176 protein-coding genes, 1 tRNA gene and 1 pseudogene (1 of these 178 cut by a window edge) are annotated in these 216,841 nt (G+C 56.2%); 91 read left to right on the plus strand and 87 right to left on the minus strand.

Features of this window, described 5'->3' with window-relative positions; all coding sequences use genetic code 11:
* The 10 genes from J3U88_RS11300 to J3U88_RS11345 form a co-directional block, all read left to right on the plus strand.
* On the plus strand, positions 1–1,759 hold the 3' portion of the coding sequence (locus tag J3U88_RS11300; RefSeq protein WP_207858861.1) for a GspE/PulE family protein. The gene continues 23 nt to the left of window position 1, outside the view; 1,759 of the gene's 1,782 nt are visible here — the last part of the coding sequence; the start codon falls outside the window, past its left edge; the stop codon is at positions 1,757–1,759.
* Positions 1,760–1,893: 134 nt separating this feature from the next.
* Positions 1,894–3,126: a type II secretion system F family protein gene (locus tag J3U88_RS11305; protein ID WP_207858862.1), complete on the plus strand. Its 1,233-nt coding sequence runs from the start codon at positions 1,894–1,896 to the stop codon at positions 3,124–3,126.
* A 28-nt stretch (positions 3,127–3,154) separates the two neighbouring features.
* Positions 3,155–3,580, plus strand: coding sequence for a type II secretion system major pseudopilin GspG (gspG, locus tag J3U88_RS11310; RefSeq protein WP_207858863.1), 426 nt, complete (start codon positions 3,155–3,157; stop codon positions 3,578–3,580).
* A 47-nt stretch (positions 3,581–3,627) separates the two neighbouring features.
* Complete coding sequence (locus J3U88_RS11315) at positions 3,628–4,272, plus strand: pilus assembly FimT family protein (RefSeq protein WP_207858864.1); 645 nt, start codon at positions 3,628–3,630, stop codon at positions 4,270–4,272.
* A complete protein-coding gene (locus tag J3U88_RS11320) occupies positions 4,256–4,696 on the plus strand; it encodes a prepilin-type N-terminal cleavage/methylation domain-containing protein (RefSeq protein WP_207858865.1) in 441 nt (146 codons plus the stop codon). The genes J3U88_RS11315 and J3U88_RS11320 overlap by 17 nt, the downstream gene beginning before the upstream one ends.
* Positions 4,693–5,778 (plus strand): PulJ/GspJ family protein, encoded by a 1,086-nt coding sequence (locus tag J3U88_RS11325; RefSeq protein ID WP_207858866.1) that lies wholly within the window; start codon positions 4,693–4,695, stop codon positions 5,776–5,778. Before J3U88_RS11320 ends, J3U88_RS11325 begins: the two co-directional genes overlap by 4 nt.
* The gene (locus J3U88_RS11330; protein WP_207858867.1) at positions 5,765–6,742 is read left to right on the plus strand and encodes a type II secretion system minor pseudopilin; all 978 of its coding nucleotides are present in this window, start codon (positions 5,765–5,767) and stop codon (positions 6,740–6,742) included. The genes J3U88_RS11325 and J3U88_RS11330 overlap by 14 nt, the downstream gene beginning before the upstream one ends.
* Before the next feature lie 35 nt (positions 6,743–6,777).
* The gene (locus J3U88_RS11335; RefSeq protein WP_207858868.1) at positions 6,778–8,187 is read left to right on the plus strand and encodes a PilN domain-containing protein; all 1,410 of its coding nucleotides are present in this window, start codon (positions 6,778–6,780) and stop codon (positions 8,185–8,187) included.
* 154 nt (positions 8,188–8,341) lie between these two features.
* Positions 8,342–9,310, plus strand: coding sequence for a hypothetical protein (locus J3U88_RS11340; RefSeq protein WP_207858869.1), 969 nt, complete (start codon positions 8,342–8,344; stop codon positions 9,308–9,310).
* A 139-nt stretch (positions 9,311–9,449) separates the two neighbouring features.
* Positions 9,450–11,717: a secretin N-terminal domain-containing protein gene (locus J3U88_RS11345; RefSeq protein ID WP_207858870.1), complete on the plus strand. Its 2,268-nt coding sequence runs from the start codon at positions 9,450–9,452 to the stop codon at positions 11,715–11,717.
* Between the two features lie 267 nt (positions 11,718–11,984).
* On the opposite strand, the gene J3U88_RS11350 is transcribed toward J3U88_RS11345, so the two are convergent.
* A complete protein-coding gene (locus J3U88_RS11350; protein WP_207858871.1) occupies positions 11,985–12,878 on the minus strand; it encodes a hypothetical protein in 894 nt (297 codons plus the stop codon).
* 536 nt (positions 12,879–13,414) lie between these two features.
* Here J3U88_RS11350 and J3U88_RS11355 point away from each other — a divergent pair.
* Both J3U88_RS11355 and J3U88_RS11360 read left to right on the plus strand, forming a co-directional pair.
* Complete coding sequence (locus J3U88_RS11355; RefSeq protein WP_207858872.1) at positions 13,415–14,173, plus strand: SDR family oxidoreductase; 759 nt, start codon at positions 13,415–13,417, stop codon at positions 14,171–14,173.
* 143 nt (positions 14,174–14,316) lie between these two features.
* Positions 14,317–16,128 carry a beta-lactamase family protein gene (locus J3U88_RS11360; RefSeq protein WP_243435898.1) on the plus strand — a complete coding sequence of 604 codons (1,812 nt, stop codon included), beginning with the start codon at positions 14,317–14,319 and terminating at the stop codon, positions 16,126–16,128.
* A gap of 352 nt (positions 16,129–16,480) precedes the next feature.
* Here J3U88_RS11360 and J3U88_RS11365 read toward each other — a convergent pair whose 3' ends face one another.
* The 9 genes from J3U88_RS11365 to tssB all read right to left on the minus strand — a co-directional run bounded on the left by J3U88_RS11365 (position 16,481) and on the right by tssB (position 29,295).
* Entirely contained in the window at positions 16,481–18,052 is a 1,572-nt protein-coding gene (locus tag J3U88_RS11365; RefSeq protein WP_207858874.1) for a type VI secretion system contractile sheath domain-containing protein, read from the minus strand.
* 13 nt (positions 18,053–18,065) lie between these two features.
* Positions 18,066–19,544 (minus strand): sigma-54-dependent Fis family transcriptional regulator, encoded by a 1,479-nt coding sequence (locus tag J3U88_RS11370; RefSeq protein WP_207858875.1) that lies wholly within the window; start codon positions 19,542–19,544, stop codon positions 18,066–18,068.
* A 93-nt stretch (positions 19,545–19,637) separates the two neighbouring features.
* Positions 19,638–22,238, minus strand: a complete 2,601-nt coding sequence (gene tssH / locus J3U88_RS11375) for a type VI secretion system ATPase TssH (RefSeq protein WP_207858876.1) — start codon at positions 22,236–22,238, stop codon at positions 19,638–19,640.
* A 3-nt stretch (positions 22,239–22,241) separates the two neighbouring features.
* Positions 22,242–24,140, minus strand: coding sequence for a type VI secretion system contractile sheath large subunit (tssC, locus tag J3U88_RS11380; RefSeq protein WP_207858877.1), 1,899 nt, complete (start codon positions 24,138–24,140; stop codon positions 22,242–22,244).
* The gene (gene tssE, locus J3U88_RS11385) at positions 24,130–24,537 is read right to left on the minus strand and encodes a type VI secretion system baseplate subunit TssE (protein WP_207858878.1); all 408 of its coding nucleotides are present in this window, start codon (positions 24,535–24,537) and stop codon (positions 24,130–24,132) included. The genes tssC (J3U88_RS11380) and tssE overlap by 11 nt, the downstream gene beginning before the upstream one ends.
* Positions 24,534–25,460, minus strand: coding sequence for a type VI secretion system baseplate subunit TssG (gene tssG / locus J3U88_RS11390; RefSeq protein ID WP_207858879.1), 927 nt, complete (start codon positions 25,458–25,460; stop codon positions 24,534–24,536). The genes tssE and tssG overlap by 4 nt, the downstream gene beginning before the upstream one ends.
* A gap of 6 nt (positions 25,461–25,466) precedes the next feature.
* Positions 25,467–27,197, minus strand: a complete 1,731-nt coding sequence (gene tssF, locus J3U88_RS11395; protein ID WP_207858880.1) for a type VI secretion system baseplate subunit TssF — start codon at positions 27,195–27,197, stop codon at positions 25,467–25,469.
* A 27-nt stretch (positions 27,198–27,224) separates the two neighbouring features.
* Positions 27,225–28,739, minus strand: coding sequence for a type VI secretion system contractile sheath large subunit (gene tssC, locus J3U88_RS11400; protein ID WP_207858881.1), 1,515 nt, complete (start codon positions 28,737–28,739; stop codon positions 27,225–27,227).
* A gap of 34 nt (positions 28,740–28,773) precedes the next feature.
* The gene (gene tssB / locus J3U88_RS11405; RefSeq protein WP_207858882.1) at positions 28,774–29,295 is read right to left on the minus strand and encodes a type VI secretion system contractile sheath small subunit; all 522 of its coding nucleotides are present in this window, start codon (positions 29,293–29,295) and stop codon (positions 28,774–28,776) included.
* A gap of 706 nt (positions 29,296–30,001) precedes the next feature.
* Between tssB and J3U88_RS11410 the strand changes: the two genes are divergently transcribed.
* The 10 genes from J3U88_RS11410 (at position 30,002) to J3U88_RS11455 (ending at position 43,850) form a co-directional block, all read left to right on the plus strand.
* On the plus strand, positions 30,002–30,460 hold the full coding sequence (locus J3U88_RS11410) for a hypothetical protein (protein WP_207858883.1): 459 nt from the start codon (positions 30,002–30,004) through the stop codon (positions 30,458–30,460).
* Between the two features lie 62 nt (positions 30,461–30,522).
* Positions 30,523–31,863 carry a type VI secretion system baseplate subunit TssK gene (gene tssK, locus J3U88_RS11415; protein WP_207858884.1) on the plus strand — a complete coding sequence of 447 codons (1,341 nt, stop codon included), beginning with the start codon at positions 30,523–30,525 and terminating at the stop codon, positions 31,861–31,863.
* Positions 31,864–32,024: 161 nt separating this feature from the next.
* Positions 32,025–32,726 carry a DotU family type IV/VI secretion system protein gene (locus tag J3U88_RS11420; protein WP_207858885.1) on the plus strand — a complete coding sequence of 234 codons (702 nt, stop codon included), beginning with the start codon at positions 32,025–32,027 and terminating at the stop codon, positions 32,724–32,726.
* Complete coding sequence (locus J3U88_RS11425) at positions 32,726–36,730, plus strand: type VI secretion protein IcmF/TssM N-terminal domain-containing protein (protein ID WP_207858886.1); 4,005 nt, start codon at positions 32,726–32,728, stop codon at positions 36,728–36,730. Before J3U88_RS11420 ends, J3U88_RS11425 begins: the two co-directional genes overlap by 1 nt.
* Positions 36,731–36,732: 2 nt before the next feature.
* Positions 36,733–38,463: a TagF domain-containing protein gene (locus J3U88_RS11430; protein ID WP_207858887.1), complete on the plus strand. Its 1,731-nt coding sequence runs from the start codon at positions 36,733–36,735 to the stop codon at positions 38,461–38,463.
* Positions 38,464–38,593: 130 nt separating this feature from the next.
* Positions 38,594–40,300: a type VI secretion system protein TssA gene (gene tssA / locus J3U88_RS11435; protein ID WP_207858888.1), complete on the plus strand. Its 1,707-nt coding sequence runs from the start codon at positions 38,594–38,596 to the stop codon at positions 40,298–40,300.
* A gap of 318 nt (positions 40,301–40,618) precedes the next feature.
* Positions 40,619–41,113, plus strand: a complete 495-nt coding sequence (locus J3U88_RS11440) for an FxsA family protein (RefSeq protein ID WP_207858889.1) — start codon at positions 40,619–40,621, stop codon at positions 41,111–41,113.
* A 24-nt stretch (positions 41,114–41,137) separates the two neighbouring features.
* Complete coding sequence (locus J3U88_RS11445; RefSeq protein ID WP_207858890.1) at positions 41,138–41,293, plus strand: hypothetical protein; 156 nt, start codon at positions 41,138–41,140, stop codon at positions 41,291–41,293.
* Between the two features lie 330 nt (positions 41,294–41,623).
* Positions 41,624–42,157: a TrmH family RNA methyltransferase gene (locus tag J3U88_RS11450; RefSeq protein ID WP_207858891.1), complete on the plus strand. Its 534-nt coding sequence runs from the start codon at positions 41,624–41,626 to the stop codon at positions 42,155–42,157.
* Positions 42,158–42,191: 34 nt separating this feature from the next.
* Positions 42,192–43,850, plus strand: coding sequence for a sulfatase (locus J3U88_RS11455; protein WP_207858892.1), 1,659 nt, complete (start codon positions 42,192–42,194; stop codon positions 43,848–43,850).
* Positions 43,851–43,929: 79 nt separating this feature from the next.
* On the opposite strand, the gene J3U88_RS11460 is transcribed toward J3U88_RS11455, so the two are convergent.
* The 3 genes from J3U88_RS11460 to J3U88_RS11470 all read right to left on the minus strand — a co-directional run bounded on the left by J3U88_RS11460 (position 43,930) and on the right by J3U88_RS11470 (position 47,271).
* Positions 43,930–45,789, minus strand: coding sequence for a sensor histidine kinase (locus J3U88_RS11460; protein WP_207858893.1), 1,860 nt, complete (start codon positions 45,787–45,789; stop codon positions 43,930–43,932).
* Complete coding sequence (locus J3U88_RS11465; protein WP_207858894.1) at positions 45,790–46,503, minus strand: response regulator transcription factor; 714 nt, start codon at positions 46,501–46,503, stop codon at positions 45,790–45,792.
* Positions 46,504–46,698: 195 nt separating this feature from the next.
* Positions 46,699–47,271 (minus strand): hypothetical protein, encoded by a 573-nt coding sequence (locus J3U88_RS11470; RefSeq protein WP_207858895.1) that lies wholly within the window; start codon positions 47,269–47,271, stop codon positions 46,699–46,701.
* 299 nt (positions 47,272–47,570) lie between these two features.
* On the opposite strand from J3U88_RS11470, the gene mutL reads away from it, so the two are divergent.
* Positions 47,571–49,562, plus strand: a complete 1,992-nt coding sequence (gene mutL, locus J3U88_RS11475) for a DNA mismatch repair endonuclease MutL (RefSeq protein WP_207858896.1) — start codon at positions 47,571–47,573, stop codon at positions 49,560–49,562.
* Here the strand turns inward: mutL and J3U88_RS11480 are convergent.
* Complete coding sequence (locus J3U88_RS11480) at positions 49,559–49,915, minus strand: hypothetical protein (protein ID WP_207858897.1); 357 nt, start codon at positions 49,913–49,915, stop codon at positions 49,559–49,561. The genes mutL and J3U88_RS11480 overlap by 4 nt on opposite strands.
* A gap of 73 nt (positions 49,916–49,988) precedes the next feature.
* On the opposite strand from J3U88_RS11480, the gene J3U88_RS11485 reads away from it, so the two are divergent.
* From J3U88_RS11485 to J3U88_RS11650, 34 genes are all read left to right on the plus strand, one after another.
* Positions 49,989–50,234 (plus strand): hypothetical protein, encoded by a 246-nt coding sequence (locus J3U88_RS11485; RefSeq protein ID WP_207858898.1) that lies wholly within the window; start codon positions 49,989–49,991, stop codon positions 50,232–50,234.
* Between the two features lie 200 nt (positions 50,235–50,434).
* Positions 50,435–52,744: a molybdopterin-dependent oxidoreductase gene (locus J3U88_RS11490; RefSeq protein WP_207858899.1), complete on the plus strand. Its 2,310-nt coding sequence runs from the start codon at positions 50,435–50,437 to the stop codon at positions 52,742–52,744.
* Complete coding sequence (locus J3U88_RS11495; RefSeq protein ID WP_207858900.1) at positions 52,741–53,445, plus strand: hypothetical protein; 705 nt, start codon at positions 52,741–52,743, stop codon at positions 53,443–53,445. The genes J3U88_RS11490 and J3U88_RS11495 overlap by 4 nt, the downstream gene beginning before the upstream one ends.
* A 14-nt stretch (positions 53,446–53,459) precedes the next feature.
* Positions 53,460–54,146 carry a cytochrome c3 family protein gene (locus tag J3U88_RS11500; protein ID WP_207858901.1) on the plus strand — a complete coding sequence of 229 codons (687 nt, stop codon included), beginning with the start codon at positions 53,460–53,462 and terminating at the stop codon, positions 54,144–54,146.
* Complete coding sequence (locus tag J3U88_RS11505) at positions 54,139–55,176, plus strand: 4Fe-4S dicluster domain-containing protein (RefSeq protein WP_207858902.1); 1,038 nt, start codon at positions 54,139–54,141, stop codon at positions 55,174–55,176. The genes J3U88_RS11500 and J3U88_RS11505 overlap by 8 nt, the downstream gene beginning before the upstream one ends.
* Positions 55,177–55,185: 9 nt before the next feature.
* Complete coding sequence (gene dsrP / locus J3U88_RS11510) at positions 55,186–56,430, plus strand: sulfate reduction electron transfer complex DsrMKJOP subunit DsrP (protein WP_207858903.1); 1,245 nt, start codon at positions 55,186–55,188, stop codon at positions 56,428–56,430.
* A gap of 60 nt (positions 56,431–56,490) precedes the next feature.
* Positions 56,491–56,829: a carboxymuconolactone decarboxylase family protein gene (locus tag J3U88_RS11515; RefSeq protein WP_207858904.1), complete on the plus strand. Its 339-nt coding sequence runs from the start codon at positions 56,491–56,493 to the stop codon at positions 56,827–56,829.
* Between the two features lie 237 nt (positions 56,830–57,066).
* The gene (gene hflX / locus J3U88_RS11520; protein ID WP_243435900.1) at positions 57,067–58,341 is read left to right on the plus strand and encodes a GTPase HflX; all 1,275 of its coding nucleotides are present in this window, start codon (positions 57,067–57,069) and stop codon (positions 58,339–58,341) included.
* Positions 58,338–58,736 (plus strand): NFACT RNA binding domain-containing protein, encoded by a 399-nt coding sequence (locus tag J3U88_RS11525; protein WP_207858906.1) that lies wholly within the window; start codon positions 58,338–58,340, stop codon positions 58,734–58,736. The genes hflX and J3U88_RS11525 overlap by 4 nt, the downstream gene beginning before the upstream one ends.
* Positions 58,733–59,755, plus strand: coding sequence for a branched-chain amino acid aminotransferase (locus tag J3U88_RS11530; protein ID WP_207858907.1), 1,023 nt, complete (start codon positions 58,733–58,735; stop codon positions 59,753–59,755). Before J3U88_RS11525 ends, J3U88_RS11530 begins: the two co-directional genes overlap by 4 nt.
* Before the next feature lie 73 nt (positions 59,756–59,828).
* A complete protein-coding gene (locus J3U88_RS11535; RefSeq protein ID WP_207858908.1) occupies positions 59,829–60,410 on the plus strand; it encodes a MiaE family protein in 582 nt (193 codons plus the stop codon).
* Complete coding sequence (locus tag J3U88_RS11540; protein ID WP_207858909.1) at positions 60,394–61,665, plus strand: glycosyltransferase family 2 protein; 1,272 nt, start codon at positions 60,394–60,396, stop codon at positions 61,663–61,665. The genes J3U88_RS11535 and J3U88_RS11540 overlap by 17 nt, the downstream gene beginning before the upstream one ends.
* A 261-nt stretch (positions 61,666–61,926) precedes the next feature.
* Positions 61,927–65,061 carry a DEAD/DEAH box helicase gene (locus tag J3U88_RS11545; RefSeq protein WP_207858910.1) on the plus strand — a complete coding sequence of 1,045 codons (3,135 nt, stop codon included), beginning with the start codon at positions 61,927–61,929 and terminating at the stop codon, positions 65,059–65,061.
* 3 nt (positions 65,062–65,064) lie between these two features.
* Positions 65,065–65,955 carry an SWIM zinc finger family protein gene (locus J3U88_RS11550; RefSeq protein ID WP_207858911.1) on the plus strand — a complete coding sequence of 297 codons (891 nt, stop codon included), beginning with the start codon at positions 65,065–65,067 and terminating at the stop codon, positions 65,953–65,955.
* A 241-nt stretch (positions 65,956–66,196) separates the two neighbouring features.
* Positions 66,197–66,808, plus strand: a complete 612-nt coding sequence (locus tag J3U88_RS11555) for a peroxiredoxin (protein WP_207858912.1) — start codon at positions 66,197–66,199, stop codon at positions 66,806–66,808.
* Between the two features lie 131 nt (positions 66,809–66,939).
* Complete coding sequence (locus J3U88_RS11560) at positions 66,940–67,512, plus strand: superoxide dismutase (RefSeq protein ID WP_207858913.1); 573 nt, start codon at positions 66,940–66,942, stop codon at positions 67,510–67,512.
* A 244-nt stretch (positions 67,513–67,756) separates the two neighbouring features.
* Positions 67,757–68,014 carry an acyl-CoA-binding protein gene (locus J3U88_RS11565; protein ID WP_207858914.1) on the plus strand — a complete coding sequence of 86 codons (258 nt, stop codon included), beginning with the start codon at positions 67,757–67,759 and terminating at the stop codon, positions 68,012–68,014.
* 21 nt (positions 68,015–68,035) lie between these two features.
* A complete protein-coding gene (gene murI, locus J3U88_RS11570; protein WP_207858915.1) occupies positions 68,036–68,821 on the plus strand; it encodes a glutamate racemase in 786 nt (261 codons plus the stop codon).
* 14 nt (positions 68,822–68,835) lie between these two features.
* Positions 68,836–69,582, plus strand: coding sequence for a ribonuclease PH (gene rph, locus J3U88_RS11575; RefSeq protein WP_207858916.1), 747 nt, complete (start codon positions 68,836–68,838; stop codon positions 69,580–69,582).
* A complete protein-coding gene (rdgB, locus tag J3U88_RS11580; RefSeq protein WP_207858917.1) occupies positions 69,567–70,175 on the plus strand; it encodes an RdgB/HAM1 family non-canonical purine NTP pyrophosphatase in 609 nt (202 codons plus the stop codon). The genes rph and rdgB overlap by 16 nt, the downstream gene beginning before the upstream one ends.
* Positions 70,176–70,457: 282 nt before the next feature.
* Positions 70,458–70,802, plus strand: coding sequence for an STAS domain-containing protein (locus J3U88_RS11585; RefSeq protein WP_207858918.1), 345 nt, complete (start codon positions 70,458–70,460; stop codon positions 70,800–70,802).
* 17 nt (positions 70,803–70,819) lie between these two features.
* Positions 70,820–71,275, plus strand: a complete 456-nt coding sequence (locus J3U88_RS11590) for an ATP-binding protein (protein WP_207858919.1) — start codon at positions 70,820–70,822, stop codon at positions 71,273–71,275.
* Positions 71,259–73,040, plus strand: coding sequence for a SpoIIE family protein phosphatase (locus tag J3U88_RS34975; RefSeq protein ID WP_207858920.1), 1,782 nt, complete (start codon positions 71,259–71,261; stop codon positions 73,038–73,040). The genes J3U88_RS11590 and J3U88_RS34975 overlap by 17 nt, the downstream gene beginning before the upstream one ends.
* A gap of 65 nt (positions 73,041–73,105) precedes the next feature.
* Positions 73,106–74,464 (plus strand): sigma-54-dependent transcriptional regulator, encoded by a 1,359-nt coding sequence (locus tag J3U88_RS11600; protein WP_207858921.1) that lies wholly within the window; start codon positions 73,106–73,108, stop codon positions 74,462–74,464.
* 77 nt (positions 74,465–74,541) lie between these two features.
* Entirely contained in the window at positions 74,542–75,636 is a 1,095-nt protein-coding gene (locus J3U88_RS11605; RefSeq protein ID WP_341535182.1) for a vWA domain-containing protein, read from the plus strand.
* 693 nt (positions 75,637–76,329) lie between these two features.
* Positions 76,330–77,592 carry an efflux RND transporter periplasmic adaptor subunit gene (locus J3U88_RS11610; protein ID WP_207858923.1) on the plus strand — a complete coding sequence of 421 codons (1,263 nt, stop codon included), beginning with the start codon at positions 76,330–76,332 and terminating at the stop codon, positions 77,590–77,592.
* Between the two features lie 248 nt (positions 77,593–77,840).
* A complete protein-coding gene (locus J3U88_RS11615; protein WP_207858924.1) occupies positions 77,841–81,359 on the plus strand; it encodes an efflux RND transporter permease subunit in 3,519 nt (1,172 codons plus the stop codon).
* The gene (locus J3U88_RS11620; protein WP_207858925.1) at positions 81,356–84,604 is read left to right on the plus strand and encodes an efflux RND transporter permease subunit; all 3,249 of its coding nucleotides are present in this window, start codon (positions 81,356–81,358) and stop codon (positions 84,602–84,604) included. Before J3U88_RS11615 ends, J3U88_RS11620 begins: the two co-directional genes overlap by 4 nt.
* A 498-nt stretch (positions 84,605–85,102) precedes the next feature.
* The gene (locus tag J3U88_RS34260) at positions 85,103–85,723 is read left to right on the plus strand and encodes a MotA/TolQ/ExbB proton channel family protein (RefSeq protein ID WP_207858926.1); all 621 of its coding nucleotides are present in this window, start codon (positions 85,103–85,105) and stop codon (positions 85,721–85,723) included.
* A gap of 35 nt (positions 85,724–85,758) precedes the next feature.
* Positions 85,759–86,184, plus strand: coding sequence for an ExbD/TolR family protein (locus J3U88_RS11630; RefSeq protein WP_207858927.1), 426 nt, complete (start codon positions 85,759–85,761; stop codon positions 86,182–86,184).
* 12 nt (positions 86,185–86,196) lie between these two features.
* Positions 86,197–86,649, plus strand: a complete 453-nt coding sequence (locus J3U88_RS11635; RefSeq protein WP_207858928.1) for an ExbD/TolR family protein — start codon at positions 86,197–86,199, stop codon at positions 86,647–86,649.
* 118 nt (positions 86,650–86,767) lie between these two features.
* A complete protein-coding gene (locus J3U88_RS11640) occupies positions 86,768–87,496 on the plus strand; it encodes an energy transducer TonB (RefSeq protein WP_207858929.1) in 729 nt (242 codons plus the stop codon).
* Positions 87,497–87,535: 39 nt separating this feature from the next.
* On the plus strand, positions 87,536–88,390 hold the full coding sequence (locus tag J3U88_RS11645; protein WP_207858930.1) for a DUF4388 domain-containing protein: 855 nt from the start codon (positions 87,536–87,538) through the stop codon (positions 88,388–88,390).
* Between the two features lie 58 nt (positions 88,391–88,448).
* Positions 88,449–89,948 (plus strand): tetratricopeptide repeat protein, encoded by a 1,500-nt coding sequence (locus J3U88_RS11650; protein ID WP_207858931.1) that lies wholly within the window; start codon positions 88,449–88,451, stop codon positions 89,946–89,948.
* Between the two features lie 148 nt (positions 89,949–90,096).
* On the opposite strand, the gene J3U88_RS11655 is transcribed toward J3U88_RS11650, so the two are convergent.
* The 9 genes from J3U88_RS11655 to J3U88_RS11695 all read right to left on the minus strand — a co-directional run bounded on the left by J3U88_RS11655 (position 90,097) and on the right by J3U88_RS11695 (position 101,261).
* On the minus strand, positions 90,097–90,393 hold the full coding sequence (locus J3U88_RS11655; protein WP_207858932.1) for a hypothetical protein: 297 nt from the start codon (positions 90,391–90,393) through the stop codon (positions 90,097–90,099).
* Between the two features lie 177 nt (positions 90,394–90,570).
* A complete protein-coding gene (locus tag J3U88_RS11660; RefSeq protein ID WP_207858933.1) occupies positions 90,571–92,094 on the minus strand; it encodes a TolC family protein in 1,524 nt (507 codons plus the stop codon).
* 159 nt (positions 92,095–92,253) lie between these two features.
* Positions 92,254–94,398: a DegT/DnrJ/EryC1/StrS aminotransferase family protein gene (locus tag J3U88_RS11665; protein WP_207858934.1), complete on the minus strand. Its 2,145-nt coding sequence runs from the start codon at positions 94,396–94,398 to the stop codon at positions 92,254–92,256.
* 19 nt (positions 94,399–94,417) lie between these two features.
* Positions 94,418–95,749: an AAA family ATPase gene (locus tag J3U88_RS11670; RefSeq protein ID WP_207858935.1), complete on the minus strand. Its 1,332-nt coding sequence runs from the start codon at positions 95,747–95,749 to the stop codon at positions 94,418–94,420.
* A 529-nt stretch (positions 95,750–96,278) separates the two neighbouring features.
* A complete protein-coding gene (gene fliD / locus J3U88_RS11675; RefSeq protein WP_207858936.1) occupies positions 96,279–97,880 on the minus strand; it encodes a flagellar filament capping protein FliD in 1,602 nt (533 codons plus the stop codon).
* Between the two features lie 166 nt (positions 97,881–98,046).
* A complete protein-coding gene (locus J3U88_RS11680; RefSeq protein ID WP_207858937.1) occupies positions 98,047–98,856 on the minus strand; it encodes a flagellin in 810 nt (269 codons plus the stop codon).
* Positions 98,857–99,372: 516 nt separating this feature from the next.
* A complete protein-coding gene (locus J3U88_RS11685) occupies positions 99,373–99,873 on the minus strand; it encodes a flagellar protein FlaG (RefSeq protein ID WP_207858938.1) in 501 nt (166 codons plus the stop codon).
* 59 nt (positions 99,874–99,932) lie between these two features.
* Positions 99,933–100,742: a flagellin gene (locus tag J3U88_RS11690; RefSeq protein ID WP_207858939.1), complete on the minus strand. Its 810-nt coding sequence runs from the start codon at positions 100,740–100,742 to the stop codon at positions 99,933–99,935.
* 150 nt (positions 100,743–100,892) lie between these two features.
* A complete protein-coding gene (locus tag J3U88_RS11695; RefSeq protein ID WP_207858940.1) occupies positions 100,893–101,261 on the minus strand; it encodes a hypothetical protein in 369 nt (122 codons plus the stop codon).
* Between the two features lie 256 nt (positions 101,262–101,517).
* Between J3U88_RS11695 and J3U88_RS11700 the strand changes: the two genes are divergently transcribed.
* The 9 genes from J3U88_RS11700 (at position 101,518) to J3U88_RS11740 (ending at position 112,983) form a co-directional block, all read left to right on the plus strand.
* Positions 101,518–102,693 carry a hypothetical protein gene (locus J3U88_RS11700; RefSeq protein WP_207858941.1) on the plus strand — a complete coding sequence of 392 codons (1,176 nt, stop codon included), beginning with the start codon at positions 101,518–101,520 and terminating at the stop codon, positions 102,691–102,693.
* On the plus strand, positions 102,677–103,780 hold the full coding sequence (locus tag J3U88_RS11705; protein WP_207858942.1) for a zinc ribbon domain-containing protein: 1,104 nt from the start codon (positions 102,677–102,679) through the stop codon (positions 103,778–103,780). Before J3U88_RS11700 ends, J3U88_RS11705 begins: the two co-directional genes overlap by 17 nt.
* Before the next feature lie 22 nt (positions 103,781–103,802).
* Positions 103,803–104,906, plus strand: coding sequence for an AAA family ATPase (locus J3U88_RS11710; protein WP_207858943.1), 1,104 nt, complete (start codon positions 103,803–103,805; stop codon positions 104,904–104,906).
* Between the two features lie 542 nt (positions 104,907–105,448).
* Positions 105,449–106,453, plus strand: a complete 1,005-nt coding sequence (locus tag J3U88_RS11715) for a PstS family phosphate ABC transporter substrate-binding protein (protein WP_341535180.1) — start codon at positions 105,449–105,451, stop codon at positions 106,451–106,453.
* A gap of 32 nt (positions 106,454–106,485) precedes the next feature.
* Positions 106,486–108,735 (plus strand): ABC transporter permease subunit, encoded by a 2,250-nt coding sequence (locus J3U88_RS11720; RefSeq protein ID WP_207858944.1) that lies wholly within the window; start codon positions 106,486–106,488, stop codon positions 108,733–108,735.
* Between the two features lie 29 nt (positions 108,736–108,764).
* Positions 108,765–110,447, plus strand: coding sequence for a phosphate ABC transporter permease PstA (pstA, locus tag J3U88_RS11725; RefSeq protein ID WP_207858945.1), 1,683 nt, complete (start codon positions 108,765–108,767; stop codon positions 110,445–110,447).
* A 10-nt stretch (positions 110,448–110,457) separates the two neighbouring features.
* Positions 110,458–111,237: a phosphate ABC transporter ATP-binding protein PstB gene (pstB, locus tag J3U88_RS11730; protein ID WP_207858946.1), complete on the plus strand. Its 780-nt coding sequence runs from the start codon at positions 110,458–110,460 to the stop codon at positions 111,235–111,237.
* A 59-nt stretch (positions 111,238–111,296) separates the two neighbouring features.
* On the plus strand, positions 111,297–111,971 hold the full coding sequence (gene phoU / locus J3U88_RS11735) for a phosphate signaling complex protein PhoU (protein ID WP_207858947.1): 675 nt from the start codon (positions 111,297–111,299) through the stop codon (positions 111,969–111,971).
* A gap of 241 nt (positions 111,972–112,212) precedes the next feature.
* On the plus strand, positions 112,213–112,983 hold the full coding sequence (locus tag J3U88_RS11740; RefSeq protein WP_207858948.1) for a tetratricopeptide repeat protein: 771 nt from the start codon (positions 112,213–112,215) through the stop codon (positions 112,981–112,983).
* On the opposite strand, the gene J3U88_RS11745 is transcribed toward J3U88_RS11740, so the two are convergent.
* Positions 112,980–113,462 carry a GNAT family N-acetyltransferase gene (locus J3U88_RS11745; RefSeq protein ID WP_207858949.1) on the minus strand — a complete coding sequence of 161 codons (483 nt, stop codon included), beginning with the start codon at positions 113,460–113,462 and terminating at the stop codon, positions 112,980–112,982. The genes J3U88_RS11740 and J3U88_RS11745 overlap by 4 nt on opposite strands.
* Positions 113,429–114,454 carry a tRNA pseudouridine(13) synthase TruD gene (gene truD / locus J3U88_RS11750; protein ID WP_207858950.1) on the minus strand — a complete coding sequence of 342 codons (1,026 nt, stop codon included), beginning with the start codon at positions 114,452–114,454 and terminating at the stop codon, positions 113,429–113,431. Before truD ends, J3U88_RS11745 begins: the two co-directional genes overlap by 34 nt.
* A 242-nt stretch (positions 114,455–114,696) precedes the next feature.
* On the opposite strand from truD, the gene darT reads away from it, so the two are divergent.
* Positions 114,697–115,338, plus strand: a complete 642-nt coding sequence (gene darT / locus J3U88_RS11755; RefSeq protein ID WP_207858951.1) for a type II toxin-antitoxin system toxin DNA ADP-ribosyl transferase DarT — start codon at positions 114,697–114,699, stop codon at positions 115,336–115,338.
* Between the two features lie 14 nt (positions 115,339–115,352).
* Positions 115,353–116,402: a type II toxin-antitoxin system antitoxin DNA ADP-ribosyl glycohydrolase DarG gene (darG, locus tag J3U88_RS11760; protein WP_207858952.1), complete on the plus strand. Its 1,050-nt coding sequence runs from the start codon at positions 115,353–115,355 to the stop codon at positions 116,400–116,402.
* Between the two features lie 107 nt (positions 116,403–116,509).
* Here darG and J3U88_RS35305 read toward each other — a convergent pair.
* The 16 genes and pseudogenes from J3U88_RS35305 to J3U88_RS11835 form a co-directional block, all read right to left on the minus strand.
* Positions 116,510–116,575: pseudogene (locus J3U88_RS35305) on the minus strand (pentapeptide repeat-containing protein); the annotation flags it as partial.
* Between the two features lie 79 nt (positions 116,576–116,654).
* Positions 116,655–118,931 (minus strand): lytic transglycosylase domain-containing protein, encoded by a 2,277-nt coding sequence (locus J3U88_RS11765; protein WP_207858953.1) that lies wholly within the window; start codon positions 118,929–118,931, stop codon positions 116,655–116,657.
* Positions 118,932–119,152: 221 nt separating this feature from the next.
* Positions 119,153–119,485, minus strand: a complete 333-nt coding sequence (locus J3U88_RS11770; RefSeq protein ID WP_207858954.1) for a histidine triad nucleotide-binding protein — start codon at positions 119,483–119,485, stop codon at positions 119,153–119,155.
* A 131-nt stretch (positions 119,486–119,616) separates the two neighbouring features.
* Entirely contained in the window at positions 119,617–121,674 is a 2,058-nt protein-coding gene (locus J3U88_RS11775; RefSeq protein ID WP_207858955.1) for a protein kinase domain-containing protein, read from the minus strand.
* 246 nt (positions 121,675–121,920) lie between these two features.
* Positions 121,921–124,446: a D-alanine--D-alanine ligase family protein gene (locus J3U88_RS11780; RefSeq protein WP_207858956.1), complete on the minus strand. Its 2,526-nt coding sequence runs from the start codon at positions 124,444–124,446 to the stop codon at positions 121,921–121,923.
* Positions 124,447–124,541: 95 nt separating this feature from the next.
* The gene (gene alr, locus J3U88_RS11785) at positions 124,542–127,049 is read right to left on the minus strand and encodes an alanine racemase (protein WP_207858957.1); all 2,508 of its coding nucleotides are present in this window, start codon (positions 127,047–127,049) and stop codon (positions 124,542–124,544) included.
* Between the two features lie 2 nt (positions 127,050–127,051).
* On the minus strand, positions 127,052–128,374 hold the full coding sequence (locus tag J3U88_RS11790; protein WP_207858958.1) for a tetratricopeptide repeat protein: 1,323 nt from the start codon (positions 128,372–128,374) through the stop codon (positions 127,052–127,054).
* A 3-nt stretch (positions 128,375–128,377) separates the two neighbouring features.
* A complete protein-coding gene (locus tag J3U88_RS11795; protein WP_207858959.1) occupies positions 128,378–128,854 on the minus strand; it encodes a 23S rRNA (pseudouridine(1915)-N(3))-methyltransferase RlmH in 477 nt (158 codons plus the stop codon).
* Positions 128,854–129,246, minus strand: coding sequence for a ribosome silencing factor (gene rsfS, locus J3U88_RS11800; protein ID WP_207858960.1), 393 nt, complete (start codon positions 129,244–129,246; stop codon positions 128,854–128,856). Before rsfS ends, J3U88_RS11795 begins: the two co-directional genes overlap by 1 nt.
* A gap of 163 nt (positions 129,247–129,409) precedes the next feature.
* Positions 129,410–130,531 (minus strand): GTPase ObgE, encoded by a 1,122-nt coding sequence (gene obgE / locus J3U88_RS11805; protein WP_207858961.1) that lies wholly within the window; start codon positions 130,529–130,531, stop codon positions 129,410–129,412.
* A 297-nt stretch (positions 130,532–130,828) separates the two neighbouring features.
* Positions 130,829–131,086 carry a 50S ribosomal protein L27 gene (gene rpmA, locus J3U88_RS11810; protein ID WP_207858962.1) on the minus strand — a complete coding sequence of 86 codons (258 nt, stop codon included), beginning with the start codon at positions 131,084–131,086 and terminating at the stop codon, positions 130,829–130,831.
* A 68-nt stretch (positions 131,087–131,154) separates the two neighbouring features.
* Positions 131,155–131,472 (minus strand): 50S ribosomal protein L21, encoded by a 318-nt coding sequence (gene rplU, locus J3U88_RS11815; RefSeq protein ID WP_207858963.1) that lies wholly within the window; start codon positions 131,470–131,472, stop codon positions 131,155–131,157.
* A 193-nt stretch (positions 131,473–131,665) separates the two neighbouring features.
* The gene (locus tag J3U88_RS11820) at positions 131,666–132,556 is read right to left on the minus strand and encodes a VWA domain-containing protein (RefSeq protein ID WP_207858964.1); all 891 of its coding nucleotides are present in this window, start codon (positions 132,554–132,556) and stop codon (positions 131,666–131,668) included.
* 193 nt (positions 132,557–132,749) lie between these two features.
* Positions 132,750–133,532, minus strand: coding sequence for an enoyl-CoA hydratase-related protein (locus J3U88_RS11825; RefSeq protein ID WP_207858965.1), 783 nt, complete (start codon positions 133,530–133,532; stop codon positions 132,750–132,752).
* Between the two features lie 218 nt (positions 133,533–133,750).
* Positions 133,751–135,856, minus strand: coding sequence for a glutamine synthetase III family protein (locus J3U88_RS11830; protein ID WP_207858966.1), 2,106 nt, complete (start codon positions 135,854–135,856; stop codon positions 133,751–133,753).
* A 481-nt stretch (positions 135,857–136,337) separates the two neighbouring features.
* On the minus strand, positions 136,338–136,931 hold the full coding sequence (locus J3U88_RS11835; protein ID WP_207858967.1) for a dihydrofolate reductase family protein: 594 nt from the start codon (positions 136,929–136,931) through the stop codon (positions 136,338–136,340).
* A gap of 283 nt (positions 136,932–137,214) precedes the next feature.
* On the opposite strand from J3U88_RS11835, the gene J3U88_RS11840 reads away from it, so the two are divergent.
* Both J3U88_RS11840 and J3U88_RS11845 read left to right on the plus strand, forming a co-directional pair.
* Positions 137,215–137,412, plus strand: a complete 198-nt coding sequence (locus J3U88_RS11840; protein WP_207858968.1) for a hypothetical protein — start codon at positions 137,215–137,217, stop codon at positions 137,410–137,412.
* Positions 137,413–137,438: 26 nt separating this feature from the next.
* Positions 137,439–137,852, plus strand: coding sequence for a hypothetical protein (locus J3U88_RS11845; RefSeq protein ID WP_207858969.1), 414 nt, complete (start codon positions 137,439–137,441; stop codon positions 137,850–137,852).
* Between the two features lie 4 nt (positions 137,853–137,856).
* On the opposite strand, the gene meaB is transcribed toward J3U88_RS11845, so the two are convergent.
* Positions 137,857–138,876, minus strand: coding sequence for a methylmalonyl Co-A mutase-associated GTPase MeaB (gene meaB, locus J3U88_RS11850; protein ID WP_207858970.1), 1,020 nt, complete (start codon positions 138,874–138,876; stop codon positions 137,857–137,859).
* A 15-nt stretch (positions 138,877–138,891) separates the two neighbouring features.
* Positions 138,892–141,033: a methylmalonyl-CoA mutase gene (scpA, locus tag J3U88_RS11855; protein ID WP_243435891.1), complete on the minus strand. Its 2,142-nt coding sequence runs from the start codon at positions 141,031–141,033 to the stop codon at positions 138,892–138,894.
* A 229-nt stretch (positions 141,034–141,262) separates the two neighbouring features.
* Between scpA and J3U88_RS34620 the strand changes: the two genes are divergently transcribed.
* Entirely contained in the window at positions 141,263–141,397 is a 135-nt protein-coding gene (locus J3U88_RS34620; RefSeq protein WP_279382514.1) for a hypothetical protein, read from the plus strand.
* Between the two features lie 397 nt (positions 141,398–141,794).
* Here the strand turns inward: J3U88_RS34620 and J3U88_RS11860 are convergent, their stop codons facing one another.
* Positions 141,795–143,231 (minus strand): NAD-dependent malic enzyme, encoded by a 1,437-nt coding sequence (locus tag J3U88_RS11860; protein WP_207858972.1) that lies wholly within the window; start codon positions 143,229–143,231, stop codon positions 141,795–141,797.
* A gap of 845 nt (positions 143,232–144,076) precedes the next feature.
* Here J3U88_RS11860 and J3U88_RS11865 point away from each other — a divergent pair.
* Together J3U88_RS11865 and J3U88_RS11870 are read left to right on the plus strand one after the other, a co-directional pair.
* Complete coding sequence (locus J3U88_RS11865; protein ID WP_207858973.1) at positions 144,077–145,606, plus strand: sigma 54-interacting transcriptional regulator; 1,530 nt, start codon at positions 144,077–144,079, stop codon at positions 145,604–145,606.
* 157 nt (positions 145,607–145,763) lie between these two features.
* Complete coding sequence (locus J3U88_RS11870; protein ID WP_207858974.1) at positions 145,764–146,159, plus strand: hypothetical protein; 396 nt, start codon at positions 145,764–145,766, stop codon at positions 146,157–146,159.
* A gap of 136 nt (positions 146,160–146,295) precedes the next feature.
* Here J3U88_RS11870 and J3U88_RS11875 read toward each other — a convergent pair whose 3' ends face one another.
* Positions 146,296–149,886, minus strand: a complete 3,591-nt coding sequence (locus J3U88_RS11875) for a protein kinase domain-containing protein (RefSeq protein WP_207858975.1) — start codon at positions 149,884–149,886, stop codon at positions 146,296–146,298.
* 165 nt (positions 149,887–150,051) lie between these two features.
* Between J3U88_RS11875 and J3U88_RS11880 the strand changes: the two genes are divergently transcribed.
* The gene (locus tag J3U88_RS11880; protein WP_207858976.1) at positions 150,052–151,503 is read left to right on the plus strand and encodes a hypothetical protein; all 1,452 of its coding nucleotides are present in this window, start codon (positions 150,052–150,054) and stop codon (positions 151,501–151,503) included.
* Positions 151,504–151,700: 197 nt separating this feature from the next.
* Here the strand turns inward: J3U88_RS11880 and J3U88_RS11885 are convergent, their stop codons facing one another.
* The 4 genes from J3U88_RS11885 to J3U88_RS11900 form a co-directional block, all read right to left on the minus strand.
* Positions 151,701–151,916 carry a hypothetical protein gene (locus J3U88_RS11885; protein WP_207858977.1) on the minus strand — a complete coding sequence of 72 codons (216 nt, stop codon included), beginning with the start codon at positions 151,914–151,916 and terminating at the stop codon, positions 151,701–151,703.
* A gap of 14 nt (positions 151,917–151,930) precedes the next feature.
* Positions 151,931–152,668, minus strand: a complete 738-nt coding sequence (locus J3U88_RS11890) for a TolB family protein (protein WP_207858978.1) — start codon at positions 152,666–152,668, stop codon at positions 151,931–151,933.
* A gap of 75 nt (positions 152,669–152,743) precedes the next feature.
* Positions 152,744–154,699, minus strand: a complete 1,956-nt coding sequence (locus J3U88_RS11895; RefSeq protein WP_207858979.1) for a PAS domain-containing protein — start codon at positions 154,697–154,699, stop codon at positions 152,744–152,746.
* Positions 154,700–154,705: 6 nt separating this feature from the next.
* Positions 154,706–155,560 carry an HDOD domain-containing protein gene (locus J3U88_RS11900; protein ID WP_207858980.1) on the minus strand — a complete coding sequence of 285 codons (855 nt, stop codon included), beginning with the start codon at positions 155,558–155,560 and terminating at the stop codon, positions 154,706–154,708.
* A gap of 726 nt (positions 155,561–156,286) precedes the next feature.
* Between J3U88_RS11900 and pdxH the strand changes: the two genes are divergently transcribed.
* On the plus strand, positions 156,287–156,889 hold the full coding sequence (gene pdxH, locus J3U88_RS11905) for a pyridoxamine 5'-phosphate oxidase (protein WP_207858981.1): 603 nt from the start codon (positions 156,287–156,289) through the stop codon (positions 156,887–156,889).
* A 19-nt stretch (positions 156,890–156,908) separates the two neighbouring features.
* Here pdxH and J3U88_RS11910 read toward each other — a convergent pair whose 3' ends face one another.
* Positions 156,909–157,409 carry a cereblon family protein gene (locus J3U88_RS11910; protein WP_207858982.1) on the minus strand — a complete coding sequence of 167 codons (501 nt, stop codon included), beginning with the start codon at positions 157,407–157,409 and terminating at the stop codon, positions 156,909–156,911.
* Between the two features lie 282 nt (positions 157,410–157,691).
* On the opposite strand from J3U88_RS11910, the gene J3U88_RS11915 reads away from it, so the two are divergent.
* From J3U88_RS11915 to J3U88_RS11925, 3 genes are all read left to right on the plus strand, one after another.
* Complete coding sequence (locus J3U88_RS11915) at positions 157,692–158,894, plus strand: glycosyltransferase (protein WP_207858983.1); 1,203 nt, start codon at positions 157,692–157,694, stop codon at positions 158,892–158,894.
* 32 nt (positions 158,895–158,926) lie between these two features.
* Positions 158,927–159,850: an EamA family transporter RarD gene (gene rarD, locus J3U88_RS11920; protein WP_207858984.1), complete on the plus strand. Its 924-nt coding sequence runs from the start codon at positions 158,927–158,929 to the stop codon at positions 159,848–159,850.
* Between the two features lie 145 nt (positions 159,851–159,995).
* Positions 159,996–160,943 (plus strand): hypothetical protein, encoded by a 948-nt coding sequence (locus tag J3U88_RS11925; protein ID WP_207858985.1) that lies wholly within the window; start codon positions 159,996–159,998, stop codon positions 160,941–160,943.
* Between the two features lie 341 nt (positions 160,944–161,284).
* On the opposite strand, the gene J3U88_RS11930 is transcribed toward J3U88_RS11925, so the two are convergent.
* Positions 161,285–162,025, minus strand: coding sequence for a TSUP family transporter (locus tag J3U88_RS11930; protein ID WP_207858986.1), 741 nt, complete (start codon positions 162,023–162,025; stop codon positions 161,285–161,287).
* A 306-nt stretch (positions 162,026–162,331) separates the two neighbouring features.
* On the opposite strand from J3U88_RS11930, the gene J3U88_RS11935 reads away from it, so the two are divergent.
* Complete coding sequence (locus tag J3U88_RS11935) at positions 162,332–163,216, plus strand: LysR substrate-binding domain-containing protein (RefSeq protein ID WP_207858987.1); 885 nt, start codon at positions 162,332–162,334, stop codon at positions 163,214–163,216.
* Between the two features lie 12 nt (positions 163,217–163,228).
* Here the strand turns inward: J3U88_RS11935 and J3U88_RS11940 are convergent, their stop codons facing one another.
* The 5 genes from J3U88_RS11940 to J3U88_RS11960 form a co-directional block, all read right to left on the minus strand.
* The gene (locus J3U88_RS11940; protein WP_207858988.1) at positions 163,229–164,050 is read right to left on the minus strand and encodes a response regulator; all 822 of its coding nucleotides are present in this window, start codon (positions 164,048–164,050) and stop codon (positions 163,229–163,231) included.
* A complete protein-coding gene (locus J3U88_RS11945; RefSeq protein WP_207858989.1) occupies positions 164,047–165,327 on the minus strand; it encodes a hybrid sensor histidine kinase/response regulator in 1,281 nt (426 codons plus the stop codon). The genes J3U88_RS11940 and J3U88_RS11945 overlap by 4 nt, the downstream gene beginning before the upstream one ends.
* Positions 165,328–165,370: 43 nt before the next feature.
* Positions 165,371–165,829 (minus strand): tRNA (adenosine(37)-N6)-threonylcarbamoyltransferase complex ATPase subunit type 1 TsaE, encoded by a 459-nt coding sequence (gene tsaE / locus J3U88_RS11950; protein ID WP_207858990.1) that lies wholly within the window; start codon positions 165,827–165,829, stop codon positions 165,371–165,373.
* A 352-nt stretch (positions 165,830–166,181) separates the two neighbouring features.
* Positions 166,182–167,624, minus strand: a complete 1,443-nt coding sequence (locus tag J3U88_RS11955) for an NAD(P)H-hydrate dehydratase (RefSeq protein WP_207858991.1) — start codon at positions 167,622–167,624, stop codon at positions 166,182–166,184.
* A 22-nt stretch (positions 167,625–167,646) separates the two neighbouring features.
* Positions 167,647–168,507 (minus strand): hypothetical protein, encoded by an 861-nt coding sequence (locus tag J3U88_RS11960; RefSeq protein WP_207858992.1) that lies wholly within the window; start codon positions 168,505–168,507, stop codon positions 167,647–167,649.
* Positions 168,508–169,367: 860 nt separating this feature from the next.
* Between J3U88_RS11960 and J3U88_RS11965 the strand changes: the two genes are divergently transcribed.
* The 5 genes from J3U88_RS11965 (at position 169,368) to J3U88_RS11985 (ending at position 177,214) form a co-directional block, all read left to right on the plus strand.
* Positions 169,368–172,346 carry a CehA/McbA family metallohydrolase domain-containing protein gene (locus tag J3U88_RS11965; RefSeq protein ID WP_207858993.1) on the plus strand — a complete coding sequence of 993 codons (2,979 nt, stop codon included), beginning with the start codon at positions 169,368–169,370 and terminating at the stop codon, positions 172,344–172,346.
* A gap of 76 nt (positions 172,347–172,422) precedes the next feature.
* On the plus strand, positions 172,423–173,742 hold the full coding sequence (locus J3U88_RS11970) for a saccharopine dehydrogenase C-terminal domain-containing protein (protein WP_207858994.1): 1,320 nt from the start codon (positions 172,423–172,425) through the stop codon (positions 173,740–173,742).
* Between the two features lie 115 nt (positions 173,743–173,857).
* Positions 173,858–175,735, plus strand: coding sequence for a MutS-related protein (locus tag J3U88_RS11975; RefSeq protein WP_207858995.1), 1,878 nt, complete (start codon positions 173,858–173,860; stop codon positions 175,733–175,735).
* A 329-nt stretch (positions 175,736–176,064) separates the two neighbouring features.
* A complete protein-coding gene (locus J3U88_RS11980) occupies positions 176,065–176,631 on the plus strand; it encodes an acyl carrier protein (RefSeq protein WP_207858996.1) in 567 nt (188 codons plus the stop codon).
* A gap of 10 nt (positions 176,632–176,641) precedes the next feature.
* Positions 176,642–177,214: an isoprenylcysteine carboxylmethyltransferase family protein gene (locus tag J3U88_RS11985; RefSeq protein ID WP_207858997.1), complete on the plus strand. Its 573-nt coding sequence runs from the start codon at positions 176,642–176,644 to the stop codon at positions 177,212–177,214.
* A gap of 1,330 nt (positions 177,215–178,544) precedes the next feature.
* Here the strand turns inward: J3U88_RS11985 and J3U88_RS11990 are convergent.
* The gene (locus J3U88_RS11990) at positions 178,545–179,990 is read right to left on the minus strand and encodes a sodium:solute symporter family protein (RefSeq protein ID WP_207858998.1); all 1,446 of its coding nucleotides are present in this window, start codon (positions 179,988–179,990) and stop codon (positions 178,545–178,547) included.
* Positions 179,987–180,211, minus strand: a complete 225-nt coding sequence (locus J3U88_RS11995) for a hypothetical protein (protein ID WP_207858999.1) — start codon at positions 180,209–180,211, stop codon at positions 179,987–179,989. The genes J3U88_RS11990 and J3U88_RS11995 overlap by 4 nt, the downstream gene beginning before the upstream one ends.
* Positions 180,212–180,547: 336 nt before the next feature.
* Between J3U88_RS11995 and J3U88_RS12000 the strand changes: the two genes are divergently transcribed.
* The 4 genes from J3U88_RS12000 (at position 180,548) to J3U88_RS12015 (ending at position 184,526) form a co-directional block, all read left to right on the plus strand.
* Positions 180,548–181,174 carry a phosphatidylserine decarboxylase family protein gene (locus J3U88_RS12000; protein WP_207859000.1) on the plus strand — a complete coding sequence of 209 codons (627 nt, stop codon included), beginning with the start codon at positions 180,548–180,550 and terminating at the stop codon, positions 181,172–181,174.
* Between the two features lie 43 nt (positions 181,175–181,217).
* A complete protein-coding gene (gene lipA / locus J3U88_RS12005) occupies positions 181,218–182,195 on the plus strand; it encodes a lipoyl synthase (RefSeq protein WP_207859001.1) in 978 nt (325 codons plus the stop codon).
* Between the two features lie 63 nt (positions 182,196–182,258).
* Positions 182,259–183,884 carry a 2-oxo acid dehydrogenase subunit E2 gene (locus J3U88_RS12010; RefSeq protein ID WP_207859002.1) on the plus strand — a complete coding sequence of 542 codons (1,626 nt, stop codon included), beginning with the start codon at positions 182,259–182,261 and terminating at the stop codon, positions 183,882–183,884.
* A 180-nt stretch (positions 183,885–184,064) separates the two neighbouring features.
* On the plus strand, positions 184,065–184,526 hold the full coding sequence (locus J3U88_RS12015) for a chemotaxis protein CheX (protein ID WP_207859003.1): 462 nt from the start codon (positions 184,065–184,067) through the stop codon (positions 184,524–184,526).
* Here the strand turns inward: J3U88_RS12015 and rlmN are convergent.
* The 4 genes from rlmN to J3U88_RS12035 are packed head-to-tail and all read right to left on the minus strand — an operon-like array spanning position 184,523 to position 187,385.
* The gene (gene rlmN / locus J3U88_RS12020; RefSeq protein WP_207859004.1) at positions 184,523–185,665 is read right to left on the minus strand and encodes a 23S rRNA (adenine(2503)-C(2))-methyltransferase RlmN; all 1,143 of its coding nucleotides are present in this window, start codon (positions 185,663–185,665) and stop codon (positions 184,523–184,525) included. The two genes, J3U88_RS12015 and rlmN, sit on opposite strands and share 4 nt — an antisense overlap.
* Before the next feature lie 10 nt (positions 185,666–185,675).
* Positions 185,676–186,473: a TatD family hydrolase gene (locus tag J3U88_RS12025; RefSeq protein ID WP_207859005.1), complete on the minus strand. Its 798-nt coding sequence runs from the start codon at positions 186,471–186,473 to the stop codon at positions 185,676–185,678.
* Between the two features lie 10 nt (positions 186,474–186,483).
* Positions 186,484–187,041, minus strand: a complete 558-nt coding sequence (locus J3U88_RS12030; protein WP_207859006.1) for a TlpA family protein disulfide reductase — start codon at positions 187,039–187,041, stop codon at positions 186,484–186,486.
* Positions 187,038–187,385, minus strand: a complete 348-nt coding sequence (locus J3U88_RS12035) for a DUF2203 family protein (protein WP_207859007.1) — start codon at positions 187,383–187,385, stop codon at positions 187,038–187,040. Before J3U88_RS12035 ends, J3U88_RS12030 begins: the two co-directional genes overlap by 4 nt.
* A 154-nt stretch (positions 187,386–187,539) precedes the next feature.
* Between J3U88_RS12035 and J3U88_RS12040 the strand changes: the two genes are divergently transcribed.
* Entirely contained in the window at positions 187,540–187,788 is a 249-nt protein-coding gene (locus tag J3U88_RS12040) for an NAD(P)H-dependent oxidoreductase subunit E (protein WP_207859008.1), read from the plus strand.
* Positions 187,789–187,904: 116 nt separating this feature from the next.
* On the opposite strand, the gene J3U88_RS12045 is transcribed toward J3U88_RS12040, so the two are convergent.
* From J3U88_RS12045 to J3U88_RS12130, 18 genes are all read right to left on the minus strand, one after another.
* Positions 187,905–188,345 carry a DUF4920 domain-containing protein gene (locus J3U88_RS12045; RefSeq protein WP_207859009.1) on the minus strand — a complete coding sequence of 147 codons (441 nt, stop codon included), beginning with the start codon at positions 188,343–188,345 and terminating at the stop codon, positions 187,905–187,907.
* A 124-nt stretch (positions 188,346–188,469) separates the two neighbouring features.
* Positions 188,470–189,159, minus strand: a complete 690-nt coding sequence (locus J3U88_RS12050) for a response regulator transcription factor (RefSeq protein WP_207859010.1) — start codon at positions 189,157–189,159, stop codon at positions 188,470–188,472.
* Between the two features lie 124 nt (positions 189,160–189,283).
* Complete coding sequence (locus J3U88_RS12055) at positions 189,284–190,648, minus strand: sensor histidine kinase (protein ID WP_207859011.1); 1,365 nt, start codon at positions 190,646–190,648, stop codon at positions 189,284–189,286.
* A gap of 101 nt (positions 190,649–190,749) precedes the next feature.
* Positions 190,750–190,836: transfer RNA gene (locus J3U88_RS12060), tRNA-Leu, on the minus strand.
* Between the two features lie 151 nt (positions 190,837–190,987).
* Entirely contained in the window at positions 190,988–192,916 is a 1,929-nt protein-coding gene (locus tag J3U88_RS12065) for a peptidylprolyl isomerase (RefSeq protein WP_207859012.1), read from the minus strand.
* A 33-nt stretch (positions 192,917–192,949) separates the two neighbouring features.
* A complete protein-coding gene (gene sfsA / locus J3U88_RS12070) occupies positions 192,950–193,651 on the minus strand; it encodes a DNA/RNA nuclease SfsA (protein WP_207859013.1) in 702 nt (233 codons plus the stop codon).
* A 4-nt stretch (positions 193,652–193,655) separates the two neighbouring features.
* Positions 193,656–194,648, minus strand: coding sequence for an S-methyl-5-thioribose-1-phosphate isomerase (gene mtnA / locus J3U88_RS12075; RefSeq protein WP_207859014.1), 993 nt, complete (start codon positions 194,646–194,648; stop codon positions 193,656–193,658).
* Between the two features lie 196 nt (positions 194,649–194,844).
* Entirely contained in the window at positions 194,845–195,171 is a 327-nt protein-coding gene (locus J3U88_RS12080; RefSeq protein WP_207859015.1) for a hypothetical protein, read from the minus strand.
* A 535-nt stretch (positions 195,172–195,706) separates the two neighbouring features.
* Positions 195,707–196,630, minus strand: coding sequence for a 2-hydroxyacid dehydrogenase (locus tag J3U88_RS12085; protein WP_207859016.1), 924 nt, complete (start codon positions 196,628–196,630; stop codon positions 195,707–195,709).
* Positions 196,631–196,718: 88 nt separating this feature from the next.
* Positions 196,719–198,017 (minus strand): UDP-N-acetylglucosamine 1-carboxyvinyltransferase, encoded by a 1,299-nt coding sequence (murA, locus tag J3U88_RS12090; RefSeq protein ID WP_207859017.1) that lies wholly within the window; start codon positions 198,015–198,017, stop codon positions 196,719–196,721.
* 236 nt (positions 198,018–198,253) lie between these two features.
* Positions 198,254–199,120 carry a N5-glutamine methyltransferase family protein gene (locus J3U88_RS12095; protein ID WP_207859018.1) on the minus strand — a complete coding sequence of 289 codons (867 nt, stop codon included), beginning with the start codon at positions 199,118–199,120 and terminating at the stop codon, positions 198,254–198,256.
* A 1-nt stretch (position 199,121) separates the two neighbouring features.
* Positions 199,122–200,222, minus strand: a complete 1,101-nt coding sequence (gene prfA, locus J3U88_RS12100) for a peptide chain release factor 1 (RefSeq protein ID WP_341535181.1) — start codon at positions 200,220–200,222, stop codon at positions 199,122–199,124.
* A gap of 120 nt (positions 200,223–200,342) precedes the next feature.
* Positions 200,343–200,915: a type II secretion system protein GspG gene (locus J3U88_RS12105; protein ID WP_207859019.1), complete on the minus strand. Its 573-nt coding sequence runs from the start codon at positions 200,913–200,915 to the stop codon at positions 200,343–200,345.
* Between the two features lie 130 nt (positions 200,916–201,045).
* A complete protein-coding gene (gene uvrC / locus J3U88_RS12110) occupies positions 201,046–202,833 on the minus strand; it encodes an excinuclease ABC subunit UvrC (RefSeq protein WP_207859020.1) in 1,788 nt (595 codons plus the stop codon).
* A gap of 60 nt (positions 202,834–202,893) precedes the next feature.
* Positions 202,894–204,711: a tetratricopeptide repeat protein gene (locus J3U88_RS12115; protein ID WP_207859021.1), complete on the minus strand. Its 1,818-nt coding sequence runs from the start codon at positions 204,709–204,711 to the stop codon at positions 202,894–202,896.
* The gene (gene ispG / locus J3U88_RS12120; protein ID WP_279382523.1) at positions 204,708–205,952 is read right to left on the minus strand and encodes a (E)-4-hydroxy-3-methylbut-2-enyl-diphosphate synthase; all 1,245 of its coding nucleotides are present in this window, start codon (positions 205,950–205,952) and stop codon (positions 204,708–204,710) included. Before ispG ends, J3U88_RS12115 begins: the two co-directional genes overlap by 4 nt.
* Positions 205,953–206,005: 53 nt before the next feature.
* On the minus strand, positions 206,006–206,395 hold the full coding sequence (locus J3U88_RS12125) for a hypothetical protein (RefSeq protein WP_207859023.1): 390 nt from the start codon (positions 206,393–206,395) through the stop codon (positions 206,006–206,008).
* 77 nt (positions 206,396–206,472) lie between these two features.
* Entirely contained in the window at positions 206,473–207,306 is an 834-nt protein-coding gene (locus tag J3U88_RS12130; RefSeq protein WP_207859024.1) for a flagellin N-terminal helical domain-containing protein, read from the minus strand.
* A gap of 213 nt (positions 207,307–207,519) precedes the next feature.
* On the opposite strand from J3U88_RS12130, the gene J3U88_RS12135 reads away from it, so the two are divergent.
* Both J3U88_RS12135 and J3U88_RS12140 read left to right on the plus strand, forming a co-directional pair.
* Positions 207,520–208,146 (plus strand): DUF8042 domain-containing protein, encoded by a 627-nt coding sequence (locus tag J3U88_RS12135; RefSeq protein WP_207859025.1) that lies wholly within the window; start codon positions 207,520–207,522, stop codon positions 208,144–208,146.
* A 21-nt stretch (positions 208,147–208,167) separates the two neighbouring features.
* The gene (locus J3U88_RS12140; RefSeq protein WP_207859026.1) at positions 208,168–209,157 is read left to right on the plus strand and encodes a GNAT family N-acetyltransferase; all 990 of its coding nucleotides are present in this window, start codon (positions 208,168–208,170) and stop codon (positions 209,155–209,157) included.
* 33 nt (positions 209,158–209,190) lie between these two features.
* Here the strand turns inward: J3U88_RS12140 and J3U88_RS12145 are convergent, their stop codons facing one another.
* The 7 genes from J3U88_RS12145 to J3U88_RS12175 are packed head-to-tail and all read right to left on the minus strand — an operon-like array spanning position 209,191 to position 216,139.
* A complete protein-coding gene (locus tag J3U88_RS12145; RefSeq protein WP_207859027.1) occupies positions 209,191–210,240 on the minus strand; it encodes an FAD:protein FMN transferase in 1,050 nt (349 codons plus the stop codon).
* Between the two features lies 1 nt (position 210,241).
* Entirely contained in the window at positions 210,242–211,465 is a 1,224-nt protein-coding gene (gene nqrF, locus J3U88_RS12150; RefSeq protein ID WP_207859028.1) for an NADH:ubiquinone reductase (Na(+)-transporting) subunit F, read from the minus strand.
* 9 nt (positions 211,466–211,474) lie between these two features.
* Entirely contained in the window at positions 211,475–212,083 is a 609-nt protein-coding gene (gene nqrE, locus J3U88_RS12155) for an NADH:ubiquinone reductase (Na(+)-transporting) subunit E (protein ID WP_207859029.1), read from the minus strand.
* 12 nt (positions 212,084–212,095) lie between these two features.
* Positions 212,096–212,761, minus strand: coding sequence for an NADH:ubiquinone reductase (Na(+)-transporting) subunit D (locus J3U88_RS12160; protein ID WP_243435892.1), 666 nt, complete (start codon positions 212,759–212,761; stop codon positions 212,096–212,098).
* A gap of 13 nt (positions 212,762–212,774) precedes the next feature.
* A complete protein-coding gene (nqrC, locus tag J3U88_RS12165; protein WP_207859030.1) occupies positions 212,775–213,605 on the minus strand; it encodes an NADH:ubiquinone reductase (Na(+)-transporting) subunit C in 831 nt (276 codons plus the stop codon).
* On the minus strand, positions 213,595–214,785 hold the full coding sequence (locus tag J3U88_RS12170; protein WP_207859031.1) for an NADH:ubiquinone reductase (Na(+)-transporting) subunit B: 1,191 nt from the start codon (positions 214,783–214,785) through the stop codon (positions 213,595–213,597). The genes nqrC and J3U88_RS12170 overlap by 11 nt, the downstream gene beginning before the upstream one ends.
* A 4-nt stretch (positions 214,786–214,789) precedes the next feature.
* On the minus strand, positions 214,790–216,139 hold the full coding sequence (locus J3U88_RS12175; protein WP_207859032.1) for a Na(+)-translocating NADH-quinone reductase subunit A: 1,350 nt from the start codon (positions 216,137–216,139) through the stop codon (positions 214,790–214,792).
* Positions 216,140–216,841 lie beyond the last annotated feature (702 nt).

Genomic DNA, 216,841 nt, shown 5'->3' on the forward strand with positions numbered 1-216,841 from the left:
CCCAAATGCGGCCGAGACCGCGGTTGAAGAGATTCCCCAGGTGGTGGAACGCCCCAAAATCCGTTTGGGCCGCAAGCGCTTTGGGGAATTCCTCATTGAACGCAACCGAATCACCCCCAAAGATTTAGAACGTGCCCTCGCCTTGCAGGAAGAGTCCGGTGTCAAAATCGGCCGCATCCTCGTCGACATGGGTTTTTTGACCGAACGCGATTGCACCCTCATCCTGTGTGAACAGCTTGGCTTTACTTACCTCGACCCAGAGCAGTTTCCCGAGGAACTGCCGGAGATTCTCGACCGCATTTCGGTCAAGTTTTTTATTGCCAACAATTTTTTACCGCTTCACTTTGATGAAGAGAACAAGATCCTCAAACTCGTTGTTGAAGACCCCTATCTGCGTGTCCCACTCGACAACCTGGCCGAGTTGCTGGAGTGCAAACTCGAGATTCAGATGTCGACCCGTTCTGATATTCAGGACGCCTTGGAGCGTGGCTACGGGGAAGGCATTAGCGAGTTCGACAAAATCGTCGATAACGCCGACGAGATGGACGAAAACTACGACGATGTCGAACACCTCAAAGACCTCGCCAGTGAGGCGCCGGTCATTCGCCTGGTGAACCTGATCATTTCACGCGCCGTTGAAAGCCGGGCCAGTGATATCCACATCGAACCTTTTGAAAAGTCGCTCAAGGTTCGCTACCGCATCGACGGGGTGCTCAAAGAAGTCGAATCGCCGCCGCGTGGCCTGGCGCCCGCCGTGATTTCCCGCCTGAAAATTATTTCCAAATTGGATATCGCCGAAAAACGTATCGCCCAGGACGGCCGTCTCAAAATGCGCGTGCTCGGCAAAGAAATTGACTTTCGTGTCTCGACTGTTCCCACCTTGCACGGTGAATCCGTGGTTCTGCGTTTGCTCGATAAGGAATCCATTTCCTTCATCGAGCTGTCGATGTTGGGCATGCCTGATTACGTGGAAAAACCCTTTGTGGAGCTGTCGGGGTCGCCCCACGGCATTTTGTTGGTCTCCGGACCGACCGGTTCCGGTAAAACGACCTCGCTTTACGCCTGCCTCAACATGCTCAACGGTTCCGAAACCAAAATTCTCACCGTTGAGAACCCGGTTGAATACCAACTAGAAGGGATCAACCAGATTCACGTAAACGAAAAGGTCGGTCTGACCTTTGCCTCCGGGCTGCGCACCATGATGCGCCAAGACCCCGACGTGATTATGGTTGGTGAGATTCGCGACTCCGAAACCGCCGAGGTCGCCATCCAGGCCAGCTTGACCGGTCACATGGTGTTTTCCACCATTCACACCAACGACGCACCCGGCGCCGTGAACCGCCTGCTCGACATGGGCATTGAAGATTACTTGCTGACCTCGACCCTGCTCGGCGTTCTGGCCCAGCGTCTGGTGCGTGTGGTCTGTAAAGAGTGCCGCAAAGGCTACCTGCCGGACGTTGGTTTCCACAAGCACATCATTAAATTTGTCGACGATCCCACCTCGGTCCATTTTTACCGCGGTGAGGGCTGCAAGAATTGCGGCTTCACCGGGTATACCGGTCGGATCGGCATCTACGAGTTGTTTCAGATCAACGATGAGATCCGCCACTTGATTATGCAGAAACCGGATACGGCCCAGCTCCGTTCCTTGGCCCGTAAGAAGGGCATGCGTTTGCTGCGGGAAGACGGCTGGCGAAAAGTTTTGGACGGGAAAACCTCGGTCGAGGAGCTGTTCCGCGTCACCCAAGAATCGCTCTAGCGCCGAGCCGTCAAGCATCATCCAGGCCGCCTTGCACCGGAAGCGATTTCGGCGCTTGAGGCGGCCCCGCTTTTCGACCACAATGGTCGTGGTTTTTACGGTCCCGTAACTGATCCCATCCACAAGGACGACCCATGCCCACCTTTTACTACAAAGCAACCAATCCCGGCGGCAAGCTGGAGTCCGGTACTCTTGAGGCCTCCGGTAAGCCGCAAGCGCTGGCGATGTTGGAGCGCAAAGGTTTGTTTCCGTTGTCGGTGTCCGACAAACCAAAAAAGGTGACCGAATTTAACCTGTCCGATATCAAAATCGAAGATATCCTACCCATCAACCGCATCAGCGGTAAGGAAGTGCTGGACTTTAGCGACAAGCTCGCAACCCTGCTGCGCGCCGGCCTGCCGCTGGCCCGTGCCCTGACCTTGTTGATCGACACCACCGACCGTGAACCGCTTAAGGACGTCATCCGTCAGGTCTTAAAAGATGTCAAAGCCGGCAACAGTTTTGCCGACAGTTTGGCCAAACACCCGCGCGTGTTTGAGCGCCTGTACGTCAACATGGTGCGCACCGGTGAGGCCGCCGGCGTTTTGGAAAAAGTGCTCGACAACATTACCGAATACTTGGAAGCGCGCCAGAACATGCGCTCCTATCTGATTTCCGCGTTGATCTACCCCTCGATTTTGGGACTCACCGGCGTGGGCACCGTTTTGGTGCTTGTTTTTTTCGTCCTTCCGCGTTTCCAATCCGTCTTTGATCAGGTAGGTCAGGACTTGCCCTGGATTACCCAGGTCATGGTAGACAGCACCACGTTTCTCGCCGACTACAAATTCTGGATCCTTTCAATCTCGATCATTGCATGGGTTGCGTTCTCGCGCTGGAAGGGTTCCGACGAGGGACGGGACAAATGGGATGAGATTAAATTAAAGATGCCGATTCTCGGCAGCCTTTTTGTCCAAATCGAGGTCAACCGCTTCTCGAATACCCTCGGCATCTTGCTCAACAGCTCTGTTTCCCTGTTGGATGCGATGTCGATTACCAAGGAAATTGCCAACAACCGCGTGTTCGTCAAAGCGATGGACCCGATTATCAAAGGCGTGAAAAAGGGCGACGGTATGAGCATGCCGATGTCGCAAACCGGGATCTTTCCGAAAATGGCCGTGCAGCTCGTCACTGTAGGCGAGGAGACCGGGACCTTGGGCGAGATGTTCCTAAAGATCGCCAAGATTTATCAGGGCGACATTGAGAAAACGATCAAACGCCTGTTGGCTTTGTTCGAACCATTTATGATTTTGGTGATGTTTGTGGTCGTCGGCATCATTGTCGCCGCGATGTTGATGGCAGTCACCAGTTTGAGCACCAGCACCTTTTAAATTCACACATGTTTCAGGGAGGGTTTCCATGAAAACCAAAACAGCGCGTTTCCGCCGCGGCTTTACACTCGTCGAAATGATGGCCGTTGTTGTCATCATCGGTATTTTGGCGGCGGTCATCGCCCCCAAATTCTTTACCCAAGTTTCGGGTGCCCAGCGCACCACCGCCTTGCGCGACATTAAAACCTTGGAAAGCCAAGTCACCATGTTCCGCTTCCAACACAGCCGCCTGCCGGAGGAGTTGCGCGACCTCGCGGTTGAACCCGACAACGTGCAGAACTACAAACCGTACCTTGAAAAAGGCGCGCTCAAAGATCCCTGGGGCAACGATTACCAGTACCGCACGCCCGGTGATGAAGGCCGCGATTTTGAAATTTGGTCCCTTGGCGCCGACGGCAAAGAAGGCGGCGAAGGCGACGCATCAGACATTAAAGGTTGGAAGGAAGACGAGTAAACGACCGTTGGCCCGTGTGATGCGGGACCAAAGGTCGAGGGGTTCCCATGCACAGGATTCATCGCAAAGGCTTTACGCTGTTGGAAATGATCGTGGTCGTCACTTTGATGGCCGTGTTGATGGGTGCCGCCACCATTTTGGTGTTCGGCAACCGGGACGGCGTGGTGGTTAAGGACGAGGGCGCGCGCATGATTGCCTATCTGCGCAACGCCTGGGACCACACCCGTGCGACCGGTGCGCCGCTGGTATTCCGGCCCAACTACAACGACGGCTCGCTGCGCTATTACGATCCGCGTAGTCAGAAAACCCATAAGGCCTCGCTTGCCGAGGGTCATTATGTGGTGGGCATTCGCATCAACGACCGCATGTACAGCCAGGCCACCGGCGGCATGGCGACCCCCGTGGCGCAGGCCGACAGTGAAGGGGACGAGGAAGCCGTCGATGCGTTGGCCTACGAGGACGAATTCGCGCTTTTTATTTCCGAGGGGCGCGGCATGGCGCGGATCGCCGTTGTTTTTGCGGTACTCGAGGACAAAGAAGGTCCGATCGATGTGAGCAACTTCAACACCATCATGATGTGTTCACTGAACTTGATTACCGGCAAAGGCGACGTCAGCCCGATTACCCCTGAAGAATTCGAAAACCTGTTTCTCATTTCCTTCGAGGCGGAAAACAATGAAAGTGTCTACTAAAATCCGTTCTTCAACGGTGCGTGCCGGGGCGCGCGGACACGCTGGTTTTACGCTGCTCGAAGCGCTGGCCGCGCTGGCGATTTTAGGAATCAGCCTGGTGGTTTTGCTGCGTTCCCAAACCCTCTCGATTAGCAATGTCACCCAAATCCAACGCTACGAGCGCGGCGTTTTTATTACCGAAAACAATTTGCACTGGACCTTCTTGGACCTCAATGAGGCCGACCAGTGGCAAGACTATCAGGATGTGAGCGGCCAAGACGGGGATTACAAATGGCGGGTCAGCATTCAGCCCGTCGACATGGCGCTTCAGTTCGATAATCCGGTGGTGATGCTGCGGGTCGTCGCCACAACCACTTGGGAAGAAGGGGCCGCGGATCGGAATTACACTTTGGAAACATGGTACTTGTGGGGAGAAGAGCAATGATGGATTTACCGGCTCCGCTCCAAACCCGGCGCCTCGGCTTCACCCTCTTGGAAATGGTGGCTACCGTGCTGATCGGCGCCTTCATCGTGCTGATGATCGCGGGTGTGTTGCGCAACAGCATGTTTGCCTGGGAAACCGTGCAGTTTCGCGTTGGCGAGAACTACAATCGACGCATGGTGTTGGACCTGATCAAGCGCCAAACTTCTTCGCTGTTCCTGCGCACCGAGGCCGAGCAGCTCAGCAGCGGCAGCCGTTCACGCGGTCCGCGACGTACCGGCGGCAACACCAACAACCAACCGCGCCGCGATCCGAATGCCAACCCACAAATTGCCGGGCCGCAGCCGCCCACCGGTTTCCAACTGCCGGAAGGTTCGTATTTCTTTTTAGGGACACCGCAAGAACTGAACTTTTTGTCGACCGTTTCATTTTTATCCGACTTTCCCGGTCAAGTCGCCGTCAGATATTTCGTCGTTCAGGGCGCGGGTGAAGAAGGCGCCGACTTAATGTCGTTGCCCTCCTCACGGACGCTCGACCCGCGCGGCGACGCCAATTTGATTGAGACGTTCGAGAGCGGCAACACCCTGCTGGATTATCCGCCGCCTTTGGAAGGCGATCTGTACCTGTACGTCGAGGAAACCAACTTGTTTTTGACGCAGAGCGAACAAAGCATTGCCGCGTACAACGGCACCGAGGAAGGCGCCGATCCGCAACAGCCGACGATCATCTCTGCCGAGGCACGTGATCGCAATAAACCCAACAGTGGAGAAGAGGCGGCCGGTCCCGCGCAAGCCGTGGGAACCAGTACCATGGCCCTGATCGGCCCGTTGCGCGCGTTTAGCCTGCGTTACCGTTTTCCGCTTAACCGCGGCGTTCAGGAAGAAGATACCGAGGAAGATTGGGCCGAGGCTTGGGATCTCGAATCGGAGGGGCGTTACCCTTCCGCCGTCGAGTTCATTCTGTTCTACGAAAAGCCGGGCATCACCGACGACATTCCAACCGAGGAGTTGCCGGGCATCCGTATGGTGCTCCCCATTTACGACACCAACAATCTGATGCGAGGGGGCAACAATGCACCCTTCTGACGCACAGCGCGGCAACATCCTGATCACCGTGTTGTGGATCATTATGATCATGGCGGTGGTCGTGCTCGGTTTGAACTACGAGGCGCGCAGCGATGTGGAACGCACCATGTTGTTTCGCGACCGTGCCCGCGCCTACTGGCTGGCACGCGGCGCCATTGAACGTGCCAAGTACGATTACGCCCTCTCCAAAATGAGTGCTGACGAGGAAGTGCCCCAGCGTACCAAGTACCGTTACGATTTCGACCACGGGTATGCCGTGGTGCAAATCCTCAACCACACCCACTTAATGTCGATTAACTCGGCCAACCGCGATCTCTGGGTTCAGTTGTTTGCCTACTACGAAATGGACGAAACTGAGGCCGATATCCTGATCGATTCCATTTTCGATTGGGTTGACGAGGACGACCTGCCCCGGCTTAACGGGGTGGAGGAAGAACACTATCTGGGCCTGAACCCGCCCTATTTCCCGCGCAATGGTGAATTCCACAGCGTGGAAGAACTGCTGCTCGTCAACGGGATGACCGAGGATTTGTTCTACGGGACACCGGGTGGTGAGAAACCGGGCCTGCGCGAGTTACTGACCGCCAAGGGACCGCGCATCACCAAGTTCGACATCAACACCTGCCCGACCGGCATGTTGATGGCCTTTCTCGGGATCACCCGCGAGGAAGCCAACCAGGTCAAGGTGGCCCGCGAAATCGAACGTTTTGAAACCGTGATCGAGGCCGGGGAATTGTTCAATGGCGAGATAAATGACAAGTTGATGCAATTTTTCACGGTTTACCAAGGTAACCAATTTAAAATTCGGGCGACCGGTTATGTTAATGATTCGGTTGCGCGTTACACCGTCGAGGACGAGGTTCGTTTCTCCGGGGGCGAACGGTTGTTCACCAACCTCTCTCACAAGGATTTTTCCTTAAAGCACGTCGACGAAACCCCGCAAGTTGATGCGGATGTTGAATAAAACAAAGGCAGAATGAGATGGTACAAGCCGGCAATATGAAATTGGAACTGAATCTTCGCGGCAAAGGTTGGGGCATTGCCTTCAATGACCGCGAACTGCGCCTGGCCGCGATTCAAAACAAACGCAACGTTTTGAGCCTTACCGGTGAAGACGTGCTGGAAGATTACGCGGAGAAATCCGAGGAGGATGTGCTCGAGTTTATCGAGGATTTCCAAGCCAAGTTCCATGTTAAACGTGCCGATGCTTATCTGGTTCTGCCGCGCAATCAGGTTCGCATCCAAATGGCCGATTTTCCGCTTGAGGCCAAGGAGAACTTGGACGAGGTGGTCAGCTACCAAATGGCCAACTACTTCCCCGGCGATTTGGAACTGTGGGATTTTTTCCCGCAAGAAGTGGCCAGGGGAGAGCAGCTACGCGTCATGATCGTGGCCGTCAAAAAAGAAGTTCTGGGCAAGGCCTTTAGCTATATCCGTCGTTGGAACCTGCGTTTGGCCGGGGTTACCATCGATACCTTTGCCGTCTTTAACGCTTTTGTTCGCAACTACGCCGATCAAATCTCCGACCGCGCCCACATGTTGTTCCACTTCTTTGAGGACGGCATGGAGATGGCTTCTTGTGGTGACGGCCGCCTGACCAGCAGTACCTTTATTAAATACCCCGACCTGACCGAGGAACAGCCCAACTTCAACATGCTTGTTTCCGAATTGGAGCTCGGTTTCTCGCGGGCCCGTCTCGAACCGGATGCGGTTGAGACCTACACCTGGCTGGGCCGTCCGCCGGCGGCCGTGGAACGGTACCTCAAAGAGAACCTGGCTTTCCCCGAGCATGCGTTCCGTGACGGGACGGAGGAAATCCTTCCGCCCACCGCCGCGCCTGCTTTTGGTGCCGCGGTGAGCGCCGTCCTTGAAAAGCCGGCGCTGGGGCTCAACATGCTGCCCGACAACCAACGCCGGCGTCACAAACAACTCCCGGTTTTGGTTGGGTCGGTGGTGATTGCCGTGGTTTTGGTGCTCATGCTTGGGTTTGAAATCAAGGATTACATGGCGTTGCGTGGACGCTACAACCAACTGGAAGAGCAGCGGATTGAAGTGATGGCGCGCATGAACGAGTTGGCGATGGCGCGTGAGAAATACGATGCCAAGCGCGAGGAAGTGGAAATGTTCCAGCGTTTCCAGGCCTCCTTCCTGTTCAGCAAGTTGTTGTACGTTTTGGCCAACGAACTGCCGGACGATACCTACCTCACCAACCTGCGGCTGCAGAACGGCAACGAGCTCAAAATTCGCGGTGAATCCGGGGATCCGTTCCAGGTTCAGCGTATTTTGCGCAACGTTCCTTTTTTGGTCGACATCAAGGCGCCGAACGCGATTACCACCGGCCGCCGTGGTGACGGCAAAAAGAAGTTCAACATCGACGCCAAAATCAAGCTCGAAAGTTTGCCGGAGTGATGCCACATCCGCTGCTTTCCAGCTTGAGTCGACCGCGCCTCGGTGATAACGTGTGTGGTTCGGCTTCGCCCCTTGTTTTTTTGACCGGGAAGCTTCCCGGTTTCCTGCATTTCCGCTTGTTTTCCTTTCAGCCCAACCATCGGAGGAACAGACCTTGAAAAAGTTTAACCGACGAGAGAAATTCGTCCTGAGAATGATGTTGGGTGTGATCGGATTGTGGGGTTTCCTGGAAGCCCATGAAATGTACGTGCAAAACAAGCTGGACCTTGAAGCCAACATCGAATCGACCAGTACCCAGATCACCACCTACCTCCAGGAGCTTGAAGGGCAGTCACCCGAAAAGTACCTCAACGATGCGGAGGCCTTGGATGGACAGCTCAAGCGCGCTCGAGAAAAGATCATGAGGTTGCCGAATCGCGGGGTTGCTTCTGAAATCATCAGTTCGACCCTGAACCAAAAAGCGCTCGACGCCGGGGTTGAACTGACCTCAATTAGCGGTCGCCGCTTCGAAGAAGTCGGCGAGGAATCAGCGTTGAAGGAATTGCGCACCTACTTTGCTTTTAACTCTGATCTGCGCGAGTTGGTCAACCTGATGGACAGCATGGAAGACGAGCCCTATTATTTGGTGCTCCATCAGGTAAATGTGACCAGCCGCCACAGCCGCTTGCGCAACAACCGTCGCAAAACCAACCGCCCCAAGAAAAAAGTGCTCAACGGCAACGTTCTGATCAGTACCTTGTTTATTGAGGACCCCGAGGGGAAGGAGGCGGACTACCGCCAAACCGTGGTACGCAAACCCGACGAGGACGGCAAACCCACGGAGCCGGGTTCGGTCAAAGCGGACGGGGTGAAAGAAGATGGTGGACCCAAACGGGAACCTTCGCCGCCGCCTTTGCAAGCGGATCGGGACGACGACGGCAGCGAGGCCGAGCCCGATGACGAAGAGAAACGGGGTCCCAAGCCTTTGCCCGAACGGCGTCCGCCGGTTGACGCCGGCTCCGCGGATCGCGGGCCGACGCCCGCGAAAGTCGGTCCGGAACCGGTCAAGTTCAAGCCTCGGGCACGTCCGCTGACGGAGTCGAGCAATCCCAAACAAAAACCGCCAAGAAAATTCAGACCCTAGCTTGCCGCGATCCGTCTCATGTTTGTCCCGGCCGTTTGGCCGCGGGACATTTGGGACAGCCGCCGCCGGTTCTTCGTTTCCGAGCGTCTTTTTCGCTCACGTATTCAGGTCCCCCCAGTTTAAAGAGGTATTCTTTCCCATGCACAAAAAGAACTTGTTCGCCACACGCACGCTGATTTGGGCCACGGTTGCCGTACTGTTGCTGGTTGCTTCAGCCTGTACCAAACGCGAAGATTTGATTGATAAAGCTTTTAGCCAGAGTCGTTTTGAGACACGGCTTGAAAATGATGTGAACAAGGAACCGGTGGATGAGCCGGAGGAAGAGAACAAAGGTGAAACCGCGGTTGAGGTGTTGGTTGACAACATCGAACCGGACGATGGGACCTCGAATTTCAACAAAACCGGCACGGAGGAACACCCCAACCCGGAGCTTTTTCCCGCCGACAAGGAAGCGCCCGCGCTCAAGCTGGAAGAAGCTCAGTTGTACGACGTGATCGATATTTTGTGTAAAGAGTTGAAAATCAACTACATTATCGATCCCAGCGTCAAGGACCAGACCATCACCATTAGCATGGTGGAAGGGGACACCAAGGTCACCATCTCTGAACTGCTGGACCTGCTGCTCAAACTACACGACCTGACCATGGTCAAACGCGATAACTTTTTGTTCATCGTGCCGATTGCCTCGCCAGACGTAAACCCAGGTCTTGAAATCCTTTACGGTTCGAAGCCGAACCCCAACCTGCGTAGCGAAGAACTGGCGATCCAGATTGTGCCCTTGAAGTTTGTGAAACCCGGCGACATGGCCAACATCGCCAAAGACTTTATGAGTCCTTCCGGCCGGATTCTCGAAGAATCACGCAACAACTTGCTGATTTTGATCGACAAATACCAGCACGTCGCCAAGATCATGGAACTGCTGCCCACTTTTGACGTGGACGTTCTTGCCAACAAACGCTTGAGTTTTTACGAGTTGGCCCATGTTGATGCGGTGGAGACCAGCGACAAGTTGGTGGAAATCTTGTCGGTTTACGGCTACGACCAGGAATCAGAACGTTTGAGAATGATTCCCATCGAAACGCTGAACGGCATTTTGGTTGTTGCCGATGCGCAGGAAATTTTTAAAGAGCTCGATTACTGGATCAAGAAATTCGACCAAGAAGCCCAATACGAAGAAGAAACCATCTTCATTTATCACGTCGAATACACCACCGCCGACAGCATTTCCAACTCGCTGACCCAGTTGTTTGGTTTCCAAACCTCTTACGGTGGCAGTAACCAGGGCGGATTTGGCGGCAACAACCCTATTTCACGGCGCCGCACCACCAACCCCAACGGCGATCCGAGCAGCCGGAATCCACAAACCAACAACCGCAACAACCAAAATAACCGCGGCAACCAGAACAACCGCGGCAATAACCAGAACAACCAAAACCCCGCGCTCAACGGTCGCGGCGGGCAAAACCAGGTGCAGCCAGGCGAAGGCCCGATCATGATCGTGGACATTGAAAACAACGCCCTGATTTTCCAAACAACGCCGCGTGAATATGCGCGTGTTCGCAAGGTTTTGAAAAAGCTCGATATCCTGCCGCGTCAGGTCTTTTTAGAAGTTGCGGTACTGAGCGTGAACTACAACGATGCCCAATCGATTGGGATCGCTTGGGGTGCCAACAACACCGCCACCGCCAACCCGCCCAGCAATCCCAACAGCGTTTCCGGTGTTTTTGGTGGAGAAGGCGATTCGCCGGCATTGGGTGTGGCCTATTCCTACACCGCCGCGACGAACCAAATTCAGGCCAACATTTCCGCGGCCAAAACGCGTGGTTACGTCAACGTGTTGCAGCAACCGCACATTATGGCGATTGATAACAAAGCGGCCAGTATTTCGGTTGGTACCGATGTTCCCATTGCGACCACCACCACCAACATCAACCAAATTACCGACGGCTCGAGTGTGACACCGGCTTCCAGTTCGACCATTCAGTACCGTCAGACCGGTGTTTCCTTGTCGTTTACGCCGCACATCAACGCCAACGGCGTGATTCGCATGAACATCTCGCTGGATCTTTCGGAAGCCGGTTCCCAGAGCAGTTCGGCGCAGGCGGTCCCCATCAGCAACAACACCTTGGAAACCGAAATGATCGTTCGCGACGGTCAAACCGTGGTGATGGGTGGTTTGATCTTCGACCAGGAGCAATGGAGCCGCGATACTGTCCCTTTTGTGGAGCGTATCCCGTTGCTGCGTCACCTGTTCACGGATCGCAGTAACTCTTCCTCCAAGCGGGAGTTGATCGTGACCATTACCCCGCGCTTGGTCGACTCCGAGGAAAAATCCATCGCCATCTCCAAGGAATTCAAGGAAAAGATTCTGGAAGAGTTCCGCACCTTCAAGCGTTCACGGAACTAAGGTGGGTTTGAGCATGGCTCGGGGTCCGGTTATTGCTTAGGATGATCGGATAGGAGGATGCGGCTCGGTCGGGGTTACCCTCTTGGAGGGTTTCCTACCGCGGATGAAGCTGCGCCTTTAGTTGGTCTTTGTGCCTGCCGTCGGTGATGTCGTTGCTTCCATTGAGAACCGAGCTTTAGCGCAAGATATATGCAAAAAGGAGAAGTGGCAAACCACTTCTCCTTTCGCGTGTTTGTGGGCTGATTCGCGGCTTGTTTGCCGTGGATCCTATCCCCTGGCGCCTACCGTAAAAGCGCACAGCTGGTTGGTGTCCACCGTGTTGATGATACGGAACACGCCGCTGTCGCCGCGTGGCTTGCCGATGAACAAGGAGCGGTCCGTCACGCGGTCGCCACGATTGCCGAACGCGTTACTTTTGTAGCGGAACCTGCCCTGATCGATTTTGGGCATGACCGTTTCAAACACGGTGTTGAGGGTCGCGACAACCAATGGACGAATTTCGTCCGCGACAGCGCGGGGCACTTTGAATTGGATCGGGCGCAAGGACGATTGCAGCTCCTGCAAAATGAGCAAAACCGCGTACATCATGTGCTGGTTCAGCTCAACCCGCAACAGGTTGCGGTTGGCCTCGTTGCGCCAAAACGGCGTGTAGGCTACGTTGGCCAAGCTGGGGATTTCCAAGGGGCTGACCCATTTTTCCAAAAAATCGATGAGCACGATCAGGCCGGATTGGGTTTGGATCGCCGAACCCGAGACCAAACCCGCGGCTTGACAGGCGGTCTCGCGGTAAGCGCGGGCGATTTGCTCGCCGCGTCGTTTGCGGGCCGCCGCTTCGCGGTACATGCGTTCCTGGTGTAAATGGGTCAGGTGGGTTAGGAAAAGTTCCGGTTTGGGATTTTCCAGTAGGTCACAAAGCAGTTGCGCGCCCTTGGACTGGTTGTTCTTCAAGAGTTGGAACAAGGTCTGCGCATCTTCCGGTTGGAAATAGGACAAGGACTGGCGAATTAAGGTTGCCATGTTGCGGTACAACCCTCTGGCGTCGGGTTGGTAGCGCTTGGGGACTTTGTTTTCGACCGCCGCGGTGATGTATTCCGCGAACAGATCAAAAATCCCTTGTTGTTGTGCACTGAATGCCGGTGTTGTGCAAGCTGATTGAGGCATGGTGATCACCCCTAACTGATGTGATGGTTTGGCAGAGAACCCGCTGTCGCACGAGGTGCGCCTTGGGGTAAAACCGACCCGTTCGTGTCTTTCACGAACCGTTCGTGTCTTCCACGAACCGTTCGTGTCTTTCACGAACCCGCGGTGATTTAGTGAATGGAAACAAGGGTCCACGTGGTCTTGCAGACCTACGGGACGGATGGATGGATTGAGAACCAATGAGGCACATTGGTCGGTCCGGTAAACGAAGCGACACTGGGACCGACACCGTGGCCGGGGTGTAAAATATATGTCAAGGTTATGTAAAAAGTAAAATGAATAAATCTTTACAAAAGCAATCCGCTCTTTTCTCCTGTGCGTATTCTGCCGGCATCAAGCGGCTAAGTCGGTGAGAACGCTCGTGTTTTAAAAGGTAAGCACGGCGGTTTTAGAAAAATAGCAAAGTTTGTGACCGGACAAAATGTGGGACAGGTCACAATCGCCGGCACAATAAAGCCTGTGCCATTTCTTTACGAAGCGAGGGTGATGTGGCCTTTTTGGGATTTACAAAGCCGATTGACGTGCTGGTGATGGGTTCCGCGCGTGGTTTGGGTCGGGCTTTTGTCCAACAATGCCTGGCCGCGTCGGAGGTGACCCGTGTCTGGGCCTTGGGTCGTTCCGTGGAATCCGGTATCGATGGATGCGATCTGTCGACGGGCAAGCGTTTGCGCTGTCTCAATGCCGACCTGACCGACGATTCAAGCCTTGCCGCGGTGGCCGCTGTTTTGAAGGCTGAAGGTGCCCAACTCGACGTGGTTGTTAATTTTGCGGCCCTGTTGCACACCGAGGACGGCATGGTCCCCGAACGCAAGCTGGCCGATGTTGATCCAGATTGGGTCATGCGCGGGTTCCAGGTGAATGCCTTGGGTCCGCTGCTACTCGCCAAACACCTACACCCTTTTTTCCCGAAACGGACAAGGTGCCTGTGGGTTTCCTTGAGCGCCCGCGTCGGTTCCATCGGCGATAACCGGCTCGGTGGATGGTACACCTATCGCGGCACCAAAGCCGCGCTCAACATGTTCACCCGCAACCTCTCCATCGAATTGGGACGTCGCTACCGCGGTCTGATTTGTATCGCCTACCATCCGGGTACCTGTGCCACCGACCTCTCGGCACCTTTCCGCGGCAATGTCCCACCGAAAAAACTCTTTTCCCCCGAGCAGGGCGCCGGCTACCTGTGTCAGGTGCTGTCAGGGCTGGATGATGGAGACAACGGCGGCTTTTTCGCTTGGGACGGCCAACCGGTTGCTTGGTGAACGATTCCTCTCGCTTTTCCATTTAGCCCGCATTTCACACAAGGCTTTCAGCTTCTCGCGACGAAGCCTTGTGAGAAATGCGGGCTAAGGGTTTTCTCTCGTGGCGCCGTATCGGTGTTCATGGGAGGTGTGCCGTGTTTGGAATGAAAAACACCCTGGGATGGTTGCTCTTTTTTTCATGGGTTGCGGCCCTGTCGCTGATCGCTCAGGAAACGTTGTGGGTTCCTCACTTCACCCAATCACCCGATACCTGGGAAACACACCTTGCTCTGGTGAATGCCGGCGATGCGGCTGTCCATGTCTCGGTTGAGGCTTATGACGCCTCCGGTGCCACCTTGGGATCTGTAAGCCTTGATCTCGCCGCCGGCGAGGGCCGCGACCAGAACATCGCCACGCTTTTTCCCAATATGACCGATGCCAGGGGTTGGTTGCGCTTGACTGGCTCCCGCGCCGGGTTAAGCGGCCTGATGCGCTTTCAGCACCGGCTCGGCGGCGGCACCGCCAGTTTACCGCTGTTTACCGAATCCGGCCGCGATTGGGTGTTGCCGCTACTGACCAATGACAACACTTTCTCCAGCGGTTTGGCCGTGGTGAATCCGAGCGATCAAAATGTTTCGCTAGCTCTCACGCTGACCGATTACGCGGGGTCCACCCCGGCCACGGTGACCCGTGACCTGGCCCCGCGTGGCAAGCTGGTCGCCATGGCGCGTGATTTATTTGGCGAAGCGGTCCCCGCCAAAAGCAGTCTTAGCCTTCGCGCCGATGGTGAAGTAGCCGCTTTTGCGCTCAGCTTCTCGCCCACGGTCGACCAAATTGTGGCCGTTCCCGGCCGACAGACCGCGCTGCCTGCTTTGGACGGGACCTTGTCCGCCGACATCCAAGCCGCGGTTACCGCGGGTTCCCTGCCCGGCCTCGCGGCGGCGGTGGTGGTTGACGGCAAGGTCGCCTGGCAAAAAGGGTTTGGTTTTGCCGATGTGGCGGCGCAACGGCCGGTTACCACTCAGACACCTTTTCTTCTGGCCTCGATCAGCAAGGCGATTACCGCGGTCGTCTTCATGAAAGCCGTTGAGCAAGGTTTCCTAACCCTTGACGATCCTCTCAACGAATACCTACCCTTTGTACTTGATAACCCGGCGGTCTCCGGTGAAACCATCCGTTTCTCGCACCTCCTGACCCACACCTCCGGCATCATCGACAACGAAGCCGTCACCGAACAAAGCTACACCTATGGCGCGGATTCACCTATTTCACTGGGTTCTTTTTTGCAGGATTACCTCGTCGCCGGCGGCGCCCATTACGATGCCGAGGCCAACTTTCTCGATGCCGCGCCGGGAAGCCTGAGCGATTATTCCAACATCGCCTCCGCGCTGGTCGGGTACGGCATCGCCCGCGCCACCCAAACCGATTTTGCCCAATTCAGCCAAACCACCCTGTTTGAACCGCTGAACATGAACCACACCGGCTGGTTTCTGCGCGATGTTGGCGACAAACAACCGGCGATTCCTTACCGGGTACCCGCCGCCGGCCGGTTCGAAGCCCTGCAGCATTACGGCTTTCCCGATTACCCCAACGGTCAGTGCCGTGCAAGCGTGGCCGACCTAGCCGTTTTCCTGGCCATGGTCATGAACGGTGGCGAAATCAACGGCACCCGCGTGTTAACCGGTGATTCGGTTGCCGCGATGCAGGAAGCCCAACCCGTCCCCATCCCGGCCGACATTGAGGCGCAAGGTTTGATGTGGTTTACCATGCGTGACTACGGGCGGACCTTGGTCGGTCACGACGGCGGGGAAGAAGGCGCCGATACCTTTATGTTTTTCGATCCCGCCGCCGGAATCGGTGTGATTACCTTGGTAAACGGCGACGGTGACGGATTGGATCAAGACGCATTGGACCAAATTCGCCGGCGTTTGTTCGATTACGGTGCCGCGTTAAAGCGCATGAAAAAAAGAAGCTAACCCGCATTTCTCACCAGAAGTTCTACTCCGGCCTTGAAATCGCTGCGATTACTTAGGTTACTTGGTCGGGCAAGCCTCGACGTAGCGCTGCTACGCCGAAAGGTCGGCCCCGCTGTGTTTGCCCTCGGTCGTAACCTGTGTCCTCACGGCGAATTCAAGGCCTCGCGACGAATTCTGGTGAGAAATGCGGGCAAAGGCCCCCGGCTTTTCCGACAGGAGGGTCAAACCGGCCGCCTCTTGGTATTGCTGAAGAATTGGCACCAGACCAAAACCGGGCTTGTGTTTGCGTCACGTGCAATAAAAAAGCCACCCCTGGGGGCGGCTTTCTCGAAACGCTTGGGTTTGGCTTAACTTAGTCGACGGCCAAAATTAAGGTTGGGAACGCGTTCAGGACGCTGAAGGGCGCGCGGAATTGCAGGAGGCGACGGCCTTCGTCGTCTTTTTCCTCGCGGATTTCCGTGTCTTCCTTGAGCCCGGCGTAGTTGCGCAGCGCGGCTTTCAGATCTTCGTCCGGGTGGAACTTACGCAGTTCGCGGCTGCAGCAGCCCGCGAAGAACCGGTAGGGCAGGGTGTACTCGACCAGGTTGCGTGCATCCAATTTGTCCGAGGCGGGGATTTTGATGGTGCCGAAGCAGGTCATGCCGAGCAGGGAAATAACCTCGCGGCCTTCGAGTTGGGAAATCGCGGAAAAACCTTCGAATGCCAAATCATCGCCCTGATCCTTGGTGAGTTCGACCGCGGTTCCCGGTGAAACCGCGATTTGTCCGAGGGGACCGAGCAGTTCAGAGGGCCAGTCGTTGACGGCGCAGTGGACCATCATCACCAGCGCGATGTAGAAGCTGGCGGGGGCAAAGGCTTGCAGTTCCTCGCGCAGTTCGGGATCGCCCACTTGGAACGGGTTCAGCGCCAGGAACAGCCAGGTGGAGCCGGGCTCGTCGCGTAGCTTTTTCCATTTGATGTGGGCCGGTGTGCTGAGTTTGCCGGAGAAATCGCGAATGTGGGCCAGACCGCGGTAGGACTTGGCGCGGAACACTTGCGGCGCCGCGTTGAGCACCATGGGCACCGACAGGTTTTCGGCCATTTTGCCCAGGTACAGCAGCGTGTGGCGGTCGTCGTCGCTGTTGTCCAGGTAATCGGCGTAAATCGCCAGATCCAGTGGTCGCGGATCCTGGGTTTCCGGTTTGACGTAGAGCAGGAAGGTGGCGTCGCAGAGTTCGCTTTTCATGCAGTCGACCAAGTTGACCTTGAGGTTGGGGCTTGATTTGCCGACGAACAGTTTCAAGCCGCGCCACAAACCATGGAGTTCGACGAATTTTGAATCACTCAAGATTTGGTCGATCACCGAGCGGCTCACCGTATCCAGTTCCGCCGCAACCTTGCCGCGCTTGTCGCCCTCGTAAGTGGAAGCGGCAAAGAAGTTCTTAAGGTTGGGTAGGCGCATCGCCTGTTCTTCTTCCTCTTCCTCCTCGCCGATATCGATCATATCGAGCAGGTTAACCACTTTGCTTTCTTTTTGAGCGGCGGCCATGTCGCGCAGGCGAATGAGTTCGGGTTCTGACTGAACCAGACCGGCGGGCACCAGGCTGTTTTCTTTGTTACAGGCCTCGACCCGTCCCTTGAGTTCTTTGAGCGCTTTTAGGAACGGCACCGCGTTAATCAGCCCTTTTTCATCAAAATCTTTGAGGCTCTTGAAGTGCAAGACCAAACGCAGGTCTTCGACCTTGGGCAGTTGGACCGTGCCCATCCATTGCGGGTCCATGATATCGAAAAGCTGGTCCCAGTTGTTTTTGGTGAGCGGCTGCTCTTTCAGTTCGGCACGTTCTTGGTAACGGCCGCCGTAGTTGCCAAACAAGGTGATGTGGAAGGTGCGTTTGGCGCCGGAAGTTTCTTTGGCTCCACCGAGATGTGGCTGAATATCGTTCATGGTGACTGCTCCCTTAATTGATACCGTGGCGGTTTAACAAGCTGTAGAAGGTCGTCCGCGACAGCCCCAAGCTTTTCATGGCTTTGGTTTTATTGCCTTTGCTTTTTTCAATCGCGTCTTTCAATAGAATGCTGGCGTAGGCGCTCATTTGCTCTTCGAAGGTGCCGTCGCCTTTAATTTTCGGCGGGAGACCCGCTTCTTGAGCCGATTCGTCGCGATCCTCATCGCCCTGTTCCAGGTACTTCACACTGATGAAGTCGGGATCGTCCTCAAAGACCATGGCGCGTTCGATGGTGTGTTCCAATTCGCGCACGTTGCCGTTGCGGAAGTCCATGGTCATCAACTGGTCCTTGGCTTCTTTGCGCAAGCCCTTGAAGTTCAAACCCAGCCGTTGGTTGTACTTGGTGACGAAATAATCGGCCAACGGTAGGATGTCGGAGCGGCGGTCGCGCAACGGCGGCACACGGATTGTCAGACCTTTGAGACGTTGGCGCAAATCGTTGCGGAACTTGCCGTCTTTAACCATGGTGCGCAAGTCGCGGTGCGTGGCGCAAACGATGCGGGTTTGCACCTGCATCGGTTCATCCGCGCCGACCGGGTGGATCTCGCCGCATTCCAAGGTCCGCAGCAGGGTGACCTGCATGTCCAGCGGCATTTCACCCAGTTCGTCCAGAAACAAAATGCCGTTTTCGGCGCGTTTGAACAAACCGGGGCGATCCTTCACGGCGCCGGTAAAACTGCCTTTGGTGTGGCCGAACAGTTCACTTTTGAGCAGGTTCGGCTCCACGCTGCCGCAGTTCAGCGAAATGAGCGGGCCGTCGTAGCTGCCGAGTTTGTACAAGGCGCCGGCGACCAGCTCTTTACCTGTACCGGATTCCCCGTGAATCAAGACCGTGGAAGGCACACGCGCCAGCTTTTTGATGATCTCAAACATATGCACCATCGAGGGATGGTCGCCCATGATGCCGATGCGGTTCATCTCCAGTTCGGACCGGGTGGTGTCCAACTCGAACTGCGTTTCCTGCATGTTGCGCGTGTTTTGGATCAAACGCCCGATGTCTTTGCACAGGTGCTTCAGAACACGAATTTCGTTTTCGGTGAAGTTCATGTGGTCGGTGGAGCGGGCGATGTAAAACACACCGGTCACCGAGGCCGTCGACAAAATCGGTACCGCAACCACGTGTTGTCGTTTCGACAACGACAATGAACGGTCCAACTCGTTGAGGTTCAGCGTCTGGGTTTGCAGGTTACCGGAGAGCGAAACTTGCTGGACCAAATTCTCGTTGATGTTGCGTTGCAGGTCGACAATTTCGTTGTCGAAGGCGTCGCACGCCGCCAAACAGTCCATCCCACCGGCGTGAACCGCGTAATACGCGACGACCTCGGCTTGGCAGAAGTTGGCCGTTTCACGACATGCCTGGGTGGCCATGGACACCATGGATGAGGGATTACTTTGGGTGAGAATGCGGTGAAACACCTCAAATTGGTCCATAACACCTTCCTCAATAGGGACACGGAACCTGATCGACGCCGGCGGCACCGATCAGGTTTCCTCGTTCTCAACAAGCGACGGGGTTTTTGTGGCTTAAGACCATCCCAGCGCAAACTGGTTGTCGTCGTCCATGGAAACCAACAGGTTCTTCTTGAGTTCGCCTTCTTCCATCAACTGGCGCAGAATCGATTCGGCCGTCAACGGCAGCAATTCCGCGTTGATGATTTTGTCGATGTTCCGCGCACCCGCTTCGACCAAACGGCAGCGGTCGCTGATGCCCTGAATCACGTCGCTTTCGACATTCACCGTAACGCCGTGGTTTTCCATCATGCGTTTGGCCACCTTGCGCAGCTTCAAGCCGACAATTTTTTTCATGACCTTTTCGCCGATTGGGAAGTAGGGGATGACCGTCATCCGCGCCACCAGGGCCGGCTTCAGGAATTGGTTGAGGTGGGGGCGAATGGATTCGAGCAGGTCGTTCACATCCGGCCACTCGTCGTCGGCACACATTTCCTCGATCACGTTGGAGCCGAGGTTACTGGTCATGATGATGATGGTGTTTTTGAAGTCGATAATGCGACCTTCACCGTCGGCACAGTGCCCTTTGTCAAATACCTGGTAGAACAGGTTCATGACGTCGGGGTGTCCTTTTTCAACCTCGTCCAGCAGAACAACCGAGTAGGGACGCTGGCGAACCGCTTCCGTCAAAACACCGCCTTCCCCGTAACCGACGTAACCGGGAGGTGAACCGATCAAGCGGGAAAGCGTGTGCTTTTCCTGGTATTCCGACATGTTGATTTGGATGACGAAACGCTCGCCGCCGAAGAGGGTGTCGGCCAGGGTCAACGCCATTTCCGTTTTACCCGTACCCGAGGGGCCGACAGCCAGGAAACAACCGATCGGGGTGTCCGGGTTGTTGACCTTGGCTTTGGAGGATTTGATCGCGCTGGCGATGCGGTCCGCCGCGTGGTCCTGGCCCATGACGCGTTTCTTGAGGGATTTGTCGATTTCCAACACGTTGGCAAGTTCGTCGCTGACCATTTTGCCGACCGGGATGCCGGTCCACTGACTGACGATCTGGGAAACCGTGATCGGTGTGACCTGGAACTCAACCATCGGACTGTCGCCCTGCAATGCTTCCAGCTCGCGGATTTTTCCGTTGCGCTGCGTGTGCAGGTCTTCGTCGTCCTTGCCTTCCTTGCGCGCTTCGATCAATTGGCCGTCGATTTCGAGGATCGCCTCGACCATGGCCTTTTCTTTTTCCCAGCGTTCGTGGAATTCGTTGAAGGAGGCCTCGCTTTTCGCCAGTTTCTCGCGCAACTCGGGCAAAACTTCAATGGATTTGCCCGTCAACTTTTCTTCTTTTTCTTTCTGCTCGATTTCACCCTTCAGCATGTGAATGCTGTTTTCTTGTTGGGTCAATTCGTAGGGTTGGCTGTTCAGCGACATGCGCACGCGGGCGCAGGCCGTGTCGAGCAGGTCGATGCCTTTGTCCGGCAACTGGCGCCCGGAAATGTAGCGATCCGCCAACTGGGCCGCCGCTTCAATGGCGGAGTCCAGCACCTCGACGTTGTGGTGCTCTTGGTACTTGTCTTTCAGGCCGCGCAACATGCTGGTGGCCACATCGGCGCTGGGTTCGTCGACCTTGACCACTTGGAAACGACGCTCCAAGGCCGCGTCCTTTTCAATGTACTTTTTGTATTCCGACCAAGTTGTGGCCGCAATCGTGCGTAGTTTGCCACGCGCCAGAGCCGGTTTCAGCAAGTTGGCCGCGTCGCCCGCGCCCGCTTGACCGCCCGCGCCAATCAGGTTGTGCGCTTCGTCGATGAACAGAATGATCGGGGTCGAGGATTCCTGAACCGCCTCGATCACGCTTTTGACGCGTTCCTCGAATTCACCTTTCATGCTGGCGCCTGCTTTCAGGATACCCAGGTCCAAGGTGCGAATTTGAACATTCTCAAGGATGGGCGGTGCTTTACCCTCGGCAATCAACAGCGCCAAACCCTCGACAATCGCCGATTTACCAACACCTGGCTCACCGACGAGGATGGGGTTGTTTTTGCGGCGGCGGGAGAGGATGTCGACCACTTGGTAGATCTCCGCGTCGCGGCCGATCACCGGATCGACCTCGCCGTTTTTGGCCTGTTCCACCACGTTGACGGTAAAGGCTTCCAACGCCTCGTTGCCCGCGACCTCGGCCGCCTCGGGTGAACGGCGCTCGACTTCTTCACTGCCCACCGTTAATTCATTGAGCTGGTGCACCAACTGCTGTTCGGGCAAGCGCTCCAAGAAACGGAAACGCGAACCGGCGATCCAGTTTTGGTCGCGCAGCAACGCGATCAGCATGTGCGAGGAGCGGATTTTGCCTTCGCCGCGTTCGAGGTTGGCGAAGTTCCACGCACCCGCGAAACTCTCCAACAGAATCGAGGAGAACTTGGGTTTGGCGTGGTTGCCCGTTTTGAGCAGGTTCAAGCTGTCCTCAATCTCACGTCGCGCGTCGTCGAGGTTAATCGTTTGCTTGGTGAACAAAATCGAGATGTCCGACTTGGGTTGATCAAGCAGCTTGAGGAGCAGGTGATCCACCGAAATTTCGAAATGCGTGCGTTGAATGCAGGTCCCTGCTGCTGATTCCAACGCTTTGGTCATGTTCTTGTTGAGTTTTCCCATCAAAGCTTTGATTTGGCTTGCATCCATTGGTTACTGCTCCTTCTCCCGTGGCATTTTAGAGATAAGCGTTAATTCGGCGTTGACCCCCTCCAGCTGAAGGTGCGGTTGTACGACGAGTTTGGCGCGGTAGAATCCAGGGCTGCTTGGATCTTCGGTCACGCTCACCATGCCGTCCCGGAGTGGGTACATCGAGCGAAGTTGAACTTCGGGGTTCGGCATTTTGGTGATCAATCCTTTTAACCACCCGTTTATTTCACGTTCCAGTTCCGGTGCCTCTTTGGTGGTACCGATGTTCTCGCGTTGGATCACCTTGGTGAAATGCGCCAAGCGGCACACGAGAAACAAATAGGCCATGCTGGCGGCGATGCGGTCGAAGGTGGATTCGCCACCGACTTTGCGTTCCGCCTTTTGCAGGGACGGGGCCGAGAAGAGGCAAATTCGGTCCCAATCCTTGTAATAGGTAAAGGGAATGAATCCCTGTGCTGCGATTTCGTGTTCGTTTTGGTCGGAAATACTGACTTCGAGTGGGCGTTCGCGCGTGGTGAAACCTTTGGTGCCCATATCCGCGGGCACAATATCGCCGAGCAAACCGCCGGTACGCGGGCCGCGAATGTAGATGCACCAGCCGTGGCGCAAAAAAGAGTGCAAGAGAATCAGGCCGAAGCCGTAGCTGGAAGGAATCCAGCCGTGCATCGCATCGCGCAGCACCCATTCGCGGCAGAAACGCGGCGGCAGGATGGTCCGTCTTTTGTGGATTTTGATGCGGGGCAAGGTCAGCGCCATGTAACGGGTATCTTCTGCTTCGCGGAAGGAACGCCACTTGGTGAACTCGCCGCTGTTGAAGTGCAGGTTGAAGTCCGTAATCTCTTCGATGTCGCGAATACTGCGTTTGCTGAACAAACCCGCGCCCGCGTTGCCGACCGCCGGACAGTGACAGGCCGCCGCGACCATCGAGATCATTTTCATCAAACGAAGGTCCATTGCTTTGTGGGTGAATTCGTAGTGCATCAGGATGGCGCTAAAAGGTTTACCACCCGCCTGATCGTATTCGTTTTTGTAGAGGTGGTAAAACAGGCCGGATTCACTGGGATCGAGGTATTCGTCAAAATCCTCCATCAAGCTGTCCTTACTGATATCGAGGATTTCGATTTCGCAATCGCTCCTGCCCATCGACTTTTCGCACAGCATGTGGACGCCGAGCCAACAGGATTGCAGGTGTTGGAAGTCGGGATGGTGGACGATTTCAGCCGTCTGCGCCGCGACCTTTTCATTGATGTGGCAAATCGCTTGATCCAGAACCACACGCAAGGCGCGATCCCATGCTTCGCTGCCGTAGGCTGGGCCGGGCGGCGTCGTTTCTTCCGGTTCCTCCGGTTGCACAGGTTCTGCCGGTTCTTCCGTCTCGCTTTCCGTCGCCTCAGTTGCGGCGGCCGCCTCGTCACTTTCGCCGGCCGGCTCTGGTTTCGCCAAGAGCTCTTCCTCGGGTGGGTTCAGCATGTTCTCGTCGAAGGGCGCCTCAAGGGCCGCTTCGTCGAAGACTTGCGCTTCCTCGCCAGGCGCCTTTTTCGGCGTTTCTTCCGGTGCGGTGACGGCAGCCGGTGCCTCGGCCACGGCCGGTTGGGACGAAGCCGGCGTCTTGCCCCTGTTGTCCAGTGCCGATTCGTCGAAGTCGGTGGCGATGTCGTTCATCATGTCCAGCATATCGGAGGATCCCGCGGCGTTTGTCTCACTGCCGGTAGGTGACGGTGCGGGCGGCGGGGTTGCGTTTGATTCGTCGTCTTCACCCAATAAGGCGCGAAATTCGGCTTCCGACATGTTGTCGACCGACGGTGTCTCACCGCCTTCGGTCACCGTCCCCTCGATGACGGGGATAGGCGCGGTTTTATCAACCGGGATGTTGCCGTCGGTGCCGCGGTCCTTAGTGCTCATAGGGGTTCACCACCGAGGTTTCGGCACTGCCGTCGCGCATCACATTGGTCTGGAAGGTTAATTTGGAAACACGGCCGTCCTCATGGACCTCGCCCGTGATTTGGAAGGTCGCCCGAAAGGTGGTTTCGGACGTGCCACGCAGCGTGACTTCCACGCGCGCCAAACGAGGTTCGTACTTTTCCACCGTGCGTTTGATTTCGCGACCCAAGTGCTCCAGCGATTGGGGCAACGAATAATAGACGTAGTGAATGTCGGGCAAACCAAAGTCGGGGATATGGGCCGTCATGCCCTTGCGGTTGTTGAGCAGCAGGCCCAGGTGCTCTTGGATCGAATCCGCCAGACCACGATGCCGGGCTTCACCGCCCGCGATGACGTCCATAAAGTAGTGGTCCCTCATCGATCCAAACCTCCGGTCTCAATCAAAGCGTTTTGACGCATCGGCAGGCAATGCACCCAAATATCGCGACCCACCGAGCGTTCGCCCAGGGTCCACTTGGGGATTTCGTCGGCGCGTAACTCCAAGCTCATGTTGCAGTCCCATTGACCTTGGGTGTAGTTGCGCACCATTTGCTGCATCAGCCGGCGCAAGTTTCCATTTGGAAGAAGTTGAGTGTAGTTATCATAGTTGAGATTCTTAACATTTACCTGAAAAGTTCCACTCAAGTCTTTGATTTTGGAGCCCACCAGGAAATTCCCTTCCTTGCCGATGGTCAAACTTTTGCCCATGATCGAAAACTGATCCTCGGGAATGCGGCGGTAGGTGGCCACGTAGGTTTGCAGTTCGATCTCCAAGTCTGGAAAAAACGAATCCAAAATCGATTGCAGGCCCAGCACGGTTCGGGTCCCTTGGCGGTACAGATACATTTGGTGCCAGCGCAGGCCGTGCATGTAGTCTTGACGGTGTCCCGCCAACACGCCGGAAAGCCGGTCCAAAATGATCTGTTGTCGTTGGGCGTAGTCGTTGCGGGGTCGCAAGGTATCTTCATTAAAGAAGTGGTAACTTTGCCAAATGTGAACCAGCAGGTGGAAATAGCGCTGGTTGAAGATGTCCATAAAATGGCGCATCGCCTGGCTGTCTTCGGCCAGGTGGATCATTTGGTCTGTAAAGTAATCGGGCAGCGCGCCGTGACGACCGTACAGGCCGAAGTGGGCCACCTCGAAAACCTCGTCCCCAAAATCGGTGAACTCTTCGACCGGCGTGATCCATTGATCGGCATAACCGCGTTTGACCGGTTGGGTCAAACGCACGGTTTTGCCTTCGTCCTGGGCTTTTTTCGCGATGCACCGCAGCTCGTGGAGCAGCAGCGTCAGTTCTTTCATGAGGTATTACCCCCAGGCGGTCCAGCTAAAGGTGTTTTTGGTGGTCGATTCGGTCATCACGAGTTTGAAGAAACTGTTAATCGGACAATAACCTTTGAGGAAATGGCCGAACACCCGGGTGAAGAGTGCAATGTCGCCGACAGCCGGGAAGTACGAGCTATCTGCCGATAAATCAACACGTTGCCCCAGAATAACGCAGCCCTGGCGCACGACGTAGTCGCGGTCTAGGCGGATTTCGTGGATGCCCTGAATCTTGCGGGTCCCCGCTTCGCTTTTGCCGTAGTTGTACATGGTGAACAGGGCGCGTAACGCGTCGAGGTCGGACAGCTCGGTGTAGTCCAGAGCCAAGTGCGCGAGAAAATCCCATTCGTGGATGCTGTGTAACGGCGGCCAATAAGCTTGCGAGGCCGGTGCGATGTTGCGGACCGAAATCGTCTCAGGAATTTTGTTGCTGATGCGATTGAGCTGGTCCATTTTCAATTTTTGGGCGTGGTGGCGGTTGGTACATTTGGCGCGGACCGAAATCACCTGGTTCTGTAACGCGCCTGGTCCATCGTGGTCCATATCAATGAAACGCACGAAAAAATCCCAGCCGCGTTCGATGGCTTTGTCACGACGGTGCATGTAAAACCACTGTTTGGGGTTTTTGAGGGTTTTGACCCCAAAATGGTAGTAAGGGCGCACCGTTTCCTGGTCTTGTTCGAAGCTGGCAATCACCTCGTCGACACTGTGCACCTCAATGTCCTCACGGGTGGAGTCGGGGATGACCGGAAATTCGGGACGCAGGTTGTCGACCCGGAAAGGTTCGCAATCGAGGGTGTAGAGATTTTGGGCCACGCAGGAATGTAACCGGATGTTTTTGGATTCAATCACGATCCCGGTCGCAAACGGGCGCTTGAAACGAAAATCGATTTGAACGTTGGTGACATCCTCTTGGTGGGCCAAGTACTGATGGAGCCCTTCGATACGGAAATAGAAGAAGCGGTAGGGATAAAGAAAATAATCACGCAACAGATGAAGCTGGCCCAGCCTGCCCTTTTCGTGGATTTGGTAGTCGTGTTCACCGTCGAACCCGGTCCAAACCAGTTTTAAGGCACCCGGCCGGGTGGTGATTCCCTTAAGCGTGATTGCCTCAAGATTTTCGGCAAATTGGAAGAACAATTCGTACATGGTGGATGGATCGCCATAGATGCCGAATTCCAACTTGTCCCATTCACAAGCGGTGGCGTCCGTGCCGGCGTGGACCTGTAGCTCAAGGCTACGGGTGTAGTCGCCCGGCGCGTCGGGATCAACCCATAGTTGTTTGACCTCAAGGGGTTGCACCCAAAGGTCCCAGCAAGTAGTAAATGTATAGCGTTCGCCCTGTGGGCCGAGCCCGTTGGCGAAAAGCTCGGTCCCCCGTGGAATGAGTACGGGTTTGTCGAGCATGCTTTGTTGCGGCGTAAATTCTACGATGGTTCGTGCTGGTTGCGGTTGTAAATATTGTGGGTAAATCAGTTCGAAGAGGGAATGAACCAGCTCTGGATACTGTGCGTTCAGGAAGCGATTGAGTTTCCCGGTCAGGAAGGCGAAGGATTCAATAATCCGTTCCGCGTGGGGATCGCGAACTCCCGAATCACGTGCATGTAATCCGAGAGTCCGCGCAATTTCCGGAAAGCGCTTGGCGAAAACGCCCGCTTCCTGATCGAGGTAACGCAGCTCCTCCTCGTAGTAGACCCGGTCATCGCGGGAAACCATGGAGATGAGACCTCGTCAGAGAGTTTTTTATTCGCCTTTGCCGGCGGGCATTTTGGAGACCAGTGAGAGGTCAACCGCCATGCCTTCCATTTGGAAGTGGGGGCGAATGAACATTTCCACGTTGTACCAGCCTGGTGATTCCTCGATGTCGGAGACGATGATTTTGGCGTCTTTCAACGGACGACGGGCTTTGAGGTTGGCGTCTGGGAATTCCATCTTGGTAACTAGCTTTTGGATCCACTCGTCCAGTTCCTTCTGCAAATCGGCTTTTTCTTTGGAAGAGCCGATGTTCTCGCGCTGGATTACCTTGAGGTAGTGAGACAGACGCGAGGCCAGGAACATGTAGGGCAAGTTGGCGGCCAATTTGGCGTTGGCGGTTGCCTCGGCCGTGCTGTACTTTTTGGGGCGTTGGCAGGATTGTGCCGAGAAAAAACAGGCGTAGTCGCTGTTTTTGTAGAAGGTCAACGGCATGAAACCGCTTTCGGCCAATTCCAGTTCCACGCGGTCGGAGATGGTGACCTCGGTGGGGATTTTGGACTTCATCTCGCCCTGATCTTCGTAGTGGAAGATGGGCAGATCTTCGACCAAACCACCTGCTTGCGGACCGCGGATGTTCACGCACCAACCGTTTTTGCCGAAGCTGTCGGTGAGACGGCTGGCAAAGGCGATGGAGGCGTTGCCCCACAAGAACTTGTTGTGTTGTTCGCCGGTTACGGTTTCGTGGAATTCGAAATCGCGCATGGTGTGGTTGCCGGGGTGGTAGGGTTCACGCAGCAAGAACTTGGGGTAGGTCAAACCCAGGTAACGGGAGTCTTCGCTGTCGCGGAAGGAGCGCCACTTGGTGTATTCCTGCTGTTCGAAGAGTTCTTCGAAGTCTTTTACCTTGTGCAGGTCGGTCGCTTCCTTGACGCCGAACATGGCGTCGTCGGCCGCCGCGATGAACGGGGCGTGGCAACCGGCGGAGACGTGGCTCAGGTTTTTCATCATGGCGACGTCTTTGCTGGATTGGTCGAAGTAGTAGTTGCCGATCACAGAGGCGATCGGTTGACCACCGGCCTGATCGTACTCTTGCTTGTAGATGTGGTGGAACAAGCCGGACTGCAACAGTTCGGGCGCGTCTTCCAAATCGCTGCGCAGGTCTTCTTTGCTGACGTTAAGCACTTCGATTTTGATGTTGGCGCGGAAGTTGGTGCGGTCGACCAAGTACTTCAGACCACGCCACGCGGATTCCATTTCTTGCAGCTTGGGGTGGTGCAGGATCTCGCTAACCTGCTCGCTCAGCTTAGCGTCCAAGCTGGAGATGACGGAGTCGATCATCGGCTTGTCGAGTTTGTCGAGTTTCTGACCGTCTTTGGTCAGTTCGGAAATCAAGTGGTTGATCGCGGTTGCTAATTTGGAACCGGCGTCTTCACCCGCGGTCGACTTGGCGTGCGGTGCGGTCGGGGCTGAAAGATCAACTTTTCCCAGCAGGCTGTCGAGAAGGGACAGCTCGCCTGCCGCTTCGCCTGCTTGGCCTTCGGCTTGATTCTCAGGGGTCGTCATATACCATTCTCCTTAAAAAGCGTTGCTGGTGGGCTTACTCTTCGTCTCTGCTCGCTTCCAGAAGGGGAGCCAGCGCGTCGAGTTGGCCGCGCAGCGCTTCGACTTTTTCGGGATCACCGACGATGCGGTTCAATTCTTTGCGGAAATCGGCGTTGTTGACCACGCGACCTTTAAGGTCCATCAACAGGCGACGAACTTCCAACAGTACGCGGGTTTCGGGTACTTGCTCGGCAATTTTTTCGGGGTTGAAGTCGTCCATGCTGGAGAACTTCAGGTCGACCTTCATTTCGTCGCCTTCTTCACCACTCAGCTTGTTGGCAACGTTGATGTTCAGACCCAACTTCTGCTCTTTCATGACCGAAGCGAAGTTGTTTTTGTTGACCGAAATCTTTTTGCGCTCTTCCAGCGGGGTGTCGTCTTCCCGCATGGTGTAGTCGCCCAATAACAATAATTTCAAGGGGAGTTCGACTTCTTCTTTGGCGTCGCCGACGTACTTAACATATTTAATATTTACCCGCGAAGCGGGGATTTCGTCCTGGTAGCTGCCCCGAGCCATTGGCGCCTCCTCAATCTGACGTGATGATCCTGATACCGCGACGGTTGCGCGGTGAAGCAGTTCATAAAGATGTTGGCTTAAGCTGTACCAGCCTAGCAAAACCAAGCCCCGAAAAACAAGGTATTTTTAACGGCGGGCCGACGGGTTGCAGCCGTCGCGCGGCTTGGCGTTGTCAGCGCCGAAGCCCCTGTTTGGCGCGGCTTTTCAGCGTTGTGCCGGCCGCTTGACAGCAGTGCCGGAAATTACATACCATTAGCCTCGTTCCCTTCCCGGCTTTTGCGTCTGAACAACCTGGTCCGCTCCGCGCGACTTCGGCGGTTTTGTGCGCACTTACCTGGAGTGGTGTCGAAACGGCCGATGTGGATCGCGTCGTTCGATGTCGATGGAATTTCCGCTTTCGGGCTTCTTTGGATTAGGCGGAGAAGTTCGAAAGCAGAATATGTTTTCGTTTGGGTCGGTGCGCGGGTTCGGCTCTACCGATCGTGTCCGATCTTTTGCGAAAGTGTCTGCGAATCCATGGGTGGGACGGAGTGAAGCCTGTTCGCCGCGGCTTGTCTCACGGCTCAAACGGTTGTTCGCCAAGTCTTTAGCCCAACCCTTGGCCGTCCTGTCGGCCATTTTGGGTTTTATTCCACAGGAATTCTGGTCTATGATGGCTTGAATCCTCGTCTTTTGAGTTCACGGTTATAACAAACGGAGCGTGCTCATGCGTTATGTCTTAATTTCCCTGATGGTGTTGGGGATGGTCGGCTGTTTCGGCCCTAAACCCCTGACCAAGGTCAATTTTCTGAGTCTGCCTGAAACCAACAACGGCCGGGCTTTACCGGTTCACGTGATCCCCGTTGACGAAAGCTTGCGGGTTAAACTTGAGCGGATGACTGCTGAAGAGTGGTTTATCAGCGACGATGTCAACACCCTGACCGGCATTAAGAAACGCGTCCTGCGTGGCGCGCAAAGCGAAGTGGTAAACGCCGAGCGGCGCAACGACCGCAACGACTTCATGGTGATTGTCGACTTTGCGGATGTCGAAGGCGCCGACCAGCAGAAATTGCTGATCGGTGATAAGTACCATCGCTCCAACGATGTATACGTTTTGGTCGAGCGTGATCGTTTGCGTATCGTGGCCAAATCGGTTTACGACGACTACATGCGTAGCAGCCGTTAAGCACGGTACCCGAGCGACACGACCAGTTCACGATCCGCCTCGGCGGATCCCAGGGGGAAGTATTGTCAGCCCGCGACATTAACTGGAGTGAGGGGCTGTTCGTTCAGCCTCATCACTTCCAACAGGCATTTCTCAATCTGGAAGAACGCCAAGCACGGTTTCCTACGGATTATATTCCGCACTTTCACGGCGTTTCCCAGTTGTCCATCTCCGAAAGTGACTGCGAGAACTACAACCTGCACATTGCAGAAATTTCTTGCCGCTTTCCCGACGGGACCCGCATCACCTATCCCGGCAACGCCGTGATCGAAAGCCGCCAATTTAAAGAGCGGCTCGATTCCAACCAGGGCCGCATCGAGGTCTTTTTGGGCTTGCCCAAAATGAACACGGTCGAACCCAATGTGCTGCGTTACGACGCGCGTCCCTTGGGCGGCGTCAAGTATCGTTACATTTCCAAGGTTGAGGAAATCGGCGACCTGGTAACGGGTAAAAACACCCAAGAACTTGAGGTTAAACTCTACAACCCCAAGATCCTCTTTTCCGGTGAGTCGACCTTTGGTTACGACGTCATCAAAATCGCCGAGGTCGAACGCGGCGGGCAGTTTAACTCCGTGCCGGAGTTGGATAAAGAGTACGTACCGCCCTGTTTTTCGGTCAAAGCGTCGGCGTATCTCCAGCACATCATGCGCGAGGTAGGCAACCGGCTGATCGCGAAAAACCGCACCCTGCGGGACTACTGGAAATCGAAGGACACCGCCACCCTCATGAAAGCCCGCGACGCATTGAAGGTGCAGAGTTTGGCGGTTTCTACCAACTCGTTTTTGCAGTTGAGCAGTGGGGCCGTGGTTCATCCTTTTGCCTTGTACGGCAAAATCGCCGAAATTATCGGTATGCTGTCGATCTACTGTGAGGACGATAACTTTGTCGAGGTCCCCATTTACGATCACGACAACCTGGCCAAGTGTTTTAAAACGGCCCACGGCAACCTGATTAAGTTGCTGTCGTTGCTGGAAGAACTCAGCTACGAGGCCCGTGTTTTCGAAATTTCCGGCGAGTCGCTTAATGTCGACTTTGACGCCCGTTGGTTCGACGACAAATACGAGCACTACATCTGTTTCGAGGCGAAGATTGAGGAGCCCGAGGTGCTGCGCCAATTGGGCGGCCTCAAAATTGCCCCGGAAAACATCATCCCAATCCTCAACCAACGACGGATGCGCGGTATCGACTTGGAAGGGCCGGTGCGCCACCTCAGCCACATTCCTACGTCGCCCTACCACCACTACTTTAAAATCCCCGTGGGTCATGCTCTTTTCCGCAAACTCCAAGATCATCCGGTTTTATCCATTTGGGGCAACACCCAATTCGCCGAGCTGGTCACGTTATATATATTGGAAAAGAAATAACCCCTTCTCGGCCGCTTCCTACCAGGCGGCCGGGTTTTGGAGTTTTCGGCCATGAATTCGTTGCGTAACACGTCACAACCCCTTTAGCGACCGGGATCGGTCGCGCCTCCGCGTGTGCCGACGGTGCCCCCTGCTAGAACCCTCTTATTAGGTGATTGTCCATGGATCTTCGCGATGTAACCCGTGATCTTTTTCTGTTCGCCGCTACCTTTCGGGAACGCCTGAATCAGGGCAGCCTGCCGCCGGTTCAGACCCTCTACCAAGAAGTGCGCATTCTGTTTGACAAAATGGATCAAGAGGTGGTCTCCAATCCCGCCCTCAGCGCACGTTACGGCAAAATTAAATACGGGCTGGTGGCCCTGATAGACGAGATCATCGTCAGTTCGACCTGGGCCGAGGCACGCAACTGGCCGGTTTTGGAACTCGAGTTTTACGCCACCAACATTGCCGGTAACCACTGTTTTGAATTAATTAAGTCCCTAACGCCCGCCGACGTCGACCTGATCGAGGCCTGGTTTTACATCCTCGCCCTGGGTTTTCGCGGTGAGCTGGCCTTTGAAGAGGCGCGTTGGGAAGAAACGCTGTTGCGTTTGTACCGTCAGTTACCCCAGCGCATTGAGCAAGGCGATATCAAACTTTCGCCCGAGGCCTACGAGGTTATACCCCGCAAAGCACGCCGCCTTGATCCGCTCTTTTCACTGTGGCGTTCCGTCATTATTTTCGTCGTGTTTTCCATCATGCTGATCGTTTTCTACCAAGTGGTCTGGCATGCCAAGGTTGACGAGGTTAAAGAAAAGTCAAACACGGTGTTGCTGCAGATGCGCGACAAGCAACTGGTTGAGACGCTGAAGGATGGTAACTAATGGGCAAAATTCTTGAACTGCTCCGACTAATCCCCGGCAGCGCCAAAGCCCTGACATTTTTAATGATCGTGGGTGGCGCCTGTTTCTTTGTCTACACCCGCTTTGGCGCCAAGGCCGCCCTGACCTTGTTTGTCGGCATCATGATTATCGCTTTTGCGGTTTGGGTGTTTAACCAAATCGTGAAATGGCGCGAATCACGTCGCGGTGCTGCTTTTGGCAAAGCGCTCGAAGAATCGGCCGGCCCCTCCAAGGAAGAAGTAAAAGTTGCCGTCGGCGAACTCAACGAAAAATGGCACGAGGCCCTGGAGAACCTGCGCAATACCCGCATTGACCTCTACCAGTTGCCCTGGTACCTCTTGATCGGCGAGCCCCAGTCGGGTAAGTCGACCACGCTCAAATTTTCCGGCCTGAAATTTCCCATCGGGGTTGAATCGATCTCGGGTGGTGGTGGTACCCGTAACTGTGACTGGTGGTTTACCGAACAGGGCGTGATCCTCGACACCGCCGGTCGCTTCACCTTCCAAGAAGGCACCGCGACCGACTCGGCCGAATGGGAACACTTCCTCGGTTTGCTTTCCAAGTACCGACCCTATTGCCCCATCAACGGTGTCATCCTGGTTATTCCGGTCGATGCGCTGTTGAATGACGACGACAAGCTGCTCGAAACCAAGGCGCGCAATATCAGTGAAAAACTGCTGACCGTCCAGCGCCAGTTGGCGATTCAGTTTCCGGTTTATGTGCTGATCACCAAATGCGACCAAATCTACGGCTTTACCCAGTTCTTTAACAAACTGAACGCCGACCAACAGCGGGAGATGTTCGGCTGGTCCAACCCCAAACAAGATTCCGGCTTTAGTCTGGATACCTTTGGCGAGAGTTTTGGGCAAATTTCGGCGCGCATCGATCAGATCCGCAACAGCCACTTCAGCCAGCCGCACTTGCATGACGAGGTCGACAAAACCTTTATCTTCCCGGAAGAGTTCCGCACCATCAAAGAACCCCTGCAACGTTACATGCACCTCATTTTCGAAGGCAGCGTGTACAAGGATCCTTTGTTTTTCCGCGGTTACTACCTGACCTCCGGCCTGCAAGAAGGTCAGCCGATTGTCAAAGCCTGTCAGGCCATGTTCCAAGGCGGCGCCATGCCGCAAAACCTGGAAAAGATTTTCACCCGCTCGCGCGCCTTCTTCATCCGTGACTTCTACTCCGAAAAAGTGTTCCCGGAAGAAGGTTTGGTTCAGCGTGCGGCCGACCTGATGCGCAAAGACAAAATGAAACGGCGTTTTATCTACGCCGTGAACATCGCCATTTTTGTGCTGGGCGCGGTTTTTGTCTTTTTCATGTACAACAGCCTGAGCAAACGCTTGAATCCGCCGATGCAGGCCATCGACCAAACGGTGAGCGTGTTGAACCAGGTCGAGGGCTCCTTCTTTAGAGATAAGGAAGCGCGGCGAAGTATCTTCGAGGCATTGAGTTACCTAAAAAGTTCGGTGAACGACACCCGCGACAGCGGTTTCCTGTTGTTCCTCAAAACCCGCCAGAACGAATTGACGGCCCACTTGCAAGATACCTTTGGGTATCTGTTCCTGGATCGCATCATGCTGGAAATGTTTAACCAGGTTGACGCCCAGTTGCGCGAGTTTGATGTGGCCAGTGCCCGTGCCGACCTCAGCAGCGAGGCGGAATTGAAGCTGTTAACCAACGCCATGAAGGAGCTCAAACGCTGGCAGTACGCCGCTGCTGAGAATCGTTTGGACGAATTGGACGACGCCTCAATCGAACCGTTTCTCGATCTTGTGATTAACGACGAGTGGAACCTCGAGCTACAGGACCTGTTGGGTGAAGATACCCTCAAACGCACGCTGCAGCGCTGGTTTAGTGAGGTCGATACCCGCAGTTCCGACCGCTTGCAGAAATTCTTCAAATCCTACATGGTCGACAAATCGACCGGCATGTACGCCAGCCTTGGCGAGAAGGTCGATAGCTTCTACCGCAACCAACCCGAGTTGGATTTGTATCGCGAAAAAGTCGGCATCCTCGAGGACATGAAAGAGTTGTACGAGGCGATCAAACGCCCCAACTTGGACCGCCTTGAGTACCATCAAAAATTGTCCAACTTGGCCGGTTTCTTCGCGGTGAGCAAGCGCGAAGTTATGGCGAACCAAAACGACCGCTATCTTTCCTTCCCTGTCATTCGCGAGGAAATTGCTAAGGCGCTCGGCGAGGAATACGTCGCGCTCCTGCCGAAGGAAGCCGAACCCGAGGGTGATAAAGAAAATCGTTCCTTGCTGGAATCGGGCGGCGACCTGTTCTCCAAAGGCAGCGAAATGTTGGGCCGTTACAAAGATATGCGCGGCAAGTTACCCAACCACAGTTCCTTTGTCAAAGTGTTGGTGCGTCGCGATTTGGACCAACTTCCCGATCCGCGCAAAATCTTTCCGCCAGGTCCCGAGGGCAACCTTTCTTATGATGAGGTTCACTTCAAGTTCTACAACCGTTTGCTGGCCGAATACATGGCCAAGTTCAGCGACGACAGCGTGCCTTACAAAGGCATCGTCGACTCACAAAACGAACTGAACGGGAAACTGGACAGCTTGTTTGTGGAAGGCGCCAAGCGCGTTTCCACCTTGCGTGACCTGTTCGACGAGAAAATCCTCGAGTTTATCGATCTGCACAAGGCCGAGCCGCGTACCTTGGAACGTTTTGAGCAAGCCGTCGGCGATTTCAAACGCGCCTCGGTTTTGCGTGAAATGAAAACCTTGGAGCAAACCCTTAACGACGTGCTCTCAACCATTCCCGACGAGGTGCCCGAGGCGCCGAGCAGTTGGGGGGCCATTGTTACCGGCTTTAACGACATCAGCGATAACGGTCAAAAGTTCGACGGCTTTGTGAAGTTGCCCGACTTGTTATTGCGTGAATTCAAAGGCCGGCCCAAGCGCAACATTGCCCGCATTTACCTGGGCGGCGGCGGCCCGATCCCCGCGGTTGACAACTATGCCAAAACCGCGGAGAAAGTTTTGGAGCGGTTCAGCACCGCGCTGGCCTCGCTCAATGCAATTTCCACCCAGGACCTTAAGAAAAACGAAAGTTTTTACCTGAGTGGTCGTTTCGAGCAATACGCCGACCTGCGCATTAAGGACAACGTGATTGAGGAATACGGCGATAAACGCAGTGTTCCCGTTTACCTTACCGCCCATCTCGACGCACTGGACAAATGGTCGACCAATGCGATTCAGGCCTTTTTCCGTCGGGTCAGCAGCGCCGATCCTTGTCCCGAATGCGGCAGCTCACGCCGTAAATTGGGTGACGCGGTGCGCGACGCCGGGATTGGTTTCCCCATGCGTTTCGACTCACAGGTTCGGGTGACACCCCAAACCGGTGAGGGCGCGTTGATTTCCCCCAGCATTACGCCTAAGGAAAAGTTGGATCATCTGTTCTCGGTCCTTTCGGTTTACAAACCGGAGAACCGGACGCCGGCGATGGAAAATTACGTTAAGAAAAACGGCTTGGAAGGGTTTTTGGAACGTGCTTTTGCATGGGAAGAAGCCGTGCGCGTCATGCTGGCCGAGGGTTTGGAAATTTCCTACAAAATGGAAGACAAACCCGGGTTCGAACCGGTGGGGCGGACGAAGAACATTTCAACCGACTTCACCCTGGCGCAACTCAGCGGTCACTTTACGGGCCGCAACCTGAACTTGAACTCACCAAGTTTTACCAAGTTGGAGAAAAACGACTCGGCCGAGGATGATAAACTTGTTTTTCGTTTATTTAACGATACGCAAGGCAACCGAGCGGAGTCGTTGGTGATCGTGGAAGGTGGCTACCTCGGCATCTTCGCGTTCGCATTAGACGGCAGTACCGCCAACGATACACGCGACCGTTTTACGCGTGAAATCACCCTGCCGCTCAACACGGGTAACACCGAGGTAAAAGGTTTGTTCCACTTCAAGACTTCGCGATCCATTCCGGCTCCCCCGGATTGGAGTCGTATCCTGAGGAAGTAGTTATGCGTTTTTTTGACCGGTTTCGCAACCGTGTCAAAATACCCCCGTTCGGGGTGGGAATTTACGGGAAGCTGCCTGGTTATAAAGACTTTCTCTTCACCAGTTGCAGCCCCGCCTTCTCCGACTGGAAGATCCTCTTGGATCGTGGGTTCGACAGTTTAATTCGTGGTGGCATCCCCAACCCCTACGTGTCCCCGGCACGCCGCTTTTTCGTCGACATGAAAGACCAAAAAGTAGGTTTGGTCGGCTGTATTTGGGACAGTAGTGATGGTTTGCGTTACTTCCCGTTTATGGTTGCAATGACCTTGCCGCGCCGCTACTGCCAAGGCTCTTTTTCCGAGTTCTGGCAGTTATTGGAACAAATCTGGTGTTATCTCGAAGATTTGAAGCAGGAACTGGAAGGTTTCGACAGCTCGACCGGCATCCTCAAACGGGTGCGTGGTGAAAACCACAAAATCGAGCCGTTTGAGCCGACCAAATGGGAAGTCAAGGAACATCCGCTGGCTGAAAAAGCCCGGGGTGACTTTGAACGGGGCATGCTGACCCGGCTCGACTTGAGTCAAATCAGTGCCCTCGAAGAGTTGGAAGTGATTCACGGTTTGCGCCTGAAGCGGAACCCTTGTTTTATCCTGTGGCCGATCACCCGGTGGCGCGACGATCACCGGGGCACCACGCTTGCTTACTTGGGAAGCAAAGGCACGACTGATCTCAACATCCGTTTCTTTCCACCGGTTCAAGACGACCCGCTTCTGGCCAAAAAGACCAAAACCCCCAATTTGGACGGACCGAGCGTGGATCAACCCTCGGTAAGTGATTCGGGATCCCATTTGAATCCAGGCTTGCCGCGGGTGCGAAAGCCCGAGCCGGTGCCCGGTCTTTCGGAAGACCACCCAATGCATCCCGCCAATCAAAACAAACAACAACCGCCTTCCAAACCCTCCGAGGAAGGGGATACCTTTCCTGTCCGCGGTCGTGCCGCCCAGTTCGAGAACGACGAAACCAATGCGCCGACCGAACGCATGAAAGCGGTTGATCCACGGACCCTGGAAGCCAAACAATCGAACGAGGCGTCTACACCCCGTGAGGGGATGCCGAGCCAATCGCCGCCACCCGAGGCGCCGACGCGAATGCCGGCGCCCGCGCCGGTCCCAACTCAGCCGGTCCCATCGGCTGAGCCGGCCGCTGACGATTCAGCGCGCTCGGACGATGCCCCGTCGCCTGTGCCGGTGCCGGGTGCCAAACAAAAGGCGCCTGACGCGCGGCCTACCACCATGCCGGCGCCCGCGCCGCCACCCGCCGCAAATCCTGAACCGCCGCCTTCCGCCAACTCGGCCCCGGCTCCCGCCGACGGCCCCGCCCACGGCCCCGCCCACGGCCCCGCCCACCCGCCGTCTGCCGGACCGCCCGCCGGCCCACTGATGGTTTTGGGACAACAGGCAAAAGCGCCCGTGGACGAACACGTCGATCCCGACCTTGACAGTACCCAGCCTTTAGACGGTTTGTTGAATGAAGGGAAGACCGAGCCCTTGCCCGTCGCGGAATTACCGACGCGTGAACCGGCCGATCTCGAGCCCTTGCGGGAGTACAGCGATTGGGAAGTGGAGGAGGCGCAAGCCGAAATTGAGGCTGCCAAATCACGCAAGATTCCCGAGCTTCACGACGACGATATCTTCGATCCCAACGACAGCGCCGGCCCTCTCGATCTTGAAGGGTTGGGGTTGAAGGATCCTTAATCGGCCGCACGATGAGGCCCGTCCCGAGACCTGCGAGCGTTTTGTTTTTTTGGTGTTCCCGTTGTGTTTGAGTTGGTGTTGAAACGACCCTTGGCGATGGGAATCCTGTACTTCATTCTGGGAGCAAGTCATGCAATTGGAAGAGTTACTCGTACACAAGGAAGCGATTCTCACCCCGATCAGCGACAGCGACCCTTGCGGTGAGGATCCCAAGTACGAAGACGCCTACAGCGAGATTAAGGAAGAGGTCGGCAAGATGTCGGCGCTCGGTTCCGGTTCGCCCGATTGGAACAAGGTCGAGGAACACTCGATTAAGTTGTTGAAAGAAACGGCAAAAGAACTCAACCTTTTTGCCTACCTCGGCTTTGTGTGGTCGCAAAAGTACAAGCTGGCGGGGATGACCGCGGGGATGGACATCGCGGCCGAGGCCTTGATGAAGTTTTGGGACGACATGCACCCCTCGGCCAAAAAGGTGCGCATTCGCGCGCGCGCGGTGGATTGGTACCACACGCGGTTGTTGGAGCAATTACCCGATTGCAAAAGCGAAGATCGCGAACTGCTTCAGAAAAGTTTGGATGCTGTAAAAGCGTTAAAAAATGCCGTTTATGAGAAGTTTGAAGACCCCCCGGTGAACTTCCGCAAGATCCGCACAACCTTTGAGGAATGGCTGGCCCAAGCGCCCGAGCCGGAACCGGAGAAGCCGCCCGAGCCGGAAAAACCGCCTGAACCGCCGCCACAGGCCGCCGCCGCGCCTGCCCCGGCCGCCGCGCCTGCAGCAGCCGCCCCGGCCGCCCCGGTCGCGGCTGCACCCGCCCCGGCCGCCGGTCCCGCCATCCAGGCCCCCGCCGTTGCCGGCGACGCTTCTCTCGACGATGTCGCCAAAGCCCTGGTCCAGATGGCGACCGCCTTGCGAACCGCCGATCCGGCCCACCCCCTGGGTTATCAGTTGCGGCGTATGGGTATTTGGGCGCGCGTTAAAATGCCCAAGGTCAATAACAACCGCGAGATGTTAATCCCTGGACCTCAGCCCAATGTCATCAAACAGATTGAGCTGGCGATGAGTAAATCCAACTGGACCGCCTTGCAGGCGCAAGTCGAGGGGTTCTTCACCTCGGCACCGCTTTGGCTTGATCTTCAGTTTTATGCCGCCCAAGCCGCGGAGAACCAGAGCCAAGATGACATCCTTTCGATTATTAAGGCTGAAACCAAACGTTTTGTCGCTCGCTTTGAAGAATTGCTCGACATTAAATTCAAAGGCGGGATGGCCCTGGCCTCACCGCAAACCAAGGATTGGTTGGAGCAAATCAGCCGCGAAGGCGGTGGCGGTGGTGGTGAGCCCGATCCCGCCGCGGAGCTTCGCAGCGCGTTGCGTTCCCACGGCGCGGGCGCTTTTGCCGATGCGCTTAATGCCGGTCAGGCCGCCATCGACAGCGCGAGTGATCCCCGCGGCAAGATGCGCATGCGCATTGAAGTAGCGGGTTTCTGCCTGGAGGCCGACCAACCGTCCTGGGCCGATGCCATGTTACGCGGATTGGTTGAAGAACTCGAATACTACCGTGTCGCCCAATTCGAACCAAAGTTGGCGGGCAAGGCGTGGCGCTTCATGTTGGAAGCTTCGCGCAAGCTCAAGGCCTTTGACCCGGCCTACGGCGATATGGAACAACGTGCCATGCGCCAACTGGCTCAGTTGGATTTGAGCCACATCGGCGATTTCCCGGTAGAGCTCAAGAAAAAAGGACCGGGCGGTTTCGGCGGCGGCTTCGGCAAAGGTCCCGCGGCACCCAAACCGGCGGCGGCCCCGGCCCCCGCTGCCGATGCCAAACCCGCGGGAAAATAGGCCTGTGTCGAAGACCTGATCGATCCACCGCATCAACGCGAATCGCCGTGTTGCCTCGTTTTGCAAAGGGTTTTGTCCCTTTGCTCGACGGGGTCGCGCCCGCGTGTTAGGTTTAACTCGGCGGGTGTAAACCTAAGAGGCGCGATAAGAGCCAGGGATTTTGGTTAAAAATCTGGAGCGAAATGGTTTGGAAAAAGCGGACCGAGGTCGCGCACGACGCGCACCCGTTGGGTGCGGTGAGCATTTTTGCAGGCCGTTGCAGCCCAGAGGTTTAGCCAAAATCACCGCGTCAGCGCTTCTTAGGGTAAAGGAAGGATCATGGGTTTTGTCGCGCGTTTTTTCATGTTGGTCACCGTTTTGAGCATCGGTGAGTTGTATCTGCTGGTGACCGTGGCCAACGAGATCTCGTTTCCGCTCACACTTGGTTTGTGTGTGTTGACCGGGGTACTTGGCGGTGGCCTGGTACGGTATCAGGGCTTGCGATGCCTCAAAGAAATTCAAACCAATTTGAGCCAAGGCCAAGTGCCCGCCGCGGAAATTGTCTCCGGCTTGATTTTGGTGGTGATTGGGACGCTGCTGCTTACACCGGGATTTATCACCGACACCGTTGCCTTCACCATGTTGGTTCCCCCGATTCGATTGTTTGTCGCCCGCCGCGGTGTTGCGGCCTTTAAGAAACGTGCGGTTGTGCGTCAGGGCGGCGGTTTTCCCGGGCAGGGTGGGTTTTCCGGACAGGCCGGTGGCTTTTCGCGGCCGAGCTCGGGTTCCGGTGCAGGCCGTGTCATCGACGTTGAGGGCGAAGAACTTCCTTAACCGAAAGAACGAGGTACGCCGACCATGGGTAAAAACAAGGGTGCCGCGAAAGGCGGCTGTTTTATGATGAGTGGCTGGTTTGTACTGGCTGCAGCGCTCTTTGTCCTTCTGGTTTTTGCCGCCATTGCGACCCTTTACCAACTCGGTGTTTGGGACGAATTCTGGGCCGAGCTTTTTTGAACATCACTTCGTGCGCGATTCGGGTTCTGAACCGACAGCGCGCTAACCCGCATTTCTCACAAGGAATTCTGCTACGGGGTAAGCCATGCGATTACGAGGGGGGGCCTTCCGCCTTACTCGGTCGAGCCGCCTTCGCCGTAGCTCTGCTACGCCGAATGGTCGGACCCCTGTACCGTCTCTCGGTCGTAACCTTCGTCCTCACAAGGCTTTCTGCTTCTCGCGACGAATCCTTGTGAGAAATGCGGGCTAAAGCCCGCTTGCTACAGCATCCAGTCCCCCTTCCGAACTTCCTTGCGGTACAATGAGCCGGCTGAAATGAGGAGTTGGTTTGTGACTGAATCACCGCGACCTTTATCGGAACCTTGGCCCAATATGGATTACGATCATTCCCTGAATATCGTGTTGGTGGAGCCGGAAATTCCCGGGAACACGGGAACCATTGGGCGTATGTGTGTCGGGTTAGACCTGACGCTGACCCTGGTCGAGCCGCTAGGTTACACCTTAAACGACAAGCAGTTGCGGCGAGCGGGCCTAGATTATTGGCCCCATCTCAAGTGGCAAACCTTGCCGAACCTTGAGGCCTTGTGGTCGATTTGTGACGATCCGCGGCGTTTTTATTTCTATACCACCAAGACCGACCGCCCCTATGCCGCCGCCCAACATCGGCGCGGCGATTTTTTGATTTTCGGCAAGGAAACCAAAGGCTTGCCCGAGTCGCTTTTGGCCGAGCATCCCGAGCGCTGTTTCACCATTCCGATGTACGGTAAAATTCGCAGTTTGAACTTGGCCTTGGCCGCCGGGGTGGTCGCTTATGACGCCGTCCGGCAAATGAGCGATGATTTTCAGGTCCAACCCTGGTCATAAAACGCGCTTTTCCATTCTTTTAGTAGGTGAGCCCATGTTATTTCCTGTGTCCGCGTCGAACCCTCATTCATTCAACGCTTTTTTTCGTGCGGTCTTTTCGGCCTGCCTACTGCTCTTCGCGATGGTCGGTTGCCAACAGCAGCCGGGCTATACCGTGAGCCAGGTGGACGGTTTGAGTAAACGGGCCGGGTTCACCGTGTTGCCCGCCCGCGTCGCTGAAAAAACCTTTACCCTTCCGGTGGAAGCCGGGCGGCAGGCTTGGCTACTCGTTGGCAATGGCTCGGAGGAAGCACGCACCGTTTCGGTAACCGGGGCGCAGCCCGCCTCCGTCACCTTACCCCCAAAACAATGGCAAGTGGTTGCCTTGCAAACCGAACGTGCTTCCCTGCAGATGGATTGGCCCGCCGGTGAACTTTATTTCGGTGATTTGTATGTGTTGCCGGAGCAAGCCAAGGACGCCCACAACATTTTGCTGATTTCGGTGGACACCTTGCGTGCCGACCGTTTCGAGGCGGCCACCATGCCGGGGCTCACTGCCTTTTACGAAAAGGGATTGCGTTTTGAACGGGCCTACACCACCGCGCCCTGGACCTTGCCGGCGCATGCTTCCATGCTTACGGGTTACACACCAGCGCGGCATGGCGTGCGCGAACCGGAGCAGTACCTCAGTCGTGAAACCACGACCCTGGCTGAGCGCCTGCAATTGCAGGGCTACTTCACCGTTGGTTTAACCGAGGGCAACTATATGGCCGAAGTCTTTGGCTTGGCCCAGGGGTTCCACCTTTATTACGAGGACCCACCATTTATGATGGAGCAGGACCCCTCACGCGCGTCACGCTTCCAGGCCAACCTCGACCGTTTGGACGCCGTTTTGGCTGAGCACGAGGACAAGGCGCCGATGTTTGTGTTTCTGCACACCTACGAGGTGCATTGTCCCTATTTGCCACACGACGGTCTCAGTGATCCTGACAATCTCGGCGGTACCCGATGGTTGCTGGACAACGAGTTCGGTGATTTGACGGACGAGCACTTGGCCCATTTGATCAAGTTGTACGACGGTGAGGTGGCCTACACGGACCGCCTGTTGACCCCTTTGGTCGAGCGCCTGGCCGCGAAGGGTAACTGGACGATCATTCTCACCTCCGACCACGGCGAAGAGTTTGGCGAACACGGTGGCCTGTTGCACGCCGATACCTTGTACGAGGAAGTGACCCGTGTCCCACTGGCGCTCATTGGTCGCGGCGTCACGGAAAAAGGGCGCACCAATGACCCCGTGTCAATTGTCGACATTGCCCCGACGATTTTGAATTTGGTCGGGGCACCCGCGGACGAACAAAGCGAAGGGCGCGACCTGCTCGCGTTACCACGCGCTACCACCCGTTCCCTGTTCGCCGAGTCCTACTTCTTCGGCCCCCATGTACCCGCGGAAGATCCACGCCTTACCGCGGTGTGGAAGGCCCACGACAAACTGATTCAAAAACGCAACCACGGCCAATTCACCGCCGAGTTGTATGCTTTGAATGCGGATCCCGCCGAGCAGAAGAACCTGTCCGAGGAGGACATCAAGAAAAGGGATGCTTTGTTTCTGTTCCTTCAAGATTACTTGGCAGGAAAAGCCTTCAAGGCAGGCCGCTTGGAATCGCTCAGCGAAGAGCAGCTCGAAGTGATGCGTTCGCTGGGTTACACGGAGTAAAAAAACCGCTCTGTGAAGCCGGCACACATCCCTCACAAGGATTGGTCGCGAGAAGCAGAAAGCCCTGTGGAGCGGCGGGCTAGATACCGGCGGCGGTTTCCAGGGAGGAGTCGACTGATTTCGGGATGTGGATTTCAACGCCGAAGCCGGTGCCCGTCTTCGGGTAATACAGCGAAATCGTGCCGCCGTTTGATTCGACCAGTTCTTTTACCAGGCTGAGGCCTAGGCCGGTGCCGGTACTTTCCCGCGTCAGTTCGTTTTCGCAGCGGTGGAAGCGGTTAAAGACCTTGGTTTCGTCTTCCTTGGGGACGCCGGGTCCGTTGTCGAATACGGTTAGGACCGCGTCGGTATCGGTTTCGTCGACAACAATGGTCAGTGACGGGTTGGGATCCGTGCGCGCGTATTTGATGGCGTTGTCACACAGGTTGTAAATCACCTGGGCCAAAGAATCTTTGTCAAAGCGAACGTAGGGGGTGGAGCGCACCTTGTAGTAGCACTTAAGGCCGTTGTTTTCGATCCATACCTGCAGGGGTTCCAGCGTTTCTTCGATGAACTCATCGAGGAGCAGCGAGTTCTTTTTGAGGCGGAACACGCCGCGTTCGATGCCTGAATAATCCAGCACGTTTTTGATCAAGCGCGACAGGCGTTCCGATTCGCAATAGATGTACTTGTAATAAGTGTCTTCTTTGCCCTTGGCCCAGCCTTCCAGCAGCATTTCGGTATACATGATGATGCTGGTCAGCGGGGCTTTGAGTTCGTGGGTGATGGCGGAAATGAAATCGTTTTTCTTGCGGGTGAGAAAGGCTTGGGCCGAAATCAATTTACCGAGGTGGAACAAAGAGGCACCGAGGACCAGGATCAAACAGAAGATGCTGAACCAAAAGCGGTTGCGCTCCTCGTAGTAGGTTTTGAGGTAATCGGCTTGGTCGCTTTTGCGTTTTTGTAGGGCCAGGGTGCTGAAGGGTTCCGTGAGCAATTGGCCGCCGGATGCCGAGACGCTGTTGCGGATGACCACGCTGCCGAATTCGGGCTGGCGGTGTTCCAGATAATTACTTTGCGCGGCTTGGTGAAACACCAGCATGTTGACGATAAAACCTTGGATGTACAAATGGTTGTCGATGAGCAAGATGCGAAACATGACAATGTGTTCGTTGCCGTGGGTATCGGTGAAGGCGCGGTCCGAAAAATCGTAATAGCTGATGTTGACCCAGTTGCGATCCGTTTTTTGCAGGGCCTCGGTTTTAAAATCGGCGTACTTGGCCAGGGTATCCAGCTCTCCGAGGGATTCCTTGGTTTTGTTGAGGCGACGGCTGGCGCGTAGGTTGCGCAAGATGGTGCCGATATCGGGAAGCTCGACGCCGTCAACGGCCAAGCGCGCGATCAGGAGGGGGGTGACTTCTTCTTCGAGAAACCGGCGGAACCCGTCAATCAAAATTTGGTTTTCGGCGGAGGATTTAAAGGCCTCGTTGGCGTCGTAGGGGGTAATCACCTGACGCCCGGCCGGGTCGAGTTGAAAGTAGCCGACCACGCTGTTTTCAATGATGTTGTACAGGCTTTCGGTGGTTTGATCCATGCCGTCGAGAATGCCGGAATCACTGGGGCGCAAGTTTTTGAGTTGGCGCACTTTGTCAAGGTAGAGTGGGGACCGCTGGATGACGGGTTCGCCGGCGACGGCCACGATTTGACTGCCCTCGGAGAAAATGACGGGTAGGTAATGGGTGAACGGGCGCACCTTCTCGCGTTCCATGAAGCGCTGCCACTCCATGGACAAGTCGCGCATGAAGTCGTTGGCGACCCGGTCGTGTTGGGCGTCAAGGCTGCTTTCGAGTTGGCGCTTGTGGTTTTTGAGCGATACCGTACCCTGATAAAACAGGATGCTGACGGGAATCAGGAGCAGTACGACGTAACCGGAAAAGGCTTTGTATATCCGGTTTTTCATCTAGATCGTATCCTCGATGATGTAACCCTTGCCCCGTTTGGTTTTGATAATTTCGGGTTGCGAGGGGTTCTCTTCAATTTTTTGGCGCAGTTTTCCGATGGTGACGTCGACGGTTCGGGTTTCGAGGCCGACGTTTTTGTAACCCCATACCTCGCGCAGCAGGGTTTCGCGGTCGACGACCTTGCCGATGTTCTCGCAGAGAATTTTGAGGATCATGAATTCTTTTTCGGAGAGGTGCAGGCGCTTTTCATTGAGCCAACAGGAGCGCGCGTCGAAATCGACGGTCAGCGCTTTGACGCGCACGGGGCCGCTGCGTTTGTCTTGGTTCATGGCTTCGACTTTGTCGAGTTCACGTCGGCGCAGGTGGGCGTTGATCCGTGCCAGTAATTCTTTGACGGAAAAAGGTTTGGTGATGTAGTCGTCGGCGCCTTTTTCCAGACCTTCTATGCGGTCACTCTCACGGCCTTTGGCGGAGAGAAAAATAATCGGTGCCTTGATGCCGCTTTCGCGCAAGTTCTCGCAGACGTCGAGGCCGTTGAGTTTGGGAAGCATGATGTCGAGCAGAATCAGGTCGGGGTGCTGCATGATCGCTTTTGATAGTGCTTCATCGCCGCGTTCGGCGGACAAGACATCAAACCCCTGAAATGTGAGAGCGTCGACGATGCCTTCTCTAATTTTAGGCTCGTCCTCAACAACCAAAATACGCTTGCGCATGTTCGCCTCCATTAGCGCCTCATCATACCACAAGCCCCATCATAGCGAAGCGGGGGAGAGGATCACAAGTAACGGGATAAACCGCCTTAACAAATGAGATTACGACCGAGGGGGCAACGAAAAAAAGCTCTCATGAGGCATGAGAGCTTTTTAACCGAGTTGCAGGTTTCGGCAAGGCCGTGTACCGGCCTTTAATTAACGTTTCGCGGTAGAAGCTTCGCTTTCGTCGTCGTTGTTTTCAACGATCACGGCGCCCGCGACAACGGCACCGCCAATGGCGGCGGCGGTCCCGGCGGTAACGCCCAAGACGGTACCCGCGGTTGCTGCCGCCGCACCGGCTCCGGCTGCTGCGCCGGCGGCTGCACCGGCCGCGGCGGCACCGGCACCGGCTGCCGCGCCACCCAAACCAGTTGCGACGGCGGCGGCACCACCGGCAATGGCGCGTTTGGCTAATTTTTTGTTAGCGAAGACACTGTAAACGTGAAGGTTGCCGTCGCTGCCCTTGAAGTTGAAAACCACGTTGGGGCCCAAGTCGAGAATTTTCTTCAGGGTGGGGGAACCGTTGTTGTACCAGTTTTTCCACTTTTTGCTTTTGTAAACCGCGTTGAATTCGTCGGTCACCTTGTAATCACTACCCAGGTCGTCGTGAACCCATACACCCTTGGTGTAGGTCATCTTTTGACCGTCAATCGTACGTTTTTCGCCCTCGCCTTGGGCCATGACACTCAGGGCACAGGTTGCCAACAGTACCATGCAAAACGTTTTCATAATGAACCTCCAAATCCTGCATCATCGGGATCTAAGTCAAGCGAGTCTGGAAAAATTTTCAGTCGGATTCTTCCATTATAGTCACTTTTCCACGTCGCGCACAGAAGGAATTCTTTTTTTTAAAAATCCTCGCTGGAACTCGGTGTTCTCTATATATCGGCCTCACAACCCACCCGCTTTAGTCGGGCTTTGGAATTTTACCGATCCGCACGGTGGTATCACAGCCGAGTTCGCTGGTGTAAGATACGGCCCTACCAGGGGGGCCGGCTTTTCGGCCGCCGATTTTGGGGAGTGAATGCATGGGAACTATCCGGGTGTTGCCCGATCATTTGGCCAACCAAATTGCCGCGGGTGAGGTGGTTGAACGGCCTGCCTCGGCACTTAAAGAATTGGTTGAAAACAGCTTGGACGCGGGTAGCAACAAAATCAAGGTGGTTTTGGAGGCCGGCGGCAAGCGCCGGATTCGCGTCGAAGACGATGGGCGCGGCATGGATAAGGACGACTGTTTGATGGCGCTTGAGCGTCATGCCACCTCCAAGCTAACTCGGGCCGAGGATCTGTTTTCCATTCGCAGCCTTGGTTTTCGTGGCGAGGCTTTGCCCAGTATCGCCTCGGTTTCCCGGTTAACCTTGGAGAGTCGTCGTGCCGAGGACGAGGCCGGCGTTCGGGTTGAGTTACACGGCAGCAAAATGTTTAAGGTGACCGAGGTCAGCCGTCCGCCCGGCACCTCGATCACGGTTGATCAGCTCTTTTTTAATATTCCGGCCCGCAAAAAGTTTTTGCGCAAAACGGAAACGGAACTGAGTTGGATGGTCAACCTGGTTACCCAATACAGCATGGCCCACATCGACAAACATTTCATCCTGGAGCACAACGGGCGAACCTTGATGGACTTGTCGCCGGTGAGCCAACTGAAGGAACGGGTTTACCAGCATTTCGGCAAGCAGTTCATCGATCACCTGGTCCCTTTTGAGGGCGAGCGTGACTGGCTTAAGGTCAGCGGTTTAACTTCGCTCCCTTCTTTTCTCAAAACCAGCCGCAATTACCAATTCCTATTTGTGAATGGTCGGCTGGTGAAGGACAAGATTTTGGGGCATGCCATCAGCGAGGCCTATCAGGGGTTCGGTGAAGGCAAAATCTACCCGGTCATATTCCTATTCATTCAAGTGCCCTCGGCGGAAGTGGACGTCAACGTGCATCCGGCCAAAACCGAGGTCAAATTTATCAATGCCAACTTTGTCCATGACGGCGTGCGCGATTTGATTCGAGCGCCGCTGCTCCAGCAGCGGGCGACCATTCCCTACCGCTTTCGCGAGCAATACCACGAGGTTCCCAGCCAGACGATGCCCACCAAACGCGATCCTTGGTCCATGCCGCGGCAACAGCAGCAAGCTCTGCCGGGCGCGCCCGCGGGCGGGCCGATGTTCGCCGAGGCGGGTGGGGGCGCGGCACCGGCGCCGGGTTCGCCCTACGACCGTTTTGTAACCCAACGCGACCAAGCGGCAAACGCCGCAATGCCGGCGCAAGCCGCCCCAAATACGACCGGCCCTGTTTCTGCCGCGGATGTCAAGGCCGCCGCGCCGTCCGGGCCGACCGCGCCGTCCGGGCCGACCGCGCCGTCCGGGCCCGCGATACCGCCACAACGCGATCAGGTCCCGGATCAAGGGGTTTCGGCAAACCAACATTTATTCAGTGAAGCCCAACGCAAGGAGCTTTCTTTGCCGCGGATTATCGGCCAGTTTCGCGATAGCTACATCCTTGCCGAACAAGACGGTGATTTGCTGTTAATCGATCAGCACGTGGCCCACGAACGCATCCTCTACGATCAAATCTCGGAGGCCTTGGCGGAAAACCGGGTCGAGCGTCAAGCCTTGCTGGTGCCGCAAACGATTGAACTCTCGCCGGCGCAATCGGTTGATTTTGAGGCGGTGAAACCCACCTTGTCGGCCTTTGGTTTCGATGTGGATCCTTTCGACGGCAACACCTTCATTATTCGCGAGCGGCCGGTTTTTGTGGACGGCGAGAACCTCGAAAAGCTGGTTGGGGAGTTGATCGAAAAAGCCCGCGGTGAACGCATGGAAACGGCGCTGGAAGCCATGATCGATCACTACGCCGCCACCAAGGCCTGTAAAGCGGCGGTCAAAATCAACATGTTCCTCACCCCGGAAAAGATGAAACACCTCATTAACGAACTCTATCAAAGCGCAACCCCGATGTTCTGTCCTCACGGGCGCCCCATCGTGCTTAAGTTCTCCAATGAGGAAATTGAGAAGAACTTTTTTCGTCGTTAAAATCCCATGTTCCCGCGTTTGGGGTGCGCGATTTGGCGCAAGCCTGCGCAGGGATCCGCAGCTGCTCGGCGTTTGTCGGTTTTTTGCTTCTGGTGGGCTGGGGTTTGCTCAAGTAATTGAAAATAAACTTTTTGTGGCGTGAGCTCGGCGCGTGGAGCCGTTGTGCGTCTGAATAAAGGTATTTTGTTTAAGCGCGGTAAAGATAGTTGTTTAGGGGTATTTTGAGGGGGGCTCGCCCAACGGTTACCGCTGCCCGGACTTTTTGCAAAGCCGCTATCGCGTTGTTTTTTGTAAACCTTTGGTTTGGAGAAGGTAAAGCCGGGGGTGTCGCTATTATCGGTGGTTCTAGCCAAGTTGGCCTGGTTTTTGAAGTAGAGGGAGTGATCCTTTCCCTCGCCTCTTTACCTTGTCAGGAGCTTTGCTGTTATGCCGGTTAAAAGTTACTTGGCCTTCTCCCATGAAGGTCGCTACCCCCACATGATCGCCCGGCTTGAACAATGCGACGGTGTTTCGGTTTACCCGGCGGAAAACCGAAACGTGGCCGTCGTTGTGACATCCAGTGACGATGAATCCTCGGAGCAGCGTGTTAAATCGGCGCTCGAAGCCATTGTGGATATCCACTGCCTGACCTTGGTCTTTGGTTATGCCGACCCAGCGCCGTTTGCGGTTTAATCTGCCTTCCGGCGCGAGCCAATCTTGAACCAGCCGGTGTGTCTCACGGCCGATGTGGATCGGGAAGCCGACAGCCTGTCCGGTATCCTCCCTTTTCAGGGCACGCCTTGCTTCCCTCCGTGTAGACCTGAGTCGGTGATGAACCTGTTCCATGGGTTCGTGCGCGGATAGGAGTGCATTTCCTAAGAGGAGAACCAACCATGGTTTCACGGCGAATTTTTATCAAAAATATGGCCCTTTCCTCGGCCGTTGTTGCGGCCCAGAGCCTGTTGCCGGGCGTACTTTTTCCCTCCGCCTCGTTTGGTGCCGCGGCCTCGGGGTTGACCTGGCACAAGACGCCCTGTCGTTTTTGCGGCGTGGGTTGTGGTTTGTTGGTGGGTATCGACAGCGGTCGTGCCGTCGCGGTCAAAGGTGATCCTGCATCCGCGGTCAACAAGGGCCTGTGTTGCGTGAAGGGTTATCACTCGGTGCAAGCGCTTTACGGCAAAGACCGCCTGCGTTCCGCGCAAATGCGCAAAAACGGGCGTCTCGTGGATGTTCCTCTTTCCGAGGCGCTTGATGCGGTGGCCGATCACTTTAAGAAAACCATCGCCGCCCATGGGAAGGACAGCGTGGCGATTTATGGGTCCGGCCAGTGGACGATTCCCGACGGCTACGTTGCCGCCAAGTTATTCAAAGGCTGCCTCGGCACCAACAACGTCGAGGCCAATGCCCGACTCTGTATGGCCAGCGCCGTGACCGGGTTCTTGACGTCGTTCGGGTTGGACGAACCCATGGGTTGTTATGAGGATATCGACCACGCTGATGTGTTTATCCTCTGGGGCAACAACATGGCTGAAATGCACCCCGTTCTTTTTTCACGGCTTTTGGAGCGACGCCAACACCACAAACGGACGCTGATTGTGGATTTGGCCACGCGTACCACACGCACCAGTTTTGCCGCCGACAAATCGATTTTGTTCGAGCCGCAAACGGATTTGGCGATTGCCAACTGTATCGCCTATCAAATCATTAAAGACGGTCGGGTGAACCGCTCCTTTGTTGAAAAACACGTGGCCTTTAAAAAGGGGCACACCGATATTGGTTACGGGTTGGAAGACGGCTTCCATTTTAAAGATGAAGCGACACCGACGGATTTCGCGGGTTACGCCGCGTTCCTGGAAGACTACACCCCCGAAAAAGTCGCCTCGTTAACCGGCGTCTCCGCGGCTGATTTGCGTTACCTGGCCGCTTTGTACGGGGATCCCAACCGCAAGGTGGTTTCTTTTTGGTGTATGGGGATGAACCAGCATACGCGGGGAACTTGGATCAACAACCTCGTCTACAACCTTCACCTCCTGGTCGGCAAAATCAGTCGTCCGGGCAACGGGCCGTTCTCCCTTACCGGCCAACCCAGTGCCTGCGGCACCGTGCGCGAGGTGGGTACCCTTACCCACAAACTGCCGCACGGGGTGGTGATGAATGAAGCAGCGCGCAAAAAAGCGGCCGAAATTTGGCAGGTTCCGGTTGAAAACATCGACCCCAAGCCGTCTCATCACACGGTCTCCATGTTCCGCGCCTTGGATAGCGGCGCCATTCGGATGATGTGGATCCAGGTGACCAACCCCATGGTGACCATGCCCAAATTGAAGCGGTACCGTGATGCGGCCAAAAAAGAAGGTCGTTTTATCGTGGTGTCCGATGTGTACCCGACACCGACCACGGATATTGCCGATGTGGTGTTGCCTTCCGCGATGTGGATCGAACGGGAGGGGATGTACGGGAATTCGGAGCGACGCACCCAGCACTTCCAGCAGTTGGTTGAACCACCGGGTGAGGCGATGAGCGATACCCTCCAGATCATTGAAGTGGCGCGGCGCATGGGGTTCGGCGATAAGTTTCCGCAAGACCCTAAAACGCATATTCGTGAGATTTGGGAGGAATACCGGCGGTTTCACGACGGGCCCAAACACGGCATGGCGCCTTATGAGGTGCTCTTGCAGCGGCCAGGGGTGATCTGGCCGTTCCATGAGGGCCGGGAAACCAAATGGCGGTACCACGCGGAAACCGATCCCGCGGCCAAGGGTTCAAGTTTTGATTTTTACGGGAAACCCGATCACCGGGCCTGGATTTGGGCGCGGCCCTATGAGCCGGCCCCGGAAGTACCCGACCGAGAGTACCCTTTTTGGTTGTGCACGGGGCGCGTACTCGAGCACTGGCACTCGGGCAGCATGACCCGGCGCATTCCGGTCCTGCACCGTGCCGTACCTGAGGCTTACGCCGAATTACATCCAGACGATGCCACGCGATTGGGCGTGCGTTCCGGTGAGCGGATCCGCCTGGTGACGCGGCGCGGCTCCCTGGAAATGACGGTGGCCGTGGACCAGCGCGGCCGACCCGCGCGTGGCCATGTGTTTGTGCCCTTCTTCGACGAAGCGCTGTTAATTAACGAGGTGACCCTCGACGCCTATTGCCCGATTTCCAAACAGCCCGATTACAAAAAGTGTGCTGTAAAGGTTGAGCGGGTATGAATACGCCGGTTACCTTTTTCCAAAAATACCTTTTGATCGGCATGCTGGTGCTGCTCATGGCGGCCGGGGTGTGGGTGATTGGGCAGGCGCTGCATGAGGACGACCCCGACCGTGCCAAAACGGAAACGGGGAGGATGACCACGCCGCCGCTTAAAACCACCCCCCTCTATCAAGAGGCCGGCGTGTTTCAGGGGCGGGATCAGCGCTCACGGTTTGTGGATTTGCGTCAGGCCGGCACGCGTCGGTTGGCCGAATATTATGACAGGCGGGCGTACCCCGGTGCGCCGCCGTATATCCCGCACCCGGTTGAAAGCGACATGAAAACCGATTTTGAGGCCTGTTCTTCTTGCCACGAAAACGGCGGGTTTGTGCCGACTTTTCAGGCTTTTGCCCCGGTCACGCCCCATGCGGCCTACCGCAATTGTCGCCAGTGCCACGTTCCCCAAGCCACCGAAACACTGCTTGTCGCCAATCAGTGGCAAACGACGGCGCCGCCCGCCATCGGGCGCGCCGCACTACCGGGCGGGCCGCCGCCCATCCCCCACGGCCTGCACATGCGCGAGAACTGTAGCGCCTGCCACGCGGGGCCCGCGGCGCCCGTGGAAATTCGCACCAGTCACCCGGAACGTTTGTCCTGCCGGCAGTGCCACGTTCCGGCTGAAACGGCGCTTGATTTTGCACGCCCGGGCGAGCAGCCCTAAACGAGGACGGCATCATGGCTTTTCCAGGAAACCGCGACCGGCATGGCCGGCATTTAACCCGAATGTGTTTGTTGTCCCTTTTGATGTTGGTTGGCTGTAGTGGACCCAAGCCGCCTCATCCAGCCAGGGTCGCCGATACCATCGCCGCCCATGAAGGGCCGGTTCAGGGTCCCGACACGGCTCATTTGACCGCGGAATTGAACCGGGTTCGCGCTGAGTTTCCGGGTCGTTTGCAAGCCGCCGATTTTTTCGTCGAAACCCGCGTCAATCAATTAAAACAAGCGCCGTGCGCGCAATGTCACGCCGCCCCGGTGGACTTAGACAAGGCGCCCAAGGCCCATTGGGATATTCAATTGGAACACGCGGGTAACCACATGATGCAGTGCTCGACCTGTCACGATCCAGGCGACCACAAGTCGTCCCTCATTTTTCTTTCCGGGGCCGCGCTTTCCATGGATCACGTTTACCAACAGTGCGGTCAGTGCCATTTCGAACAGCTTCGCGATTGGGAAGGCGGCGCCCACGGTCAGCGGGTGGCGGCCTGGAGCGGCGAACGGGTGGTGCGGAACTGCACGGGTTGTCACGATCCGCACCAGCCGGCGTTTCCCAAGCGGTGGCCCGTGCATGCGGCGCGGCCGGCCGACGAAACACTTCCGATACAGGAGATTTCGCACCCAGAGGAGGGATCCGCTCATGACTAAATCCTCATCAATCAAGACATGGGTCCGACGTCTGTTGAACCCGGAGGCGCTCCGATATTTGGCCGCGGACGACCCCGAAGGCGACCGCTCCTTTGCCGAAGGGGCCGCTCAGGTGATGGACAAGCAACTTGATCGGCGTCAGGCGCTTAAAGCCATCGCAGGCGCCGGCGCCGCCGGCGCGGCTTTGGTTCAGGCGGCTTGTGCCCCCTTGGGTGGTCGATCGGAAGAGGCCCAACATCGTTGGGAAGAATTTTTTAAGAAGAACTACCGCTTGATGACGGAAACGGAACGCGCCGAAACCGTGACGCGCCTGACCAAACTCGCGGCCGATGATCGGGGCGGCGCGCCGCACATTCAAACCACACCGGCCCAGCCGGGGGTCTTGTTTGGTTATGCCTTTAATATCTCGAAGTGCAAAGGTTACCAGGATTGTGTCAAAGCTTGTATCCATGAAAACAATCTGGATCGCGGCGAGAATATGCAATACATCCGCATTTTTGAAATAGAAAACGGGCAGCAAAGCCTGGCTTCCGCCAACGGTTCCTATTATCACGAAGTTCCCGCCGACGGCCATTATTACCTGGGGACGCAGTGTTTCCACTGTGAGAACCCGCCTTGTGTCGATGTTTGCCCGGTGGGTGCGACCTGGAAGGAAGAAGACGGCATTGTGGTTGTTGATTACGACTGGTGTATCGGCTGCCGTTATTGCCAGGCCGCATGCCCCTATTTTGGTCGCCGATTCAATTGGTCGGCGCCCCAGGTGCCGCCCGAATCGGTGAACCGAGAACAGCATTACTTGGGCAATCGGCCCCGCAAGAAAGGGGTTATGGAAAAATGTACGTTTTGCATTCAGCGGACGCGCCAGGGCAAGTTACCCGCCTGTGTGGAAGCCTGTCCCACGGGTGCCCGGGTCTTTGGGAACCTGCTCGATCCCAACAGTGAAATCCGTTATGTGCTTGCCAACAAAAAGGTGTTTCGTTTGAAAGAGGAATTGGGTACCGAACCGAAGTTTTGGTATTTCACCGACTAAGGAGTCGCCATGTCACCGACCCATCTTTTCCAATTTTTTGGTGATGCATTCCTCTCGGCGACCCGTGGGCGCCTTGCCTATCACGTGTGGATGGGGGGATTGACCTTTTTGATGTTGCTCGGCGCTTACGCCTACAGTGTTCAGCTTCAGGAAGGGCTGATTGTGACCGGTATGAACGATCACATCAGTTGGGGTATGTATATTTCGAATTTCACCTTTTTGGTCGGGCTGGCCGCCGCCGCGGTGATGCTGGTGTTGCCGACCTACATCCTCGACGATGTTGATTTCGGCGGCGCGGTGTTGATCGGAGAAGGGGTGGCCGTCGCCGCGTTGGTGATGTGTCTTGCCTTTGTGACGGTTGATTTGGGCGGACCCCATCGCGTGTGGCACATGATCCCCAAATTGGGTTATTTCAATTGGCCGCGTTCTATGTTGACGTGGGACGTCCTTGTGCTTAACGGCTACTTGGCCCTCAATGTGATGGTGCCGTTTTACCTGCTGTACAGCCGTTATCACGGCGTCAAACCTGATAAGCGTAAATACGTGCCTTTTGTGGTGCTGTCGGTTTTTTGGGCTGTCGGCATTCACCTGGTGACCGCCTTCTTGTACGCCGGCTTGCCCGCCCGTCCTTTTTGGCACAATGCCCTGTTGGGTCCCCGTTTTTTGGCCTCGGCCTTTGCCGCGGGTCCGGCCTTCATTCTCATGTTACTCGGTGTGATTGATCGTTTTACCGACTACGGTATTCGCGTGGTGATTTTTGACAAACTGGCCTTGATTATTACCGTGGCGGCCCAAATCAACTTGGTCATGCTCGGTTCCGAATTGTTTGTGGAGTTTTATCAGCCAACCGAACACGCGGAAAGTGCCGTGTATCTTTTTTTCGGGCTCAACGGCCACGACGCCCTCGTTCCCTGGATCCGAAGCGCGGTTGCGCTCAACCTCGGCGCCACCCTGTGTCTCAGCATCCACCCCTTGCGTCGGCGCCGCGGCATTTTATTGGCGGCAAGTACCTTGTTATTCCTGGCTGTATGGATTGAGAAAGGCATGGGGTTGGTGGTTCCCGGTTTTGTTCCGGGCCCTTTGGGTGATGTGGTTGATTACCATCCGAGCTGGGTGGAAATTTGGGTGACGGTGGGCATTTGGGCCATGGGTTTCTTCATTTTGTCGGGTTTGGTTAAAGTTGCGATTGCGATTGAAACCGGGCGGATGAAGGCGAAAGGCGGTGATCAGGAGGTACCTACTGAATCCCTCTAAGCGAGGGCGACCATGTAAGGTATTCTCAAGAAGTTGGGTTTATATTAAGGAGGAGTTGTCATGGACCGAATTCCCAAAACCTACCAAAAGTTTGCCGAACGCCATCCCGAGGTGCTCGCCGCCTACGATGCACTCAACGAACAGGTCAAAAGCGGTGACGCCTTGTCTGAGGAAGAATGTGCTCTGATTAAGCTGGCGATTAGCATTGGTGCCGGTATGGACGGGGCCATGGCCTCCCAAACCCGCAAGGCATACAAAAGTGGTATTGCCCCGGAGAAACTCGAGCAGGTGGCGGTCTTGGCGCTTCCGACCCTTGGCTTACCCCGTATGATGCAGGCGTTTAAAACCATCCGTGGTGTTGTCGAGCGCTTCGAGGTCGGTGAAGAACCAAAGGCTTGACCGTGCCATTGGGCGTCGGCGGATCCGTGACAGCCAAACTGTCGGAATGGTGCGTTTTCATGATCGCGCCGTCCGGCCCCAAAGAGGTTTGCCAACGGCGCGCTCTGCCTTCCACTTGCGGGGGACGCTCCGGCTCAAGTAAGATTGTAAGCGGCGTACTGGGTCCACCGACCGCTGTCGGTTGGCACCCTGAGGTCAGTAAAGTCAAAGATTAAGGACCGCATGCAAGACGTTGTAATGATAGGGGTCAAGCGACCCTCCGACCGAGCTTGGGAAATCGAGAACTACCTTGATGAGCTCAAAATGTTGTGTGAGAATGTCGATCTCCGCGGCAAATTTCGATTGGTTCAAAAGCGAGAGCAACCCGACCCCGCCCTATTTGTGGGCCGCGGTATGGTTGAAAAAATCCACAATTTGGTGGTTAACGAGTCGCTAAAAGCCGTTATTTTTGACGACGAACTCAGTCCGTCACAGCAGCGCAACTTAGAAAAACTCATTCCGGTTCCGGTTTACGACCGCACCTTTGTTATTTTGAGTATTTTCTTAGAGCGTGCCAAAACCAAGGAAGCCAAGGCCCAGGTTGACCTGGCCCGGCTTAAATACGAATACCCCCGTTTGAAACGCATGTGGTCTCACTTGCACCGTCAGGCCGGCGGTACCGGGATCCGCGGTGGTGAGGGTGAGAAACAGCTCGAGGTTGACCGCCGGATCGCCAGGCGGCGGATGCAGCGATTGGAGAAAACCCTTGCGAAGTTTGAGCAGGGGCGCAACACCCGCAAAAAGGCGCGGAGTCAGGACATAATTAATATCGCCTTGGTGGGTTATACCAACGCCGGTAAGTCCACTTTGATGAACCAATTGACCAAGGCCAACGTCGAAGCCGACGACCGTTTGTTCGTGACCCTCGACGCCACCTCGCGTCTGTGGTCGGTGGATCCGGTCATGAAAATCGTGCTTAGCGATACGGTTGGTTTTATTCGTAAGTTGCCCCACGATTTGGTTGCCTCCTTTCAATCAACCTTGACCGAGGTGCAGGACGCCGACTTGTTGTTCCATGTGATGGAAGCCAGCCATCCCCATCTTGACGAATTGAAGAAAACGGTTGAAGGCGTCATCGACAGCTTGTTGGATGAGCCGATTCCGACCGTGCTCGTGTTTAACAAAATTGACAATCTTTCCAAAATGGAATTGAAGAGTCTGAAGCGTGAGTATCCCGACGCCTTGTTTGTGTCGGCCTTGGATCGGATTGGGCTCGACGACATGCGCGAATTTGTGCGACGCCGGTTCCACCATCGCTTGCGGCAGGTTCAGTTGTTTATGCCCAACGAGGCGATGGGCCAGTTTTACCGTCTCAACGACTTTGGGCAAATTACCAACACCCATCACCTGGAGAACGGCATGCGCGTGCACTTCCGCGGTTTCAGCGAGCGGCTGGACGCGTTGTTGCGCGAGGTGCCGGAGCTGCAGTTGATGGAAAAAGGCAAACCGGCGCCGGTAGGGGAGTCGGTTTGAAGCAAGCACTGGAAGGTGTGCGTTGTTTTGACATGCCGGACGGCTGGGAAATCCTGGTTGGCAAAACGGCGAAGGACAACGACCGTCTCTCATTGCGCATCGGTCGCGCCGGTGACTTTTGGTTTCACGTGGCGGGAATGCCGGGTTCCCATGTGGTTGCGCGTCATGAAGCCCAACCACTTCAGTGCCCACGGGAAGTCAAACGTGTTGCGGCCGGGCTGGCCGCGTTTTACAGCAAAGCCAAAACGGGGGGTCAGGTCGCCGTTCATTGGACGACTTGCAAAAATGTGTCCAAAAAACCCGGTCTCGCGCCGGGTAAAGTCATGCTCAAGAAGTATGAAGCAATCAAAATTAGTCCGCTGGATCCCGATGAATATTTTGGAGGAAACCCATGACCACGAAGCAGTTCGTTGAAGAAGCACTCACCAAACCGTTCGGCACGGTTTACGCAGACAAGATGGCCGTGGCCCACTATCGCGACGGGTCTTGGACCCCCTTTGAGATTCAGGAAACCAAACCCTTTAGCATGCATCCCGCCGCCCACGTGTTGCACTACGGCAGCACTTGTTTTGAAGGGTTGAAGTGTCATCGTTGGGAAGACGGCTCCGTGCATGTGTTCCGGCTGGATCGTCACATTCAGCGTTTTCAGGGTTCCGCCGAGCGTTTGTGTCTCCCCATTCCCGACGCCGAATTGGTTGATTCCATGGTCTGTGAATTGGTTACCGCGTGTAAGGATTGGGCGCCCGCGTTTCCCGGCTCCCTTTACGTGCGACCCACCTTGATTGGTACCTTGCCCAGCATCGGCGCCGCCGCCGGCCCTTCTACCGAGGCGATGTTGTTTGTGATTCTTTCCCCCGTCGGCGATTATTTCTCGGGCGGCCTGCGTCCGCTGAAGTTGTTGGTTTCTGAACAGTTGCGCACGGCACCGACCCTCGGCATGGTCAAAACCGGTGGCAACTACGCCGCCGCTTTGTACGCCACCCGTCAAGCGCGCGCCAAGTACCAAACCGATCAGGTTCTGTTCGCCCCCGACGGCTTTATTCAGGAAACCGGCGCTGCCAACTTCCTGATGATTTCCTCCGAAAAAATTGTGACCAAGTCCTTGGATCCCAGTTTCTTGCACGGCGTAACCCGCGACTCGTTGCTGCAGTTGGGCGGCAAGATGGGTTACGAGGTGGAGGAGCGTGAGATCGCGGTGTCAGAGCTGTTGGAATGGGCCAAAACCGGTGAGGCCGCGCTTTCCGGGACCGCCGCGGTTCTGGGCGGCGTTGGTCAGCTTGTGTACCAAGAGGAAAACTACCGTGTCGGCACCGGCGAATACGGCGCGGAAACCGCCAAACTTCGCGCGGCCTTGGTGGATATTCACCGCGGCGCAAGCGAAGACACCTTCGGCTGGCTTAAGAAAATCGTTTAACACCATGGGTTCACAGGATTGTGGGGCGACCCTTTTGGGTCGCCCTTTTGCTTCAATACTGTAGGAGGCGCCTTTGACGGGGGAAGCAACCCTGCTCGAAAAAACACCCGATTCTTGGATCGAAGCCGTGCTGGCGGATTTTTCGTCCTTCTTGTTGGATCATGCCGCCGCGGAACGCAAGGCCTCGGCCATGGCCGTTTCTTTTGTGGTTCAGTACCCCGACCGCTTCGAACTACACACGCCCATGATCCGGTTGGCGCGCGAGGAACTGTTGCATTACCAGCAGGTCATGAGCTTGATACACAAACGCAACTTGGTTTGGGAGCGCGATGTCAAAGATCCCTACGTGGCTGCCTTGCGCGACCTCATCCGTACCCAGCGGGAAAAACGATTGTTGGATCGTTTGTTGGTCGGTTCCGTGATCGAAGCACGGGGTGTGGAGCGTTTTGGTTTGGTTGGTGAACATGTACCCGACCCGGATTTAGCCCGGTTCTACGCGCGCCTGGCCAAGTCGGAAGCGAACCATGCTGATTTGTTTACCCGGCTGGCGCGAAAGTACTTCGCATCGGCTGAGATCCAAGAACGCCTGGCCTGGTGGCGTGCGCGCGAGGCCGAGGCGATGTTGGCGGTGCCGCCACGTGCCGCGCTCCACTAAATACCATTCCGCGCCACTCCACGTCGGGATTCCGGTCTATGACGAATGGCCTTGGTTGTGCGAAACCCTGCGTGGTTTGGCAGCGCAGCAGGGTGCGCCTTTTGAGGTGTGGGTTTGTGTGAACCAGCCGCGCGATTTGCCCGCGACGGCGCCGGCGGCGGTTGCCAACCGCCGCGTTTTGGACTGGTTGGGCAGGGAACAAACCCATTTTCCCTTTCGGCTGCATGTGCTGGCGGCCGTGGGGGATGCCGGGCCTGATCCCGCTGTCGCGGGGGTCGGTTGGGCAAGACGGACCCTGTTCGATGCGGTGCATGCCGCCGCGGGAGATGCGGTGGTTGGTGTTTCCTTGGACGCCGATACCTTTTGCCCGCCCAATTATCTGGCCGAGGTGCGGGCGGTTTTTGACGGGGACGCGGGTATCGGCGCCTTGAGTGCGCCCTACCGTCATCCCGTGCCGGGCGACCCTGTCGCCGCGCGGGCGATCTTGCGTTATGAACTGTGGATGCGTTACTACCAGCTCAATTTGTGGCGGATTGGGTCCCCGTTTGCGTTTAGCGCCTTGGGTTCCAATCTTTCTTTTCGATTGGGTGCTTACCGGCGCGCGGGTGGTTTTCCCTTGCGTCAGGCGGGCGAAGATTTTTATCTGTTACAGCAGCTATGCAAAACGACGCGGGTGGCGGTGTGGTGCGCCGCCGAGGTTGCCCCGTCGGCACGGTTGTCGAGTCGGGTCCCTTTTGGGACGGGTGTGGTGGTCGGGCAACCGGATTTGTCGCTGCAGGAGACCCGTTTTCCTTTTTATGACTGCGCTGATTTTGACCGGATCGGCCAGACCTATGCTTTGTGGTCGCAACTGTTTCGGGGAGATGTCGCGTTACCCGTCGACGCTTTTTTGGCGCATCGACTCAAGGGCAAAGCGCCTTTTACCCGCATGCGAAAAAACTTTGCGGCGGATCAGGGGCGTTTTATCCGAGCCTGTTACGAGCGTTTGGACGGCCTGCGGTTGTTGCAGTGTTTGCGTTTTTATCGCGCGTTCGAGGTCGCCGCGGGACGCATTCCGCCGCGTGATGAAGATGCGCTTCAGGATTTGGCGAAACGCTTGACTTGCAACGCTTTGGTTCCCCGCGATTTTGCAACGACGCCCCTCACTGATTTAACCGCGGCACGTGATCAGTGGGCCGATTGGGAACACGCGCGGCGACGGACCGCCGTTGAGATTGGGCTGGATGCGCCGCGTTTTCGAAACGACCGCGGCTAAGTCCCTTTTTGCCGCCAACTTTTGCTTGGTGTTTCCTCCAAATTGCATTTAGAATAGGCGTTTATGAATGGCTGTGGCGCGTTTAGAGCAAAGAGCATTTCACGTTGAAACGATCTGCGCCGGCCCATTATGTTTTGACCTACACCAGAAAGAGCGGTCGTTCCTGAAGCGTTGAACCAGTCGAACGAGACCGCGTTCGCTCGGAGCATCATGCAAGTCGTACATGGTTTGTGGACCAACACGAAACGAGAAGGTCCAGGGTTGTTCGTATGGTTTGAAGACGAATCCATGCGACTGAAAAGCCAATTGTTTGAACCGATATCCGATTTTACCCCGGATGGTAAAGGGAAGGTGCGCGGCAAGAGCCTGCACGTGCCCGACGCCCATCCTTTCGCCCTCGACGGCCGCGATCTGCAGTTGGCCGTGAAAGGCTTGCTGCGCGGGAGTTTCGGCGGTGTGGTACCACCTTTAACCACAACCCAAATTGACCTAATGGTGCCGAGCCTTGAAGAAATGCCGTTGCCCTCGCCGCACCTCAAAAAGATCATGCTCGGTAATAAACCGATTAGCGGCGATTTAACCCTCAGCTCGTGGCGGGTTCAGGCGGTGCATTTGTCGCCCGCGGTTGCGCTTAAATGGTTGGTCGGTTTGCGCATTCCCCGCGTCAATGCGACCTTGGCCTTTGGGGAATCGATTCGTTTTTGGAAAGACGCCTCCAACCTCGTGTTCTACAGTCTGATTCACGGCACTTATCAGCCTGTTTTAGAAAAAGTCGATCACCAAATTCACGCCCACTGGTTGCTGAACGCCAAAATTCTCGCAAACCAATTGGAGCACCTCCACAAACGCTTGCCCGATTGCTGCGCCTCCGAATGGAGTGCCGAGGGCGCGCGCCGCACCAAAGATTCGATCATTCGCGACTTTTTCGACACCTCGATTGATTACCTCGTGCGCAATGTCGCCGGGCCCTCGGCCCTGGGTGCCTTTGCCGACGGCCGCAATCAACGCAAGCGCAAGAAGCAAAACCCGCTTGATTCATTGACCTTGCCCTTGCTTAAAGCCCTGTATGGGAAACAGAATACCTTTAGTGCCGCGCGGGACGTGCAGACCGCTTTTGTGGCCATGGTTTCCAACTGGTTGGGGACTTCCTCCCAGGCCGGTAACCGCTTGTGGCAAACCTGTTTTACCATTTTGCCGCCGGACATCGGCGGTGCAAAAATTGAAGATCTCAATCCCAAGGCCCGCGTGTGGCGCGTGGTTTTTTCGCTGCAAAGTACCAAGGATCCAACCCAGCATATTTACGCTCAAGAGATTTGGGAAAACTTGGTGCCGACCCAAACCGGCGGCGAATCCCTGCCTGAAAAGTTTTTGCGCGATTTGGGGCGCGCGCTGCAACACGTACCAAAATTGCGTGAGATTCTCGAGTTCCAGTACCCGACCCACCTGGATCTTTCCACCGAGGAAGTTCACCATTTCCTCGCCGAGCAGGTGCCGCACTTGCAGTCGGCCGAGTTCGGCGTGGTGCTGCCCAACTGGTGGAAGAAAAACACCAAAAGTTTGACGACCCGCATCCAGATCGACAGCTCGACCTTCGAGAGTTCCGGCATGTTGGGTTTCGACTCGATGGTGAACTTTTCATGGACCGCTGCCGTCGGTGGCAAAGCCATTTCGGACGAAGCCTTCCAGAAAATGGTCAAACACAAGATGGCCTTGTTGCCCATCGACGGGCAGTGGGTTGAGATTGCTTCAACTGATTTGCTGACCGCCGTAAACTTTTTTACGGATCGCGAGACCCGCGGCGAAATGACCTTGCGGGAAGCCGTGCAAATGGGACTCAAGAGCGAAGACCTCAAGTCTGCCTTTGGCGATGTGGCCTTCGACTACGAAGGAACCCTGGCTCAGTTGTTCGACAGCAAAGGCGACGAACTGCCGGTTTTGGAGCACCCTAAGAACTTGCAAGGTACCCTGCGGGCTTACCAGCTGCGTGGCCTGTCTTGGTTGGTCTTTAACGACCAGCTTGGTTTTGGGGCCTGTTTGGCCGACGACATGGGTTTGGGTAAAACCATTCAGCTTTTGTCGCTGCTGCTTTACGAGCGCGAGCAGAAGTTGGTCACAGGACCTGGGTCACCGACCCTGTTGGTTTGCCCCATGTCGGTTGTGACCAACTGGTACCGTGAGGCGGCCAAGTTCACCCCTGAACTGCGGGTCATGATTCACCACGGAACCAATCGCCACGGACCGGAGACCTTTTTTAAGGTCGCCAAAAATGTGGACCTCATTATTACCACCTACCACCTCATCAACCGCGACGCCGAGATGTTCCACGATCAGAAGTGGCACCGGATTGCTTTGGACGAGGCGCAAAACATCAAAAACCCGGGCGCGCAGCAGACCCGTGCGATCGTGGCGCTGGACACCGAGAAACGCATCGCGTTGACGGGTACGCCGGTTGAGAATAAGTTGTCCGAGCTGTGGTCGATCATGGAGTTTTTGAACCCGGGTTACCTGGGCACCCTTAAGAGTTTCCAGTCGCGCTTCGCCCTGCCGATTGAGCGCCAAGGGGATCGCAAGAAAGCCCAGTTGCTGCGCAAGCTAACCCAGCCCTTTATTTTGCGTCGCCTGAAAACCGATAAAGCCATCATTCAAGACCTGCCTGAAAAGAACGAAATGAAGGTGTACTGCGGTTTGACCGATGAGCAGGCCGCGATGTACCAGGGCTACGTACAGCAGCAGATGAACCAGATCGAAAACGCGGAAGGGATTCAGCGCAATCAGTTGGTTCTGACCACCCTGATGAAACTAAAACAGATCTGCAACCACCCCGCCCATTTTTTGGCCGATCAAGGCGAAATGGATGCGCGTTCGGGCAAGCTGATGCGTTTGACGGAAATGCTCGAGGAAGCGTTGTCCGAGGGCGACAAGTCGCTGATTTTTACCCAGTTCACCCAAATGGGTTTGTTGCTCCAAAAACATTTGGGCGAAAAGTTCGAACAAGAAATTTTGTTTATGCACGGTGGGGTCAGCCAGGTTAAGCGCCAGGAAATGGTGGACCGTTTTCAGAGTGCCACGGGTCCGAGGGTGTTCATTTTGACCGTAAAAACCGGGGGCACCGGGATCAACCTCACCGCCGCCACCCACGTCTTCCACTTCGACCGTTGGTGGAACCCGGCGGTGGAGAACCAAGCTACCGACCGTGCCTTCCGCATCGGCCAGAAACGCAATGTCCAGGTCCACAAGTTGATTTCGACCGGAACCTTGGAAGATCGAATCGACATGTTGATCGAAAAGAAAAAAGAGTTGGCTGAGAATATTGTGGGATCGGACGAGGCGTGGTTGACGCAGTTGTCGACCGATGCGTTGCGCGATATTTTGACGCTTTCGCTTAACGAGGGGTAACCGATGCGAAAACCCGTGGCGCGCGGCAAGGTTTTGCCGGCGAAACCGAGACCCAAAAACACGACCGTGATCGCATTGACGGGGACGCCGCCGGCGGCCAAACAGACCTGGTGGTCGCAGCGTTTTATTTCCGTGTTGGAGTCCTTCAAAATGGGCAGCCGTTTGGCGCGCGGTAAGGCCTATGCCGAGGAGTCCAAGGTGCTCAAGTTGGCCATGTCCCGCGGCATCGTGACCGCCACTGTCCAGGGCAGTCGCAAGGCCAGTTATCGCGTCAGCATTCGCCTTGAGCCTTTGTCTGACTCGGCTTGGAAGCAAGTCACGCACAATCTAACCCGCAAGGCGATTTACGCGGTAGAATTGCTCCAAGACCAGATGCCTCAAGACGTCGAGGCCGTATTTGCATCGGCGCACGTCAGTCTTTTTCCGGCGCGTTTGGAAGAGTTGGAAAGTAGTTGTGACTGTCCTGACTGGTCGAACCCGTGCAAGCATATTGCCGCCACCTATTACATCCTCGCCCAGCATTTCGATCTCGATCCGTTTCTGATCTTCGTGTGGCGAGGTCGCTTAAAAACCCAAATCATCGAATTCTTGCGCAACTATTGGCGTCAGGGGAAACCCAATCGCAACGGGTTTGCCGCCGCCAACCCGGCCAAGATCGAACTGAATGATTATCAAACGTACTGGAACGGACATTTAGACGGCCATGAATCGACACCCCTGGATCCCTTCAGTGAATCAGTCCCCGATTCGTCCATTCGCAAGTTGGGCGGCTCGCCGGTTCAATTGGACGGGCGCGACATCGCGGAGATTTTGGCCGACGCTTACAACATCACCAGTGACGACATCCGGGCATGGGCGACAGACAAAACCTTGCGTGGCGGCGGCGCCCGCTAATTGCGGCCTTTACCGCGCTTTTTTGAGCGAGTGTGCCCGGCTAACCCGGCGCTTGCAGTTTCCCGCATTCGCGTGCATACTGTCTCGTTCTCATGGTGCTCATGCGCGTTTCCAACAATTTCGGGCTGAACGGTTCAGCCCCGTGCCGTCCTCGTACGGCCTTTCGGTACCGTGACCCAATCAGCCGGTACCGATTTCGTTCATCTTGTTCCATCTAAGACACCCCAAAGGAGCTTTTGATATGTTAGTGACCAAGCAAGCCCCTGATTTCAAGGCGACTGCCGTCATGCCTGACAACGAAATCAAAGAAATCAGCCTCTCGGACTACAAAGGCAAGAAAGTCGTTTTGTTCTTCTATCCGCTCGATTTCACCTTTGTATGCCCCACTGAACTTTTGGCGTTCGACAAACGTGTCGGCGAGTTCGAAAAACGCGGCGTTCAGGTTCTCGGTTGCTCCATCGACTCTCAGTTCTCTCACTTGGCTTGGAAAAACACCCCCGTTGACAACGGCGGTATCGGTCAAGTCGGTTACCCCTTGGTTGCCGACCTCGACAAGTCCATCGCGCGCAACTACGACGTTCTGGTCGGCCGCGACGAAGAAGGTAACGGCGGCGCCGTTGCCCTGCGTGGTTCTTTCTTGATTGACGAAGACGGTGTGGTTCAGCACGCCGTTGTGAACAACCTGCCCCTGGGCCGCAACATCGACGAAATGCTGCGTATGGTTGACACCCTCAACTTCCACCAAAAGCACGGCGAAGTATGTCCCGCCGGTTGGAAAGAAGGCGACTCCGGTATGACTGCTTCTACCGAAGGTGTTGCCGACTACCTGAGCAAAAACGCCGAAAACCTGTAAGCGAAACTTGCGAAGCCGAGGTGCGTTCTGGTTGGGCGCCCCTCGGTTTTTTACCGTGCGTTCCCGCGGTGCTTGGGTTGCCCCGCAAACCACGGTTTCAAACGAGTCCCACAAAACTGAAGGAGATGGTCATGGCTGTTACGCTTCCTGAATTACCTTACGCTCTGGACGCCCTTGCGCCCCACATTTCAAAAGAAACACTCGAATTTCACTACGGCAAACACCACGCCGGTTACGTGACCAAGTTAAACGCCGCCATCAAAGACACCGACATGGACAGCCTCAGCTTGGAAGACATTGTTAAAAAAGCCGAGGGTGGTGTCTTTAACAATGCCGCGCAAATCTGGAACCACACGTTTTACTGGAACTCGCTGAGCCCCAACGGCGGCGGCGATCCCAGCGGTGCCTTGGCCGATGCCCTTATCAAAGACTTCGGTTCCATCGAAGCCTTCAAAGCCCAGTTCACCCAAAAAGCCGCCACCCTGTTCGGCAGCGGTTGGTGCTGGTTGGTTAAAAACGGCGATATCCTCGAAATCGTGCAAACCAAAGACGCCGATTGCCCCTTGACCGACGGCAAAACCCCGTTGTTGACCTGCGACGTTTGGGAACACGCCTACTACATCGACTACCGCAATGCCCGCCCCAAGTACATCGAAGCCTTCTGGGCGCTTGTAAACTGGGACCACGCCGCCGGCTTGCTGTAAGTTTCTCGTACCCCAAACCCCAAAACGCCGACTTTCCTTTTGAAAAGTCGGCGTTTCTTGTTTGGGCGGTGTGTTTTCTCGGTAGGCCGCTTTGCGTGTTGCGAGGCCGGTTTTCGCTTGAAACTTGGAGGCTGATTCGCTTTGATGGGAGCACATCGAATCCCATTCGAGCGCCCGAGCCGCCCCGCGACGGTGGCCGGCGGTTATTCGGCTTCCTCATGGAAGCCTTCAAAGAGGTGAGACAATGAGTTTAGACGAGCGTTTTCAAGATGCGGCCGCGCGTGCCAAAGATCTGCCCAGTCGCCCCAGCAATGAAGATTTGTTGAAGATGTATGGTTTGTTCAAGCAAGGCACTTCCGGTGATGTCAGTGGCGATCGTCCCGGCGCTTTTGATTTCAAAGGCCGTGCCAAGTACGACGCTTGGGCGGGCCTGAAAGGTACCGGCCAAGACGATGCCAAGGAACAGTACATTGCCCTGGTCGATAGCTTGGCCAACGGTTAATCCAACAGGAAGGCGGTGGTTTTGACGGCGATTGGGGTTTTTGACTCGGGGATCGGTGGTTTAACTGTATTGCGCGCTTTGAAGCAGGTTTTACCGGAAGAACCCTTTATCTATTTGGGCGATACCGCCCGCTTGCCCTATGGCAGCAAATCCCCGCGTACCATTCGCAACTACCTTCATCAAAACGTCGCCTTCCTCGAAGGCTTGGGTGTCAAAGCGGTTGTTGTGGCCTGCAATACCGCCTCCTCTGTCCTCGACGGTGAGAAGGTATCGGGAATCCCCCTTTACGGCGTTATTGAGCCGGGTGCGCGTGCCGCCACCGCCGCGTGCCCGGGTGGGGTGGTCGGGGTTTTGGCCACGCGGGCGACCGTTGCCTCGGACGCCTATCGCCAGGCGCTGATGCGACTCAACCCCGAGGTTCAGGTTGTTTCCCAGGCATGCCCGTTGCTGGTTCCCTTGGTGGAAGAAGGCTGGGCCGACGATCCTGTTACCGAAATGGTGTTGCAGCGATACCTGGCCGAGCCCCTTCATGCGAATGTTGCGGCCTTGATCCTGGGCTGCACCCACTATCCTGTGTTAAAACACGTGGTTCAACGATTGGTTGGGCCGCACATTCAGGTCATTGATTCAGCACAGACCACCGCTCAGGTGGTTCGCGACGATCTGGCCGCCGGCCGTATTCCCAAATCGACCAACTCGGGTGGCATCAAGGTATTTACGACCGATATGTCGCCGGCGTTTCGTGATTTGGGCGCCCGCATCCTGGCCCCCTATCCCATCGAATCTTGGTCCCTGGCCGATTTATAGAGGTACCCCAGCTTATGTCACAACGATCCTTTGGCCGCGATGCTCGCACCGCCAGGCCGCTCGACTTTCAGTGCGACTTCACCCAAAACGCCGACGGCTCCGTGTTGGTTTCTACCGGCAATACCAAGGTGATTTGCACCGCATTTTTGGAAGACAAGGTTCCCGGTTTCTTGAAGAACCAAGGGGTCGGGTGGGTTACCGCCGAGTACGGTATGTTGCCGGGCGCCACCCACCAGCGCACCTTGCGCGAGGCCGCCAAAGGAAAGCAGCAGGGGCGGACCGTTGAGATTCAGCGTTTGATCGGCCGCAGTTTGCGCGCCTGTGTCAATTGTCAGGATTTGGGGGAGCGCACCATTGTCATTGATTGCGATGTGATTCAGGCCGATGGTGGCACGCGGACCGCCGCCATTACCGGCGGTTGCGTTGCGCTTTACCTCTGTCTTTGGAAACATCGCAAAAAGTTCTTTTCGCCACCGCTGGCCGGTCGGGTCGCCGCCGTCTCCTTGGGCATCCTGGACGGTCAGGTCCTGGTTGATCTCGATTACGAGGAAGATTCCACCGTGGATGTCGACATGAATTTGGTCAAAACCGAAAGTGGCCGTTTCATCGAAATCCAGGGCACCGCGGAGAACCGTCCCTTCTCCCAGGAGCAAATGATGCAGGTTTTGGAGCAGGGTGGTGCCGCGCTGGATACCGTGTTTGAAAAACAAAAACAAGCGTTGCTGAATTACGGGGTGGAGCCGGCATGGTTGACTCGGTAACTTGGTTGTTGGCCACCGGTAATGCCGGGAAAATCAAAGAGCTGCGCCGTTTGTTGGCTGAATACCCCGTGTCTGTCAAAGGTTTAAGTGATTACGGTTTAAAGGGTGATGCGCCTGAGACCGGGGAAACCTTTATTCACAATGCCAAACAGAAAGCGACCTACTACAAAGAACGCGTGAATGTACCGGTGTTGGCCGATGACTCTGGTTTGGAGATCGACGCCCTGCAGGGACGGCCGGGCGTGCATTCGGCGTATTTTGGGAATTTGACAACCGCTGAAGAACGCAACGCCTACACGCTGGACCTGCTGAAAGGGGTTCCGCCGGAGCGGCGTACCGCGCGGTTTCGCTGCATGGCCGTGTTTTTTGACGGTGCCCGCTGGTTCCAGCACGACGGTACCGTCGAAGGCTGGATTGCCGAGGCCCCGCGCGGCGACGGTGGGTTTGGCTATGATCCGCTTTTTTTGCTGGCGCCTGAGGGCCCCGGCTTGGCCGAAATCGACGCTGTCGAAAAAAATAAAATCTCGCATCGAGGTAAGGCGTTTCGCGGCTTGTTGGCCGACTTGGCCGAGGCTGGGGTTTTGCCGCGGTGATCTTGGTTTGGACCGAGGTTTGGCGTTGCTCGGGCCGGCCTTAACCAGGGCGCGGGCCTTGCGCGTCAGGTGCGGTTCACGACCGTGATGGGTCTTGTTCCAGGAACAACAAAAGGTGAATCGTGTTGCTTCGCCTTTCAATTCCTGCTAAAACGGGGCAGGCTACCCAAATTCATTCGTTGTGCCGCGGTTACGATGCGAGGACTGCAACCTTTTTCTTTATAATCCCGTACACAACACACTAGCTTCTCCCATGTCGGGAAGCGGTTCGAGGAGTATTTAATGGCGGAATTAACCATTCACGCGGTCGAAAAGGAAAGTGCGAAAGTGCTTTATCCCAATGGTTACATTAACGCCCATACCGTGCAGGACTTTGAGAAGTCGATCCAGTCTATCTTGGAAGAGAAAGCCTACAAGATCGTCATCAACTGCAATGAACTCGAATATATTAACAGTTCTGGTTTGGGTGTCTTGATGGGCGTCGTTGAGGAAATAACTGAAAACGAAGGTTTTCTCTGGCTCTCGAACATGAACGAAACCGTGTTTAACATTTTCGACACCTTGGGGTTTACGCATCTCTTCAATGTTTACCAAACCGAAGAAGAAGCGCTCGAGGCGATTAAGTAGAGGCGGAGACTGATCTGATGAACGATCTCCATACAGGCAAAGTCGAAATCACATTTCCCAGCCACACCCAATTCGTGCATATGATCACGATGTTGGCCAGCAATGCTGCGACCGTGGCCGGCTTCGACGAAAAGCAGGCGGGCAAGGTTGCGATTGCCACCGATGAAGCTGTCACCAATGTGATTCGCCATGCTTACGGCGGTCGCTCGGATCGCTTGATTTCGTTCACGGTGGAGATTACCCCTGAATCGCTGATCCTGAAAGTCGCCCACACCGGGCAAGGCCTCAAGAAAAGCGATATCAAGCTGCCCGTGATGAAAGAGTATTTGCAAAAGAAGAAGCCGGGCGGTTTGGGCTTGTTTATTATCAACAAGTTCATGGATGAAGTGGATTACTTGGACGGCGAAGAAAATTGCTGCTTAATGACGAAATACCGCAACAAAGCAGGTAACCAAGGTGCCAAAGCAGACTGATCTCTTTTTCGATTTGGTCGAACAACTCCGCGTCGGCAATCCCGATGACGGCAACATTTCCCGTCGCCTCAATGAACTGATCGCCTTAAGCGAGCTGATGGCGACCCTCAACACCGCGCGTGAACTCGACGAAATGCTCGATATTTTGTTGTTGACCATGATGGGGCAGCATCCGTGTTCCAAGGCCGGTATTTTTGTCCGCGAAGATAAAGGTTGGCGACTCGGAATTAGCAAAGGGTTTCGTGGCAAAGGTTTGGTCGCGGATCAATTGCCCGCACCCGATGATTTGGCTGATTTGCCGCCCGTCTTGCATGTCGACGAGGCTGCCGACGGTCCCCTGGAGCCGCTGTTTGAATCCTTCCGTTTTGAGCGGGTGATTACCGCGCGCAATGAAGAAAAACTCGTGGGTTTGATCTTTTTGGGCAAATCCCTGCTCGGCAAACTCAGCGAGGACAAAACCACCTTGCTCAAAATGTTCGCCGACTTCGGCGGTGTGATTATGGGTAACCGCCTTTATCGCGTCGATTTGGAGAAGGTGAACCGCCAGTTGCAGCGCCGCGTGTTCCAGTTGAATACCTTGTACGAGATTACCGGCGCCTTCGCGCGCTGTTTCGAGCCCGATGATGTCTATCAGATTTTGGCCAACAACATCATGGGTAACTTTTTCATCAGTCGTTGTGCCGTCTTAACGGATTACCGCCAACCCTCGCCGGCGTTTGTGAAAGGTTTGGCGCGCGACACCACCATCGACGGCGGACTCGACGAGGCCTCCTTGGCTGATTGGCCCCGACAGGTTTTGAAGCGCGACCAATTGCCCTGTCCTAAAATGAAGACGTTTATGAGCGCCAACAAGTTGGCCTATGGGGTGCCGATCTTCTCCGAGGATGTTTACCTCGGGGTGCTGCTGCTTGGTTCGCGCTTGGATCGCAAACCGCTAAGCGACGCGGATCGCGAGTTTATGGTTTCCTTGTCCCAGCAGGCCGCGGTGGCGCTGGAAAATGTGCGCTTGCAGGCCGAGGTTTTGGAAAAGAAACGCATGGAACGCGAGCTTCAGCTTGCGCGCGAGATCCAGCAGCGTTTGTTACCCAAGGCGATTCCCGCCTTAGACGGTTATCAAATTGACGCGGAAATGCGCCCCTACAATCATGTCGGCGGCGATTTTTACGATTTTTTCCAGCATAAAAACGGCTGTTTGAGCTTTTGCTTGGCGGATGTTTCCGGTAAAAGTTTGCCGGCCTCCATGATTATGTCGACCGCCCAGGCTTCCCTGCGTGCCTTGACCTCTTTTGACGGCATGAGCCCCCACCAGGTGATTGAGAAATTAAACCTGCACCTGTTCCAATCCACCCAGTCCAATAAATTTGTGACGCTGTTTTTTGGGTTTCTCGACCCCGAGGACCACACCCTAGAGTACATTAACGCCGGTCATAACCGCCCCATTATGGTGTGTTCCGAACAAAAGGTGCAACTCTTGCATAAGGGCGGTATGATGGTGGGCATGTTCCCCAATGCGAAATACGAAGTGGGTACCGTTCCCTTCGAAAAAGGCTCGCTTCTTTTGGTTTACACGGACGGTTTGTCCGAGGTAGCCGATGAGGAGGGCGAGGAATTGGGTGATGATCGTTTGGTTGATCTGGTCAAGCGTTACCAGAAGGAAGACGATGTGGGTTTCGGTCGTCGCCAAATCGTGAAAGCGGCGATGGACTTTAGCAAAGGTGAGATGGTTGACGACCTGACCTTGTTGTTGATTCGCCGCAACACCTGATCGCGCGCCCCGCATCCTTCGCACGGCATGCCACCGGCCCTAAATTCGCGAAGCAAGGTGTCACCATGAAAAAAAAAGCCGCCAAAATATTGATTGTCGACGATGACGACGGGATTCGCCGTAGTTTGGATAAAATCCTTCGCTACGAGGGTTTTGAAACCGTGCCGGCCGAGAACGGCATGCAGGGTGTCAACCTGGCCCTTCAAGAAGAGCCCGACCTGATCATCCTAGATATCAAGATGCCGCGTATGGACGGCTTGGAAGTCTTACAGACCCTGATCCAACAGGGGACGCGAGCGCCGGTTGTCATGATAAGTGGACACGGCACCATTAAAACCGCTGTAGAGGCCACCCAACTCGGTGCCTTTGACTTTTTGGAAAAACCCTTGGATCGCGAGCGGCTGCTCATCGTGGTGCGCAACGCGCTCGAGAAAAAAGGTCTCCAGGAAGAGAACCAGGCCCTTCAGCGCAAAGTCGATGATCGCTACGCCATGGTTGGCGAACATCCGCAACTCGACAAGTTAAAGGATCGCATTGACCGTGTCGCCGCCACCAATGCCACCGTTTTGATTACCGGCGAGTCCGGTACCGGCAAGGAACTAATCGCCCGTCGCGTGCACGGCGCCTCTGGTCGATCCGGTCACTTTGTGCAGGTCAACTGTGCCGCCATTCCCGAGGAGCTGATCGAGTCCGAGCTGTTCGGCCACGTCAAAGGGGCTTTTACCGGGGCGACCGACAACCAAATGGGCAAGTTCCAGTTGGCCGACGGCGGGACCTTGTTTCTCGACGAGGTGGCCGACATGAGTTTGAATACCCAGGCCAAGGTATTGCGGGTTTTGCAAGAAGGCGAGGTACAAGCGGTTGGCTCCAATAAGATTTTGACCGTGGATGTGCGTGTGGTCGCCGCTACCAACAAGGACTTGGAAGTGATGATCGAAGAGGGCAAGTTCCGCGAGGATTTGTTCTTTCGGTTAAACGTGGTACCGATTCAGAGTTTGCCCCTGGCTGATCGGCGCGAGGATATTCCGCGGCTGGTGGCGCACTTCAAAGCCGCTTTTGAAGCAGATAACGGAATTAAGCCGTGTGACCTGTCGCCGCGGGTCACCGGCTACCTGCAAAACCGCGCTTACCGAGGCAATATTCGCGAGCTGAAAAACCTGGTTGAGCGCATTTTAATTCTCGGCGAGGAAGAGGTTTTGGACGGCCAGGCGCCTAAGGCCCCGCCCGCGCAAGGCTTCCAATTCGAGGCCTTCACCACCCTTAAAAAGTTCAAAGAGGAAATGGAGCGCGAGTTCATTATCGCCAAGTTGCGCCAGTTCAACGGAAATATTTCAAAAACTGCTGAGGCGATTGACACCCCGCGTAGTAACCTATACAAGAAATTAGAGTTGTACCAATTAAACGTTGATGAACTGCTTGCTTAAGCAACCCGTTCCAAGCTGACTTTTCCGATGCGGTGAATGGGCTTTTCTCGTTCATCGCAAGTGAGGTCGCGTTGTTTGTGTCCCTACTGCTCGTTTCCTGTTTGGCCGGAGATCTGACTTTTCTGGAGCCGCGGGCCGCGCGTTTTGCCGGTCAGACCGCCGTGGCTTTGGCCTTTGACGGTGATGTAGACGAACTCTTGGGGATTGAATTGTTCGTTAACGGCGAATCGGTGCACTACTTTGAGGAAACGCCCTTTGAAACCACCTTGGATTTTAGCCGTTTTTCCGAAGGTGAATTGGTGTTGCGCGCGGTGGCGACTTTTTTTGGTGATCGAACCACCGCTGTCGAACTGAAAGGGGTTAATTATCCCCACTTCCACGAAACCGATGTTCGTTTGGTACGGGTGCCGATCAAGGTGGATCGCCGTAAAGAAACAGATACCCTTGCTTTGCCGGATTTTGTGCTCAAGGAAAACGGCAAGCCGCAAAACCTAGAATATTTGTTGGATGAGAACCATCCGCTCGACCTGGTGTTGGTCCTTGATTTTAGCGGGTCGATGGAAGGGCGGGTCCCGATTCTTCTGCGGGGTGTTTCTAATTTATTAAACCGGCTCCATGCGCGAGACCGCGTGCAGGTGATCGGTTTTAACGTGCGGGTTTTTGAAGTGTCGCCACCCGAGACCAACAAGGATTTGGTGAAACGCCGGTTGTTTGCCGTGAAACCCGACGGCGCTACGAATCTTTACGGGGCCGTCTACTCCGGTGTGAAATTGCTGGCCAAATCCAATCAACGGCGTGCCCTATTGGTTTTTACCGACGGCCGCCACGATTTAGATGATGCGCCCGATCATTACAAGCGGGGGTTGGTGGATTGCATTGATTTGGCAGTAAGCAACGGTGTGCCGATTTATACCCTGGGCATCGGTGGGGATACGGACCCCGATATTTTGGCAGAGCTGGCGCTTAGGACCGGGGGCACCTATTTTGCCCTTAAAACCGGTAAGCAGGTGCGCGGTGCCTTTGACGCCATCGGCGGTCAGCTTAGCGATCAGTATTTATTGTGTTATTACACCCAGTCGCGTTTTCAAGGATGGCACGACATCGAAGTCTCCTTGCAGCGGCCTGTCAAGGCGGTGACCTATCCCGGTCGGCTCTATTTTTCGGACCCTTAACCCGCGCTGCTGGTCAATAAATGGGTGATGCATTAAACTTTAAGGCTGTCCTCTACGACTTAAGACTAGGAGCCCTTTCGAGTGGTTACCGATGTTGTTGCAAGCAGCATGTTGGTGGCAAGGTGCTTGTGGCGTTCCCGAGTGTGGCGGTACTTCTTCTGAGCCATGCGGTTGCGCGTCGCAGGTCGTGTCCCAGGACTTTTTTGAATGGGTGTTGGTGAATGAGACCTTTTCGCCGGACGGTGCCCGTATCGGTGGAACGGCGAATGGATCGCGATGGTTTTAACATAAGAAGCGCTGAAGCGAGGGTTTTTGCTAAAAGTCTGGAGCACAATGGCTTGGGAGAAGCGAGCCGGGGTCGCGCACGACCGCACCTGTCGGATTCGCTGAGCAATTTTACAGGCCGTTGCAGCGCCGAGGTTTCGCTGAAATCATCGCGAGTTATCCTGTTTCTTAGGTTTTATCCGTGTTCAAGCCGGGTTAGAACGGCCGGCAATCCCAAATTCTATGGGTTTTTTCTTCTTTGTTTTACGCGTTATGAGGTAAGAATCCGCCTAGAGGTGTGACTGGATTCACCGGGGGCGCGCCGCAACTGAGAAAGTTGGACAAATGCTGTGAGCAACAACAAGTCGTTGCGTTAAGGCTAAGGGTTTGGTGAGGCCCTTTGGTGGTTTTTAAGGAATCGAGGTAACAATGCAATATAGTAGGCCGTTTTTGGGTCTGTCCTTGGTAGTGGTATTGATCGCGGGTTTTCTGGGTTATGGGTATTTTGCCAAAGCCGACACCGAGGCGGAAGGCGCTGACAAAGAAGAAACCAAGCAGGATTTGGGCAAAGCCATGTCGAGCTTGGACCAAACCTTTGGCGGCAAGGAAACCGCCGTCCCGGTAAAAGCCGGGCAGGTGGCCCGCGGTGATCTTATTCAAAACGTGGCCTCCCAGGGCCGTGTTCATGGTTACAAAAACATCGAGCTGGTTAATGAAATTGCCGGGCGCCTGGTTCAATACGCCGTGCGCGACGGCGATCAGGTCAAAGCCGGCGACATCATCGCCAAAATTGACGAGCGCCAATACCAGCTCGCCTTTCGCGAGGCCGAGGCCAATTTAATTAAAGCCGAGGCCGAGTTACTGGCTGAAAAAGTCGGTAGCTTGCCGCCAGGCGAGGATAATAATCCCAGCGCGCTGGCCGCGGCCATGGCTAAATTGGAAAAAGAGTACAAGTCGGGCTTGATCGCTGAAAACGATTACAGCCATGAGAAATTAAAAATCGAATTGCAACAGGGAAAGGTGCAAAACCGTCGCAATGCCGTCATCGAGGCCCGTACCGTTTCCGTCGCGCGGGTTGCCTTGGATCGGGCCAAGCTTGATTTGGAGCGCTGTGTGGTGCGTGCCCCGTTCTCCGGGCGTGTCTTTGAAGTTCAAGTCACACCCGGTCAATACCTTAGCGCCGGAAGCGTGCTCTGTCGTTTGGTGAATCTAGACGATTTGGTTGTCAAAGCGCAGGTGTTGGAATCGGAGATGGGTTCCGTGCGGGTTGGCAGCAAGGCGGTGGTCGCTTTTACCGCGTTGCCTGACCTTGGCGCCCTGGTGGGCCGGGTTGAGGCAATCAGCCCCTTGGTGAATTCCGACGAAAAAACCGTTGAAGCCATCGTGAGTTTTAAAAACCGTGACGGGCGTGTGCGGCCCGGCATGTTTTCCGAGGTGTCGATTGATGCCGCCGTATTCCAAGATCGTATCATGATCCCCAAAACCGCCCTGCTTCTCCGCAACAAAAAACATGTTGTTTTCAAGGTGAATGACGAGAGTCGTGCCGACTGGATCTACGTGACCATTGGTGCCGAGAACAACGAATTTGTCGAAATCACCAAAGGCGAATTGGCCGAGGGTGATTTGGTCTTGGTTGACAACCACTTCACCATGGGCCACGGTGCCTTGGTCCGTGTCGTCAATAAGAAATAGGCTTCTTTGGGTACGCTGTCGCCCGACCGATTGCGCCCGTTCGTTATTGGGCACCCAGGTGCTCAACGCGCCGCGTTCCTCGGTATGCGCCATTGTGGTCTTTCCACGATCCATCGTGGTCTATCCACGATCCATCGTGGTCCCACCGCGGTCCGTCGTGAATACCCACAACCCATCGTGCGGGTTCATGATCGTTTGCCGGCCCCGCTTCCACCGTGAAGCGGCTTGACTGGAAAGGATGAAATTTTATGATCGCTGTTTCCCTAAAGCGCCCCGTTACCGTTGCCATGGTTGTCGCCGCCCTGGTGGTTTTTGGTGTCAAGAGTTACACCGAGTTGGGTCGCGATTTGATGCCCGATATCGCCTACCCCTCGCTGACCGTGATGACCCGTTATGAGGGGGCCGCGCCCCAAGAAGTGGAAGAGTTCATCACCAAACCCCTGGAGTCCTCGCTTTCGACCGTGCGTGGCAAGCGCAAAATCAACAGTATTTCGCGCGAGGGCATGTCGCTGATCACCATTGAATTTGAATGGGGTCACGAAATGAAGTTTGCCACACTTCATGTGCGCGAAAAGCTCGACAACGTGCGTTTTCAGCCGACTTTTCCGCAGGACGCTGAACGACCCAATATTTTGCGCTGGGACCCCTCGGCCAAACCCATCGTCGGTCTCGCCATCACTGCCAACGCACCCCTGCTTGAATTGCGCGACATGGTCCAAGACGTCATCAAACCCCGCCTTGAACAATTGGACGGCATCGCCTTTGCCCAAATTTCCGGGGACATCGAACGCGTGATCGACGTGGAAATCAATCGCGAGAAGATGGTGCTCTATGGGCTGGACATCGAAACCATCAAAAACGCCATTGACGCCGCCAATGCCAACATTCCCGGCGGCACCATCAAAAAAGGCCGCTACCGCTACAGCTTAAGGACCTTGGGCGAGTTTCGCGAGGTTGAAGAAATCAACAATGTGGTTGTGGCACGGCGCAACGGCAGCGAGATATTGGTTTCCGATGTAGCCGTGGTTCACGATACCGCCAAGGATCGCGACGCCCAAACCACCGTGGACGGGGTGGAAGGCCTGGGTTTGTTGGTTTACAAGGAGTCCGGCGCCAACACCATTCGCTCCACCGAATCCGTAAAGAAATTAATCGAAACGCTGAACGCCGAATTTGGCGGCGGTTCTCGTGCGTTGCGCGTGGTCCTGGCTTTTGAAGAGGCCAAGTTCATCTCGCAGGCTTTGAACAATGTGTGGGTGTCCCTGATTTTCGGTGGGTTTTTCGCCTTTTTGGTCCTTGTCCTTTTCTTGTCTGACCTGAAGTCGCCGTTTTTTATTTTTGTGTCCATCCCCATCGCCATCATTGTTACCCTGGTACTGATGTACTTCTTTGGCTTGTCCCTGAACATCATGTCCTTGGGGGGTCTCGCACTTGGCGTGGGCATGTTGGTGGATAACTCCATCGTCGTGTTAGAGAACATCTACCGTTATCGAGAAGAAGGAAATGCGCCCCTCGACGCCGCCTTCAAAGGCGCGCGTGAAGTGGCCATGCCGGTTGCCGCTTCGACCTTAACGACCGTCGCCGTGTTTTTTCCGATTGTCTACATCCAAGGGGTTGCCGGTGCCTTGTTTGGGGAACAAGCACTGACGGTAACCTTTTCCTTGGCTTCTTCCTTGGTCGTCTCGCTCACCGTGCTGCCCTTGTTGACCGCCGTCACCAGCCTGCTAAAAGGACGTGACAGCTTGCCGGGACGATTGGTCCCCATTGAGCGGCTTGACGCCAAGGCTTATCCGCGCGGACTCGTTTTTTGGAAATGGTGGGAATACGCCATTTGTTTCCTGCTTTTGGCCCTGGTTGCCGGCTACTTCAAATCCGATTGGCTCAATTTCGGCATCGCCGCCGGTATCCTGTTTATTTTGCCCACCGCCTTGCTTTTGCTCAAGTGGGTGGCCCGCTTCGGCATTGCCTGGCTGTTTCAGGCCGTTGCCTTTTTATTCCTGTCGTTGCACAACTTTGTACAATGGGTGCTCGATACCGCCATCTTGCCCGTGTTTAACGCCGCCTATGCCGGCTTCGAACATCTTTACCACGCCGTGCTTGCTTGGGCGCTGGAGCGTAAGTTCGTTGTGTTGTTGCTGTCCATCGGTTTGATGGTGTTGACATGGCAAATGGGATCCGAGTTGAAGCAAGAACTGATGCCCAAGGCCGCCACCGGCCAGTTCACCATCGATACCAAGCTGCTGCCGGGCACCTCGCTTGAAATTACTACCGGGGTCGTGGAGCAGGTGGAAGCCTTGCTCAAAAACGAAGAAAGCGTGGCCTTGGTTTTTTCCCAGATTGGCGCTTCCGAGGCAAATCTCAGTCAGTTACTCAAAGACAGTGGCACCAATACCGCCCAAATTTCGGTGCGCTTGCGTGAGCAGGACGCCACCCTCGCCGAGGTTCGCCGCCTTTCCGATTTGGTCCGCGGGTTCGCCGTCGACATTCCCGGCATGAAGGTGGAAGTTGAAGAGAGTAGTTCTTCAATGGAAGATTTGCTCGCCAGCGAAGGTGGTGGTGGTCTGGTTGTTCAGATCGAGGCTGAGACGTTTGACCTTCTTTACGAAGCCAACCAAGCCGTGCTGCGTGGTCTGCAACAGGATCAGACCTTGCAAGATGTGAAAACCACCTTGACCCGTGATTTTCCGCAAATGCGCATCGCGCTACGTCGCGACCGCATCGATCACTACGGCTTTGAAATCCGTCAGATTGGTGAGTTTCTTTCCGGCGGTATGCGCGGCGCATTGGCCACGCAATTTAAAGAGTTTGACCGCAGCATTGATGTGCGGGTGCGGTTCTCCGAGGAGGACCGCGAGGACTTTGAAGAGGTGTTAAAGACGCGCTTGGTTTCTTCAAGTGGCATTTCGGTACCGCTCGCCGAGTTTCTCGAGGTCACCGTGGAGCAGACCACCAAAGAGATCCGCCGCGTGAACCAGCGCAGGGTTGCCTTGGTGTCCGCCAACATCGGCGCCCTCAAAATTTCCGACGTACTGCCACGCGCGGAAGCCATGCTGGATGCGCTTGAGTTGCCACCCAGTGTTTCGGTGAAATTGGCCGGTGAGAAAGAGGGGATCGACGCATCCTTTAAACAACTGTTAAATGCCTTGCTGCTTTCGGCCGCGTTGGTCTACATGATTATGGCCGCGCAGTTTGAATCGCTGCGGTTTCCGTTCGTGGTGATTTTTACCGTTCCCATGGGATTGGTCGGTACCGTTTTGATTCTCAGCCTGACTGGTACCAGCATCAACATCATGTCCCTCATTGGTTTGATTGTGCTTACCGGGATTGTCGTCAACGACGCCATTGTAAAGGTGGACTTCATCAACCAAGCCCGAGGGGAAGGGATGACCCTTCGCGGTGCCGTGATGGAGGCGTCCAAGGTTCGTTTGCGACCGATTCTGATGACCACCGCGACCACCGTGCTGGCATTGATTCCCATGGCTTTTGGGTTTGTGCCTTGGTTGATGAATACCGATTTCATTCATCCGCTGGTGCTTTGGGCCGACGAATGGGCCCTTGCCTATTCACTGCCGCTATTGTCCGAGCTGTTCAGTCCACGCGGCGCGGAAATCCAACAACCCCTGGCGCTGGTCGTCATTGGGGGACTCAGTTTGGCGACGATGCTCACCTTGATCCTGATTCCCGTCCTCTACGAAACCCTGGCCGCCGCCGACAAGACAGAGCCTGCATCGATTGATGATGCCGCCGTTGAGGAGGCTCATCCGTGATTCGCTACCTGCTGCGCCATCCCGTTGCCGTATCCATGTTTTACATCTCGATTTCGATCCTCGGCGTCATTTCTTTTCTCAACCTTTCCGTGGAAGGCCAACCTGAAACCGAATTGCCCCAATTGGTTGTTACCACCAGTTGGTTCGGGACCTCGCCCGAGGTCGTTCAGGTTTTTTTGACCTCGCCGATTGAAGAGGCCGCCGCCCAACTCGAGGGATTGCGTGAGATGGAGAGTAGCTCGATTCTCGGTTATTCCTCCGTGACGCTGAAGTTCAACCGCGACACCGATATGGAATTCGCCAGGCTGGATTTGAACGAGCGGATCAGTGTGTTGCGCAATAACTTGCCGCCGGGAACTTCTCAGCCGCAAATTCAGATGCGGGAATCGCGACGGCGCTCGCGGACCACTTTTATGGAATGCAGTATTTCGGGGCCATACGACAACCAGCGGCTTTCCGAATTGATCAAAGAGCAGTTAATGCCCGAGATGAGCAGCGTGGAAGGCGTCGCCGATATCGAGATTTTTGGGGATCGTGAGCGCAACATTTTCATCAGCCTCAACCGTGAGCAAATGGATCTCTACGGGCTGGTTCCCGACACCGTTGCCGGCAAAGTCAACGAGATGACGCGGCAGTACGAAACCGCGCGCAGCTATTACCAAAATAGCGAATACGCCATCGCTATTGAGAATTCTATTAAGAGTGTGACAGAGCTCGAACGTTTGATTGTGGGGAAGGGTGTAAACGGCCGTATCGTGCGTTTGGCGGACGTTGCCCGCGTTACCTTTGGTCAGGCCGAGCCCCGGAACTATTCCCGCTTAAACGGCAACACCACCCTGCGTTTGATTGTGAGCAAAGAAACCAATGCCAATGTCATTGAAACCTCCGGCAACCTCAAGAAAACGACCGAACGGGCTTTGAACAACTTGCCCCCGGGTGTGCGCATCGATTGGATTACCGATCAAGGCCAAATGATGAAAGAACAGCTTGAATCTGTTTACCATCGCGCTCTGTGGTGTGTGTTGCTGATTATCTTGCTCCTCTTGCTTTTCCTCCGCAGTGTCAGCGCGGCCGTGGTGATTACCCTCAACATTTTGTTCTCCGTGATGATCACCATCAATTTCATGTACTACTTCCAGGTGTCTTTTAACGTCGTCACCCTTTCCGGGCTTGCGATTGGGTTCGGCATGCTTGTTGACAACGCCATCGTGGTGCTGGAGAACATTTTCCGACATCGCGAACAGGGTATGGGTAAATGGGACGCCGCCGTGCTTGGGGTTGGGGAAGTGGGTTGGGCCCTTATGGCGGCTACCTTAACCACCGTGGCAGCCTTCATGTGTATGCTGATGCTTCAGGATCGCTTGGCCGCGACCTACTTGCCGCTGGCCCTCGCCGTCATTTTTTCACTGTCGGCCTCGCTGCTTGTTTCGTTTACCTTCACCCCCTTGTTGAGCCTGCTTATCCGTGGCTCGAACCTCCAAGTTCAAGCGGATCGCAAAAAAACCCTGTTTGAACGCGTGGTTGTTTGGCCGCTGGAGATGCTGCAACGCGGCTATGAGGGGGCTGTTCGCTGGAGTCTGCACCACAAATTGTTGGTCCTTGTGGTCGCCGGTTTGTTTCTTTTTATGTTTGATCGTATCTATGAAACCGAAATTGATCGCGGTGGATTTTCTTTTGGGTTCATGCGCGATGACGAGGTACGGGTCTTTCTGCGTATGCCGGAAGGCACCGAGTTGGAAACCGCCGACGAGGTCATTCGCCAATTTGAAAAACCCCTGCTGGAGGTTGAAGGTTATAAAGATGTCAGTGTCATTGTTCGAACAGAGTGGTCTGAACTGGCTGTATCCTTCACGCCCGAGATGCTGGCCTCGCCTTATCCACTGGCCTTAAAATCCCGTTTGATCGGCATTGCCCAAGGTTTTTCCGGTCTGAATGTGTCGGTGGCCGGCATCAACGCCGACGACAATTTTTATTCAGGGTCAACCGGCTTTGAAACCTACAACAGCAGTATTCGCTTGCTGGGTTACAACTATAAGAAATTGATGGACTATTCCGAGGATATTCTGCGCAAAGTGAAACGCAACCGCCGCGTACGAGAAACCAACATTCAAACTTCTCGGATTCGCTGGGGTTCTCGCGATCAAACAGAATCTACGCTTATCGTGGACCGCGCTGCTTTGAAACAATACAACATTAGTGTGACCTATCTTATGGCGTTTGTTCAGCGGAACCTGAAACTCGAATCGACCGCGCGCACCAAGTTCCGCGGAGAAGATGTGCGCCTTGAACTAAAATTCGAAGATGCTGAAGATTTTGATATCAAGGACCTTGAGTCCCTCGTCATCCCAACCGCCGAGGGGCAACGTATTCGGATCGTCGACCTCGTGCGTTTTGAGGAAAGAAAGGTGCCCGGCGGCATTGATCGTAAGGACCAGCAGTTCGCAATTACCGTCCAGTGGGACTACAAAGCCTCCTACAAAAAAGCGCGAAAATACAATGAAAAGATCTACGATGAGCTTATTTTGCCTCCTGGTTTTAAGGCCGAGCTTGATTTTGAGCGCGTGCTGTCGAAAGAGGAGACGGAAAACCTTGAGATGGTGATCTATTTTGCCGTCCTCGTGGTTTTTTTGATCATCGCCGCGTTGTATGAATCTTTAATCGATCCCTTGGTTATTTTCGCAACCGTTCCACTGGCCGGTACCGGGGTGTGGTGGATATACTGGTATACCGGAAATTCTTTTGATTCAACATCCTATATTGGATTAATCATATTGGCGGGAATTGTTGTGAACAATTCCATACTACTTGTTTCTCAATTAAATCTCGAAGTAAGGCGAATGGATGAAACCGGCTTAACCTTTACCGAGGCCATTGTGCGTGGTGCCGGGGATCGTCTGCGACCCATTCTCCTCACCGCGATTACCACCGTGGTCGGCCTTTTGCCGCTCCTTGACGAATTTGTATCCTGGTTTTTCGATTTGCCGCCGGTCGGCGGCTTCCTGAACCTCATCGGGCGGCCCGACCTGATTGCCACCAACCTTGAGAATGCCGGATTGCAGGTAACCCTGGATATGTTTGCCAGCCTGTCGCGATCAACCGTCGGCGGCTTACTCAGTGCGACCTTATCGACCCTGTTGGTCATTCCCGTGGTTTATGCGTGTTGCTTCCGCGCCAAACAGTGGCTGAGCCGGCGCATCAACGAAATCTTCCATGTGGTGGAGGGACCGGAGGGAAAGCCTGAGTAGCCGGGTCAAGCGAGCTTGGTGATTTTTCGGTGATTTTTTTGTTAAGAAAGCGTGAGAAGGAAGTGAGAGGCCGTGAGGCCCGCCGTGGGTGGGCCGGCACGGCCATTTTCTTTCTTAAGTTGTTGGATTTTATAAGGTTGGCTTGGTGTGGCTCGTGCCGGGGTAGGGAAAAGGCGGTTTTTTCGCATGCCGTGGTGTGGCAGCGAAAGCCCTGTGCCCCAACGGTTTTCGGGGGTGAGGGGTCTGTAAGATTTCTGTAAAACAAGTGAGAATCTTGGATAAATCGCTTGCGTTATTTACGGCGTCCGAAATATAAATAGGCTAGGCCTTACCGGGACTAAGTTTCTACAATTTTTCGCTTTATCGGCCCCAGCGGGGCGCTCGGTAGACGGATATCTGTGTTTGTAAATTCGGTTGACGATTGTTCGACCGCTTAGGTAACATGCACACCTCAGTATTCCATTTTTTTTGAGACCGTATCTAGGGAGGTAATGACTCGTGGGAGCAATACTGGAGTACATCATCAAAGGCGGCGTGGAGATCATGGTTCCACTGCTGCTGCTTTTCCTCATTTCCATTGCGTATACCATCGAACGCTTCTTTCATTTGGCGAAGGCGAAAATTAATACCGCCGAGTTTTTGACGAAGATTCGTGCAGCTCTGAGAAATAAGAATGTTAAAGAGGCTGTTAAAATTTGCGAGACCTTTAAAGGTCCCATCGCGTCCATCTTGAAGACCGGTTTGATGAAATACGGCAGCCCTCAAGAAGAAATCGAGAAAACCATGGAAAACGCTGCAATGCATGAAATTGCGCGTTTGGAACGCGGCTTGCCGGTTCTTTCCACCATCTCTAACTTGGCACCCATTCTGGGTTTCCTTGGAACCGTAACCGGTATGATCGCGTCTTTCGACGCCTTGGCCCAGTTGAACGATCCCGGTGCTGTTGCACAGGGTATTTCACAGGCCCTGATCACCACCGCCGGTGGTTTGATCGTTTCGGTTCCCGCTTTGCTCGCATACAGCTACTTCACCACGCGTGTGAACAGCTTCATCCGTGAGATCGAATCCGCTTCCGCCGTTTTGATGGAAGCATTCTCGCAAATGGACCGGGAATTTTAAGCTAAAGCACTTGTTGCTCAAGAGAGGAATTCCCTATGAAAGTAAAGAAAACCAAATCACTTGAGGCCAATATTCCAACGGCTTCCATGGCCGACATCGCCTTTCTGCTGATCGTCTTCTTCATGATTTCAACGGTTTTTCAGGTTGACAAGACCAGTGTGGCCCTCCCCGAGAGCCACGGCAAAACCCGCTTTGAAGTTGTCAAAGAATCAGCGTTCGTCATCGTAACCAAAGAGGGAACGATCAAGGCGTCCGACGGTTTGGAAGATTCTCGCTTGGTGAACGTTGAGGATATCGGGATCTTGGCTGCTTCTTGGATGCAGAAACGTCCCAGTCAGCCGGTTGTTATCAAAGCCGACGCCGATGCGCGCTACGGCTTGGTCGACGATGTGCTCAAGCATCTCCGCGACGCCGGTGTGGTGAACCTCAAGTTTTTGACTGAACAGTCCAAAGCTGATTAAGCGAGGCGATCCATGAAGATACAGCCCAAAAAAGAAGAACCCGAAATCCCAACCGCATCGATGGCCGACATCGCGTTTCTTTTGATCGTCTTCTTTATGTTGACGACGGTGTTCTCAGCCAACAAAGGCATGGAACATATTCTCCCGCCGCCTGATGAGAACCCCGATCAAACCGAACCTGATGACGCTATCTACATCCGCATTTTTCCCAGTGGCCAATTCACGATGGACGCGACCAGCTACCTGATCGAAGATGTTGAGAAAGTCTACGATTATGTGAATGCCAAAGTTCAGGTGAATGCGAAGAAGCCGATTATTGTCGATGCCAACCCTGAGGCGCGCTACGGCGATATGGTTGCGGTTTTGGATCAATTGAAAATCTTGTCCGTTGACATGAAGCGGGAGCTGGCGATCACCATACCGACGCCGGAAGAACGCGCCATGTATCAGAGGATGCAACAATAATGCCTCTTGAGCCGGAAAAGACCCTGTCTCGGCCTTTTTCGGTTTGGTTTCGGCTCCGTTGAGCGGGTAGCCCTCGGCGGAGCCTTTTGGCAGGTGACCATAATAAGGAGTTCATGTTATGGCCAAAACCCCCCAAAAAGTCGATCTCGACTTCCAAGACGGCAAGGACCACTCGGCGCTCATGGACATGGCGTTTAACGACGCCAATACCGGCCGCTTCATGCGTTTGTCGGTATGTATTTCGCTTTACCTGGTGCTCGCCATCATCTGGATGCCGGGCTTTAGTTTTAATGCCAGCATTCCCCATGTGAACCAGGAAGAAGTTAAACCCCAGAAGCGCAAAGTTCTGAAGCCGCCCCCTGAGAAACCGCTCGAGCGGGTTCAGACCAAAGAGAAAAAAGCCAAAAAAATGCCCATGCCCGACATGACCCCGGATGAGCCGGAACCGATTGTCGAGCCGGATCCCCCACCCGAGCCTGAGGTTTTACCGACCGACGATTGGGAGATTGGGATTCCCGACGGGCCGCCTGAGCCTCAAGGCGATACCATCGCCCGTGTTGGTGAGACCGGTGTTGAGCCACCTGTTTTCACCCGCAAGGTTCCCCCCAAGTATCCCGAGCGCGCTGTCAAAATCAAATTGCAGGGTTACGTGATCCTCGAAGCGATTTTGCGCCGTGACGGTACCGTTGACGACATTAAAGTCTTGCGTGGTTTGGGTAAAGGTAAGTTCGGATTCGAAGAAGAAGCGAAAAAAGCGTTGAACCGCTGGGAGTTCCTGCCCGGAAAAGTGAACGGTCGCCCCGCCGACGTTCGCATGACGCTCAAAATCGACTTCGTGTTACAGTAGTAACTGCTGTAACGACTTTTAACAACAGGTGTTCAAGCCATGTTTCAGGGTTCCCTAGAAGAAGTTAAACTGCCCGATATCATCCAGTTGATGAGTGTTTCTTCCAAAACCGGTTGTTTTGTGATTGAACGTGACAATGTGACGGGACGAATCTATCTCGAAAACGGACAGATCGTTCACGCCTTTGTTGGTGAGGTGGTCGGTGAAGAGGCCATCTACGCACTTGCGATTTGGGACCGTGGCAATTTTCGCTTTCTTCTAGGGGACGAACCCCCCGTCAAAACGGTGACCAAACGGAACACCAATATTCTTATGGAAGTGGCGCGCAAGCTTGAAGAGTGGCGTGTCCTCAAGAAAAAAATTCCCTCACTTGATCTCGTACCGGAACTCGAATCGCTTGGTAGCAAAAAAGTCAGTTTTAATACCCAGGAATGGCATGTTTTATCGCGCATCAACGGGGTGAACTCGATCAATCAGATCGCGGGGATGACGCAAATGGCGGCGATTGATGTCGCCAAACTGATCTACGGTTTGGTTGCCAGCGGGTTGGTGCATCTACGCCAATCGCCCAAGGCCCAGCCGGATTCGAACCCACTCGAGAACAAGGCTAAGAAAAGTTCAAGTTCGACCCGCTCTCCAGAAGAAGAACAAGAATGGCTCTCCAACAAAATTGAAAAAGTATATCAATTTAGCAAAAGTATGTTGGGAGAGATCGCACATCCGGTGATTCAGCGCCATTGCGCCAATGGTGTGAAAAGTATTAATCAGGGTAAAGGCCTTGCCGCGGTCATTGAAACCGCCACGCAAATTGCCAAAGCCGCTCAAATCTTGGAAGGACCTGAGAAAACCAAGGAATTGACCGCCGGCTTAAAGAAAATCATTAAAGAACCCTGAATCATTGGTCCAACACATATGTTCGAGTAGGGTGTCTATCTCCCGAGGAGAAGTTTTGATGAGAAGTATGAAAAATCTTCTTTTGATGTTGATTCTGTGTCTGCCCATGTTGGGTTTTGCACAGGATGAGTACAAACGCGCACGCGGCCTTATCGGCCAAGGCAAATACCAGGAAGCGATCGTGTTGTTGGACGAAGCCATTGCCAGCTATCCCGATTGGTGGCCGCCCATCGTGCTCAAGGGCCAGGCCAGTTTGAAATTGAAACAATACGACGCCGCTCTGCGCAGTTTCAATGATGCCTTAACGCTTGAAGTGGATCCCAAACAGATTCCCGTCGTTAAGTACTACATCATGCAGTGCTACCTGCAGAAAGGCGATTATGCCAAGGTTATTCACGCCGTGGACGACCTGCTGCCGCTTGCGCCGCCCAAGCGCAAGTTTGACCTCTACCTCAACCGTGGTCAGAGTGAAATGCAAATCGCCAAAGCTTCTGAAAAGGGTGGCGACAGCAAAAAGGCACAAACTTATTACAGCAAATCTGTTGTCAGCTTCTCCGAGGCGCTGAAAAACGCGGTTGGCAAGAAAGAGCAAGAAGTCGAAGCTGCATTCCAGAAAGCTTATGCCCAGTACAAAATTGGTAACGCCAAGGGCGGTATCAAATCTCTGGAAACCAGCATCCAGGAATTTAACAAGGTTATCGAACGCAACGCGCGTGAAGAGCGTGCCCACAAGTTCTTAATCGACCTTTCCTTCCGTATCGCCCAGTCTTCCCCGAAGAACCAACAGACCGGTCGTTACATGGAAACCGTTGGTTACATCGACCGTTACCTCAGCATCTGGGCCGACAACCCCGACATGATGAACAAACGTGGAGCCGCGCTTCAGGGTGCCAAAAAGTTTACCGAGGCGGTTTCCCAGTTCAAGCTGGTCAGTAAGTTGAAACCAAAAGACGGTTCTGTTTACTTCTCCCTGGGGAGTTGTCAAATGGCCGCCAAACAATTTAATGACGCGATCAAAACCTTCGAAAGCGCCATTAAACACGGCGAAGCCGACAACCACAATGTTTACTCCTTCATTGCCTACTGCTACCAGGAACAAAAAACCAGGTGCTACAGTACCGATATCCCGCTTTACAAAAAAGCTGTCAGCACCTTAGAAGGTGGCTTGGCAAAATTGTCCGGTTCCGGTAAAGCCAGAATTCAACAAGAGCTTGAGCGCAAGAAAGACAACTTGTCGATTTTGGAAGAGAACTTGGCGACCGATAACGGTAACCACTTGGCCGCGGTGACCAACGTTCAGAGTTTGGAACAATCCATCGCCGGTAACACCGCAACGCTGAAAAAGAACCAAGAGTTGTTGTTGGCCCAGCGTACCGATGAGCTGGAAGCGGCGGTTGAAGCCGGTCGTAAAGCCATCAAAGAAGACCAGGGTCGCTTGAAGTCTGAACTGGAAACCATGCAGCGTTACGTTCGCGACGCCAACAAGTGCAACGATGCCAAATTGTTCACCCACATGGGCAAAATCAAAGAATTGCTCAAGAAACACGGTTCCAGCTAAAACAACCCTTTCCTCACAAGAAAAAGGCCGTTTCCTTCGGGAGGCGGCCTTTTTCTTTTGGGGGAGGCGGTGTTCGTCGGCTTACCTGTGGTTCCGCAATGGTCTCGCCTGAACCAGATATGGCGGCATGTTTGGTGAGAAATGCGGGCTAGCGGAGCAGTTCATCGGGGCTAAGCTCGGTGTAATCGCAGATACTTGCGATGATGGAGGGCAGGTCGTCCAGTGATTCGTCCAGTGCGATTTGAACGACCCTGCGCATGGGCACAAACAAGGTTTGGGGGTAGACCTTGCGGTCCTCACCGCGGAACTGATATTTGAAGGTATCGGTTTGTTTGAGGTCGATCCCGCGTATGACGATCCCTGCTTGTTTGAGTTCGATCAGTTTTCCCCAGACTTGTTCCTTGGGTTCAATGAGGTGGGCGATGACGAAATCGTTGGCTTTCATGACGTTTCCTCGCGTTTAGCCTGCATTTCTCACAAGGTTTTCAGCTTCTCGCGACGAATCCTTGTAAGCCATGTGGGCTAGGGTCATTGTACTCCGGGCCGGCGCGGACCGAGAGGACAAAAAAACCCGCTTGCCGCCAAGGCGGTTCGCGGGTTTTTTGCTGTTCTAAAGGTAGGTTTAGAGGCTGATGTTGTGGTGTTGACTAAGCTTGCCGACCGCTTGGTGATACCGCGTCAAGGCTTTTTTGTAAGCAACCTTGCTGCTGATCAATTGCGTGCGGGCTTGTGCCAGTTGTTCCTGAACCTCGCTGACACGGTAATTGGTAGACAAACCGTTTTGGAATTTTTGTTCCTCGGCTTTCAGGTTCTCTTCGCGAAATTTCAGCGTTTTTTCCTGGGCTTTAATCGCTTTGGCGCTGCTTTCGAGTTCGCGAATCGCGGCGCGAACTTCTTCGAAAATGGTGAGGTTGTTTTGCTCAATTTCGAGCTGACGGCGCCGCATGGTCAGTTCAGCTTTTTTGTGGTTGAGTTTGGCCTGTTGGTTAAACGGGGCCCAGGTTAAATCCAATTGGATTTGCCAACCCGGCAGGTCAAACGAGGCGGCGTCGGATAAAGCATCGCTCCAGGAGCCGGTTCCGAGAACTTCGCCTGTTTGCAGGTCGATATCGTTGGCGCTACTGGCGGAGGTGCCGTAACCCGCGGTGACCGATAAGCCGGGCAGCTTTTGGTTCTTCTGATATTTGAGGTCGAGGCGTGCGTTTTCCAACTCAATGGCGTTTTTCTTGGCCTCGGGTCGGTTCTCGAGGGCTGTTTGAAAGGCCGTGGTCAGATCCGGGGTTTGTGCTTCAATCACAATGGGATCCGCCGGGGTCAAATGCTGCCGCCAATCGTCGAGTGGTAAGTTCATCACCCGCTTGAGGCGGTCTTCCGCGGCGCGAATCGCGTTTTCTTTGGTCACAATATCGTTTTCACGGCTGGCGATATCCGCCTCGTTGTTTACCAATTCAATGGGGGCCAGGGTTCCGACCTCTATTTTGACGCGATTTTGCTCGTAAAGCTGCTTGGCTAAGTCGAGGCTTTGCTGCGCAACCTTCAGATCTTCCACGGCAAAAACCAGGTCCCAATAAGCATCCTCGGTGTTTTTCAGCACGGTTACCATTTGGACGTTGAGGTCTTCGAGCGCGGCATGGTAGTTACCCTTGGCTACGAACTGATCTCGGCGATAGACCTCTTCGTCGAAGTTGAACCCGCGCAGCAGTTGCTGGGTTGCTGAAAAGTTAATGCTGCTGCTGTAGATTTCACCGAAAAGCTGACGAGAGGCCTGGCTACTATCGAACAGGGAATTGTTGAAGCGAACTGAGTATTCAAGGCCGAAATCTTCACTTTTTTGGAATGTCGTATTAAATGCACGCGTTTTATCGCTGTAGGTCGAGCCCGCTTGACCTTGGTCGGCGTCCTGGGCTTCGCCTTCCTGGTTGGAGCTTGAAAGCGAGCCGGTGACCTGGGGTTCGTAGCGTGCGCGGGTTAGATCCAGCGAAAAGCGCTGGTCCTCAATGTTCACGCGTTGGAGTTCGATATCCAAGTTGCGTTCGACCGCGGTCTTCAGGGCCTCCTGAAGCGTGATTGTTTTCGTCTGTTGGGCTTGGATCGGAGAAAAGAGCAAGGTGCAGAGCCCCAGTCCCTTTAGCCATCTGAGATCCATGAAAGTCCTCCCGTGTTCCACCAATTGAATCGATCTACCACCTTCGATACTCTGTTGATTACGAAGCGGGCGTGTAATAGTTCATAGGAATATTGTCTCGGCCGACAATCTTTTGAAAAACAGGGCCAAAAAGAAAAGGCCGGGAAACCCGGCCTTTGCTTATTCGGAAGCCTCGTCACCGCTTGGGTCCGGTGTTTTTGAGGACGCATCCGCATCGCTTTCGCTCGCGGATTTGGTGCTTTTTCGTGGACGTGTGGCCCGTTTGCGTGGTGGTGCTTTTTCACCATCCTCGCTGTTTTGGACCGCCTTGCGTGAACGTGTACGCGTGGTGCGTTTTGGCTTGGGCGCCTCGCCTTCTTCCTCGTCACCCTTGGGCACTTTGCGCAAGCGGCCCGTGCTGCTTTTTGCCTCAGTCGCCTTGGCCTCATCGTCGGCGCTCTTCTTCGCACGCGTCGTGCGGCGACTGGTTGTTCGCGTCTTTTTCGGAGGTGCTTCTTCCCCATCCTTGGTTTCTTTTTTGGGGCGTCCCGCGCGGGTACGACGCGTCGTTGATTTTGGTTTGGCGGGTGCTTCTTCCGCCGGCGCCTCGGTTTGATCGCTTTCGGGAGCCGCGGCTGAAGCTGCTTCATCCGATTCGGTTGCTGCTTCCAAACTCAGAGCGGGTGGGCGGGTAGGCTTGGTCGGTTCGACCGGGGCTGCTTCCGCCGCCTGGGCCGAGCTTTCTTCCGGCTCATCCGTTTTCGGTTCGCTCACCTCGGGTTGCCGCGTGGTCTCGGCCGATTCGGGTTCTTCCTCGGGGAACGTCTCTTCACCATGATCCTGTTCATCGGCGTCCATATCCGCGTCGTCGTCCTCGTCGTCCCCCTCGAACTCTTGATCGAAGCTTTCGTCGGCACGGTCGTCGTCGTCTTCCTCTTCATCTTCCATGGCTTCATCGTCGTCTTCGAAATCATCCTCATCGAACCGGTCGTCCTGGGCGTCGTCCGCCGTTTGCGCCTCGGCGTTGGTTAGGGATTCCGTGCTAGGGGTTTCCTCGGCACCGTCTTCCGTCTTGAGGAATTTGCCGATGATTTTCAACAACAATTCCGTGATTCGTTCAATTTCTTTGTAGGAGAGATCAGGGAACAGCGGCATGCTGATCGCGCGACTGTAGTAAGCCTCGGCGTTCGGAAACTGTTCCGGTTGGCCCAACTTACCCGCGTACAACGGCATGCGGTGAACGGGGATATAGTGCAGTTGCGCTTCGATATTGTTTTCGCGCAAGGCGGCGTAGATTTCGTCGCGTTTGTTCTCGAGTGCGCCCACAAATTGAATGGGGAACAGGTGGTAGGCACTGTCCGCCCATTCGGCCACGAACGGCAATTTGAGTTCCGCGATGTTGCCCAATTTTTGGAAATACACTTGGGCGATAGAGCGGCGACGCTCGATGTGGCGATCAAGGCGCGTGAGCTGGCTGCGACCCAGGGCCGCGTGAAGTTCGCTCATGCGGTAGTTCATGCCGGGGAATTGGAGTTCCTGGTGGAAGGCCGGCATGGTGTCACCGCTGGTGAAGTGGCGTTTGTCTTTTTGGATACCGTGTTGGCGGAAGACGCGAATCCATTCGGCAATGGCGCGGTTGTTTGTGGTCACAGCGCCGCCTTCACAAGTTGTAATGGCCTTGGAAGGATGGAATGAGAAGCAGGTGATGTCTGCTTGGTTGCCGACATAGTGACCGCGGTATTTACCACCCAAGCCGTGACATGCGTCTTCAATCAGCATCAAGGCGTGTTCGTCGCACAATTCGCGCAATGCTGTTAAATCAGAGGCGTGGCCACCGAAGTTGTTGGTGAAGATAGCCTTGGTGTTGGGGGTTACCGCCGCGCGTGCCGCCTCAACACTCAAGGTTAAGGTTTCGGGATCGCAATCGACCAGTACCGGCGTTGCGCCGACCAAACGCACCATGTTGGTGATGGCGCAGAAGTTTAAGGTAGAGGTGATGACCTCGTCCTCCGGTTCCAGCTTGAGGCAGGCTAGGGCCGCGTGAACCGCGGCGGTACCCGAGTTGACGGCGATCGCGTGATCACTGTGGGTCAGCTTGGAGAGCAGTGCCTCGAATCGTTCCAATTCTTTGCCTTGGGTCAGCGTGCCGGAAAGCAACGCTTCGACCACGGCCTCAACATCGGGTTTGGTCAAGGTGTGGCGTGCATAGGGAATCGACTCTTTTTCCGGTGGTAATGGTTGGTGATAGTTGTCTACCGAGCGGCGGTGAGGACGGCCGCTGTAGCTTCTCTTTCCACGATAGTTTTTTTTCCGGTATGTATTCATTTATGAACCCTTGTTCTTTTTATTCTTCGGCCGAAGCCTTCACCGCGCGTTCGTAGGCCCAGTTCCGAATGTGTCGGACTTGCTCTTCCATGGTGGTCGAGATTGGCACGATTTGTTTACGGGCGGCGTACATGTCTTTGAGTTCAAGTTCGCGTTGTTCCATGGCGGCACTGGTAATGGCCGAAATCACGCATTGTTCGATTTCGGCACCATTCCAGCCTTCCGTACCGTCGGCGAACACGTCGAGGTTGAATTGTTCGGGGTCAAAACCGCGTTTTTTCAAGTGAATCCCGAAGATATGCCGGCGTTCGGTAACGCCTGGCAGATCGACGAAAAAGACCTGGTCAAAGCGGCCTTTACGAATCATCTCAGCGGGTAACAAGTCGATGCGGTTGGCGGTTGCCGCGACAAACAAGCCCGGCGGTTTCTCCTGCATCCACGTCAAGAAGAAGGCAAAGATACGCGATAGGACCGGATCAACCGCGGTACTACCCGTGGCCGACAGACCCATCTCGATTTCATCAATCCACAAGATGGCGGGCGCCATTTCTTCCATTAAGCGACAGGCGTCGGCAAAGGCTTGCTCGGGATTGCCGTGGGCACCCGAGAAGATGCGTACCATTTCGAGACGGTACAGCGGGAGTTGCCAAGCCGAGGCAATGGCCTTAATACAGAGTGACTTACCGCAACCAGAGACACCCATGAGCAGAATCCCTTTCGGGGTAATCTCATGGCTGCCTTCACCCTGCAAAATCAATTCTTTACGCTTTTTGAGCCAATCTTTGAGATTTTCCAGGCCGCCCAGTTCTTCCACCGCCGGTACTTTTGCGATGTATTCGACCGTTCCTTGTTTGGCGATGAGGTAACGTTTTTCCTCTTGAAGACACGCCAGCGGGTCCTGGTCCGGGCTGATCTTGAGTTTCTCTAACGCATGGCGGATTTCCGAGGTCGTCAACCCTTTGAGCGTGGCCGCGATGACCGCGGGACTCAGGGGCAGTTGGGTGCCGTTGACGGTTTCCCAGTGTCGGACGACGCCTTGAATCTCTTCGTTGGAAGGCAACTCAAGATTAATGGAAACCATTTCGCGTTCCAATTCCTCCGGCACCGAGGGGCGCGGGGAACTGAGAACCACGGCTGAGCCGGTAATCTGCCATTTGTAGTAAAGATCGCGCAGTGAGCGAATGACGGCAGGGGTGTAGTGGTGATCTAAATCTTTAAACCACACCAGGGGTAATTCCTGCAAGCTACAAAGGTAGTCCAGCGTGCTCACCGCGTCTTTGCTATCGGGGCGAATGCTGTCGCCCGTGTTCAATCCGTTATTGGCTTGCCAAATCCAAAGTGGTTTGTTCATTGCCTGGGCCAATGTGTGCAGGTGATGCTGAAGTCGATCTTCTTCGCTGGACCGGATGAAGATTAAGGGGCGACCTGAAAGAACTGCTTGACCGAGTTTCGAATGAACGGCATCGAAATTTTTGTTATTCATTCACTGTAAATCAAATCTTAAATTTTGACCGCGGCCGCCACTGTGTCGAAACGCATTACAAAACAACCACCGCGACTTCACCTAAACACCTAGGTGGAACCCATGGGTAGCGACACGCAAACGTGATCTCGGTGGCTTACAGTGGGGATACCACAATCATTCGGGTTAGTATACAACAGAACCCAAACGAGAGGTCAGATAATCTCAAAAAAGCTGAGACGGCCGAAAAACGCGCCCTTTGAGAAGTGCGATTGGTGTGCGCTGGTTTTTTAAGTGTCTGCTAATAAGTCGTTTACTTGATTGTGGCGACACCTAGGCCCGCGCGCCGGCTTCGTGGGCACACCTGCTTTTTCTGAGGTCTGTTCCAAGTCGGCGCCTCGGGTTTTCGGGTGTTTTCTTAGCGCGCGATTGTTTGGGCGCCGAGGCTGCTTTGGAGGCCTTGGAGTTGGCTCACGGCTGTTTCAGCGCGTGCGAAAATGCGGTCCAGGCGCGCGCGTTCGTCGTCGACCCGCGTGTTGGCGCGATCCAGGTCGCGTTCGAGTTGGCGGTTTCGGTTGTCGATCGATTCGGTGCGGTCGTCGAAAATGCCCGAGAAGCCGGCGTAGGTATCCGACAGGTTCTCAATGAGTTTACCGAGGCCCGCCGAGACTTCGATGTCGACGGAGGCTACCGAGGCGCCCGCGAAAAAAGAAAGGCCTTCGTAGGGGCTACCTGATTGAAACGAAAGCGCGTTGGCGGTGCGGTTCAGGTTGTAGGTGGTTCCGTCGACGGTGGCGGTGTCGTTGATGGTGTCCAGGTTGATCGATCCTGAAAACGGGGTGTCGGCAAAATCGGAAACCAGGTTGACGTTGGCGTTCGATGAGGTGGAGCTTCCGAGAAAGAGGTTTTTGACCTCGGAAAAGTTGTCGGTCAGCGCCTCTTTGAACTTGGTTTCGTCTAGGCTGAGCTGGCCCGTTTCGCTGTCGCTTTTGAAGCCGATTTGCGAAAGGGCGGTGAAGCCGATGGAGCCGTCGTCGCGGCGGTTGAGGTTTTCGGCGTTGGGAATGGCGCGGCTGATCAGCGAGCGCAATTGGTTCCCTAAGTCGAGGATGCTGGAGTCGCCGGAGAGTACCCCGCCGGCCTCGGCGTTGGTCAGGTTGCCGATTTGGGTTAAAACATCGTTGTAACCCGCTAAAAACTCTTTGGCGCCCGCGATCATGCCGTCGAAATCGTTGGCGACGCGCAGGGATTGTTTGGTGTTTACTTCCGAGGTGTTTCTCAGCGTTAGGGTGATGCCGTCGATCACGTCGGTGACTTCATTGGAGGAGCGCTGGATTTGGATGCCGTCAACTTCGAAAATTGCGTTGAGGCCGGTGCGTTCGTTGACCACGCCGCCGCCCAAGAAACCCGCGTCGAATCCGGTGATCTCGGATTGACCCGCGCCGACGATGATGTTGTTGTCGGCACCGCTTTCGGCCGTTGAAACGACCAGTTGAAAACTGCCCGATTGGACTTCGATGATGTTGGCGTTGAGATTTTCGCCGTGCTGATCGTTAATCGCTTGGCGTAAATCGGCCAGGGTCGAGCCGGCGTCGGTTAAATTGACGTTGTAGGACGAGCCGTTTGCCGTCTCTATATTAAAGGTACCCGCGCCGATAACGTCGTTGGCCGACGTTTGGGCCGTGCCGATGGTGGCGACCGAGTTGGATGCCAATTGGCTGACGGTAAGTTCGTATTCGCCGTTGGCCGCGTCGCTGTTGATGGCGTTCGCGGTGAAGATTTTTTCGTCGGATGACTCAACGATGCGTTTTTCGAAAACGTCGGAATCCAGTTTTTCGGAAATGTTGCCAAAGGTGCCGAGGACCCGCTTGAGGTCGGACAAGCCGCCTTTGGTTTGGTTCTGCTCGACAATATTGGTGCTAATTTTGTCCGCGCGACGTTGGTAACGCGCGAGGAGCGCGTCTTTAAGTGCCTCGTAATCGAGGCCGGTGGCGAGACCGTTAAACTGAATACCTGACATAATGAAATCCTGTCCGATGGGACCCGCGAAAGCGCGGGTTGTGTTGGGTTTGTTCGACCGAGCGGTAACGGGTGCATAACTGGTTTTGCAAAAGGTATGCCGAAAAACCTACTGTCACCGCTTTGAAGCGCCTCGCCCGAGCGGGCGCGGCGCTTTTTTAGAGGTCTTAGCCGAGCAATGACAGGACGGACTGAGCGGACTGGTTCGCCTGAGACAAGGCCGAAACACCGGACTGGTTCAGGATTTGGAACTTGGTCAAATTGACAACTTCAGAGGCGACGTCGGCGTCGCGGATTTGGCTGTCTGCCGCGGTGATGTTTTCGCGGGTTAAGCTCAGCGCGTTGATGATGGTGTTGAGCCGTTGGGACTTCGCACCAACCGTACCCAAAAAGGAGGAGACGTTTTCGATGGCGGAGGTGACTTGGCTCAGCGCGGTGGAAGCCGCACCCGAGGTGAGCAGGTTACCCGTGGCGCTGATGCCCAGTGACGTCGTGTTGATGTTGAAAGAAGACACGGCGACGACTTCCGTGGCGAACTCGCCGACCCGCGCGGAGAAAGAGCGGCCGAAAACCGAGGTACCGTCAAAACGGACGTTGGTTTGCAGCGCGTCAAGCGCGGCTTTGATTTCAGTGAATTCCGCGTCCAGTGCAACGCGACCGGCGGAAGAAGTGGTGCCGGAAGCGGCCTGTTCCGATAACTCGGCGGCGCGGGTTAAGATGTTGACTGCTTCAGTCGAAACACCGTCGACAACGGACAAGCGACCTACCGCGTCGGAGGCGTTGCGTTCTGCCTGGCCCAAAATGCGGATATCCGCTCTCAAGTTGTTGGAAATTTGCAGACCGGCGGCATCGTCAGCCGCTTTGTTGATCCGCAGACCGGTAGAGAGTCGGTTAATGGTGTCGTTCAGTCCACGTTGTGAATTAGCAAGATTGCGTTGTGCAGAAATAGCCGGAACATTGTTCAAAATAGAAGCCATGATAATCCTCCCTGATTTGCAAGGCCACCATCCTTGGTAGCCGATGTAGGTCATCCTTAACCTACACCATGCTCATCGTCGTGCCTGCTGCGAAACATTAACGAAAAATTTGATCGAGCCGCTTTTTGGGGTTTAAGTTGTTTGAAATGATGTGCTTGTGTCGTTTGTTTTTTGGGAGGTGGTGTGGTTTTTACCTCGCCGGGAAGGGTTCGAAGCCTCCCTGACGCCCCGCCAAACGGGCTTGTCGTCGTTCCTAACGCGTATTTCTCACAAGGCTTCGTTGCAGAATTCCTTGTGGGAAAAGCGGGCTAAGTTTCCCCGCGGCGGCCACGCAAAAGCTGCCTTATCGGTTGTTCCGGGGTAAAAAGTGCCCGGCAGAAAGGTTGTGTTGCGCGGGGGGGTCTTCGCCGACCCGGAATTTAAACGCAAAAAAACCGACAAGCGCGAACCCTTTGTTCTCGCCCGCCGGGGCGGGGTCGTTTTCTTGGGGGAGCGTTGTCGGTTTTTTCGCTTGTTTCAGGCATCCTCGCGGAGGATCAATCCCGAAACATCTTTGAAGTTTTTGATGAAGTTGAGGAATTCCTCCGGCGGATAGCGTCTAACCGTTTCGCCGGTCTCTTCATCAATGAGTTGGAACACATTGGTTCCCGTTTCCTCATCCACGGTGAATGACAGTTTTAAGTTGCGCTTAAATGTTTCGTCACGTTGCGCGTTAAGGTCTTCGCGTCGTTGTGCTTCTTGTTCAATCAGTTCATTTTGTAGTGATTCAATGAACGCTGAATTGGGCGCCTCGGAATCGTCGCCGTTGGTTGGGCGACGGTCGCTCCCCGATTGTGTTGTGTTCGGGGGCGCGGTTAACGACGGTGCGCCTTCCTCCTGAATCAAGTCGCCGACCTGAGCGGGTTGCTTGGGCGGCGACTCGGCGGAGAAAGGAGATGACGTCGTTTGCTTGGCCGAGGCTGGTCCCGTTGTGCTCGCCGAGACGGCGGCACTTAAGGTGTCGGTTAACAAAGTCATCACCTCCCTTTCTCAATGCCGTTCTATTTGGTTATCGCTAGGCGGCTTGCGCCTTAACGTTAACCGAGCAAGGACAGAACGGACTGAGCGGACTGGTTGGCCTGAGCCAAAGCCGAGACACCGGACTGGTTCAGAATCTGGAACTTGGTCAAGTTAACGACCTCCGACGCAACGTCGGCATCCCGAATCTGACTTTCAGCAGCGGTGATATTTTCCCGCGTGAGACTAAGCGCGTTCACAATCGTGTTGAGACGTTGTGATTTTGCACCAACCGTACCGAGGAACGACGAAACGTTCTCGATGGCCGATGTGACTTGGCTCAATGCGGTAGAAGCACTGTTGGAGGTCAGCAAGTTGGAAGTCGAAGCCACGCCCAAAGACGCGGAGTCGATGTTAAAACTTGAGACCGTGACGGTTTCTGAACTGAGTTCACCGACCCGAGCCGTGAAGGAACGACCGAAAACCGAGGTGCCGTCGAAACGGACGTTGGTTTGCAGCGCATCCAGTGCGGTCTTGATCTCCGTGAATTCGGAGTTCAGGGCCACACGACCCGCGGACGAGGTTGTACCGGAAGCGGCCTGTTCAGACAGTTCCGCTGCACGGGTGAGTAGGTTGACAGCCTCAGTCGAAATCCCGTCAACAACGGACAAACGACCAATTGCATCTTGGGCATTCCGTTCAGCTTGACCGAGAATGCGGATGTCGGCGCGTAAGTTGTTAGAGATTTGCAGGCCAGCTGCGTCGTCAGAGGCTTTGTTGATACGTAAACCGGTTGAGAGCCGGTTGATCGTATCGTTTAAGCCCCGTTGCGACCCCGCCAAATTGCGTTGCGCAGAAATGGCAGGGACGTTATTCAGGATCGAAGCCATGATTATCCTCCCTGATTGTCGAGGCCACTATCCTTAGTGACCAGACGTAGGCCTTCCTTGACCTACAATCCTCTTATCGACGTGGCGAAACCCGAGCATGAGCAAATTTTATGGGATTTGGTGAATAAGACCATCAATCTGCATGAAATATTAGGCTTGTGAGTCTAGAAATAATCGTTTGTTGCCTAAATTTTGTCGATAACCCGTCAATCCGACCTGCCCTTTGTGCAAAATCCGGCGCGCAACATCCGCTTCCTTTTGGATCTGATCCAACCGTCTGGCCACCGGATCACAAAGGCTGAGCGTCAGTTTGAGCACGCTCTGCCAGCGCGCTTGTAAGCGGGGTTCGTCGGCCTTGCGCAATAAGGCGCTAATGCGTTCGCTTTCCTTTTGGGCCGCGGCTAAAAACTCGGTCACCCGTTCCAACTCCTCGGCCTCCATATGCAGCGCCCAGCGCTTCAGTTGCGGGGGGTAGGTCGTCTCGAATTGTTTGACGGCTTGGTGGAGGGGCTGGGTCATGGTGCCTCATGCGCGGAAGGTTCGGGGCGTGAATTAAATTGAAATAAGCAGAGATGATGCCAAACTCATTGTAGCTTAAGCGCGCGTCCCTTTTGCGGCAAAACCCGGCCGATACCCGGATTTGTCCTTGTCAGAACCTTTGCCGGTGATTGAAACTACAGCCAGAACCGGTTTGTTTTAGGTAGGCTTTGCGACATTGTTCGGCTCGCCGGCGATGCCCGGCAGGGGATGTCGCGAATCCTGGGATGGAGGGGCCATGAAGCGCACTTATCAATGCGGCGCTTGCGCCATGTCAATGTCCGACCCCGTCGACCAGTGTCCCATTTGTGGGGATCACTTCTTTTGGCGCGTCGTTCCACGTGACGAATCACTGGACGAAGCGCGCCGACGCGCGTTTGTCGCCTTGATGCAATCCCTGATGCAGAACCCCATTCCCGAATCCTTTCTCACCCACGGCGGGCACTGTTGGTTGCCGGATACCTACTGGCAATTCGATCCCGAGGGCAAACATCTGCGGCGGCTGGATTGGGTGGTTGATTTAGACCTGCACCAGCATAACCCCGCGCCCGCCGAGCCGGCCGAAAGCACGCGCCCGGTGGAAACCGCCGGAGAAAGGTCGGCCAAAACGGTGGTTATGCCTGTCGAAAGCGACGATTCGGCTGATGCGTCGCTGATCTTGTTCGAAGAAAACGAGGGCTTGCCCCGCACGGTACCGGTAATTGTGGAAGAGCCCGATCTCGCCGACACCGCCTTCGATCCCAACGAGGCCTCGGTTTACCTGGTCGATGAGGACGACGCGCCCGATTGGGAGGAAGCGCCGACCCCGGCCTGGGACCAACCCACGGCCTCGGTGACACCGACCGTACCGGAGCCGCTTGAGTCGAATGACCCGTTTCACAGCATGCCGATGATTGTCGATGAGGAGACGGGGGTCGGCAGCCGTGCCACGTCCGCTCAGCCGGAGTTGCCTGAGGTGCCGCTTTTCGGCAGTACGCCGATGGTTGGTGATGTTGCGCGTGGTGAAAGCCGTCGAGAGTCAGCCGAGACCGCGTCTCCTTTAGCGGCCGCGCGAACCGCCCCGATGATTGTTGAAGGCGACAATCAATTTACCGAGACGGTGGCGCCGGCCTCGCCGCCACCCGCCGCGCCGCGCCGCGACGCTTCGCTCGAAAACCTTTTGGCCGGGGCGGCCGATCCGGCGTCCGCGCCACCCAAACAGGCGCCTTCGCGCGCGCGATTGACAGCCGCCGCCGAGGTACCGAAGGGTCCGGTTGCCTTTTCCGAGCGGCCTTTTTTTAAACCCGTGATGGTGTTCCTGCTGACCATGTTCCTTTCTTTTTCTTACCTGACCCTTTGTTATTATCGAAACCAGCGTACCCCGGGACCCCCTCCCATAACGACTCAAGGAGATGCTGATGCGGTTTTGCCCTGAATGCGGTGCTGAATGCGAAAGTGGTGAAGAGGAATGCCACGAGTGTCGCTTTCCGCTTGCGTTAACCGTGCGGTCCGGCTTGTCCGGGGTGACGATTGGGCGTGATCAAGCGGCACGTTGGCATCGGATTGCCGCGTGGCTGCGCCGATCCGGCGTCGTCCTCCACCAAAAAGAAGCGACGGAATTACCGCGTGGCCAATATTGGTGGGCCTTGCCAGGGGTTGGTGCCTTTATTTTTGCGCTGACGTTGCTTTTTGGTCAGTCCTTGGTGGATATGATTTGGGAGCCGCCCAAACCGGTCGTGCCGGTGGTGGATCTCAACCGTGTGAACCGCGACGGGACACCGCGCCAATCCGCCGAATCCGCCGACAGCCAGACCACGGCTTTGATGGAGGCCCTGAGTACCACCCAGGAGCAACGGGATTTAACGGAGGCTTGGCAGGCTGAATCAACCGTGCCGCGACCCAAGGACCGCGCTGTTTTGCCCAAGCGCGATATTTTGGAACACGCGCGGCGGGCGACCCTTTCCGTTCGGGTTGAAGGTAACCAGGCCAAGGGCGCTTTAATTGGCGCCGACGGCCGGTTTTTGGTGCCCAGTGATTTGGTTGACGCCGCCTTTCGAACCGAAAAACGCAACGTCGCCGGTTCCGGTAGTCTCGAGCAAAAGATGGTGTTTATTCAGCCCGAGGTGATGCTGGCCGACGGTCGTTGGACCCCTTGTTCACAGGTGGAAGCTTTGCCCGAGTTCGGACTGACCTTGTTGCAATACAGCGGTGGCGAAGGGCTCGCCGATACCAAACGCGACTTTAACGTCAGTCTTGACTTGGGGACCAAGCTGTTTCTCCTGCAAGACGATGGTTTCGAGGATTTGCTGGAAGTTCGCGTCGATAATGCCGTCGCCAACAGTTTTGAAATCAATTTTTGGACCTTAGACGGTGGCTTAGGTCCTCGTGGTCGCGGGGCGCCTGCTTTTGATGAACAAGGCGCGCTGGTGGGTGTTTACACGCTGGTCGGCGACCGACACGCGGTGGTTTCCCTGCGCGAGCTGCGCGAACGGGCCCCGGGTTCGTACCGTCAAATCCGTTAGAACAACCCTTAGCGAGGATAGGATGACCGTTACATTGGATTCGCCCAAAGCCATTCACGCCCAATTGGGGCGCGACGTTGTCGACCAGGCGGTCGCCCTGGAACAAATCTCTGTTGCGCTGTACAAGCACTTACAGCACATTAAGGTCGGCAACATTATGTTGATCGGCAACAGTGGAACCGGCAAAACCACCATCATGCGAAGTATCGAGCGCTTGTTTTCCGAGCACGGGGCCGCGATCGGCCACCAAAATACGATTCGCTTAAACGCCAACATCGTGTCGAATGACGAGTCGACCGATCTCGAGTCGAGTGTGATTTTGGCGCGTCTGGCCCAAAACGCCCACAAGCTCATGGGGAGCAGCCCCAACGTGGATCAGTTTCGTGATTTGATCGAAAACGCGGTTGTTTTTTTGGACGAGGTCGACAAAATACGTGCCTACGTGGGTGATAAACCGAATCCCCGCGGTATTTTGGCCCAGGAATCACTGCTGACCCTGATTGAAGGGGAAGGGGTGAGTTTACCGTTGTCGGTTCGCAACGAACAGGGCGGGTTTGATCAACACAAGGTCCCTATCGATACCGGACGCATTCTGTTCATTTGCGGCGGTGCTTTCGAGGGTTTGTACGACATGGTTTACCGTCGCGTGGCCGGTGGGGAGACACGCGATAAGTTGATTCAGGAATACGTCGTCACCGAAAGCCAAGAAGATATGGAGCAAAAAATCCACTTTTCACTCAATGATTACGTACGCTACGAGGATATGTTCGAGTACGGCATGACCCCGCAGTTTTTGGGTCGTTTCGACGAGGTAATTGTGTTGAACGATCTCACGATAAAAGGGTTGATGCGTATTTTTGTCGATCCGCCCAACTCCTTGTTTCGCGAGGCGCGGCGTTACTTTGCCAGCCTCGGGATTGAGTTGCAAGCTTCTAAGGAAGCGGTTCAACGCATTGCCGAGCACGCTTACGACAACCACCGTCTGGGCGCGCGTGCGCTGCGCATGGTTTTCAAACGCATCATGCGCGGTATTGAGTTTGACCCTCACGATCATTATTTGGTGAAGCAGGCCGGTGAGAAGAAGGTGTTGCTATTGACCCGCGATTTGGTGGATCGCTACTTTTAGCCGCGGTGGACTCTTCGCTTAGGGTTCGGGTTCGCGCGGGGAATCGTGTCTTTGACGCACGGGGGCGGTCGGATCGGCTGCTTGTGACCATGTCAACCGTGGGTGAGAAAAGCGGGCAAACCGCGTGCATGGCCGCTTTAGCTCTCATCAAAGGCTAACAAACCCCTGGTACAAAGGTGTTTCGCACACGAGGAAGGTTTCGGTGTGTGCCTTCCGTACGCGGTGGTCGTCCCATTGATGCGTTCGCATGGGTGCATGCCTTCTGACCTAAGAAGCGCGATAACTCGCGGAAATTTTAGCTAAACCTCTGGGCTGCAACGGCCCGCAAAAATGCTCACCGCACCCAGAGGGTGCGGTCGTGCGCGGCCCCGGTCCGCTTTTTTCAAGCCATTTCGCTCCAGATCTTTAGCCAAAATCCCTCGCTCTCATCGCGCCTCTTAGGTTTGAGCCTCATGTGTATCACGTCTGAACCCCACTCCTGTAACGGTCCGGTTGGATCCGTTCCTCTCGAGGTTGGGCCGGGAACACCCGCGGAGCATACCGTGACAGCTAACCATCGCTTATCTCTACCGCCGGCACGCCGTTGGTGCCGTCTGTTGTGGGTGTTTTGGATGGTGATCGTGCCGTTGATCGCCCAAGAGTTCACCTTGCTTGACGCCTTGGATGATTTTCCCCGTTACCAGCGTCGTAGCGGGATTTCAGGAAGCGTGAACAGCGTGGGTTCCGACACCCTTAACAACCTTATGGCGCTTTGGGGCGAGGGTTTTCGCCGTCGCTATCCCAGTGTCAATTTTCAGGTGGAGGGCAAGGGCTCCAGTACCGCGCCGCCCGCCCTCATGGAAGGTGTTGCGCAAATCGGACCGATGTCCCGCTTGATGAGCAAGGACGAACTCGATGCTTTTCGCCAAAAAATGGGCTTTCTTCCCACCGCGATTCCCGTTGCGCTCGACGCGCTTGCGATTTACGTTCACAACCAGAACCCGCTTGTTTCCATTTCCTTGCCCGAACTCGACGCTGCTTTTTCGGTGACCCATCGCGGCGGCCTTGACCGCCGATTGGAAACCTGGAGCGATCTGGGGGTAACCGGTGTGTTGGGGCGTTATCCCCTGAGTTTGTACGGTCGCAATTCAGCCAGCGGTACCTATGGTTTCTTCAAAATGGCGGCGCTGTTCGGTGGCGATTTTCAACCGAGGGTGAAGGAATTGCCAGGCTCGGCCGCCGTCGTGCTCTCTGTATCGCTCGAGCCCGCGTCCATGGGTTATGCCGGCATCGGCTATCGCGCCGAGGGCGTTCGCGCCCTCCACGTTTCCAAGGATCAGGGGTTGCCCGCCGTGGCACCGGTGGCGCACCGGGTTGTCGACGGTGAATATCCGCTGGGTCGTGCGCTCTATATTTATGTTGTCAAACCACCGTCGGAAATGTTGCCCGCCGTGGTGGAGGAATTTGTCCAGTTCATCCTGTCGTATGAAGGTCAGCGCATCGTGGTCAAAAGTGGTTACATTCCCTTGCCGCGCGATGTGGCCAATACCTATCGCCGCGCTTTTTAATCGTTTATCCAGCCGGCTCGGAGCACCCTTTTATGGTTCAACCACGCACATCCCCCATGTTTCGCGATCAACTCGCGGCCCGGTTTTTCACCCTGGGCGGTGTGTCGGTTTTGCTGAGCCTGATTGTGCTGGTGGGATTCTTACTTTTTGAGTTGCTGCCGCTGTTCCAAAAAGCCTCGTTAACCTTCGTGGGTCGGGTTCAGCTTGCCAAGGAGGGGGAAGTCCTACTTCATGTGGGAGCCGACCCCGGCCTGGATCAAGTCTTCACGATTGACCGGCGCGGTTTGCTGCAATGCCACACCTTTTTGGGCCAAGACACCGGTTTGTCCCAGCTCGATTTAGCCGCCCGCCGCACCCATGTTTCTGCTGAGCGCGTACCTTTGGTTTACGCGCGGCAGGGTTTGGACGATCTTGTCTATTTGTTGTGGGCGGACGGTGTTTTACAAATCTACCGACTCGGATTTGAGTTTAGCCGGCCCGGCCAAGGCCCCCGCCGATATACCTTTGTTTCACAATCCATTTTGGAAGTGAAAGCCGAAAATAACTTTCAAATCGTCGACCGATTTGCGGTGGCTTATGTACCCAGGCAAAAGTTAACCCTGGTGCAGCTTGACGATACCGGCTCGGTTTCAGTTCACCATTGGTGGTTGCGTGGCACCGCACCGCGTTCGCCTTTTCAGGTTCAAGGCGAAATGGTGCGAGAGCAGGAAGTTGTGCGCCAAAGCTGTTTGGCCCTGCCGGATGCGCTGGGTGAGCGGCCCGCCGCACCGGCCTTGGACCCGGAGGGACGGCGTTTGTACCTTGGTGACGGCGAAGGCCGACTCGCTGTTTGGGATGTTGCCCAAGAGCAGGCGCAACTTTTGGCGACAGCCGGCGTCGCCGTGTCCGGGGGTGGGGTCAAAGAACTGGTGCTCCTGCCGGGCGGCGTATCCTGCGTCGTGGTCGACGGGGTGGGCGGCATTTCCGTTTGGAACTACCTTACCGCCGGGGTCTCGGCCGGGCGTCTGGTGTCCATCCAAACCATGGACAGGGCCGCGCGAAGGTCCGCCATGGTGGTGCCGATTCCCGCGGGCAAGGTGTTTGCCACTTACGGCGCGGGGGAAGGGTTGCGTTTGTTCAGTTTGATCAGTCGCGAACCGCTGTTGCGTTGGGACGACGTGCCCCCCTTGACGGAAATGTACATAGGGCAAGGGGGCGCTTCGATTTTGGGCCTCACCGGAGACCAAAGGTTGCACGTGTGGCGATTAGCCCATCTGCAGAAGGCGTTCCAATGGCGCTCGCTGTTTGCCAAAATTTGGTACGAGGGTTATCCCGAGCCGTCCTGGGTCTGGCAGTCATCCTCGGCCTCCAGCAGCTTCCAACCCAAGCTGAGTCTGGTTCCGCTGATTTGGGGGAGCGTCAAAGGCGCGGTATTCGGCATGTTGTTTTCATTTCCCCTGGCCGTGCTTTGCGCCATTTATGTCAGCTTCTTGATGCACCCGAAATGGCGCCTGTGGATCAAGCCCGGGGTCGAGCTGATGTCCGCCATGCCAACCGTGGTTATCGGCTTTTTTGTTGCAATGTGGTTTTCGCCCATTGTGCATGACGACTTGCTAGGCCTGGTCGGGGTGATGATTATGTTCCCCCTCTTGATCGGCTTGGCCCTGCTGGTGCTTTTGCGAAGCAAGCGCGGCGTTACCGGGCGCGAGTTTCTCTGGGGCATGCCGATTTTTTTCCTTGCCCTATGGGGCGCCTTTCACCTCGGATCCTACCTGGAATCCCACTTCTTTTCTCCCAGCTTTAGCCTGTGGCTGTACGAACGTTTTTCCGTGCGTTTGGAGCAGCGCAATAGTTTGGTGGTGGCTTTTGGGCTGGGCCTTGCCGTCATTCCCCTGGTCTTCACCGTCACGGAGGATGCACTTTCCGGGGTTCCCAAATCCTTGGTTGCCGCCGCCACCGCGCTCGGTAGCAGTCGTTGGCAAACCTTGCGGTATGTCGTTTTGCCGCGCGCTTTCCCCGGCATGGTTGTGGCCGGCCTAATGGGGTTTGGCCGGGTTTTGGGCGAAACCATGATTGTGCTTATTGCCTCGGGGAACACCCCGATTATCAGCGCCAACCCGCTTAACGGGATGCGCAGCTTGGCCGCCAACATGGTGGTGGAGATTTCCGAGGCTTCCGTGGACAGCCGACTTTATCGGGTGTTGATTCTTTCCGCGGTACTCCTGCTGGTGGTGACCTTTGTGGTGAACACGCTGGCCGCCTTGTTACGCATGCGTATCAAGCGAGGGCATTATGAATATTGACGCGAATCACCTGGACCAAGGAGGCCGTTATGGCTGAAGGTACCCGCCACGGCGGACGGCGCCACAAACGGCGCCGCGGGCAACGCGGTGACGAGGGTGGCTCTGTCTTGCGGCGTTTTCCTTTCTCGGGGTTGTCAAAAAGTTTGATTCCCTACCAAGGCGACGGTTTGGTTTGGGTCTGTGCCGCCGCAACCAGTGTGGTTCTCCTCCTGTATCTGTTGCTGTTGGGTGTGATAACCACCCGCGGTTTATCCGCGCTTTGGGTAAAACCCGTCGTCGCCGTCAGCTTGATTGACGGCCGCAGTGTACTGGGTCACATCGAAGGAAAGACGGGCGGCGACGGCCGCTGGCGAATCTTTCGCGGCAACCGCGAGGTCTACGGCCACGAGTTCTCCTGGATTGATCCCGAGGCCGTCACCGCCGTCACCTTCCCCGAGGAAGTCACCGTATTTGAACGCGTCGAATATGGACGCGCCGTTGGTTACCTGCGCGGCATGATGCTTTCCGGCTCCGGGGAGGTGGTTCGCCTCGATCTCGAACAGTTTGCGGCGCGCCATCAGCGGCTGCTGACTGAGGAAGCAGAGGCCTTGCGTTTGCTGGGTCTCAAGATGGCCAAGATCAATCTGCGTTTGGAAGACCTTCGCCTGAAGCGACTTAAGGCAATGGGGCGTGGCCGGGATACCCTCGCCTCCAACCAGGAAGAAGAAGAGCGCATGCGTCAAACCTACCTGGAATTGGACCGCAAACACGTGCAGTTGCTCAGTGAAATGCGCCAAAAAACCGCGGTCATTGAAACCATGGAAGGAACCCGGCTTGAGGTGCCCATGAGCGACATTTTGCGTTTTTATCAGCCGAACCAAATGAATGTTTTCGAAAAGATGGGTTTCTACCTGGTCCGGTTCTGGGCCCTCATCAGCGAGAACCCCCGTGAATCCAATACCGAGGGGGGGTTATTTCCCGTTATTTTCGGTACCTTGCTGCTGGTGCTGCTCATGAGCGTGTTTTGTGTGCCTTTCGGCGTGGTTGCCGCCATTTACCTGCACGAATACGCGGGCGAAGGTTGGGTGCTCAATACCGTGCGGCTTGCGGTCCACAACCTCGCATCCATTCCCGGTATTGTTTATGGTATTTTCGGCCTCGGTTTTTTTGTTTACGGGCTGGGGGGATGGATTGATCGCGCCTTTTTCCCGGAGCGTTTGCCCATCCCGACCTTTGGAACCGGCGGCGTTTTGTGGGCCGGCCTAACCATGGCCCTGCTGACCTTGCCCGTGGTCATTGTCAGCACGGAAGAAGGTTTGCGTTCGGTTCCGCGTTTCGTCAAAGACGGCTCACTCGCCTTGGGCGCAACCAAGCTGCAAACCTTGCGACGGGTGACCCTGCCGATGGCGATGCCCGGCATCATGACCGGTTTTATCCTGGCGATTACCCGCGCGGCCGGCGAAGTCGCCCCCATCATGATTGTCGGTGTGGTTAAAATGGCACCCATGCTGCCGATTGACGACGTGTTTCCCTTTTTCCACTTTGAGCGGAAGTTTATGCATCTGGGTTTTCATATTTACGATGCCGCTTTTCAGTCGCCCAATGTGGAAGCCGCTTTGCCGCTGGCTTACGTCACCACCACGCTCCTGCTGTTGTTGGTGTTGTCCATGAGTTTGGTGGCCATGTATTTCCGCGCCAAGTTGCGGGAACGATTTACCGAATACGTTTTTTAGGAGGTGCTGGATGGTGTACCAATTGCCGGCTGATTTGCCGATTGCCTTGAAAGTCAGCAACCTCAGCCTTTACTACGGCAACAAACAAATCCTCGACAACATCACCCTGAACATCCCCAAAAATCGGGTTACCGCCTTAATCGGCCCTTCCGGTTGCGGGAAGTCCGCCTTGCTGCGTTGTTTCAATCGGATGAATGACTTAATCGACCGCGTGCGAACCACCGGTTCCGTCATGCTTGAGGGCCTTGAAGTGAATAAATCCTCCACCGATGTGATCGGCTTGCGGCGTCGGATCGGCATGGTGTTCCAAAAATCAAATCCCTTCCCCATGACCATCCTTGAAAATGTCGTGTACGGCCTTAAAATTGCCGGGATCAAGGATCGTGCCCTGCTGCGCGAGGCCTGTGAGCAGTGTTTGCGGGCCGCCGCCTTGTGGGACGAGGTGAAGGATCGGCTCGAGGCCAACGCGCTGTCGCTGTCCGGTGGACAGATGCAGCGATTGTGTATCGCGCGTGCGATTGCCATTAACCCCGAGGTCTTGCTTTTGGATGAACCTTGTTCCGCCTTGGACCCTATTGCAACCGCCCGAATTGAAAAACTCATACACGATTTACGTGAACGTTATACCGTAGTGGTGGTGACCCATAACATGCAACAGGCGTCGCGGGTTGCCGACTACACCGCGTTCCTGCTGGACGGTGGCTTGGTTGAGTTCAATGAGACCGAAACCTTGTTTACCATGCCGGATCAGACGCGCACCGAAGATTATATTACCGGACGTTTCGGTTAAACCGGCCGCGCACGAGTCCCGTTTAAAGACGGCACGCGTCGTCGCCTTAGGAGTCATGTGTGAAACTTCACTTCCACCGCGAGATCAGCTTGCTGAAGACAGAAATCGCCAAATTGGGCGGTTTGGTCGAGGATGCCATTGGCAAAGCGTTGCTTTGTTTAGAAGAAGGCGAAGATCGACTTGCCGAGGAAGTTTCGCTGGGCGACGATTATATCGACCGCTTAGAGGTTGAAATTGAAGAGCGGTGTTTGAAAATTTTGGCACTTTACCAACCGGTTGCCCGTGATCTGCGGTTTATTGTTTCCGCGCTGAAGGTGAATAACGAATTGGAACACATGGGCGATTTTGCCCAATCGATTGCCCAAAAAATTCATTATGTTCCCAAAGAGGCCGTCGAACGCAGCGGCATGAAGCTCGATGAGATGGGTCGCATTACCCAGAAAATGTTGAGCATGGCCCTTGACGCCTTGCTCAAGGAGGATGCGCAGCGTGCTCGCGAGGTGATTGAAATGGATGACATTGTCGATCAATTGCACGGTGAGCATCACCGCATCATTGCCGAAAAAATCCGCTCCCACCAAACCAAGGTCACCATGGCCGAGTTGGGTCTGTTGTCCGTTTCACGTTCGCTCGAACGGATTGCCGACCGTTCGACCTCGATTGCCCAGGACGTGATTTATTATGTTGAGGCGCGAATCGTGCGGCACCAAAGAGGTCGTGAAGTAACCACTTAGATGTCTTTTGTTGAATCTTTTGTGTCAAAACGCCGTTTATTTTGGTCTCGGGCCTGTTTTTTGCTATGTTCCGGCGTCGGGCTCCGTAAAAAAGAACGCTATCAGGAAAATGTGACTTAGCACAGTGAAGCGTTTAATGGAACCACCTTTTTGAAGAAAATAATGCCTTTTTCGGCCCCGCTGTGATAGCCTGCTTCACAGCCGAATCTTCTCGGCCGACCCAAAGGTTGGAGTTGATCCAATGACCGTTGCCCTATCGGTTCTTTCCCTGGTGTGTTTTGCATCCCCGGTGGCTTCCCACCAATGTTCGATTACCGATTATTTTCGGGTTATTGAGGGGCAACAACCCCAAGCGTTGATTCAACTTGATGTGGCGCCTCGTTCTGAACACCATCTTGAGGCCGACCTTCGCCACCTCCATTACAACCCCGCCGATGTGAAGGCCACGGTAGAGGTGGGACTCAGTTATTTTTCCGTTTCCGAATCGCGGAACTTCGACTTTTTAGCGCGAGCCTGTGGTTTCCTTGGTGAGGCTTTGGCCAAATCGCCGGGCGACGCCGAACTGACCATGCACCTTGGTCTGGCGACAGGGGCCCGTGCGCTGGATATGAAGCCCACTGTTTTTAAAAGGCTTAAGTTTGCTCGTGAAGGTTTTCGTTTGATGGATAAGGCCGTGGCGCTCGCGCCCGACTGTCCCAACCTTCGTTTGTTACGGGGCGGGGCGCAACTGATGGCGCACCCCATCCTGCGCCGCGGGGAAACGCTGAAACAAGACGCCGGCGCCGTGCTTGCTTTCATGAAGTCACCCTCGTTTGAGCGCCTGCCCGATTACCAGCGCGCCCGCTATCATTTGTTTGCGGGCAGCTACAGTGACCGTGGTCAAGCCGGCCGGACCGAGGCCGAGGCGCAGTGGCGTTTGGCCGCCGATTTGGGCGGCGACAGCGCCATTGCCCAAGAGGCCCAAGCGCGTTTGCTCGGGACCTTCCACTCCATGGGCTATACCGGGGATTAAGCCTCTTCCTCGGTGGTGCGGCGCCGCAACATTGCGACATGGGGAATGCCGTCCTCGAGGTAGGTCTCGCCTTGGGCCTCGAAACCCAGATTGCGGTAGAAACGCTCGAGGTAACATTGGCCGGAGATTTTGATGTCGTGGTGGGGATAAAGCCGCTCGGTTGCTTCAAGGCCTTGTTTCATCAAGGTTTTTCCGAGCGACATACCACGTGCTTCCGGTGCGGTGACAACCCGCCCCACGCTGGCCGCGTTCGCGTATTTGAGTCCCGGTGGAACCACCCGGAGGTATGCGACCAGCGCATCTTGATGATAACCACAAAGGTGAAAACAATCGGGATCGGCGCCGTCTGCGTCCAAATAAACACAATCCTGTTCCACCACAAAAACCCGTTCGCGCAGGATTGTAATTTGGTACAACTCGTGGACGGTTAAGTCCTCAAAAGGGATCAGCTTCCAGGTGACGTCGCTTGCCTGTTCCATGCGGGGTCCTCACTAAAATAAACGGGTCGGCTGTAGTTGGGCCAGTGGCGCATCGGCAGCATCATTCGCGCCTGTTGCAGCAGCCAGGCTAAATAAACCGTGGCGTAAGCGCCCGATGGCAAAACAAAGTGCCATTGTAACTGATGGTCGTCGCTTTGCGTGACGCGACAATCCTCGGCCGTGACAAACAAGGGGCGTCGTGTGCCCAAGGCCACCTTGCCGAATTCGCGAAAGTCCTCGCTGCTTTTTCCTTGCTGCTCAAGGAACGCGGTTTCCTCGGCCGTGAGCGTGGTTTTGTAGCCGAACATCGGCCCAGAGGGGCTGATTTCGCCCGCCTCAAAACGCGGTTCGGCTTCCTCCAGCGTCGCCTGAAAGTGGCGCTTGGCGCCCTGTTTCTGCCATAGCTCGTGTTCATCCAGCCGGAAATCGGTGAGGCGTTTTTGCAAAAAGCGATTAAACAAAAAGGCCTGCAACACGGAAACGGCCATGGCGCGTTTTCCTTTGCTCCGCGCGCGACGTGGCCAGAAGGCATCCAGATGATCCTGGTAAACCGCGGAACCAAAGCGTTGCGGCCCGAAGAAATTGGGGAAACGGCGGGTGTGTAGCAGACGGGCGCGATCCTGTTGCGGTTGGTCACTGATCAGGGTGAGCTGAAAGTGGTTGGCCGCGACCAAGCCGGGTTTCAAGCTCTGCGCGCCGCGGCTGATGCGCAGGATTTCGTAGTTTTCGCCCCGCTGGGCGGGGGCGTTTCGCTGTTTTTCCGCGGGCCATGAGAGCCACTGGCCGGAAGTACTCAGGTGATCTTTAAGGCCCGCGTGACCGATGTGCGCCAGCGGGACACCTGTCATTTCCGAGAGTTTTTGCTTGAGCCGCTGCGTGCTGAGGCCGCGTTTTCGGAAATAAGCAAACACAAAAGGACCGCTTCCTTCCGGCGGATGGAGCAGGGTTTCGTCAACGAAAAAGGTGGATTCGGTCTGGTGAAAATGAAGCAAGCAAAACTCCCGGAAAAAGGTTCCCGGGCCGACCGGGTTAGCGAGGAATTGGAAGGGTGGGGCGCTTCTAAGGGACGTTCCAAGGCGCCATTCTCACACGGTGGTTTCAGAAATGGTACCCCGCGATTTGCGTCGGTGTTGTCTCGAATGGGCGCGTGTTGATGAAAATGCGTGGTGTAGAGGTTGACAAAATCTTCAAGAGGCATCAATTTGTGTTTAATGGTTGTGAAAAGAGGTGTGCTTTGCGAATCGAGAACCTCAAGCTCTACCACATTGTTCATACCGACAACTTAAAATCGATTCTTTCCGATGGTTTCCTGTGGTCGGATGCGTTGATGCAACAACGAGGTATAAAAGCAACCACGATTGGCTTCTCGAATATTAAAAGGCGTCGTCTTGAATCAAACCGACTCCGGTGTCATCCTGGGTTGTATGTGGGAGAATGTGTGCCTTTTTATTTCTGTCCTCGCTCCGTTATGCTTTACTTGATTCATCGGGGTAACAACCTCGAACTTCCCTACAAAGGTGGGCAACAACACATTATCCACCTAGAGGCTCGCCTCATACGCGTTGTCCGTTGGGCCAACGCCCATCAAAAACGGTGGGCCTTCACCTTTACGAATGCGGGCGCTTTCTATTTTGAGGACAGCAATAACTTGACTGATTTGGAACGCGTCGATTGGCGTGTGGTGGCCAGTTGGGATTGGTCTGATCCGCTCGTTAAAGAAGCCAAACAAGCCGAGTTTCTTCTTGAGGGCGCATTCCCCGTTGGACTAATTGCCCGAATTGGTGTTTACAGCAAACTTGTGCGTGACCAGGTTTTGGAAATTTACAGCCCAAGGCCTTGTCCCACGATACGCGTCATTCAGAATTGGTATTACTGAAAGGGAGGTAGCCGATGATTGAATTTAAGCATGGGGATCTCCTACGGGAAGATGTAGAGGCGTTGGTGAATACCGTGAACTGCGTCGGTGTTATGGGACGTGGTATTGCTTTGCAATTCAAGAAAGCCTTTCCCGAAAACTTTTTGGCTTATGCTGAGGCGTGTAAACAGAAAATGGTCCAGCCGGGACGCGTGTTTGTTTTTGAGACCGGGCAGTTAACCAGCCCGGCCTATTTGCTTAATTTCCCGACCAAGCGGCATTGGCGTGGGAAGAGCCGGCTGGATGATGTAAAAGCAGGGTTGATTGATTTGGTTCAGGTTGTTAAAGAGCGGAATATTCGCTCGATTGCTGTTCCTCCGCTCGGGTGCGGATTAGGAGGTCTGGCGTGGGATGTCGTGAAAGAAGAAATTTTGAAGGCGTTTGAGCCGCTTGAGCAGGTTCGCGTCGTGATTTTTGAGCCAAAGGGTGCACCGGCTGCCAAAGAACAGGTTAAGGCCAAGAGAGAACCGCTGATGACTCCTGGACGGGCGGCACTGGTTGTGTTGGCGGATCGCTATTTGAGCGGACTTATGGATACATCCGTTTCACTTCTGGAACTGCATAAGCTCCTGTACTTTATGCAAGCCGCGGGTGAACCGCTCAACCTCGTTTTTAAAAAAGCAAGTTACGGCCCTTATGCTGAAAATCTTCGCCACGTGCTTAACGAAATCGAAGGCTGGTTGTTGACGGGTTGTGCGGACGGTGGAGACAAGCCTTATAAACCTTTATGCCCAATGCCGGAAGGGATCAAATTATCTCGCCGGTTTCTTGCCGACTTACCCTCTACAGGTGGTCATGTTGCGAGGGTTTCGGACCTGGTGGCGGGATTTGAGTCTCCGTTTGGCCTAGAGCTGCTGGCAACGGTGCATTGGGTCGTGGACCGAGAGTCGGTCACCAGTCTAGAGCGCGTGATTGAGAAAACTTATAACTGGAATGAAAGGAAGCGGCGGTTTTCCGAGTACCAGATTGGTCTTGCTGCCAAAACTTTGACCGAAAAAGGTTGGATCGAACCGCTGTCCCCATAGTTTTCCTAGCCCGCATTTCTCGCAAGGAATTCTGCTACGGGAGCCATGCGATTACGAGGGGGCGGCCTTCCGCATTACTCGGTCGAGCCGCCTTCGCCGTAGTTCTGCTAAGCCGAGTGGTCGGACCCCGAAAGGTCGGACCCCGATAGGTCGGACCCCGATAGGTCGGACCCCTGTGCCGTCTCTCGGCCGTAACCTTCGTACTCACAAGGTTTTCAGCTTCTCGCGACGAATCCTTGTGAGATATGCGAGCTAGCGGGAGCGCAGGGTGGGGGCTTGGATGACGGAGGTGTCCTCGTAGACCCGCTTGTAGTGATGGTAGGCGCGCAGGACCTTTTGGCAATAAAATTTGGTTTCGCGGTAGGTGACGTCCCAAACGAAATGAACCGGGTTCTCGGTCCCGGAGAACGAGCGCCAGCGGTTGACCGCGCCTTCGCCCGCGTTGTACGCGGCGACGGTTAAGATGGAGCGCCCCTCGAAGGTTTCCATCAAGTTTTGGACGTACTTGGCGCCGAGGGAGATGGCGGTGCGGGGTTCGTACAATTGGGTGACGGAAAAGTCCTCCAACCCCTCGATTTGACCCGCGATGCTTTTGGCGGTGGAGGGGATGAACTGCATTAAACCGCGGGCGCTGGCCCCTGATTTGGCGAATTGGTTAAAGCGGCTTTCCTCGCGAATGATCGCGAGCAGCAGATAAGGATCAACCTGACGGTCCGCCGCATGGCGCTGGATCAGGTTGTCATACGCCATGGGGTAAAGGAGCTTTTGAATCTTTTTGGGCAACAACTCGTGGGGTGCCCAGCGCGGATAGTACTTGGTCAAAATTTCGGCGTGGGAAATGGAGCGGTGGCTGTGGCGGCCGAGCCCGTACCAATGGGCGCGTAAAAAGTGGTAGGTCACCCCGCCGGCGTCGCGTTTGTTGAGGTGTTCGGCGGCGAGGTGGTACCAGCCGGATTCGGCCCATTGGTGGGCGGGGTGGTTCGCTGAAAGGGCGGTGGGTTCCATGTCCTCGGTGAAGTCGGGCAGTTGTGCGCTCAAACGCCGCGCGATTTGGTCGCGTTGGGAACCCTCGGGGAGCAAGAAAAACAACTCTTGAAGCAAACCAAGCGGTGTTTTCTCGGGGTTGCGCTGGTAGCGTTGCCAGCGTTCTCTGGTGAAATGAGCGGGCATCATTTCGTGGGACAGGAAGGACTGGGCAATGAGGCCGAAATAATGGTTGGGGTCTTTTTTGGCAACCTTTAACCAGCGTGCGACCGCCTGTTCTTCCGCGCCTTGCTCCCAGCGGATCATCCCCTCCCAAACATCGGCCTCCATGGCGTTAAAGCCCTTTAAGCCGAGCTTGCGGTAGCGATCCAGGTAGCTAAGCGCCTGCGCGGGTTGCCGGCGTTGAAGGGCCCAAATTACCCCATTCCGGTAGTAGAAACGGAAGAGGTCGGTACCCGCGCCCATTTTGGTCATGCGTTTGCGCAAATCGCGAAATTCGTTCGGGCGGTTGAGGCGCCGCAGGGCGAGGATTTCCAGCCGCAAGCTTTCGCGGTACCAGCGGTCATTGGGCATGCCCTTGGGTTTCTTGCGGACCTCGTCCAGCACGGCTTGGTCTCGGCCACTCATCAGCAGGGCGCGCGCCAGTTGGAAGGAGGTTAAACCACGGTATTTGCTGGTTTCAAGGGTTGCGGCGGCGTGTTCCAGTGCAACGACCGCTTTCTCCGGGCGCTCGCGTTTGGTGTGGGTCAAGGCCAAAAAATAGCGGGCCCGGTCGCGGTCGCCGGCCCCGGCGGCTTTATCGCGGATGAAGCTGAAAAAATGGTCCGAGGTGGTGTAGTCACGGTTGCGATAGGCGACCCAGGCGAACCGTGTCCATGTTTCTTTGCGTGCCAGATAATCGCCGTGTTCGTGCTTGCGCTGGAGGCGCATGGTGAACAGCGCCTCGTCGCTGCCCGGCCATTTCTCTTGAACCACGTGGGCGAAACGACGGGCGCGTTTGGCGTCGCCCAAGGCGTAATACATGGCTACCAGTTGGTGGTAGGCCTCCAGGCGATAGATCGTGGGTGTTTTGGGGGCGGTTAATTTGAGCAATAAGGGCTCGGCGTCGCCGGCGCGGCCGAGTTGCAACAGCGCCGCGGCGCGGGCGGCTTGGACCAGGCGGCGGTCTTTGCGCGGCACGACCAGGTTTTTGGGTTCGGTCAACGCGAGAATGGCGTGGGGGCGGTCGGCGCGTTGCAAACATTGGAGGCGTTCGCGGAGGAGTGCACCACCCGGATCTTCAACCTTGGCATAGGCGTGTAAGGCGCTGCTCCAGTGGTGGCGGCTTTCAGCAAGCGCGGCCTCGCGCAAGGCCCAACCCTCTTCGCGGTAGCGTACGGGATCGTGGGCCTGCAAGGCGGCCAAACTGCGCCCCGCGCGGTGCCACGCCTCGCGATCCTGGTATTCTTGCCAGTCTCTTTGATGGTAACGCCACACAGGATCATGGGTCAGGTTGGGTTGGGTGCCGATTAAAATCGACAAGTAACATAAAATTAGCCCATTCAATGAAATGAACCCCGTCTCGGTAAACTAATTCTCTTTTCGGAAACTTCGCGTCGGTACTTAAAACCTAACGAGCACGAGGTGGGTCGGCAAGTGATTTGTCAGAATTTTACAATAAAAAAAATCGCGGCTTCAGTGCCCTCCCGTAACCGCCTTCTCAGGGGTCGGGACGGACGCGGTCGGCTGACCGCGCCGCCTGTGATTTGGGCCTGGAAACACGCGGGTTAGCCCGGGGGCCAGGTGAAAGGACGACCCGCGAGGATGTGGAGGTGCAGATGGAACACCGATTGGCCCGCCTTGGCGCCGTTGTTGATCACCAGGCGGTAATCTTCAATGCCTTGTTCCTTGGCGATTTGCGTGGCGCACAGCATGAGTTTTCCAATGAGTAAGGTGTCTTCCTCGCCCATTTCGGCAATTTTGACCAAGGGCTTTTTGGGGATGACGAGGATATGGGTGGGCGCTTGAGGGGCGATGTCGCGGAAGGCGCAAACATCGTCGTCTTCATAAACGAAGTCGGCGGGAATTTCCCGATCAATGATTTTCTGAAAAAGGGTCATGGGGAACCTCCTGGAGCGTGGGTTAACCCGCCTTGACCGGCCTCAGGCCGTCAACAGCGGGACAGGACAAAGAAAAAGGAGCTTGTTGGACAGCATCCACAAGCTCCTTTTAAATAAATAGGTTGTCCGCGTTAGTTTGCGCGGAAATTGATGCCGATGTACATCTCGGTTTTAACCGGAACACCGAGCTTGGTAGGCGTAGAGAAACGCATATTACGCGCGGTTTTGATGGCGTCGTCAATCATGCCGTAATCGTTTTGGCCGGCCTTTATGGGGCTGCGCATGACGTTGACCTGGTCAACTGAACCGGTTTCGTTCACCAGCACCTTCATCAAAAAGACGATGGTGGCGCCGCGTTTGACAACATCGTTGCGGATGGCTTTTTTCGGGACTTTCAGCGTCTCAACGTTGGTCAAAGGCGTGGGTTTGTTGAGATCGGGATCGTCCAAGGGAATCAGCTCACCCATGCGGGGCGGCGTGATGTCCGAGGCCGGCGTCGCATCGTTGTTGGCGGCGACATTTGAAACCGTTTGGTTGGTCGTCGCGGGTTCGGTCGGCGTGGGTGAGCTTGACGCGGGTTTGGACTGCTCTTTCGGTTGGTTAACTTTGGTATCGTTGGCGCGGGGTTTGTCTACCTTGGCGATGGTGTTCGAGCCTTGGTTCTTCCGCGTTTTGTCCGCCTCGGCCTTGCGTCGCGCCTCATTTGCTTCGCGCCGTTTGCGGTCCTCTTCCAGTTTGGCGAGGCGCTGTTGGCGGGCTTCCAGCTCTTTGCGCTGTTGATCCAGCTTGGCCATGAGCTCTTGTTGTTCCTGGCGCATCTTGGCCTGTTGTAACTGATCTTCCATGCGCTTGAGGTCGTCTTCCAGCTCTTTGGCCTTGGCTTCCTCGGCCTCGCGACGGGCTTGCGCTTGTTGTTCGGCCATCAGGTTGTTCAAGCGTTCGGTTTCTTCCTGAAGCTCCCGCAACCGCTCTTCCGCGGCGTCCTGGCCCTCCTGCTGGATCTGGGCGGCGAGATCTTTGTTGGTGTCCTTTTCGGGTTCCGCCGCCGGTTGCAGAAACAGAACGGCCACGACGGCGATGGCGGCGGCGGCAACACCGAGCCCAATAAAGAGCGGTGCTTTCGATTTGGGCGTCGGCGCGGCTGGCGCGGGGACTCCTTGCGGCGCGCGCGGTTGTTGGACCGCGGCCGGTTCAGCCTTGGGAGTGGTGGCCACGGCGCTCGCGGCCGGCGCTGCTGCTTTGACTTCCCCAGAGAAATTGCGTTCCCGTTCGCTGTTCATCTTCTCACCCAGTTCTTCCATTTCAATGCGGAAGGCCGAGTGCATGAAGAAGGCGAGGTTGAAGGTCGTGGGACTGTATTCACCGGAATACAGCAAATCGTCCATGTCCTTGGCCATTTTTTGGATGTCGGTATATGCCGAGCCGGCACCGGAATCCAAGGCCGAAATCAAAATGTTGGCGATGGCGGCGGGGATGTTTTCGCCCTCGGAGGCGGTGGTCGCGTTTTTGATGCGCGCGGCCACGTCCCCGGCGCCGTTTTGGTTAAAGCGTTCGCCGGTTAACATTTCGAACAAAATGGAACCACAGCCAAAGATGTCCAGCTGGTCGCGGTCCTCCGCGGTGTAATCCATGTTGGTGGGAACATAAGGCCCATAGGTGGGTTCGAGATCGGCAACCAAACCGGGCAGGGCGCGCAAGGCGGTGTTGAACTGAAAGCTGGTCAGCTTGATTTCACCCTCGTGGGTGACGAATACGACCGAGGGGTTGATGAACCCGTGGGTCATGTGTTTGGTTTTCGCGTAGGCCAAGGCCGACAACATTTTAGAGGTGACCAGCAGGGCGTGGTCGATTGAAAGGGGAAAGCCGTCTGAGTTGCAGCGCTCGAGCACCTTTTCGAGTGAAAAACCCTCGTGAAACTCGTAAACGGAAGCGAGTTGGCCGTTCTCCGGGGCGTTGGTGACTTGGCGCAGAATGTTGGGATGCTCAAGCTTCGAGGTGGTCATGCTTTGGTTGAGGAACTGGTCGACAAAGTCGTCGTTACCGGCCAGTTTCTCGTTGACCAGGTTGAGCAGGAAGTATTCCTGAATTTTTCCGTCGGCGATGTTGGCGCCGCGCCACAGAGCGCCGATCCCGGTCTCCTCTTGCTGCTCAAGCAGGTAATACTTATTGAATTTCTTGATGCCTTCCATACTGCCGAAGCCTCCGCATAGCTAAACCAAAATTCTGGATTGGGGCTTAGCCTGGAACAAGGCGGCCCGTTTTCCGTGTATATTCTTTGTTCAAACCAACACATGTGAACTGTCTCATTGATCGATTCCCCTTACATGCTACCTATGTTCAATAAACGAAGTCAATTCACTTGAACATTTGCGCGTGCTGGATTGTGGTCGATTGAGGCGGCGGCGCGCCTTGATGAGACGGGCGGATCCCGGGGATTAAGCCTGGCGGGCGAAGCCCAATTGGATCAGTTCATCTAAGAATTCGGCGGGTTTGAGCGCAAACTCCGGGGTAACCAAGGCTTGGGTATAAATAATGGTAGCCGAGGTGAGCCCCGGCAAATTGTTCACTTCTATTAAGTAAAGGGTATCGCTGTCGGGTCGGTACATGACGTCGATACGCGCGTAACCTTCAATGCCCAATTGATCGGCGTACGCGGCGAGTCGCGCGCGGATCGAAGCGACGGCGGCCGCGTCCAAGGCCGGTGGCGGGGTGAGGTTCACGCCCATGCCTTTGTTGAACTTTTCATCCAGGGACAAAACATCGGTTTGGGCGAGGGTTTCCGAGGGGTAAAACGCGGTGATCTTGCCGCGGGTCCCGATGACGCCGATGGTCATTTCCATAAAGGTTTCAGGGTCGGCGCCCGCCAACATCTGCTCAACCAGGATTTCGTCAAAGCGGGGCAGGGCGATAAACAACTCGCGATCCGTCACCTTGGGATACAGCAGGTATTGGGGGATGCGGTCGCGGCCCGCCATCATAAACAGCAGGAAAATCGGGAGTTGGTGTTCCGGTTGGCGGGAAACCAAAACACCACTGGAGCAGCCGTCGGCCTTGGGTTTTAGGACCAAGCCTTGGTCGGACTGCAAAGTCGCTTGCAACCCCGCGGCCCAGCGGACCACGGCTTTGGCCCAGCGCTGGAATAGGGGGTCGGTGACGCGTTGTTCGGCGGCGATCAGCTCGGGCAGGCGTTGGGTTAGGGTTTCGAGATCGGCGGCGTCGAGGTCGGCATAGCGGCTCAGTTCCACGATCAAATCGTTGCGCGCGACGAGATGTTGGCCCGGTGCTTCAAAACCGGGGATGGCAAATTCGCGGCACTTTTGGTTGGTGGCTTGTTTGTCCATACACAAGCCGGCCACCTGGGAACTGCTGCCGTTGTAGGGCAAGCCGAGTTGGTCCAGGCGCCGTTGCATGGTGCCGTTTTCACCGATGCCCCCGTGCAGGGCGAGAAATACGAAGTCGAAACGCGCGGGAAAGTCCGCGAGTTTTAACCGGCGCGGGGCGAAGTTGTGCGCCGCCACGTCGCCGGCGTAACCCGCGAAATGGGTGCCGCGCCAGGTTTGAACGAGCGGTACCGCGCGTTGGTAGGCGTCGACATCTGCCAAAACGGCCTCGATTTCGTCCACGGTGTGTTGGAGGGCGACAAAAGCGGGGACTTCCCAAAAGGCTTCCTCGGCGTCTAGGTAAATGGTGTGAATGCGGTACTGCTGCAGCGCGGCCAGTTTTTGGGTGACGTTAAACCAACTCATGCGTGAGACGTGGCGTTCCGAGGTGGCGCCGCCGCCGATCACGGCCACGCGACGGCGGGACGCGGGATCTTCGCCGAGGGCGTCGCTGAAATCGAGCCGGCGGCCCTCGCGTGCCGCGGCGCGGGTAATCAGCAATGAAAAAACATCGGCGTGGCGCATGCCGAAAAGGGCGGCTTGTTGGAATAAGAAAGAGTCGAGGCCGCAGCCGGGAATGCCGTTGAGGTCGGACCAAATGATCGTGCCGTCGTCGCTAAGGAAGCCGTCGAAACGGGCCCAGTCACGCAAGCCAAGCGCCTGAAAAAGGTCGACGGCCTGGGTGCGCATGCGTTGCAACAGCTCGGCCGGTCCGGCAAGCGGGGTTTGGTGGCGCGCGCCGGCGCCGGGCATGTATTTCTTGTTGCGGGTGTAGAGGTTGTCTTGATTTGGGTCGGTGTCGCTTTCGGCGATGGCTATTCCGGTTGGGGCGAGCGGGACAATGCTGTCGTCTTGGTCTTGCAAAACGATCAGGGAAAACTCGCGACCTTCAATGCGCTGTTCCACCAAAACCTCGTCACCGAAAGCCAGGGCGCGCGTGACGGCTTCGTCGAAGGTATCGACCCCGCTCAGGCTGACCCCGTCGGAGGAGCCGGCGCGGTTGGGTTTGACGATGCGTTGGTTCAGCGTGTCGCCGGGGACCTGATGCCACGCGCGTTCCCTTTCGCGGGCCGCGTCTTCCGCCCAGGCCGCGGCTGTGATCAGCGCATTGGGCACGGTGGGAAAACCCCGCTCGGCAATCGCCGCAACGGTTTGCTGCTTGTTGAGGGTCGTGGCCAGGCCCGCGGGCGGACTGCCCAAATAGGCTTGGCGTCCCTGCGCTTCAAAACGTGCGCTGAGTTGTCCGTCTTCCCCATAGGCGCCATGCACGATGGGGCACAGAACATCGCTCTCTTTGATCAAACGGTTGAGGGCGTCGGCTTGCAAGGGTTGGTGGGGAAGGTGCTCAAAGTCTTCGATGGTATTGGAATAAATCCACTTGGGGTCGAGCCGGAAAAACTGGGTATCGCGACTGATAAAAACCAAGGTGATGTTGGTTTCGGCCAATTTTTTTCGCACGCTGTCGTAGAGGGTACGCGCGGAGTCGAGCGAGATGTTGCGTTCATTGCTGGGGCCGCCGAAAAAAATGGTGAGCGTTACTTGCTGAGACGGGCGGGGTACCGCTTGCGCGTGGTTTGTCACGATGAAGGTCTCCAATCAACACAAGATGAACCGCTTGGATGGAAGGCATCGCCTGGGCATTCTTACGGGGGGCGCGGCTGAGCGGCATCTTAGCATTATTCTTCATCCATTAAATAAATGCGCTGGATGCGGTGGCTCCAGCGGACGAGCACCTCGTAGGGAATGGTTCCCTCCATCTCCGCCAGCTCCTCCACGCGAATGCTGTTCCCGCGCCATTCGCCGAAAACCAGGACGGGATCGCCGACCGCGACGTCCTCGATGCCGGTCACGTCGACGGCGGTAAAATCCATACAGACGGAGCCGACGATGGGTGCGCGGCGGCCGTTGACAATGACGTATCCCTGGTTGGAGAGTTTGCGCGAAAGGCCGTCGTAATAACCCAGCGGCATAAAAGCAATCCGGCTTTCGCGTTTTGTCGTGAACCGTTGGTTGTAACTAATCGGGTAACCTGGCGGATAGGTTTTGAGAGACCCGATTTGCGAGAGCAGGGTCACGGGGCATTTGAGCACAAGGGTTTCGGCAACCTCACGTGAGGGGTAAATGCCGTAAACGCCCAGGCCGATGCGAATCATCGAGAAACGCGCCTCGGGAAAACGCGCGGCGGCGGCGCTGGCGGCGGCATGGCAGAGCGGGGGATCGATACCCAGCGCGTTCAGTGCGGCGCGCGCTTGTTCAAAGCCGGCCAGTTGCTCGCGACTAAACGCATCGGCCTCGGGGTCGTCGGCCGAGGAGAAATGGGTCATCAACCCTTCAATCTGCAGGTGTTTGAGTTCCTGAATCGCCGCGGCGAGTGGGCCGACTTGGTCGGGGAAAACCCCGAAACGGCCCATGCCGGTGTCAACTTTCAGGTGTATTTTGATGCGGGTGTTGTGTCGTTCCGCGGCGGTGTTCAGCGCGCGCGCCACGTCGAGGCTGAACACGACGGGCTGCAAATCGAGGCGGGCAACCTCGTCGACATCGTCGGGCAACACCAACTGCACCAAAATTTCGTTGTTAATTCCTTGGCGCCGCAGGCTGACCGCTTCTTTGACGTAAGCGACCCCGAAGAAATCCACGTGGGTTTGTAGGAAGCGTGCAATTTGGCCGGCGTCGGTACCGTAGGCGAAGGCTTTGAGCATAACCAACAGTTTGCCGTCGGCGGGCATCAAGCCGCGGTAGGCCAAGGCGTTGTCGCGAATTTTGGTTAGGCTGATGTAGTACACGGTCTGGGTGAGTTTGCTTTTGAACAGGTTGGTGAGGGTGTCCAGTCGTGCTTCGCGGGGGCCTTTGATTAAAACCACTTCCGCTTCCTTGGCGTGGTGGTCGGCGTAACGCGTCAACGCGGCGGTATCGTCGAATTGGTGGACGACGCCCTCGGCAAAGGCATGGCGGTAGCCCTCGGCGGTTGCGTCGGCGTGGGGGCCGGTCAGCAGGAGGTGTTTGACCTGTTTGCGCGCGGCGAGTTCACCGATGACGCGGTGTTCATAAGCGCCGCGCTCGCCCAATTCACCCATACCCGCGAAGATGAACCAGGTATTTTTGCCTTGGTAGTGATCGAAGAGCGAGAGGCAGGAACGGGTGGAGACGGGATCGGCGCTGTAGCTGTCGTTGGCGAGGAGGCAGCCCTGTTCCGACTGCCACAGTTCCAGGCGGTTGAGCGGTGGGTTAAAAGCACCGCCGTAACGGGTGATACTATTGGCGGAAATACCGAAAAGCCAGGCGGTGCAGATGCCGGCGAGCAGGGTTTGGAAGACCTCGCGCCAGGAGTAGTCAATCGCGACCTGGAGGAAGGTTTCCTGTCCGTCGGGAAAGGCCAGGTGGAGCTGGGAACGACCGCGGCCCGCCGGCGAGGTCGCGATTAGCTTGGGCAGACGTGGGTCTGAACCAAAGCGGTAGATCGGGCAGCGGATATCGGCGAGCAGGGCTTCGTCGAGCAAGGGGTCGTCGGGGATGAGGAGCCATCCCTCGGGAGGGAGATCGCGAAACAGTTGGATTTTTTCGCGGGCAATGGCGGCGCGCGAGCCGAAGCCTTCGAAGTGGGCCAAGCCGATGTTGGTCAAGACCCCGTGGCGTGGTCGGATCATCGCGGCAAGGTGCTGCATTTCGTTTTGTTGTGAAACGCCGGCTTCAATGATGGCGAGGGCGACGGGGGTGCGGCGCGCCAATAGCGAAAGGGCGACGCCGACTTGGCTGTTGTAGCTGCCGGGGCTCGCGTAAACCAATTCGCGGCTCATCAGGCTGTGGGCGAGGAAGTCTTTGAGGATGGTTTTGCCGTTGCTGCCCGTGATTGCGAGGGTCGGGCCGGGCATGGCCGCGTGGTAGTCGGCGGCCAACTGCTGCAGGGCGCGCAAGGGGTTGGCGACGCGAATGAGCGGCAGGTCGGTGGTGTTAACGGCCTCTTCGCCGACAAGCGCGGCCACGGCGCCGCGTTCGGCGGCGGCGGGTAGGAAACGGTCGCCGCGGTAGTTGGGGCCGTCGAGCGCGACAAACAGCGCGCGGGTGCGAAACGCCAAGCGGGTGTCGGTTTCAATCGCGTGAACCGCGAGGTTGCCGGTTTGGTCGTGGGAGGTGCCGTCGATGGTGCCGCCGGTTTGTCGTGCGATCTGTTCCAGGGTCCAGCGCACGCTTAGGCTCCGTGGTAACGCGGCCCGAGCGCGAGTGGGCCGGCCGCCTCAAATTTCAAGGTTTCCACTTCCAAAACGAGGGTGTCCCATTCGCCGCATTTGGGGCAGCGTTCCGCGCGGTTTTCGGCGATGTGACCACAATTCTCGCAGACAAAATCCCCCAGTTGGTCGGCGCGTTCGCCCAGGTAGCGCTGAAAATCCTCGGCGGCCTCGGCGTAGCGGTCGCGGCGTGCTTTGATTTGTGCTTGGTAATGGAGGAGCGATGGACATTTGGGCAGCAGTCCCTCCAGAATTTCGAACTGGTCGAGTGCCTCGTCCAACATGTGCAGTCGGAAATAGAGTTTGGCAAGTTGAAAACGGACCGCCGGTTTATCGTCGGCCGGGGCCAGATACACTTGAATCGCGTCTTCCGGGCGGTTGTCATCGAGCAAGAAATCGACCTGCACGTCCAAACACGCCAAGTTCCCGGTGGCCTGGTAACCCCGCGCGAGCATCTGTTGGGCTTTTTCCAAATTTCCCGCGTTCCACCATACCCGACCCAGTTCAAGCCAGGCGGGGACAAATTCCGGGGTCTTTTTGGTAAAACTTTGCAGGCGGTCGATGTGTTTGCGGGGATTCGTTTCATCGGGTTGGGTTTGCACGATTTTGAATTCGTAGCGGAGGCGTTGGGTGCTGCAATCATCCGTGCCGAGTTTTTCGAGTTGGCTGAGGGTTGCCAGCGCAAGATCCCATTGTTGTTCCTGTTCATACAGCGCGCAGGCTGCTTTGAGTGCGGCGCGGGCGTGGCCGGGGTCGGCGGTAATCAGTGCGTCCAATACCTCGATGGGGTTTTGGCCGGCGGTGCGCAGGACCTCAACCAGCAAGTAACCGATGCGGACGTCGCCGCTTTGGCGAAAGCAAGGACGCAGCATTGCGGCGGCTTGCTCGGTGTCGCCCATGGCCCACAGGGCCTCTCCCTTAATCAGGACGGCTTCGACGCTTTCGTCATCGCCGACGGCGTCCAGGGCGGCTTGGTAATCTTGGTGCTGGAGCAAACCGCGGGCGTGGACCAGTTGCTCGCCCGCGCGCAGATCGAGGCGGTTGCCGCGTTTGACGCCGCGCATTTGGCCCGCGAGTTTGAGGTAGCCGGCGGAAAGATAAAGTGCGGGCGGGAGGGTGCTCAACAGCATGACGGCAATGACGCCGTTCACGAGAGGGAAGGAGAGGTGCCACACCTGGATCGGTTGCAACAAGACGCGTTGGTTTTCGGGGGGTAAAAATACAGCGCTGCAAACGCCTAAAACAAGCAAAGCGAAGAACCAGGCCGACAGGGTGGATAATTTCATGGGCTAACCTTCGTGATGATAGGGATGGCCACTGTTGATGCAATGTGCGCGGTAAATTTGTTCGACCAGCAGCACCCGTGCAAGTGCATGCGGCAGTGTCATTTGGCTCAACGATAACATAAAATCGGCACGCTGTCGCAGCGCGTCGGCGACCCCCATGGCCCCGCCGATACAAAAAACGAGTCGGCGTGCGGCGGCGCGTTCACGATCCGCAAAAAGTTTGGCCAAGCCCTTGGAGGATACATTTTTGCCGCGCTCATCGCAAAGGATCAGGTAATCGTCGGGGTTGAGTTCCGCCAGCAGCCGCGCACTTTCGCGCTGCTGGATGTCGGTCGTCGATTGGTTGCCGCCCTGAAAGGGCTTGAGCACCTTTTCCGAAAAGCGAACGCGGCTCTCCAAGCGGGTAAGATACCGTTGGCACAGTTCGCTTTCCGGTTCTCGTTTGCCTTTGCGACCCACCCACAAGAGGTGGACTTTCATTAGGCGGGCTCCGCGTCGGCGGGTGGATAGGCTTGTTCCGCCTCGGCCCACAGCTCCTCGAGGTTGTAAAAGGCGCGTTTCTCACTGCTAAACACATGGACAATGACGTCGCCGAAATCGAGCAAGGTCCATTCCGCGGCGGAAACGCCTTCAATATCGGACGGCTTGCGGCCGTTCTTTTTGCAGCGCATCATAATTTCTTCGGTAATGGACTTGATGTGGGTGGTCGAGGTGCCGGTCATCACGACGAAATAGTCGGTAAAAGAACAGATGTCGGTGACCTTGAGGGCGCGCAAATCAACGGCCTTGAACTCCTCGGAAATGTCGATGACGACGTCCAGCAATGCTTGCGTGGTGCTTAGATCCAATTTCGTGGGTGCTTGTTCGCTCAAATGAGGCTCCTGAAATGAAATGACCAAACCTTGCGGTGTTGGTCCGCGAAAGCGCGATATGGGACTTGGTTGGAGAGGCGTTTCGGTAAAGGTTAACTTGGTGACCACGCGGTGGAAATGCAACCATCAATCGCAACCGGCGGTGGGAAACGAGGTTTTCCCGTTAAAAATCGAGTTCGTCGAGTGGGTCGACCGCTTGCTCGGCCGCGGCGGAATTGCCTGTTGCCGGTTCGGCCGATTCGGCGGCTTCCGCCTCGGCGGCGAACCAGGCTTCGCGTTGTGCGGCACGCGCGGTTTTAACCCGGCCGTTCAGTTCAAACACCAGCTCGCGAATGGCTTCACCGGTGACGGAGCTGATGGTGGTGTGCCACACGCCGTTGTCGGTGAGTTCCTGTTTGAGTTCTGCGACCCGTTCGTCGCGATCATGGGTCACGTCGGCTTTGGTAAAGGCGACAAGGTAATCTTTTTCAGCGAGTTTGGCGCTGAAGGATTTGAGTTCATTGAGTAGGATGCGGTAACAATCGGCGGGTTCCCGCTCGGGATTGGCCGGATCGATCATCACCAGCAACAAACTTGTGCGTTCGATGTGTTTGAGGAAGCGCAAGCCGAGGCCCGCACCCTCGTGGGCGCCTTCGATGATGCCCGGAATGTCGGCGACCACGAAGTTGTCCATCGGTGTGGCTTTGACCACGCCCAGGTTGGGTTTGAGCGTGGTGAAAGGGTAGTCGGCAACCTTGGGTTTGGCCGCGGAGATGCGGCTGATCAGCGTGGATTTGCCGGCATTGGGGAAACCTACCAAGCCGACATCCGCCAGAACCTTGAGTTCGAGCTTGATCCATAGGTTTTCTCCGTCTTCGCCGGATTGGGCGAAACGCGGTACCTGATGGGTGCTGGAAACAAAATGGCGGTTACCTTTGCCGCCGCGGCCGCCGTGGGCCACGATGACCTCGCTGTCGGGTCGGGTCAGATCCCCCAGGATGGTGCCCGATTCTTTGTCGCGCACGATGGTACCAGCCGGCACTTCCAGGATCAGCGACTCGCCGCCCGCGCCGGTCATGTTGGAGCCGCGCCCGTTTTGGCCGTGGCCCGCCTTGTACTTGCGGCGGTTGCGCAGCGGTAGCAAGGTGTTGAATTCGGGACGGACCCGTACGATCACATGACCGCCGTTGCCGCCGTCGCCCCCGTCGGGACCGCCGAACTCCACGTATTTTTCGCGGCGAAAGCTGAGTGCGCCGTTGCCGCCGTTACCTGCTTCTACATAAATGGTTAATTCGTCAATGAACATAAACTGCAATCCTTCGCCACGCGTCGCGTGAGCGAGTCGCCCGTGGGGGCGATCCATGGCGGTGTTTGAGGCCGCCGGGTTCGCCCGCGATGCGTACCAACGTTCGGCTGCGAAATGTGGTGTGCATCGCGGGTAGTTTCGGTGATCGGTTGGCAAACCGCAAATCGGTTAACCCGCATAACGGAACGGGAGGGGAGATACCATCCGTGCTCGGTAATACGGGTAGACGCAAAGAAGCCGCGGTCGGGTAAACCTGGCCGCGGCTTTCTTGAAAAAAGGGTCTATTGAAACGCGGCGTTAGCCAACGGGGTGAATTTCTACAAATTTCCCGAGGCGACCGCGGTCACGAAACGCGACCTTGCCTTCGATCAGTGCGAACAGCGTGTCATCACCACCGCGACCGCAACCTTTACCAGGCTTGAAACGCGTGCCACGTTGACGAACAATGATTGAGCCGGCAGAAACGAGTTGGCCACCGAAGCGTTTTACACCCAAACGTTTGGATTCGCTATCGCGGCCGTTTCTGGAACTACCGACACCTTTCTTGTGAGCCATGACTTAACCTCTTCATTCTCATTGCCGGGAAACAGGTTCCCGACGGTTAAAAAGTTGGAAACTCGCGATTAGTTTCCGGGAATGGAATCAATGCGGATCGCGAGGTAGTTCTGGCGGTGTCCGTTCTTACGACGGTAGGTCGATCTTCGTTTGCTTTTGAAGATAACGACTTTGTCGCCGCGCTCCGCTCGGAGAACGGTGGCTTTGACTTTGTCGCTGAGTTCAGGGGTGCCGACGGAAAGGTCGGTGCCGTTGCTGGCTGCCAGAGTCTCCAGCTCAACGGTTTCCCCTTCAGATAAGCCGGGGATGACTTCTACACGTAATTCGTCACCCGCGGAAACGGTGTACTGTTTGCCACCGGTTTTGATAACTGCATATGGTTGCATGGATGCAATCCTCCCATAGGAACAGGGCTCAAACGGCCGAAGCCGCAGTCTACCCAAAGGTGTGTTTGATGTCAAATGGAAAAATGAAAAAAGGAACGCGTGCCGCGGTCGGGCCGCCGCCGGATGAACACCCTTCCCAATAGGGGGTTACCGGGTTTCGGCCGGAACCACATCGGGTAGGGCGCGCCCTGCGCTACATTTCGTAGCCGCGGCGGTAGATCAGGGTGCAGTTATTGCAACCATTCACCGTGGCCATGATGCTGCGCCAGGACTTGCCCGCGCCGGCGTTGGGTGAGATGTAATTGACCAGAAAGCGGGTACGGGCGCGTTTGAGGGCCGTGTTGAGGTCGCCCTGGAACTCGCGATCTCCCCGGAAGAGATGGCCGCCGCTAAGCCCGATGAGCGTGGTCATAAATTGGGTCTGTTGGGCCAGCAGGGGTGGGAGTTTGGCGTTGGCGGCCTCGTAGCTGATCATGTAGATGGGAATGCCGTAGTTTTTGACCTTGAGCTCCAAATCGACTTCTTTGGTGTGGCTCATTAAATCGTGGCCGTCACTGAACAAAAACAGTGCCTTGGGGCCCTCGTGTTGCCGCATATCTTCCAGCGCGGCGTTGATGCCGTCGTAAAGCGCGGTGGAGCCGAGCGGGGTGACCCGGGTCAGTTTCTGAATGAGAAAGTCGCGGTTGTCGTGGTATTCGGTTAATTCTTGGTAGGTGTTGGAAAAATAACTGAGCTTGGCGGTATCGCCCTTGCGCATTTTCTTAATCAAGAAACGGGTGGCCGCTTTGATTTGGAAAATGTTGTCGGCGTTACTGGTGCTCAGGTCCATCAATATGTGCATCTTCAGTGGGGTTTGCACCTTCTTGAGATCGCGTACTTGGGCAGGGACGCCGTTTTCTTGAACCGTTAGGTCCGCCAATTTGAGTTCGGTGACGGGGCGGCCGTCGCGGACGATGCGCAACGGCAGGTCGACGAGCACGACCTTTTCCTCATAATCAATTTTGAACTCGGGTTCCGGGTCGAGCGGGTCACCTTCTTCGGGTGCTTGCGCAACCATACACAGCAACAACAACAGCCAATTCACGTTCGTTTTCTCCCTGACACAAAAATATTGTGGACCTAGCCCGCATTTCTCACAAGAACTTCTGCTGCGAAGCCGAACGCCTTGTGAGAAATGTGGGCTAACCGGCCATACTCACTCTAGCTCAGGACAGCGCGCGGTGGGTGATGGAAACGGCGGAAGTGACACAAATCGCCACCGCCGCCGACGCGCGGCCTCAGCGACCCTGGTAAGCCGGCTTGCGTTTTTCTTTAAAGGCGGCCAGCCCCTCCAGGCGATCCTCGGTGGGGATGACGCCCGCGTAACAGAGCTGTTCGATGTGTAAGCCTTGGTCGAGGCTACACTGCAGACCTTGGTTGACGGCTTTTTTGGCCTGCATCAGCGCGATGGGACCGTTTTGGCTGATTTGGGTACCGATCTCCAGGCAGCGGGTGATGAGTTCCTCGGCGGGGAACACGTCGTTGACCAAACCGAGGGTTTGCGCCTCCGCGGCGTTAATGGGTTGCGCTCGGAAAATCATCTCCTTGGCCTTGGCCGGGCCGATCACGCGCGGCAGCAGTTGGGTGCCGCCGGCGCCGGGGATAATAGCCAGGCGCGTTTCGGTTAAACCCAAACGCACGTCGTTGTGGGCGTAGCGCAAGTCGCAGGAAAGGGCCAGCTCCAGGCCGCCGCCGAGGGCCGCGCCGTTTAAGGCCGCCACGGTGATCTTGGGATGGTTGAACAATAGATGAAAGGTGGTGCGCAATTCGCTGACGAAGGCGTCGACCTCGTCTTGGGCCATTTCGGCGCGTTCTTTTAGGTCGGCGCCGGCGCAAAAGGCGCGCTGACCGGCCCCGCTCAAAAGAATGACGCGGGTTTCTCGATCAAAGCGGCAGTCTTCCAGTGCGTTGTGAAGCTCGCGGATCAGGGTGCGACCCAGGGCGTTCATGCGGTCGGGGCGGTTGAGTTTGATGTGGCGGACGTAGCCGTGTTGGGTAATGGCGAGATCGGTTGGTGACAAAAGCTTCCCCCTCGAATGGATGCCGCCGTCGGCGGCGCCGTGCATTACGGGTGCGTGGCATGCTCGGGCAAACAGTCCCGTGTCGGCGTGATTGGATCAGCCTAAATTTAGCCCAGTTGGCCGCATCTGAGAAGGGAAAGGGGGTGGCCGGCATCCCAAAAAAAACGGGGCCGCCCCCGAAGGTGCGACCCCGCTCAAGGGTTTTGGCTGGAAGCCCGCTACATTAAGAACAGGAGTTCGTGGTAGGTGGGCAGTTCCCAGGTGGAAGCGTCGACCATGGTTTCCAAGGCGTCGGCCTGGGCGCGGGCCTTGTCCATGAGCGGTACCACCTGCTTGGCGGTGGCGAGTGCATGCGCTTCTTCCGGTAATTGGTGAACCGCATCCAGCTCGGTTTCGAGTTTGTTGCGGGCGTCAATCAGGTTGCCGATGGTTTCGGCGAGGCAATGCAGACGGCCTGCCTGCAGGGCTGACGACGCGGCGGCTTTTTCGCCGAGGGCCTCGGTCAAGGCGCTCAAAGATGCGGCGCTTTCGCCTTGGTGGGCGATGGCCGCGGGTAAAACGAAGTTGTCGATTAGGCGCAGCATGGTAGCGGCCTCGATGTCGAGGTGTTTGGCGTATTGCTCCATGCGCACGTTGATCACCGCTTCCAATTCGAAATCGGTCAAGAAACCGGTATTTTTGGCAAAGGCTTTGGCCTCTTCCGTCTGCCACAAGGCGAGGGCCTCGGGCGTGGTTTTGAGGTTGGTCAGGCCGCGTTCCTCGGCTTCCGCGGCCCATTCGTCGCTGTAGTTGTCGCCTTCAAAACGAATGTTCTTGCTTTGGCTGATGAAAGGACGCAGCAGTTCGAACAGGTTCTTTTCGGTAATTTGACCCACGTCTTCCAGTTTGGCGTTCATTTCGAGCAAGCTCTCGGTGACCGCGGCGTTCAACGCGGAAACCGGGAAGGAAACGGATTGGCTGGAACCACAGGCGCGGAATTCAAACTTGTTGCCGGTGAAGGCAAACGGCGAGGTGCGGTTGCGGTCGGTGCGGTCGACGGTGATGTTGGGCAATTCGGCCAGACCGAGGTCGATGGACGCCACGATTTCTTCGTTAAAACCGTCGGCTTTTTCGATTTGGTCGAGGATGTTGGTGAGTTGAGAACCCAGGAACACGGACATGATCGCGGGTGGTGCCTCGTTGGCACCGAGACGGTGGTCGTTGCCGGCAGAGGCAATGGTGGCGCGCAGCAGGTCGCCGCGATTCTGGATGGCGTTGACGACGGCGACAAGGAAGTAGAGGAAGGTGATGTTGCTTTGCGGGGATTTGCCCGGCTCCAGCAGATTGCGGCCGTCGCTGGTGGCCATGCTCCAGTTGAGGTGTTTGCCGGAACCGTTGACACCGGCGAAGGGTTTCTCGTGGAGCAGGATCGACAGGTCGTGTTCGTGGGCGACCTTACGCGCCACTTCCATGACCAATTGGTTGTTGTCGGCGGCCAAGTTGGCGTCGCGGAAAATCGGCGCCATTTCGAATTGGTGCGGGGCAACCTCGTTGTGGCGGGTTTTGGCGGGAACACCCAGCTCGTAAAGTTGGGTTTCCAGGTCTTCCATGAAGGCCAAAACACGGCCTTTAATGGCGCCGAAATAGTGGTCTTCCATCTGCTGACCTTTGGCGGGTAGGGCGCCCAATACGGTGCGGCCGGCCATGATCAGATCGGGCCGCATATCGTGCCATTTGCGGTCAACGAGGAAGTATTCCTGCTCACAACCCAAGGTGGCGCTGACGGATACCTTTTTGCCGGTCAAAAGCTCAAGTGCCGCGGCGGCGGCTTCGTTGAGTTGATTGATGGAACGAAGCAAAGGGGTTTTGGTGTCGAGCGCGTGCCCGGTGTAGGTGAAAAAGACACTGGGAATGCACAGGATGGAAACCGTGCGGTTGCGTTGAATGAACACGGGGCTGGAGGGGTCCCAGGCCGTGTAACCGCGTGCTTCAAAGGTGGTACGGGTACCGCCGGAAGGGAAGCTTGAGGCGTCGGGTTCGGATTGAATCAACTGGTTGCCGGAGAAGCGTTCGATGGGCATCATGTTGGCGTCAAAGGACAGGAAGGCGTCGTGTTTTTGCGCCGAGTTGCCCGTCATGGGTTGGAACCAATGCGTGTAGTGGGTGACCCCTTTTGAGACCGCCCACTCCATCATGGCTTGGGCGATGGTATCCGCGCTGGCGCCGTCGAGCTGGATGCCCTTTTGAATGGCGTCGCGCAGCGCGTGGTAGGTCGGTTTGGGGAGGCGTTTCTTGAAGGTGAGAAGATCAAGAACGTGGGAACCAAAAATTTCGGCACTGGTCATGTCATGCTCCGTAGAAAAACATTGCTCCGCCTCGCGGCGGAAAAACTGAGGTTGCGGCGGGCAGGGGCCCGCGACAGCCGGGTGAAACGCAAACCGGGTGCCCGTCACGGGGACGGGTACCAAATAAAAAAGCGGCCCGAGGTTCGGAGCCGCTTGAGGTAACCAAAAAGCTGTTGAGGCCGGAAGGGACAGCAAGGCTGTTCGTTCGTTCGGCTTCCGTCGCGGCGTCGCCGACGGCAAAACACGCCTTAAACGAAGGCGTTGTGTCGGATCGGACGTTTAAGCTTGTGCGGGGGACGGGGGTCGGTCTGCGCAACGGGGTATCTCTGTGTGGGTTCTTGCCGCGGTACGGCAGATTGAACAAAGCGTTATCTTAACCAGGAAAGCTCGCGAGGACAAGTCTCCTTGTGGGGCGGCGATGCACCCAAGCTTCTCCCGTTGGAGGGGGCGGTTGACTTGGGTTTTGGGTAAGCGATTGGCTTTATGGGGCGGTAGCCGGCGTGGCGTCCTTGGGGCGACGCGGGCGGGCATGGACCTGAAGCATGCCGTAATCGTGGCGGTACGATCCGGTAATTTCGAGGTGATAGTAATTCTGGATCAGGCCGAAAAGCGGCGTGCCTCGGCCCAGTGCCACCGGTGCGTAAGTAATAATGAAATGATCGATTAAGTCGGCATCCGCGGCTTGGCGGATCAGGTCGCCGCCGTCGAGGTACAGGTTTTTGCCCCTTGCCGCGGCTTTGGCCTCGGTGATCAACGTCGCGATGGAACCGCGAACCGCTTTGACCGCCGCGGGCGGCGCGTCGTCCAGCGCGCGCGTGGTGGCGACGTGGATCGGCAAATCGCCGTAGTGCCAATCGCCGCCGAATCCGCGCACCACGTCATAGGTACGGCGTCCCATCAGCATGGCGCCGACATCGGCGATAAAGGTCTCGTAATCAATGGAACCGGTATCGCGGGCAAGGGCCGCGGGTGAATCGTCCGCGTAACTCGGTAGCCAAGAAAGGTCGTGATCGGGACCGGCGATGAAGCCGTCGAGGGAACAGGCGAGGTAAACGCGAACTTGGGGAGGTGACATGGTGGGTGTTCCTTTTTGGGATTTTCGTGGTTTGAGGACGGTTATCGTTGGTCGGTTGAAAGGTTGTTTTACCATGGTTCGCCTGGCGCCCTGGATCAACCTGTTCTCGTGCCGGTGGTCGGGTGTGTCGAATATGGTGTAATATTTGGTGTAGCTTATGGTGTCAGAAATGGCGTTATCTAGAATGTTGCTTTTGACGCCAAATTGACTCATATTTACTGATGGAGACGCGAGGTTCGCTCGTAGTCCGGCTCATTCAGTCTTGACCTTAAGGAGGCTTAGGATGCCGAGATACAACTTGAATCTCAACCGGAAAATGGATGCAGACTTAGTAGAAACTGCAGCTTCACTTGATGTTCCCAAAGCGGAGGTCTTCCGACGCGCCTTGGAACTCTACAAGCTGGTGGTTGAATCTGGTGCTAAAACCATTTCCTACGAAAATACCAATGACGGAAAAACCATGACGGTGATTGTTCGTTAGTTTTTCCCCGATACACCGAGGTAGCCATGACAACTTTGCCGGAACAGCCACCCGGCGCAGCCGATCCTGGTCATCACCCAAACAATGATCAAGAACCAAGGGGCGAATCCGACACCGCTTTACTCACGGATTCGCCGTCACATGCTTTAAGCGTTACCCGTGCTTCGGGTAAAAAAGTATCCATTGCCCCGCATTCCAGCGAATGGGCGTCGATTGTGAAGCCTTTTGCCTATTTTATTTTTTGTCTTACCGGCGCGGTGATGCTTTTGCCCTTTTTTCTCATCGCTTTTTTTGCCAACGAGGGTGACAAGCTCGACCAGTTTCTCGAATGGGCCAAGATGATTCTGGCACCGGTGGTTGGTTTCAGCTCCGCCGTGGTCGGTTACTTCTTTGGGACTCGTGGTGCGGCCGGGGCCGCGCCTGATGACGAGGACGATTAACCACTTAGTTCTGTTGCGGATCACCCATAAATAACCCGATCAAATTCGCCGCGGCGTGGTGGGGTGACATCTGTCCCTGTCCAATGGCGTTGCGTAGCTCCGGTAGTTTACGCGCCACCTCGGGATGTGCCTGAAACCGTTCCAACAGGCTGTCCTCCAGCGCTTGCTGGAACCAGCGTTGCCGTTGTTGGCGGCGCAGTTTCTCGAAGAGCCCGTGTTCTTCCAACAGGGCGCGGTGTTTGCCCGCGCTTTCCCAAACCGTGTCGATCCCTTCACCGCCAAGCCCGGACGCGCACACGACGGGGGTTTTCCAGTGGGGGTTCTTGGGGCGGAACAAGTTGACCGCGTTGGCGTAATGACGGCGCGCGCGTTTGGCGGCGTCGCGGAATTCGCCGTCGGCTTTGTTGATCACCAACAGATCGGCCACCTCGATAATGCCTTTTTTGATGCCCTGAATTTCATCGCCCGCGTTGGGGAGCAACAGCACGGTAAAGAAATCGACCATGTCGGCAACCGCCGTTTCCGATTGACCGACCCCGACCGTTTCAATCAGGATCACGTCGAAACCGGCCGCCTCGCACAACATCATGGTTTCCCGCGTGCGCCGGGTCACCCCGCCCAGCGTACCCGCCGAGGGGCTGGGACGGATAAAGGCTTCGTTGCGACGGGCGAGCTGTTCCATGCGCACCTTGTCGCCCAAAATGCTGCCGCCGCTGATTTTGCTGCTGGGGTCGACAGCCAGCACCGCCACCCGCAAACCCCGTTCGATGAGAAACAAACCGAAGGCTTCGATGAAGGTGCTTTTACCGACACCCGGCGTGCCGGAAATGCCAATTCGCGTCGCGGTTCCGCTTCGTGGCAACAGGTATGACACAAGCTGATTGGCCTGGCGGCGGCGATCCTCGCGCGTGTTTTCGACCAAGGTGATTGCTTTGGAGAGCGCACGCCGACGTCCGGCCAAGACGCCCTCGGCCAAACGCTGGGTGGCGGTGTCTAACGAAATCGGGTTCGCCGTTTGTTCCATGGGTGTGTCTTTCCGTTAAGCCTGTTTTGCCAACAAGGAACGCGTTTCCTGAAGCACCTCGTGAGCCGCTTTCAGGATGTTGGTGCCCGGTCCGAAAATCGCGGCCACCCCTTGTTCGCGCAGGTAGTCGTAATCCTGTTGGGGAATAACACCGCCGCAAACCACCAACATGTCGTCGACTTCCTGACGTTTCAACTCACCGATCAACGCCGGGATCAAAGTTTTGTGGCCGGCGGCCTGGCTGGAAATCCCGATGATGTGGCAATCGCTGTCAATCGCTTGGCGCGCCGCCTCCTCCGGGGTTTGGAACAAAGGACCGATATCGACGTCGAAACCCAGGTCCGCGAAAGCGGTGGCGATGACCTTGGCGCCGCGGTCGTGGCCGTCTTGGCCCAGCTTAACCACCAAAATACGCGGGCGTCGGCCCTCTTCTGCCTCGAACTTTATGATATCGGCCTGGAGATTTTGCCAGTCTTGATCTTCTTCAAACGCGGCCCCGTACACGCCACTAATCGGCTGGGCGGTGGTGCGGTAGCGGCCGTACACTTTTTCGAGGGCGTCGGAGATCTCGCCGATGGTGGCGCGGTCGCGCGTGGCTTGCACCGCCAGCGCCAGCAAGTTCCCTTCGCCGCTTTCCGCCGCCTGGGTTAAGGCCGCGAGGGCCGCGGCGACCTTGTCGGCGTCGCGGTTCTCACGCAACTTTTTCAGGCGCGTGAGCTGCGCCTCGCGCACGACGGTATTGTCGATTTCGAGGATGTCGAGTTCTTCTTCTTCCGCGAGTTTGTATTTATTGACCCCGACAATCACCTCGTCGCCACGGTCGATGCGGGCCTGGCGGCGAGCCGAGGATTCCTCGATGTAACGCTGGGGTATGCCGGCTTCAATGGCCTTGGTCATGCCGCCGTGGGCTTCGATTTCGTCGATGATCGCCTGGGCCTTTTCAATTAAACCTTGGGTCAGGCTCTCCATCATGTAGCTGCCCGCCCAGGGGTCAACCACCTTGGTGATGTTGCTTTCTTCCTGAATGATGAGCTGGGTATTGCGCGCGATGCGGGCGGAGAAATCGGTGGGGAGTGCGACCGCTTCATCCAAGGCATTGGTGTGCAAGGACTGGGTACCGCCGAACACGGCCGCCATGGCTTCCATCGTCGTGCGTACCACGTTGTTGTAGGGGTCCTGCTCGGTGAGGCTCCAGCCCGAGGTTTGGCAGTGGGTGCGCAGCATCATGGATTTGGGATTTTGCGGATGAAAACTTTTGATGAGTTTGGCCCAGAGACCGCGTGCCGCGCGTAACTTGGCGACTTCCATGTAGAAGTTCATGCCGATGGCGAAGAAAAACGAGAGGCGCGGGGCGAAGGCGTCAATGTCCAGGCCCTTGGCCAGCGCGGTCCGCACGTATTCGAGCCCGTCGGCGAGGGTTAAGGCCAGTTCGAGGGCCGAGTGCGCGCCCGCCTCCTGCATGTGGTAACCGCTGATTGAGATCGAGTTGAACTTGGGCATATTTTGCGAGGTGTAGGCGATGATGTCGGCGACGATGCGCATCGAAGGCGTGGGTGGGAAGATGTAGGTATTCCGCACCATGAATTCTTTGAGGATGTCGTTTTGAATGGTGCCGGCCAGCAGTTTTTGGTCGACGCCTTGTTCTTGCGCGGCGACGATGAAGCCGGCCAAAATCGGCAGCACGGCGCCGTTCATGGTCATGGAGACCGACATTTTGTCGAGCGGGATACCGTCGAACAGGATCTTCATGTCTTCGATGCTGTCGATGGCGACGCCGGCCTTGCCGACATCCCCGACCACGCGTGGATGGTCGGAATCGTAGCCGCGGTGGGTTGCGAGATCAAAGGCAACCGACAGGCCTTTTTGACCCGCGGCCAAGTTGCGTTTGTAGAAGGCGTTGGAGGCCTCGGCGGTGGAGAAACCCGCGTATTGGCGGATCGTCCAGGGGCGGCCGGTGTACATGGTGGCCCGGGGTCCGCGAATGAATGGGTAGAGACCGGGAACCGTATCGGTATCGGGCAAGTCCGCGATGTCGGCCGCGGTGTAAAGCGGTTTGACATCGATGCCTTCGTCGGAGTGCCAGGTCAAGTCTGCCAGGGGTTTTCCCCGTAACTCTTTTTCTGCCAGCTTACGCCATGCGTCCAGTTCCTTCGCCATACATGCCTCTTGGATAAGAAAAGTTTCACACTTATAGATGCCATCATACTGCAAGGATGGGGTTGATGCGAGGGGCGTGGTCGGGGCTTGGGTTGGCATTCGCTTTTTAGGATGGACGGATGGGGTTTGCCTGCCTGGTTTTGTCGTGGAGGGTGGGCGATTGGGCCTTTGCTTGCCTGGTTTTGCCGGTTGCGCCATGGTGGTTGGGTTGATGACTTAGGATGGCAGGATGGAAAGAGGATGGGCGATTGGGGTTTGCCTGTTTGGTTTGGCCGTTTCCGCCGCGGATGAAGGGGTCCACCTGGGGCTGTGCGGGTTAATTCGCCGGCCGCGTTTCGGATGGGTGGTTTTGGTGTTGGGGTGAGGTTGACGGGCAGTGGGTGCTTTGATCCAGGGTTCCGGCAGAGGCGGAAAACCGTTGGGATGAGGATGAAGCAAACGGAAGGAACAATGGGCGGGCCCCGCCGCGGCGAAGCGCGGTGGGAGGGGCCTATTTTTTCTGGAGTGGTCCTTGAGGAATCGGCGTTGGCGTTATCATCAAATGAGCCGACGAGAACCCCGTTTTGGCGATCCAGTAATTCCTCGTCGGCGCGAGCCCAAATCAGCACCATAAGCCGATGGGTCAAGGATGCCGGCGATCCGGTGGGCGCAACGCCGCGGATATGGATGTTGCGCTTTATTCCCCCGTCCTTTTGGTGTCCAAACAAAACCGGCCCCTTTGTGCACATCACAAAGGGGCCGGTTGTCTGTTTATTTAGCCTCTATTCGTCGTCGCTTTTTTTGGTGCGGCGGGCAACGCCGGTTTTGATTGCCGCCTCCATCACCGCCGCCGCGACCTTGGGCACCACGTCTTGGTTGAAGACGCTGGGGATGATGTAGTCGGGTGAGACGATCTCGTCATCGATGGTTTCCGCGATGGCGATGGCCGCCGCCATTTTCATCTCTTCATTAATATGAGAGGCGTGGCAGTCGAGGGCGCCGCGGAAGATGCCGGGGAAACACAAAACGTTGTTGATTTGGTTGGGGTAATCGCTGCGGCCGGTGGCAACCACCTTGGCGTGTTTGAGTGCGATTTCGGGCATGACCTCGGGGATCGGGTTCGACATCGCGAACACGATGGAATCGCTTGCCATCGCGGCCACGTCGGCCTCGTCCAGCAGATTGGGTGCCGACAAACCGACAAACACATCGGCCCCGCGCACCACTTCTTTCAGGGTGCCTGCTTCCTGGTTGGGGTTGGTGATGTTCGCGTATTCGCGTTTGGCATCGTTGAGGTCCTCGCGGCTGTTGGTGAGCGCACCTTTGCGATCACAGCCGATGATGTTTTTGATGCCCAAGTCCATCATCATTTTGGTGCAGGCCGTACCCGCCGCACCGACGCCGGCAACCACCACTTTCAGGTCCTCGTACTTTTTGTCGACCAGTTTCATGGCGTTGATCAGGGCCGCGACCAAGACCACCGCGGTGCCGTGTTGGTCGTCATGGAAAATCGGGATGTCCAGCTCTTCCTGCAGACGGCGTTCAATTTCAAAGCAACGGGGCGCCGAAATATCTTCAAGGTTCACGCCGCCGAAGGTGGGCGCCATGTATTTGACCGTTTTGATGATTTCTTCCGTGTCCTTGGTGTCCAGGCAGATCGGGAAGGCGTCGACGCCCGCGAATTCCTTAAACAGCATGGCCTTGCCTTCCATGACCGGCATGGCCGCCTCGGGACCGATATCACCCAGGCCCAACACGGCGGTGCCGTCGCTGACAATGGCGACCGTGTTGCGTTTGATGGTCAGCTTAAAAGCATCGCTGGGTTTTTTCTCGATGGCGAGACAGATGCGTGCCACGCCCGGGGTGTAGGCCATCGACAATTGGTCGCGTGTTTTGAGCGGGGTTTTGCTGGTGACCTCAATTTTGCCGCCGAGGTGGAGCAGAAAGGTGCGGTCGGAGAAGTTGACGATTTCGACACCCTCGATGGCGGCGATTCCGTCGATGAGTTCTTGAATGTGGGCTTCGCCCGCGGTGTCGATGGTGAAATCGCGAATGACAAAACCTTTGCCGGCTTTAACGATGTCGATGGCGCCGATGGCGCCGCCCAGTTGGCCGACCACCGTGGTTAACTGAGCCAGGACTTCGGTTTGATGGCTAAGCTTTAAACGAATGGTAATACTGTTACTTGCATTGGTGGGGTTGCCTTGTTGCAGCGTCATAATCTGTTCCTTTTGCCTTGGGGTTCCTCGTCGGACAAGGGTTTGGGTGCAAGGTGCCGCGCGACGAAGGGTGCTCGGTCGGCCGCGCGCTGTTGTCCGCGGGGGAATGTCATCGAGGATAATGCTCTTTTCGGCAGCTCACCTGAATGAATTAACCCGAAAATCATCGGCGTTTGAGCCGGTTGGCACCGCGGGGTTCCCGTTTTTGGTGCCTTGTTGCGACTTGATCTCAGAGTCGCGTCTGTTGGCTTGTTTATAACACGGCCTTCCAGGGTGCGAAAAGTAAGGTAAGTCCTTTTTTCTAAGGGTTTTCATTGAATCAGGCTTCAGTTTTCGACGCGGCGGTCGGTTTTTTCGACAGGTTTCGACACCCTTACCGACACCCTTCGACGCGTCGAAAAACGTCGGGCCGGCGGATTGGATGATCCCTGAAACATTAAGTTGTTTATTTTTAGTTGCTTGTGTGGCGGGGTGAAGTTGGCACCAAACCTGTAATAAGGCTATTCCGTCACCGAACGGCGCGTGCGTCGGCGGTGATACCTACCGCGGCAGGTGGACCCTTCCACGATTTGGGAAAGAGGGGTAGTTGGGAGTGTCGCCTGCCGGGGTTAGGGTCCTTCGGGCGTTTTGCCGAGCAAGAGCCGGAAAAGGTTTTGCTGCGCAAAACGCGCGACGGTTCGACCACCGCATGAAACGCTTGCGCTCGCCGGACGGTATGGGGTTTGGTATGATTCGCCTCAGTCTTATCTTTATGCGGCGAGCGTTTGATGGTTTCCGAAAGAGGAACTTATCTTGATATGTCAACCCGGTCAGGGCTTGGGGCCGGAAACTTAGGTCGTCAAGCGATGATTCCTCGTCTCCATTTGACGATCCTGCTACACCCCCAGGAATCCCGCATCGGGGATCGCGTTGCGCTTCCCGAGGGGCCGTCCGAGATTTCGCGGAGGACCCCCGATTTTCATAAACCCACCCAGGTGTTGGGTAAACCCTTGGGATTGCCCTGCATTAGCCGCAAACCTTTTTTTTTGATTCCGCGCGCTCGCGAGGGTGTGCTGGTGAAACGCGACGAACACGGCACCAAGCTTCGGGTGAACGGGGTCTCGCTCAAACAGGAACTGTTTGTTGACATGACCGCGCTGAGCCGTGGGGTGGTGATCACTTTGGCCGAACACCTCGTGCTCCTGTTGCACTTTTCCGACCTGGGTGCGGTGCCGCGTGATTTACCCGATTTCGGCTTGGTTGGCTTTGCCGACGAGGTGGTGCGGATTCGTCACGAAATTCAGCAGGTCGCCGACCTGGACGTTCCGGTGCTGATTCGTGGTGAAACCGGCGTGGGTAAGGAGTTGGTGGCCCAGGCGATTCACCAGCACGGCCACCGGTCGCGGCGCCCCTTCATTACCGTAAATCTCGGTGCCTTGCCGAGCACCTTGGCCGCCGCCGAGTTGTTCGGTGCCAAACGCGGCAGTTTTACCGGGGCAACCCAGGATCGGAGCGGTTATTTCGTGGCCGCCGACAGCGGCGTGTTGTTTCTCGATGAAATTGGCGAAGCGCCCGAAGAGGTACAGGCGATGTTGTTGCGTGCACTGGAAACCCTGGAAGTCACCCCACTCGGTGGTCAACGTCCTGTTTCGGTGGATGTGCGTGTCTTGGCGGCGACCGACGCCGACTTGGAACGCGATATCCAACAGCAGCGCTTTAAAGCACCCTTGCTCCATCGTTTGTCCGGCTTCGAATTGTTGATTCCGCCGCTGCGCGAGCGCCCGGAGGATTTGGGTCTGCTGTTTACCCATTTTTCCAGGGGTGTTGAACGTGAGTTGGGGATTGTGCCGGCCCGGGACAGCAAAGATCCCTTCGCCTTGCCGCGCTTGCCGGTTGCGCTGATGGAGCGGTTTGTCGCCAACAGGTGGAGCGGCAACATTCGCCAGTTCCGCAATCTGGTTCGCCGACTCCATATCAGCAACCGCGGTCGGGAAGTGCTGGAGGAAACGCCCCAAATCAGTCGCCTGCTCGATGCGGAAATCAATGCGTTGCCCTTGGCGGCACCGCCATCGGTGGATGTGGCCGCCAAGGGGGCGAAGGACGCCGCGGCACCAAAACGCAAGCCGCGTTCGATTGAAGAAAACGAATTGTTGCGAGCCATGGAAGATGCTTCATGGGAACCCAAGGTCGCCGCGGAAATTTTGGGGATCTCCCGTGCTTCGGTTTACGACTTGATTCGCCGTGGCGGCACGTTGCGTGTTGCCAATGACTTTAGCGAGGAGGAGCTTCGCGCCGCACATCAGCGTTGCAACGGCAACGCGGCCGAGATGTCGCGCCAATTAAAGGTTTCGGTTGTCGCCTTAACCCGCCGCTTGCGGGGAATGGGTCTCGAATAAAAACGATTCCGGCCAGAGATGGATCTGGCGCGTGCTGTTCCCCGCGGGGACGGCGAAGAGGCGAGAGGTCCATGTGTGTTCGGAATCGACACGAGCCGTGTCGGTGTTCCGTTCGTTTTTGTGATTGAATGTTCCAGCCACACAAGGGAGGTCCTTTATGGAGAATGCGCTCGAAATTTGGTACCAGGGTATCGGCCAAGTTTGGTACATGTCCCGCAAAAATTACACGACGCCCACGGGTGCTGTCGTGGTTGACGGGGTTATGAAAGACGATATCGTGAAATTCATTAACGGGGATCCTGCCAACTCAATTCGGGTTACGGTACCTGTCGGCGTTTTTAACGGAAGCAATCCGACCGTGTTTACGCTTTCGCCCCATGGGCAGCCCAACCATGCGTTGGCACTCCAGGTGGCGATGTCGGCAACCTTTGAGCCCTGCGGCTTTAAGTTTTTGCAGTTGGACCCAGCCAACCCGGAACTTGAAGACGATCCCGAAAAAGAGACCAACGGCCAAATTATTATTCTGGATGATCCCAGTGATCCAGATGTTTAAGCCGCGGTAGACCGAAAGTGCCGCAAAGCCGCCGTGGGAAAACACCCCTCGGCGGCTTTTGTTTGTTCCTAACCCAAGCCGCGGTTGGGTTGTGCCTTTCTCCCGGTACGCGCGAGAAAAGGGCTGGTGATGTTGCTTAGAACTGAGAATACACGGCCTGCTGCTCCAGAGGGCGTTTGAGATCGAGGCTGTAGATTTGGGCTGCTGGATATTGATTCTTGAGGGCGCCCAGTTTTTGAAAGGCGGTTTTGGCCGCTTTTTGTCGGTTTGCGCTTAAGGCGCGCCATACTTGTAATTCGCCGCTTAAGACGCGGGCTTCGATCATGGTTGGATACAGCCTTTGAAACCGTGTGGCGGTCTGATCGAATGCTTTCATGAAACGGGTTTCTTCCGAACTGCCGAGATGAGCCAATGCGTGGAGGTAAGCACGCCGCAATTCATTGCGTTGGGGTTCGGGCCAAAGCACCGGGTCCGCCGTGATTTGGGCATGGAGCTGATCGATTGACGCCAAAAAATCGGGGCGCAATTTACCTTGGGTGAAACGAACGATGCCTTCAAGAAACGAAACATCGCTTAAAAGGCAAAGGTTGAGGCGGTCGTTGGGGTCATGATTGAGGAGGTTTTGAACGATTTCCTCAGCGTGACGGAGGTGGTGTCTGAAGGGTTTATGTTGCTTTAAAAGAGAAAGTGCATGGTAGTAGTGGGCTTGGGCAAAGTGATAGTCGTTGAACGCGTTGCTGGGTCGGTGTTTTTTTGCCTTATCTCGGAGCTTTTGGCAGTTTTCAATAAAACCTGAACTGCCGCGTCCTGTTGCTGCTGCTAATCGAATCTTTCTCGCTTCAACAATTAGGTAGGAATCATAAGAATTGTGATATTTGGGGTTTGTGTCAATAGCACGCTGAAGTGCTTTTTCTGCTTGGTGCAGGGTGTCGCTACAATCGAGTCCCATATTGAGTTTTCGTAAGGCCATTCGTGACAACATCATTCCTTGGCTTTGAGCAAAGTTGGGGACGGTTGGTCTTATTTCTTCAGCCTTCTGATAGTGGCAAAGTGCTTGTTCGAGCAGTGTGAAATCGCTGTACGAAGTGGTGCGTTCTAAAAGGTCGCGCTTTCGCATGCTTTGGCCCAAGTAATAGTGGACGAACATGTTGTTGTCATCTCGGGAAAGGAAGTCATTGAAGGTGGTAATGACTTGATCAAGGATGGCGCCTTTCTGATCCTCGGACCAGAGGTTTGCTTTTTCTAAGTAAACCAAGCCAAGGCTCATGCGAATCCGCTGCGCGCTGGGTGAGAGCTTAATGGCTTCTTCGTATGCGGCCGCGGCGGATTCGATGTGTCTTAGTCGATGTTCTTCACTTAAGGCAGGCCCTTTGGAAGCAATTTGATGTGCTTGACCGAGAATTTGATAGTAGTTATCGGTTCGTTCACTAACCGCGATCTTTTTACTCAATTCCCAAATGTGTTCAAGATCCTCGCGTGCGCTGTTGTTGGTGTTGGTTTCCTGTTGGGCGCGAATGCAGAGCAAGCGCATCAGCGCGGCGAGAATATGTTCTTTGTCGTAGCCGGCCCGCGTGAGTTTTTCCAGTGTGTGAATTTCTTGGCCTAATTCGTCGAGGTTGACGGTGCCTTTATTGACTTCGTCGATAAAGGAAAGCCCTTTTAAGTTGGCTTTGAAAACCAGTGCGGCTGGGTGGTCGGGATTGATGCGCAAGGCGGTTTCGGTATAGGAAAGCGCTTTGTCGAGATAGTGGCGGTGGCTGCCAGGCTTGATGTTGTGGTAGTAGTATTCGCCTGACATGAGTTTGGCCAAAGTGAGGTAATTGTCGACACTGCTGGGGGCGATGTCGATGGCTTTTTGGAGGTTGTACAATGCCTTTTGGAAACACTCGTCCGCATCGTCTTGTTCGCCGACATAGCGGAGCTGTTTGGCGAGGTTGGCGTATAGCGCCCCCTGGAGTTCGAAGTTCTCGTAGAACCAGGGCTGGAACGCGTTACGACGCAAAATTTCCAAGGCTTTGCGTGGTTCTTTGTCGAACCAGGTCATTTGGGCTTCCAGGAAAGCGGGGAAACGGGTTGAGGACGGTGGTACGTTTTCCAGCAGGGTGCGCGCGGGCAGCGCGTGTTGGTGGTAAAGCTGTTCCAGCACGCGGTTGCGCTGCTGCTCATCGGTAATGTTGTCGGCGCCGAGTCGTGCCTCGTTATAGAGTTCGCCGCGGCTTTGGGCGAGGGCGTAGGCCACGGCCGGCAAGCGGTACCCGTTGTTCCAAGCACGTTCCAAAAAGGTCAAGGCGGTTTCGTGTTCGTCAAAAGCCGCGTAGGCGCGGCCGATGGCGAAATCGGCCGCGTCAAACGCCGGTGGTCCCGCGTTGTCGCGCATGGTTTTCATGGCGGCGATCCGTTGGCGCAACTCACCCATCTCAGCGCGGATATCGTGGGGGGGCAACATATGGGAAAAGCGCATGGTCGCTTCGATTTCCTCCGCGGCCTCGCTGAAATTTCGTGCCCATTCCTCGCGTTGTGCCGCCTGCACATTGAGGTGCCAGGTGTTCAGACCCAGTGTCGTCGCCATCATCAGCAACGCCGCCGTTGCCATGACCGCGAGTTTGTTCTGACGAAGCTTCTTGCGGGTGAGGTACCACCAATCCGAGCCGCGCACGCTGACGGCATCGCCTGCTTGAAGCGCGGCCAAATCCTCGGCAAAGGCTTTGGCGGAAGGATAGCGGTCGGCGCGGTCCTTGCGCAGGCACTTCTTGATGATCATCGCCAAATCGCGGCTGATCTCGGGGTTGAGGCTTTGTGGATCGGGTGGGTCGGCGTGGGGAATCATCGAAATGGTATCGAGGCTGTTTTTGCCCATGATCGGTGGGCGGTTGCACAGGCACCAGTACAGCGTGGCACCCAGGCTGTAGACATCACTGCGTGGGTCGAGGCAGCCTTCCTGACCCAAGGCTTGTTCCGGTGACATAAACGAGGGGGTGCCCGCGCTCCAGGCAAGGGTGTCTTCTTCCGTCCAGGCCATCGCCAAACCGAAATCCATAAGCACGGCCTTGGGTCCGCCGCCGCCGGGAGTGCGCACCATAATGTTGCTGGGTTTGATATCGCGGTGGATCAGGCCTGCATCATGGGCCGCGTGGAGGCCGTGGGCGATGTCGCGGATCAAGTAGATATAGGTGTCCAGCGTCCATTCGACGCGGCGCTGACTCAGCGGTGCCCCTTCAATAAACTCCATCGTTATAAAAACCTGGCCCTCTTCCTCGTGGACCTCGTAAACCTTGCACACGCGGTCGTGTTGGATGCGTGCCTGCGCGCGCGCCTCTCGGATCAGCCGTTTGGCGTCTTTTTGGCGGTTGTGGCGCAGGAACTTGATGGCGACCTTGCGCTGGAGTTGCGCGTCCCAGGCCAAAAACACCCGGCCCATGCCGCCCTGTCCCAGAAAGTGCTCCGGTTGGTAACGATCCCAGTGGGTGAGCGGGAAATCGCCGCCGGCTTGGGAAAGGCCGCCGAACGCGCCGTCATTGGGGCGTTGGGTGGATGAGACCGTCTGACCGTCGCCCGCCAGGCGTTGGCGGGTTTGGGGCGAAAGCACGCCGCGTTCTTCGAGCAACGCCAGGGGAGAACGTTCCAGCGCGTGGGCCTGTTCTTTGAGGGCGTCGGCTTCCGTCGCATCCAGAATGCCCTCGGCCATGGCCTGCGCGATTTCTTTGGCGACATTTTCCGGGTGAAACACGGGGCGGCTCCTTTCGGGGGTTGCCTCAGACGACCTTTTTCTTCATATTAAAACCATTCTAAACAAACAAACGGGTCAAGGACCACGCCGGCTAGGTCCGGTATGGCGGGCGGCGATAGGGGACCGAATGCGTCGGCCGGGGTGCCGTGAAACGAGGAGCGAGAGATGCCTTTTTTACGTTATGTGTTGGTGAGCTGCTGGATGCTAATGCCGCTTTGGGGTGGGGAGTGGGTTTTACCTTGGCTCTCCAATCGCGACAACGAGTGGGCTTCAAGTGTGACTTTTAACAATCACGGTGATAGCCCGGCGGGGCTTGAACTCACGGCGGTTCGTGCGAACGGCGATACCTTTACAGCTAACCTAGATGCTGTTGTTGCCGGTGGTCAAGTAATTCGCACTGTTGGAGAACTTTTTCCAGACCTTGGTTCGGGCGGCGGGTTTTCTTTGTTCGCCGTCTCAGATTCCGATGCATGGACGATGAGCGCCAAGGTTTCCTCGCTGAACACCGATTCGGGTGATTCGCCCGCGATTGCCGAGGCTGTTCCGCTTGCCAAGGCCAACACGCGCATCGTTTTTCCCAGCCTGCCTTACGCATTCGGGGCCAATACCGCCATCGTGCTGGTGAACCTGGGGGACAGCGCGGAGGACGTTGTTTTGCAGGTGTTTACCGAGCAAGGGTTAACCTGGGCGAGCAACCCGATCCGGCTTGAACCGCGGCGGCCTTCGCCACAGGTCATGGCGCTGGTGTTTCCCGAGTTGACGGTTGCCAGTCAAATCACGGTGTTTAGCAGCTCGGCGGTGGTGGGTTCCGTATTTAACTTCAACACCCGCAATGAACCCTCGCTGATGAACGCACAGCCTTATCCTGTCGCCAATACCGCGGAACTGGATTCGCTCTTGGTGACCATGAACACGAGCGCCGAGATCATGGCCGCGTACGGGGCCACCACCACCTCGCTGTTCAACAAAGACGCGCCCGCCAAACGCGAGGATTGTCCCGCGGTGGATGTTTCCTTTAATCCCGGTCAAACCGAAAGCTTTTTAACCGCGACCTTGGACTGGGGCAGCGGTTGTACCAACATGCTCGGCGCGTTTCACGCCGGTGCGATTGCCATGTCGTGGTCGCGCCAGGGGAGTTTGACCGCCGGCTGGATGGCCGGTCAGGTGGCTTTCGATGATTTCGTGACCCGTTATTCCGCCGACGAATACCGCATCGTCGGGGTCGTGGAGGCCGAGGGCTCCACCGTTTCCAGTAATTTTATGCTGAATGGGGCTTGGCGTGCGGCGGCTTCCGGGGTCTTTGCGAGCGGCACGGTGGAGGCCGCGATTAACTTGACGATTAACCGGCGCGATGGGTTGTACCAGGTGCAGGGCGCTTACCAGACGCGGATTGCGGCGGCCTACAACTACGACGTGGCGGCCACCATTGATGCGAGTGATCCGGTGGTTTACGACTTGAGCGGCTGCGGTTGGCCGACTAGCGGCACGGTACAGTTTCAGGTCTATTCCACACCGGGATTCACCGGTTCGCTGAATTTTGCGACGGGTGATTGCAGCACGGCGGTGCTGACCATCGGCAACCAGTCCGAAACCATCACCCTCGGTACCGGGAGTTAGCCCGCGGTTCTCACAAGGATTCGTCGCGAGAAGCAGAAAGTCTTGTGAGTACGAAGGTTACGGCCGAGAGGCGGCATAGGGGCCGACCATTCGGCGTAGCAGCTGAGGCGAAGGCGGCTCGACCGAGTAAAGCGGAAGGCCGCCCCTCGTAATCCCATGGGTTGCCCCTTAGCAGAATTCCTTGGGAGAAATGCGGGTTAGCGGGTTGCCGCTTGGAAGGCCGGCAAGGGCGCCAAATCGATGCGGTAAATATCCTTGAACCCGTTTTGGGGACCGTTGTGGAATGTGTGAAGGTTCCGGGTATCGAGGCTTTGGTCGACGGGGATCTGTTGCGGCCGTCCCCAATAGCCGGGTTGCGCCGGTAGGACGCGCCGGCTGAAATAAAGCACATGGCCCTCGGGGCCGAGGCGCATGCCGTCATCGCTTGTCAACAAAAGGTCGGCGGGCAGCAGCGGAAGCGGTTTAGTCCAGGAGCCGTCGGCCTGGCGCCGGCTGATAAACAGTTGCATTTTGCCGGGTGTCGTCGGGCGGGCTTTGGGGATGATGAGGAAGCGCTCACGGGGATCGACCAAAAAAAAATTTTGGCGCCAAGGGCGCCGTCGTTAATGACTTCAGGGAGCGGCTTGGGATCGGCGTTTCCGTTGAGATCAACCCGATAGATATCGCTCGCGGAGAAATCAGGCCGGACCCGACAAAAGTAAAGGACGTGGTTGTGACAACTGGACGGGAAAAACTCAATGCCGGGTCCATTGATGCGCTCGGGAAGTAGGCTGGGTTCGCCCCAACCCGCGCCTTCGCGTGCGACCCGCCAGATGTTGGCGTCGTTGGGGTTTGCTTTGTCCGCGCGGGGGCGATTGGATACGAAATAAACGGACGAACCGTCGGGACTGAAGACGGGTTCGAAATCGGCGTGACGCCCGGAGAAGGGGGCTGTTTCGGGCTCGCGCCAACCCTGTCCCTCCCGTTTGCTGGTTAAGATGACGGTGTGGTTACCCAGGAGCAGCCAGAACATCAGCTCGCGGCCGTCGGGTGAAAAGCTGGGCTCCCGTTCGTTGAACCCGCGCGAAATGGTGCCCGGCATCCAGAGGGTGGGCGTGGGTGGTGGCGTCCACGCGGTGAGGTGACAGCCCCAGACCAGGAGCGCGGTGAACGAATTCACAATCATGGTAGTTTCTCTCTCGAGGTTGGTGGGCCGACGGGGCACAGGAATGCCGCGTTGCCGTCGGCTCACAAGGGTTTTTTAATGGCGACTGGTCAGCGGTTCCTGATCTTCTTCTCGGGTCGCCTTAATATGTTGATGGACGGGCATCGAAAGAATAAAGGTGGCGCCCTGGTCTTTGCCGGGCGAGGTGGCGCGAATGCTGCCGCCCATGCTTTCGATGGCGTTGTGGCAGAAATGCAAACCGAACCCGTGACCGTACTTTTTGGTGGTAAATCCGTGTTGGAACATGTTTTTCATGTGGTTGTCGGCGATGCCCACCCCGGCGTCGGTAATGCGCAACACCACCCAATTATCTTCCTCACTAATATCCAGTTGTAGGATCTTCCGGTTGGGCGGGCATTCCTCCATGGCTTCAATCGCGTTTTTCAGCAGGTTGATCAGCACGTGGAGGAAGGAGGAGGTGGGCAGGGTCACCTTGGGGATGGGTCGGTAATTGCGCTGGATGCGGATGGCGTGTTTTTTAATCGCCTCCATTTGGATCTTGAGTGCGTCCTCGGTGAGTTTGGCGATGTCCTGCGCTTCCATGCGTTCGTTGTTTTTGGCGTGGGTTTGCTGCGTTTCGATTACGTCGCGCATGAGATGGATCTTGTCATTAATCTCCAGTACCAAACGCTGGAGCTCGCGAAAATCTTTTTCAATTACGCCGCCGACGCGGGTCAGGTACTCCGGCAATTTGGAGCCTTTGGCGTCTTGGGTCAAAAATTCGACCAGGTTGCCGCTGTTGGCGTCCAGCAGGGTAAAAGCACGCGACAACAAAGGGATGCGGCTGCGTGAGACCAATTCTTGGATGTAGTTACCGGTGACGTTGACGCTGTTGAGTACGTTGGCGATGTTGTGCAACACGCCGGTGGCAAATTCGGCACGGCCGACGGTGTGGGCCTGGGCCAGCGAGGTTTCCTGCGCCTTTTGCAACTCGATTTCAGCCTGCTTGCGTTGGGTGATGTCGGTATTGGAACCGGATAAACGAATGACCCGACCTCGATCGTCAAGCACCGCCGCGCCGCGCACGAAAAACCACACGATGCGGCCGTCCTTGTGGTACATGCGGTGCTCGCCCTCGTAGACGTGGGGCGCGCGCGAGAGCTGTTCCATAATGCGTCGGAACAGGTTTTGGCGGTCCTCCGGGTGTATTAACTTGAGCCAATCCTTGAGGTTGTTGGTAATTTCGTGATCGGAAAAGCCCAGCATGGCCTTCAGGTTGGGGGCGACGTAGAGCCACCACGAGCCGATTTTCCAATCCCAGATACCCACCTTGCCCGCGGCGACAGCCCGTGCGTAGCGTTCCTCGCTCATGCGCAGGTTGCGGGCGCGCACCTCCACCTTGTACTCCAGCTTGCGATTAAAACTTTCGATTTCCTCGAACAGAAAATAGTTGGTGAGCACAATCCCGGCTTGGTCGGTGATCAGTTGCAGGACCCGTTCGTTTTCTTGGGAGAAGGCGCCGATGTCCGGGTGTGACAGGTTCAAAACGCCCAGCGTGTTGCCGCGTCCTTTGATGGGCAGGCACAACAGCGATTGAATTTGGTTGGAGACCTTGGATTCAATGGGTACAAAAATCGAACTTTTGCTGACATCTTCAATCAAGAGGGAGGTGCCGTGTTCGGCAACCCAGCCGGCGGCCCCTTCGCCGATTTTCATTTTGCGCTGGCGTTTGGAGGCGGGGGGGAAGTATTTCGGTTGGTGGTTTTCTTGGCCGCGGGCGGACGCCAAAATCAGGAAACGTTCGTCGGTATCGATGAGCCACAAGGAGCAGTTTTCAGCCGTAGTTTCGTCAATGATGAGGTCGACGATTTCAGTACAAATCCTTTGTTTATCGTGGCTCCAGCTGATCGAATCGCTGATGCGTTTGATGATCGAAAATTCTTTAACTTTGTCGACGAAGGCGGCGTTCGAGGTGGCCAAGGCATCCGCGTAGGCATCGCGTTCTCGGGTTAGTTTTTGGAGTTCCGCCTTCAGGGCGTCTTCATTGCTCATGCTGGATCACCCTGTTACAAATGCCTCGAAATCGCCGCGATGTTGGTCGAGTTCTTCAAGGGCCGGTTCTAAGAGTTCGTCGGTCATGCCGTAGTTCGCCACCGCGATGGGATCGCGCTCAATTTCAGCCATATCCCCACCCGACCCTAATTGGATCTTACGGCAGCCATAGTCCGCCGCTTGAATCACGGCGCACAACAGCCGGTTTTGCTCCGTTGCGCCGGTAATGTTGTGGTGGAACTGAATCGCCTCAACCACCGGCCCGGGGAATTGCCATTTCCGCGCAAGGTGGTAACCCGCCTCGGCGTGATCCATCCCCAGCACCCGGCGTTCCGCTTCGCCGATCCACACGTTCTCTTTTTTGACGAGGGCGACGACCTCGGTGTATTCCTCGTTGAAGTAATTGTCAAAAATGACCTTGCCCAAATCGTGCAACAAGCCGGATAAAAAGACCGTGTCGCTGTCGATATGTTTGGGCATGTTCACCTTTTTGGAAAGGGTTTTGGCCAAGGATGCCACGCCCAGTGAATGGATCCAGAATCGCTGGCGGTCAAAACTGGATGTCCCAGAGTTGGATTGGAACACCGAAACGCCCATCGCAATGGTTTTCACCATCGCAAAACCCAGGATGACCGTGGCGTGATTGATCGAAGAGATGTTGCGCACTTTGCCGTAAAAAGCGGAGTTCACCAAACGCAAAATGATCGAACTGATCGAAGGGTCTTTGGACAGTACCTTTCCCAGTGTTGACGCATTGCCGTTTGGACTCTCGGTTATCTCTATGATCTTCTGGATGATGGTCGGCAAGGTCGGTAGATTGTTCACCTTTTGGATGAAAATCCGGCGTTCCATTTTTTCCATGGTGTGCGCATATCCTAGTGAGATGAGTTTGCGTTTATCATACCCTATTGAAACAGGTTGGCGCGGAGAAAAGCAGGTTTGATCGTGGGAATGTGTTCCTGGTGAAAGCGCGTTTCCTTCGCCTACTTCCAGCCGTAGGTGGGTTTTTGTCTCCTACCTAAGAAGCGCGATAACTCGCGGAGAGTTTGGCTAAACCTCTGGGCTGCAACGGCCTGTAAAAATGCTTATCGTACCCAACGGGTGCGCCTCGTGCGCGACCCCGGCCCGCTTTTTCCAAGCCATTTCGCTCCAGATCTTTAGCCAAAATCTCTCACGCTTATCGCGCCTCTTAGGTCCTAAAGTGACGGGCGCTTTTGTATTAAGTGCCTTGTCCCGCGGTATCGTTCCCTTGTGCCGGGCGGAAATTGGTGCGGGTCGGGTTGGTTGGCGGTGAACAGCCGCGCCGCAATGGTTTTCGCCGAGACCTGACTCTTGCCCGCTTGTGTCGCCGGGAGTTCAGTTTTTGATTTTAAGTCGTTGTGATTGAATTGTTTGTGTGGGTTCGTGCTTGCTGAGCAACCATGGGGCGACCGCGACCTCGTGCTGCTGTACCCCGGGTCGTCCCGCATCGTTTTCCCTTGGTCGCAACCTTCGCTTCTGCCGCGATTTCAACTCCTCGCGACGAACCCTGGTGACAAAAGCGGGTTAGAGCTATACTTGGGCATTCTCGGGTGGAGGTGACCCACGGTGGCCGATTTGCACAAACGCGATCTTCATGGCGACCCCTTTTCCGTATTTCGGCGTTGGTTCGAGGCCGCCGAGCAGAGCGGTGAACCCATGGCCAACGCCATGACCCTTGCCACCGCTTCCGCGGACGGTATGCCCTCGGCCCGCATGGTGCTGCTCAAGGGCATTGATGATCGCGGTTTCCTCTTTTACACCAATTACGAAAGCCGCAAGGCGCAAGATCTCCTGGCCAATCCCCGCGCCGCGCTTGTGTTTTGGTGGCAAATTCAGCGTCGCCAGGTGCGCATCGGTGGGTCGGTCGAGAAAATTTCCGAGGCCGAGTCCTTGGCTTATTTCCAGTCGCGCCCACGCACCAGTCAGCTCGGCGCCTGGACCTCGCCACAATCCAAAGAGATTCCCGGTCGCAATTACCTGCTCAAAAAATTCTCCGAAATGGAACGCCGCTTTGGCGAAGATCCCATTCCCTGTCCCCAGTTCTGGGGCGGTTACCGCCTGATTCCCGACCGTTTCGAGTTTTGGCAGGAGAACGAAAGCCGCCTCCACGACCGCTTCGAACTTTTGCCGGAAGACAAAACCTGGCGGATTCGCCGCCTCGGTCCCTAACCCGCGCTTCTCACAAAAGCTAATCGTCCTCTTCCTGCTCCAACGCCACCAAACGGTTTTCAATTAATCCGAAAAAGGAACCCTTGCCCGAGAACCGCCAGCCCAAGTGGTTTTGGCAATGGGTACACAGGGCAATCTGCCATCGGTAACCGGGAAACCACGTGAAGTCGTCGGAGGGGCTGCCGATGGCGATGGTGCCCGGTGCCGCGTGGAAACAGGAAACGCGAAACACCAAACCCTGGGGGTTAAAGAAGGTGTGCTGGTGTTTTTGGTTCATTTCTAAGCGGGCCTCATCGGAGGTGACCTCCGCTTTGCAAGCGGCACAGGCGATGCGCTTGCGGAAGCGTTTGTCGCGCCCCGGCACAAGGACAAGGTCCAGGTTTTCGCCCGGATCGCGTTCGGGCGTTTCCTGAAAAAACAGTGGGGTCGGCGACCCGAACCCTGCATGGGTTGTGCGTGGGAGAAAACCGGTGGCTACCCATGTTGGATAACCAAGGCAAAGTTGGGGCGATGCCTGCAAATCGGACCTCCTTCGCCGAAACTCGGCAGGTCTCCTGCTTATCGGCCGCTAAAGGCTCGGTCTTGACGGCCGATGGTGGAGCGGGTAGGAACGCGTCGGACCGCGGCGGATCGGGACGAACCGCGTCGGACCGCGGCGGACCGCGTCGGATCGGGACGAACCCGCGCTCGCGTCTCGGGAGTGCTTCAGGTATCATACCTTTTCCCGCTTGGGACCGGTCCGACTTTGGGCCGGAAGATGATCGCCGCCACACGCTGGGCGACGACCTCCAGGACCCTTTGCATGAATCCTTCGCCCGAGGCCGGTGCGCCTGAAAAAATTCGCGTGTTGCGCATTCAATCGCGCATCTGTATCGGTGGGCCCGCGCTGAACACCTTGCTGGTTAGCAGCAATTTGCCCAAGGAACGTTTCAGCGTGTTGACCGTGGGTGGTCGCCTGCTTGAAGACGAGCGAACCATGGAACCTTTCGCCCATGATCGCGGTGCGCCCATGCACTTGCTGGAGGAAATGGGGCGTTCCATTCACTGGAACGACGACCTGCGCGCTTTGCGCAAGCTGGTTAAACTGATGCGCTTGTTTCGGCCGCACATCGTGCATACCCACACCGCCAAGGCGGGCGCGCTCGGCCGGGTCGCAGCCTTTATCGCCCGCGTTCCGGTTCGCATGCACACCTTTCACGGCCACGTTTTTCACGGTTATTTCAGCCCGCTCAAAAGCAAGTTGGCGGTTCTGATCGAGCGCTGCTTGGCGATGCTTTCCCATGCAATTATCGCCATTTCTCCCCGCCAGTACGAGGACTTGGTAGACGTTTACGGCGCGGTGCCCGCCAAGAAATGCCACGTGGTGCGCCTTGGTTTCGAACTCGACAAAATCGCGGGCGGCACGCCCGGCGTGTTTCGCGACCAATGGCAGTTGGCACCGCAAACCAAATTGGTCGGCATTCTGGCGCGGCTGGTGCCCATCAAAAATCATCAACTCTTGATCGAAGCAATCGCTGTTTGGCACCGGCGTTTTCCCCATGTCGGCCCCGACCAGGTACGTTTCTTAATCATTGGTGACGGTGAGCTACGGCCACAATTGGAACGACGCGTCGCCGAGCTGGGGATCGCCGATTGGGTACTGTTCACCGGCTGGCAGCGGGATACGCCTTCGATTTACGCCGACCTGGATCTCAATGTGCTTGTGAGCAAAAACGAGGGCACGCCGGTGACCCTGATCGAAGGCCTGGCCTGCGGCATTCCGGTGCTCAGTACCGACGTGGGCGGCATCCGCGATTTCGCCGATGAATCCCACGGAACCATTGTACCCAAGGATATTTCACCCGAGGGTTTGGCCGACGCCTTGGCCGCGTTTTTAGCAGAACCATCGCGTTTGCAGCGCCTTGACGAAAGCGTAAGTCGTCGCATACGCGAAACTTTTCATGTAGATCGACTCGTAAGCGATATCGACGCGCTTTATTCGCGTTTGTTGCAAGCACGTCGCTAATCTCCGCCAGTCAACGGGCGAAGGAGGCCGGTTTGTCCCAGTCGTCAACCGATGAGCACCGCGTCGGCGCGGCTTATGCGCTTGCCGCGTTCCTGTTTTGGGGTTTCGCCGCCCTTTTCTTTAAGCTGCTGGCTACCGCGAGTGCCTTCGAAATTCTCGCCCACCGCGTCTGGTGGTCCTGTGTGCTGCTGGCCTTGCTGCTGCGTGGGATGGGCAAGCTGCGTGTCGCGCTGGCCCTTTTCCGCGACCGTCAGGCCATGGTCACCTTGTTGGCGACCGCCTTGTTGGTCGGCTCCAACTGGCTGGTGTTCATTTATTCCATTGTGGCCAACCGCGTGCTCGAAAGCAGCCTGGGCTACTTCATCAATCCGCTGGTGAACGTGTTGCTCGGGATGATGTTTTTGGGAGAACGCTTGAACCCGCGTCAGTGGTTTGCGGTGGCGGCGGCGACGGCGGGTGTCGCTTACGTCACCTGGCAGACGGGCAACCTATCCTGGATTTCCCTTACCCTGGCGGGAACCTTTGGACTTTACGGCTTGTTGCGCAAGCAAACCAAGGTGCCCGCGGTTGAGGGTTTGTTTGTGGAAACGGTGTTGTTGGGCCCGATTGCGCTGGGCGCGATTTTTTGGTTCGAGCTCAATGGGCAAGCCGCCTTTCTGCACCAGGGCCGGCTGATTGACCTCACTTTCGTGCTCACGGGTTTGGTGACGACCTTGCCTTTGTTGTGGTTTACCGCCGCCGCGCGTCGGCTCAACCTGTCGACCGTGGGTTTCTTCCAGTACATCGCCCCTTCCTGCATGTTTCTGCTGGGGGTATTTGTGTTTCACGAGCCATTTTCGCGGGTGCAGTTGGTGACCTTTTCGTTGATTTGGCTGGGATTGGTGGTCTTTTCGCTGGATTCCCTTTACCGCATGAAGAAGGCCGGCCTCAAGCCCGCGGTAACCGCGGCTAAGTGAAACATCCGGTGGCAGATAGCATTTAGCCACCGCGAGGGTGACGCACCGGACGCTTGCGCGAGCCCTGGATCGGGTATAATGCCGTTTTGCCGCCCCAACGCCCGAGTTCCGGCTTCCTTTGCGCGGCATTTTAGGAGGACCTACCATGGGTTTTTTATCCGGCAGCTTGGCCTGCACCCGTTTTAATGTGGTTTCCATTCCCGAGGAACCGAATTTCGAAGCAGCGGCCTTTCGCCTGATCCAACCTGGATCCAGCATTACCGAAAGTTCCGGCTTCGTGCCTTTTGAAATCGATGAGCCTTATGATTGGGGCGCTCAGCGTTATGCCTTCCGCGTGCGCATGGACAAAATCAACGTCGACTCGACCCTCGTTAAAGAACGCCTGCGCGAATTGATTAAGTCCGAACTGGACCGCGGCGAACGGCTCGGCCCCAAAAAGAAAAAGAAGTTAAAAGAATTGGCGGAAGACGAGATTATGGCCCGCTCCGCGCCACGTTCGAAGGTGATCGAAGGCATCATCGACGGCCCCATCCTTTACATCGGCAGCACCTCGAAAACCCACCTGGGGACCGTGCTGACCCTGCTGCAAAAGGTCGGCATTGAAGTTGAATACAAAACACCTTGGTTGGAAAAGGGTTGGGAAGAAGAGGAAAGCGACCTTGTCGACCTCAAAGAACCCGGCCAATCCCTGCACGGCAGCCGTTTCTTGAAAGAACTGTTGAATGCCGCGGATTTCATGGTGGAACCTGAAAAGGGCAGCGTTAAGTTGGCGACCCACTCTAACGCCAAGGTGACCTTGACCGGCGAAGTGTTGGGCGAGTTGGACCACTACCTCGAGGAAGGCGCCGAGATGTTGGCCGCCAAGATGATTTACGGCGAACTCGCGTTTTCCTTTGACGCTTTGGCCTACCGTTTGAACGGACTCAAGTTGCAGTCGGTCAAAGGGGATCATTGGACGGAAACCCTCGACGAGCGCATGGAATACCTGAAAGGTATGTGGGAAGTCCTCGACGAGCAGTTCGAGAAGCTGATGGTTCAGAATGCGCCCGGCGGTGTCGCTGCCGAGCCGCAACCCGTCGGCGGCGCCTCATAAAAAAAATGCCGGCTTAACCCGAAATGCCGACAAGGTGTTCTGCAGCGAAGCGGAAACCCCGCGGGCATTTCGGGTGGCACTCACATTGCGCACCTGACTTCAACGTCTTGCGACGGATGCTGGTAAGCAATGCGGGCCAAGCCGGCATTTGATGGAGGTTGTGACGGTTGGTTGAGGAAAACGACGCTGACGGGTTGGTTCGGCGTTGTTTGCACCGGCGCGGATGCTTGCGGGTCCGCGGCGCCAGGTCGCAGGATGTTCAACCGTCACATTAGGGAACACGTCCGTTCGCGGGATTATTTCCTTTTCTTTTGCGCCTTTGTTCGCTGCTGTGACCCGCCTCACGCCATGATTTGCAGGCCGCGATAGAGGTACACCGAGCCGACCACCAGCAAGGTGCTGGTGCACAACCCGCGGAAATGCTGCTCTGGCAAGCGTTCCAGCACGTGGCGGCCCAGCCAGGTGCCCAAGATGCTCGTTGTTAGGATGATCAGGACCAGGTTGAGGTTGAGGGCGGCGCTTTCCTCCATCGCCATAAAAAGCGGGCCGTAGTACGCGATTTTGACCAAGTGCCCGGCGGATTGGGTCACCGACTTGGTGGCCACCACCGAAAAGCGATCCAGGCTACCGCGAATGAAAAAGATGTCGAGCAGCGGGCCGGAGATGCCGGCGGTGAGCTGTGCGAAGGTGACCACAAAGCCACAGGCCAGCGCGTCTTTGTTGCGCGCAAAGTCAAAGCGCGGCAACTTGGGGATCAGGTTGAGAAAAGGAATGGCGCCCAGCAGCAGGAACAGTTGGTACTTGGCCAACACTATTTGGGCGGCGAGGAGAATCGCCGTGCTGACCGACATGCCGAGCGTGTACCAACCGATACCGCGCCAATAAATGTGGCGCCACAGCAGGAAACCGCGAAAGCTGTTGGCACATAGTTGGGTCATGCCGTGAACGACCATGGCGCCCGCGACCGGAAAAATCCAGGCGTAAATACCCATCATGATCATGCCGCCACCCATGCCGAGCGCGGCCGAAACAAAGCTGGTCAGTAAAACAGAAACACCGGTAATGAGGGCGATACTCGCCATAGATTCCTCGCATCAGGGCGGCAGGCAGCCGTCGGCAGGGGAACCGATTCGGTTCCGCGCCGCGTTGCCGCGCAATTGGGGGATCGCTTTTTGTCTGAAGGGGTGAGGCGATCCAAAACGTGGGGGAGGGTCGCGTTGAAGCGGTGCTCGCGTACAACTGGATAAAATAAAGACCCTTGCGGAAGACTGACACCCGCGCGGCGTCCTCTTGGCGGGTGATGCGCTTAGTCTGCCCGAATTTGATTGATGCGACTAGCGATTTGATTGCATACAATAAATTCCATTAAGGAATGAATGGAGGGGCCCGTGATTACCCTAGTAGAGGCCTTGCTCGCCTTGGCCGAGCACGAAACCATGAGCAAGGCGGCGTTGCGTTTGCGGGTAACCCAATCGGCGGTAAGCAAACGCATCGCCGCCTTGGAGCGCGAACTCGGTCAAAAGTTAGTGGAGCCGGACGGCCGCCGCGTACGGCTCACGCCCTTTGCGGTACGGCTCTTGGCGCGGGTGCGGCCCCTGGTGGGTGATCTGCGCGATGCGCTTTACGGTGAATCGGCGGCGATCCAAGGCGAGCTGGTGGTGGCGGTGAGCGAATCGATTCTGGCCTCTTGGGGGCCGAGCCTGTTTGTTGCCTGCTTGGCGCGTTTGCCCGAGGTACGGCTTTCGCTGAACGCGCACTCCGGTCCCATGGCGGTGGAACGGGTTCGGGCCGGCGAGGCGATGTTGGCTTTGGTGGCGGGGCTTGATCGCGATGCGCTTACCACGCGTCATGTTTTGGAGGAGCCGATGGTGGTGATTCCCTCGGGGCTCCAGCCCCTGACGCTCGCCAATCGTTTGGCGGTACGCACCATCGAAAGTCATTCCGAAACCTGGCGGTGCTTGTCGTTGCGGCTGCCGCGCCTTTACAAGGACCACGACTTCACCTTGGAAGTCAACGCGACCTTGCAAACCTTTACCGGCATTGCACAAATGGCGGTGGCCGGTCTCGGCCACGGTTTGGTGCCGCTCGGCGTGGCGCGTTTGCTCGGGGTGCCGGACGAACAACTGGTGCGGCTGCCGGGGCCGACCTTAACCCGACCGGTGAGCTGGGTGATGCGCGCCAATACAGCGGCGCGACCTCTGGTCAAAAGGTTCCTTGAGGTGTTTGCCGAAGAGGCGGAACCCATCAAGGAAAGCTTTGAACAGGCGGAATAAGAAGGTTGGCGGTTAAATCGTCCCTTCGGCTTGGCCTTCGTCCTTTTTGCCTTCCTTGCGCAGCTTCTTCATGATGTTCATGACGCTTTTGGCGGTAAAGGGTTTTTGCAAAACGGCGGTGACGCGATCCCGGTCGATTTTTTCGAGATTCAGACCGGTGATGAAATAAGTCGGAACGGAATACCCTTCCTTGCGCAGCCAGGCGACAAAGTCGAAGCCGGATTCTTTGGGCATCATGATGTCGCAGAAAATGAGATCGGGAATGCCGCGACCGCGGATCATGCGGCGGCCTTCTTCGACGGAGGTGGCGCGGATAAAGTCGGCGCCCATGCTTTTGACAATAATGCTGAGCATGTCGAGGATTTGGTCCTCGTCGTCAATGGCGAGGACTTTCATACCGACACAGCGGTGGACCGTTTTGATCTCGCGCTGAGGCTTTTCGCCGAACACGTGCAGATTCTCGCGAATTAAGGCGGCCTCGATTTCTTTTTTGAGCTCTTTGTTGAACTTGCGCAGGGCGAGTAGCTTTTCGTGGCCGGGCACGTTTGGCGGCAAGTTGAAGTGGGAATCGTGGGCGTCCACATAAAACACGGGGTGCCCCTGGTCCTGATCAATGAGAAACGCCAGCTTCATATGAGGGTAGGCATGGTTGCCGAGCCGCAAATGATACCGTCCGTTCTCTTTTTCCAAACGTGACCACGCCAGGAGTTCGTCCTTGGTCGCCAGGGATGCCAGTGAATCGGACATTTCCTGGATCGCGGAAGGGACGCCTTTTGGGTAGGCGTGCTTCAGAAACACCTGGGTGGCTAGTTGCACCATCTGATTGAGGTTCATTCTTGTGTAACCACTGGAAGGTAAAAAGTAAAGGAGCTACCTTGATTGAGACCGGAGCTTGAAGCCTCTATCTTACCACCAAGTTCGTTTAAAATCCCCTTACAAAGTGCCAAACCCACTCCAATCCCTCGTGTCATAAACTCAAACTGTCCCGTTTTATGGTAGTTAACGTTGGTGACCTGGTAGAATTCATCGAAAATTTTGTCAAGATCTTCTTCTTTTAAGCCAATGCCGGTATCGCGGATCTCGAACCAAACGCGATCTGCTTCGATCCACGTTTTTACCAGAATCTTGCCTTGGTCGGGTGTAAAACAAATCGCATTTTTGAGCAAGTTACTCAAAACTTGGTCAATCAGGTTTCGGTCGCCTTTGATAATCGGCGGTGTCTCGGTTAATTCCATGCTGAACTCAAGCCGGCGCAGCTTCATGAAAAAGGACATCCCTTCCTGCACGGTGATAAAGGCTTCGTTCAGGTCAATCTCGGCCAGCTTCATGGGGAACTTTTTCAGGGCCAAGCGGGTTAGGTCGGTAATTTTGGTAATGAGTTCGCTCATTTTTTCGAGGTTGGCTTGGGAAATTTGCAGGACGCGGTCGGCGTCGGGGTTGAGTTCGCCAAGCATGCCTTCCAACAAAACGTCGATGTAGCCGGAGGCGATGGAGAGCGGCGTGCGCAGTTCGTGTGAGGTGATGCCGACGATGTTTTCCTTGAGTCGGGTCAAACGCTGCAATTCGAGGTTCCAGTTTTGGCTCTGCTCGTAGGCGTGCTGCAGTTCTTCTTTGCTTTGGCGCAATTCGAGGTTGGTGCGTTCCAGTTCCTCGATTTTGGCTTGGAGCTTGTTGACCAGGGTGACGTTGAAGTCGCGCAAGATGCGGGTTTTGTTGTGGGAAGCGGGTTTTTCCCGCTCGCCGTCCAGATAGCGATGGACCTGATCGGAGAAGGTGCGCGCGTTGATGGGTTTCTCGATGTACCCGTCACAGCCCGCGACCAGGGCTTGATCGCGGTCGCGTTGGGAGGTTTTTGAGGTCAATGCGATGATGGGGATATCGGCAAGGCCCGGCACCGATTTGATTTTGGTGGCCGCGCCCAGGCCGTCGATGTGGGGCAGTTCCAAATCCATCAGGATCAGGTCGGGTCGGAGATCCATGGCTTGTTTGATGCCTTGAATGCCGTCAAACGCGGAGGACAACTTAAAGCCGGCCGGTTCAAGGATTTTCTTGATCAGGCGCTGGTTAAATTCGTTGTCCTCGATGTACAAGATGTGGGGCGTTTTTTCCATGTGTGTACCCTGACGCGAGGTTGCGTGGCGCCTGGAAATGTCCCTAAACCGTTTGGATTGCGTTTTGGGGAAGTTTCAAAATTCGAATGTCGCGGATAGACGGTCGGCTCTGTTCGATTTTAATCAAAAAGTGGACTTTGGTTAATCCATAATCCGCTAATCGTTCAGGCCATTCGATAAAGGTGAGTGTGTCGCTTGCGAGAATTCCGTCTAAGTCAATGCTTTCCAGTGCTTCAGGGCCTTCGAGTCGGTAGAGGTCGATGTGGTCGATTCCCGGGCCGATGGGGTAATGGTTGACGATGGTATAGGTCGGTGAATCCACTTCCCAGGCTTTGTCCGGTTCGAGGCCTTCGCAGAAGCCGCGCACGAAGGTGGTTTTCCCCGCGCCGAGATCGCCCTGTAGCAGAATCACTTGGCCGGCGCTAACCTCGGCGGCGAAAAGCGCGGCGACGGCGCGGGTTTCCGCATCGTTTTTGGTTTGTTTGACAAAGGGAAAAATCATGAAGGTTGGTCCTAGCCCGGGTTTCTCACAAGGAATTCTACTACGGGGCAACCCATGCGATGACGAGGGGGCGGCCATCCGCATGACTCGGTCGATCCGCCTTCGCCTCAGCTGCTACGCCGATGTCGTCTCTCGGTCGTCATCTTCGTCCTCACAAGGCTTTCAGTTTCTCGTGACGAATCCTTGTGAGAAATGCGGGCTAGGCGCGGCGATGGATTTGACGCATCTTGTCGATGCCTGCATCCTACCGATAACCGCCCCGACCGCAAAGCATAATTTGGCCGATCTGGGGGGTCGGGAACGATTGGGGCCGGGGTTGTCATTTGGGAAACCCGTGGTGGTGTCCCTGGGTTCAAAACCGCAGGTCGTCGATGATGTCTTCCGCGGTCATGCTGTAGTCGCGGTAATGCTGGACCCAGCGGTCTGCCGCGAGGCCGTGGCGCAGGGTCGCCGAAAGGACCGCGTCAGCCATCGGGACACCGTTGGCGAGCATGGCGCCGATCATACCGCTGAGCACGTCGCCGCTGCCCGCGGTGGCCAGAGCCGCGTTGCCGCTGCCGCAGATGAAGATGTCGCCGTGGGGCGCGCGAATCAGGGTGCGGTAGCCCTTGAGCACGATCCAGCCGCCGGGGTAGGCTTCGGCGAGGGCGTGGACGGCCGCGAGGCGATCCGCCTGGACCTGGGCCGCGCGAATGCCGAGCAGTTCGGCCGCTTCGCCGGGATGCGGGGTCATGACCCATTCGGCGCCCATCGCGCCGCGACCGTCGGGCAAAAGCGCCAATCCGTCCGCATCCCAAACCACCCGTTGCGCGCTGAGCGCCCAAGCGGCGAGGGCCTCGGTGACGCGGTCACCGCGCGACAGACCGGGACCGATGACCAAGGCTTGGTAGCTTTGCGTGCCTGGGCCGGCGAAGATGTCGCCGGCCATCAGCGAGCCGAGCGACAGTAAGGTTTCCGGGGCGTCGTTGAACAGGCGGACCTTGCCGGCCCCGAAGCGCAGGGCCGCGCGTCCGGCCAAAAATGCCGCGCCTTGCATACCGCGAAAACCGCCGAGTACGGCCAAGCTTCCGTAACTGCCTTTGTGGCTGATATTGGGCCGGCGCGGACGGTCGACATCGGCGGGTTCCAGCAAGAAGTGCCCGATTTTTTGGGATTCGCTGAACTGGATGCCGATTTCGTGCAGGCAAATTTGGCCGCATTGGGCGTTTGCCGGGGTGACCACGTGCGCGAGCTTGAGCCGTTGGAAGGTGACGGTGAGATCGGCCTGAACGGCGGGGCCGTCGATTCGCCCGTGGTCCCCGCTCAGACCGGAGGGAATGTCTACCGCCATGATGTTCGCGTTGGCCGCGTTGGCTTTTTCGACCAGTGTTGCGTAGCGGCCGTCCAGGGGGCGGCTCAAGCCGGTGCCGAACAAGCTGTCCACCAGCCAGGTGACCTCGGGCTCGATATCCGTTCGGAACCTGGGGTTGGGTGCTTCGAACGCGGCCCCGCATGCGATCAGGCGGCGCATGTTCTCCGCGCTGTCGCCGCGGAAGGCGTCCGGTTCACAGGTGAGCCGTGCCCTGACCGAGACACCCCGTTCGTGGAGCAGGCGCGTGATCGCCAAGCCGTCGCCGCCGTTGTTGCCCGGCCCTACCAGGACGAGGACGTGGTCTTGGTCGGTCAGGCGTGCGCCGAGCTCTTGCACGCAACTCTGCGCCGCTTGCTCCATCAGGGTAAGTCCGGGAACACCTAACTCGTGGATGGTGTAGTGGTCGGCCGCCGCCATTTGGGCCGCTGTTACCAATGCCTGCATGATGGGGACTCCGTGTTTGGTGTTACTTTTTCTTTTTTGCGAACAGCGGGGTCAGGGTGTAGCTGCCGTTGGTCACGATTTTGTGGCTGAAATAGGAACGGCCGCCCTCCACATCACTTTCGGGGACCATGGGGTCGACGATCTCTACCTCGGGCGTGAAGGCGCCTTCCACGGGTTTTTTCTTGTGTTTGACGGTGATGGAGAACTTCAAGGGCAGGGAGAACTTGTTGCGGTAGGTGGCCACCTTTTGAACCGCCGCGTATTCGGTTGGTGACGGGTCACGTTCTTCAATGGAAACGGAGCGGGCGTCGCCCCAAAATTCCAGGTTGAGATCGCCTTCAATCACGATTTCCCCTTTTTTCTTCATCTGCCCGCTGGACGAAAAACGCACCTCGCCGATATCAAACCCGCTGCGGTTAAAGGCTTGGTTTTGGTCGTACACGATTTCGGTTTCGCGCTTTTCCATCACCTTGACCAGTTCTTGGGTGGTGATGTTGGTTTTTTCAATCGTTCGTTCCTCGCGGTATTGGTAGCGCTTCTCAAACAGCAGCCGTTGTTTCCCATCGAAGCTGTTGGTAATCAGCATGCTGGTTTCGCCCAAATCGTTGATCTGAAATTGGAGGGTGACATCGACATCCACTTTAAAATCACTTTTTTCCTTAAAAAAGGCCACGGGTACCTTGGCGCCGCCCAGATCTTCCATCCGGGTTGCCGAGTACTGGCTGAACAAGGGTCCGTCAATGGTGATGGTCACGTTGCCTTCCCAGAGTGCGCCGTCCAGGGGCGCGAACGCAATGGCGTTTTCGGAGAGGGGTTCGGAGGCGGAAAGGGTGACGCACCCCAGCAAGAACATAAAAAGGGTGAAAACTCGGGGGTGAAGCATACAGGGACTCCTTGGGGTAAGACGTCGTCTCTTCGAAAAGGGAGATGCGGGGGTCGTGTGCCGATTCTACCGCGAAGTCTCCCCGCGATGCAGGGGGAAATCTGGGCGCGGCAAGGCGCGTGGACGGGGGGTGTTGTCTCATTAAGTAGACGCCCGGTCGGTTCGGGCTCAGGTGCCTCCAACGCGGGCGCGGCTTGCGTTTTGCGCTTTTCTCGCGGGAACCACGAGGAATTCACTGAAGGTGCGTGCATTATCCGGGAGCGACCGTTGGGGTACAAACGAGCTAGCTCACGCAATCTTTTCCGCGGTGGGTGCCGATGCGGCGTGGGTCGCGCCAAAAACGGCGTTTCCTCCAAGCCTGATGGTGGGTGAAGGTGATGCCTCGCCGGCCCGTGTAAATGAAAAAAGCTTCGGTGGGGTAGTTAAGATATTGAATATAATGATGTTGTCTTGTTGTTTTTTGTACCGCACAGGGCGCCGCGGCGTTTGGCACTGTTCTTGTTACTATCGCCGCCGGAATCGTCGCCGTGGTTATTGTCAGGGAACGCCCCACCCGGGTGGTGTCTTGCTTCGTTGCTTGAATACAGGCTTCAATTGACAGTTACTCGGTGCGTTTCCTAAGATGTTCAGTTCGGCTGCGCCGCAACGGTCGCGCCGAACACGGCCCACAAGGTGCCCCGGAACGGTTTTTTTGTTGCCGTGGTGTGGTCCCGGCCACGCCGGGGGACGCCGCTGATACCGGGACAGCCCAGTTTATTCGGCTCTTTTGGGGAGCGTGCTTTTTACGCACCGCTTTCCCCACGATTCGCTAGGGAGGATCGCCTCTTATGTACCTCAGGCATGCCCGTTTTTTATGGATCATGACAGCTTTAATCGCCGTCGGTTGTTACCGAGAATCCGGCGAAGACGTGCTTCCGGTCACTGCAACCCGGATTACCAATGATGTTCGGGACCAGTTACCGACCGGCAAAGAAAGTTCGGGCAGAATCGGCGACTACCTGCTATCCAACGCTCAAATCATGGCGGTTGTGAACGGTTCGGTCGATGGTTCGACCCGCGACCATTACCTGGCCCAAAGCGGTGGGGCCGTGCTTGACTTCACCACCGTGACCTTGGGTGCCGACCGCCGTTTTCGGTCATTTGACGACGACGGCCTGCACCTGCTCACCCAAACCGTGAACATGAGCCGGAACACACCGATCGGCTACGAGCGCATCGAAATCGTGCGCGACGGCGAGAGCAACGCGGCGTTGCGTTTGACCGGTTATGTCTACGATGCCGACGGCTCCCTGGCCGCATCAGGCGTGTCGGTCGACAGCCGAGGCCGCGTTAACGGGGTTCAGGTTCAAACCACCTACAGCTTGCCCGACCGCCGCGGCGACGATCCCGGTTTTACCGGTGACGAAGACGGCAACCGCACCGGCGGCAATGATTTACCCGACGAGCTCGGTGTCGTGAATGAAAACGACAACGTGCGTTTTATGATCGTGACCACCCAGGTCGTGAACAACAGCGGTTCCGAGTTGCCCATTTTCACGGTCAACGATGTGATGGTCCACGACAACCAAGGCCTTTCGCCTTTTGTGCCTTATCCCGACTGGGGTCATGAGGTGCCCGAGGTTGATGAACGGCAGCAGCGTTACGCGTACCCGCACTACGTGCAATTGATTCCTACCGCACAGTTTACCGCTGCTTATACCATTTTCGACGACCTTACCGGGGTGGTGATGGCCGAGCAGGAGACCCTGCCGGAAGAGCGTTTGTCCTACACTTACGTTGGCCGTTCCGCCCTGCCCACGGGGACGTTGGCGCCCGGCGCACAGTACACCTACATCCGCAAAATGGCGGCCTTTAACAACACCACGCCCCTGGGCGTGAACAACGCCGCCATCCTCGAATTGGGCCACCAGCCGCCCGCGAGCAGCCCCATGCACCAAATCGGCGGGCTTTCCTTTGTTTTGGGTTCGCGCAGTGCGCCCGGCGGTCGCTGGACGCTTTCCTACATCAACCAATCCGTGAGCTACTTCAACGGTCAGGCCTACGTGCCCCTGGAAGCGGGTCGCACCTACCCTTACGCCGGCGAACTGTCCATGCCGTCCAACGCGCGCCTGGTTCAATTGCCCGCCGGTCAGATTGCTTTTAGCGCGGAACCCATTAACAACGAACCCTTTTACACCGAGCTTGTAACCGAGGCGTCCCGCGATGACGAAGGCAACATCATCACCGACGAGGACAACAACGTCGTCACCCAAGAGAACCCAATCATCATCACCGCCGGCGAGCAGCGCAACCTGCCCGCGATTCAAGTGGCCGAGAACACCCACGTCAGTTTGGGTCTGAACTTGGCTACCACAAATCAACGTGAGTTGTTGGGTCGTACGACCTTCACCAAAGCGGACGGTTCCCTGGACTTCACCCTCGGCCTGTTGCCGCGCGTGAATGACGGCAACAAGGTGTTGCTGACGATTACCCGTGAGTTGACCACCTTCATCCCACTCGGGACCTACAACGTTTACATGAGCCACGGGCCGTTGCACAACGTCAACATGGCCACCGTAACCGCCCAGGAAAATGTGGACGACGACGGCAACAGTTCTTTTGCCGCCGACCCGAGTGTCTTGAGCTACGAGATGGCGCCCGTCATTGAGTTTCCCGGTTATTTCGCCGCCGATTTTGACAGCCGCACCACCCTCGACCGCATTGGTTTGATGGAAGCCGGTGATTCAATTGCCCACGGCTTTGCCGAGGACCTCGACGTCATCTTCTTCCCCGATACCGACGTGGTGTCGCCCACTGAACTGCTATTCCGTACCCAGGGCATTTTGTTCGGCGCTTTCGATACCCAAGACAACGAAAACGACGTCGACAGCTTGTTTGACGAAATCATCGCCACCCGCGCCACCGCGACCTTGGGTCGTGACACCGAGGGGCCTTGGGGCCGTTTCGCCTTGTTGAGCCTGCCGCGTGAAGACCAGCAGACCGACATCATCGTGCCGCCTTTCGAACGCACGCCAAATGCCTACTTCGACAGCGTGCGCGATCAAATCCCCGGTGCCTTGATCCAAGTGGTGCGACCGCGCAACACCGACCAAACCGAGGGGGGATACTTCACCGCCTTGGCCACCCGCGCCGGTTTGCCTTTGGATCAGCCGATCCCGGTGAACAGCCCCGTGTTTGAGGCGACCGCCGGTTCCGGTTCCGCCACCCGCGCCGTCGACTTTGACCTGTTGCAAGTTCTCGCGGGTAACCGTTACGACGAGTACCTGTTGACGCGTGCGGATTGGTTTAACCTGTTGGAATCCGGGACCTTCAAACCCGCAACCGGTGGCTCTTCGGCCGGGCGCTTGCGCGATTTGCCGATGGGTGCCGTGCGCACCTGGGTCGCCGTTGAGAATACCGCGCATCGCGACAACGATTTGGTTGAGTTCTGGACCAACGCCGCCGCCGGTCGCAGCTTTGTCTCCAACGGGCCGCTGATTGAAGCCGATGTCAACGGCGCATCCTTCGGCCAAGACACCAATGTCAGCGGCAACCAGGTGACCTTAAACCTGAAGATCACCGCCGCGCCGTGGATACCCGTGCGCGAGGTTCGCGTAATCGTCAACGGCGTTGCCCAAGACGTCAACGTGGCACTCAGCAACGAGGGCACCGTGCGTTTCGACGGCCAGGTGACCCTTGAACTGGACGGCAGCCGCCGCCACTGGATCGTGGTGGAAGCCGGCGCCGCGATGAGCGAGCTGGCCAACCCCACGCCCGCGGCCGAGCCCGGTGTCTACGGCATCGTGCAACCCGGTCACCTGCCGCTGGCGTTTGGCAACCCGATCTTTGTGCAAAACTAAACGCGCGATTTTTTGAGATCGTGAACATCATGGATGACGAGCCTTGTGCTCGTCGTCTTTCTTTACGGGGGGACTCTTGAAAAGCGTACTGGTTCTCGGCGCGGGCATGGTCTCGCGCCCCTTGGTTGATTACCTTTTGGATGCGGGTTATGCCGTGACCTTGTGTGACCGTTTTGAGGCGCAGGCCCAGGCCGTCACCGCCGGGCGGCCCAACACCACCGCACTGCAACTGGAAAGCAGCGAAACCGACCGGATCACCGAGCTGGTCGGCCGACACGATTTGGTCGTCAGCTTGCTGCCGCCCGCGCTGCACATTGGTGTCGCTCGGATTGCCTTGGCCGCCGGCAAACATTTTCTGACCGCGTCCTATTTGTCCGACGCCATGAAGGCCTTGGAAGACGAGGTCAAAGCCAAGGATTTGGTGTTTCTCAACGAAATTGGTTTGGATCCCGGCTTGGATCACATGACCACCATGGAAATCATCGATTTGGCCGCGGCCGAGGGTTACGACATCGTTTCCTACGAATCCCATTGCGGCGGCTTGCCCAGTAAAAAAGCCGCCAACAACCCGCTGCGCTACAAGTTCAGTTGGTCACCCGCCGGCGTGTTGGGCGCCTTGCAGCGGCCTTCCAAGTTCCGCCGCGACGGGGATGTTCAGGAAGTGCCCGGCAGCGATATGCTGGCCCATGCCGAGGTGTTGCACATTCCCGGCGTCGGCGTGTATGAGTCCACGCCCAACGCCGATTCCTTGTTCTACGGTGACAGTTACGGCCTCGACAAGGCGCAAACCTTGCGGCGCGGTACCTTGCGTTACCCCGGTTGGGCGTCGTTCTGGCGTTTTATGCTGGCGCACAACCTGACCAACCGCGACAATGCTTTGCGCTTCGACGGCGAACCCGCGGGCAAGGCGTTAACCGTGCTGGCCGGTCTGCCCGCCGGCACCGAACTGACCGCCCTGGTTCACGAACACGCGCCCCAACATGCCTCGGTTTTTATCGAGATTTTGGCGAGCCTTGGTTTGCTCGACCCCGATGTCCAGCTCACCGGTGAGTACACCGCCTTCGACATTTTGTTGGAACGCGCGCTGGCGACCTGCCAATTCGATGCCGACGAGGCCGATTTGGTCGTGCTGCATCACGAGTTTATCGTCGAAAAAGACGGCAAGCGCGAGCGCTGGACCTCGTCCTTGGTTCAGGAAGGGATCCCCGCCGAACAGAAAACGGCCATGGCGCTGACCGTCGGGATTCCTACCGCGATTTCGGCGCATCTCGTGCTGCAGGAGCAGTTCCCACAACGGGGCGTGCTGATTCCGATTGCCCGTGAAATTTACCAACCGATCCTTGCCGAAATGGGTCGCCTTGGTTTTCACCATCAAGTAAAACGGTATCCACTGTAATCCGAGCGCCACGCTTGGGTACCGCCCGCCTCACGGCGGGCGTTTTTGATTGAGACGCGGGTTCGCCCACGAGGCGCAAAACCCTTGTGAGCCACGCGGGGAAGGGGATTGGCTTATGGCTTGGACACCGGAGCAAGTGATTACACGGCGCATCGCGGTTTACCGCGCGCGTGAGGCACGCATTCAGGCGCGCATCAATCTACTGGCCTTGGTTCGCATCGCCGTTTTTTTGGTGATGGTGGTCGGCGGCGCTTTGCTTTTTTCGCCCGCCGTTCGCTGGCTGGGATTGCTTGCCTTTTTTGTTTCCGCCGGCGCCTTTCTCGCGCTGATGGTGGTTCATGATCGCTGTTACCGCTTCCGGGAAAACTGCCGTTTCAACCTGCGTGAGGCGGAAAACGATTTGGCCCGCGTTACCGGTCGTTTGGCCGATGTCAACGTAACCCAGCCAATCGCTTTTCCACCCGATCACCCCTTTGCCGGCGACCTGGATTTCACCACCCCGTTTTCCGTGCTCAAGCTGATCGACAACTGTTTCCACCAGCGCACCAAGGCGCTGTTGCGCGCTTGGATTGACGGCCACGACGACGCCGCCACCATCGCCGCCCGTCAGGCCGCCGTGGCGGACCTCGCCCCGCGCAAACGCATGCGCGCCCGCCTCAGCTTGGCAGCCTGGCTGGACTCGCGGCCCGACCTTGACCCCGCTGATTTGGCGGCTTGGTTGCGGGAGCCGGAACCCTGGACCTTGTCTCTGCCCGCGTACCTGTTTGGTCGGCTTTCCGCCGCCGCCGCGCTTGGCTACTTCGCGCTGCTGTTTGTGGTTAATTCACCCGCGCTGGTTGGACCCGGCGACGCCTTGTTCGCCTGGAAGGCGACCCTGGATTCACTGTTCCTGCCCGTCATCGGTTGGCAGGTCGCCGTGTTCGCCTTTTTCGACTTTTTCCAGCGGCGTTTCTACGCCGCGTTCATGCAGCGGGGCCGCACCATCACCGCCGTGTGTGGGGTGATGAGCCAATTCGAACGCCTGCGACCCGAGGCACCCTTGCTCAAGGAAATTCACGCCGGCTTATCGCTCTCCGGCCAAAGCGCCACCGAGCGCTTGAACCAGTTATTGGTGATTAACGAACGCTTGCAATACCGCGCCAACGGCTTTGCCCATGTGCTGCTGAATGTCCTGTTCTTGTGGGACCAGCACCAACTGCGCCGGCTTGCCGGATGGCGGCGACATCACGGTCAGGCGCTGCCCACCTGGGGCGAACAGGTGTTTCCCATTGAAGCGCTATCCGCCTTGGCCAATTTTCACTACCTGTTCCCGGAGTACCCGTTCCCCAAGGTGATCGACGCCGATGCGGTGCATATCGATGCGGTGAACCTGGCGCATCCCGGCATTGCCGCCGCGTCACGGGTCGGCAATGATTACCAACTGCTCGGCAACGGCTTGCTGCACCTTGTGACCGGTTCCAACATGTCCGGCAAAAGTACCTTCCTGCGCACCTGCGGTGTGAACCTGGTGCTGGCTCGGCTCGGCGCGCCGGTGTGTGCCGAATCACTGACGTGTAATGTGCCGCGCATCTGGACCAGTATTCGCATTCAAGATTCTTTGGCGGACGGCGTTTCCTACTTCTATGCCGAGGTCAAACGCATTAAGTTGATTCTGGACGAGATCGCGCGCGACACCGCGCCCGCTTTTTACCTTTTGGACGAAATCCTCAAGGGTACCAACAGCCGTGAACGCCTGATTGCCTGTCGCGCCATGGTGGACTTCCTGATTCATCACAAGGCCTCGGGTTTGATTACCACCCACGACCTTGAGCTGATCTCCCTTGAGGGCGAGTACCAGGGCGAAATTCTCAATTACCACTTTCAGGAACACATTGAGGATGAGGAGATGTTTTTCGATTACCGCCTCAAACGGGGTCGCTTGACCTCGACCAATGCCTTGCGGGTGTTGCGGTTCGCCCAGGTGCCGCTTGAATTTGAGCGCTTCGAAAAATAATCTGTTTTCTCTGGGAATCGTCGACCATGGGTGCGGTCATCACCGTGTAATCCAATAGGGCGCGTGGTCTGTGTTATGCTGGGCGCCAAACTAGCCCGCATTTCTCACAAGGATTCGTAGCGAGAAGCTGAAAGCCTTGTGAGTACGAAGATTACGACCGAGAGACGGCATAGGGGTCCGACCTTTCGGCGTAGCAGCGCTACGGTGAAGGCGACTCGACCGAGTAATGCGGATGGCCGCCCCCTCGTAATCGCATGGGTTTCGGCTTCGTAGCAGAATTCCTTGTGAGAAATGCGGGCTAGCTTGCACTAAATACCGAGGATACCGCCATGCCCAACGTGCCTTCGCTCGCCGAACTCGCCGCCAAGGTTGAAGAATTACTGTACGAAACGACCGATATTGACAATCAGCCCGTGCCCCATGACCGCCCGCTCATGGGTGAAATCGGTTTGGATTCACTGGATATGATCGAGCTGGGTTTCGCCATGGACGAATTTTTTGGTTTTCAGTTTTCAGACCGCAACGCGGTGGAACTGTTGGATGAACGCCTCGGCGGCGGCGTGTTGGTGGCGCCGACCGGTTACCTCACCGAGCAAGGGCGCGCCATGGTTTTGCGGCGCATGCCCGAGTTGGAACATCTCGACCTTCCCGAACCCCTCAAGATGGTGGAAGTCCAGCAGTACTACACCTTAGAAACCTTTGCCCGCCTGATGCGCGAATTTTACGTGGCCCTGCCCGAAACCTGCCCCGAGACCGGTGAAGCGGTTGAAGTGGTTGATTTTGTGCCGCAAACAGCCGAGGGCAAGGTGCGGGTTGAGCCGCCGCGCGGTGATGTCTTGATCGACCAATGGGTTGATCGTGCCGCGCTGGAAATCAACGCCGAACCGGTTGCTTAAAGGCGGAACCATGTCTCCCATGTTTTTGGGGTTCGCTGCATTGCTGGTATTTTTCGGCGGCCTGCGTTTGTTGGAGTTGGTTGTTTCCCAACGCAACTGGCGCAGGCACCAAGAAGAACGGCGTGAACGCCTGCGCGAACCGCTGTTTGTTTGGATGGTGTTGCTCCACGGCTCGTTGTTCGTAGTGCTCCCGCTGGAGTTCTTCTTGGGACAACCCGCGTTCGGCGGCCCGCTTTCAATGGCGGCCGGCGTTGTGTTGGTCGTTGCTCTGGTGCTCCGGTTGTGGACGCTGACGACCATGGGCCGTTCCTGGAATGTGCGCGTGGTGTATGGCGAGGATTACCCGATTGTCAGCAACGGCCCGTTTCGCTTCATCCGCCACCCCAATTACCTGGTGGTGATTCTCGAATTGCTGGCGTTGCCGCTGTTGTTCCACCTCTACCTGAGTGCCGTTTGGCTGACGTGTTTAAACGCGGCCGTATTGTTTTTCCGTATCCGAAACGAGGAAGCCGTGTTGTTTCAAAACCCGAGCTGGGTGGCCGAGATGGCGAACAAGCCGCGCTTCTTCCCACGCTTCCGGTAATGTGGATGGACTTGTCCGGGCAAATCACCACCCAATACAAACGCCGGCCAAATGTGGCTTGGATTCGGGGAAGCCGACGGGGTGGGCACACAGGTATGATGGGATGTTTGGTCGGGCTCTGATCCGGCGAACCCCACCGGGGTGGGCACACAGGTATGACGGGATGTTTGGTCGCGCTCTGATCCGGCGAACCCCACAGGGGTGGGCGCACAGGTATGACGGGATGTTTGGTCGGGCTTTGATCCGGCGAACCCCACCGGGGTGGGCACACAGGTATGACGGGATGTTTGGTCGGGCTTTGATCCGGCGAACCCCACCGGGGTGGGCACACAGGTATGACGGGATGTTTGGTCGGGCTTTGATCCGGCGAACCCCACCGGGGTCGCATACCGAACGCCGTGGACCATAACTGGTTTAGACCGTGAGCCGGAGGCGATCCACGACTGGTTGCGCTGAAGGCGCACAGGCGCCGAGGGCGCCGGTGATTTCAGCCCAGATCAAAGGGTTGTGGAACAACCGTTTGCTCTGGGTTCCCGGGGGTTCCCGCCGTGCAGGCCGCCGAAGGCGCCGGCCAAACAACCCCGACCCAAACCCAATGAATCAAAACCATCCACCCCGACCCAAACCCAATGAATCAAAACCATCCACCCCGACCCAAACCCAATGAATCAAAACCATCCACCCCGACCCAAACCCAATGAATCAAAAACATCCGCACCCAATCAAACCCAACGAACCCACACCACCGAAAAACCGACCCGGACCCTATGAAACGCGGCGGGGTATGAACCCCAGGCGCCTCTGGTGCCAACGCCTTCAGCGTTTTCCTTTCCGTGAACCCCAGAGACCCAGGGTGCGACCATTTCCAATGGTCGTACCCGGGGCTAACCTATTGCCCTCCTTCAGAGGGCGTCCAGGGTGGCGAGGCGAAGCCTCGCGTTCGTTCAAAGTATGGTCCATGGATGAGGTGGTGCGGCCCGCTCCGGGGCGCGCTGGGTCGGCGACCGTCCAAAGAGGGCGTTCCGGTCTGATCAAAGGGTTGTGGAACAACCCTTTGCTCCGCGTTCCCGGGGGTTCCCGTCGTGCAGACGCTGAATGCGTCGGCCTCACAACCTTTTCTCATAACCGTGCTTGGGAGGATGGTTGTCATCCCTTCAAGGCGTGCCGAACGTGGTCGGGCGCCGCCCGGCGTTTCCTCAAAACATGGCCTCAAAATGGGAGATACGCCCCACTTGGGTATGCATCCACGCGAACGCACGTGGCGAAGTGGCACGCCGGACCCATGCTCATCGGCTGAGCATTCACCGAATCAGGAGTCGGTCACCGCTACCTATCCAGGCGGAAAGAATTTGTCGATATTGCTTGGCGGCCGCGTGAACAGGGACACCACCACCATCGCCACGCTCGACAACAGGATCACCACCGTGACCGCCATGATGTCGGTGCCCGCGATGGTTTTGGAGCCCGCGTTAAAGAAATACAGCCAGGCGACCGCCGTGGTGAAAACCGAGGCGTAGGCACCCATCGCTGTGCTGCGTTTCCAGAACAGCGCCGCGATCAAGATCGGCAACAAACCCGCGAAGCCGGTAAACGACCAAATGCCCAGCTTGAAAATGCTGCGCGGTGCCACCAGCGACAACAAAAAGGTCAGCGTGAGGATCATTACTATAAATAAACGCCCCCACCAGACCTGGCGGCTTTCGTCCACCTCGCCGCCGATCCGGTAATGGCGCACGATGTCTTGGGTGAACATGTTGCCGATCGACAGCGTTTGGGAATCGAGGGAGGACATAATCGCCGCAAAAACGCCCGCCGCCAGCAGCCCGCCCAATACACCCGGCGCGTGTTTTTCAACCATCATGATCAATACCCCGTTGGCCGCCGGTCCTTGCAGGCCCGGGAAATCCACCGCGCCCGCCATGCCCAGTAAGACGCTCGGCACCCAAACCAGGGCGATGCACAGCGGGTAAAAAATGATCGGTCCCTTGAAAGTGTTCACGCCGCGTGCCGTGAGCCAGTGGTTGAACAGGTGCGGGAACATGCCCGCGGAAAGCGGGATACAGCTATAGGTGATCAGCAGGGTGGGCGAGATGCCTTCGCCGCGTACCGTTAAATTGGGGGCATTTTGATCGAGCTGGTCCAATACCGCGGTGAGACCGCCCAATTTGTTGAGGATGACAAAGGTCGCCAACCCGCCCAGGGCCATAAATACCAGCGTTTGGAAGGTGTTCACCATGGCCGTGCCGCGCATGCCGCTGCTCGAGACGTACAGGAGGATGACCACGCTGACCGTGAGGCTGCCGACCCAGTAGGGGATTTGGCCGCCGGTAATTTGCTCGAAGGTCAAACCCGCGCCCATCACCCCGATCAGCAGGTAGGGCACCAGCAACCCGACCAAAACCACAAACAGCAGGAGGCCGAGATGGTCCGCCTGCCAGCGGTCACGGAAGAATTGGATTTGGGTGAGGTAGCCGTGGGTTTTGCCCACTTGCCACACGCGGGTACCGACGAAAAAAAACAAGGCCGGTACCACCAGCGCGGAGGAGGACGCCATCAAACCGAAGACACCGATGCCTTTGCGGTAGGCCTCGCCCGAAGCACCCAAGAGCGCAAAGGCCGTCATGTGGGTGCCGAACAAGGACATCAACAGCACGAAGGGGCCGATGGTCCGGCCCGCCACAAAGAAGTCTTCACCCGTATTGGCCAGCTTGCGGTGGCTCCACATGCCGATGCCCAGGACGACCAGCAGGTAACCCATCAACATGGCGATGATCATGCATCACCGCCTGTTTTGTCGTCGTATGGCCAAGCCCAACGAACCATCGCGTAAAAAAAGGCGATGAGGAGGAAGCAAAAGGCGACATGGTAGGTCAGACCGATCGGCAACCCGAGCAGGCGTCCGGGGTCGTCCCATTGCCAAACATCGACACGGACAATAAATAAAGCGACGAGGGCGATCACAAACAACAAACCCCGTTGACGTGCGGGCGTGGACATGGGTCGGCTCCTAATGTTCCAGGTTAGCTTGATGCACCAACGAACTTACGCTTCGCGGGCGAATTGGTTCAAAACCGCTCGCCGGCTCTTTTGGTACGGTAACCTCGCGGAAAAGCTGAAGCGGGGATGGGTGGTTGGTGGTAACGCCTAGCTTAACCCAAGCCGGCGCGCGTGGGCGCGGCAAACCCGGTCGTATCTGTTTGTGGTATGGTCCTGGCTTGACGGGAAATAGCGATTCTTGGGGGTGAGCCCGCGCCTAGGCGCGCTTCCAGGCTTCCTGCGCGGCCTGGGATCAGGTATGATTATGGGCTTATTATTGGTTGAAAAGAGGTTCGATTGGCCGGCAAACATCAAGAATTAGTAGCGAAAGAAGGCTGGGTTTTTCTCTTTCCCACGGCCCTGGCGGCCCTGTTGTTGTTCATTTTGGGGTGGGTGATCAGTGGCGGCATCGTCGCGGTGCTTGCCGTGTACATTGCTTATTTTTTCCGCAACCCCTACCGTCAAATCCCCGAGGATCCCAAGGGGATTGTTTCACCCGCGGATGGTAAGATCGTGGCGGTACGTCACTTAGACGACGGGCGTGTCATGATTTCCGTGTTTCTCAATATCTTTAACGTCCACGTCAACCGCAGCCCCATCGCGGGTGAGGTTGAAACCGTGCTCCACACGCCAGGCAAGTTTTTGGCAGCCTACAAAGAAGAGGCTTCTACCCTGAACGAACAAAACAAAGTGGTTGTTCGCGACGGTGACTTTGCCATGGAAGTGATTCAAATCGCCGGTTTGGTGGCCCGTCGCATTATCTGTTGGACCAAAACGCAGGACACCTTGGCCAAAGGCGAACGTTTCGGCTTGATCCGTTTTGGCTCGCGGGTAGATCTGTATTTTCCAGATGAATGCGATATTTTGGTAACCGAAGGTCAGAAGGTTTCAGCCGGGTCTGACCTGATCGCCCGCCGCCGTTAAGCTTCGGTAGGGGGGCGCGAAGGGTGCAAGGGAAGGAAGATTCATGAAAGCAAAAGCGAAACCGACACGCAAACCGGAATGGTTGCGCATGAAATTGCCGGGCGGGGATAAGGTTCATGAAATCAAGAGCCGCCTGCGTGAAAAGAAATTATTCACCGTGTGCGAGGAAGCACGTTGTCCCAACTTGGGCGAGTGCTGGAGTCAGGGCACTGCAACCCTGATGATTTTGGGGGATACCTGCACGCGGGGTTGCCGGTTTTGCAATGTGAAATCGGGCAACCCACGTGGTTGGTTGGATCCGCTGGAGCCGCAAAAGGCGGCTGAAAGCGTGGTCGCCATGGATTTGAACTACGTGGTGATTACCTGTGTGGATCGCGACGATTTGCCGGACGGCGGCGCGGGTCAATTCGCGGCCGTCATCCGCGAGGTGCAGCGCGTTAAGCCAGACTGTTTGGTTGAAGTGTTGGCCTCCGATTATGCCGGTGTTCACGAGCATATCGCCACCGTGGCGGATGCGGGCCCCGATGTGTTTGCGCACAACGTGGAAACGGTGAAGCGTTTGACGCCGACCGTGCGCGATCCCCGCGCCGGTTACCAGCAATCGCTGGACGTGCTGGCTTACGTGAAAGAACGCGAGCCGGAACGGATTACCAAATCCAGCTTGATGCTGGGTTTGGGTGAAACGCGCCACGAAATAGTGGAGACGTTTGCCGACTTGCGCCGCCACGGGGTCGACGTTGTTACCCTGGGCCAGTACTTGCGCCCGTCGCGCAAACATTTGGAAGTGGTTGAGTATCTCGCGCCCGAACGTTTTGATGCGCTTGCCGATGAAGCGCGGCGGATGGGCTTTTTGTATGTGGCGGCCGGTCCCATGGTCCGTTCGTCTTATAAGGCGGGTGAATACTTTCTCGCCAATCACATCGCACGCCAAAAGGCATATCGGGTTCGGGGGCAAGAGAACCCGCCGACGGCGTCCGGGCAGGTCCATGATTCCTTGGCTGATCTGCCTTTTTCCGTATAGGGGAGGACGGTGGCTCCGCTTTGAGCCACCCAAACTGTTTTCAATCGACGAAGGAGAACATTCATGGCGAACGCGTTTAAGTTGCCTGAAATCGGTGAAGGGGTCATCGAGGGCGAAATTGTCGAGTGGCATGTTAAACCCGGTGACGAAGTGCACCCGGACGCCCAGTTGGTCGCTGTTTTGACCGACAAAGCGACAGTCGAAATTACCGCGGACTTTCACGGGGTGATCGAGCAAACCAATGGTGACAGTGGTGATATTGTCGAGGTTGGTTCGGCGCTGCTAACCTGGCGCGAGGCCGGAGCCGCCGCACCCGCGCCGGCTGAAGTTGCCGCACCGCAAAACGGCGCCCATGCGCAGGAAGCGACTGCCGGTGCCGTGACCGATTTCCAATTGCCGGAAATCGGCGAAGGCGTCATGGAAGGTGAGATTGTCGAGTGGCATGTCAAACCCGGCGAGACCGTGATCCACGATCAGCCCATTGTGGCCGTCTTGACCGACAAGGCCAGTGTTGAAATTACCGCGCCGCACGACGGTGAAATTGTGGCCACCGTGGGTGAGCCCGGTGATGTGGTTGCCGTCGGCCAAGTGATCATGACTTATCGGGTCAAAGACGGTGCTGCCGTTGCCGCGCCTGTTGCGGTGCCCGCGGCGGCAAGTGCGCCCACTGCTGTTGCCGCCTCGCGTGCGCCTGTTGCTTTGGCCGGCGATGTTGATCCGAGCAACAATCCCTCGATTAGCGCCTTTGGCACGCCTTTGGCCACGCCCGCCGTGCGCCGTTTGGCCGCGTCTTTGTCGATTGATTTGAAGCGTGTCAAAGGGACCGGGCCCAACCATCGCATCACCCGCGCGGATGTGAACCGTGTTGCCGAGGCCGCCAAAAGCGGTGACCAGGTGGCCGCACCCGCCGCGCCGGTACCGCAAAAGGCTGCTTCCGCGCCCGCGCCTGTCACCGCGCCCAAACCCGTGGCAATTCCCGTTGGTGAAGCCGAGCATCGCGAAAAAATTCGTGGTTTGCGCAAGGCGATTTTTAACCAGATGGCCAAATCCAAGCGCCACATTCCCCACTTCACCTTTGTGGACGAGGTGGAAATGGACCGCTTGATTGATATTCGCAACCAGCTTAAACCCGTGGCCGCCGAGCAGGATATTAAGCTGACCTTCCTGCCGTTTATTGTCAAAGCCGTGGTGTTGGCGCTGAAAAAGTTCCCGATGATGAACGCCTCAATCGATGAGGAAGCCGGCGAGCTGGTTTACAAACATTACTACAACCTCGGCATCGCGACCGCCACGCCCGGCGGTTTGACCGTGCCCGTGCTCAAAGGTTGTGACCAGAAAACCGTGCTGCAATTGGCCAAGGAAATGGTTGAGGTAACGGATCGCGCGCGCAAGCAGCGTTCCACCATGGACGACATCACCGGCGGCACCTTCACCATCACCTCGTTGGGCCGTCTCGGCGGTTTGTTGGCTACCCCGATCATCAACCATCCCGAGGTCGGCATCTTGGGCATTCACAACATGCAGGAACGCGCCGTGGTGCGTGACGGCCAAATCGTCGTGCGCAACATGATGAACATTTCGTTATCCTTTGATCACCGTGTCATCGACGGCGATGTCGGGGCCACCTTTGCCCAAGAGGTAAAGCAATACCTGGAATTTCCGAGTAAATTAATGTTGGCGATGGTTTAGTTCCGAAGAGTGGGTTAACGGGGAAGCAACGGCGCTTGTGTCGAAAAAAAATCAATCAATGTTGGTTCCCCGCCAACTGCTTATGTTAAAGTTAAGCACTCCCACGATTGACTGTTTCTAGCTAGACGGCTGTTCCTACCGGAATTGCCCAAAACCCCCTGTCGAAGGAAGTTGGTGCCTATGAAAGTCGAATATATTAACCCTTTCATCGAATCGACGCTGAAGTCTTTGGAGATGATGGCTCAAATTACGGCAACGCGTGACAACCTCTCGCTCAAGCCGGACTTGATCACCACCTACGATATTTCCAGTATTGTTTCGTTGACGGGTGAAGTCGAGGGGTCGATTATCGTTTCCATGCCCAAAGAATTGGCCTGTAAAGTCGCCAGTAACTTACTCATGGAAGAATGCACCGAGGTGGATCAGAACGTCCAAGACGCAATCGGGGAAATGGGGAACATCATTGTCGGCGACGCCCGTCGTGCCCTGGTGGCCATGGGTAAAAATGTGACCATTTCACTGCCCAACATCGTTTTGGGTAAGGGCCACGCCATTGCACGCAAAGGCATTCCCTGTATCGCCATCCCCTTTAATACCGATTTTGGACCTTTTGAAGTAAACGTCGGTCTTAAAGAAAATTAAACCGGGGTTCCCGGCGACGGTGTCGCACCCTTTTGGGTCGCGGCTTTCCGCTCGTATTGGGTTGTCAGTTGACCGCAGGCGCCGGCGACATCGCGGCCGCGACTCCTGCGAATGGTGGCGAATGCGCCCGCGTCCAGCAGGGTCTGGTACATTCGCTGCAAACGTTTTTCTTCCGGCTCCTGCATGCCCGGGCTCAGTTCGTGCTCGTTCATCGGAATTAAATTGATCATGCTGGGAAAGCGTTGGCTCATCGCCAATAGGGCCGCGATATCTTCGTCTCGGTCGTTGACGCCCGCGATCACCACATAACTCAGCATAATGCGCTCGCGACGGCGAAGCGGGTAACGCTCCAGGCATGCCAGCAATTTTTCCAGATTGTAGGCGCGGTTGACCGGCATAATGCTTGATCGGTTGCCGTCGTTGGTGGCCGCGATGCTCACCATCAGGTGGGGGCGCTTTTTGTAGCTTGCCATTTGTTCAATCTTGGGGACCAGCCCGCTGGTGGATACCGCGATGTCGCGTTCGGAGAGGACCAGCCCGTGGGGGTCTGTCAACAGGTCCACCGTTTTCATGACGTTGTTCAGGTTGTGCAGCGGTTCGCCCATGCCCATAAATACCACGTTGAAACGGGTCGTTTGCCCGCGGGGGTTGGGGTGGCGCAGTCGCATGTGGAGAACCTGACCGACGATTTCGCCTGCTGAAAGGTGTTTGCGAAAGCCCATCGCGCCGGTGGCGCAGAAGGTGCAACCCATGGCGCAGCCGACTTGGGAGCTGATGCAAAAGGTATTGCGGTTCTTGAACGGCATGAACACGCTTTCGATTTGGGCACCGTTGGGTAAATGGTAGAGGTATTTGACCGAGCCGTCGTTGCTGGGAAACGCTTCAATCCGTTGAAAGGGGCTGCGTTTCGGGGCATCGTCCGAATTCAGCAGTGCCAACATGGGTTTGGGCAACTGGAGACGGTCAAACAGGGTGGGGTCGTCGTGATCGCCGCGGTGTAGGGCCGCAAAAAGACGGTCGGCGTGGATGGATTTAAAGCCCCGTTCCGCGACCAGTCGGGTTAGTTCCGCGTGGCTGTAATCGAGCAGGCAATCGTAGTACGAGGTTTCGTCGATCTGCTCCCAGGTAAAGGTTTCCATGGTTCTTGTTTTAAGCCTGGGCAAAAGCCAGCTTTTCCCACGTCAGGCCGGGTTTGGCGTAAACGCGGTAAAAGTTTTCGTTGGTGGCTTCCAGCAGCTGTTGGAGGGAGACGCCTTTGATTTCGGCAATCGCCGCGGCGACGTCGGCCACAAACGCCGGTTCGTTGCGTTTGCCGCGGTGGGGGACCGGTGCCAAATAAGGGCTGTCGGTTTCGATCAGCAGGCGGTCAAGCGGGACCATTTTCACCACCTCGCGTAGATCCGCCGCCGATTTAAAGGTGACAATGCCCGTGAAGCCAAGATCGTAACCCAGATCTAAAAGCGCTTTGGCCATGTCCATCGTGCCGGTAAAGCAGTGGACGTGGCCGCCGCGCTCATTGGGATTGCGTTTCATGATCGCCAGGGTTTCCGGTTCCGCATCGCGGGTGTGGATGACAACCGGGGCCTCGTTGCTGATCGCACGCGCGAGCTGAACCTCAAAAGCCGTTTGCTGTTGCTCGCGTGGGCTGTTGTCGTAATAGAAGTCCAGACCGATTTCGCCCCAGGCCACCACCTTGTCGTGAACCAACAGGCGTTCGATTTCATCCACGACCGCGGTGTTCACCGTATCCGCGTCATGGGGGTGAACCCCGAGCGCCGCGTATATGCCGGGCACGCGTTCGGCCAGTTCGATGACCGTGTGGCATTCCGGTAGGTTGCAAGCTACCTGGAGCAGGTGATCGATGCCGCGTTCGATGGCGCGGGTGATCACGTCCTCGCGGTCGCTGTCGTAGCGTGCGTGGAAAATATGGCTGTGCGAATCGATCATGGTACTGTTTTTACTCCAACAATTTGGCCAGTTCTTCTTCCATCACGGCAACGCCTTCCGCGTCTTTGCCGTTGGTTTTGAAAATGATTTGGCCTTCTCCGTTAACCAGGATGTAGGTGGGGAAACCGGCGACTTTGAGTTTGTCGACCGCGTCACCCAAGTTGTCCAGGTACAAAACCTCGGGTTTGGTTTGGGATTCAAAGAATTTTTTGACCATCATGCGTTGGCGGGCACCGCTGGCGCCGTTTTCAAAGTTCAGAGAAACGAAATTCAGGCCCTTGGGTTCGTAAACGGAACGCAGGCCTTTGAGGTAGTCCCACAGTTCGGGTTCGCCGCCGCAGCAGGTTGACCAAACTTGAATGAGGGCCGGGCCTTTCACATCCATGGTCAGTTTGCTTTTGTCCAGATCGGTGACCTTGATTCCGCCGGGGAAGGGCGTCGTCTCATAGGTGAAGCCGGCGCCGGACTTGTTGCCGCTCGAAATCGTGTAGTTCTGTGCAAAAAGGGACAAGCTGAAAGCGGCGATCAAACAAACCACCGTTCCTTTAATCAATGTGGATGCAGTCATGATGATTCCTCGATTCGATGTCTCCCGGCGTAGCCGAGATGATACTCGTGGCGATAGTAAATGTCTTCCTCGGGATACTCCCAGCAAAAATAATCGCTGCCGCTGTCGAAATCGACCGTGAACGGTTGCTTGGGGATGGCACCCAGCTTGATCACCGTTTCCAGCCAGTAATGTATAATGGCCTGCACGCGTTTTTGAGCCTGATCTCGATCCGTTTCCTGCTGTTGAATCGCAATGATTTCTTTTTCAGCATCGGCGCTGATCTCCATCAACCAAGGGATCAACGCTCGGACTTCATCCTGGCAGAACACTTTGGCTTGAGGTTTTAACGGCTTGGATGTCATGAACGGCTCCGCGCGTGGTCTTATTTCGCCCCCCATGAGGCTGGGGCACAACGATCATACTTGGATCGGTCGAAAAGATCAAAACCGATCCACGGGTCGACGCCGCAAAAACACCGTTTCGGTGGTAGCGGGAGGACCCCGGGAGGATCCCGAGATGGCCGAAGATATGCAAAAACTGCACCTGACGATTTGCCGCGGCCCAAGTTGCGGTGTGATGGGGAGCGATGCCTTGGTGGCCTGGTGTGCCGACCTCAATGCCGCCGGTTTGCCGGTAAGCCATGAAATATGTGGTTGTACCGGTAATTGTACAGAGGCGCCGGTCATCGAACTGGACGGTCGGTATGTGACCGAGGTCAGCCCGGAAAAATTAACGGAAATCCTCATCGAGCGTGGGATCTCCTAGCTGAACCGGCGCTTTGTGTCCTGGGATAAGTCATTGCGACGTTAGACCCTGTCAACTTGACGAACGACACGCGGCGGACGCCGGGCGCCCGCCTGTTGTACAATGCCTCGACCTGGTTAGGGGAGGGTTTGGACGCCGATACCGCCGATTTGATAGATGGTGGTGCCCTCTGTTACCGAGGCCGGATCGAAGGTTTCGTTTTTCTCTTCCGCCAGGTGGGCGAAGTAGTTGACCGCTTCTTTTTTGGAAAGGTCGAACTTGTAAACCGTACCCTCGGCGACGATTTTTTGGCCGACCAACTTTTGGTCGAACACGATCTCGCCGTCTTTTACTTTGATACGTACCTGGTTCTTGCCTTCGGCAACGTCCAGCCAACAGCCTTTCATCGGGCAGACTTCTTTGACTTCACCTTTGACACGAACGACCTTGTCCAAAAAAGCGGCCGGATTTTCGCTAAAGGCTTCGATGCTAATCATGGGGGTTTCGGTTTTAGGGGCTTTGCCGTAAACCGTGGGGTCGGCCATCATCAAACCAATGACCAAGGTTAATACAAACATGGATATCTCCTAGCTCTGTTGAGGTTGCACCAGCCGCGCTGCAGGGAGCGGCGGTTGGTTACGGAAGCGCCGTGAAATAAAAGAGCGCTTGTTTTGATATATCTGAAAAATCGATAAACCACATTTATTCTAATTCAGCTACGAATTTATAGCCAACCGTTGGGATCGTTTGGATGATTTTATTTTGGTCCTGGTCGTCGAGTTTGCGACGGATGCGGGCGATGTGGGTGTCGATGGTGCGGGTGGTGGCATTGGAGGTGTAACCCCATACCGCCTCAAGGATTTCACCTTTTTCGATGGCCTGGTTTGGCCGTCGAATCAGGTATTTGAGGAGTTGGAACTCCTTTTGACTGAAGTGAATCGGTTCCTTGTTGCGACTGACCGCGTAATTTTCGAAATCGACCACCACCCCCGCGAAACGAACCTCGCTGCCGGTGCCCGCGGCCGGCCCGCGCCGGCGTCGGCGTAACAGAGCCTTCACGCGAGCGAGAAATTCACCCAAGCCGAAGGGTTTGGTGAGGTAGTCGTCGGCGCCTAGCTCAAATCCGATGACCTTGTCCATTTCGGTGGACTTGGCCGTGAGCATCAGGATCGGGATGTCTTGGTTTTTGCCGCGGATGTGTTTGAGCACGGTTAGGCCGTCAATCTCGGGCATCATGATGTCGAGGATAACCATATCGAAGGTGTTTTCGGCGTAGAGGTCGAGCGCGATGCGGCCGTTGCTTGCCTCGGTGACCTCGTACCCTTCAAACCCCAGGTTGTGCACCAGCGAAAAACGCAGGTCGCGTTCGTCTTCGACCAGAAGAATTTTCATGAACCACCCATCCCTTGAACAAATCCCACCCCGATTATACTCAAGGATCGCGCAATGACGAGGTGAACCCGCTGTAAGAAAACGGTTTTGTTCCGCTGTCCGGGTTGTGCGGTTTTTTGCTTTTTTATTGGTTCACAGGGAACATCAGGGTGAAGGTGGTGCCTTCGCCGTGGGTTGAGTCGACGTCCAGGCGTGCCTTGGCGTGGTTGAGAATGTGGCTGCTGATCGACAGGCCCAGTCCCGAGCCGCGAATGCCGCCCGCCTTTTGGTCCTCGACCCGGTAGAAACTTTTGGTGATGTGGGGCAGTTCGTTGGCCGGGATGCCGATGCCGCGGTCTCTGATCGCCAGACGGATTTGGTCGCCGCGCCGTTCCAGGGTGACCGCCACGTATTTGTTGTCGCCGGAATACTTAAACGCGTTGTCGCAAATGTTGTCGATGGCGTGTCGGATCAGGCCGGGATCGCCCAGGATCGGGCATGGTTCGTTTGTGATGGCGACTTCAAAGGTGAACCCCTCTGACTCAGCCTGCATTTGGAAGGCGTCGCAGGTGGTCGTGACGATATCGCGCAGATCAATCGGCTGGGCGTTGTAGCTGATTTGACCCAGTTCTATTTTATTGAAGCTTAAAACCTTGTGGACCAGGTGGTCGAGGCGGTTGATTTCCGCCGAGATCATGTTGTGAAACTTCTTTTCGTCCTCTTTGGTTTTGGTGCGGCCCGCCGCGAGCGTCTCAGCCGCGAGGCGAATGATCGCCAGCGGGGTTTTGAACTCATGGGAGATGGTGGTGACGAAAAAGGTTTTTTGGCGGGCCAGCAGGATCTTTTGGCGAATGGCGCGGGTGATCAGCATCAGGCTGAAAACCGCCATGATGAACAAAAGAAAACCCGCGGCGAAGTTGATGCGGGTGCGTGCCACCGAATACAGTTGCTTGGGGCCGAAGGAACGGTACACGATGTCGATGCTGTATTTCTTTAATGTGCGCGACATGGCGTAGACCTGGTGGGCCGCCTCGGGGTCGGGTTGCGGCCCCGACCGGTAAACCACTTCCTTGTTCTCATCCAGGATTTGGATCCAGTACACCGGTTCGTGGTACCGGCTGGTAAGCAGGCCCTTGAGGCCTGGTTTGGTGTTGAAGTAGTTTTCGAGAACTTCAGGCAACACTTCCTCGCGGAGGTAGACGGGGTACTGTTTGTTGCCGTATTGCACAAAGGTAAGTGGGTCGCCGCCGCCTTCGAGTGTGGTCCACTTGCCGGGCGGGCACTTCAGGCGACCTTCACTGATGCAGGCCTCGAGCTTGTTGAGGTCGATGGCCAAACTCATCTCGAGGTAGTCTTGGATGAGGTTGTTGGCGTAATCGAGGTGGAAACTCGAGGATTTGGAGAGCAGGCCGCGGATTAAGGTAAGGCTGTGGCCGGCGTACAAAATGAATAAGATCGGCGGGGCAAACATTAGGAACTTAATGATCCATTGTTGCTGGTGCGCCTTCATGCTGTTGCTCCGTCTTCCGATGTCTTGGGCGAGTGGCAGAAAAAAGAAGCCCAAAAAATGAAAAAAGCACCAAAAGGTGCTGAGAGAAGACTGGGTATGGATGGTGCCGATGCTCGGAGTCGAACCGAGACGGGGTTGCCCCCACAGGATTTTGAATCCAGCGCGTCTACCAATTTCACCACATCGGCATCCAATGCTCGACAGTTATACCAATCCGCCATTTCGGGGTCAAGCAAAAGCTCAAAAAAAAATCAGAAGCGGGCGATTTCCCAAATCCGCGCCGCTTTGATTGTCTCGAAGCTGTTGTGCTAAACCAGTTTAGCCGCTTGGGTGGGGTGGTTAAAAAATGATGCGGGTGTTGAGGATGATGTCGCCTTCCTCCAGGCGATCCACCAGCGGCATGCCCTCGGTGACCTGACCAAAGACGGTGTAATTGCCGTCCAAGTGGGGTTGTGCGGAATGGCAGATGAACCACTGACTGCCGCCGGTATCCTTGCCGGCCAGGGCCATGCCCACCGTGCCGCGTTTGTAGCGCAGCGTGTTGATCTCACAGGGAATGGTGTGCCCCGGTCCTCCCGAGCCGTCGCCGCGCGAATCGCCGGCCTGAACCACGAAGTTGGGAACGACCCGGTGAATCGGCATGTTGTCAAAGTACTTGCGGTTGCTGAGGTAAACAATATTGGCGCAGGTAATGGGTGCGTAGCTGCCGCGCAATTTAATGCGAATTTCGCCGCGGTTGGTTTGAAGCAGCCAGGTGGGTTCCGGGGCGCCCTGGGCGAACAATGCCGCCTGTTGCAGGATTTGCGCGGGGAGTGGGTGGTTCCAGGGGCGATTAAACAGGTTGCGGCGTCGCGCGAAGTCTACGGTGCCCGCCGTTTCAAAAGCCTTGAGGCGGACCAGGTAATCGGGATGAGCTTGTAGCTGCTGCAGCAGGCGGCCGCGGCGGGCCGCGTCGGGCATCAAGGCTTCGAGGCTGTCGATGACCGCATAGTGAAAGTCGGGTTCCGGCAGTGGTTGTGCCAGCAGGGCGTTGATGCGGGGCAGGTAGGTACGGCTCAGGTTGCGGTCGTTCCCCATCGCGGTCACCGCCGTTGCCGCCAAGTACGGGTCTTTGCTCGCCAGAGCCGCGTTGAGCCAACGCCTGTGTTCCGGGTTTTCAGGTGCGGTTAAGATCTGATAGCTCAGCGTGGCCAAACCCTTGTTTTTGGGATCGGTCCATTCTTGGAGTTCGCCGCGTTGGTTGGGACCCTCGTGAATGATCCATTGGCGCAACGGCCAGGGGTGGCGGCTCTTGCGCCAGCCTTGGATAAGGTGGGTGTGACGCTGCTTGCGTTCACCCTCCATGTTCTCCAGAATCACCACTTTTTGCGCTTGGCTCAAGGCGCCAAATCGCGGCTCAAGCCATTTGTCGATGGCTGGATCGTTGCGCTGGACCAGTTGGGTCAGGGTTGCCGTGACCACGTTGGGGTTGGGGTCGCCCAAAAGCCCCGGTGCGGCGAGCATGAACGGCGTGGGTTGTTCCCCATGGGCGGCCGCCGTGTTGCCGAGCGCGTTCACCGCGTTGACGCGTAACCGCCAGTCGGCGGACTTGGTGAGCGCAAGCAGTGCGTCTACCACGGCGGCGTCGGCGTCGGATACGGTTAGCCGGAGCAGGAACAAACGCGCGCGTGTGCTGTTGTCGGGGTTGGCCACTTGGGTGAGGAAGACTTTTTTATGGATGGGGACCTTGTTGCGGAACAGGTAAAAGAGCGGATCGAGGTTGTTCCCGGTCGGACGGCGCGACAGTAGGTCGCGTACGGCGAGGTTGAAGCTTTCATGGCCGTGGCGGTAGAGGGTGCGTAAGCTCCGCGTCTGCTCGTTGGGTGGGGCTGCTTGCCAGCGTTGCAGCAGTTCGCCGCGGTCACTTGGCGAGGCGCATTTGGCGACGGCTTCCCACCAGAACAGGCGGTTCTCCTCGGCAACGGTGGTGTTCCACAACGGTTGTACCGGGGCACCCAGCTCACCATAGGCAAACAACGCGGTGCTTTGGAGTTGCGGATGGGAAAAATGGGCGACAATGATTTTGGCGGCGTCGGGGTGACCGTTTTGACCGATGGTCAACAAGTACTCTTGCATGAGCAGTTGGGATTGGGTCTCCAGATTAAATTGGTTGGTGGGAATGCTCGCGGCGTGGCGCTTGAAACGCGCCTCCATCACCGCCGACCACGTCTCAATCGGGGTTTGGGTTGCGGTCTGCATCCAAAGCCAACAAAAAGCCAAAGTCATCATGTGTACCATCCTGTTGCGGCCGTTTGGCCGCGGTTATAAAACGACCGGGAGTTGGGTCGTTAAGCGCACGCCTTGTTGGTCGAAATCGGCCCGATACGCGTAAACTTCAAGGCCCTCGGCGACGGCGGCGCGCAAACAGGCGGCATATTCGGGATCAAATGCCTCGGCGACGGTGACCCGTTCGATTGAGGCGCGCTGCACGCAGAAAAAAAGTACGGCCCGGCCGCCCATGCGACGTACAGCCGCCAATTCCTGGACGTGTTTGGTGCCGCGTTTGGTGACGGCGTCGGGGAAACCGGCCAGTCCCGGTTCCAACAAAAGGGTGACGTTTTTGACTTCGACGTAACAATCGGCGCGGTCCGGTGCCGACAGCAAAAAGTCGATGCGGGAGTTTTCACCGTAACGCTGCTCTCGTTTGAGGGTGGGGTAACCCTGGAGTTCGTCCACCACGCCGGTCTCAATGGCTTCCTGAACGAGCCGGTTGGCCAGACCGGTGTTGATACCGGTCCAGCCGTCGGCTAGCTCAATGGCTTGCCAGGAGTAGGCCAACTTGCGTTTGGGATCGTCGTGGAAGGTAACCCAGCTGCGTGCGTTCTCGGCCGTGCAGGTCGCCATGCTGCCCGTATTGGGGCAGTGGGCCGTGATCAGGGTACCGTCGGGTTTTTGGAAATCGGCGAAAAACCGTTTGTAGCGACGAAGAAAAGAGGCTTCATGAACCTCGCCTGGCCAATCCATTGGATTAGTTGAACTTAAAGGGTGGGTGGAAGATGCCGTCTTCGGTGACAATGGCGCTGATTAAGGCGGCCGGGGTGACGTCGAAGGCGGGGTTGAAGACGGCGGTATTGGGTGCCGTGATCGGGTTCTTGCGCACGTGGCTGACCTCGTCATGAGGCCGTTCCTCAATGGGGATGTCTTTGCCGGTGAGTGTTTTGGTGGCGATGGTCGTGGTCGGCGCGGCCACGACAAAAGGGATGCCGTGGAAATGGGCCGCCATGGCCAACATACTGGTACCGATTTTGTTGGCGGTGTCGCCGTTGGCCGCGATGCGGTCGGCTCCGACGATCACGCAATCGACCATGTCGGCGTTCATCAGGTGCCCGCCCATGCCGTCGGTGACCAGGGTGACGGGGAGCTTGTCCTGTTGGCATTCCCAGACCGTGAGGCGCGCACCTTGGAGGAAGGGTCGCGTTTCATTGGCGTAAACTTGGGTGAGTCGTTGTTCTTCATTGAGTTGGCGGATGATTCCGAGCGCGGTACCCCAGCCGGAAGTGGCCAAGGAGCCGGTGTTGCAGTGGGTGAGCACGCGGCGTTGGCCGGCGAGGAATTGGGCGCCGTGGCGGCCGATGGCTTTGTTCTTGGCCAAATCGTCCTGGTGGTAGGCGACGGCGATCCGTTCTGCTTCGGCGGCCGGGTTCTGCCAACCGGCGGGATTGCCAAGACCTTCTTTGGTGTTGTCGATGGCGTCGAAAAGGTTGATGGCGGTAGGTCGGGACGCCGCCAAAACCTCGCAGGCGGCGTGAAAGGCTTGGGGTGAGGCATCGTTTTGCAGGGCAAGAACCAAGCCATATGAGGCGGTAACGCCGATGGCCGGGGCACCGCGCACAACCATGTTGCGGATGGCGTCGGCTGTTTCTTGGGCGGTGCGGCACTGGACAAAGGATGTTTCAAAAGGGAGCACGCGCTGATCGAGTAATTCGAGGTGATCGCCGTGCCACTTGATCGCTTCTACCATAAGTGACCTCGCTGGGTATAAAGATGCCGAATCATAACAAATTTTGGGACGGGTCCCACGAGGGTTGTGTTGGTTTTTGGCCGGGAAGGCGGGGGGTTGTGGCGGTAGATTGACGGTTGGACCGCTCAAGGGTTGGTCGGGCTTTTTTTGGGAAGGCCGTTCCGGGGCGGTGACCCTTGGCGCGGGGGGATACGGTTTACTGAGGCGGTCGGCGTAGGCGTGCCAGTTGGTGCTCGCTTAATGCGGCTTTCCAACGTTTTCCGCTCCAACCCCGGATCGGTGCTTGTCCCGCGAGCTGGACCGTTCCATCGCCTTGTTCTGGAAAGCCGTGGTTTTTGCTGAGCCTCGCCAAACTGTGGCGAATCTTGACCCGTTGCTGTTTGTGATCCTCGCTGCTCTCCAAGGTCAATGTGCCTTCACTCAGGCCGCGGTTGACGATGGTTGCCGGCGTGTAGATCTGGTCGTCTTCAAGTTCGAGCAATAAAAAGGCGTATTTCATGGGTCGGCCTGCTTTACTTTTCATGTCATAGGTTCTCCTACAAAGTTAATGGAATACTGTCGTGGGCAACATGGATCGGTTTGAATCCCATTGCTTTGACTGCTATTTTGTAACATTTTCTGTGGCTTCAATAAAGATTAAACATCTAAAAAAGTTGAAAAAAATAAAAAGGTTGTTGATGGGTTGTTTTTTTGTGCGTGAAAACTAATTAGCCCCTGTTCGTGTACCCGCATCACGACCTGTTCCCAAAACGCGGCCGGCGGCGAAACGGCGCTAGCCCGCATTTCTCACAAGGGTTCATCGCGAGAAGCCGAAAGCCTTGTGAGTACGAAGATTACGACCGAGAGACGACATAGGCGTAGCAGCGCTACGGCGAAGGCGGCTCGACCGAGTAATGCGGATGGCCGCCCCCTCGTAATCGCATGGGTTTCGGCTTCGTAGCAGAATTCCTTGTGAGAAATGCGGGCTAGGATTCATCGAAGCCTTGCGGCCCGAGGGCGATTTGATGGATGACTTTTGGGGGCCGGCTCTTTCCCGGGGGGCTCGACCGAATGAACGCTCACACCACCTGATTGGGTGGCTTCTTGCCGGCTAAAAATGCGGAAACGTTGTCCATTACCCGCGACGCCATCCGCTTGCGGGTGCCCCAGGTGGAGGTGCCCTGGTGGGGCGTGGCCACCACGTTGCGGAAGTTGAGCAATCCCGGGTGGACCTTGGGTTCCCGTTCGAAAACGTCCAAGCCGACCCCGCCCAAATGGTTTTGTTCGAGGGCTTCGACCAGCGCCGATTCATCGATGATCGGACCGCGTGCGGTATTGATCAGCAAGGCGCCTTGTTTCATCTGGGCCAACCGGGTTCGGTTCATTAAATGATGGGTCTCGCGGTTAAGCGGGCAATGGAGGGAAACGATGTCGCTCCTGCCGAGCAACGCGTCCAGCGGCATTCCGTTATCCCGGCCGTGGTAAACAACCTTCATACCGAAAGCTTCCGCCCGTTGCGCGACCGCCCGGCCGATTCGCCCGTAACCGACAATTCCCAGCGTGGCGCCAAACAAATCAATCCCCAATAGCTGCATGGGGTGCCAACCAAAAAACAAGCCGTTGCGCAGCAAGGTTTCGCCTTCACCGATGCGGCGCGCCACGGCCAACATCAGAGCAAAGGTCATTTCGGCAGTGGCCTCGGTCACCGCGCCCGGTGTGTTGGTGACGACGATGCCGCGTTCGGCGGCGGCGTCGGTATCGATGTTGTCGTAGCCGACCGCGTGCTGGGCAATCAGTTTGAGCTTGGGCGCGGCTTCGATGAGGGCGCGGTCGATGCAGTCCCCGGGCATCGAAATCAAGATGTCGCAGTCGGCCATGTTGGCGGCCAGGGTTTCCCGGCTGGTGGGGCGATCACTCTGCAGGGCGACCAAATGGACCGGGGCTTCGGCGAGGGCCGCCATGCCGTCCGGGTGAATGGTTTGGCTTAACACCACTTTTTTCATCGAAGCCTCCATAAAAAAACCACGAGGACCTCTCATTATACGAAATGCCCTCGTGGTTCTTGTGAAGCGTTTGCGGAAGAAATGCGGGTTAGATATTGCTGAGTTCTTGAACCACTTGTTGGATTTGGTCGGTGCCGTTTTTGACGCGGCGAATTTTGGCGCCCAGGTTGCGCAACTTGCCTTCCAAGTCGTAATAACCGCGATCTAGGTGGTAAATGCGGTCGATGGTGGTTTCTTCCGCGGCGATCAGGCCCGCGATGACCAGGGATGCGCTGGCGCGTAGATCGGTGGCCATGACTTGGGCGCCCGACAAAGAGGCGGGGCCGATGGTGAGCGCGCGGTTGCCGTCGATGACAATATCGGCGCCCATGCGTTTCAGCTCGGGAACGTGGTTAAAGCGGTTCTCGAAAATGTTTTCCGTCACGATGGAGGTGCCCTCGGCTTGGGTCATGGTTGCAATGAACTGGGCCTGCATGTCGGTGGGAAAACCGGGATGGGGTTCGGTGGCAACGTTAACGGAACGCAGACCCTCGTGGGGATAAACCTCAATGCGGTCCTCGTGGATGTCCATCGGCAAGCCGGCGCGTTGCATGGCGTCGAGGAAAGCGCCCAAATATTGGGGGGCCGTGTTGGTAATTGAGACGCGCCCGCGGGTAATGGCGGCGGCGCAGACGTAAGTACCGGTTTCGATACGGTCGGGAATAATGCGGTGATCGCAGCCGTGGAGGCTGTCGACCCCTTCGATGACAATGCGGCTCGTTCCCGCGCCTTGGATATCGGCGCCCATGGCAATCAACATGTTGGCCAAATCAACGACCTCGGGTTCTTGTGCCGCGTTGTCGAGGATGGTGGTGCCCTCGGCGAGGGTGGCCGCCATCATCATGTTTTCGGTCCCGGTTACCGTCACCTTTTCAAAATCGATATGGGCGCCCTTGAGGCGTTCGGCCTGGGCGTCGATATAGCCGTGCTCCAGTTTGATTTTCGCGCCCATTTTTTCCAGCGCCTTTAAGTGGAGATCCACCGGCCGCGCGCCGATGGCGCAACCGCCCGGCAAACTGACCTGGGCGCGGCCCAAGCGGGCCAGCAAGGGGCCCAGTACCAAAATGGAGGCCCGCATGGTTTTGACCAATTGGTACGGGGCGATGTGTGAATTGATTTTGGCGCCTTTGATAGCGACACCGTCTTCGTTGTCATTGATTTCGAGACCCAGTTCGCGAATGAGGTCGCACATCGTGTAAATGTCGCGTACCCAGGGCAAGTTGGTGAGGGAGACCGCGCCCGCGGTAAGAATGGAGGCGGCAAGGCAAGGGAGTGAGGCGTTTTTGGCGCCGCTAATACGAACTTCTCCCTCAAGAGGGCCGTTACCAATGAGAACGAGTTTATCCATGCGTCGAATCCTTAAAAAACATCATTAAAAAGGGTTGCGGTTTGGGAAAGTGAAGTGGGGGAGTCGCCTTCCCCCGGCTTCTTACAGCCGCATCCCCGACGGTTTGTATCTTCGGGCGGCAACATGAAAACAATATGAAGTCCTCATGAACCGCGAATTTTTCACACAAATCCGTCCAAAAAAAGCCGGCGCTCGGGGGCCGCAATGAGCCCCGGCCGGCGTGCTTATCCCTGTTGCTAGCGGGTCAAGGCCTTGTTTGCTTGGGAATAAATCCAAAGGAAACGGTAGACCCCGCTCGGATCAGGCCCCCAATTGTAATCGCCGCGGTCAAATTTTTCTTCAAGAAATGTTCCCAAACGGTGTTGATGCTCGTGGGATAACTCAAAGGCGGCATAACCCTCGGGAGTTAAAAAATCGTTTAAGCGGTTTAGAATCAATTTGATATGCGCACGGCCGCGGTCTTCGCTGTACAGCGCCACGTGGGGCTCATATTCTGCAACACCGGGTTGGAGCCAGTCGGTGGGATCCACATAAGGGGGGTTGGCGGTGATGCAATCGAAGCGTTCGCCCTCGTTCAGGCAATCCCACAGGTCGCCCTGACGAATGGTGACGCGGTCGGCGACACCCAAAAGTTCAGCATTCTCGCCGGCCAAATCCAGCGCGTCTTGGCTGATGTCGGTGAGGACCACATGGCTGTCGGGAAAAGCCGCCGCCAAACTCAAGCCGATGTTGCCGGAGCCACAGCACAAATCCAACAGACGCGCGGGTGGCTTGTCCCCGTGTTTTTTGATGATTGCATCGACCAGCCACTCCGTCTCAACACGGGGGATCAGCGCGCGTTCGTCGCATTTAAAGGTCCACCGGTGAAACGGCATACTGCCGAGCAAGTAGGCCCAGGGGCGCCCTTCCAAAGCCTCGTCCAAGGCTTTGCTCAGTTTGGCCAGCAGTTCCGGGCCGGGTTCCCATTCGGGGGCCGTGGCCAAATAAGAAGAACTTTTACCACTCAGATTGGCGGCCAATTCGCGGATGTGGCGGATGGTGCGGGCGCGGTCTTCCTCGGGAAAACGCGTCATTTCTTTTTGTAGGAAGGTTTGCCAGTTCATTTTAGTCTTGCTCTCCGAACGCTTCGTTAATACGACGTGCTTCAAAATTGGTGCGGCAGGCTTCGATCATTTCCTTCATGCCGCCGTTCATAAAGTCGTCCAATTGGTACAAGGTCACTTTGATTCGGTGATCCGTGACCCGACCTTGGGGGAAATTGTAGGTGCGGATTTTTTCGGAACGGTCGCCGCTGCCGACCATGTTCTTGCGGTCCGCCGCGATTTGTTCCTGTTGTTCGCGCAGCTTGAGGTCGTAGAGGTGGGCCCGCAGTGCCTTTAACGCCTTTTCTTTGTTTTTAATTTGGGAACGTTCATCCTGACATTGGACGACCACCCCGGTGGGAAGGTGCGTGAGGCGTACCGCCGAGTCGGTCGTGTTGACGTGCTGACCGCCCGCGCCCGAACTGCGGTAGGTATCGACTTTCAAATCGGTTTCTTTGACTTCAATGCCGACGTCCTCCGCCTCCGCCAGAATGGCGACCGTGATCGCCGAGGTATGCACGCGACCCTGGGATTCGGTTTTGGGGACCCGTTGCACGCGGTGGGTACCGCTCTCGTATTTAAGCTGGGAGAACACATCGGTGCCTTCCACCACGGCCGAAACTTCCTTGAACCCGCCGATACCGGACTCATTGACGCTGGAAACGGTCATTTTCCAGCCGTTGGCCTCGGAAAAACGTTGGTAGGCGCGGAACATTTCGGCCGCGAACAGGCCCGCCTCGTCGCCGCCCGTGCCCGCGCGGATCTCCAAAATGACGTTTTTTCCGTCCAGCGGATCCTTGGGCAGGAGCAACCGTTGTAGGTCGAAAAACGCCTTCTCAACCGCTTCTTTGGTTTCGGGTAAGGCCTCGCGCGCCATTTCCAACAATTCGGGATCTTCATTTTTTCCCGCCAACAAGGACTCGTATTCGGTCAAATCGTCGTTGGCCGAATGGTATTCCTTGTGGGCCGCGATGATGGGTTCCAACTCGCGGTACTGCTTGGCCAAGCCGTTGTAGCGTTTGGTGTCCGCGATCACCGAGGGGTCGGCCATCTGTTCCTCGACGTTGCGAAATTGGTGAACGATGGATTCCAGTTGTTTGAGAACAGTTTCTTTAATACTCACGGCTTAATCCTTCAGAAAAACTTGCGGCCCATGATGAACCTTCATTGATGCGGGAACGAAAAAACCTCGCGAACAGCCCGAGGGGGCCGCGCGAGGTTTTTGGGAATATGAAATGGCCGGCTAATCTTGAGGGAAAAGCGTTTCGATTTCTTTGTTGTCTTTGTAGAAAAGGTCCAGATCTTGACCGGTCCCACCCGGCAACCCGTCTTTGCCGAAACTGGCCAAGACATAACCGTCGGGCGCGCGGCGCGGGATACGGTTGGAGCTGTAGGTGGGTTTGTAATAAATGGGGTTGCCCCAGGGATCGACCCACTCGGGATTCACAACGGAGGGGAGTTTTTTCATGTCTTCGGTAGTGATCGGATAAGACAAAAACCGCACGCGGTAGTTATCCAGGGCGCGGTGGATGCGCGAAAACTTGGAACGAATTTCCTGGCGGTCGTTATCCAAAACCAGTCGTTCCAACCCTCGGTAATCGTCGATCATTTTTTCGGAGCGTGGGCCGTATTCGGTTTCACCGTAATCAATCTGAATACGTTGCATAATTTCAATAGCTTGCGCAAACTGGCGGCGTTCCGCGTACAGTTCCGCGCGATCATAAAGCTGCTTGGCTTTTTCCGCCTTTTCGTCTTTACAAGCGGCCAGCCCGCCGATCACGAGCAGTGCGAAACAGATTTGTATCAGGTACTTCATTGGACACACCCTCTCGATTTATCCCAATAAATGTGGCCATTATAACCCTTTCCGCCACGCATATGCCGCGCGTTTTTGTGAAAGCGTTGTTTTTGCAACGGTTTTCCCGTCTGGCCGCGGTGAATGCGGGTTAACGCAAATGCTCGCGAATCGTTTGGGCGATGCGTGGCCCGACGATTTGCGCCAACTGGGCCTGGTCCGCATCGCGAATGCGTCGCACGCTGCCGAAGTGGTGCAGCAACTTTTTGATGCGGGTTGGTCCCAAACCGGGAATTTCCTCCAGCTCGGAGTGAATCATCGCCTTGGCCCGTTTGCTCCGGTGGAACGTAATGCCGAAGCGGTGGGCCTCGTTGCGGATGTGCTGCATGAGGCGCAAGGCCGGTTCGTGGTGCGGAATCGCCACCGGTTCGTTGGTGTGGGTGCGGTAGATTAGTTCCTCGCGTTTGGCCAAACCGATTAAGGGATGATCCCCCAAGCCGAGGCCTTGCAAGACCTCGTGGGCCGCGTGTAGTTGACCCAAACCGCCGTCGACAATGATCAAATCCGGCAAATCCTTGCCCTCGCTGAGCAGGCGGCGGTAACGGCGTCCGACCACCTCCGCCATCGACGCGAAATCGTTGGGACCTTCTACCGTTTTGATGTTGAACTTGCGGTAGTTCTTCTTGTCCGGGCGTCCGTCGAAAAACGACACCATCGAAGCCACGGAATGGGTGCCCTGCGTGTTGCTGATATCAAAACACTCCATGCGTTTCGGCAGTTGCGACAATGCGAGGGCGTCGGCCAGCTGCACCACGCCGGGATGTTCTTCTTTCTCAGCCGCTTGTAGTTCCAAGTTGGCGCGTAAGGTTTCCTCGGTCATGGTGAGCAGGCGTTTTTTGGTGCCGCGTTGGGGGACTGTCACCTGAATCGCGCGTTTCTCCGCCGCCGCCAGGGCCGCGCCCAAAACCGCCAAGCCCTCGTCTTTTTCCACCACGATCTCGTCTGGTGGATCCTCGTGGTTGAGGTAATAGTGCGTGAGCCATTTGGCCACATCGCCCACCGCCTCGTCTTCCAGGTCTACCTTAAACTGGGCGCTGCGCACCACCGCGCCGCCGCGAATGACCGTGATCAAAATCGCCACTTCCCAACCTTCAACGCGCGCGATCACCACATCCAAGCGCGAATAACTGAGGTTGGCAACCTGTTGGTTGAGTTGCACGCGGGTGACCAGCCCGAGCAGGTCGCGGAAGTATGCGGCGCGTTCGTATTCGAACGCGGCCGCCGCGGTTTTCATCTGCGACGAAATTTCGACCACCAAATCGTCGCGTTTGCCTTGCAGGAACAAACGCGCGCGGTCGATGCCGTGCAGGTAGGTTGCTTCGTCCACCAAAAAGGCACAGGGCGCATCGCAGCGTTTGATGTGGTACTGCAGACAGGGTCGGTATTCTTTTTCGCCCAGCTTCAAGTCACAGTTGCGCACCTTAAAATGTTGGTGCATCAGCTTAATCGCCTGCCGTGCCGCCTTGGCGTTGGGAAAGGGCCCGTACAAATCGTCTTTCTTCCGGCGCCGCCGCGTGAAGGTCACGCGCGGAAAGGGTTCTTTGGTAATGCGGATATAGGGATAGGTTTTGTCGTCGCGCAACAACACATTGAAATGGGGTTTGTTGTTTTTGATCAGGCTGTTTTCCAGCAACAGCGCTTCCGATTCGGTTTGGGTGATGACGATTTCGAGATGATCGATTTTGGCGATCATGCGTTCGATGCGCGGTGATTTCAGGCTTTTTTGGAAATAGCTGCGCACCCGTGCACGCAAATTCCGCGCTTTGCCCACGTACAACAGCTTGCGTTTCTTATCCGAAAACAGGTAGACACCCGGCGCCGTCGGCAGCTCGTTTAATTGCTTGCGCAGATGTTCCGCGATCTCTTTAATGGTCGCCACCCTTACTGTCTGTTGGAAAAATCGAGGGGGTTGCCGGCATCCTCGGCTACGCTCCTCAATCTAGTCTTCGCGACCGTCGATTTCAAAGCTAAATTCGGGGAACACAAAATCCTCAATCGGGTTGCTGGCCGGTCGCAATTTGACCGTGCGTTCAAAGACCTTAAAGGCTTCTTCTTGAAGATTCAGCGCCAGGAGGATCATGCCGTAGTGGTACAGGTGTTTGATGGTTTCCTGCATCGACAAGGCGTTTTCCAGCAATTCCAACGCTTCTTCCAGGCGGCCTTGTTTAAAAAAGACCCAGCCCAGGGCGTCCAGGGCGTTGTGGCGAAACTCGGGCGGGCTCATTTGCAAGGCTTCCTTCGCCAACTCTTCCGCGGCCTTGAGATCTTGACCCAGGTCCGCCTTGGTCAACGCCAAGCCGTAGCTGGCAATGGTGTGGCCGTAGCCGCTGGGGAAAACTTGCGCCATTTCCGTGAGCGAGGCGATGGCCTCGTCGTAGCGGGCCAGCGCGCGGAAGGATTCCATTTCCAAGGTGTAAGCCATGCAACGTGCCGTGTCCGGTAAGTCCATGGACATCGCTTTTTGGATGACCTTCAGCGTTTCCTCATACCGTTTCAAGCTAAAGGTGACAATCGCGTGGCTCAGGCGCAAGGGGTAACTTTCCGGGAACTGTTTTACCAACTGGCGGTAGTGGGGTAGCGCCTGTTTGAGTTTGCCCTTGCCGACCAACTCTTCCGCGAACTCAAGCCGCTGTAAATCGTCGCCGGCGATTTCCGTTTCGCCGTCCATCTCGGTCTGGTTTTCCAGAACCGGATCCTCGGAAACACCCAGCCGGTTGGGGTTGAGTTCCATGGCGCGCGCGAAACAGGTGCGTGCCTTGCGCGTCCAGCCGCGTTCCAGGTACACCATGCCCAGCGTGAATACCGCTTCCTCGTGTTCCGGGTCCAGCTCCGTTGCTTGGGTGAGATGGTCGATGGCGTCTTTGAGTTTGTTCTGCTTTTTGGCGATAATGCCGAGCAAGTAGTAAGTCTGGGCTTGGGGATCTTGGCGCGCCGATTGGACCAGCAGTGGTTTTGCCGCGAGCCATTCGCCCTCGGCCACATGCAGCGCCCCCAAGCTGAGCATGGCGCGCGGATGGTTGGGGTTGACTTCCAAGCATTCCGATAAATAGCGGCGTGCCGCGTCGGTTTCACCTTCATCGAAATGGTGTAGGCCCAACAACAGCAGGGAACCCGCGTGGTCCGGCTTGGCCGCGAGGGCCAATTCCAAAAATTCTTTGGCTTCTTCGCTTTTGCCCAACTGGTGTTCGTCCTCGGCCAGATAAAAAGCCAGCTCGTAGTTGGCTTCGTCCAGTTTCAGCGCCTTGACCAAAATCTCCGTACTGTCCGAAAAGCGGTCCGAATAAATATGTAACTCGGCTTCTTCGATCAATTTGATAAAAGTCGCGCGATGCTGGGCTTCGCCCCGGAACAAAGCAATGAAACGGTTTTTCATGTGGGAGAAGCGTTCGCGGTGGCGGGCTTCTTCCATTTGCTCGGCGAGGGTGACTTCCCAGCGTTGGTACAACAGGTCTTCCCGCAACAGCTTGGATTCTTTTAGTGTATCGACCAAGGCCGTGACCCCGGCACGGGTGACGAAGGCGTTGCGTTCGAACATGTCTTGGGCTTCATCCAGCCGAGCGACCTGTTCTTGTAATTGGTTGGTCAGCTCTTCCAGGTGCGAAATGCGTTCGAGGAAGTGATCTTCCATGGAAAGGCGTGGTACTTCCGGTTCTTCCCAGCGCTGCCCGCCGCCGACCAACAACAGCTTGTTGCCGCACTTTTTGCAAAATTGGGTGCCTGGCTCGTTCGGGGTGGTGCAATGTTGGCAATAAATCAAGGGGTAGCTGCCTTTCGCGCCGGCTCTTCCCAGCGTCCGTCTTCTTTAATCAGGGCGATCAACTTGGTGACACCTTCATTCTCGGGTACGTTCTTGAGAACTTCCTCGCGACCGCGGTAAATCGCGACGCGGCCCAAACCCTTCCCAACGTAACCGTAATCAGCGTCGGCCATTTCGCCGGGTCCGTTGACAATACAACCCATGATGGCGATGTCGAGGCCTTTGAGGTGTTCCGTGGCGGCGCGCACCTTGGGCACCACCTCGGTTAGATTGAACTTGGTACGACCGCAGGAGGGACAGGCGATGAATTCGACCTTGGTTTTGCGCAAACCCAGTGACTGCAAAATGTCGTAACACACCGGGATCTCTTCAATCGGGTCCTCGGCGAGTGAAACGCGGATTGTGTCGCCGATGCCTTCCGCCAACAAGGTAGCGATGCCCGCGGTGGATTTCACCCGTGCGTATTGGCCGTCGCCCGCCTCGGTCACGCCGAGGTGCAGGGGATAGGCGTTGAGGCGGTCGGCCCAACGCCGTGCAATCAGGCGGTTTGCTTCCAACATGACCGGAACGCGCGAAGCCTTGAGAGAGACGATGATGTCGTAATAAGCCTCGTCCTCGCAAATATCGATAAACTCAAGCGCGCTTTCGACCATACCCGCGGGGGTATCGCCGTGGATGAACAGCATCCGTTCGCTCAGTGAGCCGTGATTGACGCCGATGCGCATCGCCGTTTGGTTGGTTTTGCAGGCTTCAATTACCTTGACCATTTGTTCGCGGATCTTGTCTTGTTCCTCGCGAATCTCGGCGTCGCTGTATTCTTCGCCCGGGTTGCGTCGTTTAAAAACAAACAAGCCGGGGTTAATGCGGATCTTGTCGACGTAGCGCGACACTTCCTGCGCGATTTTGTAACCGTTGTGGTGAATATCCGCGACCAGGGGGATATGGCTTTTGCCAACCTTGGCCAACCCCTCGCGAATCGCGCCTAAATGGTGGGCGTCCTTGAGGTTGGGTGTTGTGACGCGGACAATTTCGCAACCGGCGTCGTGTAATTTCAGGATCTCGTCGATGCAACCCTTCACGTTGGCCGTGTCTTCGACAATCATCGATTGGACCGCAATCGGTTGGTTTCCGCCGATGGTTACGCCGCCGACGGCGACCTCGCGCGTTAAGATCCGTTTCATCATCCTGCTCTCCCGGTGCGTGTTGTGCCCGTTTTTGAGGCACGCCTTACTATAAAACAGAACCGCGGTACAACCAACGGCTAGAAAAGCAGGGAGGGTGGAGGTTTTGGTTCTTATGCGGTGAGGCTGAGGTGGAAACCGGAAAGTTCGAAAACGCCGCGTTCCAGTTCCAGCATGTCTTGGGCGGCGAAGCGGCGAACCAGTTGTTGGTCGGCTTGTTGCTTCATATCGATGAGCGGACTTTGTTGGGCACCGCCCGCTTCAAAATATAGCGCCGTGTTGTAGGGAGCCAGGCGGGCGTTGAGACGCGCTACCAAATCTTCGGCGTGGGAGAACCCGCCGTTTGTCGTCGCCCGTGACGGGGTTGTTTTGGTCGCTGCCGGGTTGGGTGTGGTTCGTTCCGTCGCCCCGGTTGTCGCGGTACCTGCCGGTTTACGGGTTTTGCGCATGCGCGGCATTTGGGCGGGGGGTGGATAGCGATGGTATGTCGGCGTACCTAGCATGATTGTTTCCTTGTCGTTGTGTTCCGGTCCGCTTGGGTCTCGGCGCGAGATGACTCGCGCTCCCTCGGCTTGGGTGCTTAACCCAGCAACTGAAGTACCGATTCCGCCTTGAGGTTGGCTTGGGCCAAAACCGAGACATTGGATTGGTTCAAGATCTGGTACTTGGTGAGTTGTACCGTTTCGTCCGCGATATCCGCATCGCGAATGGCGCCTTCTTGACCTTGCATGTTAACCAAACGTTGTTCCAGGTAATCCATGTTGTCCATGATGCGAATGGCCGCTGTTCCCAGGCGTCCCCGTTGGCGGTTGACCTGTTCAATGGCGATGTTGACTTGTTCCAAAACCGCGCTCGCCGTTGCTTCCGTGGTTAAATCGGTGGTTGCCAAACCGAGCGAGGACAGGGAGATGGACGAGGTTGAGACCTGCATGCTTTCGGTGGCGTCCAGCACGTCGGGGGTCAGGTTGACCGTGATCGCCGAGCCGCTGGAACCAAAAACCGTAACGTTGCTAAAACGAACCTCGTCGTTAATTTGCGTAATGTCCTCCAGCAGGGATTGGTATTCCGCATCCAGGGCGATTTTGCCGTTGCTGTTGTCCAGGCCGCTTGTGTCCGAGGCCGCCTGGGTCGCCAATTCCGCGATGCGTGTCAATACATTATTCATCTCTTCAAGGTGGCCCTCGGCGACCTGTAGGAAACTGACACTTTCAAAGTGGCCGCGCTGCAACTCGCGGTAGGCCTTGATGTCGGAACGCAATTGGCTGGAGATTTGGAAGTCGAGCGTATCGTCCGAGGATTGGGTCAGCCGTTCACCACTGGACAAGCGGTCAAATGCTTGTTGGAGCCCGTTCTCCGAATGTTTTAACTGGGTTAACGCCTGACTTTGACCAAAATACTGAGCAATCGCCACCATGAGAGAACCTCCTGTTCTGTGCCGCGGGTTAATCACATCCTGCGCCGCGGCATCCGTCAGTCGGCTTAAAGCAATGGGCGTGCCGGAAAACGGTTTTTGCAAGTGGCTTTTTTTGTTGGGTTTAGCCTCGTGGCTAGCTATTCAGAGTGGTTTGTGCCATGATTTTGTTAACTTTTGCCCGGAAATAATTACCCGGTACCCAGGAGCCGCGTGATGCTAACCCTTCAGGTTTTCGGTGGTGACCAACATCAAATGGATGTCACGGAAGAAAACACCTTGCTCGATGTGTTGATGCACGCCCAAGCCCACGTTTGGGGTGAATCACAGCGTTTAACCAAAATCGAAATAGACGGCGAAGTCTTGGAGACCCTGGACGAGGCCGCCTTGATTGCGATTCCCGCTCGGGACCAAACCGTGACCGTGTGGCTCGAGAAAAACGAGATGACCCAGGACATCGGCCAACTTATTGAAGAAGCCGCCGCTTATTTAAACCGGTTGGAAAGCGGTTTTGCCGAGCTTGCCGAGTTGTTTCGGGGTCAGGGTACCAAACAGCAGTTTCAAATGATGACCGACGCCATGGTCGGCCTCACCACCATTCTTGAATTGGTTCAAACGCTTTTCTCCAATGAAGGCGTGCCCGATGAACTGGTCGAGGCGTTTAAAGCGTTTCTCGGTGAACTCAATGAGAAATCGCTTGAACTGACCGAGGCGCAAGAGAGTGAAGATTTAACCCTGATCGCCGATATTCTTGAGTATGAGTTTGTGGATGTGATTCAGCTGCTCAAGCAACACCTGGAACACGTCACACCTTACATAAAACAAACGACCCCGGACCCTTGATCCCTTTTCCACGCGAGCCATATGAACCGAGAACAGGTCCTCTCCTTTTCCGCCCTCCGGGAGCATATTGACGATTTTGACCAGGCGGTCTTAAAGACGGCCGGTATCGACTTTTTCTGCTCTTCCGCGGCCTGGATTCTTCCGGCGGTCCAAGCTTTTTACCCGGAATCGCGCGCGCGCATCCTCCGCATTGACGATCACTTTCTGGCCCTGGTGCAACGCGAGGTACCCGGGGTCGGCAGCGCCTTACTGCCCCTGGAATCCAGTTGGTGTTTGGCCGCACCCTTGGTTGGCCCGGATTCGCAACTTTTGGCCGATGTGTTTTACCAGACCGTGCGGCATTTGGGTGGCCAGTGGCGACTTGCCTTTCTCAGCGGGCTCCAAAATGAACAGCCTGTTTGGCAAAAGTTGGTAACCCGGCTCCATCATCGGTTTGCCCTGTTCCGCGGCTCCCAAAGTGTGCGTCGGGTCGCCTCGCTTGAGGGCGGGGTCGACGGTTTTCTGGCGCGTCGTACGTCTAAGTTCCGCAAGAACCTGCGTCGCAACCAACGAACTTGTCGCGCCGAGCAGTTGCGTTTCGAGGTGATCCACGGTGCCCTGGCGCCGGAACAAGCACGCGAATACCTCAACACCTTTATGCAGGTTGAGGCGCTCAGTTGGAAAGGGTTATCCGAACAAGGCGTTAATCAGGGTGAAATGTATGTCTTCTATCGCGAGATGGTTGCCATGCTCGGGCCGCGGGATCGCTTCCGGGCGGTTACCGCCCATCTCGACGGTAAGCTGGTGGGTTTTCTCTTCGGTGGCTTACTCGGGCCTCATTTTCGTGGGCTTCAATTTAGTTTTGATGATCGCTACCGCGCGCTTGGCATCGGCAACGCTTTGCAAATGAAAATGATCGAGCATTTGTGTGGTGAGGGAACCCTGACCTATGACCTCGGTGCCGATATGGCCTACAAGCAGCGCTGGGGTGAAATTGCTTTTACAACCGACGCCATGGTGATTCGATCCTGACGGCGGGGAGGCCCGCCGTCCAGATGGTGCATTTTAAGGGTTGAGGATTTCGAACCAGCGCGATGCATTGTTACTCTGGAACAACCGGTAGCCTTCGCTTTCGTCGTAAACCGCGATCAAGCAGGCGACGCCTTCCATGCTTTCGCACACCGCAATGGCTTCCTCCGGCGACAACACCATAAATGCCGTGGCCAAACCGTCCGCCTGCATGCAGGTTGGTGCGATCACCGAAACCGAGGCGATATGGCGCTCAACCGGGTAGCCCTTGGCCGGGTCGATGATATGCGTGTAGGTTTTGCCCTCGTGTTCAAAGTAGTTGCGGTAATCGCCCGAGGTCGCCAAGGCCGCGCCTTGGAGGCTGCTAATCGCGATCGGTTGATTCGGGTCTTGAAGCACCGGGTTCTCGACCGCCAAGCGCCATGCTTGGTTGCGCGCGTTGTTGCCTTCGGCGTATATCTCTCCGCCCACCTCGACCATAAACCGCGCGAGGTTTTTTTCGCGCAGCATCTGGGCGACCGCGTCCACGCCGTAGCCTTTGGCTATGGCGCTGAGGTTTAGGGTTAAATCGGGCAAGGTTTTGCGCAGTTGTCCGTTTTCCAAAACCAAGTGCTGGAAACCAAAACGGGCTTGGGCCGCTTGGATCGCCTCGGGCTCGGGGAAACCCCGGCGATCTTTGACGCCGAAACCCCAGAGTTCAATCAGAGGGGCCAGGGTTGGATCAAATCGCCCGTTTGTCTGTTGGGCGATATCCAGCGCTGCTTGAACAACAACCGCCGTTTCCGCCGAAAGCGTGATCGCCGCGTCGGGGTGGAGCCGGTTGAATCGCGAAACTTCACTCGATTCTTTCCAGTGAGACATCAAGTGGTCGACGCGGTCCAGCGTCTTCTGAATCTCACTCGAGAGGTCCTTGTGGGCGGAAGGGTTATCGGTAATCACCTTAACCGAATAGAAGGTACCCATTGTTTGACCGTTGAAGTGCAGCACCTCGGTTTGACGGCCACAATGGGACAGCAGAAACACAAGCGGCAACAAAAAAAGCACCAACCGAGGTTGGTGCTTTTGCCGCGAATTGGGTGGATTCATTTTAGAATTCATCGTACGCGATCATTTCCTTTTCTACGCCAAGGTCGAACAACATTTTGTTGACCGAGGAGATCATCATGGGTGGACCACAGAGGTAGTACTCAATCTCGGTGGGATCCGGGTGATCTTTCAGGTAGTTGTCATAAACAACTTGGTGAATGAAACCGGTGTAACCATCCCAGTTGTCTTCAGGTTTGGGGTCGGACAGGCCCACGTTGTAGGAGAAGTTGTCCCATTTGTCGACGATGCTTTTGAAGTCGTCGTCGTAGAACATTTCACGCTTGGAGCGGGCGCCGTACCAGAAGCTAACCTTGCGCTTGGTGTCTCTGGTGTGAAACAGGTCGAAGATGTGGCTCCGCATCGGGGCCATACCGGCACCACCACCGATGTACACCATTTCGCGATCCGTGTCCTTGGCGAAGAACTCACCGTAAGGACCACTGACCACGACCTTGTCGCCGGGTTTGAGGTTGAAGATGTAAGAAGAAGCAATACCTGGCGGAATGTCGTCGCGGCCCGGGGGTGGTGACGCAATCCGCACGTTCAACATAACCATGTTGCCCTCGGCGGGGTGGTTGGCCATGGAGTAAGCGCGGAAGCAGTCTTCCGGGTTGTTGGCGATGTAGCGCCACATGTTGTACTTGTCCCAATCCTCGTGGTACTCGTCTTGGATGGCAAAGTCTTTGTATTTCAGGTTGTTGTAAGCGGGAATGTCGATTTGGATGTAACCGCCGGCTTCGAAATCCAGTTCTTTACCGTCGTCCAAATCAAGCACGAATTCCTTGATGAAGGTCGCGACGTTGTCGTTCGAACGTACCGTGGCGTTGAACTTCTGAATCGAGAACACTTCTTCTGGAACATGGATCTTCATGTCCTGTTTAACTTTCACCTGACAGGCCAAGCGCCATTGCTCCTTGGCTTCTTTACGGGTGATGTGGGTGAGTTCGGTCGGCAGGATGTCGCCGCCGCCCTCAAGTACCTGACATTTGCACATGGCGCAGGTTCCGCCGCCGCCGCAAGCGGAGGGCAGAAAAACCTTGGCGTTGCTGAGCGCGCCCAGCAAGGTGCCGCCGGGTGAAACCGTCGGGCTTTTTTCAGCATCGCCGTTAATCAGAATTTGGACTTCCCCTTGGGGCAGCAACTTCTTTTCGGCGATGTTCAAGATGGTGACCAACGTGAGGATCACAATCGAGAAGACGATTACACTAAGAAATACGATTTCCACGATTTCCTCCTAGATGTTGATCCCGATAAAGCTCATGAACCCAATGGCCATCAGCCCCGTAATGATCATGGTGATGCCCAAGCCGCGCAGACCCGGGGGAAGACTGGAGTATTGAAGTTTGGTACGGATGGCGGCCATACCGACGATGGCGAGGAGCCAGCCGATACCAGACGTCAAACCGAAGACAGTGCTCTCTACGAAACCGTAACCCTTGGTATTCATGAAAAGGGAGGTACCCAAAATGGCACAGTTAACCGCGATCAAGGGCAGGAAGATGCCCAATGCGTTGTAGAGGGTGGGTGAGAATTTGTCGAGGATCATTTCGACCAACTGCACCATCGCCGCGATGATGGCGATGTAGCAGATCAACTGCAAGAAGCTGAGGTCGATGGTGGGCATGCCCAACCACGCCAAGGCGCCGTCTTTGAGCATGAACTCGGTGATGATCCAGTTAACCGGGGTGGTTACGACCAGTACGAACATAACCGCGAAGCCGAGACCCACCGCCGTTTCAATCTTTTTTGAACAAGCCAGGAAAGAACACATGCCGAGGAAGTTGGCCAGCAAGATGTTCTCGATGAAGATGGCTTTGGTAGCAATGCTAAATAACTCTTCCATGTTCGGCCTACCTTAATCTTCGTAATGCTTCGAGGTTTCGCGTTGGATCCAAATGATGAAACCAAGCAGGATGAAGGCGCCCGGGGGCGTGATCATCAAACCCATGTCGACGTAACCCATTTCGTACAAAGCTTGGGGCACCACTTGGATGCCGAACACTTTGCCGCTACCGAGCAATTCGCGACCGAAGCCGACCATCAGCAGGATGACGCTGTAGCCGAGCGAGTTGCCCAAACCATCCAAGAAGGAGGGCCAGGGTTTGTTGGCCATGGCAAACGCCTCGGCGCGACCCATGACGATGCAGTTCGTGATGATCAAGGAGACGAATACAGAAAGTTCTTTACTCATGCCGTAGGCAAAGGCCTTCAGGGTTTGGTCAACCAAGATAACCAGGGATGAAATAACCGACAACATGACGATGATGCGTATTTTGCCGGGGATGAAGTTACGCATCAGGCTGATGATGACGTTGGAACCCGTCAAAACCGCCGTCAAGGCAACACACATAACCGCCGTCGGCTGCAAGCTGGTTGTTACCGCCAACGCTGAGCAAATCCCCAAAACCTGAAGGGTGATGGGGTTGTTGTCCCAGAGGGGATCTTTGACAATTTGTCGCTCTTTTTTACCGAACAATTCGGTTTTTTTGACTGGGGCCGCTGTGGCCTCCGCAACACTCATGACCGCTCCTCTCTTAGTTTCTCAGCGTCTTGAAGTACGGCTCGTACTTCTGCAGATCGGCGTACAAGAATTGGTTGATGCCTTTGGTGGTCAGCGTGGCACCGCTGATGCCGTCAACCCAGTGGTCGTGTTTGGATTCGGGAACCGAATCGGCAACCTTACCCTTGGCGATGGTGATGGACACCAATTCGCCCGCGTTGCCCAGGATGTGCTTGCCGACGTAGTTCTGTTTGAACCAATCTTCGGTAATGCGCGCGCCCAGGCCGGGCGTTTCGGCGTGCTCGTAGAAGCTGATCCCTTTGACCGTGTTCAGGTCCAACTCGAGGGCGATGTAACCTTTGATGATGTCCCACAGGCCGTTGCCTTGGATGGGCACAACATAGGCTTCAATGGTGCCGCCGGGTTGGTACACGTACAGGGCTTTGTAGCCGGGATCGTATTCTTCCAGCTTCTTGTCCGCTTTGCGGGCCAGCAACTTAACCTTACGGTTGAAAAGGTTCATCATGGAGGCCGCGTTTTCTTTCGCCAACGCTTCCTCGGTGTAACCCAGGCCCAACAGTTCTTTTTTCATGAAGGCGGTGTCGGCTTCGTTGTTGTCCTTGTCCAAGACTTTTACTTCAAAGTCGGACTCGAACTTCGACAGCACCTCGGCCGGTTTCAATTCGGCGATCTGGTCGGGCGTGTAGCCGACCGCGCTGAACAAGTTTTGAACAATGTCCAAGCGGACGTTGTCGGCCTGCATCGGTTTGAGCACCGTGTAGGCGAGTGAAAGGCCGATGCTGCAAACGAGACAGAGGCCCATGGCGAATGCGTAGGTGTAACCCGCTCCTTTTTTAGCTGACACGGCTCAATCTCCTTTTTACGTTGCCTTGCACCACGTAGTGATCGATCACCGGGGCGAAGATGTTCATGAACAAAATGGCGAGCATGGCGCCTTCGGGATATGCCGGGTTCCACACGCGAATCAACACGGTCAGAACACCGATCAAGATGCCGTAAATCCATTTGCCCATTTCGGTGCGCGCGGCACTGACCGGGTCGGTTGCCATGAACACGGCGCCGAATAACAGACCACCCGCGAGGATGTGATCGGTTGGGGAGAGCGTCAAGATGCCCGGCAAACTTTCGCTTGCGATCAAGTTCAAGCCAAATGCGGTGACTGCCGCGCCCAGGAGAACGGCCGCCATGATTTTCCAACTGCCGACCCCGAGTAATATAAGCAGGGCCGCGCCGACCAGGATCCAGAGCGCCGATGTTTCACCGATGCTGCCGGGGACCAGACCGAAAAAGAGGCTGGCGGTATCGAAGCTGCTATAGCTGAAGCTTTTGAGTGCTTCGCCGGCGTCAGCACCGGGCACCGTGCCCGCGGCAACGGAAAGCGCCGTGGCGCCGCTGAAGCCGTCGACCACTTTGTCGGGGTTGGTCAGGATCCACACTTTGTCACCGGAGATTTGAACCGGGTAAGAGAAGTACAGCAACGCCCGCGCCGTCAGCGCCGGGTTGAGCACGTTCATTCCGGTACCCCCAAAGATTTCCTTACCGACGACGACGCCGAAGGAAATACCCATGGCGACCTGCCACAGGGGGATGGAGGGCGGGAGGGTGAGCGGGAACAGCAAGCCGGTAACCAAGAAACCTTCGTTGATTTCGTGGCCGCGGGTGACCGCGAACAGAACTTCCCAGATGCCGCCGACCGCGTAGCTGGTGATGATGATCGGCAAGATGGTGATCATGCCGTTGATGAACATCTGGATGTCGGTGATGGTTTCACCCGCCGCTTTGGCTTCTTGGAAACCCACGTTGTAGGCACCGAACAACACACAGGGCAGCATGGCGACCACAACCGTGATCATCAAACGCTTGGAATCCAGGGCGTCACGCACGTGCACCGTGGTGTCGGTGACGTTGCGGGGTGTAAATAGGAAACTTTCTTTGGCTTCGTAAAGGGGGTAAAACTTTTCGAGCTTGCCGCCCTTCATGAAGTGGTGTTCGTGCTTGTGAAGAAGATCTTTTAAGAATTGCACTTGTTTAACCTTCCTTTTCCATCAGCTCAAGGCCCTCGGCAATGATGCGGCTAACCTCGGTTTTGGAGGGGCACACATAGGTCGCGAGACCGAAGTCTTCGGGGTCGCATTCCAAAATACCGAGCTGTTCCATTTGCTCGATATCGTTGGCCAGGGTGGCCTTGACGAGAAATTCGGCGTGGATGTCAAGCGCGACCACCGAGTCGTAGTTGCCGGAAACGACAATCGCACGTCGGCCGCCGTTGATGTTGGTGTTCAGGTTGTATTTGCCGGGTAAAAAGCCGGAAACAAATGCCCGCGTGAAGCTGGGCAACGAGAAGCCGGGGTTCATCCAACCTAGGAAGTGTTGTTCGCGACCCTCGGGGAGAACCGTGGCAAGCGTGTCGTAAAAACCGATTGGGCGTTCCGCCGCGCGTTGGTTGCCGGACAACATGTCACCGCTGATGAAGCGGTTTTCGCCGCCCGCGAGACGACCCTCGGTCAAGTCTGCAAGCTTGGCACCGACTTGGGTGCGTACGTAACCGGTTTTGGTCAGGCCGTTGCCCGCAAGCGCAACCGTCCGTTCGATGGGGTAACGACCGCTGGTCAAGAAGCGACCGATCATCACCAAATTCGCGGCGTCGATGACCCAAACCGTTTCCCCTTTGTTGAGCGGATCGATGTGGGTGATGTGGGTGCCCACCAGACCGGCGGGGTGTTTCCCCGTGAAGCGGTGTTGCTGCACGCCCTGGACGCCGCGGAACAGTTCGGCTTTGCCGTCGTTGCCGTCGGTGACCACGTGAACCTTGTCGCACAATACTTTGAGCGCTTCCACGCCTGCTTCAAAATCGGCCTTGTTATCGGCCAAGAAGTAGGATGGTTGGGGCGCGAGTGGGGCCGTCGCCATACAGTTGACGAAAATGCCCTTCGGCTGGACGTTGTAGTCGGCGATTTTGTTGTACGGTCGTCGACGCAGGTAGGGCCAAACACCACCGGCGAGCAACTTTTGGATCAGCGTCTCGCGCGTGACTTTGGAAATTTGGGCCGGTGTGTGTTTCTCGAAGATCTCGTGTTCATAGGTGTCATTGGTGGCAATGATGATCTCTTCGATGACCCGACGTGGGCCGTAGTTGATTGCGGTGACACGACCGCCGGCTGGGGAAAGAAAAACGAGTTCGGGGTTTTTCTTATCAAAAAAAAGTGGCGAACCGACTTTGACTTCGTCGTTGACCGCCACGGCTAATTTGGGTTTCAGTCCGCGGAAATCATTGGGGCAAACACCTACGAATGGTGGGTGTTTTGCATCAGTGATTTCTTCGGCCGCCTCTCCCTTGGCCGGGACGGTGTATCCCTTCGAAATTTTGAAATCGCCCATAGGGGGTATTCTCCTAAAAGCTTAAAAGTGGCTGCCCAAACAAAACCAGACTGGAGGCAACCGAATTGCTAAAAAGAACACTGAAAAAACGCATTGGTGGGGTTGTGTTCTTGCGAAAAGACATGGCTACGCCACGTCAAACGGGCTTATTAAACCATAAAAAAAATGAGTTCAAAAGCGAATTCAGCCCTGCGGTATATAGGGTTTCGGGTTGAACCTGTTCATTTTTTTGCGCTTGGCTGTCGGGATCCCGTCACCTTTCTGTTCGGTGTTTGTCCAGGTTGTTGTTTTTGGCGACCGGGTGGCGGCCTTTTTACCGCTTACCGGTACGAGTAATAAATTAATGTATAGGGGATGGCCGGGGCGACCGGGGGCGAGGCTCGGTTCTTTCTATATATGGGTAACCATGGGGGGAATTGGGGGGCAAGGGGCGTGTGAAAAGTCGAGCAAAAGCTAAGATGTTTTATACGAGCTGTTTGAGAGAAATGTGAGAAAAAGTTCAAAAAAGGGTTTGACAGTTTGGAGGAGAGTCCCTAGAATCTGCATCTTGTCGGCGGCACACAACGCCGAGTTGGTTGAAAGTTGAAAATGGAAGAGAAACACGTCATTACCGACACGAGGTTGGTAATGAACCTAGTCAGTTTCGTTTGTTCTTGAAACAAACAACAGGCATCAACATGAGAGTTTGATCCTGGCTCAGAA

This window comes from Acanthopleuribacter pedis, from assembly GCF_017377855.1.
Classification (GTDB): domain Bacteria; phylum Acidobacteriota; class Holophagae; order Acanthopleuribacterales; family Acanthopleuribacteraceae; genus Acanthopleuribacter; species Acanthopleuribacter pedis.

What these genes read in the sequence shown, in the direction of transcription:
- J3U88_RS11660 (WP_207858933.1), bottom strand. Translation starts at nt 92,094, where the DNA reads ATGGATCTCAGATGGCTAAAGGGACTGGGGCTCTGCACCTTGCTCTTT.
- mutL (WP_207858896.1), top strand. Translation starts at nt 47,571, where the DNA reads ATGGGAACTATCCGGGTGTTGCCCGATCATTTGGCCAACCAAATTGCC.
- J3U88_RS11985 (WP_207858997.1), top strand. Translation starts at nt 176,642, where the DNA reads ATGTCTCCCATGTTTTTGGGGTTCGCTGCATTGCTGGTATTTTTCGGC.
- J3U88_RS11890 (WP_207858978.1), bottom strand. Translation starts at nt 152,668, where the DNA reads ATGATTGTGAATTCGTTCACCGCGCTCCTGGTCTGGGGCTGTCACCTC.
- J3U88_RS12105 (WP_207859019.1), bottom strand. Translation starts at nt 200,915, where the DNA reads ATGAAGTACCTGATACAAATCTGTTTCGCACTGCTCGTGATCGGCGGG.
- J3U88_RS11845 (WP_207858969.1), top strand. Translation starts at nt 137,439, where the DNA reads ATGACAACTTTGCCGGAACAGCCACCCGGCGCAGCCGATCCTGGTCAT.
- J3U88_RS12085 (WP_207859016.1), bottom strand. Translation starts at nt 196,630, where the DNA reads ATGAAAAAAGTGGTGTTAAGCCAAACCATTCACCCGGACGGCATGGCG.
- nqrE (WP_207859029.1), bottom strand. Translation starts at nt 212,083, where the DNA reads ATGGAAGAGTTATTTAGCATTGCTACCAAAGCCATCTTCATCGAGAAC.
- J3U88_RS11870 (WP_207858974.1), top strand. Translation starts at nt 145,764, where the DNA reads ATGGAGAATGCGCTCGAAATTTGGTACCAGGGTATCGGCCAAGTTTGG.
- rpmA (WP_207858962.1), bottom strand. Translation starts at nt 131,086, where the DNA reads ATGGCTCACAAGAAAGGTGTCGGTAGTTCCAGAAACGGCCGCGATAGC.
- J3U88_RS12065 (WP_207859012.1), bottom strand. Translation starts at nt 192,916, where the DNA reads ATGATGACTTTGGCTTTTTGTTGGCTTTGGATGCAGACCGCAACCCAA.
- J3U88_RS11505 (WP_207858902.1), top strand. Translation starts at nt 54,139, where the DNA reads ATGACTAAATCCTCATCAATCAAGACATGGGTCCGACGTCTGTTGAAC.
- J3U88_RS12080 (WP_207859015.1), bottom strand. Translation starts at nt 195,171, where the DNA reads ATGAAAAGTAAAGCAGGCCGACCCATGAAATACGCCTTTTTATTGCTC.
- J3U88_RS11335 (WP_207858868.1), top strand. Translation starts at nt 6,778, where the DNA reads ATGAAATTGGAACTGAATCTTCGCGGCAAAGGTTGGGGCATTGCCTTC.
- J3U88_RS11925 (WP_207858985.1), top strand. Translation starts at nt 159,996, where the DNA reads ATGGGTTTTTTATCCGGCAGCTTGGCCTGCACCCGTTTTAATGTGGTT.
- J3U88_RS11685 (WP_207858938.1), bottom strand. Translation starts at nt 99,873, where the DNA reads ATGACTTTGTTAACCGACACCTTAAGTGCCGCCGTCTCGGCGAGCACA.
- tssH (WP_207858876.1), bottom strand. Translation starts at nt 22,238, where the DNA reads ATGGATGCAAGCCAAATCAAAGCTTTGATGGGAAAACTCAACAAGAAC.
- J3U88_RS11555 (WP_207858912.1), top strand. Translation starts at nt 66,197, where the DNA reads ATGTTAGTGACCAAGCAAGCCCCTGATTTCAAGGCGACTGCCGTCATG.
- J3U88_RS12160 (WP_243435892.1), bottom strand. Translation starts at nt 212,761, where the DNA reads ATGAGTGTTGCGGAGGCCACAGCGGCCCCAGTCAAAAAAACCGAATTG.
- tssE (WP_207858878.1), bottom strand. Translation starts at nt 24,537, where the DNA reads ATGAGGGACCACTACTTTATGGACGTCATCGCGGGCGGTGAAGCCCGG.
- J3U88_RS11610 (WP_207858923.1), top strand. Translation starts at nt 76,330, where the DNA reads ATGCAATATAGTAGGCCGTTTTTGGGTCTGTCCTTGGTAGTGGTATTG.
- J3U88_RS11455 (WP_207858892.1), top strand. Translation starts at nt 42,192, where the DNA reads ATGTTATTTCCTGTGTCCGCGTCGAACCCTCATTCATTCAACGCTTTT.
- J3U88_RS11865 (WP_207858973.1), top strand. Translation starts at nt 144,077, where the DNA reads ATGATTCCTCGTCTCCATTTGACGATCCTGCTACACCCCCAGGAATCC.
- J3U88_RS12025 (WP_207859005.1), bottom strand. Translation starts at nt 186,473, where the DNA reads ATGATCGATTCGCACAGCCATATTTTCCACGCACGCTACGACAGCGAC.
- scpA (WP_243435891.1), bottom strand. Translation starts at nt 141,033, where the DNA reads ATGGCGAAGGAACTGGACGCATGGCGTAAGCTGGCAGAAAAAGAGTTA.
- J3U88_RS11440 (WP_207858889.1), top strand. Translation starts at nt 40,619, where the DNA reads ATGGGTTTTGTCGCGCGTTTTTTCATGTTGGTCACCGTTTTGAGCATC.
- darG (WP_207858952.1), top strand. Translation starts at nt 115,353, where the DNA reads ATGATTGAATTTAAGCATGGGGATCTCCTACGGGAAGATGTAGAGGCG.
- J3U88_RS11705 (WP_207858942.1), top strand. Translation starts at nt 102,677, where the DNA reads ATGCGGTTTTGCCCTGAATGCGGTGCTGAATGCGAAAGTGGTGAAGAG.
- J3U88_RS11720 (WP_207858944.1), top strand. Translation starts at nt 106,486, where the DNA reads ATGGTTCAACCACGCACATCCCCCATGTTTCGCGATCAACTCGCGGCC.
- J3U88_RS11915 (WP_207858983.1), top strand. Translation starts at nt 157,692, where the DNA reads ATGAATCCTTCGCCCGAGGCCGGTGCGCCTGAAAAAATTCGCGTGTTG.
- J3U88_RS34620 (WP_279382514.1), top strand. Translation starts at nt 141,263, where the DNA reads ATGGAAAGAGGATGGGCGATTGGGGTTTGCCTGTTTGGTTTGGCCGTT.
- J3U88_RS11840 (WP_207858968.1), top strand. Translation starts at nt 137,215, where the DNA reads ATGCCGAGATACAACTTGAATCTCAACCGGAAAATGGATGCAGACTTA.
- J3U88_RS11655 (WP_207858932.1), bottom strand. Translation starts at nt 90,393, where the DNA reads ATGAAAGCCAACGATTTCGTCATCGCCCACCTCATTGAACCCAAGGAA.
- J3U88_RS11320 (WP_207858865.1), top strand. Translation starts at nt 4,256, where the DNA reads ATGAAAGTGTCTACTAAAATCCGTTCTTCAACGGTGCGTGCCGGGGCG.
- J3U88_RS11690 (WP_207858939.1), bottom strand. Translation starts at nt 100,742, where the DNA reads ATGGCTTCGATCCTGAATAACGTCCCTGCCATTTCTGCGCAACGCAAT.
- rplU (WP_207858963.1), bottom strand. Translation starts at nt 131,472, where the DNA reads ATGCAACCATATGCAGTTATCAAAACCGGTGGCAAACAGTACACCGTT.
- J3U88_RS11500 (WP_207858901.1), top strand. Translation starts at nt 53,460, where the DNA reads ATGGCTTTTCCAGGAAACCGCGACCGGCATGGCCGGCATTTAACCCGA.
- J3U88_RS11965 (WP_207858993.1), top strand. Translation starts at nt 169,368, where the DNA reads ATGACAGCTTTAATCGCCGTCGGTTGTTACCGAGAATCCGGCGAAGAC.
- J3U88_RS11410 (WP_207858883.1), top strand. Translation starts at nt 30,002, where the DNA reads ATGCGTTATGTCTTAATTTCCCTGATGGTGTTGGGGATGGTCGGCTGT.
- J3U88_RS11630 (WP_207858927.1), top strand. Translation starts at nt 85,759, where the DNA reads ATGAAAGTAAAGAAAACCAAATCACTTGAGGCCAATATTCCAACGGCT.
- J3U88_RS11665 (WP_207858934.1), bottom strand. Translation starts at nt 94,398, where the DNA reads ATGAATACATACCGGAAAAAAAACTATCGTGGAAAGAGAAGCTACAGC.
- J3U88_RS11420 (WP_207858885.1), top strand. Translation starts at nt 32,025, where the DNA reads ATGGATCTTCGCGATGTAACCCGTGATCTTTTTCTGTTCGCCGCTACC.
- J3U88_RS11830 (WP_207858966.1), bottom strand. Translation starts at nt 135,856, where the DNA reads ATGACCAGTGCCGAAATTTTTGGTTCCCACGTTCTTGATCTTCTCACC.
- J3U88_RS11585 (WP_207858918.1), top strand. Translation starts at nt 70,458, where the DNA reads ATGGCGGAATTAACCATTCACGCGGTCGAAAAGGAAAGTGCGAAAGTG.
- J3U88_RS11960 (WP_207858992.1), bottom strand. Translation starts at nt 168,507, where the DNA reads ATGCTTCACCCCCGAGTTTTCACCCTTTTTATGTTCTTGCTGGGGTGC.
- dsrP (WP_207858903.1), top strand. Translation starts at nt 55,186, where the DNA reads ATGTCACCGACCCATCTTTTCCAATTTTTTGGTGATGCATTCCTCTCG.
- J3U88_RS11370 (WP_207858875.1), bottom strand. Translation starts at nt 19,544, where the DNA reads ATGGACCAATTTGAGGTGTTTCACCGCATTCTCACCCAAAGTAATCCC.
- J3U88_RS12095 (WP_207859018.1), bottom strand. Translation starts at nt 199,120, where the DNA reads ATGAACTGGCAAACCTTCCTACAAAAAGAAATGACGCGTTTTCCCGAG.
- J3U88_RS11600 (WP_207858921.1), top strand. Translation starts at nt 73,106, where the DNA reads ATGAAAAAAAAAGCCGCCAAAATATTGATTGTCGACGATGACGACGGG.
- tssG (WP_207858879.1), bottom strand. Translation starts at nt 25,460, where the DNA reads ATGAAAGAACTGACGCTGCTGCTCCACGAGCTGCGGTGCATCGCGAAA.
- tssC (WP_207858877.1), bottom strand. Translation starts at nt 24,140, where the DNA reads ATGAGCACTAAGGACCGCGGCACCGACGGCAACATCCCGGTTGATAAA.
- pstA (WP_207858945.1), top strand. Translation starts at nt 108,765, where the DNA reads ATGGCTGAAGGTACCCGCCACGGCGGACGGCGCCACAAACGGCGCCGC.
- J3U88_RS11635 (WP_207858928.1), top strand. Translation starts at nt 86,197, where the DNA reads ATGAAGATACAGCCCAAAAAAGAAGAACCCGAAATCCCAACCGCATCG.
- J3U88_RS11895 (WP_207858979.1), bottom strand. Translation starts at nt 154,699, where the DNA reads ATGAGCAATGAAGACGCCCTGAAGGCGGAACTCCAAAAACTAACCCGA.
- meaB (WP_207858970.1), bottom strand. Translation starts at nt 138,876, where the DNA reads ATGGAACAAACGGCGAACCCGATTTCGTTAGACACCGCCACCCAGCGT.
- J3U88_RS12030 (WP_207859006.1), bottom strand. Translation starts at nt 187,041, where the DNA reads ATGACTGCATCCACATTGATTAAAGGAACGGTGGTTTGTTTGATCGCC.
- J3U88_RS11485 (WP_207858898.1), top strand. Translation starts at nt 49,989, where the DNA reads ATGCCGGTTAAAAGTTACTTGGCCTTCTCCCATGAAGGTCGCTACCCC.
- J3U88_RS11640 (WP_207858929.1), top strand. Translation starts at nt 86,768, where the DNA reads ATGGCCAAAACCCCCCAAAAAGTCGATCTCGACTTCCAAGACGGCAAG.
- J3U88_RS11330 (WP_207858867.1), top strand. Translation starts at nt 5,765, where the DNA reads ATGCACCCTTCTGACGCACAGCGCGGCAACATCCTGATCACCGTGTTG.
- J3U88_RS12035 (WP_207859007.1), bottom strand. Translation starts at nt 187,385, where the DNA reads ATGACATCCAAGCCGTTAAAACCTCAAGCCAAAGTGTTCTGCCAGGAT.
- tssF (WP_207858880.1), bottom strand. Translation starts at nt 27,197, where the DNA reads ATGGTTTCCCGCGATGACCGGGTCTACTACGAGGAGGAGCTGCGTTAC.
- lipA (WP_207859001.1), top strand. Translation starts at nt 181,218, where the DNA reads ATGAAAGCAAAAGCGAAACCGACACGCAAACCGGAATGGTTGCGCATG.
- J3U88_RS12145 (WP_207859027.1), bottom strand. Translation starts at nt 210,240, where the DNA reads ATGAATCCACCCAATTCGCGGCAAAAGCACCAACCTCGGTTGGTGCTT.
- J3U88_RS11740 (WP_207858948.1), top strand. Translation starts at nt 112,213, where the DNA reads ATGACCGTTGCCCTATCGGTTCTTTCCCTGGTGTGTTTTGCATCCCCG.
- J3U88_RS11560 (WP_207858913.1), top strand. Translation starts at nt 66,940, where the DNA reads ATGGCTGTTACGCTTCCTGAATTACCTTACGCTCTGGACGCCCTTGCG.
- J3U88_RS11770 (WP_207858954.1), bottom strand. Translation starts at nt 119,485, where the DNA reads ATGACCCTTTTTCAGAAAATCATTGATCGGGAAATTCCCGCCGACTTC.
- J3U88_RS11795 (WP_207858959.1), bottom strand. Translation starts at nt 128,854, where the DNA reads ATGAAAGTCCACCTCTTGTGGGTGGGTCGCAAAGGCAAACGAGAACCG.
- tssB (WP_207858882.1), bottom strand. Translation starts at nt 29,295, where the DNA reads ATGGCTCGGGGCAGCTACCAGGACGAAATCCCCGCTTCGCGGGTAAAT.
- J3U88_RS12140 (WP_207859026.1), top strand. Translation starts at nt 208,168, where the DNA reads ATGAACCGAGAACAGGTCCTCTCCTTTTCCGCCCTCCGGGAGCATATT.
- J3U88_RS11590 (WP_207858919.1), top strand. Translation starts at nt 70,820, where the DNA reads ATGAACGATCTCCATACAGGCAAAGTCGAAATCACATTTCCCAGCCAC.
- rdgB (WP_207858917.1), top strand. Translation starts at nt 69,567, where the DNA reads ATGGTTGACTCGGTAACTTGGTTGTTGGCCACCGGTAATGCCGGGAAA.
- J3U88_RS11670 (WP_207858935.1), bottom strand. Translation starts at nt 95,749, where the DNA reads ATGAACAAACCACTTTGGATTTGGCAAGCCAATAACGGATTGAACACG.
- J3U88_RS11980 (WP_207858996.1), top strand. Translation starts at nt 176,065, where the DNA reads ATGCCCAACGTGCCTTCGCTCGCCGAACTCGCCGCCAAGGTTGAAGAA.
- J3U88_RS11945 (WP_207858989.1), bottom strand. Translation starts at nt 165,327, where the DNA reads ATGGAAAAAACGCCCCACATCTTGTACATCGAGGACAACGAATTTAAC.
- J3U88_RS11775 (WP_207858955.1), bottom strand. Translation starts at nt 121,674, where the DNA reads ATGGAAGGCATCAAGAAATTCAATAAGTATTACCTGCTTGAGCAGCAA.
- J3U88_RS11615 (WP_207858924.1), top strand. Translation starts at nt 77,841, where the DNA reads ATGATCGCTGTTTCCCTAAAGCGCCCCGTTACCGTTGCCATGGTTGTC.
- J3U88_RS11470 (WP_207858895.1), bottom strand. Translation starts at nt 47,271, where the DNA reads ATGAAAACGTTTTGCATGGTACTGTTGGCAACCTGTGCCCTGAGTGTC.
- J3U88_RS11465 (WP_207858894.1), bottom strand. Translation starts at nt 46,503, where the DNA reads ATGCGCAAGCGTATTTTGGTTGTTGAGGACGAGCCTAAAATTAGAGAA.
- J3U88_RS12135 (WP_207859025.1), top strand. Translation starts at nt 207,520, where the DNA reads ATGCTAACCCTTCAGGTTTTCGGTGGTGACCAACATCAAATGGATGTC.
- J3U88_RS11365 (WP_207858874.1), bottom strand. Translation starts at nt 18,052, where the DNA reads ATGAACGATATTCAGCCACATCTCGGTGGAGCCAAAGAAACTTCCGGC.
- J3U88_RS11790 (WP_207858958.1), bottom strand. Translation starts at nt 128,374, where the DNA reads ATGAAATTATCCACCCTGTCGGCCTGGTTCTTCGCTTTGCTTGTTTTA.
- J3U88_RS11885 (WP_207858977.1), bottom strand. Translation starts at nt 151,916, where the DNA reads ATGCGCCTCGGCCCCGAGGGCCATGTGCTTTATTTCAGCCGGCGCGTC.
- J3U88_RS12050 (WP_207859010.1), bottom strand. Translation starts at nt 189,159, where the DNA reads ATGAAAATTCTTCTGGTCGAAGACGAACGCGACCTGCGTTTTTCGCTG.
- J3U88_RS11425 (WP_207858886.1), top strand. Translation starts at nt 32,726, where the DNA reads ATGGGCAAAATTCTTGAACTGCTCCGACTAATCCCCGGCAGCGCCAAA.
- J3U88_RS11645 (WP_207858930.1), top strand. Translation starts at nt 87,536, where the DNA reads ATGTTTCAGGGTTCCCTAGAAGAAGTTAAACTGCCCGATATCATCCAG.
- J3U88_RS12125 (WP_207859023.1), bottom strand. Translation starts at nt 206,395, where the DNA reads ATGCTAGGTACGCCGACATACCATCGCTATCCACCCCCCGCCCAAATG.
- J3U88_RS12045 (WP_207859009.1), bottom strand. Translation starts at nt 188,345, where the DNA reads ATGTTTGTATTAACCTTGGTCATTGGTTTGATGATGGCCGACCCCACG.
- J3U88_RS12055 (WP_207859011.1), bottom strand. Translation starts at nt 190,648, where the DNA reads ATGAAGGCGCACCAGCAACAATGGATCATTAAGTTCCTAATGTTTGCC.
- rph (WP_207858916.1), top strand. Translation starts at nt 68,836, where the DNA reads ATGTCACAACGATCCTTTGGCCGCGATGCTCGCACCGCCAGGCCGCTC.
- J3U88_RS11995 (WP_207858999.1), bottom strand. Translation starts at nt 180,211, where the DNA reads ATGTCCACGCCCGCACGTCAACGGGGTTTGTTGTTTGTGATCGCCCTC.
- J3U88_RS11430 (WP_207858887.1), top strand. Translation starts at nt 36,733, where the DNA reads ATGCGTTTTTTTGACCGGTTTCGCAACCGTGTCAAAATACCCCCGTTC.
- J3U88_RS11325 (WP_207858866.1), top strand. Translation starts at nt 4,693, where the DNA reads ATGATGGATTTACCGGCTCCGCTCCAAACCCGGCGCCTCGGCTTCACC.
- J3U88_RS11495 (WP_207858900.1), top strand. Translation starts at nt 52,741, where the DNA reads ATGAATACGCCGGTTACCTTTTTCCAAAAATACCTTTTGATCGGCATG.
- fliD (WP_207858936.1), bottom strand. Translation starts at nt 97,880, where the DNA reads ATGTCAGGTATTCAGTTTAACGGTCTCGCCACCGGCCTCGATTACGAG.
- J3U88_RS11835 (WP_207858967.1), bottom strand. Translation starts at nt 136,931, where the DNA reads ATGTCACCTCCCCAAGTTCGCGTTTACCTCGCCTGTTCCCTCGACGGC.
- J3U88_RS11460 (WP_207858893.1), bottom strand. Translation starts at nt 45,789, where the DNA reads ATGAAAAACCGGATATACAAAGCCTTTTCCGGTTACGTCGTACTGCTC.
- obgE (WP_207858961.1), bottom strand. Translation starts at nt 130,531, where the DNA reads ATGTTCATTGACGAATTAACCATTTATGTAGAAGCAGGTAACGGCGGC.
- J3U88_RS11650 (WP_207858931.1), top strand. Translation starts at nt 88,449, where the DNA reads ATGAGAAGTATGAAAAATCTTCTTTTGATGTTGATTCTGTGTCTGCCC.
- J3U88_RS11360 (WP_243435898.1), top strand. Translation starts at nt 14,317, where the DNA reads ATGAAAAACACCCTGGGATGGTTGCTCTTTTTTTCATGGGTTGCGGCC.
- J3U88_RS11940 (WP_207858988.1), bottom strand. Translation starts at nt 164,050, where the DNA reads ATGAACCTCAATCAGATGGTGCAACTAGCCACCCAGGTGTTTCTGAAG.
- J3U88_RS11900 (WP_207858980.1), bottom strand. Translation starts at nt 155,560, where the DNA reads ATGGAAAAAATGGAACGCCGGATTTTCATCCAAAAGGTGAACAATCTA.
- hflX (WP_243435900.1), top strand. Translation starts at nt 57,067, where the DNA reads ATGATAGGGGTCAAGCGACCCTCCGACCGAGCTTGGGAAATCGAGAAC.
- J3U88_RS11315 (WP_207858864.1), top strand. Translation starts at nt 3,628, where the DNA reads ATGCACAGGATTCATCGCAAAGGCTTTACGCTGTTGGAAATGATCGTG.
- J3U88_RS11565 (WP_207858914.1), top strand. Translation starts at nt 67,757, where the DNA reads ATGAGTTTAGACGAGCGTTTTCAAGATGCGGCCGCGCGTGCCAAAGAT.
- murA (WP_207859017.1), bottom strand. Translation starts at nt 198,017, where the DNA reads ATGGATAAACTCGTTCTCATTGGTAACGGCCCTCTTGAGGGAGAAGTT.
- J3U88_RS11990 (WP_207858998.1), bottom strand. Translation starts at nt 179,990, where the DNA reads ATGATCATCGCCATGTTGATGGGTTACCTGCTGGTCGTCCTGGGCATC.
- rlmN (WP_207859004.1), bottom strand. Translation starts at nt 185,665, where the DNA reads ATGGAAACCTTTACCTGGGAGCAGATCGACGAAACCTCGTACTACGAT.
- J3U88_RS11975 (WP_207858995.1), top strand. Translation starts at nt 173,858, where the DNA reads ATGGCTTGGACACCGGAGCAAGTGATTACACGGCGCATCGCGGTTTAC.
- mtnA (WP_207859014.1), bottom strand. Translation starts at nt 194,648, where the DNA reads ATGGTAGAAGCGATCAAGTGGCACGGCGATCACCTCGAATTACTCGAT.
- J3U88_RS11710 (WP_207858943.1), top strand. Translation starts at nt 103,803, where the DNA reads ATGACCGTTACATTGGATTCGCCCAAAGCCATTCACGCCCAATTGGGG.
- J3U88_RS12010 (WP_207859002.1), top strand. Translation starts at nt 182,259, where the DNA reads ATGGCGAACGCGTTTAAGTTGCCTGAAATCGGTGAAGGGGTCATCGAG.
- tssA (WP_207858888.1), top strand. Translation starts at nt 38,594, where the DNA reads ATGCAATTGGAAGAGTTACTCGTACACAAGGAAGCGATTCTCACCCCG.
- J3U88_RS11955 (WP_207858991.1), bottom strand. Translation starts at nt 167,624, where the DNA reads ATGCAGGCATTGGTAACAGCGGCCCAAATGGCGGCGGCCGACCACTAC.
- J3U88_RS11745 (WP_207858949.1), bottom strand. Translation starts at nt 113,462, where the DNA reads ATGGAACAGGCAAGCGACGTCACCTGGAAGCTGATCCCTTTTGAGGAC.
- J3U88_RS11860 (WP_207858972.1), bottom strand. Translation starts at nt 143,231, where the DNA reads ATGACGCTGCAACAAGGCAACCCCACCAATGCAAGTAACAGTATTACC.
- tsaE (WP_207858990.1), bottom strand. Translation starts at nt 165,829, where the DNA reads ATGATTTTTCCCTTTGTCAAACAAACCAAAAACGATGCGGAAACCCGC.
- J3U88_RS11515 (WP_207858904.1), top strand. Translation starts at nt 56,491, where the DNA reads ATGGACCGAATTCCCAAAACCTACCAAAAGTTTGCCGAACGCCATCCC.
- gspG (WP_207858863.1), top strand. Translation starts at nt 3,155, where the DNA reads ATGAAAACCAAAACAGCGCGTTTCCGCCGCGGCTTTACACTCGTCGAA.
- J3U88_RS11880 (WP_207858976.1), top strand. Translation starts at nt 150,052, where the DNA reads ATGCCTTTTTTACGTTATGTGTTGGTGAGCTGCTGGATGCTAATGCCG.
- J3U88_RS11345 (WP_207858870.1), top strand. Translation starts at nt 9,450, where the DNA reads ATGCACAAAAAGAACTTGTTCGCCACACGCACGCTGATTTGGGCCACG.
- J3U88_RS11930 (WP_207858986.1), bottom strand. Translation starts at nt 162,025, where the DNA reads ATGGCGAGTATCGCCCTCATTACCGGTGTTTCTGTTTTACTGACCAGC.
- J3U88_RS11305 (WP_207858862.1), top strand. Translation starts at nt 1,894, where the DNA reads ATGCCCACCTTTTACTACAAAGCAACCAATCCCGGCGGCAAGCTGGAG.
- J3U88_RS11530 (WP_207858907.1), top strand. Translation starts at nt 58,733, where the DNA reads ATGACCACGAAGCAGTTCGTTGAAGAAGCACTCACCAAACCGTTCGGC.
- J3U88_RS11700 (WP_207858941.1), top strand. Translation starts at nt 101,518, where the DNA reads ATGAAGCGCACTTATCAATGCGGCGCTTGCGCCATGTCAATGTCCGAC.
- J3U88_RS11550 (WP_207858911.1), top strand. Translation starts at nt 65,065, where the DNA reads ATGCGAAAACCCGTGGCGCGCGGCAAGGTTTTGCCGGCGAAACCGAGA.
- J3U88_RS12175 (WP_207859032.1), bottom strand. Translation starts at nt 216,139, where the DNA reads ATGGGCGATTTCAAAATTTCGAAGGGATACACCGTCCCGGCCAAGGGA.
- J3U88_RS12130 (WP_207859024.1), bottom strand. Translation starts at nt 207,306, where the DNA reads ATGGTGGCGATTGCTCAGTATTTTGGTCAAAGTCAGGCGTTAACCCAG.
- J3U88_RS12015 (WP_207859003.1), top strand. Translation starts at nt 184,065, where the DNA reads ATGAAAGTCGAATATATTAACCCTTTCATCGAATCGACGCTGAAGTCT.
- J3U88_RS11695 (WP_207858940.1), bottom strand. Translation starts at nt 101,261, where the DNA reads ATGACCCAGCCCCTCCACCAAGCCGTCAAACAATTCGAGACGACCTAC.
- J3U88_RS11680 (WP_207858937.1), bottom strand. Translation starts at nt 98,856, where the DNA reads ATGGCTTCTATTTTGAACAATGTTCCGGCTATTTCTGCACAACGCAAT.
- sfsA (WP_207859013.1), bottom strand. Translation starts at nt 193,651, where the DNA reads ATGGATTGGCCAGGCGAGGTTCATGAAGCCTCTTTTCTTCGTCGCTAC.
- tssC (WP_207858881.1), bottom strand. Translation starts at nt 28,739, where the DNA reads ATGACGACCCCTGAGAATCAAGCCGAAGGCCAAGCAGGCGAAGCGGCA.
- J3U88_RS11350 (WP_207858871.1), bottom strand. Translation starts at nt 12,878, where the DNA reads ATGCCTCAATCAGCTTGCACAACACCGGCATTCAGTGCACAACAACAA.
- pstB (WP_207858946.1), top strand. Translation starts at nt 110,458, where the DNA reads ATGGTGTACCAATTGCCGGCTGATTTGCCGATTGCCTTGAAAGTCAGC.
- J3U88_RS11490 (WP_207858899.1), top strand. Translation starts at nt 50,435, where the DNA reads ATGGTTTCACGGCGAATTTTTATCAAAAATATGGCCCTTTCCTCGGCC.
- J3U88_RS11445 (WP_207858890.1), top strand. Translation starts at nt 41,138, where the DNA reads ATGGGTAAAAACAAGGGTGCCGCGAAAGGCGGCTGTTTTATGATGAGT.
- J3U88_RS12040 (WP_207859008.1), top strand. Translation starts at nt 187,540, where the DNA reads ATGGCCGAAGATATGCAAAAACTGCACCTGACGATTTGCCGCGGCCCA.